The following is a 230,686-nucleotide window of genomic DNA, read 5'->3' as shown; positions in this document are numbered from 1 at the left end:
GCGAGAAGCGCGCGGAGCAACCGCGATCGCCTTGCGCCGAGAGCCTTAGACCTCATGACCTACCCCCATGGTGTCGTGGTGCCGATTAGGAAATGAATCATGGCGCAAATATACCAAATGGCACCCACTCCCACCCTATGCGGAGCACGGCCGGTTAACCCACTCGACGCACGGCAGGCGCGGCCCTACAGGATCCGCTCCGTCCCGCAGCCGTCCATGGCGCCAAGCTCCACCACGGTCAGCCGAATGCCGCAGACGCCCACCGAGTCGCCGGGGGCAAGCACCACCTGCCCGCGAATCGGTCGCCCCCGGTACATGGCCGCGTTCTTCGCCCCGAGGTCCTCAAAGAGCACGCCGTCGCTCACGCGGCTCAGCCTGAGGTGCATCCTCGAGACCGCGGGCGAGCGAAGCGTGATCGCGCACCCCGGAAGCCTGCCGACGACGACGGGTCGCCCGATCGGCACCGTCGCCTCCATCGTGCCGGACGCGACCCTCACCCCGAGCGCGTCGGGTCCCCACTCGCGATTCCCCGCATCCGCGGCCACGCTGAGGGGGCAGTCCGTCAGCGGGGCCACAAGCACCTGGGTGTCCTCCATGCCGCACTCCTCCTCGATCGGCGGCATCCCCCTGTCCCACGGCTCGTCCTCGCCCAGGCCGTCCACCTGGGCGATCTGCGGTACCTCGGGCTCGTGGTCAAAGTCGAAGAGGCACCCGTAGCATATGTTCATGTCCTCGAAGAGCTCCTCGCCGCAGCGCGGGCACACCTTCGTGCCGATGCCCGCCGCGGACCCCTTCGCCGTCGTTCCTACCCCTCGCATGTCGCGTCTCCCTTCTCGCAGCCTTCCATCACCAACGACTCGCCCACCTCCGGCCACGGCGCCTCCGAGACCGGCCGCTCGAGGGCGACGCGCGCCCCATCGGCCGACGCCACGCAGCAGGCGCCGAGCCCCCTGGCCGAGAAGAGCACCCTTCCGCCCTCGTCGACCAGGGCCACGTCGATGGCGAACCTCATGCCAAACGTGTGAATCGAGCGGCACCTCTCTATCAGCACCGCCCTCCCCCGCTCCGGCGGACCGAGCAGACCGCATACGCGGGCGAGCCACGAGGACAGGACCTCGAAACAGCCGTAGCGCCCCGGTTCCGGGGCAGTGCCGACGCGCACCATCTCGCTCATGCGACCACCCCCGCCCTGAACCTGTCCACCACGATCGTGCGCTCATGCGAGAGGAGGGCCGGGGCGGAGTAGGCAACGCCCGCGATTTGGAACGTGCCGGGCCACGGGCGGAAGCGAAGCGTGCAACGATAGGTGGTGAGCAGCGGCGAGACGGGAAACGAGAGGCCCGCGCTCGGACCCTTTGGCGCCCCCTGCTCCGCCGTGACCTCCACCTCGCACGACGCCCCGTCGAGCGCGCCCGCGATCGCGTCGCGCACCTCGCCGCAGGCGCTCGACGAGGTCTGGTCGCCGGAAGGTGCCACGCCCTGTGCGAGCGCCGCGTCGAGGGCGACGCGGTCGAACACCGCGCACTGCCCGCAGAAGCGCACGAGGTTCGCCACGACGAGGCCCACGACGACGATGACGGGGATCATCACGGCAAGCTCGACGGTCATCTGCCCGCGCGTGGCCCTCCCGCCGGCGCTCATGGTGCCACCCCCATGAGGTCGCCGACGTTGATCGTGAGCGGGATGCCCTCGCCGTCGAGACCGGGTATGGGAATCTCCGCGATCGTGACCTCGACCTCACCGAGCGACTCGCGCACCTTGTCGCGACACGCCGCGAGCACCTCGTCGGGGTCCTTCGGGAGACCCTCGACGAACTTGCGCACCTCCTGGACGCGCGATCCCCCGTAGCCGTCCATGACGTTCTGCGTGTTCGTGAGCACGGGCTTCCTCAGCCGCATGTCGGCCGGCTCGAACCCCGCGGCGCTGACGACCTCCGAGATCTTGCCGCGCAGCCACGAGGCGACCTTGCCCCCGAGGACTCCCCCGACCCCGTCGAGGAAGCTGTCGGCGGCGCCCGAGACGCTCGACGCGGCCGACCCGTAGCTCACGAGGAGGTTTCCCCAGAGGCTCGCGATGCCGTCGAGCAGGCCGCCGAGAAGAGAGCGCTCGGAAAGCGAGTCGAAGACGCTCGACAGCACGTTGTGCCCGTCGGTCGCGTCGTCGGGCGCGAGGGTCGCCGCAGAGATCGCCACGCCGGGCGGAAGCGAGCGCGCCTCCATGAACGAGCCCACAAGCTCGCCGGGCATCTCCGTCTCGGAGCCGCGCATGACGAAGGCGACGCAGCCGAGGTGCCCCGGCGGCCTGAGCTTGGGCCGGTCGACGGACAGGACCGCCATGGCCCTCTCGAACGCGGAGCCGCTCTTCTCGGCGGCCTCCTGCATGCGCTCGTCGCACTCCTGCTCCTTCTCGCGGGCCGCCTGGTAGTCGCGAGAGGCCTCGACGACGATCCGCCAGTAGTGCTCGAAGCCGTTGTCGATGTTGGTCGAGGCGTCGGCGACGTTTCCCATCGCCGCTGCGTCCATGCGGCAGGTCGCGCAGCGCGATGCGCGGCCGGCGTCGATCGCCTCGAGGGAGTCCAGGCCGGCGTCGGCCCCGGTCGCGGCGGGACACGAGCGCGAGCAGTGCAGCACGCGGCGGCCTCCCTCCGTGGTGCAGGGCCAGACGGACTCGCGGTAGAGGGACGTGCCCCTGACGCCGTCCGTGGTGTGGGGGAGCTCGGGCAGCTCGATCAGGGTCACGTCGCCCTCGATGCAGGTCGCCTCGGATATGACCTCGTGCGCATAGGGATAGAAGCGGGCGCGGGCGCACGAGCGCTGCAGCAGGTCGGGGCTGGACCCATCCTCGGTCGCGTCGAGCGAGCGCGTGAGGTAGTAGTTGGCCGCCCTCACGCGGGCGTAGTCGAAGCGCCACTCGTCGGGCGACGCGTAGTCGGGATTCGCGGCACCGTCGAGCCCGGCGAGCGAGGCGGCCCGCGACCTCATGCACATGGGGTCGTCGACGCAGTCGGCCCGCCAGGCGCGCTCGCGTGCGTCTCGGGCGCGCTCTGCCGCCTCCTCCTTCTCGGCGGACGCCTGGCGCAGCTCCTCGGCGGCCTCCTCCATCTCCTTGGGGTCGAGCTCGTCGTCGAGGCGCGAGAAGTCGGACTCCCCCTCGGGCGGGAACGGCACCGCGAGGCCGGCGTAGCCCACCCGCCCGCGGGAGTTCGCCGAGACCGTCGAGGCGGAGTTGGCCGCGATGAGCGCGGGCAGCGCCGACTCGAGTCGCTCGAGCCCCTCGGAGGCGGAGCGAGCGAAGTCGCGACGGGCGTCGAGGATCTTCCTGCCGGCGTCGATCACGGCGGGCGCGCTCGCCTGGAGCGCGGGTATCGCCGCGAGCACCATTCCCGCGCCAAAGACGATGACGCCGAGCAGACCCATGCTCAGCACGCAGGCGTCGAGCACCTGTGCCACCGTCGAGTACGCCGCGACGACGTTCGAGCCCGAGAGCGCGGCGGCGTCGGCGACAGACTGGACGTCAGCCGAGCGCGCCATCCCCCACCCCGCCGCGGCCACGCCGAACACCAGCGTGAGACTCACGAGCAGCGCGACGGCGACGGCGACGGTCGTGTAGCCTCCGTCGTGCCTCACGAACGCGGCTATGCCGAGGCGAAGCCTTGCCCCGTCTTCGCACGGCCGATCACCCCCAAACCTTCTGCCAATCAGCATACGAACCTCCCAACCACGCAGGCCTGGACCGCACGCTCACGCGCGCGGACAGGACGACGCCCGTCTCGTCGCTCTCCGCAAACGCCGAGGCAACGACCCCCATGAGGGGCAGCGGGCGCGCGTGCCCGCGCACGACCAGGGTCGCGTCGCGCTCCCCCCTCTCGATCGAGACGTCCCAGTCGTCGGCCCCTCCCACATGGAAGAGCGGAACGTCGGGCACGCCCTCGAGCCTCCTCAGGACGAACTGCCGGCAGTCCTCGAAGTCGCCGTCATAGTCGGTCGTGACCGCGCGCGCCGCCTCCGACGCCGCGGAGCGCATGACGACGAGGGTGTAGCCCATGCACGCAGGCTCGAGCAGAAGCGCGAACAGGAGCATGAGCGAGGGCAGAAGGACCGCCGCCTCGACCGTCGCCTGCCCGCGGACGCCTCCCCTAGAAGAGGAGGACGTCCTTGAGCGAGGAGACGAAGTCACCGTCGAGCACGTGCGACGCGGACTCGACGGCACGACCCGCCAGGCCGCCGTCTCGCGTCGCGGCCCAGACCGCGCCCAGGGCGAGGACGACCGAGAGGAACGCCGCGAACACGAGCGCGTACTCGGTCGTCGCCTGGCCTGACGTGAGACGGCGGCGACGCCCGGCGGCAGGGGCGCGACCGATACGGGGATGCTCATGTGCCATCACTACCTCCCACTCCCGAGGCGGCCGCCGAGGCCGCCCACTCCGAAACGCCCATGCGGGTCGTCGTGACCCGCGAGCCGGACGAGCCGTCCGCCCCGACAACGACGACGTCGACCCAGCCGGGGCCCTGCACGGTGCATGACCACGTCCCTCCCAGCAGGTCCAGGTAGCCGGCCTGCACGAGCACGCAGTCATGCGCGTCGCGATACGCGGACAGGACCGAGCGCGCCTCGTCGGCGACGGCGAGCTCGGACTGCCTCCTCCATACGCCGGCGGCGGGCACGTCCTCGCCCGGGCCCGAGTCTGCCCCGGGCGAGGACGCGCTCTTCTCGGAATCGCCCCCGCCTGCCGCGGCTGAGGAGCCTCCCGAGGGCCGATCGGCAGGAACCGTGGTCGCCGTCGGGAAGAGGCCCGACAGGGCGGGCCAGGCAACGGCCAGGGCGAGGGCGAGCAGGGCCGCGGCCGCTACAGGGAGCCGATGCCACTTGCGATCGCGTCCCATAGCTCCTGGATCCTTCCCCTAAAGCTCACGATCGCGATGATCGCGATGACGACCAGAACGCCGACGAGAATCGCGTACTCCGTGGTGCCCTGGCCGCGCCTTGCGCGCACGCGACCCGCGAGGTTGCGGGCGCACATGCGCACGCGGCTTGCGATGCCTTCCATGGGTGCCTCCTTCCCGGGCGCGAGCGCCCTTACCCGAACAGAGTCGAGGAGCCGACCAGCGGCCCCAGGATCGCGAGAAGCATTGCGGGGACGACGAGGGTCCCCAGGGGGACGAGCATCTTGACCGGCACGCGCTCGATGGCCTCCTCGACCTGCGAGCGCTGCTCGTCGCGAAGTGCCTGAGACTGGCGCTCGAGGGCCGCGGCGAGCGGCGAGCCGAACTCGAGCGCCTGCGAGACCGTCGCGGCGAAGCTCTCGAGCGACGCAACCCCCAGCTCGGACGCCACGCGGGAGAGCGCGTCCTGCCTGCTCTCGGCGCCAAGCCTCCAGGAGAGCTGGGCCTCGGCGAGGGCGGCGGCGAGGTCGTCGTCGTAGCGCTCGCAGTAGAGCTCGAGCGAGGCGTCGAACGACAGGCCCGACGAGAGGCCGAGCGTGAGCACGTCAAGAAGGGTCGGCATCTCCCTCAGGCAGCGCGCCCTTCTCGCCTTGAGCTCCTCACGCTCCGCGACCAAGCGCAGGGGCGCGAGCGTGCGAAGCCGGACGAGGACGCCCTCGCCTGCGCGGGGCCTCGTGCGCGCTCCGCTCGCGGCCGCCTTGGGCGAGCAGAGGAAGAACGCCGACGCAAACGTCGTCGCGGCCGCGAGCGAGCAGGTCGCGAGTGCCTCGGCGCCCATCAGACGATCCCCCTCATGAGGGCGCGGATCGAGACGACCGCGACGGCATCGAGGACGGCGGCGACCAGGATGCAGCCGAGCCCGACCGGCGTCATGACGCCGCGCTGGAAGTCGGGCGAGATGAGCGAGAGCGTGCCGACCATGATCGGCGGCAGCGCGCTCACGACGCGCACCGAGAGCCGGACCTGCGCGGTCTTGACCGAGAGCAGGCGCTCGAGCTCGCCCTGGCGCTCGACGAGCGCGGCGGCGCGGTCGAAGAGGGAGCGCAGCGGGGAGCCCGTCCTCTGCGAGATGAGGAGCGCGGTCGTGAGCAGGCCCACGCCTGGCGCATCGAGGTCGCGCGCGAGTCCGCCCAACGCCTCCTCCGCAGAAGAGCCGCACCTGAGGCGAAGCGATGCGTTGGCAAACGCGTGCGCGGCCGGCCCCCTCTCGTGGGCGGCAAGGTACTCCACCGCCTGCGAGAGCGTCTCGCCGGAGGCGAGTGCCATCGAGAGCGTCCTGAACACGGACGGCATGGAGCGCACCAGCTCGGCCTTGCGCCTGCGCTCGCGAGCCGCGTCCATGGCGGGAATGCCGACGGCGAGCGCGACGGCGGCCACGACCGCGCCGACGAGGGAGCGCGAGACGAGCGAGAGGAGCGCCGCCGCAAGGACGGAGAGAAGCACGAGGAGCGACACCGCCTCGTCGTCGGAGGCTCCCTGCAGCCCCGCACGCTCGCACAGCTCGAGAGACGTGCGGACCCAGGACGGCCGACGGGCGAGGGCCCGGACGAGGGGAAGGCGGGCCACGCCCCGCACGACCCCCCTCACCCTCCGTCCCGCGCGAAGGCGGCGCAGGGCACGGGGCGTGGGAGCGCCGGATGAACGCGCGAGGGCGAAGGCGCAGAGCCATGCCGTCAGGCCGCAGGCCGCGGCGATTGCGATCTCCATGCGCGCACCTCCTCCTCTGTCGCGACCCCCGCCTCGACCACCTGGGCGACGAACGGCGGCTCCCTCACGAGGGTCCACGTGCGCGCCGCCTGGTCGAAGTCGACGAGCGTCTCGAGGCTCACCCCCCCGTCCTCGGCACGGCTCACCCCGGCCATGGAGGTGATGCACCTCGAGCCGTCGGGAAAGCGGTTCGACATGACGATCAGGTCGATCGCGGTCGCCACCTGCTCCTCGATGATGTCGGTGGGTAGGTCCATGCCGAATCGCGCCATGAGGACGAGCCTCAGGATCGCCTCCTCAGGGGTGCCCGCATGCAGCGTGGTGAGCGACCCGTCGTGGCCCGAGTTCATGGCCTGGAGCATGTCGATCGTCTCGCCCGAGCGGACCTCCCCGACGACGATGCGGTCGGGGCGCATGCGCAGCGCGTTCTTGACGAGGTCGCGGATCGTGATCTCGCCCGTTCCCTCGATCGAGGCGTCGCGCGCCTCGAGGCGCACCACGTCGGGATGGGCGTCGAAGCGCAGCTCCGCCGAGTCCTCGATCGTGACGATGCGCTCCCCCTTGTCGATCTCGCACGACAGCGCGTTCAGAAGCGTCGTCTTGCCCGAGCCCGTGCCGCCGGCGACCGCGATGTCCTTGCGCGACCTGACAGCCCACGTGAGCAGCCTCGCGTACCAGGACGGGATCGAGCCGAGCTCGACGAGCCGCCCGAGCGACGTGATGCGGTTCGAGAACTTTCTGATGGTGACGGCCGGGCCGTTGATGGCCACCGGGTCGGCCACGGCGTTCACGCGGTCGCCGTTCGAGAGGCGCGCGTTCACGATGGGGTTGGCGCGGTCGAGCCTGCGCCCGAGCGGTGCCAGGATGCGGTCGATCGCCATGAGCACCTGCTCGGTCGACTCGAACGTCGCGTCGGAGCGGCAGAGCCTCCCCTCGCGCTCGAAGAAGATCGTGTCCGGCCCGTTCACGATGACCTCGCTCACCGAGTCGTCGTCGAGAAGCGGCTGGATGGGCCCGAGGCCGCATACCCCGTCGATGACCTCGCGCGCGAGACGCTCGCGCTCCTCGGCGAGAAGCGTGTCGTAGCGCTGGTCGTTGAGGATGGCGGAGCAGGTGACCGCCAGCTCCGACCTCACGTGGGACGTGTCCTCGGTGGACAGCATGTGGGCGATCGCGTCGAGGCCCAGCCTGTCGATGAGATCCGACCTGAGCGCAGACCTGAGGGCGCCGAGTCGCGCGGCGCTCGCGGCACCCGCGTCCGGCTCGGGGGCCGTGCGCCTGATTCTCTCGAGCACCGACATCAGAGGGCCGCCTTCCTCTTCGAGAAGAGCGAGAACACGGGCCTGTGGGCGTGGGGCTCGAGCGCGCGGCGTGCCGCCGGGGAGTCGGGCAGGCGCCCGAGCTCGGAGAGGGTCTGCGCGAGCATCGTCTCCACGCCCGAGACGTAGGGGACGTCTCCCGCGACCAGGTCCACTACGTGCCCGGTCGCCAGCATCTCGGACACCTCGGCACCACCGTCCGCCACGGCAAAGGCACGGGCGCCCTCGAGGCCCTCCTCGGCCCTGCCGCGCGAGAGGTCCATCCGCTGGCGCGGGTCCATGAAGTTCTGGACGCGCATGATGCGCGTGCGGGCCACGCCGAGGCGCACCGCAAGCGCGCTCGTCCTCGCGAGCGAGGCCACGGATCCCGAGGCGTCGTCGTGAACCAGCAGCAGGCGGTCGCACCTCTGCACCACCTCGGCGACAGCGTCGGTGAAGGTGGTCGAGGTGTCCGCCACGACGAGGTCGAAGCGCTCAGAGAGATAGGTGAGAAGCTGCCCGACGTGAGGCATGGCCACCTCGCTCATCTCGGGTCGCTCGCAGGGACCCCACAGGAACAGGCCATCGGCACAGCGCGCGCAGCCCCTCCCCATGGCCTCCTCCCGCGGAAGCTCGTCCGAGGCGAGCCGGGCGAGGTCGACCGGCCTGACCCCGAAGCACGTGAAGAGGTTGCCGCAGGAGAGGTCGAGGTCGCAGACGGCGACCCTCAGCCCCCACTTGGAAGCGACCGCGGCGGCCGTCGCGACGAGCGCGGTCTTGCCGACGCCGCCCCTCGAGGACGCGAACGCGAGGATGGGAGCCCTCGATGCGCTCGGGTCCGGCTCGTCGAGGGGAGGCTCGTCCTCGGACGGCGTCGCCTCCGCGGATGCGGGCGCAGGCTCGACCCGCGACGCATGATCGACCCGGCAACCCCTTGCCTCGCCGACCGACGTCGCCGCGGGCCCAGCCTGCGCGTCCGCGGGAGGCGCATCCTGGGCGTCCAGCTCGTCGAGGTCGATGACCTCACTCACGTTCGCGCGGGCGGCCCTGGAGCGCAGCGACCCCGAGGCGCCGCGCACCACGAGCACCACCCTGCTCGCCCGACCGTCGCGGGCGACGGCCGCGGCGAGGTTGAGGTCGGAGACCCCCGCCTCGCTCAGGCCGACGATCGCCCCCACCGTGCCCGGCTCCTCGTCGAGCAGGGAGAGCCTGAGGTCGGCCGCGCTCTCGGCGAACCCGAGGACCGCGAAGGGCTCGATCGAGCGAAGCGCTCGCGCGAGGTCGGTGCGCCCGCTGCGGGACGTGTGTGCAATCCAGACGTCGGTCATCACATCCTCCCCTTCTCCGCCGTGAGGTCGGCGGGTGCCTTGCCTGAGTCTGAGAGCTGCGCCGCGTCGGCGGCAGGCATCACGATCCTGAGGTCCCCCGACGCGCTCGCCGCAAGGACGCGCGTGACGACCTCCGGCGCGACGGCGAGCGTCAGCTGGCCCTGGGAGCCGACCGAGGCGGACTTGGACTGCGGCGGGACGAGGACCGTGAGCCCCTCGGCAATGAGCGAGGAGGAGGTCTCGCGGACCTCGTAGGCGGCGACGGTGGCACCCGCGCGCACGCCGCGCGTGATCCCGAGCTTGTCGGTCACGGGAACGCTCACCGCGACGCGGCCCGAGGGCACGTCCACGGCATCGGACGCGTCGCGAAACGCGAGCTCGGTCACCGGGGCGTTCGCGGCCACCGGAACCGTCACCTCTCGCCCGACGACGTCGTCGAGGTTCGTGATGGCGTTCGCGGGAGCGAGGTCGCAGAGCCAGTCGCGCATCTTGACGTCCGAGGCCGCCACGACGTCGCCCGGCTCGAGCGCGCGCTGCGTCACGGCTAGCGACACGACCTCGCCGCCGTAGCGGGCGATCGCGTCACCGCGCACCTGCTCGGCCTCGGCTCGGACGTGTGAGGCGAACAGCGAGAAGAGCGCCACGACGAGCACAGCGCACGCGGTAGCAAAGACTATGCGGAACCTGAGTGACATGTGAGACCCCTTGGGAGACGAGATCCTTCGCTTGAGGAAATTCTCACTCCGCACAGGCCTCTACCTGCGAACTTTTTAAATTAGCGTTGTCAGTCGCTGGCCCGTTTCTGGCACTTGTCTGAGCACGCAAAAGGGGCAGGTACGAGAAGAGCCCGGCACCAGCTGGCACCAGGCTCTCATGTCGAGGGTATGATGACGCCCCTACAGGACGACGTCGGGGTCGAGGCTCGTCGCGCTCTCGCGCATCTCGGCGGCGAGCGCCACGTAGGCGTCGAAGCGGACCTGGCTGTACTCGCCGGCCTCGAAGCGCCTCCTCACCTCGCAGCCGGGCTCGTGGGTATGGGTGCAGTCGCGGAACCTGCAGTCGAGGGCCGCATCCGCGATCTCGGGGAAGACCTTCGCGAGTCCACGCTCGTGCCCGACGAGCGGAAGGCTGCGCAGGCCCGGCTCGTCCACGACGATCCCGGCACCGGGAAGCGAGACCATGCGGCGGGCCACCGTCGTGTGCCTGCCCGCGTCGTCGGAGTCGCGGACGGCGCCGGTCTCGAGCGCCTCGTGCCCGAGCAGGGCGTTCAGCATCGTCGACTTGCCCGCGCCGGACTCGCCGAGCACGATGGCGCACTCGCCCTCGGGGACGAGCGAGCGGGCGCCGTCCTCTCCCCAGCGCGCGCCATGCTCGAGGGCCACGCGCTCGAGGGCCGCGACGTCGGCCCCGTCCTCGGGCGCGGCGGCCATGACGACGACGTGCACGGAGGAGCCGATCGCCTCGTGGATGAGGTCGATGTCACGGGCGAGCTCCTCCTCGCTCACGCGGTCGGCCTTGGTGAGGACCACCGAGACCTCGACGCCGCAGTCGCGCGCGATGACCGCGCTGCGCACGACGCGCTCGAAGAAGACCTCGCGCGCGCCGAGCGGCTGGACGACGAGAACCGTGTCGACGTTGGCGGCGAGCGTCTGCTTCTTGCCGCGCGAGCCGCCCTTCCAGCGGGCGACGTCGCTCTCACGCGTGAGGATCTTGCAGAGCAGCCCCATGTCGTGGCCCGCAGGATGGCGCGCCACGACCCAGTCGCCCACGGCGACGTTGGAGTTGTCGGAGCCCTTCGTGAGGGCTGCGGAGAACTCGCACCTCGTTACGCTCTTCTCGCCCAAAACGGCGGGAAAGCCGCGGTCGAGCCTGACCACGCAGGCGAGCTCGACCTCGGAGGGGTCCACCCCCTCCTGCGAGGCGAGGCGGTCGCGCTCGGCCTCGAACTCGGCGCGCTGGGCCTCGCTGGGAGACAGCTCGCCGGGGGCGGGCAGGTCGATGAGGGACGAGAGCGCCGGCAAGGCCTCGGGGGCCCTGCCGGCGTCGCGGCGCCTACCTTGTTTGCGTGAGCGCTTGGCCATTGGTTACTTGCCCTTCTCGACCGCTCGCATAATGGCCTTCTCGATCTCGACGATCGGGATGATGACGAAGGCGAGGCCCATGGCGATCGCGTACTCCCTGATGCTGATCTCGGCGAAGCCGAAGGCGTGGGAGAGCGGGGTCTCGATGACGACGAAGGTGAGGATGAGCGCGACGACGAAGGAGCCCCAGAGCCACAGGTTCTGCCTCTTGAGCCTGAAGATGGACTCTCGGCGGCTGCGCATGTTGAGCGAGTGGAACATCTCGACCATCGACAGCGTGAGGAACGCCATGGTCATGCCGTGGATGCCGGCCTTGGGGTCGGCGAGGACCTGGCTGATGTCGAAGGTGCCGAACTCGAGGTAGTGGCCGATGAAGTAGCTCAGGAGGGTGAGCGCGGCGATGATGACGCCCTGGACGAGGGTGTCGACGCCGAGGCCGCCGGAGAAGATGCCGTCCCTGGAGTCGCGGGGCTTGCGCTTCATGATGCCCGGCTCGGCGCCCTCGGTGGCCATGGCCAGCGCCGGCAGCGAGTCGGTGATCAGGTTGATCCAGAGCAGGTGCGTGGGCTCCAGGATCGTGAAGCCGACGAGGGATGCCACGAACACGGAGATGACCTCGGCGAGGTTCGAGGAGAGCAGGAACTGGATGCACTTGCGGATGTTGTCGTAGATCCTGCGACCCTCCTCGCAGGCGTGGATGATGGTCGCGAAGTTGTCGTCGGCGAGGACCATGTCGGCGACGTTCTTGGTGACGTCGGTGCCGGTGATGCCCATGCCGATGCCGATGTCGGCGCGCTTGATGGAGGGCGCGTCGTTCACGCCGTCGCCGGTCATGGCGACGACCTTGTCGCGGCGCTTCCACGCGTCGACGATGCGGGTCTTGTGCTCGGGTTGGACGCGGGCGTAGACGCCGAAGCGCTCGACGGCCTCGACGAGCTCGTCGTCGGAGATCTTGTCGAGGTCGGCGCCCGTGATGGCCTGGGAGGCGTCCTTCACGACGCCGAGCTCGCGCGCGATGGCGACGGCGGTGTCGATGTGGTCGCCGGTGATCATGACGACGCGGATGCCGGCGGAGTGGGCCTCCTCGATCGCGTCCTTAACCTCGGGGCGGACCGGGTCGATCATGCCGCAGAGGCCGATGAAGGTCATGTCGTGCTCGAGCGCCTCGGGCGAGAAGTCCGTCGGCGCGGTCGTGCCGTAGTTGACGCGGGCCGCAGCCATCACGCGCAGGGCGTCGTCGGCCATGGCCTTGTTCTGCTCCATGACCTTCTCGCGCCACTCGTCGGTGAGGGGCACGTCGCCCTCCTTGGTGCGGATCTTGGTGCAGCGCGCGAGGACGACGTCGGGACCGCCCTTGGTGTGCTGGATGTAGTTTCCGTCGGGGGCCTGGTTGACGACGGACATCATCTTGCGGCCGGAGTCGAAGGGCGCCTCGCCCACGCGGGGGTTGGCGGCGTCGAGGTCGGTCGTCGTGAAGCCGATCTTGGCGGCGTCGGCGACCAGCGCGGCCTCGGTGGGCTCGCCCACGGCCACCTCAGCGACGGAATCCCACTTGGCGTCGGAGCACAGCGCCATGGTGCGCACGAGCCTCGACTGGTCCCAGGTGAAGTGGCGGACGACCGTCATCTTGTTCTGCGTGAGGGTGCCGGTCTTGTCGGAGCAGATGATCTGCGTGCAGCCGAGGGTCTCGACCGCGGAGAGCTTGCGGATGATGGCGTTCTTCTCGCTCATCTTGGTGACGCCCATGGAGAGGACGATGGTGACGACGGCCGCGAGGCCCTCGGGGATGGCGGCGACGGCGAGCGAGACGGCCACCATGAAGGTGTCGAGCACGAGCGTGATGTCCGAGAGGAACGCGCCGCCGTACTTGATGAAGCCGGTGAGGAAGATGACGACGGAGATGCCCACGACCAGGAGCGTCAGGATCTTGGAGAGCTCGGTGAGCTTCTTCTGGAGCGGCGTCTCCTCGTCGGCGGCCTGCGAGAGGGCGTCGGCGATCTTGCCCATCTCGGTGTCCATGCCGGTCGCGACGACGACGGCACGGCCGCGGCCGTAGACCACGACCGAGCCCATGTAGCACATGTTCTTGCGGTCGCCGAGGGGGACGTCGTCCGTGCCCTCGGGGACGCTCAGGGCCGCGACCACCTTGTCGGCGGGGACGGACTCGCCGGTAAGGGCGGCCTCCTCGATCTTGAGGCTCGCGGCCTCGAGCAGGCGGCAGTCGGCCGGGACGGCGTCGCCGGCCTCGAGCAGGATGACGTCGCCGACGACGAGCTCGGCGGAGGGAAGCGTGACGATCTTGCCGTCGCGCACGACCTTCGACATCGCGGCGGACATCTCCTGCAGCGCGGAGAGCGCCTCCTCCGCCTTGGACTCCTGCACGACGCCGAGCACGGAGTTGAGGATGACGACGAACATGATGATGATGACGTCGGCGAAGTCGGCCTCGCCCTTGGCGATGCCGGTCGCCGCGGAGATGGCGGCGGCCACGATCAGCATGATGATCATGGGGTCGGCCATCTGCTGGAAGAATCGGACGATGAGCGGGGTCTTCTCGGCCTCCTTGAGCTTGTTGAGGCCGTCGCGCTCGAGGCGCGCGGACGCCTCGGCGGCGGAAAGGCCGCTCTTCTCGTCAGACTTGACCTCGGAAAGCACGTCCTCGGTCTCTTGCAGGTACTCTCTCACGATTCCCTCCTGGGTTGGGTATGCCCGGCAGATTGATGCCCGATCATAATTCCCCAGGAGGGGCAAGGGCTCACCAAGGCTGCCATGCCGGGCAGCCAGTACGACATGACAAATAGTACCAAAGGCCGACGAGGCGTCGGCAGGCCTTCACACATAGGTTCGCGCGCGAGGGCGGGCCGGGGGCGGGCGTGGACCGCAGCTAAGCGTGCCATCGGGGAGGCCTCCCGCATGAGGACGGCCCGGCGCATCGAACGGGGCCGAGGTATGGAGGAAATGTATCGTATGCGCTAGACAACCAGTTGAATGAATACACACGAGCACTAAATCGAGCGTATGAGCCCTCCCCTGCTGTAAAATCGGCAAAGCATGATTTTGTTAGAGCGTTGAAAGGAAATGGGAATGAAGGTTCTCTTCTACGGCACCAAGAGCTACGATCGCCAGTCCTTCGAGAAGGAGCTCGTCGACTACCCTGATGTCCAGATCGAGTTTGTGGAGACGAACCTGACCCCCGTCACGGCCGCCCTCGCCCAGGGCTACGACGCCGTCTGCGCCTTCGTCAACGCCGACATCTCGCCGATGACCCTCGAGATCCTCCGCGGCCTCGGCGTCGGGCTCGTTCTCATGCGCTGCGCCGGCTTCGACGCGGTCAACGTCGACTACGCCAAGCAGGTCGGCATGAAGGTCACCCGCGTCCCGGCCTACTCGCCGGAGGCCATCGCCGAGCACGCCATGGCTCTCGCGCTTGCCGCCAACCGCCGCATCCACAAGGGCTATAACCGCGTCCGCGACAACAACTTCGACCTCACCGGCCTCGTCGGCGAGACCCTCCACGGCAAGACCGCCGGCATCATCGGCACCGGCCGCATCGGCGCCGCCCTCTGCCGCATCTGCAAGGGCTTCGGCATGACCGTCCTCGGCTCCGACCTCTACCCCAACCAGTCTCTGGTTGACCAGGGCATCGTTGACGAGTACGTCGACTACGACACCATCTACGCCAAGAGCGACATGATCAGCCTCCACGCCTTCCTCAACGAGGAGAGCCACCACATGATCAACGACGAGTCGATCGCCAAGATGAAGGACGGCGTGATCTTCGTCAACACCGGTCGCGGCGGCCTCGTCGACACCCAGGCCCTCATCCGCGGCATCATCTCCGGCAAGATCGGCGCCGCCGGCCTCGACGTCTACGAGGAGGAGAACGAGAACGTCTACCAGGACCGCGCCGGCGAGGTCATCGACTCCGTCACCGCTCGCCTCTGCTCCTTCCCCAACGTGGTCATGACGAGCCACCAGGCGTTCTTCACCAGCGAGGCCCTCGGCCAGATCGCCCGCGTCACGCTCGACAACGCCCACGCCTATGCAGAGGGTACGGATTTCGTCGACCGCAGCGTCGTCTGCTAGGAAGCGGGACGTATACTCTCTCGCTTAGGTCTCGTCCAGCAACGCGAACCGACACCATGAACCCAAGCTGGCTGGCCCAAAAACCAGCCAGCTCACTTATGACGAAAGGAATGAGATGCAAGACAAGAGAACGAAGATCATCTGCACCATGGGCCCCGCGACCGAGAGTGATGAGGTTCTTCGTGAGCTCATCAAGAACGGCATGAACGTCGCCCGCTTCAACTTCAGCCACGGCTCTCACGCCTACCACCGCAACAACATCGACCGCGTTCGCCGCATCTCCGACGAGCTCGGCATTCCCGTGGCCATCCTGCTCGACACCAAGGGCCCCGAGATCCGCACCGGCGAGCTCGAGGGTCACGAGAAGGTCGAGCTCAAGGCCGGCGAGACGGCCATCATCACCACCGACGAGGGCGTCATGGGCACCGCCGAGCGCTTCTCGCTCGACTACAAGGAGCTGCCCAAGGAGGTCGAGAAGGGCTCCACGATCCTGATCGACGACGGCCTCATCGAGCTCACCGTCGACCACGTCGAGGGCAACGACATGCACTGCGTCATCGAGAACGGCGGCATGCTCGGCGAGCGCAAGGGCGTCAACGTCCCGAACGTCGAGGTCGGCCTCCCCTCCGTCACCGAGCAGGACCGCGCCGACATCATGTTCGGCTGCGAGCTCGGCATCGACGCCATCGCCGCGTCCTTCATCCGCAACGCCAAGGCCGTCGAGGAGATCCGCAACATCTGCGCCGAGAACGGCATGCGCAACGTCTACGTCTTCCCGAAGATCGAGAGCGCCCAGGGCGTGAAGAACTTCGACGAGATCCTCGAGGCCTCCGACGGCATCATGGTCGCCCGTGGCGACCTGGGCGTCGAGGTGCCCGCCTCCCAGGTCCCCCACATCCAGAAGGAGATCATCAGGAAGTGCGGCCTTGCCTACAAGCCCGTCATCACCGCGACCCAGATGCTCGACTCGATGCAGCACAACCCGCGCCCGACGCGCGCCGAGGTCAACGACGTCGCCAACGCCGTCTACGACGGCACCGACTGCGTCATGCTCTCCGGTGAGACCGCTGCCGGCGCCTACCCGGCCGAGGCCGTCAAGATGATGGCCTCCATCTGCCGCGAGACCGAGCACTACCTCGAGGAGCGCCACTCCTTCCACGACCGCGGCGGCCTCTTCAACGTCAACGCCGCGATCGGCCACGCCGCCGTCGACATCGCCGCCCGCGTCGACGCCAAGGTCATCATCTGCCCGACCCACTCCGGCCGCACCGCGCGCCTCATCTCCAACTTCCGCCCGAAGCTGCGCATCGTCGCCATGCCCCCCTCCCAGCACGCCATCCGCAAGACGTGCTTCCTCTGGGGCGTCGAGGCCTTCAAGACGACCGAGCAGGGCTCGCTGTCCGCGACCTGCTACAACGCGCTGACCGTCGCCAAGGAGCGCGGCGTCGTCGAGACCGGCGACCTCGTGGTCATCACCGCCGGCGACCCGCAGACCTCCCCGTCGCTGGGCGACTACATCACGTCGACCAACATGACGATGGTCTCCCAGATCCAGTAGGGATCGCCCACGCGGCCCCGGGCCGCAGCACCGAAACGCGTGCATGACAGAGCCTCCCGTCCAATCGGATGGGAGGCTCTTCTCGTTGGCGTGATTGTCGTGACGAGCGTAGCGGGCGAGAGGAGCGTGCCTCAGCGCTTGGGGGCGTGCCTCAGCGCTCGCAGAGCCATAGGTGGCAGGAGTTGGGCTCGACCTCGGAGCCTGCGCCGAAGTCGTGGAGGGCGCCCGTGGTCAGGTCCGTGGCCTGGCCGCACTGAGCGTCGAAGTGGAAGGTGTAGGGCTCGTCGGCGGCGTTGATCGCGACGATGAGGCGCTCGTGGTCGCTCTTGCGCTGGAAGAGGAGCTGCTTGGGCTGGACGGCGATCTCGGTGTAGTCGCCCCAGGCGAGCGCCTCGGCGCCGGGCTGGCCGGGCGTGCGGGCGTGCGCGAGGGTGGCCACCTGGTCCGTGAGGTCGTTCCACTCGGGCGCGTCGAGGGCGGGGCGCAGCTCGTGGTCGCCGAAGCGCTGCTCGCCCTCGATCCCCCACTCGGATCCGTAGTAGACGCTGGGCACGCCGGGCATGGCGAACATGAGGCCGAAGATCGCGGGCAGGTGGGCCGCGTCGGACAGGCGCGTCGCGATGCGTGGGACGTCGTGGTTGTCGACGAAGTTGAGCAGGTGCTTGCCCGTGTAGAGGTCCCAGGGCTCGCTTCCGCTCTGGCGCTTGAGCGCGTAGGCGACCTCGTACATGTTGGCCTCGTTGAAGGACGACCACAGGCCCTTGTAGGCCTCGTAGTTGGTGACGGAGTCGCAGGCGCGGTCCCCCATCCACTGGTTGTAGTCGCCGAACATGGTCTCGCCCACGAGGACGAACTTGCCGTCGCGCTCGCCAAGGCGCTCGGTGCGCTTGGCGGTCAGCGCGTTGGCGATGTCGCGCAGGTAGCCGAGGTAGCCGATGTCGAGGCAGTAGGCCACGTCGAGGCGCAGGCCGTCGATGTCGAAGGTGGACTCCCAGTCGCGGATCACGGTCGCGAGGTAGTCGTTGAGCGCGAAGTTGGCGTGGTTGAGCTTGACGAGGTAGGGCACGCCCTGCCAGGTCTCGTAGGAGAGGTGGTCGCCGTACTCGTTCTCGCCGCCGAAGTCGATGTTGAACCAGCCGGCGTAGGGGCTCTCCTCGCGCCGCTCGAGGACGTCCTTGAACGCCCAGAAGCCGCGGCCCACGTGGTTGAACACGCCGTCGAGCAGGACCTTGATGCCCGCCTCGTGGCAGGCGTCGACCACGCGGCGCAGGTCGTCGTTGGTGCCGAGGCGCCGGTCGACGACCGTGTAGTCGATGGTGTCGTAGCCGTGGGCCACGCTCTCGAAGACGGGGTTCAGCATGAGGCAAGTCGCGCCCAGCCGCTTCATGTGGTCGACCCAGCCGTTGTCGACGAGCTGCAGGATGCGCGAGACGGGCTCGCTTGCGCAGTCGTTCTCGTACGGGGCGCCGCAGAGCCCCAGCGGATACACCTGATAGACAACGGATTCCTCGTACCAGCTCATGCTTCCTCCCCGATCGGTTCAGGTGGACGGGTGGCCTCAGTCGTGCTGTCGTGCGGTGGTGCTGTCGTGCGGTGGTGCGGACGTGCGATGGTGCTGTCGTGCGGTGGTGCGGTGGTGCGACTCGTGCGGACGTGCGGGCGAGAAGAGCGCAGGCTCTTCTCGGCAGTCATCTGCTAGCTGTAGATGGCGGAGTCCCTGCGCGTCTCGTTGGAGATGACGCAGCGGTTGGCCGGCAGCCACACGCTGCCCCACTCGAAGGGCGTGCCGTCGTCGAGGCGGACCAGCTGGTCTATCTCGAGGACGGGTGCGTGCTCGTCGCAGTCGAGGTAGCCGCCGCGGACCTTGCCGGCCGTGCGCGCGGTGTAGACCATCTCGGAGCGGCCGATCTGGCGCCCGCTCGTGCGCTCGACGGCGGCGAAGAGCGCCTCGTTGTCGAAGTCCGAGCGCTCGATGCCCGGGCAGACGCTGAGGTTGATGTGGCTCTCGATGAACATGACCGCGCGGTTGAGCACGTAGCGCACGCGGCAGAGGTACAGGAAGGGGCTGCCGACCTCGAGCTGGAGGTTCTCGGCGCAGAGGGCGGACGCCTTGCGGATCTCGCGCTCGACGACCTTGGTCTCGAACGTGATGCCCTGGGCGCTCATCGACTCGCCGAACGAGAGGAGCCTGTTCGACGACGGGCGCGCCATGATGGGCTGCACGACGAAGGTGCCGCGGCCGCGCTGCTGGACGAGGAGGCCCTCGTCGACGAGCTGGCGGATGCCCTTCTGGACGGTGCCGCGCGAGAGGTGAAGCATCTCCATCAGCTCGTGCTCGGAGGGGATGGGCTCGTCGACGCCCCACTCCTTGGAGTAGATCTTCTCGCGAACGAAGTCGGAGACCTGCACGTAGAGCAGCTCACCGTCAGACTTGTCAAACCTAGGAGGCATGGATCATCCCTTGCTAGCTCATCAGCGTTGCGCGCATGCCATGGCTGCGCATTGCATGGCTCTCTATTCTATCAGCTATCGCCCGGCGTGCCCGCGAAGCCTGGCCGCGAGGAGCTCGTGCGCCTCGGCGGACGCCTCCGAGAAGAACTGCGGCGTGAGCAGCTCGTAGGTCGGGGTGCCCTCGACGTGGCGCTCGCGGTTCTCCCCCACGACGCGCGCGAGCGAGCGCACGGCTGCGCGCACGTCGACGGCGCTCACCGGGTACTGCGGGAAGGCCGCGGCGGCGGCCAGGAGGTCGTCCGTGGCCTCGAGGCGCGACGTGATGTCGAGGGTGCGCCCGAAGACGTCGAAGTCCCCCTGCTTGAGGATGCGGATCCTCTCGCCCGCCTTAAGGGCACGCTCGGCGAGAAAAGCGCGGGTGTGGGCGTTGTAGACCGCGTCGGTCGCGAGGTGGCACCATGCCCCCAGCACGAGGTCGAGCTCGGCGGCGGGGGCGTCGGGACTTGCGGCGCGCTCGACGTAGCGGCGCCAGAAGGCCTCGTGGTCGGGAAGCGGGATGAACTCGGCCTTCGTCAGGTGCGTCTCGGCGTAGGGGATCTTCCTCGTGATCGGCTGCACCATGTAGCCGACGTAGAGGTCCGGCAGGAGGTTGCCGAAGAGGAACGCGTTGGCGTCGCGCACGCCCAGCGCGGAGGCCCCCTCGCGCGTGAGGAGGCGCTCCACGTGGGCGGTATGTACGTTCCAGCTCGGCATCGGCGCGACCTAGCTGCGGACCTCGCCGCCGGTGGACTTCATCACCTTGGTCACGAGCTTGCCGTGGGCCTTCTCGACCTCCTCGGAGGTGAGGGTGTGGTCGGCCGCGCGGTACGTGAGCGAGAAGGCCATGGACTTCTTGTTCGCGCCCACGCGCACCGGGTCGCGGTAGACGTCAAAGAGGCGGACGTCGGCGAGCAGCTTGCCGCCGGCGCTCTTGATGCGCTGGGTGACCTGCTCGAAGGTCATGTCCTCGTCGACGACGAGGGCGAGGTCGATCGAGACGCCGGGCAGGGTCGGCACGTCCTCGTAGGGAAGCTCGCGCTGCGCGAGGCGCAGGAGCGCCTTGACGGAGAGCTCGAAGGCCACGACCGGAACGTCGATGTCGAAGTTCTTGAGGTTGGCGGGGTGGATGTTGCCGACCCAGCCGAGCAGCTCGCCCTGGGCGATGACCTCGGCGCCACGGCCCGGCTGCAGCCAGCCGTAGGCCTCGGGGTCGGCCGGCTTGAAGCGGACCTTGGTGATGCGCAGGGCCTCGAGGACGCTCTCGACGACGCCCTTGGCGTCGAAGAAGTCGAGCGCCTTGTACTTGCGGCTCCACTGGTCGTCGTCCCACGCGCCGCACATGACGCCGGCCACGTAGCTGGGCTCGTCGGGCTGGCTCTTGTGCTCGTGTCCGAAGAAGACGCGGCCGATCTCGTAGAGGTGCACGTTGGGCACGCCGTGGTCGATGTTGTAGGCGACCGAGCGCAGGAGTCCCGGGATCATGTCGCGGCGCATCTCGGACTGGTCGGCGACGAGCGGGCGCATGATCTTGACGGGCACGCCACGGCCGACCTCGCTCATGCCGAGGCGCGTGAGGTCCTCGGGGTCGGCGAAGTTGTAGGTCGTGGTCTCGGAGAGGCCGCTGGCGCGCAGCACCTGGCCGATCCTGCGGACGCGTTGCTGCTCGACGGTGAGGCCGCCGGCGTGGTTGCGGGCGGCGGGGATGGTCGGCTCGACGTCGCCCTCGCCCCAGAGGCGCAGGATCTCCTCGACGAGGTCGATCTCGCGGGTGAGGTCGGGACGGTTCGTCGGGGCGACGACGTGCATGGCGGCGTGCTCGTCGGAGCCGCGCTCGACGGTGCAGCCGAGGCGCTCGAGGCGACTGGCCATGAACTCGGTCTCGATGGGGGCACCGCAGAGCGAGCGGACGCGGTCGGGGCGCAGGTCCATCTCGGGAGCGGGCACCGGCGCCGGGTAGACGTCGACCTTGCCCTCGCAGACGTCGGCCGAGCAGCACTGCTCGAAGAGGGCGGCGGCGATGTCGGAGACCTCGGCGCAGCGCTCGCCGTCGACCTGTCGCTCGTAGCGGATCGAGGCCTCGCTCATGAGGCCGAGGTTGCGGCTCGTGCGCGAGGTGTGGCCGGAGTCGAAGACGGCGCTCTCGAGCAGGACGTCCACGGTATTCTCGTCCACCTCGGAGTCGAGGCCGCCCATGACGCCCGCGAGCGCGATGGGGGTCTTGCCGTCGTCGGTGATGAGGGCCATGTCGGAGTTGAGCTCGCGCTCCTGGCCGTCGAGGGTGGTGAGCTTCTCGCCGTCGGCGGCGGCACGGACCACGACGTGGCGCTTGCCGTCACGCTCGGCGAGCTTGCCGAGGTCGAAGGCGTGGAGCGGCTGACCGGTCAGGAACATGACGTAGTTGGTGACGTCGACCACGTTGTTGATGGGGCGGGCGCCGGCGGCGACGATGCGGCGGGCGAGCCACTCCGGGCTCGGGCCGATCTTGACGTTGCGCACCACGCGGGCGGTGTAGCGGCCGCAGAGGCTCGCGTCGTCGATCGTCACGTCGACGAGGTCGGCGGTGCGGCCGAACTCGGCGCTCTCGTTCTGGATGGCAGGAAGCTCGATGTGGGTGTCCTCGTCGAGCATGGCCGAGACCTCGGTCGCGATGCCGCACATGGAGAGGCAGTCGGGACGGTTGGGGGTGATCTCGCAGTCGATCACGGTGTCGCTCATCTTGCGCCACTCGCAGAACTCGAGGCCCACAGGGGTGTCCTCGGGAAGGATCATGATGCCGGCGTGGTCGGCGTCGAGGCCGAGCTCGCGGCTCGAGCAGTTCATGCCGAAGGACGCGATGCCGCGGAGCTTGCCCTTCTTGATCTTGACGTCGCCGGGGAGCGTGGCGCCGACGAGCGCGGTGACGGTCTTGTCGCCCTGCTCGAAGTTCTGGGCGCCGCAGACGACCTGCAGCAGCTCGGGCTCGCCCTCCTCGTTGACGTTCCAGGAGCCCACGTCCATCTTGCAGACGAACATGTGGTCGGAGTCGGGATGCGGGACCTTCTCGACCACCTGGGACGTGACGACCCTGGTGATGTCGGCGCCGACGCGCTCGACGGCCTCGACCTCGGTGCCGGTGCGCACGAACTCGGCGACGAGCTCGTTGGGGTCGGACGGGACGTCGACCATGGTCTTGAGCCATTCGTATGAGACACGCATGTGATTTGCCTTTCCTCTGCGGGGCGGGCCCCGCGCTTGGTCTGTTGGGTAGCCGCGACGCGGCCGGGACGCTCTGCTAGAACTGCCTCAGGAAGCGCATGTCGCCGGTCATGAGCATGCGCAGGTCGGGCAGGTCGTAGCGAAGGGCCGCCACGCGCTCCACGCCGATGCCGAAGGCGAAGCCGGAGTACTTCTCGGAATCGATGCCCACGTAGTTGAGGACGTTGGGGTCGACCATGCCGCAGCCCAGGATCTCGAGCCAGCCGGTGTTCTTGCAGAAGCGGCAGCCCTCGCCGTGGCAGACGCCGCAGGAGACGTCGACCTCGCAGCTGGGCTCGGTGAACGGGAAGAAGTGCGGGCGGTAGCGCGTGGCGCGGTCCTTGCCGAAGATCTCGCGGCAGAAGTAGTCGAGGGTGCCCTTGAGGTCGCCGAAGGCGATGCCCTCGTCGACGACGAGGCCCTCGACCTGCGTGAACTGGGGCAGGTGGTTGGCGTCGGCCGTGTCGGGACGGAAGACCGTGCCCGGGCAGATCATGTAGATGGGAGGCTCCTTCTCCTCCATGACGTGCACCTGCACGCCGGAGGTCTGGGTGCGCAGGAGCACGTCGGACTCACCGAGGACGTGGGACTCCTTGCCCTCGGGGGCGTTGTCGACCACGTAGAAGGTGTCCTTGGCCGAGCGACTCGGATGGTCCTCGGGGGCGTTCAGCGCGGTGAAGTTGTAGTAGGTGGTCTCGACGTAGGGGCCGTCCTCGACGGTGTAGCCCAGGCCACAGAAGATGTCCTCGATCTCCTCGCGAATCTGCGAGATGAGGTGCTCGGTGCCGCGCGACAGGCGACGGCCGGGCAGGGTCACGTCGGCGGTCTCGGCCGCGATTTTCTTCTCGAGCAGGGCCTTGCCGAGGGCCACCTTCTGCTGCTTGATGGCGTTGTCGACGTTGGCGCGGACCATGTTGGCGAGCTTGCCCATCTCGGGACGCTGCTCGGGCGGGACCTTGCCCATCATGTGCATGATCGCGGTGAGCGAGCCCTTCTTACCGAGGGCGGCGACGCGAAGCTTCTCGAGGTCCTCGAGCGTCTGCACGCCCTTGAGCTCCGCCTCCACCTTTTCCTGAATCGCCTTCAGGTCGTCGGACATTGACATCGAATAGCCCCTTTCAAACAAAAAAACGTCCCTGAGCACTCTGCCCAAGGACGGATTATCCGCGGTACCACCTTGATTGATGTTCACGTTTTCTCTCGCGAGCACCCACTCGTTGAGCCCCGTGCCGTGGGGCGGACGGCTTCCCTACTTGCGTGCGCGTTCAGGTCGCGGCTGGTGGAGTGAACTTCGGTCGTCGGTCGCTGCGGGCGCCTCTCAGCCAAGGGTGCCCTCTCTCATGCCGCGACCACGCGACGGCCGAACCTCTCCGTCATCGCCTGAGTGAGAAGGATAGCACAGACGTGGCACGGCGCCATGCATTTGCACAAAACGCATGGGGGACGGGCGACGCCAAGAAGAGCGCGCCCGGGTTGCAGGAACTAGCCCTCGAAGGGCCACTCCCCCGCCACCAGCGCCTCGATCGCCTGCGCGACGGCGTCGTCCTCGCAGCGACCGATGTGCCAGCGCGCCGCGGCGGCGGCCTCGTCGGTCGCGTTGGCGACGGCGACGGAGTTGGGAACCACCTCGAACATGGGGAGGTCGTTGCCCGCGTCGCCGAAGACGACCACCTGGTCGAGGCCGATGCCCATGCGCCCTGCCAGGAGGGTCACGCCGGTGGCCTTGCTCCAGCCCGCGGGCATGACGTTGGAGTAGCCGGGCTGCGGGTAGTCGAAGTCGAGGCCGTCGACCCTCTCGTTGAGAAGCGCAACGAGCTCGCGCGTGCGAGCCTCGCTGGCGGGACCGAGCACGCCGTCCGCGCCGGGCTCGGCGACGAAGGCCGCGGCCTTGGCCACCGGGAAGGAGACCTCCCCCACGCCGCGCCCGCGCCCGTCGTGCACGCACGCGCGACCGTAGGCGGCAAACGCGCCCGTCAGGTCCTCGACGGTGCCCTCGACGAGCACGGGCGTGGCGCCGTCGAAGGCGATGAGGCCCGCGCGCGCCACGTTGCGCACGACCTCGGCCGCCGGGGCGAGAAGAGCGGACATCTCGGCCTCGCGGATCTTCTCGCCTGCGAGGAACACCTGGTTGCCGTTGGTGGCGACGCACGTCTCGACGCAGTGGGCGTCACCGTCGAAGAAGGGCGGAATCCAGTCGACGCCGCGGCCGGACGCCACGCCGCAGGCGATGCCAGCCTCGCGGGCCGCGAGGAAGGCGGCGCGGGTGCGCGGCGAGACGCTCGCGTCCCCATAGGGAAGGATCGTGCGGTCGATGTCGCATAGTATGAGGCGGACCGGCCGCCTGTCTTCGCCTGTCATGGTCTCCCCCGTTGACGCGTGCGCTAGATGACGAGGAGGCCGGAGACGTAGGTCGCGGCCACCGTGAGGTCCGGGTTGAGAACGTTGAAGTCGGCGGCTCGGCCGAGGAGCATCGAGCCGCAGATGTCGTCGATGCCGCAGGAGGCGGCCGCGACCTCGGTGCCCATGCGGATGGCCTGCTCGGCCGTCGCGACGCCCCAATCGACGAGGTTCTTCACGCCCGAGGCGACGGTGGTGGCGGCGCCGGCGAGGTTGCCGACCGTGCCGTCCTCCGCGATCAGGCGCGCCGTCTCGCCCTTGAGGCGGATGGGCAGGTCGCCGAGGTAGTAGTCGCCGTCAGGCATGCCGCCGCAGCGCAGGCAGTCGGAGATCACGGCGACGTGCTCCCAGCCCTTGGCAGAGACGAGGGCGCGGATCGCCTCGGGCAGCACGTGGTGGCCGTCGCAGATCAGCTCGGAGTAGGTGCCCGTGGTCGACATGGCGCAGCCGACGAGGCCGCCCTCGCGGTGGTGCAGGCCCTCCATGGCGTTGTAGGTGTGGACGAAGACGGTGGCGCCGGCGGCGACGGCGGCGCGGCCCTCGGCGCAGGTGGCGGCCGAGTGCCCGAGCGCCGTGACGACGCCGCGGTCCCTGAGCGCGGCGCAGTAGACAGCCGAGCCCGCGCGCTCGGGGGCGAGCGAGCTCTTGCAGATCAGGCCGTGCGCAGCCTCCTGCCAGCGGTCGAAGAGCTCGACGGAGGGGTCGAGCATGTTGGCGGGGTTCTGCGCGCCCATGTGCTTCTCGGTGAAGAAGGGGCCCTCGAGGAAGATGCCCTCGATGCGGGCGCCAAGGAAGTCGTCGTCGCGGCGCTGGTCGGCCTCCCACACGCTCGCGCACGCGGCCTCGATCTCGCCGGCGGGCTGAGTGAGCGTGGTGGGAACCCACGAAGTGGTGCCGCGGCGTGCGAGGGCGAGCGACGCCTCGTTCACGCCGTCGGGATCACAGTCCATGACGTCGTGGCCGGCGAAGCCGTGCACGTGAGTGTCGACGTAGCCCGGGGCGACCCAGGCGTCGCCGAGGTCGACGACGTCGAGGCCGTCGGGACGCTCCGGCGTCCAGGCGCCGAAGGTACCTTCATTGATCTCGAGGTATCCGCCGAAGGCGAGAGACCCCGGAAGGACGAAGCGAGCGGCCTTGAGAGCGTACGTCGACATGTCTGCCCCTTTCACGATGCGAATTGCCCCCTAGTGTAGAGCAAGCGCACGTGCACCCCGCGACGCCCAGAAAAAAGACGGCCCGCCCCGAGGGGCGAGCCGTCCGCGAGCGCCCGCGGGGCGCACCTGTGCGTTTTTGCCTACTTGAGGAGGCCGTCGTTGATGCGGTCGGAGATGGAGGCCGCGTCGTTGTCGGCGATGGTGGCGGAGCGGAAGGACTCGTCCATGAGCATGACGGCGACCTTCGAGAGGAGCTGCAGGTGGGTGGCGGGCACCTCTCCGTCGGGAACGAGGAGGGCGATGGCGACCCTGATGGGCTTCTTGTCCATGGTCTCCCACTCGACGTCACCGCTGAACTTGACGACCAGGACGCCGACCTTCTTGATCGAAGCGCTCTTGGCGTGCGGGATGGCGAAGCCCTCCATCATGCCAGTCGTGCCCTCGGCCTCGCGCGCCTTGAACGCGTCAAGCGTAGCCTGCTTGTCGTCGGCAAGACCGAGCTCGACGGCCTTCTCGGAGATGAACTCGAGCGCCTCGTCGACGTTGGTGGCGGGGGTGTCGAGGAAAACGTGACTTGCATCCAGGAACTCACTCATGCGGTACTCCTTATTTTGAAGCGCTTAACCTAATGCACAATTGTATTAGTTGATGCAGCGTAATGTAAATAAAACGTAAAAGAGCCGCAGCTCTTCATCTGGGACCCAAATTCTTGCGCCCGCGCGGCAGGCGCGGCAAGGCAGGGGCCCGACGCCGCGGCGCCAGGCCCCTGGTATGCCATATCGTGCGAGTCCGTCCGCTATGCCTCCTGCGCGACCTGCAGCGCCGAGTAGGCGGCGCCGTACATGCCGGCCTCGTTGCCGAGGCTGCACGCCCTGATCTCGGCGCCGGCGCTCGGCTTCAGGCAGTGGCCCCTGAACGCGTCTTGGAGCTTCTCGCCGAAGAGGTCGAAGCCGCCGGCGACGCCTCCGCCGATCAGGAAGCACTCCGGGTCGACGACGCAGCTGATCTGCGCGAGGGCATAGCCGAGGCGGTCGACCATGGTGTCGATCGCGGCCGCGGCGGCCTCGTCGCCCGCGCGGCACGCCTTGAAGACCGCGAGCGTGTCGGTCTCGTGCGCGACGGCGACGCCCTCGACGCCGCGGTCCTCGCACTCCTTGCGATAGAGGTAGACGATGCCCTTCGCCGAGGCGTACTGCTCGAGGCAGCCGCGACGCCCGCAGCCGCAGACGCGCTCCTCCCCCTCGCGCACCGTGATGTGGCCGATCTCGCCGCCCGCGCCGAAGGCGCCGGAGACCAGGCGGCCGCCGCAGACCACGCCGCCGCCCACGCCCGTGCCGAGCGTGACCATGACGAAGCTGCTGACGTCCTTGGCCGAGCCCTGCCAGAGCTCGCCGAGGGCGGCCGCGTTGGCGTCGTTGATGAAGGCGAGCGCCGCGCCGGGGAAGGTCCTCAGGATGGCGTCCTTGAGCCCGTCGGCGTCGAGCGTGATGTTCGCGAGCATGCCGATGCGCCCCTGGTCGTCGACGGGGCCGGGCACGTCGAGGCCCACGGCGCGCACGTCGGACGCCTCGCGTCCCTCGGACGTCACGAGGCGCAGCAGGCCGGTCGTGACCTCGCCGAAGGCGGCCTCGCCCTCGAGCTTGCCGGTCGGGATCGTCTCAGTCGCGAGGAGCTTCCCCTCGACCGAGAAGAGCCCTGCCTTGATGCTGGTACCGCCGATGTCGATGCCAAGAACGCATTCCATGTGTCTCCCCTTTCGTCTCGTCGCGAACAGTATGGACCAACGCAGGGCGCCACGAGGCCCGCGCGCCCAAATTCGCCCGCCGCGGCGAGCGGTACGGCCGCGGGCGGCCCCTGCGCGCGACGCGCATCGGCGCTAGACTTCAGGAGATGGAACGTCGACCCCAAGGAGAACACATGGCAGACGAGAAGAGCACCAACGAGCCCCAGGGCCAGGCGGAGGGCGCAGGCGCCGTCCCCACCTTCCTCACCGACCCCGTGCAGCAGCAGCTCCCGGGCACGCCCGCGGCCCCCGCGCCGGCGGCGCTCAACAACCCGCGCGCGGACATCGCCGCCCTCAACAAGCTCGAGATGCACCTCTATGCCCACCGCTACGCCCAGACCGGCATCAGCTCCTACGGATCCTCGATCGATCCCGAGGCCGCCACGGCCGACCGCGGCGAGGCCCAGGCCATCCTCGAGGCCGAGGACAAGGAGCTCCTCTGCTCCGACGAGACCGGCCGCCTGCTCGACCGCCTCTCGACCATGGAGGACCTCCTGACCGACACCCAGGTCGACCAGGTCAGGATCCTCAAGCGCGACCGCAGCCGCCTCGCCGACGTCCCCGACGAGGTCCAGGCCGACTTCACCCGCCTCACCACCGAGGCCGACGCGGTGTGGCGTCGCGCCAAGGTCGCCAACGACTGGGCCTCCTTCGAGCCCTACCTCGACCGCATCGTGGCGAGCATGGTCCGCATCGCGCGCTTCCGCAACCCCAACGCCGACCCCTACGACGTCTGGCTCGACGACTTCGAGCACGGCTGCGACCGCGCGTTCTACAACAACTTCTTCAACCAGGTGAAGGACACCGTTGTCCCGCTGCTCGCCGACATCCAGAGCCGCGGCAGCCGCATCGATCGCTCCGTCATCGAGGGCCGCTTCGACGTCGCCCGCCAGTGGGACCTCGCCCGCGACCTCATGGACCTCGAGGGGCTCGATCCCAAGGTCATGTTCCTGACCGCCACCGAGCATCCCTTCTCGGACGCGCTCACCACCAACTACGCGATCATCGCGGCGCACCCCTACGAGAACGACGTCATCTCCAACGTCTACACGATGCTGCACGAGGGCGGCCACGCCCTCTACGAGTGCGGCGTCGACCCCTCCTTCAACTACACGTCGCTCGCCGGCGGCACCTCCATGGGCATGCACGAGGCCCAGTCGCGCTTCTTCGAGAACTACGTCGGCCGCTCGCGCGCCTATGCGCCCACGCTGCTCGCCGCCATGGCCAAGCACTTCCGCGGCCAGCTCGGCCGCGTGACGGCCAACCAGTTCTACGCCGCGACCAACAAGGTCGAGGGCTCGCTCATCCGCACCGAGGCCGACGAGCTGACCTACCCCCTCCACATCATGATCCGCTACGAGATCGAGCAGATGCTCTTCTCGGGACAGTGCAAGGCGGCCGACGTCCCGCGCATCTGGGCGGACCGCTACAAGAGCTACCTGGGCGTCACCGTGCCCGACGACGCGCACGGCGCGCTGCAGGACACGCACTGGTCGGGCGGCGCGTTCGGCTACTTCCCCACCTACGCGCTCGGCGGCGCCTACGGCGCGCAGATCCGCCACCAGATGATCGCCGAGGGGCTCGACTGGGAGGGCACGCTCGCCTCGGGCGACCTCGCGCCGATCCGCGAGTGGCTGCGCCGCCGCATCTGGCGCTTCGGACGCTCCCGCGACGCGGCCGACCTCATCAAGTCGGCCTGCGGCGAGCCCTTCGACGCGCGCTACTACACCGACTACCTGAGCGAGAAGTTCTCCTCGCTCTACAACCTCTAGCATGCGCGCGCTCATCCAGCGCGTCAGCCAGGCGCAGGTCGAGGTCGACGGCGAGGTGGTCGGCCGCTGCGGGCGCGGACTGGTCGTCCTTCTCGGCGTCGGCCCCACCGACACCGAGGCCGAGGCGGCCCAGCTCTGGGACAAGATGCTGAACCTCAGGATCTTCGACGACGGCGACGGCAAGATGAACCTGTCGCTTGCGCAGGTCGACGGCGAGGTCCTGGTCATCAGCCAGTTCACGCTCTATGCCGACTGCCGCCGCGGGCGGCGGCCCTCGTTCACGGGCGCCGCCGGCCCCGAGCTCGGGGAGCGCCTCTACGAGCACTTCTGCGGCCTGGCCGAGAAGAGCGTGCGCCACGTGGGTCGCGGCGTCTTCGGCGCGGACATGCAGGTCTCGCTCGAAAACGACGGGCCGGTCACGGTCTGGCTCGACACCGACGAGCTCAGCCGCCCCAGGCGCGCATGACAGGCGCGCTGCCGGGCGCTACGATGGTTTGAGATTTGTTGCAGGGCCGCGCCGGCGCGCGGCATAAACGCCAAGCGAGGGGGACGGGACATGAAGAAGTTCGCATCCGAGTTCAAAGAGTTCGTCATGCGCGGCAACGTTATGGACATGGCCGTGGGCGTCATCATCGGCGGCGCGTTCACCGGCATCGTCACGGCGCTGACGACCAACATCATCAACCCCCTCATCAAGGCGATCACCGGCGGCGGCACGGGCATCTCGGGACTCGTGGTCCCCGGCACCGAGATCGACTTCGGCGCCTTCATCAGCGCGATCATCAACTTCCTGATCGTGGCGCTCATCGTGTTCATGCTGGTCAAGAGCGTCAACAAGCTCGAGCACGCGGCCGCCAAGCTCACCAAGAAGGGTGAGGAGGCCGCCGAGGAGCCGGCGATCCCCGTCTGCCCGCACTGCCTCGAAGAGGTGAAGGAGGGCGCCACGAGGTGCCCGCACTGCGCCGGCGAGATCGAGGGCGGCGCCAAGGCGTAGAGGCGCCGTCCCCTCGCGGGACTCACAGGATCTTGATTGGATGCGCGGCCTTACTCCAGAGCGAGCAGGTCGCGCATCTGCATCTCGACGTCCTCGCGGAAGCGCACCTCGGCCTCACGCGGGCGCAGCGAGCGGTCGAGCCAGACGGGCTTGCCCACGCGCAGCTCGAAGCCGGGCAGGCGCCGCACGACGCCGTTGAGGCCGCGCGTGACGACCGGGGCGAGCGCCACCGGCACGATCGGGGCGTCGAGCACGGCCGCCAGGAAGAACGGTCGGTCCGACAGTTCGCCGAGCTGCCAGCGGTACGGACGCGGCTCGCGCTCGGGGAACTCGAGCACGCACTCCCCCATGTCGAGGCAGGCGCGAACGGCCTCGGTGCGGTGGCGCACCTCGGTCACGCTGCTGCCGCGCTCGTGGTAGACGGCACCCACCTTGTCGCGCAGCCAGCGCGAGCCGTAGGTCGCGGCAGCGGCCCCGCTCGGCACGTCCGGATGGATGATGGCGTCGGGGAAGGCGCAGCTCAGCATCGCGTAGTCGAGCTTGGTGGGGTGGTTGCACATGAGGATGGCGCCAGAGAGGTCACAAGGCTCGTCTCCCCTGCGCACGTGAAAGCCGAGCCAGACGCGGCAGTGCACGCGCATGAGGGCGCGGTAGGCGGCGAGCAGGGCGCGCGGGCGCCTTGCGGAGGTGACGACCTCCACCGTCCTGTCGTTGAGCTGAATCGTGGATTCCAAGCTAGGTCCTGTTCCAGAAGCGGCGGAACTTGTCCACCGTGCCGTCGGCGGAGTGCACGAACTGCGGGCAGACGTTGTCGTCGCGGAGGTATTCCTTGCCGAAGGGGTCGATCGTCGGCACGAGCCCTTCGGGCTTCTCCGAGAAGAACCTATGCGGGTCTTGCGTCTCGTGCGGGTCGCACAGGCGGTACCCGCGGCTGCACGAGCCCTGGTACTTGCCCCACTCCTCGTTGTACGAGAACTCTCCGTAGACGCAGTCGGTGCAGTGCAGACCGGGCATGGTGCCCTCCCTCGCATCCGTAGGCTCTCACTCAGAAAAGGCCGTCCGGCGCTTGCGCGCCGTCGACGCCCAACAGTATGGCACGTTCGGCGCGCGCCCCGGCACTCTTTTCTGCGACATGGGCGAATGCGCCATGCGGGGCGCGGGCGAGCGGGGCTCGAGCCCAGGCGGCGCTAGGCCCCGCGCCTCCTGCGGCGGCGCAGCCGCGGCGCGCTCTCGCGACGCGTGATGATCGCGCGGAAGTCCGGCGACTCGGGGTCGGAGCCCGAGAAGATGTGCAGGGTGCCGACCTCGCCGGCGATGGTCGAGCTCTGCCAGGGGTGGCCGGCGTCGCCCTCCGCGAAGGCCGCGCAGGCGTCGAAGCTCCCCATGAGCTCCTCGCGCGCGAAGCCCTGCGCGTGGTGTCCGGTCCAGAACTCGTCGAACGGCAGGGCCGACATGCGTGCGAGCGTCGCGCGGTACGCGGAGACGGCAAGCGACTCGGGCGCGTAGAGGCACATGACGGGCGTGACGGCGTCGCCCGAGAGGAGCATGCGCCGCTCTCGCACGAGGTAGCCGAGAGACCCCGCCGTGTGGCCCGGGAGCCTGACCGCCTCGACCGTGAGCCCTCCCAGGTCGAAGACGTCGCCGCCCCGCACGACCGAGAGGCGTGCCGCCGGCGCGTCGTCATAGGCCCACGGCCCGTCCGCGCCCACGAGGCCCCGCGAGCGCTGCGTGGCGATCGCCTCGCGGGCGTCGGCCTCCTCGGCGGCCACGAGCGGCAGGTCCTCCGGCGAGACGAGCGCCTCGCCGAACCAGCGGGCGCCGCCCGAGTGGTCGTAGTGGCTGTGCGTGAGGACGACGGTCGGCTCCATGTCGCAGAGTGCGCCCACGGCCGCGCGCAGGTCGCCGAGGCCCGAGGTCGCGTCGACCAAAAGCGCACGCTCTTCTCCCCTGACGAGGTAGCAGCGGTCGTCGAGGGCGTCGGACAGCTGCCATACGCCGCGTGCGATCTGGGTGGACCCGATGGACTCCATGCGACCTCCGTGGGCTGGCGGGCGTTGCGCGAATCGTTTGGTGCTAGGGAGAGCATAGCCCAGCGCGGCGGCGCGGGCGCGCTACAATCGTCGCGTGCGCAGGCCCGACCCCTGAGGCCTGGCAGGCAATGCTGAGGAGAAGAGCGTGGTCCATACCATGGCGGCCCTGCTGGGCTGGTTGCGCGACGCGGCCGGGAGGCTTGCGCTCGACGAGCACCTCGTCGAGCGCTGCCAGACGCTGGCGGGCACCTGCTGCGTGGTGGACACCCACGACGCCGACGGCGCGGCGGTCCGCGTGCTCGAGGTCGACGGGACCTGGCAGAGCGCCTGCTACCTGGGCGACGCCTGGGCGGAGCCCGTGTTCGCGTACCACCGCCTCTACGAGCGGCTCTTCGACGTCACGCCCGGCGCGCGGCGCCTGCTCGTGCTCGGCGGGGGCGGCATGTCGTTCCCCACGGCCGCCATCGCGCGCCACGACGACGTCTCGGTCGACGTGGTCGAGCTCGACGCCGAGGTCATCCGCGTCGCCCGCGAGCACTTCGCGCTCGGCCGGCTGGAAGAGCTCACGCACGCGCAACGCGACGACAGGCTCCGCATCGTGCAGGGCGACGCGCGCAGCTTCCTCGAGGACGCGGACGCGCGCTGGGACGCGATCCTCAACGACTGCTTCTCGGCGGAGGAGCCGCTCGAGAGCCTCATGACCGCCGAGGCCGCGCGCACCATCCACGAGCGACTCGCGCCCGGCGGCGTCTACCTGACCAACGTGGTCTCCGCACTCGAGGGGCCGCGCTCGCAACCCGTGCGCGACGTGGTGGCGGCCCTCGAGGGGCACTTCGCCCACGTACGCGTCCTGCCCTGCGGCGCCGACGAGCCAACCCTGCCCGACAACAACGTGGTCGTCGCCTTCGACCACGACTGCGAGCTCGCGCCCACCTGGGAGCTCTCGGACGCACCCGCGCCGCGCGTGCGCCACGACGCCTAGCCCAGCCGCCCACCGCCCGGGGCGCGCCACGCTCGCGGACGGGTGCCCCCGCGCGGGGCCGCCCACCCATATACTCGACTGCGACCACAAGAGCAGAGCCGCGCCGCACCGGCGCGAGAGGGAGGGTTGCGCATGCAGCAGCAGGCAACGGGCGAGATCGGACGGTACGACATCTCCTTCGACTCGGCGGACGGGCGCTCGCTCATCCGCGGCTACCTGTGGTGGGGCGAGAACCCCCTCGAGGCGGGCCTCGTGGAGCCGCGCGGCGTGGTCCTCCTCGTCCACGGCATGTGCGAGCACATCGAGCGCTACGACGCCTTCGCGCGCGACCTGGCCCGCCACGGCTACCTGGTCTGCGGCCACAACCAGGTCGGGCACGGCTCCTCCACGACGCCCGACAGGCTCGGGTGCCTGCCCGTCGACGGGCGTGACGTGCTCGTCGCCGACGTCCACGAGCTGCGCCGCATCGCGTGCGAGCATGTGGGCGAAAAGGTCCCGCTCTTCGTGTTCGGCCACTCCATGGGCAGCTTCGTCACCCGCAGCTACGTCTCCCGCCACGGCGGCGGGCTCGCGGGCGCCATCCTCTGCGGCACGGGCTTCATCCCGCCCGCCAAGTCGCGGGCCGGCCGCACCCTCGCGCGCCTCATCGCGCGCGTCCGCGGCGTCGATTACAAGAGCCCGCTTCTGCAGTCGATGGCCGAGGGCAGCTACTCGTCCATGATCGAGGACGCCCAGACCCCCTCCGACTGGCTCTCGTTCGACCGCGACAACATCAACCGCTTCCTGGCCGACGACGAGTGCGGATTCACGTTCTCGGCGGGCGGCTACGCGACGCTGACCGACCTCACGGCCGAGGTCTGCACCCTCGAGTGCGCCCAGCGCGTCCCCCACCAGCTGCCGCTGCTCTACATCGCCGGCGCGCAGGACCCGGTCGGCGACTTCGGAGAGGGCGTGACCGCCTCCGCCGAGCTCGCGCGCCGCGCCGGCTCCGACGACGTCACCTGCAAGATCTACGAGGGCATGCGCCACGAGATCCTCAAGGAGAAGAGCCGCGACGTCGTGGTCGACGACGTCCTCGCGTGGCTCGACTCGCGCGGCGCCGTCGCCGAGGCGACCACGGCGCCGTTCAGGGCGCCGGGACAGGAGGCGTAGCATGGCCGAGACCTACGTCATCGCGCTCGACCAGGGCACGACCTCCTCGCGCGCCGTGCTCATCGACCGAGGCGGTGCCATGGTCGACTGCGTCCAGCGCACCTACCAGCAGATCTACCCCCAACCCGGCTGGGTCGAGCACAACCCGCAGGAGATACTCTACTCGCAGCTCGGCTGCCTCACCGAACTCGTCAGCAAGCACCGGCTCTCCCGCGACAACGTCGCCGCCATCGGCATCGACAACCAGCGCGAGACCACCATCGTATGGGACCCCACCACCGGCGAGCCCATCCACAACGCCATCGTCTGGCAGTGCCGCCGCACGGCGGGGCTCGTCGACGAGCTCTGCGGCACGCCCGAGGTGCGCTCCATGGTCCAGGCCAAGACCGGCCTCCTGCCGGACGCGTACTTCTCGGCCAGCAAGATCTCCTGGCTGCTCGACAACGTCGAGGGCGCCCGCGAGCGCGCCGAGGCCGGCGAGCTGCTCTTCGGCACCGTCGACACCTGGCTCGTGTGGGTCCTCACGGGAGGGCTCGTCCACGCGACCGACGCCACCAACGCGAGCCGCACCATGCTCTTCGACATCCACCGCGGCGTGTGGGACGACGACCTTCTCGCCCTCTTCGACGTCCCGCGCTCGATGATGCCCGAGGTCAGGCCCTCGGCGTCCTTCTTCGGCGAGACGAGCTACCCCGGGGTCCCGGCCGGGATCCCCATCTGCGGCGTCGTCGGCGACCAGCAGTCGGCCCTCTTCGGCCAGTGCTGCCTCTCGGCCGGCCAGGCCAAGAACACCTACGGCACGGGCTGCTTCCTGCTCATGCACACCGGCGCCGAGGCCCCGACGTCGAGCCACAACCTCGTGACCACGATCGTCGCGTCGCCTCCCGGCTGCGACCACACCGAGTACGCCCTCGAGGGCAGCGTGTTCGTGGCGGGCGCGCTCATCCAGTGGCTGCGCGACGAGATGCACCTCATCAGGAGCGCCGAGGAGACCGAGTTCCTCGCCCAGAGCGTCGACGACACCGGCGGGGTCCACATCGTGCCGGCCTTCACGGGCCTCGGCGCGCCGTACTGGAACGCCGACGCCCGCGGCCTCATCTGCGGACTCACGCGCGGCACCACGCCCGCGCACATCGCCCGCGCCGCCCTCGAGGCGCTCGCCTTCCAGACCTACGACCTCGTGCGCGCCATGGAGGCCGACGCGGGCGTCTCCCTCGACACCCTCAACGTGGACGGCGGCGCGTCGCGAAACGGCTTCCTCATGCAGTTCCAGGCCGACGTGCTGCGCGCGACCGTCCACCGGCCGCAGAACATCGAGACGACCTCGCTCGGCGCCGCCTACCTCGCGGGCCTCACGAGCGGCTTCTGGTCCGGAACCGACGAGCTCGCCGCCATGCGCGAGAGCGACGACGTCTTCGAGCCCCAGATGGACGCAAAGGCCGCCGAGCGCGCCGTGGCCGGCTGGGCCGACGCCGTGCGCCGCGCCATGTGACGAGAAGAGCCTGCGCCTCGCCTGCGCCCTCGTCCCCTACGCGCGCTCGAAGGTGCCCGCGGCGTAGTCGATGACGTAGCCCTTGGCGCAGTTGTAGACCTCGACCTCCTCGTCGATCGAGCCGTCCGAGGAGCGGGCGTCCACCACCACGCTGCGCGGCACGAGCTCGCCGGCCACGTAGAGGGGCGTGGCCACGTAGGAGATCGTCTGGTCGGGAAAGTCACGCAGCCACGAGCGGCACGCGGTCTCGACCATGGCCATGCCGCCCTGGCCGTCGTTTGCGCCCACGTTCTGCATGCGCGTGCCGCAGACCAGGTTCTCGAGGGCGTCGGCCCCGCCGAGCGACTTGGCCAGCAGGTGGCTGCGGTTCCAGAACCAGCCGCGGTAGACGCGCCCTCCCGGAAGCTCGATCTCGGCGCGGGCGTTGTGGCCCCAGCCCGCGGGGTCGGGAAGCTCTGCCGCGCGCTCGCGGGCCACGCCCTCCTCCACCATCCGAGCGGTGACGCAGGCCTCGACGCGACCGGCACGCCCCAGGGCGTCGAGCGGCGCGTAGCGAACCTCGCCAGGCGCGAGCGTCTCGGCGATGCGGGCGGTCCCGGCGAGCCTGACGTAGTTGGGGGACTCAGCCTCCACCCACTCGGTGGGCTTCTCGAGCGAGCCACCCGCCGGCGCGGATGCCTGCGGGCGAAGGCCCGGCAGCACGCCCTCGAGGCGAAGCGCACCAATGCCTGCCGCGCAGGCCACGGCCGCGGCCACGGCCACGGCGGCCGCTCCTCTCGCCCTGCCTCGCGCCATGTGAACCGCCCCCTTCGACAAGACAACCATCGCGCGTGGCGCGCATGCATTAGCGACGCATAAAACAATGCGCCGTTTTCATGAGAAAAAATCCACAAAGCAAGTACACTACTAGTCACGTGCCCGCGTGGCGGGCGCGCGAGCACCCGCCAATCCAATGGAGTGTAGCGTATGACGCCCAAGTTTTGCCCACACTGCGGGGCCTCTCTCAGGCCCGGACAGATCTACTGCATCGAATGCGGGACCCACCTCGACGAGTGGGCCACCGCCGACGGCGGCCAGAAGCAGGGGCCCGGCGAGGTCACCTCGATCATGAACAAGATCAACCTCGCGGTCGACGAGGGAATCGCCTCGCCCGACCCGCAGCCCGAGGCGCCGCTTGCGCCCCACGGCGCCGCCCAGGGCACCGCGCCCGACGAGGCCGAGGACAGCGAGGCAAAGGAGCACGGCGTCGAGGATGCCGCGGGCGACGAGAAGGGCGAGCGCCCGGGCGAGCAGCGTGCCGCCACGACCACGATCGTCTCGCCCCTGGCCGTCAACCCCCACCACGAGGAGCGCTTCAAGGGCGAGGACGAGTGGGAGAGCGGCAACCGTCGCTACCTGATCATCATCGGCGCGGTCGCGCTCGTGGCGATCGGCCTCGTCTTCATCCTCATGCGCAGCTGCGGCAGCTCCAACACCGACCCGCAGGCCAAGAACGTCGCCAACGTCGTAAACGGCGCCGCCCAGAACCAGCAGAACAACTCCGGCCAGAGCTCCAACTCGAGCTCGAACTCGAACTCCGGCGACTCCTCCAGCAACTCCGGCAACTCCGGCGACTCCACGTCCAAGGACGACGGCGAGACGGCGCAGGAGAAGGCCGACCACGAGAAGGTCAAGGCCAACCTCGACAAGCTCGACGCCGAGGCCGAGAAGGTCAAGGACGCCGTCGAGACCTACCGCACCACGCACACCAAGACGAGGGCCGAGCGCGAGCAGGTCGCCCAGGAGATGAAGGCCCTCGCCGACGAGGTCACGGCCGCGCAGGACAGCGCCAGGACCTCGGGCATCGCCACCTCGTCGAAGTACAACACCGCCAACCAGAGCATCGTCTCGTGCTACGACAACCTCAGCGCCGTCATGGCCGAGGTCAACAAGTTCTGGGGCTGGGACCTCGGATTCAACTACCCCGAGTACTACCCCGAGCAGCTCACGACGCCCTTCGAGGAGTCGTGCGCCGCGACCGGCGCCATCGGGTCGGCGCTCTCCAAGTACGACACGACCTACCGCACGATCAGCGTCTAGCGCGCGGCACAGAGCACCAAGACGACGGGAGGGGACGAGCTTGCTCGCCCCCTCCCCTTTTCGTGCGCGGGCCACGGTCATGAGCGGGCCACGACCATGCGCGGGGCACGACGCAGGCTCTTCTCGCCCGCGCTACTCCCGAGACGAGGCGCTGCCAATCTCGTCATCCGGGCCCTCGATGCGGTCAGGCTCGACGGGAGACGCGTCCTGCTCGGAGAGGGCCTCGAAGCGCTCCGCGAGCATGGGGCTGCTCTTGGTGAGGCGCTTGATCGTGAGCTCCTCGGCCTTCTTGTTGGCGCGCGTGAGGTGCGTCTCGGTGAGCCGGAAGGACTCCTTGATCCTCTCGAGCTGCTTGATGGCCTTGTCGATGCCGTCCATCGCGTCGGTCAGCTTGGCCGAGGCGTGCTCGTAGTCGCGGCCGAAGCCGGCCTTGAACTCGCCGAGCGCCTGGTTGAAGAAGCCGATGTCGACGCTCTCGCTCTTGAGGCGCTCGACCTCGCGGCGATACTTGACCGACGACTTGGCCGCGGCCGAGAGGAACGACAGCAGTGGCATGAAGAACTGCGGGCGGATCACGAACATGAGGTCGTGGCCCGACATGCCCGACACGTCGACGATTCCCTGGTTGTAGAAGTCGTTGTCCTTCTCGAGTGTGCTCACGAGCACCGCGTACTCGCAGTTCTTCTTCTTGCGATCGCGGTCGAGCTTGTCGAAGTGGTCCTGGTTGCGCTTCTTGTGGGTGGAGGACTCCTCCTCGTTCTTCATCTCGAACATGATCGAGAGGTACTCGGTCCCGTCCTCGTCGAACGCGCGGAAGATGTAGTCGCCCTTGGTCCCCTCCTCCACGGTGTTGTCCTTCCCGAAGGTGGCATTGGGGAAGGCGGCGCGCATCTTGTTGAACTCGGTCTCGCAGTGCTGCTCGAGCTCCTCGCCGACCATCTTGACGGTCTGCTGGGCGCGCAGGTTCTTGATGTTCTCGATCTCCTTGTCCTTCTCGCGAATGAGCTGCTCGAGGTTGAGGGCCGCGTCGCGCCTCTGGACCTCGGCGCTCTGCTTGAGGGCCTCGTTGTCCTTGCGCGCGAGCTCGGCCTCGTGGCGGAAGCGGTCGCGCTCGCCCTCGAGCTGCTGGCGCACCTCGCTCACGGCGAGGGCGCGGTCCTTCTCGAAGGACTCCTTGGCGGAGGCGAGCTCCTGCTCGAGGCTCTTGATGCGCGCGGCCCGCTCGCCTGCGGTGCGCTCCACCTCGGCGCGCTTGCGCTCGCTCTCGAGCGCGGCCTGCGAGAGCGCCTCCCTCACCTTGGACTCGGCCGCGTCATGCTCCTGCTTGACCTGCTCGCGAAGGACGTCGGCCTCGCGGCGTGCCTCCGCAAGGCGCGTCTCGACCTCGAGCTCCTGACGCTTGGCCAGGGCCTCCATCTGGGCCTTGAGCGAGGCGATCTCCTCGTCCTTGCGCGACGTCTCCTCGCGCGCGTCGCCGGCGGCCTTGGCCAGCTCGGCCTCGAGCTCGCTCTTGTGTGCCGCCTTGATGGTGGCGACCTGCGCCTCGAGCTCCTTGTGGAACTCCCTGTCGCGCACCTGCTGCACGATGCTGGCGAACTTGGACTCGTCCTCCTCGAAGACGGTGTGGCACTTAGGGCACTCGATCTCGATCATCTTGCACGCTCCTCAACGATCCTCAGCTGGATGGCACCGCGCGGGCGGGCCTTGCGTCCGCCGGTCGCCCCACGTCACAAGCTTACGCGTTCGACCGGACAAAATTTATCTGCCTATCGGGAGGCGCGACGCGCGTCCCCGGCGGGCTCCGACTGGAGCCACAGCTCTTCTCGGCGTGCGGCGCCTACGACCTCGAAGCCCTCTCCCGCGTCCTCGGGGCGGTCGAGAAGAGCGAGCTTCTGGGCGCGCGACATGTGATGGAGGCGCCACTCGAGCTTGCTCGCGGCCGAGCGGCCCTCGCAGCTCCAGAGGCCGACGAGCTCGGCCGCGCCGTGGCGGCGTGTGTAGCGGGCGGCCGCGGCGGAGCCGGAGCGGTGCTCGCCCATCCGGCGCGCGACGTCGGTCGTGATGCCCGAGTAGAGGGTGTCGTCGTCGCAGCGCAGGACGTAGACGTAGTAGGTGCTCTCGCACATGCTAGGCCTCGTCATCGAGAGCAGCGCGGATGGCGGCCGAGATCGCGCCGAGGCCGGGTGCGCTCGCGGCGTCGGGGGCGTCGGCGTTGGCGGCATCGGCGTCCGCGGAGTCGGCGGGGGCGTCCTGCGGCAGGTCGGCCACGGCGTCGGCGACGGGACCGTCGGTCCCCCACGACACGGGCGCGCCGAGCGAGCGGAGGGTCGAGACGAGCGCCTCGAGGCCCGCGGGCGCGGCGGCGCGGCCGTAGCCCTGGGTGCCAAGGCGGGCGCCGACGGCCTGCACGGACCAGCCCCAGTCGTCGAGGGAGGGCGTGCGCGCGGGGCCACCGGAGGACCAGGGCCCCAGGTCGAGGCCCTCGAGGGCGGAGCGCAGGCTCTTCTCGGCAGTGGGATCGAGCTCGGCAAGGAGCGTCGCGCGGGAGGAGCCGCGCGAGAACCAGAGCTCGAGCGAGCCCGACTCGGCGCGGCCGACGAAGGCCTCGAACGAGCGGGCCACGTCGATCCCGCGGCTCACGCGCAGGTGGAGCACCGCGAGCTGGGCGGCGAGGTCGGCCATGTTCTCGGGCCCGGCCGGCTCCATCGGCTCGACCGAGGCGGTCGGGACGCTGAGCGAGTAGTCGTCGGCGCCGGGGTCGATGAGGCCGACCTCGCAGACGCCGTCGTCGGACGCCGCGAACACGATGGCGTAGGCGGCGGCCGCCGGGACGTATACCAGTGAGTCGCGCTGCACGCTTGCCTCCATGCGGGCCCGCGCTAGGCGCGCGCGAGCGCCTGCTCGACGTCGGCGATCAGGTCGGCCGCGTCCTCGAGGCCGCAGGAGAGGCGCACCATGGCGGGGCCGATGCCCGCGGCGCGCAGCTCGTCGTCGGTCATCTGTCGGTGCGTCGAGCTGGCGGGGTGCAGGCAGCAGGTGCGCGCGTCGGCCACGTGGGTCTCGATGGCGCAGAGCCTGAGGGCCGCCATGAAGCGCTCGGCCGCCTCGCGACCGCCGGCGACCTCGAAGGAGACGACGCCGCACGAGCCGTTGGGCAGGTACTTCTCGGCGAGCTCGTGGTAGGCGTCGCCCGGGAGGCCGGGGTAGTTGACGGCCTCGACCTTGGGGTGCGCCGCGAGGAACTCGGCCATGGCCTGGCCGTTTGCGCAGTGGCGCGGCATGCGGACGTGGAGGCTCTCGAGGCCGAGGTTGAGCAGATACGCGTTCTGCGGGCTCTGGATGGAGCCGAAGTCGCGCATGAGCTGGCTCGTGGCCTTGGTGATGAAGGCGCCGGCGTTGCCGAACTTCTCGGCGTAGACGATGCCGTGGTATGACTCGTCGGGGGTGCAGAGGCCGGGGAACTTCTCGGCGTGGGCCATCCAGTCGAAGTTGCCGGAGTCGACGATCGCGCCGCCGACGCCTGCGCCGTGGCCGTCCATGTACTTGGTGGTGGAGTGGGTCACGATGTCGGCGCCCCACTCGATCGGGCGGCACATGACGGGCGTGGGGAAGGTGTTGTCGACGATCAGGGGCACGCCGTGGGCGTGGGCCGCGGCGGCGAACTTCTCGATGTCGAGCACCGTGAGCGCGGGGTTGGCGACCGTCTCGCCGAAGACGCACTTGGTGTTGGGGCGGAAGGCCGCGTCGAGCTCCTCGGGCGTGCAGTCGGGCGAGACGAAGGTGAGCTCGATGCCCATCTTGTGCAGGGTGTGGGCGAGCAGGTTGAAGGTGCCGCCGTAGATGGACTGGCTGGCCACCACGTGGTCGCCGCACTCGGCGATGTTGAAGACCGCGAAGAAGTTTGCGGCCTGGCCGGAGCTCGTGAGCATGGCCGCCGAGCCGCCCTCGAGGGCGCAGATCTTGGCGGCGACGGCGTCGTTGGTGGGGTTCTGCAGGCGCGTGTAGAAGTAGCCGGACGCCTCGAGGTCGAAGAGCTGGCCCATGTGCTCGGAGGTGTCGTACTTGAACGTGGTCGACTGCACGATGGGGATCTGGCGGGGCTCGCCGTTGCCCGGGGTGTAGCCGGCCTGGACGCACTTGGTTCCGATAGAGCTCATTCGTTCCTCCTTAGTTCGGGGTGCGCACATGCGCGTTGCGCCGCAGCGCTCCCCCATGATGCGTCCGCCGCGTTGCGCGAGGGCCGCGAGTAGGTCACTCGTAAGTAAACGGCAACGCACGAGTCGATAACAAATCAACTTACATGGCCGCGTTTTGCACCCCGTTCTGCGGCCCAACTGCTAGAATTCTAACCTTGATGGGACACTCCGGCACCCATGGGTTGAGAGTGCAACGGTCGAGACCGAGGAGACTGATTATTGTGAAGCGTGAGCAGTATACAAGCAAGAGCAAGGCGCTGGGCCAAGACCTCTCGATGATCGTCTACGGCGAGAAGGGCTACCCCGTCGTCGCGTTCCAGACTCAGAACGCCAAGTGCGGCGAGTTCGAGGAGAAGGGCATGGTGGAGACCCTGGCCCCGTTCATCGATGCGGGCCAGATCCAGCTCTTCTCGGTTGACAACATCGACGAGCAGAGCTGGTCGCTCTACGACGGCGACAAGAACGCCCGCGCCGAGCGCCAGGAGGACTACTTCCGCTTCGTGACCGACGAGCTCGTGCCGCGCGTGCACGAGTTCAACGGCACCAGCCGCCGCCCGCTTGCCGTGGGCTGCTCGATGGGCGCCGTCCACGCCGCGCTCGCCGCGATGAGGCGCCCGGACCTGTTCCAGGGCTGCATCTCGCTGTCCGGCGTCTACCGCTCCAACCACTTCTACGGCGACTGGATGAGCTCCACGCTCTACAACAACGACATCACGGCGTTCCTCCCCAACATGGCGAAGGATCACCCCTACGTCGACATCTACAACAAGCGCCAGATCGTCTTCTGCGTCGGCCAGGGCGAGGACGACGGCATCGGCGACGTCCGCTTCATCAACGACCAGCTCAACCGCCTCGGCGTTGACCACTGGTGCGACTTCTGGGGCCGCGACGTCAGCCACGACTGGTTCTGGTGGACCAAGCAGATGAGCTACTTCCTCCCGTTCGTGCTCGAGGACATCGAGAAGACGACCGCGGGCGAGAAGTTCGAGACCGTCAAGAAGCCCGCTGCCAAGAAGGCTGCCGCGAAGAAGCCGGCCGCCAAGAAGGCAGCTGCCAAGAAGCCGGCGGCGAAGAAGGCTGCGGCGAAGCCTGCTGCCAAGAAGGCCGCCACGAAGACTGCCGCCAAGCCCGCCGCGAAGAAGGCCGCTCCCAAGGCCGCAGCCAAGCCCGCCGTGAAGGCCGCTGCCCCCAAGGCTGCCGCGAAGCCGGCCGTGAAGGCCGCCCCCAAGGCCGCTGCTCCCAAGGCTGCTGCGAAGCCCGCGGTGAAGGCCGCTCCCAAGGCCGCTGCCAAGCCGGTCGCCAAGGCCGCCGCTCCCAAGGCCGCTGCCAAGCCGGCTGCCAAGGCTGCCGCCCCCAAGGCTGCTGCCAAGCCGGCTGCCAAGGCTGCCGCTCCTAAGGCCGCTGCCAAGCCCGCGGTGAAGGCTGCCGCTCCTAAGGCTGCTGCCAAGCCGGCTGCCAAGACTGCCGCTCCTAAGGCCGCTGCCAAGCCCGCGGTGAAGGCTGCCGCTCCCAAGGCTGCTGCGAAGCCCGCGGTGAAGGCCGCTCCCAAGGTCGCTGCTAAGCCCGCCGCCAAGGCCGCTGCCCCCAAGGCTGCCACGAAGCCGGCCGTGAAGCCCGCTGCAAAGCCGGCCGTGAAGCCCGCGGCCAAGCCGGCTGCCAAGCCGACTGCCGCCAAGCCGGCCGCCAAGCCCGCGACCAAGGTTTCCGTCAAGAAGAACAAGTAAGCTCTTCTCGCAAAACTCGAAGGCCCGCCGCGCAGTTCAATTACGTGGCGGGCCTTTCTCGTATGCGTCCTGCGGCGCGCGGAGGGATCACACTTGAACTTTGTCTTCATATCACCCCAGTTCCCGAGCTCGTACTGGCAGTTCTGCGACCGCCTGTCCAAGCGGGGCGTCACGGTGCTCGGGATCGGCGATACCCCGTACGACCGGCTGGCGGACGAGGTCAAGTCGTCGCTCGCCGAGTACTACTGGGTGTCGTCGCTTGAGAACTACGACGAGGTGAGCCGTGCCGTCGCCTTCCTCATGTGGAAGTACGGGCGGATCGACTGGATCGAGTCGAACAACGAGCACTGGCTGGGGCTGGACGCGCGGCTGCGCAGCGACTTCAACGTCGGGACCGGCCCCGACGCCTTCGAGGCGCAGGTGCTCACCAGCAAGGCCGACATGAAGGTCTACTACGCGCGGGCGGGCGTGCCGAGCGCAAGGCAGACAAGGCTACGCGGCCGCGAGGATGCGGTGGCGTTCGCCGAGGGGACGCCGACGCGCGCAGGCGTGGGCTGGCCGATCATCGCGAAGCCGGAGCGCGGCGTGGGGTCGCTCGGCGTGCGCCGGCTGGACGACGCCGAGGCCCTCGAAGCGTTCCTGCGGGAGTGGGACGGGTCTGACTACCTGCTCGAGGAATGCGTGTCGGGCACGATCGTCGCCTACGACGCGATCGTGGACTCGCACGGCGAGCCGGTCTTCGAGAACATGGACGTGTTCCCGCCCTCGATGCTCGACGTCGCGACGGACGGGCTCGATCTGACCTACATGACCCCACCGACCGTGGACCCCAACCTCGCACGCGTCGGACGGCGCTGCATCGAGTCGTTCGCGCTCAGGAGCCGTTTCGTGCACCTGGAGTTCTTCAGGCTCGACCATGACATGGAGGGGCTCGGGCGTGCCGGCGACTACGTTGGCCTCGAGGTGAACGTGAGGCCTCCCGGCGGACTGACGCCCGACATGATGAACTTTGCGCACTCTTGCGACGTCTACGACATCTGGGCGGCAATGGTCTGCGAAGATGGGTGCTCTTGGCGAGACGAGGGCGACCCGTACTGGTGCATCTACGCGTCCAGGCGCAACGGGCGTCCCTACGCGCACTCGCGCGACGAGGTTCGCGCGGCCTTTGGAGGGCCGCTCCTGATCGACAAGCCGGTGCCAGGTGCGCTGGCCGGAGAGATGGGCGACCACCTCTACATCGCCCGATTCGAGACGGAGGGGCAGGCACAGGAGTTCGCCCGCTACGTTCAGGAGACGCTCTAGCAGGAAGGAGACACGTGGCCATGGAGATCAGGCGCGCAGTGACCGCTGACATCGAGAGGCTCGAGGCTCTTCTCGCCCAGGTGCTCGAGGTGCACGCGACGGGCCGTCCGGACCTGTTCAAGCACGGGACGACGAAGTACACCGAGCGCGAGCTCGAGGAGATACTGGCCGACGACGCCCGTCCGGTGTTCGTCGCGTGCGACGGCGACGGCGTCGTGGCGGGCTACGCCTTCTGCGTGTTCCAGCGGCACGCGAACGACAACGTCCTGCAGGACGTGCGCACCCTCTACGTCGACGACATCTGCGTGGACGAGGCGTCCCGCGGGAGCGGCGTGGGGCGGGCGCTCTACGAGCACGTGGTCGCGTTCGCACGCGAGGAGGGGTTTTACAACGTCACGCTCAACGTGTGGTCGTGCAACCCCGGAGCTATGCGCTTCTACGAGAGCCTGGGCATGAGGCCGTACAAGATCGGCATGGAGGAGGTCCTGTGAGCGACCTGCCGCTGCTGGGCAGCCCCGTCGAGGCGGGGTCGGTCACGCTCAGGAACCGCATCGCGATGGTGCCGATGGCGACCGGGAAGGCGACGCCCGAGGGCGCCGTCACGCCCGAGCTTGCAGAGCACTACGCCGCTCGTGCGCGCCACTCGACGCTGGGCCTCGTGGAGAGCGAGCACCACTTCGTGTGCGCGGACGGCCAGGCGAAGCTGGGCCAGCCCTCCGTGTCGCGCGACGAGGACGTCGACGGGCTCGCGCGCGAGTGCGCGGCCGTGCACGAGTTCGACACCCCCGTCATCATGCAGATAAGCCACGCGGGCTCCGCGGCGAGCCGTGACGCCATCGGGGTCCAGGCGATCGCGCCGAGTGCGGTCACCTGCCCCGGCGCGAAGGTCGGACACCCCGTGCCGCGCGAGATGAGCCTCGCGGACATCGAGCGGGTCACGGAGGCCTTCGCGGCGGCGGCAGCCCGTGCGCGGCGCGCGGGCTTCGACGGCGTCGAGGTGCACGCAGCCCACGGCTACCTGCTCGACGAGTTCCTCTCGCCGCTCACGAACAGGCGCGAGGACGAGTACGGCGGCGACCTCGCGGGGCGCACGCGCATCATCCTCGAGGTCGTTCAGGCCGTGAGGTCCGAGCTCGGATCGGGCCAGGTTCTGTCCGTGCGCCTGGGCGCCTGCGACTACATGGACGGCGGCACGACGGCCGACGAGGGCGCGGCCTGCGCCGTCGAGGCCGTCCGAGCGGGGGCGGACCTCATCTCGGTCTCAGGCGGGATGTGCTACTACTCGCGCCGCGACACGCTGGAGCCGGGATGGTTCTCCGACACCTCGACCGTCGTGCGCGCGGCGCTGCGCGAGGAGGGGCTCGACGCCCCGGTCATCCTCGCGGGCGGCATCCGCAAGCTCGAGGACGCCGAGCGCCTGCTCGAGCAGGGTGCCTGCGACATCGTGGGCATCGGGCGACCGTTCCTCAACAACCCCGACTGGGGGCGTCGCCTGATCCGCAGGCTCGGCGCGAATGAAAGGCCCTCCGAGGGGCGGCCGTGAGGACCGTGCGCGGGCGGATGCGAGCGCAATTCACCCCCTCCGTGGCAAGATTTCGGATTCGCTTTTGCAAAACGTGCGCTCCGTGGCAAGGTCAAGGCGAGGCCTCGCTTCAAGTTGCTCGATTTTATGGCATAGGCTCTGACGTCTCGCCTGTTGGCACGTGAGAGGTATGCATCTAGGTTTCGCGACCGCAATTTCGAAGCCCGCGAAGTTGTACACAGAGGGGCAAAACTGCGAACGCGATTGGCAAATCTTTCCACGGAAGGGCGGAATTGCACGGGCTCGGCGGAGATGGCACTAGAGGCGAGCCCTCGGCCCCAAACTTTGCGCCTGCACCTTCCCCACGGCCCCCGCATGGCGTAGCATCAAACATCGCATGAACTTGATCGAAGGCAGACACATGGCAGACGACACCACGGCAGCAGAGACGACCGACGCGACCGAGCCCGCCACGCTCGGCGCCCTCATCCCCTGGCCCGACGACGACACCTACGCGAACATCCCCGCCGACGAGGCGCTCGACCTCTTCCTCGGTTGGGCGTCCTCGCGCGGCATCGAGCTGTGGGACCACCAGGAGGAGGCGCTGCTCGACCTCGCCTCCGGCTCGCACGTCATCCTCGGCACGCCCACCGGTTCGGGCAAGTCGCTCGTCGCGCTCGGCATGTGCTTCATGGCCGTCTGCACCAACCGCCGCGCGTACTACACGGCGCCCATCAAGGCGCTCGTGAGCGAGAAGTTCTTCGACCTCGTCGACCTGTTCGGCCGCGACAACGTCGGCATGATCACCGGCGACGTCACCATCAACGCCGGCGCGCCCATCATCTGCTGCACCGCCGAGATCCTCGCCAACGACGCCCTGCGCTTCGGCGCCGACGCCGACGTGGGCTGCGTCGCCATGGACGAGTTCCACTTCTTCGGCGACCGCGAGCGCGGCTGGGCCTGGCAGGTCCCCCTGCTCACGCTCCCCCACGCGCAGTTCCTGCTCATGAGCGCCACCCTCGGTGACACCTCCCGCATCGCGGGCGTGCTGGCCGAGAAGAGCGACCGCCCGGTCGAGACCGTTGCCAACGCCGAGCGCCCCGTGCCCCTGGCCTACCGCTTTGTCGACACTCCGCTCGAGGCCACGGTGAAGGTCGCCCTCGAGGCCGGCGAGGCGCCCCTCTACATCGTCCACTTCTCCCAGGAGGCCGCCGTCAAGAGCGCCACGTCGCTCGCGAGCTTCGGCGTCTCCACCAAGGAGCAGCGCGCCCAGATCAAGGAGGCCATCGCGGGCACGCGCTTCACGACGACCTTCGGCAAGACCCTGCGCCGCCTGCTCACCTGCGGCGTCGGCGTCCACCACGCCGGCATGCTCCCGCGCTACCGCCTCCTCGTCGAGAGGCTCGCCCAGCAGGGGCTGCTGCCGGTCATCTGCGGCACCGACACGCTCGGCGTCGGCATCAACGTGCCCATCCACACCGTGCTCATCACGGCCCTCAGCAAGTTCGACGGCCATCGCATGCGCCACCTCAACGCCCGCGAGTTCCACCAGATCGCGGGTCGCGCGGGGCGCGCCGGCTTCGACACCGAAGGCGTCGTCATCGCCCAGGCCACCGAGTACGACATCGAGAACGCCCGCGCGCTGGCCAAGGCCGGCGGCGACCCCAAGAAGGCCCGCAAGGTCAAGACCAAGCAGCCGCCCAAGGGCTTCGTCGGCTGGAAGGAGGCCACCTTCGACAAGCTCGTCGCCGCCGAGGCCGAGCCGCTGCGCCCGCGCATGCGCGTCTCCCACTCGATGGTCCTCGCCGAGGTCGAGCAGGGCGGCGACGCCTTCGAGCGCGTGCGCACCCTCATCGACGACTCCATGCAGGAGGACGAGGAGAAGGCCCGCCTCCACCAGCGCGCCAACGAGATCTTCGCGACGCTCATCGACGCGGGCGTCGTCATCCGAGAAGAGCTTCCCGACGGCTCGGCGGCCTACTCGCTGACCGTCGACCTCCCCGAGGACTTCGCCCTCGACCAGCCCCTCTCCCCCTTCCTGCTCGCGGCCCTCGAGCTCCTCGACCCCGAGAGCGAGACCTTCGACCTCGACCTCATCTCGCTCGTCGAAGCCACCCTCGAGGACCCTCCGCAGATCCTGCGCGCGCTGCAGCGCCAGGAGCGCGACCGCGTCATGGCCGAGCTCAAGGCCGACGGCGTCGACTACGAGGAGCGCATCGAGCAGATCCAGGACGTCACCTACCCCAAGCCGCTCGAGGAGCTCATCGCGGCCGCCTTCGAGCGCTACTGCGAGGACGTCCCCTGGGCGCGCGACTTCGAGCCCTCGCCCAAGTCGGTCCTGCGCGACATGGTCGAGACCGCCTCCGACTTCAAGGGCTACGTGCAGCGCTGCAACATCGCCCGCTCCGAGGGCACGCTCCTGCGCTACCTCTCGGACGCCTACCGCGTGCTCTCGCGCACCGTGCCCGAGGACAAGCTCACCGACCGCCTGCGCGACGTGCTCGCGTGGCTGCGCCTCGTCGTGCGCACGGTCGACTCGAGCCTCATCGACGAGTGGGAGGGCACCGAGTCCGCCGAGGTCGACGCAGGCGCCGCGCCGGGCGTCGACGAGGTCGTCCGCGACAGGCGCGCCCTCAGGCTCCTCGTGCGCAACGCCCTCTTCTCGCGCGTGCGCGCGGCGGCCACGGGCGACATGGAGCGCCTCGGCGAGCTCGACGGCGAGTGGGGCTGGCGCTCGCAGCGCTGGTCGCACATGCTCGAGGCCTACTTCGAGGTCCACGAGGAGATCCTGCTCGACGGTGACGCCCGCTCGGCCGACCTGCTCCAGGTCGACGAGTCCGACGAGCGCGGCGACTCCGACGGCCGCCACGTGTGGCACGTGCGCCAGATGTTCCTCGACGAGGACGGCGAGCGCGACTTCGGCCTCTCGGGAGACGTCGACCTCGACCGCACCCAGGAGGAGGGCGAGGTCTGCTTCTTGCGCTACCAGGTCGGCTTCATAGAGGACCTCATCGACAGCGAGCGCTAGGGCGCCTCGACGCCCCGCTCGTCACGATCGTCGCCCGCCTTGCCGCTACAGCTCGCGGTAGTGGAAGGAGCGCGCGCCGGAGGCGTAGTCGGCCACCACGTGACCGTCGCCCACCAGGCGGTACTTGTACGTCACGAGGCCCTCGAGCCCCACGGGGCCGCGCGCGTGCAGCTTGCCGGTGCTGATGCCCACCTCGGCGCCGAAGCCGTAGCGGAAGCCGTCCGCGAAGCGCGTCGAGCAGTTGCGGTACACCCCCGCCGAGTCGACCATCTGCATGAAGTACTCGGCCGCCTCGTCGCTCTCGGTGACGATCGCGTCGGTGTGGTGCGACCCGTAGCGGTTCACGTGCGCCACGGCCTCGCGCACGCCGTCCACAACCGCGCAGCTCATGACGTAGTCGCCGTACTCGGTCGAGAACTCGTCGGCCGCCATCTCCTCCACGGGCTCGATGCCCTCCACGCCGCCGAGAAGAGCACACACCTCGGCAGTGCCGCGAAGGCGGGCTCCCTTCTCGCCCAGCGCTGCGGCCACGCGCGGCAGAAACTCAGCCGCCACCGCGCGGTCGACGAGCAGCGTCTCCGCCGCGTTGCAGACGGCCGGGTACTGGGTCTTCGCGTCGACCACGATCGAGACGGCCTCGTCCAGGTCGGCGTCCGCGTCCACGTACACGTGGCAGACGCCGGAGGAGTGACCCATCACCGGGATGCGCGTGTGCTCCATGATGTAGCGCACGAACTCGTTGGAGCCGCGCGGGATCAGCAGGTCGACGTCCTCGTCGCAGCCCAGCAGCTCGTCGATCTCGCTGTGCAGCTCGGCCTGGAGCAGGGCGCTCTCCGGCAGCCCCGCCTCGACGGCGGCGGCGCGGATCGCCTCGAACAGCACGCGGTTGGTGTTGGCCGTCTCGCGCCCGCCCTTGAGCACCGCGCAGTTGCCGCTCTTGATGCACAGCGACGAGATCTGCACGAGCGCGTCGGGGCGCGCCTCGAAGATGACGCCGATCACGCCGATCGGGCAGGTCACGCGACGCAGGACGAGCCCCTCGTCCAGCTCGCGGGCCAGAAGCACGCGCCCCACGGGATCCTCGAGGGCGGCCAGCTGGCGCAGCCCCTCGATGCAGTCGGCGAGCTTGCCCTCGTCGAAGCGAAGCCTCTTCTGGACCGTGGCCGCGACGCCCGCCTCGGCGGCGGCCGCCAGGTCCCTCTCGTTCGCCGAGAAGATCGCGTCGCGCTTGGCCTCGAGCGCCTCGGCGACGAGCGCGAGCGCGCGGTTGCGGCTCTCGATCGAAGACGCCGCCATCGTCGGCGCCGCGAGCTTCATCTCGTGAATCTGGTTCCTGACGTCCATGCGACCACCAATCTCCTCGTGTCTTGGGTGCTTAGTGTAGCGTGTCCGGGTCGCCCGTGCGCGCGCGAGGCCTCGGGTACAATCAAGCGGAAACCCACGTCCCTGGAGGAGAGATGGCCAGACTCAAGTACGAGACCGCGCGCTTCGAGGCGTCCTATGGCACCGTGGCCCAGCTTCCCGAGCCCACCACCCCCGAGGTCTCCTTCGTCGGGCGCTCCAACGTGGGCAAGTCCTCCCTGCTCAACAAGCTCATCGGCCGCAAGCAGCTCGCCAAGGTCTCGAGCCAGCCGGGAAAGACCGCCAACATCAACTTCTTCGACGTCGACGGCGTTCGCTTCGTCGACCTGCCGGGCTACGGCTTCGCCAAGGTCTCCCGCTCCGAGAAGCAGCGCTGGGCCGACCTCATCGGCGGCTACTTCGAGCAGGAGCGCAGCTTCAACCTCGTGGTCGCCCTCGTCGACATCCGCCACGACGCGCAGAAGCTCGACCAGGAGATGCTCGCGTTCCTCATCGAGGCGGAGCTGCCCTTCGTGGTGGCGCTCACCAAGGCCGACAAGCTGAGCCGCAACAAGCAGATGCAGCAGCTCGCCAGCCTCTCCCGCCAGTTCGGCCTCTCCAAGGACCAGATGATCGTCACCTCGTCCGAGAAGGGCACCGGCATCGACGAGCTGCGCCGCACCATCGAGGACGCCTGCCTCTAGCACGGCCGCACGCCCCTGGCACGGCCGCACGCCCCTGGCACGGCGCCTGCCCCTAGCAACGGCGCAGGCTCTTCTCGCCCGCGCGAGGCTAGCCCGAGAAGGGCTCCAGGTCGCGCACCGCGTCGGCCACGTCCATGCGCGCCTCGCCGTGGTCGAGGTCGACCAGCACGTAGCGCACGTTGCCCATGCCGAGCTCCTGCATGTAGGTAAGCTGGCGCAGGCCGTGGCGGGTCTCGATGCGCTCCACGAGGTCGTGGTGCTCGTCCTCGCGCATCGCGTAGACGATGTCCACGCACGCCTGGTCGATCGCCACGATGTCCATCGACGCGAGGATGCCCACGTTGGGCGTCACGACGGGCTCCGCCGAGGTGCCCTCGCAGTCGCACGAGACCGACATGTTGCGCATGACGTTGACGTAGCAGACGCGCCTGCCGAAGTGGTCGATGGTCGCCTTGGTCGACTCGCTGATGCGCTCCATGAGCTCCTCGGTCGCGATGCTCCACTGCCCTCCGTCGGGGTACGAGTGGATCGCCTTCTTGCCGATGCGCCCGTCCGCGCAGCCGATGCCGATGTTCTTGTTCGAGCCGCCGAAGCCGCCCATCATGTGACCCTTGAAGTGCGTGAGCGTGACCATCGAGTCGTAGTCCAGAAGGCCCTCGCCCACCGTCATGTGGTCGAACCACTTCCCGCCCTCGACGGGCAGGTCGGTCGTGCCCTTGTCGTCGATGATGTCCACGGGGCAGAAGTCCCAGCCGTTGACCGCCAGCGTCTCGCGGTGCTGCTCGGTGGTGTAGCGGTCGCCCTCGTAGTACGTGTTGGTCTCGATGATGTGCGCGCCCGGCAGGTCCTGCTCCACCAGCTCGCGCACCCACGCGCGCGGGATGATGTTGGGGCCGTTCTTCTCGCCCGTGTGCAGCTTGATGCCCACGCGGCCCCCAATGGTGCCGTTCACCTTGGCGTACGCCTTGCGAAGGCCCGCCGCCGAGAGGTCGCGGGTGAAGTAGACGATCGACTCGTTGCCGGTGCGCTCGCCATAGCGCACGAAGCGCTCGCCGCCGGTACCCGGACGCGGATTCTCCTGCATGGGACCTCCTCAGAATGACTGCACACAACACTGCAGTCTACCTGCCGAGAAGAGCCTGTACCTACGCTCGCGGCCCCGCCGTTCGGCGAAAGGTGCCCGGCTCGCGCCGTCACAGGCGACGTCCCTGGCTGACGTCCCTAGGCGGCGCCGGCGCCCTTTGAATCCACCCGATCGGGCGCCACGATCTCGAACGGGAAGGTCCCCGTCCTGTTGAACGCCGCAATGAACATGCGGATCGCATTGGAGGGTGTGGTGCCGATTTGTTCCGTGGCCTCGAAGAACCGGTCCTTCTCGGACGGCATCACCTTGGCCACGATAGGGGTCATCTTCTCTTTCATGGGTCCCCCATTGCTACGTTTGAGGTATGACTTGGTATGTTTTTGTTATACCCTCGCAGACAAGTTAACCACATCGCCAGAGCCACGCAACCGAGATCTTTCAGAGGGGCACAAACGGCACACATTCCGCCGCGGGCGGGCAGGCGTGCCCATCCGCCGCGGGCGCGTCGCCGCAACGGCGCAACCAAGAAGAGCGCCCCGCCCCGGAGCATCCGGGACAGGGCGTCGCGGCCGAATCCACAGTTCGTGGCCGAATCCGTCACGGCTTTAAGGTCGATCCGCGCTGAGCCCGCTCGACGGCAAGGTTGACGAGGCCGTCGACGGTCGTCGCCTCGTCCTCGTAGGCAATGCCGGCGCGGGCACGCACGGTGCAGCTGATGCCCGCGACCTCGCGTATGTCGGAGACGGCGTCACACGCTGCCTGCGCCGTGCGCTCGACCTCCCCCATCGCCTCGTACTTCATGAGGATCACGAAGGCAGAGCCGTACAGGCGCGCGACGGTCGCGCTGGCCCCCGCGAGCGCCGCGAGCCTCTCCGAGGCCTCCCTGAGGAACCGCTTGCCGACATCGTCTCCGTACTCGTCGCACAGGCGCAGGTACTCGGCGGCCGCGATGACGATCGTCGCGAAGCGAGATCCGTGCACGAAGTAGTCCTCGGTGTAGGCGAGCATGGTCTCCCAGAGCCCGCGCGCGCTCGTCACGCCCGTGACGACGTCGACGACGCCGACGTCGGCAAGCTGCGGCTGGTTGACGGGCATCGCGTCGGCGTCGACGAAGTAGCCGATGAGGCCCACCACCTTGCCGTCCTGGTAGAGGGGGAACTTGTTGGCGACGATGTTGTGGACCACGCCGCGCACGATGCACTTGCCGGGGGCGTCGAAGAAGCGCTTGCCCTCCTCGATCACGGCAAGCTCGTCATCGCGGAACGGCTCGTTGTCGACGTGCCAGCCCATGTCCTCGTCGGTCTTGCCCACGATCTCGTCAAGCGATGCGAAGCCATAGAACTCGAGGAACGACCTGCTTGCGCCCACGAAGCGACGCTCTCTGTCCTTCCAGAAGTACTTGACGTGCGTCCCGAGCATAAGGTTGTCCCAGAGAAGCTCTGGGGCCATGGAGGACTCTCCTGACGCCGAGAGGCCCGTGCTCGCGGCGACGAACTCGAACGCCTCGCGGTCGTTGATGGCCGACGTCTGGATGCTGAGGAGCAGCATGTCGTCCTCGTCGAGCGCGCGCGCGAGCGTGAAGAGCTTCCACGAGTAGGTGCCGTGCGCGCCACGGATGCGGAAGTAGGCCATGCACTTGCCGTCGCGGGCGGCGTTCAGGCGCTCCATGGCGCTGTCGGGATCGGAGAACTGGGCAAAGCGCTGCCGGTCCTCGGGGAACACCTCCTCCAGGAAGCGCCTCGCGGCATCGGCGAGGCTCTGCTCGTCCGGCGAGGGACCCGACGCCACAGCACCGGAGAGCAGCGCCTGGATGTTCCTGGTCGCGATCGAGATCAGGTAGACGGCGTCGTAGAGGAGGTAGAGGCTACGCAGGGCGAAGTCCATGCTCTCGCGGGCGCGCACCGACGTGTCGGCCGACATGTTCGCGACGTAGCAGCAGAACATGTAACGCCCGGCGTTCTGCGCGACGAGGCGGAAGGTGTAGCGGATGTAGTCGCCGTGCTCGATGTAGGTGATGACCTCCTCCTCGCCCGTGGCGATGGGGGTCTGGACGAAGCCGATGAACTTCTCGCGCAGGATGGACGTGGAGGCGTTGAGGTGACCCTCGATGTCGGAGACGCTGTCGGTCTCGCGCCTCGAGACGATTCTGCGGTAGCCCTCGTTGGAGAAGAGGATGCTGAAATCCTCCCCGTCGAACTCCATGAGGCACATCGACTTGTCGGTCATGAGGTCGACGCGGCCGATCTCGTCGAAGTAGTTGCGCCAGGCCGCGGTCTCGACCTTGAGGCCGAGGCTGCGGCAGTGCTCCATGGTGCGCTCGTAGGGAAGGGGCGCGCCGAAGAGGTAGCCCTGGACCTTCTCGCAGCCGATGGAGCGCAGGAACTCGAACTGCTCCTGCGTCTCGACGCCCTCGGCGAGCGTCTGCACGCCGATGGTCTTGGCCATGTCGACCGTCGACGCGATGATGTCGCGCGAGCGCTCGGTGAAGCTCGTGAGGAAGCCCATGTCGATCTTGAGCTCGTCGAACTCGTAGTCCTTGAGGACGTTGAGCGACGAGTAGCCGCTGCCGAAGTCGTCCATCCACACCTGGAAGCCGGCCTCGCGGAAGCGCCGGATCACCTCGCTCATGCGGATGCCGTCGCTCACGAGCACGCTCTCGGTGATCTCGATGTGGAGCATGTCACGCGGGACGTCGTAGCGCGTGACCTCGGCCTCAACGACCTCGAACATGTCGCGCAGGGCGAAGTCGAGGCGGGAGAGGTTGAGCGAGACGGGCACCTGCACCTCGCCGGCGTCTGCGCGCTGGCGGTAAGCGCGGCACACCTCGTGGACGACATGGCAGTCGAGCTTGTCGATCTGGCGGCTGCTCTCGAGCTCCTCGATGAAGACGCCGGGCGAGAGGAGCCCCCTCTCGGGGTCGTCCCAGCGCGCGAGCGCCTCGAGGCCGCAGAGGTTGCCCGAAAGCGAGCGTATGACCGGCTGGAAGTAGACCTTGATGTGGCCGCGCTCGATGGCCTCGTCGATGGTGCAGCTCGCGAAGCGGCGGAGCCCCACGCGCTCGCTCAGGGCGGGGTCGTAGACGGCGACGCCGACGCCCACCTCGTTCTTGATGCTGTCACAGGCCAGGCGCGCCCGGTCGCAGGAGACGCCGGCGGTCGCGTCGCCGTCGCAGCGGTAGAGACCGGCCTTCATCTCGATCTGGAGCTCGGGGTGGTCGATCGCAAGCAGCGAGATCACGCGACGAACGCGCTCGTCCACGTCGTCCCTCGTCGTGTAGACCGCGAAGTGGTCGTCGGAGATGCGGCCCACGACGTCACCGGGGAAGGTGTAGCGCACGCGGTTGGCGACCTTGATGAGGAAGACGTCGCCAGCGTCGAGCCCGTAGGCGACGTTGTAGGCCTTGAAGTTGACGATGTTGAAGAAGACGATCGTCCCGCCGGGCACCCCTCCGGCCTCGCGGGCGGACGAGAACGCGTCGCTCACGCGGCTGAGGAACGCGTGCGTCCTCGGAAGCCCGGTGAGGCCGTCGACGCCTCGCAGGTCGACGCCAGCGTCAAAGCGCGAGAAGAGCGCGACGACGCAGCTGCCGAGCTCGTCGTCGGCCTCGAGGCGCCCCCTCACGACGACCATTCGCTGGTCGCCCTGCGACGTGCGAATGCGCAGGTCGACGGAGAACGAGTCGCGCCCGTGCTCGACCTGGGCGCGGGCCTGGCCGACGGCATGCTCGATCTCGGCAGGCTCGCCCAGCCCGTCGATGACGCCGCCCGTGAGCTGCTCGAACTCGTCGTGGTCCTCGCAGCCGAAGAGCTCGACGAGCCCCTTGTTCGCATACAGGATGGCACCGTCGCGTAGGGCGAAGAGGACGACGCCGTCCTCGAGCCGGCCGAGCCCATGCAGAAGGAGCTCATGGCGGCGCGAATCTACGTCATGGCGGTCGCTCATGCTCCCTCGCTCAGAACGGATGCGGCGGCTACGTGCCGATTCACAGCCACTAGCATACGCATTTGCACCTCGGATCATCCCGGCGCGGCCGCACCTCGCGCTCACGTCCGATAGGGTGCCTTTCGCGACGGCCTTGCGATGGCCTCGCGGCGAGGGGTGACGATGCATACAATGGTTGCGGAAACGACGACAAGGAGACGCGCATGACCTCAACCGGCGAAGAGCGAGGCGACCTCGACCTCAGGTACAGCAGGCTGCTCGCCCGCGACTTCCCCAACCGCAAGGCAGCGGTGAGCGAGATCATCAACCTCGAGACGATCCTCTCGCTGCCCCGTGGAACCGAGCACTTCGTGAGCGACATCCACGGCGAGCACGAGGCCTTTCTGCACATACTCAACAACTGCTCCGGCGTCATCCGCGAGCAGATACGCGTGCTCTTCTCGGGCGAGCTCGACGAGCTAGGCCAGGCGGAGCTGAGGACCCTCGTGTACTACCCCCACGAGAAGCTCGAGCGCGTGCGGGCGGCCGGCCTTACGACGGAGGGCTGGTACCTCGTTACGCTCTACCGCCTCGTGAGGCTCGCGCGCTGGATCGCGGGCAAGTACACCCGATCCAAGGTGCGCAAGTCCATGGAGCCCGAGTTCGCCTACATCCTCGACGAGCTCATGCACGCCACGCGCGACGAGGAGCGCGTCCGCCACGAGTACCACCAGTCGATCCTCGCGTCGATCGTGGCCACGGGCGCCGCGGACGACTTCATCGTGACGCTCGCGACCCTCATCAAGCGCCTCGCGGTCGACCGCCTGCACGTCGTGGGCGACATCTTCGACCGCGGGCCGCATGCCGACCGCGTCCTGCACGACCTGTCGCGCCACCCCTCCGTCGACGTCCAGTGGGGCAACCACGACATCGCCTGGATGGGCGCCGCCTGCGGCTCGCTGGCCTGCATCTGCTCGGTCGTCCGCACGAGCGTGCGCTACGGCACCCTCGACGCCATCGAGAGCGCCTATGGCATCCCGCTGCGCCGCCTCGCGCTGTTCGCCGACGCGACCTACTCCGCCGACGAGGCCATCTCCCCCTTCGAGAAGGCCATCGACGTGATCCTGTTCAAGGTCGAGGGGCAGACGTTCAGGCGCCACCCCGACTGGCACATGTCGAGCCGGAGGCTCCTGCTCGACAAGATGGACCTCGAGCGCGGCGTCGTGCGCATCGGCGAGAGGGAGTGGGAGCTCAACACGCGCGACTTCCCCACCCTGGACCCGGCCGACCCCTACGCGCTCTCGAAGGAGGAGGCGGAAGTGCTCGACGGGCTCGCCGAGTCGTTCCGCGAGAGCGGCCGCCTGCGCCGCCACATCGGCTTCCTCTACGAGCGCGGCTCGCTCTACCTCGTTCGCGACGGGAACCTCCTGTTCCACGGCTGCATCCCCATGCAGACCGACGGCAGCTTCTGCCGCGTGCTCTGCGAGGGCACGCCGCTGGCCGGCAGGGCCTACCTCGACTTCTGCGACCACATCGCCCGCAGGGCATGGGGCCAGGGCGACCAGGCGGCACTCGACTGGATGTACTACCTCTGGTGCGGAGCGCACTCGCCGCTGTCGGGCCGCGTCGTGAAGACCTTCGAGCGCGCCTTCGTGAGCGACCAGGCCGCCTGGAAGGAGCCGCGCGACCCCTACTACGAGCTCAGCGACGACGAGGACACCTGCGTGCGCATCCTCGCGGAGTTCGGCCTCGCGGGCCCGCAGTGCCGCATCATCAACGGCCACACCCCCGTGCGCGTCGCCGAGGGCGAGACGCCCGTGCGCGCGAACGGCCGCAAGCTCATCATCGACGGCGGCTTCTGCGAGGCCTACCACGAGACCACCGGCATCGCCGGCTACACCCTCGTCTCGGGCTCGCACGACATCCGCATCAAGGCGCACCGCCCCTTCCGCGGCATCGAGGCGGCCCTCGACGACAACGCCGACATCATGAGCGAGTCCGACGTCATCTGCCGCTACGACCACCAGGTGCTCGTCAGCGAGACGGACCGCGGCGGCACGATCTCGGAGCGGATCGAGGACCTCACCAGGCTCATAGGCGACTACCGTCAGGGACGCATCGCCGAGCAGGTCACGAGCGACGGGAGCGCGCGATGAGCTTTCTGCCCGTATGCAAGGCCGACATGGAGGAGCGCGGCTGGGACCAGTGCGACTTCGTCTACGTGTGCGGCGACGCCTACGTCGACCACTCCTCCTTCGGCATGGCCATCATCACGCGCACCCTCGAGGCGCACGGCTTCAAGGTCGGCGTCATCGCACAGCCCGACTGGCGTGACGAGGAGAGCATCGCTCTTCTCGGCGAACCGCGCCTGGGGTTCATGGTGTCGGCCGGCAACATGGACTCGATGGTCAACCACTACACCGTCGCCAAGCGGCGGCGCGAGCGCGACTTCTACTCGCCCGGCGGCGAGATGGGGCTCAGGCCCGACCACGCGACCGTGGTCTACGGCAACCTGATCCGGCGCAGGTTCAAGCATGTGCCCATCATCCTGGGCGGCATCGAGGCGTCGCTGAGGCGCCTGGCGCACTACGACTACTGGAGCAACTCGCTGAAGCGATCGGTGCTGCTGGACTCCGGCGCCGACCTCCTGCTGTACGGCATGGGTGAGCACTCGGTCGTCGAGGTCGCCGAGGCGCTCGACGCGGGCCTGCCCATCGACCAGGTGACGTGGGTGCGTGGCTCGGTCTGGAAGTCGCGGACGCTCGATTTTCTCGACGAGCCCACGATGCTGCCCACCTGGGAGGAGATGCAGGCCGACAAGCTGAACTACGCGCGGAGCTTCGCCGTGCAGGAGAAGAACCTCGACCCGTTCAGTGCGCACACCCTCGTCGAGGAGTACCCCCACGGCGTCTATGTGGTGCAGAACCCGCCGGTCATGCCGCTTTCGACCGAGGAGATGGACGCCACCTACGAGCTGCCCTACGAGCGCACCTACCACCCCATGTACGAGGCGGCCGGCGGCGTGCCCGCGATCCGCGAGGTGAAGTTCTCCATCGCCAACAACCGCGGCTGCCTGGGGCAGTGCAGCTTCTGCGCGCTCAACTTCCACCAGGGGCGCATCATCCAGAGCAGGAGCCACGAGTCGATCCTGGCCGAGGCGCGCCTCATGACCGAGGACCCCGAGTTCAAGGGGATCATCAGCGACATCGGCGGTCCCACGGCCAACTTCAGGATCCCGGCCTGCGAGAAGCAGCTCAAGCGCGGCGCCTGCACGAACCGCCGCTGCCTCTCGCCAAAGCCCTGCCCCAACCTGCGCGTGACCCACGAGGACCTCGTCCAGCTCCTGAGGGAGCTGCGCGCCGTGCCGGGCGTGAGGCGCGTGTTCATCCGCAGCGGCATCCGCTTCGACTACGCCATGCTCGACCCTGACCACACGTTCATCAAGGAGATCGCCGAGCACCACACCTCAGGCCAGCTGCGCCTGGCCCCCGAGCACATCTCCGACGCGGTGCTCTCGGTCATGGGCAAGCCGAGCAACGAGTCCTACCAGGGCTTCTGCAAGGAGTTCGAGCGCTTCAGCCGCGAGGCGGGCAAGGAGCAGTACGTTCTGCCCTACCTGATGAGCTCGCATCCCGGCTCCACCATGGCCGAGGCCGTCAAGCTCGCCGAGTTCTGCCGCGACCTCGGCTACAACCCGGAGCAGGTGTCGGACTTCTACCCGACCCCGTCGACCGTCTCGACGGTCATCTACTACACGGGCGTCGACCCCCGCACGATGAAGAAGGTCTACTGCCCCACCAACCCGCACGAGAAGGCGATGCAGCGCGCGCTCATCCAGTACCGCAACCCCAAGAACTACGACCTGGTGGTCGAGGCGCTCAGGCGCGCGCACCGCGAGGACCTGATCGGCTACGGCCCCAAGTGCCTCGTGAGGCCGACCAGGCCGAAGGCCACGGGCGGCGGCGAGCACGGTCGCGGTCGCGGCAAGGGTGCGGGCAAGGGCCGCGGCAACGGCCACGGCAAGGGCGGAAGGCGCCAGGCCTCCGGAAGACCCGCGGGCAAGGGGCCGCGCGGCAAGGGCGGAAAGAGGGGCTAGCCCCTAGCGCATGAAGCTCGGCAGGCGCCCCTCGCGCGCGGAGCGGGCGATGTCCTCGAGGGCCGCGGCCACGGAGTCGTCGGCGCTCGAGCCGATGTGCCAGCGGGCCGCCGCGGCTGCCGCGGGCGTGGCGTTGGCGACGGCCACGGAGTTCTCGACCTTCTCCATGATCTGCAGGTCGTTCTCGGCGTCGCCGAAGAAGACGACCTCGTCGGAGGAGATGCCGAGCTCGTCGAGGAGGGCGCCGAGCGAGGAGCCCTTGTTGACGCCGGCGGGCACGATGTCGACCCAGTTGGGGACCGGCTGGATGAAGTCGAACTCCGGGCAGAGCTCGGTGCCGATGGCCTTGAGCTCGTCGAGGTCGGCCTGCGTGCCCGAGCACGCGAAGGTGCCGCCGATGAGCTTCTCGTCGGGCACCCTGTCGGCGATGCGCGGCTCGAAGGCGAAGCGTCTGCCCCAGACCTCGGCGACCTCCTGCGTGACGCCGATGCAGTAGACCGGGTTCTCGAGCGTGGTCTCGAAGGGGTAGGCGGTCACGAAGCAGTCATCGCGGTCGGCGATGCGGTCGGCAAAGCGCTGGAGTGCGGCGTTGTCGACGAGGCTGAGGCGCCTGACGTCGCCGTCGACCACGACCTTCTTTCCGTTGGAAAGCAGTCCCGTCGAGAAGCAGGACTCGTCGCCGGCGAAGAAGCGCATGAGCTCGACGTAGTCGCGCCCCGTTGCGGGTCCGAACTGGATGCCGGCGGCACGCACCTCCGCGATGGCCGCGCGGGCGCGATCCGAGACCTGGTGAGATCCGAACGGCAGGAGCGTGTTGTCCATATCCGACAGGACGAGCTTGATCATGATTCCCCTTCGCACGTGGCTTACGACCCGATGATAGTTGAGCCGAAACCACAGACGACCACGCTCCCCCATACCTCACCACATGTCCAGACGCCCTGCAGCGCAGAATGCCCTCGAGGGCGCGAGGGGTCAGCGCAGAATACCCTCGAGGGCGCGAGGGGCCAGCGCAGACGGTATGTTCATCAGCTTCGAACCTGTGAGCCGTTCGCAGCAGGGCGAGCCGAAGGGGCTCCCCTCCTGGACTACGCTCGGTTTGCAGGAAAAAAGGGCCGGCGACGGTCCGAAGGAAAGGAGCCCCTGATGAACGAGTATAGCGCCCGCCACTACCAGAGCTTCGCCGCAATGGACGTACACGCCCGCTCGATCGCGATCGCCACGCTCGACACCTCGACGGGGGAGGTCGCCAGCACGACGCTGCGCGGCTGCCCGGGGGCGGCCGAGGTGATGGGGTGGGTCGGCGCCCACACGACCGGCAGGGTGCTCTACGCCTACGAGTCCGGCCCCACCAAGTCCTCCCTCTGCAGGTCGATCAGGGACCTCGGCGGCGACTGCGGCATCGTCGCGGTCGCCACGCTCCCCCGCTCAACGAAGCAGGCGCAGCGCAAGACCGACCCCGGCGACGCCAGGGCCCTGCTCATGCTCATAAGCGCCCCCGCGCACGACTTCTCGTGGTGCTACGTCCCCTCCAGGGAGGAGGAGCAGGCGCGCGACCTCTGCAGGGCCTACCGCCTCTCCGCCGACGAGCTCGCCCGCGCGAAGCAGAGGGTCTCGTCCTTCCTGCTGGGCAAGGACATCGTCTGGAACGACCGCACCGAGGCGGGCAACCTCAGGTCGACGTGGACGAAGCGCTACGTGACCTGGCTCAACGGGAAGACGGCCGGGCTGGGCGGCGCCGACGCGCTCACGCTCTCGCTCTACCGCCAGGACGTCGAGGACTGGAGGGCGAAGGTCGACGAGCGCAGGCGCCTCGTCCTCGCCCTCTGCCAGGAGGACAGGTGGAAGCCGTACGTCGACTCGATCTCCCAGCTCACGAGCATCGGGCCCGAGACCGCGCTGCTCGCCGCCGCCGAGCTCGGCGACTTCAGGCGCTTCCGCTCCGGGCGCCGCGTGCGGAGCTGGATGGGCCTGACGCCCAAGGAGCACTCGAGCGGCGAGAAGGGCTCCCGCGGCCCGATCACCAAGAGCGGGCCGAGCTGCCTGCGGAAGTGCCTCGTCGAGGGCCTCGGCACGTTCCCGAGGCGCAAGTCCGCCGTCAAGAGGACGAGGGAGGGGCAGGAGCCCGTCCCCGGGACGAGGGCGGAGGCCGCGAAGGCCAACGCGAGGCTCATGAGGAGGTACAGGGCCCTCGAGGACGGCGGCAAGTCGGGCAACAAGATCAAGGTGGCGCTCGCCTCCGAGCTGGCCGTCTGGGTCTGGCACATCGGCGTGATCGTGGCCGAGTCGCTCGAGTAGCGGCTGGCCGGCCCTGATAGCGGATTGACCGCCGCGCCGGCTGGGCCGGCGCCGGGAGGAGACCTGCGACCACTTTATGTGCGCGGCGCCCGCGTCCCCGGGTCGCCGTATGCACGTGCGCAGACTGGCCTTGGGCCAAGAGCAACCCTCCCTACGGATCGTCGTTGTGTGGGCGGACTGTCGCCGCACCCTGGGCGGCATGCCGTATCCACGGATGTGAAACTGTGCACGTTGGCCCGGTCCGCCCGCGGGCCGGGATGCGGTGCCAGACGGCGTGGCGGATGATCTTTCTCGCCGTTCGGCGGCAAGGTGGCCTAGCTAGCCACCGAGCCGCCGAACCGGTGAGCCTTGCGCGCTTGACACGCTGATGAACATATGAAAGTGCCCCCGAGGGCGCGAGCTGCAGCTCAAATGGGCCTCGAGGGCGCGACTCAACTCACGCCCTCGAGGCCTGTTTGCGCTGAGGGTCGCGCCCTCAACCAGCTTTTGCGCTGCAAGGCCCCGGAAAATCGCGCCCTCGAGGCCCATTTGCGCTGAACTTTACATAACATTCGCGCCCTCGAGGCTATTCTGCGCTCACGCCAGATCAGAGTCGCTCGAGCACGAGGTATCGGTTGAGCTCGCCGGACCTTCCGTCCGAGCAGAAGTCGTCGCGCAGCCGCGCCAGGTCGGAGACGCCCCCAACGAGCCCCTCGACGTCCCCGTCCGAGAAGCTGTGGCAGTAGCGCCAGGAGCCCCTCCTCCCCTGCCAGCCCAGCAGCCAGTCGCCGTCGCCCAGTTGGCCGGGCTCGATCCCCAGCTCCCGCACGGCGTCCGCGGTCGTCTCGCGGGCACGCTCGGCCAGCGTCGGCTCCTCCATGAAGCGCCAGAGGGAGACGCAGCACACGCCTCCCGGCCTCGTCTTCGCAAGCAGGTCCCTCATGAGGGCGACGCGCAGCCGCTCGGTCGGCACGTGGTGGAGGAACCCGAAGCAGACGCACAGGTCGCGCCCGTCGCAGTCGATCGAGCGCTCGAGCGAGCCGCCGAGAAGAGCCTCCACGACGTCGAGGCCCTGGTACCGGACGCACTCCCTCGCCTGCCGCGACGCCGACTCCGTCAGCTCGTCGCAGCTGTCGACCGCGACGTAGTCCAGGTCGGCGCCCACGACGCCCGCAAGGTAGTCGAAGAACCTGAGGTTTCCTGACGCGACGTCCAGCACGCGGACCTTCCCCGCGCCCTCGCGAACGCCCGCGACGCAGCGCTCCCAGCCGGGCCAGGCACCGTGGCGTGTGCCAGAGAACGACGCCGCGTTCTCGCGGTAGAACTCCTCGTTGAGCTCTGCCATCCGGCGCACGAGCGCCTCGTCCATGTCCCTGCCCACGTCGATGCGCCTCCCCTTCTGCACCCGTTTTCGTGCGCAATTGTCGCACAACGGCCGCACCACGCGCGGTGCGTATAATGGTCGCCTATGGAATCCCTGCTGCTCGACATACTGGCCCGCCTGCGCGAGAGGCCGGACGCCGACGCGCTCGCCCCCGTCGAGGTCGAGCGCCTCGTGCGCGCCCACAACCGCGGCATCAAAGACAACGCGCGCCACCTCGCGAAGAAGCGCATCCTCCCCTTCTACCTGCACATACGCGAGACGCAGCCAGAGAGGTGGGCCTCATGGCAGGTCGACGACGCCCTCGAGCGACGCCTCTTCGCCACCCTTCGCATGAAGCCTCGCCGCACGGCGTCGGGCGTGGCGACCATCACGGTCATCACCCGCCCGCACCCCTGCTCGAGCAACTGCGTCTTCTGCCCCTGCGACGTGCGAATGCCCAAGAGCTACCTCGCCAACGAGCCCGCGTGCCAGCGCGCCGAGCGCGCCTTCTTCGACCCCTACCTGCAGGTGACCTGCCGCTTGCGCGCGCTCGACCAGATGGGCCACGCGACCGACAAGGTCGAGCTCATCGTCCTCGGCGGCACCTGGAGCGACTACGACGTGCCCTACCAGCTCTGGTTCGTCCGCGAGCTCTTCCGCGCCCTCAACGACTGGGGCGACACGAGCGAGGGCGAGCGCGAGCGCCGGGCACACTACCGCCGCTGCGGCCTCTCCGCAGACCCCGACGAACTCGCCTTCCGCTGCCGAGAAGAGCAGCGCCTGGTCTCGAGCGGCGCCATGAGCTACAACGACGCCGTCCGCCGCATCTACGGCGCGACAGACGCGGACGCGCCCTGGGCTCGGGCCACCTCCATCATGCACGCCACCATGGACGAGCTCGAGGCCGAGCACAGGCGAAACGAGACCGCCGCCCACCGCGTGGTCGGCCTCGTCATCGAGACCCGCCCCGACCGCATCACGCCCGAGAGCCTCACGCTGCTTCGCCGCCTCGGCTGCACCAAGGTGCAGATGGGCGTCCAGTCCACCCGCCAGGAAGTGCTCGACGCCTGCGGCCGCAGGACCGACGTCGGCCAGGTCGTCCGCGCCCTCGCCCTGACGCGCCTCTTCGGCTTCAAGATCCACGCGCACCTCATGGCCAACCTGCCCACCTCGACGCCCGAGGCCGACAAGGAGGACTTCCGCACCTTCGTCGAGGACCCGCGCTTCCTCGCCGATGAGATCAAGCTCTACCCCTGCTCGCTCGTCTGGGGCACGCGCCTCGTCGACCTCCACGAGCAGGGCGCCTGGCGCCCCTACACGCAGGAGGAGCTGCTCGACGTACTCGTGAGCGACACCATGGCCACGCCGCCCTACACGCGCATCTCGCGCATGGTGCGCGACATCTCCGCCGGCGACATCCTCGTCGGGAACAAGCAGGCCAACCTGCGCCAGCTCGTCGAGGCCCGCATCGGGAAGTCCGGCCTCGCGCCCCAGGTGCGCGACATACGCTTCCGCGAGATCAACCAGGGCGCGGTCGACCTCGCGACCCTCACCCTCGACGAGGTCGCCTTCGACACGACCGTCACGCGCGAGCGCTTCCTGCAGTGGGTCACGCCAGAGGGGCAGATCGTCGCCTTCCTGCGCCTCTCGCTGCCGCGCTGGGACGTCATCGCCTCAGACGCCTGCTCGATCGACGCAGCCGCGCTTCCCACGCGCCCCGGCGACGCCATGATCCGAGAGGTGCACGTCTACGGCCTCGCCGCCCACCTCGGGAGGAGCGACAGCGCCGCCCAGCACCAGGGGCTCGGCCGACGCCTCGTCGAGCGCGCCCGCCAGATCGCGACAGACGCCGGCTACGAGCGCCTCCACGTGATCAGCTCCGTCGGCACGCGCGCCTACTACCGCCGCCTCGGCTTTTCCGACACAGGCCTCTACCAGACCGCGGTCCTCGCAGACGACGCCTCCTAGCCCCGTCCGCGGCCGAGACCGCACGCGGGCCATGCCCCTACTCTTGGCCCTCGGCTTCCTCAGCCTCGCCGTCGACCGCGAGCTCGCTCGCGTCGTTTCTGGTGTACGGCGCGATGGCGAGAAGAGCCGCGTCCCTGGCCTCGCGCGCGTGCGTGGCGTCCTTCAGCACGAACCGCAGCTTGGCCCACACGCCGTACTCGCCGATCTGCGTCGCGAGCATCCACGGGTCGCGCTCGAGCGGCGCAAGGCGCTCGACGGCGTCCTTTGCGAGCAGCTCCATCGTGCGGAACGTCTTCGCGAGGTCGCGCCCGTCGTTGTTGAGCACCACGGTCGTGCTCACGATCAGGGCCGGCTCGACCTTCACGACCTCGGCCGAGCTCATGATCGCGTTCGGGATGAGGTGCAGGTTGTGCTCGTAGTCCAGCACCGTCGTCTGGCGCCACGTCACGTCCTGCACGATGCCGTCGGTCGTCCCCACCTGGATGTGGTCGCCCGGCTTCACGATCTTCATGAGCGTGACCTGCAGCCCGCCGATGAAGTTCTTCATCGTGTCCTGCAGGCCGAGCGAGATCGCGATGCCGCCGACGCCGATGGCGGCGACCAGTCCGTTCACGTCCACGCCAAAGCAGGCGGACAGCACCGTCGAGAGGCCGATCACCCAGATCGCCGCGCGCGCGATGTTCACCAGGATGCTGCACGAGGGCAGAGGCACGCCGTCGGAGCGCAGGATCCTCCGGATGAGCCTGGTCGCCAGGCTCGAGAGCACCACGGTCACGGCCACGATCACCACCGCGACCACGATCGTATGAATCATGCCGCCCTGCGCGGACGCGCCAACCTTGTCGATGAGCTCGCTCACGTGACCCCTCCCTCGGGTACCGCACCTCGACCCCGCACGACGCCGCACGAGGCCCCGCCCGTGAGTATACGGCATGCCGCACACGCCACCGCGAACGCGAGTTCAGAGTCGCGACACCCTCCGTTTGCTACGATTGTCCAATCAACGAAGCACACGGTCACGCCATGCGCGCGGCACCGGGCCGGAAGGACACACCATGATCGAGCTCAACCACGTCTCCAAGACCTACGCCGGCAAGAGCGTCAAGGCCGTCGACGACCTCACCTGGACGGTGGAGGACGGCAAGATCACCGGCTTCTTCGGCCCCAACGGCGCGGGCAAGTCGACCACGCTCAAGATGATCTGCTGCGTGCACGCCGCCGACGAGGGCACCATCGCCATCAACGGCCACGACGTCGCGACCGACGCGCTCGAGGCCAAGCGCCAGTTCGGCTACGTCCCCGACGACCCGGACCGCTTCCTGCGCCTCACCGGCATCGAGTACCTCACCTTCATGGCAGACGTCTATGGCACCCCCGCCGAGAAGAGACAGGCCTTCATCGAAAAATACGCCAAGCGCTTCGAGATCTACGACGCCCTCTCCTCGCGCATCTCCGACTACTCCCACGGCATGCGCCAGAAGGTGCACGTCATGGGCGCCCTCATCCACGACCCCAAGGTCTGGATCCTCGACGAGCCCATGGTCGGCCTCGACCCCAAGGGCGCCTTCGAGCTGAAGGAGATGATGCGCGAGCACGCGGCGCGCGGCAACTCCGTGCTCTTCTCGACCCACGTCCTCGAAACCGCCGACGCCCTCTGCGACAACGTCTGCATCATCGCCCGCGGCCGCATGGTCTGGAACGGCACCCTCGACGAGCTCAAGGCCGCCCACCCCGGCTCCTCGCTCGAGCAGATCTTCCTGGAGATGACCGACCATGAATAGCGTCCTCATCCTCACGAAGGTCGAGATCCTTCAGGCCATCGGCGGCGCACGCGCCATGGTCGAGAAGAGAACGGGCAAGAGCGGCGCCATCTCCGGGACGCTCATCATCGCCATCGCGCTGCTCGCGGGACTTGGCTGGTTCGGCTTCAAGGCGCACGAGCTCTTGGGCGCCCTCGGCCTCGACGCCATGCTCTTCTCGACGCTGCTGATCGCCTGCGGGTGCATGACCTTCATCTTCTCGCTGCCCAACATCCTCGGCTCCTTCTTTGCAACCTCGGACGCGACCGACCTGCTGCCGCTGCCCGTGACGCCTCTGGCCATCGCGATCTCCAAGGCGCTCCAGGCCCTCGCCAGCTCCTACGTCTGGACGCTTGCCTTCGTGGCCGGGCCGCTCGTGGGCTGGGGCATCGGAGCCGGGGCTGGCCCCGCATGGTGGCTCGCGCTGGTCCTCGTCGTCCTGCTCGCGCCCTGCACGCCCGTGGCCTACGCGGGCACCATCTCGATCGTGATCGCGAGCGCCTCCAAGCGCCTGCGCAACAAGGACGCCATCACCACGCTCACGACCATCCTCACGATCGCCATGTCGCTTGCCGCCTTCTTCCTCGCGCAGCGCACCAACGGGCAGCCCGGTGCGGCCGAGATGCTCACGAGCGTCAACGCCGCGCTCGAGGGCGCGCTCGTCGTCTTCCCTGCCTTCAAGCTCGCCGTCGCCGCGCTCTCGGGCGACCTGGTCGCGTGCGCCCTCTTCTGCGCGGCCTCGCTCGCGGCCTTCGCCGTCTTCGTCGTCGTCGTGCGCTTCCTCTACATGCGCCTCGTGACCCAGCTCACCGCCGGCTCCGGCAAGGCGGCCGCGTACGCGGGAGAGGGCGGGAAGGCCGCGTCCTCGTCCTTCCAGGCGCTCATGTCCTGCGAGGTCAAGCGCATCGTGCGCAACACGCCGATCCTCATCTACTACGTGGCCTACCCGCTCCTCGTCACGCCCGTCCTGATAGCCTTCGTGCTCATGGGCAACTCGACGATGTCGCTGCTCGAGAAGCTCCCCCACCTCGACGACGCGACCGGCATCGTCGCCGGCTTCGGCCTGTGCCTCTTCATCTTCCTCGCGGTGCTGAGCGCCTCGAGCAACCGCCTCGCCGCGACCCTCTTCTCGCGCGAGGGGTCCAACTGGTTCTTCATGAAGTACGCGCCCGTGCCCATGGGGACCCAGATCCGTGCCAAGATCGTGCCGGCGTTTGTCGTGAACGCCCTGATCACCCTCGTCCTCATGGGATTCGGCGCCTACGTGCTCGTCGTGGGCCTGCACGTGAGCGCCATAGTTTACGCCGAGGGCGTGGTGCTCGCGCTGGCCGCCGCCTGGCTCATGGTCTGCATGGGCGCCTGGAACGACAGCCGCCGCCCCAACGTCGTCTGGGGCAACGACAGCGAGCTCAACCCCAAGACGCTCAAGGGCGGCGGAGGCGAGCTGCGCGCGCTGGTCGTGGGCCTCGTCTTCGCGGCCCTGCCCCTTGTCGTCTCGCCCCTGACCGGCCTTGACCCCAACGTCTTCATGCCCGTCGTGATGGTCGCGGGCGTCGCGTGCGCGATCTTCTTCGGCCGCGCGCTCCTGGCCGCCGCCGCACGCAACTTCGAGTCATTCGAATAGGCACGCCAGCCCCCGACAGAAAGGACCGCCATGCCCTATCCCAAGAACTTCGCCGTCCGCCTCATCATCTGCGTCGTCGGCTTCCTGGTCATCTTCAACGGGATCTACTACCTGATGGACACCTTCGTGAGGCACCAGGCCTTCAACTTCAGGCCCATCTGGAACGTCGCGATCCCCGCGTTCTGCGGCGTCCTCCAGGCTATGAACTGGAAGGACCCCGCAGAGAAGGCCAGGGAGCAAGAGCCTGAGGCCAAGCAGGACGAGAAGAGCGACGACTCCGGGCAGGACACGGAGTAGCCAGACCCCGCCCCACCGTGCTCGACAGAAGCGAGGGCGGCCCGCACCCGCGGGCCGCCCTCGATCTTTGTGGATGTCCCCTGTGGCTCGGCGCCGCCTAGCGCCCGCGTCCTACGAGTCGAAGAACGTCCGGCCGTCGTCGGTCACGAGCCGCTCGGAGTGCGGGTACTCGACGGTCTGGGGCTCGTCCGCGTGCGCCTCGAGGTAGTCGGCGAAGCGGCGTGCGTGCCACTTGGCGAGCCAGAGGTTGTGCAGCAGGTAGTTGCCGCAGTTCTCCTCCGTGGCGCCCGGCACCTCGTCCGCGCCCTCCACCGAGCGGAACGCCGCGAGCACGAGGTCGAGCACCTCGCGCGGCGCGCGGTCGCCCTTGAGGATCAGGTAGAAGCCCGTGAGGCAGCCCATCGGCCCCCAGTAGATGACCTCGTCGGCCCAGTCGGGGTCGTTTCGCAGGTAGGTCGCGATGAGGTGCTCGAGGGTGTGCATGGCGGCCACGTCGACGCACGGCTCGGCGTTGGGGCGCGTGACCCTCACGTCGTAGGTGGTGACGACCTGGTCGCCCAGGGTGTCGACGCGACTCGTGAAGACGCCGGGGACGACCCTGGTGTGGTCGACGGTGAAGCTGGGGATGAGGTCCATGGGGCACTCCCTCTCGTGTGGGTGGCGGTTGTGGGGATGGGCCAGGCTCTTCTCGCCCGCGCGATGCGGACCTCGAGGCGCAGCCCGTCCCTCGTGGGCATTATAGAGGACGGCGGCGGCGCGCAGGCATGCGGGCAAGCCGCAGGTATACTAGACACACGACCACGCGAGAAGAGCACGGGGGACCCAAAGCCGCATGAACGCATACGACTTCGACGGAACCATCTTCCCCACCAACTGCACCGTGGGCTTCGGCCTCTGGTGCATCCGCCGCCATCCCTCGCTGCTCCTCCGCTACGTGCCGCGCGTCGTGTGGAGCTTCGTCCGCTACAGGCTCGGCCGCATCCCCAACGTGCGCATGCAGCGCGAGCTCTTCCGCTACCTCACCCTGGTCGACGACGTCGACGAGCAGGTCGAGCGCTACTGGGACGCGAACGAGCGCCGCATCGTCCCCTGGTACCTCGAGCAGCGCCGAGACGACGACCTGATCCTCAGCTCGTCGCCGCTTTGCATCGTCTCCCCCATCGCGCGCCGCCTGGGCGTGAGGATCGCCGCGACCGACTACGACCGCGAGCTCGGCGTCCTCGTCGACAACCTCATGTACGCGCGCGAGAAGGCCCACTACATCTTCGACCAGGGCTTCCCCAGGATCGAGAACTTCTACTCCGACTCGCTCTCCGACACGCCGCTCGCGCTCTGCTCCGAGCGCGCCCACCTCGTCTCCCGCCGCGGCACGCGCGTCGAGGACTGGCCCGAGCTCGACCCCAGGACGGCCGAGCGCGTGCGCCGCGAGATCGAGACCGGCTGGAACATCCACCTCACCGAGGACGCCTAGCGCGCAAGGAACGTCACGAAAGACGCCCGGCACCTCAGGCACCGGGCGTCGCGTCTACTTCAAGCAGCCGAGAAGAGCGTCACTCTTGCTCCGCGTCCCCCTCGTCACTGTCGGCGCCACGCAGCGTCGAGCCCGCGGCGATGGCGGCACCCGCCACCGCGGTTGCGGCAATTGCGGCCCCGAGGCCGATCGACGGGTCGTCCGTCTGCGCGATCTTGCCGCCGGCACTCGTCGGCTTCGCGCGCTCGGCCTCGGCCACCGGGTCGACCTTCGAGCCGCCGCCGGCCGCGTCTCCCCCGTCTCCCCCGTCGCCGGAATCTCCCGAGTCACCCGAGTCTCCCGAGTCTCCCGAGTCGCCGGAGTCGCCCGGGTCCGTGCTCCCGCCGGGGTCCACCGGCGTGGGTGGGTCGTCCGGCGTGCCCACCGAGTTCGCCACGTGCAGCGTCTCGTTGCCATAGTCGAGCTCGCCATAGTCGTCGCCCAGCTCGATGTAGCCCGGCTCGTCCGCCGAGCCGTCCACGTCGTCATCGTCGACCTGCTCCGTCACGCTCCTGAAGCCCGCCTCGAACGCCGACGCGAGCATCGAGTGCTCGTCGAGCCCAACGGTGTCGCCATAGGCCTCATCGTGGTAGCACACGGTGACCTCTTCGCCCTCGCGCGGCACCTCGAACAGGTCGGCAAGGCCGTACTCCACCTGGATGTAGTCGCGGTATCCGTCATCGGCGTCCGCGTCGCCGGCGTTCGTGAGCAGGAGCATGCTCGAGCCGTACACCTTGTCGACCGGGTAGGTGACCTTGATCATCTCGCCCTGGAGCCCCAGCTCGTCCATGCCCTCGACCAGAAGCGTCCCGTCGCTCACGGTGTACCAGACGCAGAGGTGCGCGCCAACGGCAGGCAGCGCCAGGCCGCTCGACCCCAGCGACATGGGGTACTTCGCCATCCCGCTGACGCTGAGGGTGAACCCCTTCCCGTCCGCGGCGAGCGCGTCGACCGACCCCGTCACGAACAGCAGGTCGCTGCGCTCCTGCGCGTAGTCGATGGACTTCGCCACGTACGAGAAGTCGGCGTCGTCGGCGGTCGTCCCCTCGAGCGCGTAGGTGATGCTCAGATTGCCCGCGTCCTCGTCGAGCCGCTCGCGCCCGGGCGTGTCCGCCGGCACCGTCATGACGCTCGTCTCCAGCGAGTCCATGTCGCGCACGCCGATCACGCACGAGCCGTCATCGAGGCTGACCATGCTCTCCACGAACATGCTCGCGGTCTCGTAGGTCTCGTCCTCGTCGTCATCGTCGTCATCGTCGTCCTGCGTGGCAAGGCCCATGCCGAGAAGAGCCTGCGCGCCGCCGTCGGCGGACGTTGCCAGCTTCTTGCCCTTCGCGCCCGCCTCGAAGATCGCCACGAGCGCCGCAACCTTGCGAAGCATCTCGTCGTCCTCGCCCCGCAGCGACCCCCGCAGCTCGATGTTGAACTCCTGCAGCATGCCGCGCAGCTTCGCGAGCATGGAGATCATGGCATGGCAACCGTTGCAGCCGACGTTCGCCACGAAGCTCACGCGCGCCTCGTCGGTGAGGCTCTCGACGCCCTCAAAGATCCCGTTGATGAGCGCAATCAGGCGCTTCTCGCCCTCTGCGTCGTCCCAGATCGACTCCCCTTCGAGTCCGGCCTCGACGAACTTGCTCTTGATGGTGTTGTAGTTGCCCGAGAAGTACTTGTGCGCGCCGCGCTGCCACGCGTTCACGGCGTTCGCGGCCTCGAGGACCTGCTTGTAGTTGGCCGAGATGCCCGCCTTGGAGTACGCGCGCTTGAGCGACTTGATGGGCGAGATGACGAACGTGGGCGTGTGCATGCTGCGACGCCCCGCGTCGCACACATATGACTGGCCCTTCTCGTCGAAGTACGTGACCATGACCTCGCTCTCGAGCCACGCGCGCACCTCGGACCACTCGTGGTTCGCGTAGAAGTGCTCGAACAGCTTCGTGATGCAGTCGACGGCCTCGTTCATGCCGAGCGTGTTGAAGCAGTCGTTCGCACCCTCAAGCGCCGCGGCCATCGCGTCGTTGGTCGCCTTCGCGAGCGTCTCGGTGCCCGGGTAGTCGCCATTGTTCCCGCGCGTGAGCGCCTCGCGCCAGTTGACGGTGTTCTTGACGTCGGAGATCGCATAGCGGTCGAAGGGGATGTGGTATCCCGACATCGGCGACTTGTTGCCGTTCTGCACCTTGTAGTTCCCGAAGGCGAGAATGGCGTTCTTTGCCACGCCGTCGCCGTCGCGGTAGGTGCGGATCGTGTGCGAGGGGCACCAGAAGTCCTCGAGGGTGTGGCACATCATGCCGAGGGCGCGCAGGCGAAGCCGGCGCGCGGGGAGCTTGGTCGAGGCCTCGCTGTCGCTCGCCTTGAGCGACACGCGCATGCCATGGGCGCTCTCGTCGAGCTGGCCGTACGTGTCGATGAAGCCCTTGAAGATCTTCTGCGCCTGCTCGACCGTCGGGACGTCCGCGGTCGCCTTGACCTCGCCGGTGCGCGCGTACTCGTAGGCGACGCTGAGCCACTGCAGCGCGAACGTCTTAATCTCAGCCTGCGTGAGATGGGCGGCATGGCTGGCCGTCGAGGTGAGCATGCCGTGGATGAAGTTGTTGCGGTCGTTCATCGTGAACTGGACCAGCGCGTCCAGGCCGCCGATCGTGTACGTCTTGTTCTTCTCGTTCGTCTCCCAGATGTGCTGGCCCACGTCCCAGGCGCCCGTGTAGTGGTCGGGCCCCGAGAACTTGGGCACGCTCTCGGCGTAGAAGCACGAGTAGCCGAAGTCTGCGAGCGTGTCGGCCGCGGCGTCGTTCCAGAACGAGCCGATGCGCAGATAGGCAAGGTTCTCGCGATAGATGCGCTTGGCGAGGTCTGCGGCGTCGGCAAACGTCTTCCCCTCGCCGATGTCCAGGACGCAGCCGGCAGCGTCGGCGTAGCGGTTGTCGGAGTCCCTGATCGTCCCGCACCAGGGACTCAACAGAGACTCGGTGGGGTCCGCCTCTTCCGCGTCGGCCCTGTGGCTGCTGATCAGGCGCGCGTAGGCGATCTGCACGAGGTCCTCGTGGATGCAGTCGCCCATGCCGTACTTCTTGAGCTGCTCGGAGGTCGCGTTCGTCCACGAGCTCCATGCCCAGGCGCGCTCGGCCGGCCATGCCATCGCGGCAAGCCCCGCAAGGGCGCCTGCGCCCAGGAAGCCCCTGCGCGTGAGGGTGTGACGGGAGCCCTCCCCCTCGCGTCCGCTCGCCTTGGTGACGTTCGGCCTCTCGCGCCTCTGTCCGTCAGTCATGGCCCCTCCGATCGACGCATGCGTGCGATGTTGCCGACGCGCGGTCAGGCATACTTATTTAATTTTTAAATGAGCTCACACCCACATGACGTCACCAGTAGGCGAGTCGGCACCCAGGGTCGACGAGCGCGAGTCTCCTACGCTGGCGTGATGGCCTCTATGCCCCGCTCGCCCGTGCGGATGCGGATTGCCCGGTCGATCTCGTAGCAGAAGATCTTGCCGTCACCCGGCTGGCCGGAATAGGCCGATTGCTGGATCGCGCTGATGACGCGGTCGGCCCACTCGGGCGTGGAGACGACGATCTCGAACTTGATCTTGGGTAGGAGCGTCGCGCTCACCTTGCTGCCGCGCACCATCTGCGTGTAGCCCATCTGCGTGCCGCAGCCCATGACCTGGCTCACCGTGATGCCGCGGATGTCCTGCGCGATGAGCGCCTCCTTCACGTCCTCGAGCGCCTCCTCGCGGACGATCGCCTCGACCTTGATCATGCCCTCCTCCTTTCGCGCTCGTGCGTCGCGCTAGTCATCGAGTCCGTTGAACGACGGGTAGGCCCGCTCGCCGTGCTGCGTGACGTCGAGCCCGACGCGCTCGTCGCGCGCCGAGACGCGCATGTCGCCGAGCAGCCTCACGACGCACACGCACGCAAGCGTCCCCACTACGGCCAGCGCGATGGTCACGACGACCGAGAGCGCCTGCGCCGAGAAGAGCCCGACCTCGCCGAACGCGAGCCCGTTCCAGCGGATGGCGGGGTTTACGTCCTTGCAGGCGAAGATGCCGGTGCAGAGCGCGCCGAAGATGCCGCCGACGCCGTGGCAGCCGAAGGCGTCGAGGGCGTCGTCGTAGCCGAGAAGGGGCTTCAGTCGCGAGACGCAGAGGAAGCAGATGGGGCTCGCGAGCGCGCCGATGACGAGCGCCGCCCAGAGCGGCACGAACCCGCAGCCCGGCGTGATGGCGACGAGCCCGATCACGACGCCCGTGCAGGCGCCGACCAGGGTCGGCCGCCCGTCCGTCGCGACGTCCATGAGCATCCACGTGCACTCGGCGGCAGCCGCGGAGATGATGCTCGCGGCGAAGGCGTGGGCGGCCAGGCCGTCCGCGGCAAGGGCGCTGCCCGAGTTGAAGCCGAGCCAGCCGAGCAGAAGCAGCGACGTGCCGATGGCCACGAGCGGGATGTTGTGGACGCGGTAGGTGGCCTGCCCCCACTCGACGCGACGGCCGAGCACGAGGCAGAGCACGAGCGCGCTCACGCCCGAGCTGATGTGCACGACGTTGCCGCCGGCGAAGTCGACCGAGCCGATCGCCGCGAGCCAGCCGCCCTCGCCCCAGACCATGTGCGCTATCGGGTAGTAGACCACGAGCGTCCACAGGACCACGAACGCGAAGAGCGACTTGAAGCGCATGCGTCCCGCCACGGCGCCCGTGATGAGGGCGGGGGTGATGACGGCGAACATCATCTGGAACATGGCAAAGGCAAGGTAGGGAACCGTGCCCGCATAGGGCCCGGGCTCCTGCCCGACGCCCGCCAGGAACAGGTGCTCGAGGCCGCCGATGACGCCGGCGTGGTCGGCGCCGAAGGACAGCGAGAAGCCCACCGCCATCCACATGATGGTGGCGACGCCGATGATGAAGAACGATCCCATGATCGTGTTGACGACGTTCTTCCTCCTGCCGAGGCCGCCGTAGAAGAAGGCGAGGCCCGGCGTCATGAACAGAACGAATGCCGCGCATATGAGCACGAAGCCCGTGTCGCTTGCGTTCACGTCCGTCTCCTTTCCGACTGGTGGGGCGCCGCGTCATGCGCGGCGCATCGCGGGCGCGACGCAGCGCGCCCTCCCGCCGGCAGGAGGGCGCCTCTGTTCGCGCGTTAGTCGAAAAAGATATCGGCCGCTTGTTTCACGATTGCGTGCCTAGCGGTTCCCATTTGCGCACCACCGCGTTACGTCCGGATTGCGCCGGGCGTGCGCCGCGGTGGCAGGCCCCTCAGTCCCTCGGCGTCAGCTCGGCGTAGGCCTCGCCCATGAGGACGTGCTGGTAGCCGTCAGTCCCCTCGGCCGCGGGCGCGCGCATGTCGACGTTGACGCCGCTCTGGAACACCATCACGATGTCGCTGCCGCCGAAGAGGAAGTAGCCCATGGGGTCGCCCTTCTCGACTCGCTTGCCAACCTCAAGCCCCTCCTCCCAGTTGCAGGAGGAGATCTGCGACATGCCGATGGGCAGCACCGCCACGAGGCCGTGGGCGTCGGTCTCGATGATGACGCAGTCGCGGGTCTCGATCATCTGCCAGCCGGGGATGGCGTCCTCGAGGACGTAGCGGCCCGCGGAGGCGTCCCACACCGTGATGCCGCCCGCGCCGTTGGTGGCGGGAATCTTGCGGATCTCGCGGATGGTGCCGCTCACGGGGAAGTGGTAGCGGTGGTAGTCGTTCACGTCGAGGAAGGTGTGGGTCAGCGTGCCGCCGGCGAAGGCGTCGGCATAGGCCGTGTCAGGGCCCAGGAGCTGCGCTATCGACGTGAAGTTGGCCGACTTGATCTTGACGCCCTCCTTCTGGACGAGCTGGCTCTTCTCGTCGATGGACCAGACGCCCTGCGGCTTGGAGTCGGCGGGGGCCACCACGGCGACGTCGGCTATCGGGCGCACCGAGGGGTCGACAAGGCGGCGCGAGAACCAGTCGTTGAACGAGGTCCAGACGTTGGTGTCGGCGTACCAGCCGCGCTGCATGTTCATGGTGGGGTCGTTCTTGATGCGCTGGTAGTACTCGTCGTTCCAGCTCTCGGGCGTCGAGAGGAACGAGCCCCACTGCTGGGAGTACTCCTTGAGCCAGGACGAGATCGGCTCGTGGTACTGCAGCGTGGGATAGTAGTAGCCCTTGCCCTCGAGCTCCTCGAGGGGCTGGTCGAAGATGAACCAGATGTAGTCGACGCTCTGGTCGATCGAGTCGTAGAGCGTCGGGTAGGACGCGTCGCGCAGGACGTTCCAGGGCATGCAGGTGCAGAGCCAGTCGACGTAGTCGAGAAGGGCGTCCACGCTGTCGACGGGGTTGGTGTCGTGGCTCGGGTTGACCTTGTGGGCGGCCGCGATGGACTTCTCCAGGAGGGTCCTGAGCGAGGGGTCGCGCGAGAGCATGGCCTCCAGGTCGGCTCGGGCCGTGGAGTGGGCGGCCTGGGCCTGACCAGACTCCTGGGACGCGGGCGCCGGCGCGCTCGCCGGCGGCGCCGCGCACGACGAGAGCGGAAGCGCAACCGCGAGCGCAAGCGCGAGCGTGACGGACAGGGTCGTGATGCGCGTCTTCCTCATGGCGTACTCCCCCTTCAGGGTGCGGTCGGCACGTTCTGGGCCATCACGCCCACGAGGGCGTGGGGCACGTAGGGCTCCTCGAGGTAGGCGATGGCGGTGTCGAAGAAGTTGATGCCGGCGTCGAGCGCGCGGGAGACGATCGCGCGGGTGTCGGCCTCGCCGAGGGTCCACGAGTGCTGGCCCGCCGCCGGGTCGCCAAAGCCCATGCAGCCCAGGCAGATGCGCGAGACCGTCAGGTCGCTTCGGCCGAGGCGCGCGTACTGCATGGCTAGCCCCTGAGCGCGCGCTCGGCCCAGCGGGCGAGCTCGTCTGCGGAGGGCGAGCCGTTGAGGAGGCCGCCAGAGAGCACCGTCGCCGCGGGCGCGAGGTTCTGCATGCGCATGGGGGCGCGGCCGAGGCCGCTGCCGCCGCTCGTGGCGAAGGGGACCACGGTCTTGCCCGCGAGGTCGCACGACTCGACGAACGTGTCGACGATGCGCGGCTCGACGTACCACCATACGGGGAAGCCGACGAAGACCGTGTCGTAGGCGGCCAGGTCGGCGACGGTCGAGGCGATTGCGGGGCGGCAGGACTCGTCGGCCATCTCGCGCGAGGAGCGGCTGGCCTTGTCGGTCCAGCTGAGGTCCGCCGCGCTGTAGGGCTCGGCGGGCTCGATCTCGAACAGGTCCGCCCCGATCGCGGACGCGAGGTCCGCCGCCACGCGCGCGGTCGTCCCGCTCGCCGAGAAGTACGCCACCAAGGCCTTGCCCATGCCGTCCCCCTTCGTCCCGTCGCGCCGCGCCGGGCGCGAAAACCACTTGGATGAGTCCCATAGTACGACCCGCTACGAGGCGGCGGCGCACAGGCTCCGCGGGCGGACGCGACCGACGGGTCAGGAGCGGGGCGAGAGGAGCGTGGCGCCGGCGCTGTGATAGAGCTTGGCGGGCTGGAGCTCGCCCGCGCGCCAGCGCACCTTGACCCACTGCGGCATGACCGTGAGGGCGAGCCGGCCGGGCGCGCCGCCTGCGCCCTCGACGTCGATGGCGCGCGCGAAGGCCGCGCGGGCAGCGTCGCGCCAGCGCGCGTCGGCGGCGCCCCACGACTCGAGGAGGCCCATCGTGCGCGCGCCGACGCCGGAGGAGAAGCTCTCGAGCACGGCGGAGGGGCGCTCGACGCCGAAGCTCGCGTCGATGGCGAAGGTGTCGCCGATGCCGCCGTCGGGATACACGTCGAACTGGAAGTCCACGGACGGCGGCGCGGCCGCGAGGAGGGCCGTGACCTGCTCGAGCATGGCCCCGTCGTAGGCGGCAAACCCGATGCGGTCGAAGGCCGCGGCCAGACGCGCGGCGTCGGCCGCGCAGGCGAGCTTCTCCTCCAGGGAGAGGTAGCCGCAGACGCGCAGCGGCGATGCGGGCCTGCCGCGAAACATCCCGAAGAACGAGAGGGGCCAGGCCCTCGGCATGCGAGCCGCGAGGTAGAGGTAGAGGTCAGCGCGGCCGGGCTCTCCGGCCGCCTCGCAGAAGGGGCGGACGTACTCGAGGTGCGCGCGCGGCTGGAAGTGGACGGCCGCCTCGGGCAGGGACTCCGCGCTCGTATCGAGCTCGAAGCCGAGGTTGACACTGCCCCCGGCCCGGTCGATCGAGGCGTACCAGTCGAGGAGCTTTGCGTGCTCTCCGGCGGCCGGCGAGTCGATGCGCGTGTTGGCCTCAACATCCGCGAGGAGCAGCGTCACGTCGAGGAAGGGGTCGCCCGCGAGCGGGTGCTCGAGGTAGACGTCGGGAAACCGACGCCCCACCAGAAACGGGGGCACGGCCTCCCAGGCTCGCTCGAAGGAGTCGCCGAACAGGGCGTCGCGCCGCCCGTCGTCGGCGGCGACCAAAAGCAGCGTCTGGAACGACTGCGTGAAGTCGGGCGCGAGCATGGTCACGCCCCCTCGGTCTCGATGCGCGCGAGCAGGTAGGCCTTTGCGTCGGCGGGCAGGCCCGCGCGCCAGCGGAGCTTCACAAAGGCGGGCAGGCACGAGAGGGTGACGGCGGCGTCACCGTGGGCGAGGCGCTTGGCGAAGGCGCAGCCGGCGAGGTCGCGCCAGCGCGCGTCGGAAAGGCCCATGCCCTCGACCCAGCCGGCGAGGCGCGCGATCTCGGCGCGGCGCGCCGGCTGGGCCCAGTCGTCCGGCTGGAAGCGCACGCTGGCCGAGAGGCGCGGCAGGGGCCGCCCTCCCTCGCCGACGTCGAACTGCAGCTCGAGCGGAAAGGGCGAGCGCGCGAGTCTCGAGACGGTCGCATATGCGTCGTCGGGCAGGCCCGCCATGCCAAGCCGGGCGAGGTCGTCGCGAAGGGCGCCCTCCCCTGCCGCGTACGCGGACTGGGCCGCGTCCCCGACGATGCACTCGACCCGGACCCACGCGCTCTTCTCGGCTGCGTGACGACGGGGGAAGCAGCCCTCGTAGCAGGCGAACCAGCCCGCGGGCATGCGACCCGTGAACGCGCGGTGGGCTTCGGCGAGGCCGCCCTGGCCCGCCGCCTCGAGGAATCCCGCCGCGACGGAGGAGTCGGGGCGGCTCACGAGGAGCTGCACGGCCGGGGTGTCGACGTCGCCGGCCGAGGTGTCGAAGCTGAGCGCGAGCTGGCGCACGTCGCGGGCGTCCTGGGAGGCGAACCACGCGAGGGCGCGGTCGTAGGCGTCGGAGAGGTTCGCGAAGGCGAGGCGGCGCGTGCCGGCGGCATCGGCCGCGGCGCGCGCGTCGTCGTGCGAGACGAGCGCATGGAGGTCGAGCCAGGGCTCGCCCGCAAGCGGCAGCTCGAACCAGAGCTCGGGAAAACCCGCACCCACGAGGCTGCGCGCGAAGGCCTCGCCCACGGCCGGCGTGCGCTCGCCGAAGAGCGACTCCTGGCGCCCGTCGGCGGCAAGGAGCGCGCACAGGATCTCGAAGACGAACGTGCGGTCCACGCGATCCACCCCCTACTCGTCGGGCAAGAGGCTACGCTTGCTGCCGCAGGCGGCGTCGCCCTTCTCGCCGATGCGCGCGTGAAGCGCGAGGACGAACGACTCGGGGTCGTCACGGTAGGCGACGCAGGGGCGCGACCCCGCGAGCCGCCGGTTGGGGCAGCCGCCCGCGCAGTGCGGCAGCCATACGCACGCGCGGCACTCGTCGTCGGGCAGCGGCGCCGCGAGGTTGAGGTACTTGGTCAGGTTGTCAGCGCGCGAGGCGGAGGCGATCGGGTCCTTGGGGTCCCAGTCTCGCGCGTGGCCGAACGAGTCCTCGACCTTGTCGACGGACTCCCAGCACTTGTAGAGGTTGCCCTTGTCGTCAACGCCGACGCTCCAGAGCATGCAGGCGCCACAGAAGGATCCCCTGCCACGCACAAAGCGCCTCGCCTCCTGACGGACGCCGACCTCGTTTGCGGACGAGTCGCACAGGAGCCCGACCTGCTCGCCGCGGACGTCCGCCGCCTCGGAGCCGCTCACGGGCGCGGGGTAGTAGTCGAGCCGGTTGCCCGACTCCTCGGCCATGCGCTTGACCAGGGCCTCGAGCCCGTCCATCTCGGCACGGTTGTCCTCGTGGACGTTGTGCCTGATGGTGACCCTGAACGGGATCTTGAGGCCGCGGAGGTTGGAGGTGATGCGCTCGAAGGTCCCGCCGCCGCCCGCGAGGCGCCGCGTCGCGTCGTGGGTGGGCCCGAGTCCGTCGATGGTCACCTGCGCGGTGTCGACCTTGGCCTTCGCGAGCATGTCGACGACGCCCTGGTCGAGCAGGTAGCCGTTGGTGATGATGCCGGCCTTGTAGGTGCAGCCCCTCTCCTCCGCGAGGGCCATCAGGCGCTCGGAAAGCGACTCGATGACGTCGGGGAACAGCAGCGGCTCGCCGCCGAACCAGGTGACGGCAAGCCGGCGAACGCCGGAGGCCTCGAGCATGCGCTCGGCGAGCGCCACGACGTCGTCCTGCACCTCCCGGCTCATCTTGCCGGCGCGGTGGTTCTCGAAGCAGTACGGGCAGTCGAAGTTGCAGCCCATCGTGGGACAGATCGTGAGCGAGACGATGCCCGGGGCGGCGCATGCAGCGCGGCCGAGCGTCTCGACGGCGGCGAGCTCGTCGAAGTTCACGACGACGCCGCGACGAGAGAGCCTGTCGATGATGGGGTGGCGCTCGTCGATCTCGTCGAGCACGGACAGCAGGTAGAGCTCGATGGGCGTGTACTCGGCGCATGTGCCCCTGAAGAGGTTCGCTATCGCGACGTTCTTGCTGCCGGGCACCCTCGCCATGAGGTTGTACCTGGACGCATGCCATCCCGCCTGGGCCGCGGTGCGGCCATGGCCCTGCTCGTTCTCTCCCACTGCCTGCGCCTTCCCTCGTCTACTCCAGACCATATCGCATGGTGCGGACAGGGCGCGAACGCACGGCCCGCACCCGACTGTATGCACAGTACGCTGCGGTCATCACCAATTCTTGAGGAACGCGATGACGTTTCGGTCACCGTCGCGGAGATAGGCGGCGTCATCCATGTTCTCGAGCGCGAGCTTTACGCCCATGCCCGTGAGGAGGTTGCCGTCCCCGGGGACGGAGGGCTCGTACTTGAGCGGGTCGAACGGCCTGCCCCAGTCAGCGAGGCACACCACGATGGAGTCGGGCTTCGCGTTGTACACGTAGGAGACCTGCACGTCGCCGGGCTCGTCCTGCTGGTCGTAACCATGCTCGCACACGTTGACGAACAGCTCCTCGACGATGAGCTCGATCTGGCGGCGCACCTGCGGCGGGCACTGGAACTTCGAGAGGTCGAGGTCCATGCGGCGCCTGACCTGCTCCGACCCTTCGGTCGTGGCGCGCACCGTCAGCAGACCCGTCACCTCGGGCGGGACGCCGTACTCGAGGCAGAGCATGGTGATGTCGTCAGACTGCTCGGCGCCGTTGGCCCACCGGCGAAGCTCTGCCTGAAGCAGGTCGACGAGCATGCGCGGGTGCGAGGCGCTGTTGCGCTGGAGAAACTCCTCGAGGCGCGCGTTGCCGAACTCCTCGCCGTCGGGGTCGAAGGCCTCGTTGACGCCGTCGGTGTAGAGGAGCAGCTCGTCGGTCGGCTCGATCGTGATGGTCGAGGAGGTGTACTTGGACTGCTCGAACAGGCCGAGGATGGGGCCGTTCTTCTCCTTGAGCCACGTCCACTCTCCGCCATGTCGCAGGAGCGGCGGGTTGTGGCCCGCGTTGACGTAGGTCAGCTCGCCGGTGTTGTAGTCGAGCGTGCCGCACCACGCCGTGACGAACATGGTCGCGTCGTTTCCGGCGCAGAGGTTGCGGTTGGCGCTCGCGACCGCCTCGGCGAGGTCGATGCCGCGCTTCATGTAGTTCGCAAGCTCGGTCTTGGCCGTCATCATGTACAGCGAGGCGGGGATGCCCTTGCCGCTCACGTCGGCGATGAGGAAGCCGAGCGTGTGGTCGTCGATGAGATAGAAGTCGTAGAAGTCGCCGCCGACCTCGCGCGCCGCGTTCATCGAGGCGTAGATGTCGAAGGCCTCCACGTCGGGGAAGGGCGGGAAGGTCCTCGGCAGCGCCGACGACTGGATCGCCTTGGCCGTCGCGAGGTCGCGCTCGATGCGCTTGCCCTCGGCCGCGATGGCGTCGCGCAGGGCGGCGACGGTGCGGTTGATGTCGTCGGAGAGCGACGAGAACTCGGAGCTGTGCCTCACGTCGACCTTGGCCTCGAGGTCACCCGACGTGATCTCCTCGAGCGTCCCGTTGACCTGCCAGATGCTGTTGACCACGACGTGGCGGATGAGGATGAAGATGGCCGCGAACAGTGCCGCGAACACGAGCACCTCCATGAACGAGATGACGAGGACGGCAAGGTCGCGCGTCTGGACCGCCTCGGCCACGGGGAGAAGAGCGATGGCACGCAGGCCCTCGACGTCCTCCTGGTAGGCGAAGTAGTCGACGCCGTAGAGGCTCGTCTGGAAGAGGGTGTCGGTCCCGTTCGACTTCACGTCCCCCACAAGTGGGCTCTTCTCGGCGGAGAAGAGCGAGACGTCCTTGCGGGTACCCACGAACTCGCCGTCCTCCTTCATGACGATGACGAGGCCGTCCTGGCCGACGTGGCGGTTCGCGACGGCCAGGCACACCTGCGCCACGATGTCGTTGAGGAACTGGCCGCCGTCATAGCCGCCCTGGATGAAGCCGCCCTGGATGCGGACGCCGGCGAACTTGCGCCACTCGTTGCCGTCGGCGGACATGGGGCGGTAGTCCTGCACGTACTGGATAGAGCGTCCCGCGGGAAGGAGATCCAGGAAGGCGGAAGACTGCTCGCCAGAGCGCATGTCGAAGCCGATGTAGGTCGGGTTGTTGCTGGCTACGATCCGGGCCGTGTTGTCTACGACGTAGATGTCGCTCACGTTGTGCTCGCGCGCGACCGCGGCGAGGTCAATGTTGGCCGCGTCCGCGACGGACGGGACGTCCTTGGAGATCTCCCACGTCCTCTGAAGCAGGTTGGCGTCGGAGGCGTCGCGGATGTCGGCCTTGACCTCGTCGAGCGATCGCTTGAGGGTCGAGGTGGCCGACGCGGTCATCGTGCTCTGCTGCAGCGCGAACATGAAGCCGACGGTAATGCAGAAGCCGACCGCGACGACGCCGAGCATGCCGACCTGAATGACCTGAGAGATCTCGCGCGTGCTGTGGGGGTTCATGAGCTTGCGCCCGTTCATGAGCGTCATCGCGGCGCTGGAGAGCGCCACCGAGATGCCGTTGCAGCTGATCATGGGAACCGAGCAGGCCTGGACGACCAAGAACGCGTGGGAGGCGTCGTTGAGGTTCGTGAGGAAGACGAGCAGCAGGTGCAGCACCTCGGCGACCATGCCGATGGCCAGCGCGAGCGGCCAGGTGGGCTTGCGGTCCTGGAAGAGGAACTTGTCGAGCAGGGCTGCGTAGAAGCCGATGGCGATCGTCGCCACGCTGCACGCCACGCGCGTGTACATGCCGCCGCCCCACAGGACGGAGAACCAGCGCTCGACGCCGCCGATGATGCCCGCCATGATGCCCGCGGGGCCGCCGAAGTAGAGGCCCGCCACGAGCGGCGCGGCATCACGCACGTTCATCGTGGCGTCCGCGGTCTTGATGCCGAACTCGTTGCCGAAGATGGCGATCATGCCGAAGATGAGGCCGCAGAGGACCTGCTTCTGCCAGAAGCCCATCTTGGAGAGGCCCGTCTTCTTGAACGCGAGGGTCAGAAGCGAGCTCGCGACGACAGGCAGGAGGGTCGCGAACGCAAACTGCAAGATGATGCCGAGTTGCCCGGAGGGTAGCACGTGGATCACCCCTTACATTCCAACCGTTAGGTGGTGTGTATTATCCCAAAGGCACGGCTTCGCACCTACAGGATATGCTGCGAGATGCGTGGATTGGGCTGCTCGCGGCGCAGGCGGCCCCAGGACGGCTAGAGGCGCCGCAGGAGGCGCGCCGGGACGCCGCCCACGACGGTGTTCTCCTCGACGTCCCTCGAAACGACGGCACCCGCGGCGACCACCGCGCCGTTCCCGATGGTGACGCCGGGCAGCACCGTCACGTTCGCGCCGAGCCACGCGTCGTCGCCGATGCGAACGGGCGCGGGCAGAAGGTTCGCCCTCCTGACCGGGTCCATGTTGTGGTTGAGCGTCGCGATCACGGCGTTGTGGCCGATAAGAGCGCGCTCGCCGATGTAGATGCCACCCTGGTCCTGGAAGCGGCAACCCGCGTTGATGAACACGCCGGCCCCCACGTGGGTGTTGAGCCCGCAGTCGGTCGTGAACGGCGGGAACAGCCCCACGCCCTCGGGCAGCTCGCACCTCCAGAGCTCCTCGAGCTGCCGGCGCACGTCCGAGAGGCTCTCGAAGCTCGCGTTCATGCGCGAGGTGATGCGCATCGCGCGCTCGGAGGCGGCCGTCATGAGACGGTGCATCTCAGATCCGCCCTCGACCTCGCGCCCGCTGTTCATGTACGCCACGAAGCGCTCGATCTCGTCGTCGGTCATCTCGCGCGAGTCCTCGTAGTTGCCCCTTGCCATGCGATTCCCCAATCGGTCGTCCCGTCCCTCTCGCCCGCGCGACGCCTAGGGCACGCGCAGCGTCATCTCCACATCTGCGTCGCCGAGCGCCTGCGCGAGCTCGTCGGCCGAGACGCCCTCGACGTGCCCGAGTCGCGTGTATGCCCAGCTGTTGGAACCCGTGAACACGCAGACCTGGTTGCCCTGGTAGAGCATGACGTCGCCCGGCTCGGCCCTCAGCTGCTCGTCGCTTGCGGGAAGCGCCCACGGGAGCGCGCCCACGCGCTCGAAGCCGCCGTACGAGCGAAGGCTCAGCGTGACGGGCCCCTCGCGCAACCTCTCTGCAAGCGCCGAGGCGGCCGCCGTGTCCGCGGTCGCGACCGTGAGGCGACGTCCCGCCACGTCGAGCGCGATCGTCGCGGCCGCGGCGTCAGTCACGGCCCCCTGGCCCTGTCCCTGCCCCGAGGCCTCGCTCTTCTCGGCCTGCGAAGCGCCTGCAGCAGGAGAGCCACCCTGCCGAGAGGAGCACCCGCCAAGGCCGACGCCCGCCAGGACCGCCAGCGCGAGCGCGGCCGAAGCGACGGCCGCCGCAGTCGCGCGGGCGGCCGTCCCTGAGCGCGTCACGTCCATGCAGCCCCCTACGCCGCGTTGAAGACGTCCTTGGGCTGCTTGCAGCGCGGACACCTCCAGTCGTCGGGCAGCTCCTCGAACGGCGTGCCGGGCGCGATGCCCGCGGCCTCGTCGCCGACGGCCGGGTCGTACACGTAGCCGCAGACCGAGCAGACGTACTTGCCCGAGCGCGTCTTGAAGGTGACCTCCCCCACCGGGATGGTCTCGGGCGGCATCTCCAGGTCGACCACGCGCTTCGCCTCGAGGTTCTCCACGCCCAGCGGCGTGTGCGTCGAGAGGTAGACCGTGGGGTTGGACGCGACGAAGGCGCGCACGCGGTCGAGTGTCTCGCGCGCGGCGGCCGCGTCCTCGAACACCACCGAGAGCTTGTTCTCGTAGAGCGCCTCGTCAGTGTAGGTGACGTCGCCGTGGATCATGTAGAAGAGCCCCTCGTCAGCGTCCTCCACCACTACGATCGCGTTGCCGCGCGTGTGGCCCTCCGCACGCAGGTACCAGACGCCGTCGGCGATGCGCTGGCTCTCCGGGAAGTTCTTGTACGCGCCGTCCGTGAACGCCACAGGCTCGACGTTGCCCAGGCCCCGCAGCTCGTCGGCACCCACCTCGTTCTCGTTCACGTAGATGCGCGCGTTGGGGAAGCTCGCGAGCTCGCCGGAGTGGTCGCCGTGCTTGTGGGTGAGAAGGACCTTGCCCACCTGCTCGGGAGCGTAGCCCAAATCCGCAAGTGCCTCGAGGTAGCCCATCCTGTCATGCCCCGTGTAGATCATGGTCGTCTCGTCGGGCGACTCCTCGGGCGTCCCCGCGGGAAGGCCCGTGTCCACGAGGATGACCTCGTCGCCGGTGTCGATGAGGTAGTTCTGCAGGCCCGAGCGATAGCGCACCGAGGCGTCGAAGGCCTCGGGCCCCTCCTCGCCGCCAAAGGCGAACGGCTGCGTCATGAACCCGTCCGTGCGAAAGATAACCGGAAGCACCTTCATGATGAATCTCCCCTCTCGTTTTGAATCCTCTCGCCGTGCACGTCGAATGCGTACGACGTCTGCCACTGTTGGAACGACCAGACCTCGAGCGTACGGGCGGCGTTTCGATACATGGAGCTGAACTGGGTGAACGACGTTCCCACGGCCTCCGTCCGCTCGTTCTGCGCGACGCTCTGGAGCATGACGAGGGCCTCGGCCTCGGACATGCGCGTCCGGTACGTCTCCGAGGTCGTGTCGCGGTGCATCTCGAGCTGGCTCGCCAGCGTCACGAAGCGATGGTAGCCGTGGCCGTAGCCGAACCGGTAGCGCTGGGCGCCGCCCTCGTCGACCAGCCTGACGGCCTCTTCGCGAAGCCTTCCCTTGTAATACGAGTCGGCGATGTCGTCGCTCCCGACGTAGAAGTTGGTGACCACGTCGGTCTCGACGGTCGACAGCTCGCCGTTGCGGCTCTCGAGGACGACGCTTCTGCCGGCGGCGTCCGTCACGAAGAGGTGACAGCTCTGCCAGTCGGCCGGCGTGAGGTCGGACGTCCTCGCGTAGTCGATGGCCTCGGCGACGTCAGCGCAGTTGTCGACGAGGCGGCGCAGCATGATCGACGAGCCGGCGGCCATGCGCGCGCCCTCCTCCCCCTCCCGTATGTCGACCATGAGGACCGAGACGGCCAGCCCCCTCTCGTTCATGGCGTCCATGCACTGGTAGGGAATCGTGTCGAGGAGGTCTGCGCTGAACCCCTCGACGTCGGGTCCGCCGCGCTTGAGCAGCGGGTTTTTGGTGTCGCAGTAGACCGCGTCGGCGGCGCCTATGGACTCGTACTTGCCCGCAGGCGCACAGTGCAGAACCACGTTGAGCCCGGTGATCGTGCGGTCCTCGGCAGACACGCGATGCGGCTCGTCGAAGTTGCGGCACGTGAGCGGCTCGCCCTCGAGGGTGTGCGTGAAGAAGGCCGAGCAGGACGGCCTCGTCGCACCGGACTCGTCGAGCTTGCGCAGGACCTCCTCGGAGTAGTAGTCCTTCGCGTAGTCGAGGTAGTACAGATAGCCGTCGTCGTCGAGGCGCGCGGGCTCGCCGGCTCGCGGACTCCAGGAGCCGGCCTCGGCGTACGCGCCCTGGCTCTTCTCGGCCGAAGGCGCCGAGGGCGCCTGCGCGCAACCCGACAGCGCGAGCATGCAAGCGAGGGCGCACGCGGCTAGACCGCGCAGCGGCGACGCGACTCGAAGCGAAACAGGTAGCCCCATGGTCATCCCCTCTCGCTTTGCGGGCGAACGACCCGGTCGTGCCTGGCGGCGCGCCGGCGTCGCGGATCAGAGCACGGGGCGGCCGTGCCTGGCGAGGAGCTCCTGCGCGGTGAGGCAGGCGAGGCAGTCGCAGTACTTGGCACCCTCCTTCTTGCGCTTAAGGGCGTGCGCCTCCATGTCGGCGGCAACGTCCTCGCCGAGCATCTGCTTCGCGGCGCCGCGGGCGAAGACGAGGACCTCGTCGATGGTGGTGTGGTGCCCGTCGAGGGCGTCGAGCAGCTTGGTCGTCGCCTGGTCGGCGTCGGCGCCGGCCGCGATCGCGTCCTTCCACGCCTGGCACGCGGCCAGGGTCGTCTTGGAGCTTGACGGCGCGCCAAGCAGCACGTCGACCTTCTCGGTCGTGTAGTCGAGCAGTTCCTTGTCCATGGAATCCCCCTTCGAAAACGCTCCGTCACACACGCGTGGGGTCATTGTCGCATGCGCCCGCGCGGCGGGGACCATCCCTTCGGCAGGCGCTACACGGGGCTGGACCTGACGCCGCGGATGGTGGAGGTGGCGGACGCGAAGGGGATCGGGAACGCGCGCTTCGTCGTGGGCGACGCCGAGGACCTGCCGTTCGACGATGCGAGCTTCGATGCGATCATCTGCGCAAACAGCTTCCACCACTATCCGAACTCACGGGCGTTCTTTGGCGAGGCCTCGCGCGTGCTGCGTCCCGGTGGCAGGCTGGTCCTGCGCGACTACACGACCGCGGCGCCCATTGTGTGGCTCATGAACCACATAGAGATGCCCCTGGCGAACCTCGTCGGCCACGGCGACGTGCGCGCGTATACGCTCGACGAGGTCCGCACGCTCTGCGAGGGGTCGGGCCTCTCGTGCGAGAGGCTCGAGGCGCAGAGGCGATTCCGGCTGCACCTGGTCGCGCGCAAACCAGCGACGCCCAGGGCCTAGGCCTCGATCTGGCTCAGGTTCGTCCAACCGGGCAGGGACCGCACGATCTTCTCGCCTGCGATGGCGTTTTCGGGCCGGGGTTTGCCGAATCGTTTCATCGCGACTACCAGCAAGCTTGCACGGTTGCCCAATTGAGCGCATCCAAACATCCTAATTGCCTACTACGGACCCACGGTTCCATGTCGTCCAGGAGAAGGACAAACCCGAGCTTGCACAGATAGTCCTTCACATTCTCCGGCACCCAATACTCATCAAGCCCGTTCGTGCACATGCGTCACCTCCGATAGTCCAGCCGGTAAGGTCAGGTGAAGTGTCCGCGTATGTCACAAAAAGCCCCGTCACTTAAAATGCCGAGAAGAACAAACTGCAATCGGATCTGACGAGGTGTGCCAGATGAAGAATGGGAAGATGCCGAACCCGAACACCGTTCACCCCATAGCCGGCTACGAGAACGAGATCTATGTGAAGCCGACCATCACGAGACCGAACATCATCGTTGGAGACTTCACCTACATCGCGGACTCCGAGTTCGAGAGCCACGTCACGCACCACTACGAGTGGAACGGGGACAAGCTCATCATCGGGAAGTTTTGCCAGATAGCCGCAGGTGTCGAGTTCGTGATGAACGGCGCGAACCACCAGATGAACGCGGTCTCCACGTTCCCGTTCTACACGCTGGAAGGTTGGGAGATGGACCCTCCGTCACCAGAAGACCTTCCTCTCAAAGGCGATACGGTCATCGGTAACGATGTCTGGATCGGACAGAACGCGGTCATCCTGCCAGGCGTTCACATCGGCGACGGCGCGATTATCGGTGCCAACAGCGTGGTGGGGAAAGACGTCGAACCCTATACCATCGTCGCCGGCAACCCCGCCAAGATCCTACGCAAACGTTTTGACGACGAGTTAATCGACCTGCTCCTGGAGTTCAAATGGTGGGATAAGAAGATCGTGGAGATAAACGCCCTCATCCCGCTCCTCACATGCAGTGATTTGGAGAAGGTGAAGAGCGGGCTGGAAGCACAGCTCTAACCATCAGCCGAGAAACGCGAGAAGGGCCAAGGTAACCAGGGCACACGCCAGCAGCCGCAAGAATTCAATGTGACCTCCGACGCCGGCGACGGATCCACCGAGGGGTCGCCGAGGGCCCAGGGCGGCTAGGACCCGATCTGGCTCAGGTTCGTCCACCCGGGCAGGGACCGCACGATCTTCTCGTACCAGCCACCCTCGAAGTAGCGGCACTTGGTGACGTCCCTGCAGGTGAGGCCCGAGAGGTCGCGCCTGCCCGAGAAGAGCAGGCCCAGGGCGCGGCATCCCCCGCCGCAGTAGTCGAGGTGCTCACACGTCGCGCACGCGCTGCCGGCGAGGTCCCCCACGGTCATGTTCGCCGTCCTCGTGTACGCGCCGTCACCGAGCAGCTCCGCCAGCGGCGTCTCGCGCACGTTGCCCAGGCTGATCTGGTCCTTCAGGAAGAAGCCCGACATCTGGCTGCAGGGCATGACCTCGCCGTCGGAGGTCACCGCGACCATGGTGTGGGTGCAGTTGCAGCAGTGCCGCACGCCCGGGCGGGCCGGGCCCGCGAACTTGACGGGCTTGAATATGTTCGCGACAAGAAGGCAGTAAACCTTGGGATGGGTAAGTGGCATATGGGCACCAAGCCCCTCACGTGCGGCAACTAGCCAAAAGGCCGTTGCGGCCACTGTTCATGCCTTTACTAAAAGAAGACATGTCGCCTGCCTGGTTCTGTCGATACGCGCGCCAGGCGCTCGTGTCGCGCAACGCGCCCCTTCGCAAATGCCAAACGGCATACATGACGTCGGCAGCGAGGCCTCCGACATCGAAGGCCTCGGCAGGGTTCACGTCGGCATGCGCGGCGGTGGGGCGCCGACAGTCGTCCCCTATTCCCTGATGAGGCACCTGTCTTGGTCATCTTCCTCCGGGTCGGCAAACCGCTCCACGCGCATGTGGGGGTCGTGCTCGTCGCGGAGCCGGGTGATGCACGCCATCATGGGGGGGACGCGTGATGCTCGTCGAGCGCAGCCTGGTCACGCCAGCGACCGCTAGCGGTTGTCCCAGCTTCCCTCCGTGGAGCCGACGGTCTGACCCACGCCGCGCGTGCCGTTGATCGTGACCGTGTACTGGTAGCCGTCTTCGAGCACGGTCAGGTTGGGAGCCCCCTCGACCTCGTCGAAGACCATCGTCTCGTAATAGCCGTTGGGACCGAACTGCTCGTTCTCCCCGTACCACTCGGTTCCGATGGAATCCTTCACGGAGTACTCGCCGCCCGGCAGCCACGTCTGGACGGTGCCGCCTCCCTTGATGAACAGGGTCTCGGCCAGCTTGTTGTCCTTGGTGAATACCGAGATGTAGCAGCCCTTGTTGGCGTCCTCCTCGTTGACGACGAATTCGAGGATCATGCTGTCGCTGGCCATGTCGGGGTCGTGGAAGAGCTCGCCAGTCTCGGGCATGACCTGCACGCATGCGGCGGCGCGCTGCTCCCAGTCGCCGTAGGCGCTCTTCTCGAAGGCCTGCTTCGCACTGTAGAACTTGCCCTCGCCGAACAGGGCGCTCGCGCGGTCGTACTCGGCCTTCGCGGCGTCTTCGACGCTGGTGTCGGCCGGCTTGTCGCCACCGGATTGCGCAAGAGTCGAGGGCGAGGCGTTGCCACCGCAGCCGGCAAGGCCCAACGCCAACATGAGCGCGCAGCACGACAAAACGCTTACCAGGGATTTCCGCATAGGTCCCACCCCTCCCAAACGCTTGCGAACCGATGCTTTCATTTTACCTGCGGGCGGCTCGGAGCCGATTTGCGAACCGAACCAACGGCCGTTCGCGTAGAGGAAAGGCGCCATGGCGCACGCGGGCGAGAAGAGCCTCGTCCGTCATCGCATGACAGGCGACCCCGAACAGCCCCGAAAGGCCAGCACATAGTCGGTCGCGGGAACTGGGTTTGTACCAACAACCTCCGGATTATGAGAACGGAGAGCCACGGCATCAAACATGCTACTTTCAAACGGGCGTCCCGTTTGACAAAGCCATGGGAACACGTCGGGGGTCCTTCCTTGTGGGCAGGGGCAGACGGCCATGCTGGACAACGTTCTGAATCCCTTCTTGTGTCGAGCCGTTTGAGGTCAAATGGCAACAGCCAGCCAATGTTTCGAGGCAGTTATGCTGCATTTTTCGTAGCATAGATTCTGAGTCTGCAACTGATGGTCGTCGGGTGTGGTAGCCGTCGCGGAGAGGACGTGCGCTTAAGGCTGCAATGCAAGCGGCAGCGACGGCAACAGAAGGAGGACTGCCATGGAGTCGAGGAAGATGCGGATCATGGGCATCCTACTTGGGCTGGCGATGGCCCTAGGTCTGATGCCGGGCCTTGCGCTTGCAGAAGGCGGTGAGCTCCAGGCGGCCAGCAGCAAGCCGCCGCAAGCCATTCAGGCGACCGTCATGTCTGTTTTCACATCCGATACGGGGAAAAACATCGACGCCAAGGTGGTTGAGGGCGGTGGCGCGCTCAGCTACGCCGTCAAGAGTGGTAGCGAGAACTACATCGCCGTGAACGAGTCGACCGGAGAGCTCACGATCAAGTCCGCTCCGTCAGACAACGTAGCCTACGTCACTGCAACCGCAGCGGAAACCGATGCCTATGCGCAAACCTCCGTGGATGTGCCCGTAAGGGTTTTCGACAAGTACAAATACGAAGTCAGCTTTTGGACGATTCAGTACTCGGCTGGCTACAGAGTTTACAACTTGAGCTCGCTGGACATTAAGCTGTTCGACAAGAGCGGCACGAAAGTGGGAGAGACGACCGTCGAGAACCCAAAAAAGGGCGATAAGGTTGAGGTACTCGCAACAAACTTCGCAGACAGAGTTGAGATGACTGCGCATATTCAGCTTCCAAAGCGCGACCCCTTCACGCTCACCGGATCCGGCGGAATAGGCGGGAGCATCAATGTGTGGAATCCATCGAGCTATTCGGGAAAAGTCTTCACCTGCAACTACGGGATGAATGCGCCGGAACCAGACTATGCTGCCCCCGTCGCCAAGACCACTCTGACTGCCAACGGCACCAAGCAGACGCTACTCTATCCGGGAAGTGTCTCAGTCGGCGGACAGATGCAATATTGCCCTGGAACTGAGTCCGGACCGAATTGGAACGAGTGGTGGACTGGGTGTCCGAGAGCAGTTGATCCCGGCACGTACTACGTGTGGTGGAGGACCCATAACTATGCTGGCCGCAGCGCTAGTTACGTCGGCCAGGGACGTAGTGAGGTGGCACCGCAGTGCATTGAGGTGACAATTGGCAAGGGCACCATCAGCCCAACCGTCGATATGGAGGGGTGGACCTACGGAGAAGAGGCCAAGACGCCCACCGTCACCGGCAACACCGGCAACGGCACGGTGACCTACGAATACAAGGTCAAGGGCGCAGGCGACGACACGTACACCGCGACCAAGCCGACAGATGCGGGCGAGTATACCGTGCGGGCATCCATTGACGACACCGAGTTGTACAGCGGAGGGACCGCGACCAAGGACTTCACCATTGCCAAGGGCGCGGCGTCCACTCAGGACGTTCGCATTATGGGAGTCTTGTCTACCAGTGATGCAGATACTGCCTGGGTGGCCAGCGTCGAGCAGCCTTTGGCGGGCATGATGCCCAGCGACGCGGGCGCGCTGGCCTACGAGGCCGGCGAGGTCAAATACGCGGATGGCACAACCACATTGCCCGCCGGCGTCACGTCGTTTACTTCTCATGTGGACTCGGACGGCAAGGTCACGGCCAGGCTCGAGATCCCGTCAACGGCGACCGACATACCCGAGGCCGTGCGGGAAATCACCCTGCCCTTGACCGTGAGATCCCAGAACTACGAGGATTCGACCATCAACGTCGTCGTGGTGCCCACGAAGAGGACAGAAAAGACGGTGACCATAGCGGGCGCCCCCGGCTCCAAGACCTATGGCGACGACGCCTTCACCCTGACCGCCACCGTGGATGGCGAGCAAGGCGAAGCGAGCGACTGGTACTGGTACAGCAGCGACCCCAACGTGCTCGAGGTCGCGAACACGGGCTCGAACGAGATGCCCGTCACGGTCAAGGGCCCCGGCTCCGCCATGATCATGGCATGGTACGAGCCGAGCGATCCCGCGCGTCAATACATCGGCGCGGCGACAACGGAACCCATCACGGTCAACAAGGCGAGCATCAGCCCCAGCGTCTCCATCGATGGGTGGACCTATGGCGAGGCGGCCAAGGCGCCCAGCGTTACCGGCAACACCGGCAAAGGCGCGGTGACCTATTCCTATAGCGGCACAACCAGCGGTGAGACGGCCTTCGGGCCCTCCGCCGACGCCCCAACACAGGCAGGCACATACACCGTCACGGCTACGGTTGCCGAGACGGACAACTACCTGGGCGCCACCTGCACGAAGGACTTTTCCATAGCCCCGAAAAAAGTCCCTGTCACCGTGGTTGCCGAGGATAAGACCTACGATGGCACAGCCGATGCGACCGTGGTTGCTGCCATGAAAGCCAGCGACCTGGTTGATGGCGACTTGCTAGAAGGCACCGTGGTTTATGAAGATGGCTCCGTGACGTTCCCTGGCCTCAAGGGCAGGTTCGAAGATTCGAGCGCTGGCCAGAACAAACCAATCACGCTCGACGCCACCGACGTCACCTACCCCGTTGCGGATGTGGCGAGCTATGAGGCAGTGATATCTGAAGAGCCTACGGCTTCGATTCAGCCGCGTCCCGTCTACGTCAAGGCGGACGACAAGACGAGTAAGCACGGCCAGGCTATCGCCGAGCTCACCTACAGCCTCGAAAGCCCCGACAGCTCCAGCGGACTCGTTGGCGAAGATACCTCTGCATCTCTTGGTATCACCGCCTCCACTGCGGCCAGCAGCAGCTCGGATGTGGGCGAGTATCCCATCACGCTTTCCGGGGGCACAGGCAATGGCAACTACAATGTCTTCTTCGCCGAGGGCGGCACGTACACCATCACCAAGGCGGACGGGCTGACCAGGAGCACCAACGTTATGGGAGTCTTGTCTTCCAGTGACGCTGATTCTGCTTGGGTGACCAGCATCGAGCAGCCTTTGGCGGGCATGATGCCCAGCGATGCGGGCACGCTGGCCTACAAGGGCATCACGACCAAATACGCGGATGGCTCAACCACATTACCCGAGGGCGTCACGTCGTTTACCTCTCATGTAGGCTCGGACGGCAAGGTTACGGCCGCGCTCAAGATCCCATCAACGGCGACCGACATACCCGAGGCCGTGCGGGAAATCACCCTGTCTGTGACCGTGACATCCGAGAACTACGAGGATTCGACCATCAACGTCGTCGTGTTGCCCACTAAGAGGGAAGTGAAGGCGGTGACCATAGATGGCGTCCCCGACTCCAAGACCTATGGCGACGAAGCCTTCACCCTGACCGCCACCGTGAACGGCGAGCAAGGCGAGGCGAGCGACTGGTACTGGTACAGCAGCGACCCCGACGTGCTCGAGGTTCCTGCGATAACAGATCCGCCTAGCGGCTCAAACACGGTGACCGTCACGGTCAAGAATCCCGGCTCTGCCATGATCATGGCATGGTATGAGCCGAGCGGCGGTACCACGATCGGCGCGGCGGTAACGGACTCCATCACGGTCGACAAGAAGGACATCAGCCCCAGCGTCTCCATCGACGGCTGGACCTACGGCGGCACGGCCAACGTGCCCGTGCTCGCCGACGGGTCGAACCCCGGCGGGTGCACGGTGACCTACGAGTACAAGGAGAAGGACGCCGATGACGACGCCTATGTCGAAGATACTCCCCTCCAGGCCGGCGAGTACACCGTGCGAGCAACCGTGCTCGAGTCGACCTACCACAAGGGCGGCGTCTGCACGAACGATTTCGCTATAGCCAAGAAGACCATCGCCGCCACCGTGACCGCCGAGAACAAGACCTACGACGGCACGAGGGACGCAAACGTGTCCGCCGCCGTGAACGAAGGAGTGCTCGAAGGCGATGTCGTGACAATGCAAATAAGTGGTGCGTTCGCAGATCCGAATGTCGGCGAGGGCAAGGAAATCACTCTCGACGCCAGCAGTGTAAGCCTTGCCGGCGAGGGCTCGGCGAACTACGAGGCGGAGATGCCTTCCAGCCCGATTACGGCCTCGATCCTACCGCGCCCCATCGTCGTCAAGGCAGACGACAAATCGAGTCGTAAAGGCGAGGCCATGGTCGAGCTCACCTACGGCCTCGATGGGTCAACCACGCTCGCCGAAGGCGATACCCTGGCATCTCTCGGTATCACTGCCTCCACCACGGCTACCAGTAGTTCGAATGTGGGAGAGTATCCCATCACGCTTTCCGGAGGCACGTCCAACCCCAACTACGCGGTGACTCTCGGCGAGGGCGCAAAGTACACCATCACTGAGCCTGCGCCGGCGCCCGAGCCCGCGAAGGGCACCTTGTACCGCCTGTACAACCCATATAGCGGCGAGCACTTCTTCACGGCATCTGAATACGAGCGCGACGCCGTTGCTGCCGCGGGATGGACCTACGAGGGCGAGGCTTGGACGGCTCCTGAGTCCGGCATTCCGGTTTACCGACTCTACAACCCGTATGCCGGCGAGCACCACTACACGATGAGCGCGTTCGAGCGCGACTGCCTCCTAAGCCTGGGCTGGAACGACGAGGGCACGGGCTGGTATTCAGACGAGGCCGAAAGCGTGCCGATCTACCGCCTCTATAACCCCTACGCCTCCTCGAACAGTCACCATTTCACGGCCAGCGCCTACGAGCGTGACTGTCTGGTGTCGCTCGGCTGGAACGACGAGAACATAGGCTGGTACGGTTTGTCGTAGGTACGCCTTGCCTAGACAATAATTGAGGTCAAAGACACGGGTGGACCCCACCTCCCTCTCTTCGGGGAAGGTGGGGTCCCTGTGACATCGGGCTCGTTGCGGGCAAGGCATGTGGTGACTGTCGCCGCGCCCTACCTCGTCGCCCCTCAGCCGAGGCAGCGGGCCACGGTTTCGGTGACGGCGGGGTGGTGGGTCGTGCCGACCTGCACGCAGTCGTATCCCACGAGACGGTTGAGTCGAGTCGGCCCCCCAGATAGGAAACACGCCATGTTCGTCGCAATACTTGTTCATGTACTCGGAGATCGCGGCCGCATGGGCCTCGTTCTCCCCGGCGCCTTCCCAGGGATAGTCATTTACCCAGATGACGTGGCCGTCGGAGGACAGAACTGCGGGCTGCATCTCGTACCTCGGCCTGTCCTCGTACACGGGCTCGCCCCTGGCGGTCTTGACGGCGTGCGTCTCCGTGCGCCAGGCCTGCACGTGGTCGCTCATCGTCGTTGTACTTATGGACAATGGTCCCCTCGACGCCGGGGACGAGGTCCTCAATATCATTCGTCAGCGAGCGCAACCCCGTTCGTTCATGCTATCAGCCCTTCTTACTAGGCACGGCTCTTCCGCAACCAGGTACCGTCATCGTCAACCTTGATGCCCCAGTGCCTCTCGTAGGCATCGACGAACTCGAGCACGACCGCCCTGAACGTCTTGGCCTCTACACGCGTGCCGCCGCACTCGCAGTCGAAGACGTAGTGCGAGTCGTCATCGCGATTGTCCCACGAGAGCTCGACCATGCCAGCCTTGTACTCGAAGTACATGTGGGAGAGAACCGCGCCGCCGCTCTCATGACTCCAGGTGTGATTCCATGCCCATGTGTTGATCAGGTCGAAGTAGGCGTCGAACGCTTTCATGTCTTTGGAGTCGAACTCGCGTGCCGCATCATCTTTCTGCGCCGCAAACTCGCCCTCGACTTCCAATGGATATGGATCGTTTACCATATTGTCAGCGAATGACTTGAGCCACGCGACGAGGCCTTCGAGATAGGCCCAGCGGGTTGTGCAGTGCTCGCCCTCTTCCGTGAAGCCCAGCAGATTCCTGTCTCTCGCATACATTGAGAGAACGGTGAATCTGTCATCGCCGATGAACCTGTACCCAATGGCAAAGTCAGACGGATCGCCTATGACATGATCGACGTCGTCATTCTCCATCATGACGCGAAAGTCAGTCTCGGAGTTTGCTTTCGGCATTTACTTTCTCCTCCTGTCGTTGCCTTTTTTAGAGCAAAGCGACAGCATCAAGACACTCTGTCAGGCGCAGCCTATATAAACGAAAACAGGCCCCGAAGGGCCTGCGTCAATGTTGGTCGCGGGGGCAGGATTTGAACCTACGACCTCCGGGGTAGGACACTCCAACAATATTTCCCCTGTATACAATTAGTATACATAGATTTAGCTGCGGAAACAATGACTCGTAAGTAAACTGGAATACACCGCAGTACACTGGAATCCACGACGTAATGTACATACTAACCTACATACGATCTTTGACCAGAGCCTCGAGAGGATCCAGGTCGACGAGGTCGGTATAGTAGCGTGTGTTGACCTCACTACTTTGACCAAAGTAAGCAGCGCGGCGCTCGACGGGCACACCGAGGTTGGCCCACTCACTGTTCAGAACACGACGCCAAACGTGGGTCGAAACCCTTGCAAGGAGAGGGATGCCGAGATCCTCGGAGAGCTCGTCATAGAACGACCGCATCGCCTTGCTGACGTTCCGCGCATCCCAGACAGTGTTGGAGACAGGCGAGGGGAACAGCAGGGTGTCTGGGTCTCCTGGGAGACGATTTAAGCGCTCTATGATACGATCAGCGACTCTCAAATCCATGACTGGGACGACACGTCCCTTGTGCGTTTTGGACGCGCTGGGAGAGACCGTCAGGGTTAGACGCCTCCCATCGTCCTTGACACTAGCACGCGTGAGTTGCCGAACCTCCGAGATCCGAAGACCACAGGTCGCCTGGACAAGGGTCATGTCAATGACATTCGACCGCTTCGCCGTCATCTGCTCGGCAGTCCAGCGTTTGCGGGCAGGCGAGGAGGGATCGAGGGAGAGCAGATGCTCGACGACACGCTTGCGCTCGGCAGGGAGCAGAGTGCGCTCATCAGCAACGTCCACATCCCTGACCTCATCGACCGTGGTCTCGACAGAATACTGCCGCATGGGATTAAACTCGATGACGCGGTTCTTGACCAGCAAGCCCATCACATACCGGGACACCACCTTGGCAGTCTGCTTCGCAGTGGGGTTGCCCGAGCTTACGGCAATAGACTTGAAGCAACGCTCGAGAGAAGCGGGCACGATGGCGTCAGCGATACGCAGACCCTCGACCTGCTCCGCATAGCGCGTCAGACACCGGACGTACGCATCGACAGTACGATCACGCAGCTTACGTCCATAGTTGTTCTCACGGACGGTCGGTATGCACACGTCACGAACGAACGCGTCCATCGGCTTGAACTGGTCCCATGTCCCATCACCCGGCAGCCTTGAGAGAGCCATGAGCTCGGCGAATCGCCTGTTCGCAGCGGCATAGACCTCGGCCCGCGTCGCGTCCGTGACCTTGGTCATGTGCCGCTTGGTAACACCGTCGACGTTGGCGTGCCATTGCAGGCTCCAGGTGTGGCCACGCTTGCCAGGCGTCTTCCCGTGATCGTGCGCGGTGCAGTTAGAGATGTTGTTCTGGCCGGGCTGGAGTCCTTTTCGCGGCATGGCAGTGCCTCCCTCAGGATTGTCGTTACCTACATACAGATTAGACCAGAAATAGTTACCACTAAAGCGTTGACGCCGAACGCCAGACCATGATAGGGTCCAATTGACATAGAAATCGGGGCGCCGTGGAACCTACCAAGACACGGTAATCTCGTTGCGAAGAAGGCCATAAGCCCGGGACGGTAAACCGGCAGACCAAAGACGCACACGAAACGATTTGATGGGCTCACCAACGAATGAATTAGTGTCGCGTTAGCGACACGCGAAGAGCTTAAAGGTACTGAGCCAAAACCCCAACATTCCGCGTACGGGTCGCGGATCCAAACACACCCCATTTCGGGGTGGGAAAGGATCCGGCCATGAAACGCGCGGATGAGCTCTTCGAGCCAGCAGGCCCACAGGACGTCAAACCCCTCGTCGTCGACACAGAGACAGCAGCGGAGATGCTGTCGATGGCGCCAGGGACCCTAGCGAACATGCGCTACACAAAGGGACCGTACAACGGCCCCAAGTTCGCGAGGATAGGCAAGAAGATCGTCTATCCCGTCGCTGAGCTTGAGCGTTACGTCACCGAGCACCTGGTGGTGATGTAACCATGTCAAGCAACAAGAGGTACCGCCACGCGACAGACGCATCTACCGACCTCTCGCAAATGCTGCACGACCCCTCCAAACGGCAGATGTTCGAGAAGGCCGGTTGGGACGTCGACGTTTTCGAGCCAACAAAAGACAAGAACTACAAAAGGGATTTCGACGTGTTGCACAGAAGGGTTCAGAACCCCGTGACAATGCGACAAGCACCGAATCAAAACAACGTCAACAGCTTTGGAAATTTGAAATTTCCAAAGACAGAAAACATCGTTTCAGCAGATCAGACAGCACGGGGTCAAGTTCCCTCTGGGAACCCAGACAAAACTCGACCCCACACGACCAACAGCTCTCCCTCCTTCTCTGGAGTCGGGCCCTCGCTGACTGACCCGTTCGACCCTTCGGATCTCGAGACTCTCAAGCTCGTCAAGCGGGACTCCCTACGCCTCGTCATTGCCTTGGATACAGAGTTCTACTATCCAAACCCTGAAAGTCTCGAGCGTATGATGCTGACGTGGCAGGTCGCGTTTGCCGACCCACGCGATCCTGGCGAGATCCACGAGCTTGTGTTCGCCTCGAACAACGGTGAGCGTATCGGGTTCGGCGCGATGCATTCGTACATAATCTCTCGGTTCGGGCTTGAGAACGTTCTAAGAGATCTCGGTCTGACGAAGTGCCCGCCTAGCGGGTATCAGTATAAGGATTCACGTCGCTGGGATGTTCCCAAGGTCGACACGAAGGGTCTTCTCTGGGCTGACCGAGCTCAGAATCCCGATGATTGGGGCTCGTTCACGAGCTTCGAGGATGCCTGTGACGCCTGTGGGGACCCCGCGTTCAAGCGCGCGTACGATGAGCTCAAGAGTCATGATCGCCCCTCTGCACACAGGCTCGAGGTCGATTGGGGGACGCAGGAGTATCTCGGTCTCGCAGGGTACCGCAACGACTACTCTGACTTCCATCGTGACAAGAGGCACGTCCCCATCACGGTCCTGTGCCATGCCGGCAAGGCTGATCTCAGCGCGTTCGATCTGAGCGGTCGTTCTTGCGAGAAGGACATCATGCGGCGCGTCTCTGACGTGCAGGGGGGTCTCGTCACAATCCGCACGTTTCAGATGAACCCCCGTCACAGTGTGAAATGGTGGCGCTTCTATCCTCTCTCGGTAGAGGTCCGTGACACGATGTGTTACGCGCCCTCTGGCCTGAAGTCTCTGGACGCGCTCGGCAGGACGATTGGGGTTCCCAAGCGCGAGTTGTCTTCTGGGTACTCCAAGGACGACATGCTCTCCTATCTTGTCGGCGACCCCCTGTCGTTTCTCGACTACGCGTCGCAGGACTCCCTCGTCACGTTGGGCTACGCCGGGAAACTCTTCGAGTTCAACAGAGCTATGCCTGTCACTGCTTCAGCTGCTGCCGCGAGCGTCGCTAAAAACGTCATACAGCAGGAGCACGATCTTAACAGTAACAGCGAGTTCGACCAGTGGTTCAGGGGCCTCGTCTCTGTCGATGAGGGCATGGTGATGGATCAGAAGACAGGGAAGCTGCGTCCTGACAGACGCCTGGAGCCCCTCAACGACGACTGCGGGTTGTTGCAGGTGTACGCACGGCAGAGCTACAAGGGCGGTCTTAACGGTTGCTCGTTCGTGGGGTGGGTCGACACGCTCACCCACGATCTTGACCTCGAGTCCGCCTATCTCACGGCCATGGCGCTCGTGTTCGACATAGATTGGGGTAGTCCCAGGCCTATCGCTCGCGAGTGGATTGACGAGTGGATGCGGTCACAAGACTTCGTCACCCCTATGGACCCGATCTTTGCCTACGTCGACAGGTTCGAGTTTCCCCCAGACTGTCCGTACCCTTGCATCCCGATCGTCGTTGGTGGTAAGCCCGTCTATCCGCTGTCCCTCGGCGAGCGCGATGGTGTGTACGTCACGGGTGTTGAGATTTGGCTCGCCCTTCAGCTCGGTGCCAGGGTCCATGTAAGGCGTGCCGTTCTCGGGACGTACCGCACTGATGGGGACGGAAAGCCGACGCGATCCCTCTTCGATGCGTCGCATGCCTTCGTTCGTGACCGCAGTCTTGTGAAGTCTCACCTCGGTTCACAACCTGAGCTGGGTGTTTTTGAGCAGCTGTTGAAGACGATGGGGAACAGCCTCTATGGCAAGACCGCACAGAACGTGCTCGAGAAGTCTTCCTGGAACGCTCTCAAACAGGAGATGGAGAACATGGGTTGCTCCGCTCTCACCAGCCCAACCCATTGCTCAATGACTACGGCTATTGTGCGGTGCACGCTGCTCGCTGCTATGAACGAACTCGACCTGCAGGGCAGGAAGACTTACAGCTACACCACCGACGGCATGATCACCGACGCGACCGCCGACGAGGTCAACGGTCTGACTCTTTTCGGGCTCGAGCCTTACCTCCGTGCGGCTCGTATGGACCTCGTCGGTGACGGGACTGTGTGGGCTGAGAAGCACGAGCAGGACTCATTCCTCAACCTCACGACGCGAGGGAACGTGGCTCCTGTTGAAGGGGGTGTGTGCGCACACAACAGCTACAAAAGCTGTTTCGAGAAGGACAGCCTCGGTGACCGTCTTCACTTCCTTCACATCTGCTTGACTCGCACCGGCAGGGTCGAGTGTACGCACGACTCATGGCCGAGCTTCAAGGACATGAGTGGCAAGGAGAGTCGTGTGGATTTCAACGTGCATCGTAAGACACGGCACCTCTCTATGGACTTCGATCTGAAGCGTAAGCCTGACGAGTCCAGTGTTGTTACGGTACATCCCTCGTTGTACGGCGAGACGTACGAGGTCGCGAACGTGGAGACTCTACCCTACAAGACGCCGGAGGAGTTCGAGTGGTGGTACAAGCGGGGACGATCTTGTCGGTGCCTGAGGACCGAGGGCGAGTGGCGAACGCTCTTCGGGAAGGTTAGGCTTAATCCAAGCGAAACCGCCAAGCGCAACGTGCGTGACTGGGATTGGTCACGTATCATGACGTGCGTAATGGGTCACAGACTTGGGGTGTGGCGGATCCCCACTCTCGACGATCCCTCTCTCACGGTCGACGAGAAGTGTGACTGGATCAACACGTTCAACGAGTCTAAGACTCGATTCAAAAAGTGCAACTGGAAGAACGCCAATAAGCAGCAACGCCAGAGCCAGATGCTTCCTCGAGAAGACGTTATCGACTTGCTCAAGGCGATGGGTGCCGAAGGTTTCTGATCGTCTTTGATTGGGGTCTCTTGGCTTCCGTTATCGCGCCCTATCCTTAGGCGCCTTCGTATCGTATGGGTGATTGCCCTCCGGCTGCACCGCGTCCGAATACCACTCGGGCGCGGTGTTTGCTTGTTCACCGTCGATCATGAGTCTGGCGATGGCCGAAACACGACTCATATTGTCACGAATGCAGCAAACCATCCTATTGTCGAGTGGCAGAATTGGTCTGACGCGACTGGAATCTCTGGTGTTGTCAAGAACAAGGTCTTCACTGGCGGTCTCGACATCAAGAAGGTCGACTCGACGTACTGGGGTGACAAGAGCTCTGGTCTGCCCGACAAGAAGATGGAGACGGGACAGGGTGACGCCACGCTGGCAGGGGCTAAGTTCCGCGTGTACAACGTGAGTGACAATCCCATCTACCTGAACGGCGTGCGCAAGGACAGCGTCGGCAAGGTGACGCTCACTGACGAGCAGATGTCGAGCGGCAAGATTACGTGGCTCTCTGACCTGGACACGTCCGTGCATATCGATGACAACACGCCGTACGTGGCTGAGCTGACCACGGACGAGAAGGGCGAGTGTCACATGGACATGGGGTCTTTGCCGTACGGCACGTACGTGCTGCGTGAGGTTGCTCCCCCGTCGGGCTACACCACGGGCGAGCAGTGGCGCACTGGTGCGGTCTTTGCAGTGCGCGAGGACCAGCAGAAGGTGAGCTTCTCTCAGCTCTTGTCGAGTGGCCACTACAGCGGTCGTGACGAGTGGGACGAGAGCGTTACGTACGAGTTCGGGATGAGTAAGTAGTTTCTAGCAAGAGCCTAGGTAACAGCTAGAAAAAAATAAGCCACCCCTTCATTACGAAGGGGTGGCTTTTGTTCGTAGGTGGCTTATTATTGGAAGTCGATAACCTTCTGGCTAACCTTACCAGGGACGGTGCGAGTGGCCGTGCCGGCGTCATGGTGCTTCCAACCGTCGTGAACCTTGACGGAGACGTTGTTGTAGGAGAGGCTCTCCTTGTACCCACCTGCAGACCACCAATCCATATACTCGTCATAATCCTTGAAGTACTGGTGGGTGTAGGGGCAGTAGACGCGGCTCTCATAGTGGTAGAGCTCCTCGTCCCACGCCTCCTTCTCGATGTAGGTCTCGGTGGTGTCGGGCGTCTCACGAGTGTAGATGATGGCGGTAAAGACGTGGTTCTCAGGGCCAAGCTCGAGAACCTTGATGAGGTCGCCTGGCTGGTTGGTGTCATTGAGGTAGTACACACGCTGGGTCTTAGCCTGCACGTCTACGCTCGTTGCCTGCGAGCGCCACCAGAGGCCGTCCTTGGACGCGGTGTAGTCGGCCGCATCAGGCGTCTGCTGATTGGCATTGTTGGCGTTGTTGTTGGCGCTGCCGTTGTTGTTGTTGGCGTTGTTGGCGCCGCCATTATTATTGGTGTTCTTGGCATCCTCGTTGCCTGCAGAGGCAGACTGCTTGGTGCCGTACCAACCGATGCCCTCGGCGTTCCAGCCGATGGAGGCGAGGTAGTCGTTCTCCGTCTTGCTGGTGGTGTAGTTGTGGCTACCAGAGGACGCATAGGGGTTGTACTGACGGTAGAGAGGGACACCATCCTTGGGGTCTGCACTCTTCCAACCGACACCCTCGTAGGTCCAGCCGACGCCCACGAGGAAGTCACGCTCGTTGGTGGACAGGGTGTAGTGGTGGTCGCCCGAGTTGGGGTTGTAGAGGCGATAGACGTTGTCGCCCGTGTCAGGGGCGTCCCAGCCGACGCCCTCATAGTTCCATCCGATGCGGTCGAGATGGTCGCGCTCGGTGGTGCTGGCGGTGTAGAAGTGCTCGCCTGAGTAGGGGTTGTACAGACGGTACATAGAGGCCGCTTCGGCAGTGGCGGGGGTGGCGACGGCGGCAGCCGCTACCAATGCGGTGATGGCAAGGGTCTTGCAGAAGGTCTTCATTTCAATCAGCTCCTTTTGACGCCCTAAAGCCAATTATAAAATATTAAAGTGGGTTTCTGCACGCCTGAGGGTGACATTTCTCCGACACGTCTACCAATCGTTCATAAGCCTGTTTTAAGGCAGCCGTGGGTGCAGACGTTCACATTGTGCGACCAAACACGCCCGTTCTAGCTTTTTGTTTGACCCTCCCCTCTTGTCAACCCACCTAGAGCCCAGAGTGGGGCTTGAGCGGGCCACCGCTGGCCCGATGGGGCCCACCTGTGGTCAGTCGTGGGTGTGTGGATCCCCATAGAGGCCAACCGAGGCCCACCAAGAGCCCAGCAGTGGGCGCGACACGGTTCGCCGTGGACCAGGTTCGATCTCGAGCTCCAGCCGTGCTCTCTGGGCGTCGTCGGAGACTCATGGTCTCACCAGAGGGCCTCAGGGTGGCCTGAGACCTCGTGGTGAGACCGTCGAGCCGGAGGCGACGAGGGCTGGGCATGCCGTCGGCTCGGGTGCCAAACCCCGATAGAGACCGGGTGGGCCCAGCGGCAAGGGCAGAGCCCTGCGAGCGCGGGCAAGGCGCCGATGCGCCGCGCAGCCCTGCGCACGCGGGAGCGTGCCGCCTGGGCGGAGGGCAAGGCGCCAAGGCGCCGCGCAGCCCGGCACACGCTATGGCGTGCTGCCTGGGCGGAGGGCAAGGCGCCAAGGCGCCGCGCAGCGCACAACGGGCCGTCGCATTACGACGGCGATGTTGTGTGCGGAGAGCCCCGCAGGGCAGGTGGCAAGACGTGAGCACAAGCGTGTCTTGCCTAACCTGCTACTCAAGAAGCTCTTGAGCTCTTTGCTCTTCGGCGTTATCACATGGCTCTCTGCCAACGTCCTGTCGCTTGCACGTTTTCCTTCCCTGACGCTCTTCGCGGTGCGTGTCGCCGTGCGTGTCGATGGCTGCTAGAGCGCCCTGTCCCATGTGCCTTGGAACCCAAAGAAACTTTGGGTTTGATTGAAATTCTTATCTCTGTTTTGGGTATACGTTATATAACGTTTTTAAGAAAGTTCGCTTTGGGAGGTGGTCCCGATGGCAAACCTACAGGGGTACACGCGGAGTGCCGTGGGCAACATGCTCAACCACTACACGCGGCACGACGGCGATCCCAACCAGGAGCGCTATCGCTACCAGAACCAGAAGATCGACTCCTCGAGGACGCACCTCAACTACGCGCTGTTAGACCGTCCCGATCCCCAGGGCTTCATCGACGAGAGGGTCGCCTCGGCAGACTCCTCCCCTCGCAAGACCACCAACGTCCTCTCGGACTGGGTCGTGACGCTGCCCAAGAGTGAGCGTCTCGCCGGTCGCGAGGCCGAGTTCTTCGAGGAGACCTTCGACTACCTCTCGGGGCTCGTCGGGCGCGACAACGTCGTCGGCGCCTACGTCCACCTCGACGAGACGAGCCCACACATGCACTTCTGCTTTGTCCCCGTGGTGGAGACCACCAAGACGACGAACGACAAGAGCCAGCCCCTCCGCTGGACCAAGCGCGACGAGGCCAGGAACCCCGCCCACAAGGCGGGCGAGGTCAAGCGCGACCGCAAGGGCACGATCCGCTACAAGCGCGTCGTCGCCCGCGACGCCGACGGAAAGCCCATCGTCAGCAGGACGGTCTCCCAGAGCAAGATGTTCGACCGCCAGGCGATGCTCGAGTTCCACCCCAAGCTGTCGGCACATCTGAAGGACCACTTCGGCTTCGACGTCGGCGTTGAGCTCGAGGACGAGGGCGACCGCGTGCTCTCGAGGCTGGACCACGACGAGTACGTCGCCGCCAAGACCACGCTCAAGAGGACCGAGCGCGACGTGAGCCGCCTGGAGGCCAAACGCGAGGCCGTCTCCAGCGACGTCGCCGTCGAGACCGACAGACTGGAGCGTCTTCAAGAGGCGCGAGTCGACGCTAGTGAGCGCGTTGAGGTCCTGGAGTCCGTCGCTTCCGAGTGCGACGCCGCCAGCGACGCTCCGCTCAGCAGGCTCCGCGAGATCTTCGATCGCATCGTTGCTCTCTGCACTCGATTCCTTGAGCGTCTAGGCGTCCGCGTGCGTTCGTCCGACGACCGTCCCCAGGGCGGTCTCACGATCGGCGTCCGTGGCGGGACGCCCGTGGGAGGCATGACGCCCACCGTCACGAGGGCGCCACCAATCGTCGTTCCGGGGCCGTCGCTCGCCCCGCAACCCCAGAGGCAGCTTAGCCTCTGACGCGCCCTCGGCGCTCGCAAGCAAGGTTTCTATCCAGGAAGGATTTGGTCACTATGATTAGAGTAACGGTCACCTACAAGGACGGCAGCGTCTGGACGTGCGACGTGCAGCCTATGGGAACGGCGGACACCAGTCGCGCCTGCGCGGCCTCCTGCCACGTCCGGCTGGACCACGACGGCAGGCTCGTCTACGAGCCCCGAATCCTGGTCCACTTCGACAACGAATGGAAGTCGCCCCAGACGGGGCTTCACGAGCGCGTCTGTTCCTACAGCGTGGACGCCACCGACCCCGACGTGCCCCTGCCGCACGACACGGACGTGAAGGCCGAGGCTTCGGTGGTCTCCCATCGCGAGTTCGAGAGCAAGTCGACTCACCTGCCGCGCTACACCCTGCGGGACACCGCCGAGCTCAAGGGTGCCGTCTCCGTTACCGTCGACGGCGTGCTCGCTTACGTCGAGGAGGACGGCCGGCTCGTCTCCGCCTCCGGCGGCGGTCTCGGCGGGGGCCAGGCGCCCGAGGGCGGCATGGTGGACGACTTCGCCACCACGAACCACCCCGAGCCCTATCGCGGGGCCGACGCGCTCGCGCACGAGGCCTCTCAAGGCGGTGAGGGCCATGAGTACTAAAGGACCCCACGCCCTCGAGCGGCGCCACACGCGCCGTGGCGACTTCGCCACGTGGCCCACCACGACCGGGGGTGACTTAATGCTCGCCCACAGGCTCGAGGCCCTCGTGCGGCTCGGCGTGCTCCCCAAGCCCAAGCATCGTGACGTGCGGGCGCGCGGGCTCGGGGACGACCAGCGCGAGCACTGTGGCCGTGTGGTCGTGACCGTCGACGACTTTGAAGACGACAACGCCTGCCTGGGAGGTGATCTGGAGGTTTAGGCGCTGGGCGCTTTGCGCGTGAGCCGGGCAGCGATTTAATGTCGCTGCCCGGCTCATTCTCTATATTAAGAGCCCTCCACTGCATCTTGCACGAGAATCCGATGGTGATCGAACGGAACGGCCCCTCAAGATGGGCTCCACACAAGAGCTCGATGGGCGGCGTCCGCGTTTCGATGCCCGCTACAAATGGAATGTCGTAACATACATCGTAATGTACATACGAAATATAGGTAAATAAAAAGTCAGAGCGAATATACGCTCTGACCTGGTCTTTGGTCGCGGGGGCAGGATTTGAACCTACGACCTCCGGGTTATGAGCCCGGCGAGCTACCAGACTGCTCCACCCCGCAATGTATGTTCGCTGCTTTGCTCGCCTTGCTCCGTCAAGCAGCGAAAAAAAATATTACTCAGCTCCGGACATCCGCGCAAGTACGGATCTTCCGTTCACGCCGACTCCACAATCATCAAAGTGACGCCGAAGGCATGGGCGCTGGCGCACGTGGCCTCGAGGGGGCCGGACGCACGGGAGGGTCCGGGGCAAGGCGCAGGCTCTTCTCGGCGGGACGCGTCGTGGGCCCTTGTCACAATCGTCGAAACAGCGGCGGGCGAGAAGAGCCTGCCCCGCTCCCCCACCCTACAATCATGCCCAGGAACACGACGGATTGGAGGGCCATGCCCATCATCGACGCGCATGCGCACATCTACCCCGAGAGGATCGCGGCGAAGGCCGTGTCGGCCGTGGGCAGGTTCTACGGCATGGAGCGGGCCATGACCGGCAAGGGGTCGCCCGCCGACCTGCTCGAGCGCGGGCGGGATGCGGGCATCACGCGCTTCGTGGTGCACTCGGTCGCGACGACGCCGCATGCGGTCACGACCATCAACGACTTCATCGCGGCGCAGTGCGCCGATCACCCCGAGTTCATCGGGTTCGCGACCATGCACCCCGACTTCGAGGACATGGAGGGCGAGGTGGACCGCGCGCTCGCGATGGGGCTGCGCGGCTTCAAGCTCCACCCCGACACGCAGGAGGTGAACATGGACGACGAGCGGCTCATGCGCTTCTACGAGATCATCGCGGGGCGCGCGCCGCTCGTGGTCCACACCGGCGACTACCGCCACGACTTCTCGCACCCGCGCCGCCTCGCGCGGATCCTCAAGGCGTTTCCGGACCTGGTGGTCGACGCGGCGCATCTCGGCGGCTGGTCGGTCTTCGACGTCGCCTTCGACGTGCTTCACGAGGACCTGCTGCGCGAGGAGCGCCTCTTTGTGGACGCGTCGAGCTCGCTGGCGTGGGTCGGCAGGCGCCACATGCGCGAGCTCGTGAGGCTCTGGGGAGCCGACCGCGTCATGTTCGGCAGCGACTACCCCATGTGGGACCCGGGCCTCGAGCTCGAGGAGATGCGCGCCTGCGGCCTGAGCGACGACGAGCTCGAGCGCGTGCTCTGGAGAAACGCTGTAGCGTTCACGGGAATCGAGGCGTAGGGCCAGCTCAGACCCCTCGTTTGCGAACGTGGCCGGGCCGGGGCGCCTAGCTCTTCTCGGCGCCTTGCGCTACATTGTCGCTTGGATTGAAACGGTGCAGCCGAGCGTCCGCGCCGCCTGCACGCGACAGCATGGAGCGCACGTGGCAGACGAGCAGAGCACAGACCAGAGCACCGACCAGAGCACCGACCCCACCTTCGTCGAGGAGCAGGAGCACCTGAGCGCGATCTACGCGCAGCTCGAGGAGATCCACGCGGACCTGACCGAGGAGATCGAGGTGCGCCACAAGAATGCGGCGCAGGACCTGCGCGACCTCTCCGACGAGATCCGCATCGACTTTGGCGGGGCCGACGAGACGATGGAGACGCTCGCCGCGATCGAGACGCTCAACTCGGTCATCGACACCTACAACCAGCAGCACGACTTCACGGTCGAGAAGCTCGGCCGCGCGATCATGCTGCTGGGCCAGCCGTACTTTGCCAAGGTCCGCCTGAGGATGCGCCCCGGCCGCCCGCCGCGCGACGTCTACATCGGCTCGGCGGGCATCACCGACAAGAACCGCATGCCGCTGATCGTGGACTGGCGAAACCCCATCGCCGAGACCTACTACAACCAGGAGATGGGCCCGACCTCCTACGTGGTCGACGGGCGCGTGCGCCACGTCGAGCTCGAGCTGAGGCGCCAGTACGACATCGTGCGCGACAAGCTGCGCGCCTACTTCGACACGACCGTCGCGATCGAGGACTCGCTTCTGCTCTCGGCGCTCACGCGCCACCACACGGAGAAGCTCCAGGCGATCACGGCGACAATCCAGAGGGAGCAGAACGAGGTGGTCCGCCACGAGGACGTGCCGGCTCTTCTCGTCAGCGGCATCGCGGGGTCCGGCAAGACGTCGGTGCTGCTGCAGCGCATCGCGTTCCTCTTCTACCGCAACCGCGAGACGCTCAGCCCTGACCAGGTGTGGCTGTTCACGCCCAACTCGGTGTTCGAGACCTACATCGACAACGTGCTGCCCACCCTCGGCGAGGCGAACCCCAACACGTTCACCTGGAAGAACTTCCTCGCGAGCCTGGGGCTCGACAACCGCGGCACGGGAGCCGACGCGGGGCTCGACTCGCTTCGCGCGCTCGAGGCCGCCATGGACGGGCTCGCCCTTACGGAGGACGACTTCCGCGAGGTGCGCCGCGGCGAGACCGTGCTGCTCAAGGTCTCGCAGGTCAAGAGCGCCGTCGAGAAGTTCTCGCAGTTCGACGTCGGACCTCGCCTGATCGCGCTCGTCAAGGACGAGCTGCACGACAGGCTGAGCCGCCGCATCGCGCAGATGGCCCACGGCGAGGAGGCCATGGAGGAGACGCTCGCGCTCGACGTGGAGCAGCAGATGGAGCTCTTCGGCGAGGTGATCGCCCCCGACAGCGACGACGACACCGCCAGGTACGCGAAGAAGCTCCTCGAGAGCCGCTTCGCCGACGCGCACGACGACATCGAGAACCTCACGTGGCTTCGCCTCGACCGCATCGGCCAGCGCATGAGCGGACGAGCGAGCCTGAGCGCCGCCGAGTGGCTCTACCTCAAGCTCCTCATCAGCGGCCACGGCGCCGACGACGCGCGCTTCGTCATGATCGACGAGGTGCAGGACTACACGACCACGCAGCTCGCCGTGCTCGCGCGCTACTTCCCGCGGGCCCACTTCCTGCTGCTGGGCGACCCCAACCAGGCGATCTACGAGGGCTGCGCGAGCTTCGACGAGATGCGCGAGATCTTCTCGGCGTCGCACGGGTCTGTCGAGGAGTGCCGCCTGACGACGAGCTACCGCTCGAGCCCAGAGATCACCGAGCTCTTCGCGAGCCTGCTTCCCGAGGAGGAGCGCATCACCATCAGCTCGGTGCACCGCCCGGGCGTGGAGCCGACCATCACGGAGGTCGCCGACGGCGAGAAGAGCGTGGATGCGTACCTCGACGCCGTCCGGTCCCTGGTGGCCGAGGCCAGCCGCGAGGAGGGCCTCGCGGCCGTGATCGTGGCGGACCGCCGCCGCGCCGTGTGGCTTGCCAAGCAGCTCGAGGGCGAGGTCACGCACGTCAGCGGAAACGACCCCATGCCCGCCGAGGGCGTCGTCCTGATCGACCTCGCGCTCGCCAAGGGACTCGAGTTCGACCGCGTGATCGTGGCCGACGCGCAGGCGGCCGTCTACGACGACACGCCGCTCTCGCGCCGCCGCCTCTACACCGCGATCTCGCGCGCCATGCACCGGGTCGACATCGTCTCGCAGGGGCCGCTCACTCCCCTGCTCGCCCGCGACTAGGCACGACCGCGCGCGACCAAGCGCGACCGAAAACCGCCTGCAGGCAAGATCACATGTCGTCGAGGACCTCGAAGCGGTTCACGCGCAGCAGGACCTGCTCGACGTCAACCATCCCCCACAACCTGATCACGCGCGGATCGTCGCCTCCGACGTAGAGTCGCACGTCATGCTGGCCGGAGAGCACGGCCGCAGGCGAGCGCTCGATGCGCTCGATGTCGTTGTACGCGACCGCGACGGGCGCGCCAAGCGGCGGCGTCACGTCCATGTAGTCGGCGTAGGTCACCACGCGATAGCGCCGCATGCTCGCCCAGAGCACGAAGGTGACGACGACGAAGCTCGCGAAGAACGCAAGCAGCACCAGGTCGTTGGCGGAGTAGACCCCCAGGCGGCAGAGCCACGCCAGAAGGATCCCCAGCACCGACATGAACATCATGACGATCACGAGCGCCCGCAGGAAGTTGGGCGACACGGAATAGGAATCGTGGTGGCGGTGGTGGCGCTCGGCCATGCCGGCGCTGTCCGCGAGCTGCATGGAGAGCGCCACGAGCGGTGCCGCGAACGTGACGATGCCAATGACCATGCGCATCACGACGACCACCCCCTCACGGGCGGGCGACCCCACGCTGTAGCGAATCCACCCATGCTCTCCCCCATCAAAGCTGCCACGTATCCAAGGTTACGACAGGGCGCAGGTAGCAGATGCGATGCGGCGACGCACGGCCGCACGGGCACGGCAAGCGCACGGACATCGACGACCGCGCGCGGCAAAGGGTCGGTTTTGCATGGCGAGCGGCAGTAGCACGCCAACGACGCCGAGAAGAGCGTGCCGCCGCGCACGAAAGAAGGGGGCGGGCACAAGGCCCACCCCCTCTCAGACGCCAGACGTCGCGTGCAGGCGCGTGACTACCTCACGCCGGCCTTGTGCTTGGCCTGCTCGATCTGCTCGAGCTGCGCGGGCGAGAGCGTGATGGAAGGCTCGCCGGTGCCGCAGGCGTGAGCGGAGCCGGAGGTCGCGACACCCGCGGCCGCGGTCGGGTCCGCCGGGTTCTCGATCCTGAAGGCGGCGCCGTTCTTGAAGTTCTCCTTGGCGACCGAGATCATGAGCTTGATGCGGTTCAGCTGGTTGACCTCGGAGGCGCCGGGGTCGTAGTCGACCGCGACGATGTTGCTCTCCGGGTGCATCTGGCGCAGGCGCTTGATGACCGACTTGCCCACGACGTGGTTGGGCAGGCAGGCGAAGGGCGACGCGCACACGATGTTGGGCGTGCCGAGCTCGATCAGGTCGATCATCTCGGCCGTGAGCAGCCAGCCCTCGCCCATCGTGTTGCAGAGGGAGAGGACCTTCTCGGCCTTCTCGCCCAGCTCGTAGATGCTGCCGTAGGGCTCGAAGCGCTCGGAGCGCTCGAGCATCTTGTTGATCGGGGCGCGCATGCCCTCGATGAGCTTGATGCCCGCGGCGTGCGTGAGGCGGCTCGTCCTCTTGGTGCCCAGCTCGTCCTTCATGTTGAGCTGGTTGGACGTGCCGAACAGGAAGAAGTCCACGAGGCCCGGGACGTCGGCCTCGCAGCCCTCGCCCTCGATGACCTTGACGACCTCGTTGTTGGCCGTCGGGTGGAACTTGACGAGGATCTCGCCGACGACGCCCACGCGCGGCTTGCTGCGGTCACCCGCGAGCGGCAGCGCGTCGAAGCGCTTGACGGTGTCCTCGCACAGCTCGTAGAAGGCCTTGCGGTTGGTACGCGGGATGAGGGTCTTGGCGCGGCTCATGAACGACTCGTAGAGGCGGTCGGCGCTGCCGGCCTCGGCCTCGTACGGACGGGTGCGGTAGAGGCACTTCATGATCAGGTCGCCGTAGAGAAGAGCGTACACGGCGCGCTTGATGAGCCCCGGCTGCAGCAGCTTGAACCCGGGGTTGTCCTCGTCGAGGCCGCCCGCGACCGACAGCGAGATGACAGGCACGTTCTCGTGGCCGGAGTCCTTGAGCGCCTTGCGGATGAGCGCGATGTAGTTGGTCGCGCGGCAGCCGCCGCCGGTCTGCGAGATGAGCACGGCCGTGCGCTCGAGGTCGTACTTGCCGGACAGGACGGCCTCCATGATCTGGCCCGTGACCAGGATCGACGGGTAGCAGATGTCGTTGTTGACGTACTTGAGGCCCGTGTCGACGGCAGCGTGGTCGACGGAGGGAAGCAGCACGACGTTGTAGCCCACCGAGCGCAGGAGCGCCTCGACGATCTCGAAGTGGATGGGGCTCATCTGCGGCGCGAGGATCGTGTAGCCCTCCTCCTGCATCTTCTTGGTGTAGCGCACCTTCTTGAACGCGGCGCTCTTGGCGGCGCGGTAGACGGGCGGGCGCCTCGACAGGTCGGTGGCGCGAGCGTGCTCGAGCGAGCCGTCGGCCAGTCGGACCTCGTCGGGCATGACCTCGACGGCGGTGCCTGCGGCGGTCTGGCGCTCGAGCTGGGCGCGCTCCTCCTTGAGGGCGGCCATCAGCGAGCGCACGCGGATGCGGGCGGCGCCGAGGTTGGAGACCTCGTCGATCTTGAGCACGGTGTAGATCTTGCCGGAGGCCTCGAGGATCTCCTGCACCTGGTCGGTGGTGAGGGCGTCCAGGCCGCAGCCGAACGACTGCAGCTGGATGAGGTCGAGGTCGTTGCGGGTCGCGACGAAGCGGGCCGCGCGGTAGAGGCGGCTGTGGTACATCCACTGGTCGACGACGCGGATCGGGCGCTCGGGGCTCATCTTGTGGGCGACGCTGTCCTCGGTGAGGACGGCGAAGCCGAAGCCCTGGAGCATCTCGGGGATGGCGTGGTTGATCTCGCCGTCGTTATGGTACGGGCGGCCGGCGAGCACGATGCCGTGGGCGTCGTTGTCCTCGATCCACTGCAGGACCTCGTCGCCCTTGCGCCTCATCTGCTCCTTGAACTCGAGGTCGGCCTCCCAGGCGACGTTGACGGCCTCGTCGACCTCGGCGCGGGTGATGTCGTCGCCCTTGAAGCGGCCCTTGCCGGCCGCGGCGTCCTCGCGACGCTTGACCTGCACGAGCTCGAAGAGGCGACGCTTGAGCTCGCTCTTCTTGTCGTACGGGATGAACGCGTCGATGAACTCGACCGTGGGGTCGGCCAGCTCGTCGACGTTGAGGCCGAGCGCCTGCGGGTAGCTCATGACGATCGGGCAGTTGTAGTGGTTGCCGGCGGTCTCGTCCTCCTGGCGCTCCCAGCGGATGCAGGGCATCCAGATGAAGTCGGTGTCCTTCTCCAGCAGGTTCATGATGTGGCCGTGGCTGAGCTTGGCGGGGTAGCACACCGACTCGGACGGCATCGACTCGGTGCCGGCCTCGTAGGTCTTGCGGGTCGTGGGGTCGGACAGCACGACCGAGAAGCCCAGCTTCGTGAAGAACGCGTGCCAGAACGGGAAGTTCTCGTACATGTTGAGGGCACGCGGGATGCCGACGGTGCCGCGCGGCGCCTCGTCGGCCGAGAGGCCCTCGCGCTCGAACAGCAGGCGGTTCTTGAACTTGAACAGGTTCGGCGCCTGGGACTGCTCGCTCTTGGGCTTGCCCGAGCCCTTCTCGCAGCGGTTGCCCGTGATGAAGCGGCGACCGTTGCCGAAGGAGTTGATCGTGAGCAGGCAGTTGTTGGAGCAGCGCCCGCAGTGGGCGTTGGTGTGCTTGACCTCGAGGTTGTTGATCTCGTCACGCGAGAGCAGGTTCGAGGTGCCGGCCGCACCCGCGCGGTCGCGGGCGAGAAGAGCAGCGCCGTAGGCTCCCATGACGCCGGCGATGTCGGGGCGGATGACCTCGCGGCCGGTGAGGAGCTCGAAGGCGCGCAGGGTCGCGTCGCTCATGAAGGTGCCGCCCTGGACGACGACGTACTTGCCGATCTCGTCGTAGTCACGCAGCTTGATGACCTTGAAGAGCGCGTTCTTGATGACGGAGTAGGACAGGCCCGCGGCGACGTCGCCGATGGTCGCGCCCTCCTTCTGCGCCTGCTTGACGCGGGAGTTCATGAAGACGGTGCAGCGGCTGCCGAGGTCGACGGGCCTCTCGCCGCGAACGGCCGCGGCCGCGAACTCGCGGACGTCCATGCCCATGGAGTCGGCGAAGTTGGCGATGAAGGAGCCGCAGCCCGAGGAGCACGCCTCGTTGAGGGAGATGTGCTCGATGATGCCACCCTTGACCTGCAGGCACTTCATGTCCTGGCCGCCGATGTCGAGGATGAAGTTGACGTCGGGGACGAAGGCCTTGGCGCCCCTCAGGTGCGCGACGGTCTCGATCTCGCCGGAGTCGGCGCCGAGGGCCTCGATGAGGATGCCCTCGCCGTAGCCGGTCGTGGTGACGTGGCCGATCTCGCAGTCGTCGTTGAGGTGGTCGTAGATGTCGTTCATGATCGTGCGGGCGGTGCCGAGGACGTCACCGTTGTTGTTGCCGTACCAGGTGTAGAGGAGCTGGCCGTCCTCGCCGACGACGGCCGCCTTCATGGTGGTGGAGCCGGCGTCGATGCCCATGTACACGCGACCGTGGTAGTCGTCGAGGGAGCCCTTCTCGACCACCTCCTTGTCGTGGCGGGCCTTGAAGGCCTCGTAGTCGGCCTCGGTCTCGAAGAGCGGGTCGAGGCGCTCGACCTCGGAGCCCTGGGTGTCACCGAGGTTGTCGAGGTCGCGGATGACCTCGGCGAAGGTGACGTACTTGTCGGACTCGCCGGCAAGGGCCGCGCCCGTGGCGACGAAGAGGTGCGCGTTCTCGGGGATGAGGCGGTGGTCCTCGTCGAGCTTGAGCGTCTTGTAGAAGCGGTCGCGCAGCTCGGAGAGGTACTGGAGGGGTCCGCCGAGGAAGGCGACGTAGCCGCGGATGGGGTGGCCGCAGGCGAGGCCGGAGATGGTCTGGTTGGCGACCGCCTGGAAGATCGAGGCGGCGACGTCGGCGCGGGCCGCGCCCTCGTTGAGGAGCGGCTGGACGTCGGACTTGGCGAAGACGCCGCAGCGCGAGGCGATCGGGTAGATGTGCTCGGCGCCCTTGGCGAGCTCGTTGAGGCCCGAGGCGTCGGTCTCCATGAGGGACGCCATCTGGTCGATGAAGGCGCCCGTGCCGCCGGCGCAGGTGCCGTTCATGCGCTGCTCGATGCCGTTGTCGAAGTAGATGATCTTGGCGTCCTCGCCGCCGAGCTCGATGGCGCAGTCGGTCTGGGGGATGAGGGCCTCGACGGCGTTCTTGGAGGCGATGACCTCCTGGACGAACTCGACGCCGAGCCACTGGGCGAGCAGCATGCCGCCGGAGCCCGTGATGGAGACGCGCATGGGGGCGTCGCCGAGGACGGCCTGGGCCTTCTCGAAGACCTGGCGCGCGGTCGCCTTGACGTCGGTGTGGTGACGCTCGTAGTTGGCGTAGATCAGGTTGTCGTTGTCGTCGATGACGGCGAGCTTGACCGTGGTCGAGCCGACGTCGATGCCCAGGCGCAGGTGCGCGTGGGAGAGGTCGATCGGCCTCTTGGGCCTGAGCTCTGCCTCGAACTGCTCGAGCTCGATCGCCTGCCTGGCGCCGGCCTGCGCCGCGTTGGATGCGGAGTGGTTAGTCATCAGGATTTCCCTTCGTCGCGAGTGCCCCGACGCCGATGGCGGGGATGTCGAAGTCGATCTTCCTTCCGTAGAGGTCGCCCGGGCGCACGAACATGAGCGCCGTCATGATGCGGGCCATGACCTCCACGCTCTCGTGCATGCCGCTGGTGAGCCAGCGCACGAGGACGCCCACCTCGGCCGAGATGGCGAAGGTGAGGTAGTACTCGAAGAACGCGCCCGATGCGAGCGGGACGAGGCCCTCGCTCGCGCGGTCGCGCACCGCGTCGCGCACGACGCAGGTGAGCTTCTCGGCGAAGCCGGGGTCTCCCCCGTCGCCGAGCAGTGCCGACAGATAGGTGCCACGCTCCTTGAAGTAGGTGAGCAGCTCGACGCCTCCCGGGCACGGCTCGAAGCGGGAGATGGACTCCTGCAGCTCGCTGAGGCGCGTGTCCGCGATGCGGCGGACGAGCTCGTGGGACTCGCGCACCGTCTCGTCCTCGATCTGGCAGACGAGGTCGGCGATGTCGCGGTAGTGGGAGTAGAACGTGCGTCGCGTGACGCCGGCGCGGTCGCTCACCGCGGTGACCGTGACCTGGGAGAGGTCACCGGTCTCCTCGATCTCGGCGGCGAGGGCGTCGCGCAGGGCGGAACGGGTTCGCACGCTCCTGCGGTCGGTGCTCTGCGCGGCGTCTAGCTCGCGCAATGCTGGTCGCATCGAGGCGTACCTCCTGGTTCTTCACATGGTGTGCAGTATTACACAGCATGTGAAGTATTACACAAGGTGAGAAGAAACGCAGGCGCGCGGCCATGCAATATAAGAACCTACACATTTGCCCCACGAGTACGAGGGATGAGGCTGCGTACGTGGGGTGATGCGGGGCACGGCGGCAGGCTCTTCTCGGCGTGTATGCAGATTGCTCTCGTGGTTATGCAGAATTGTGCGTTTGAGGATGCGCGTATATCGTTTGAACGTGTTTTCAACGGGTGTTTATAACCGTTTTGTTAACAACGGGCGAGGGCGGGCGCAGGTGGCGGCCGGTGGGGCGAAACTCTTCGCCAACGCACGGAGCAACCCCCGGGCGAGAGAGGCGGCTGCGGCCGCGAAGCAAATAGGGACGGAGGCCCCCATGGCTATGGACGCGAAGACGAACGCGAAGACCCCGCTTGAAAGCCGACTCACGCGACGAGGATTCGTCACGCTCTGCGGACTGGGGCTGGCGAGCCTCGGGCTTGCCGCGTGCGGCGCGCCGTCCGGCGGGACGGCGACCAACGACAAGGGCTACACGCTGGTGGAGGCCGGCACCCTGATGGGCGTCTCGGACATGGCCTACCCTCCCCTGGAGTCGATTCCCGACGGCGGCGGGAGCCCCGAGGGCTTCGAGATCGACATGATGGACGCCATCGCCAAGAAGCTTGGCCTCACGATGAAGTGGCTGCCGGCCACCAAGTTCGACACGATCATCCCGCTGATCAAGCAGGGCGGCAAGGCGGACGTGGGCGTCTCGGCGTTCACGATCACCGACGAGCGCAAGCAGGAGATCGACTTCACGGAGTCGTACCTCGACTCCAACCAGGCACTCGTCGCCCCGGCGTCGGTGGGCTCGCTCACCAAGGAGCAGCTGAACGTGGCCGGCACGCAGGTCGCCGTCCAGTCCGGCACCACGGGCGAGTCGTGGGTGAAGGAGAACCTGCCGCAGGCCACGTGCGTGCCGCTCGACGACGCGATCCAGGCGCTGACCGGCGTGCAGACCGGGCTCTACGCGGCGGCCGTGGCCGACCTGCCCGTGATGTCGTACCTCTGCAAGCAGTCGTACACGAGCCTGAAGGTCATGATCGAGATCCCCACGGGCGAGCAGTACGGCATCGTCGTGAGCAAGACGAACTCGAAGCTCACGGCCGACATCAACAAGGCCCTCGCCGACCTGCAGGCCGACGGCACCATGGACGCGCTCAAGCAGAAGTGGTTCGGCCAGAAGCTGTAGCGCGGGCGGAGACGGGCGCCACACGGCACGAGAACAAGACGACTGACTGATGCCCGGGCGGGCCTGCTCGCCCGGGCAACGCTACCCGCCACCTGCGGGGAAGGGGATTTCTTATGAACTCGAACAGCATGACACGCAGGAACTTCGTGAAGATGTGCGGCCTGGGCCTGGTTGGCGCGGGGGTGCTCGGCCTCGCGGGATGCGGCCAGGCGTCCGGCGGCACCGGCGCGGGCACGAAGACGGCCGCAGGGTACGAACTGGTCAAGGAGGGGAAGCTGACGCTCGTCTCGAACTTCTACTTCCCTCCCTTCGTCTCGATGAACGAGAAGACCGGCGAGCACGAGGGCTTCGACGTCGACCTGTACAAGGCGATCTGCGCAAAGCTGGGCCTTGAGCCCAACATCCTGCCGACCGTCCAGTTCGACACCATCGTGCCCACGATCAAGCAGGGAGGAAAGGCGGACGTCTCTCTCGGCGCCATCACCATTACCGACGCGCGGGCCCAGGAGATCGACTTCAGCGAGCCGTATCTGGACTCCAACCAGTCGATCGTGGTGCGCAAGGATGCCGCGGCCACGACGAAGGAGCAGCTCAACGCCAGCGGCATGCAGATCGCGGTGCAGTCGGGCACGTCGGGCGAGTCGTGGGCGAAGGAGAACCTGCCGAGCGCGACCATCGTGCCGCTGGACGACATCATCCAGGCGCTGACGGGCGTGCAGTCCAACCTGTACGCGGCGGCCGTGACCGACCTGCCCGTCTCGAGCTACGAGATCAAGGTGGCCTACAGCGACCTGACGATCCCGACAGGCGGCGAGATTCCCACGGGCGAGCAGTACGGCGTGGTCGTGAGCAAGTCGAACCCGGAGCTGACGCGCGCGATCAACAAGGCGCTTGCGGACATCAAGGCGGACGGCACCATGGCCGAGCTGCAGAGGAAGTGGTTCGGCAAGGAGGTGTAGCGCAGGGGCGTGGCGCATGCCTGCTGACGAGGAGGGACCCATCGCGGCTGCGGCTGCGGTGGGTCCCTTTGCGCAGTCGCAAGGCACGGTCGCGCGAGGTGCTACATGAGGCCGAGCGCGCCCATGAGCGGGACGAGCGCGATGGGCATGAACGCGGCAGGGAGCATGTTGGCGACCTTGAGGTCGGTCACCTTGAGGAGGTTGGTGCCGACGGCGAGCAGGAGGATCGAGCCGGTGACGGCGACCTCGGTGACGACGGCGTCGGTCAGAAAGCCGGCGAGCACGCTGGCCAGGAGGCTGAGGGCACCCTCGTAGACGAAGAGGCTCACGCCGACGAAGGGGACGCCGATGCCCATGGTGGCGGCGAAGGGGATGCAGACCACGAGGTCGATGAGGCCCTTGGCGATGAGCGTGTCGTGGTTGAGCTGGATGCCGCTGGCGAGCGAGCCGACGATGGCCATGGCCCCGGTGCAGCAGAAGAGCGTGGCGTTGACGAAGCCCTCGGAGAACGAGCCGAGCTTTTCTCCCCCGCTGAACTTGGCGTTGAGGGAGCGCTGGGCCCAGTCGCCGAGGCGGCGGACGTGCCCGTCGAGGTCGAGGACGTAGCCGACGAGGCAGCCGAGCGCGAGGGCGAGCGTGACCACGACGACGCTGCCGCCCTTGGTCATGCCCTGGACGGCGACGAGGATGACGGCGAGGCCCTGGCCCTTGATGAGGAAGTCGCCGAGGTCGTCGGAGACGTGGCTCTTGAAGAGCAGGCCGATGACGCCTCCGATGAAGGCCTCGAGGGCGTTGAGCAGGGCACCGAGCAGTACCACGGGAACTCCTTTGGTTGGCGGCGGGGGCCGCGCGGACGCAACGCGCAGAAGGATATACCTTTTATGGTTGCGGGCAGAAGGTCTGGCGGTTGCCCGCAGAGAATTCAGATCGGGCGAGGCTCGATGGCGAGAGCGGCAGGTGCGGGCCTGCGGGCGCGGGCACCTTGCCATGCGTGCGGCGGGTGGGGAGAATCATGTGCATGGGACGCGCGACCGGGAGTCGGGAGGGTGCATGGCGCTCAAGCTGATCATTTCGCCTGCGAAGAAGATGCGGGTCACAGACGGGGAGCCGGTCGCGAGGACGAGGCCGCTCTTCTCGGCGGAGGCACGACGCCTGGCAGAGGAGCTGGCGAGCCTGTCGTACGAGGAGGCGAAGGCGCTGTGGAAGGCGAGCGACGCGATCTCGGGGCCGAACTATGAGCGGCTGGCGACGCTGGCGGGCGACATCGGCGGGGAGCCGGCGGCACTGACGGCGGCGGTCGTGGCGTACGACGGCATCCAGTACCGGCACCTTGCGCCGCAGGTCATGAGCGAGCGGGAGCTGGCGTGGCTGGAGCGGAGCCTGCGGATCGTGTCGGGGATGTACGGGATCCTGCGGCCGCTTGACGGCGTGGTGCCGTATCGGCTGGAGATGCAGGCGCGGCTGGCCGTGGGCGGGGCGCGCGACCTCTACGAGTTCTGGGACAGCCGCCCGTATGACGCGCTGTGCTCGGAGCGGGACGCGGACGCGATCGTGAACCTGGCGTCGGTGGAGTATGCGCGGGCGGTGCTGCCGCACGCGCTGCCGGACGGGCCGCCGATCGTGACGTGCCTGTTCGGGAGCGTGCGCGAGAGCGACGGGAGGCTCGTGCAGCGGGCGACCGAGGCCAAGGCCGCGCGCGGGACGTTCGTACGGTGGTGCGCGGAGCGGCAAGTCGCGGACGTGGAGGAGCTCGGGGCGTTCGCCGAGCGGGGCTACTCCCTGGACGAGGGCCGCTCGGACGAGGGATGCCTCGTGTTCGTGCGCGGGTAGCGTGGCGGGGCGGGCCGGACCGGGCCGGGGGCTAGTCGCCCAGGAGCTCGATGAGGTCCTCCTTGCGAAGCGAGGCGAGCGACGCTCCCCCACCGACGCCGATGACCTGCTCGGCCACGTCGCGCTTCGACTCCTGCAGTGCGAGGATGCGGTCCTCGATCGTGCCCTTGGCGATCACCTTGTAGACCGTGACGTCGCGGGTCTGGCCGATGCGGTGCGCGCGGTCAGTGGCCTGGTTCTGCGCGGCGGCGTTCCACCACGGGTCCGCGTGCACGACGACCGAGGCCCCCGTGAGGTTGAGGCCCGTGCCGCCGGCCTTGAGCGAGATGAGGAAGACGGGCGTCTCGTCGTGGTTGAAGGCGTCCACCATCTCGATGCGGCGGCGCTTGGGCGTGGAGCCCGTGAGCATGTAGTAGCGCACGCCGTGGTCGTCGAGCTTGGACGCGATGATGTCGAGGAAGCTCGTGAACTGCGAGAAGATCAACATCTTGGACTGGGCGTCGACGATGGACGAGACGAGCGAGAGGATCGTGTCGAGCTTCGCCGAGGAGCCCTCGTACTCGTCGTAGACGAGGCTGGGGTCGCAGCAGAGCTGGCGCAGCCGAGTGAGCTCGGCGAGGACCTGTAGCTTTTCTCGGCTGAAGGAGGCGTCGGACTGCCTGGTGAGCGCGAGGCGCAGGGCCTGCTCGTGGGCGCGGTAGAGGCGGCCCTGCTCGCCCTCGAGCGGCGCGAGGACGACCTGCTCGAGCTTGTCGGGCAGGTCGCGCAGGACCTCGGACTTGAGGCGGCGCAGCACGAAGGGGGCTGTGAGGTTGCGCAGGCGCTCGGCGGCGTCGACGTCGCCTGAGGCCATGGGCAGCTCGAAGCGGTCGCGGAAGCGCTCGTAGCCGCCGAGCAGGCCGGGCATGAGGAAGTCGAAGATGCTCCAGAGCTCGGAGAGGCGGTTCTCGATGGGCGTGCCGGTGAGCGCCATGCGGTGCTCGGCGCGGACGGCCTTGGCGGCGCGGGAGACGAGCGTCTCGTGGTTCTTGATGAACTGGGCCTCGTCGAGGAACTCGCCCCAGAAGCTCATACGGCCGTAGTCCTCGATGTCGCGGCGGAGCAGGTCGTACGAGGTGATGAGCACCTGGTGGGACTCGTCGGAGCGGATCTGGCGGCGCTCGGCGGCGTTGCCGACGACGGGCGCGACGTCGAGGGAGGGCGCGAACTTCTCGAACTCGGACTGCCAGTTGTAGACGAGCGACGCGGGGCAGACCACGAGCGAGCGGCCCTCGCCGGCGCGGGCGAGCAGCAGGGAGATGAGCTGGACGGACTTGCCGAGGCCCATCTCGTCGGCCAGGATGCCGCCGAAGCCCATGTCGCACAGGGCGCTCATCCACTGGAAGCCCGCGCGCTGGTAGGGCCTCAGGCGCCCGGCCAGCTCGGCGGGCGGCTCGTAGGCGGCGGGGTCGACGGAGCGGAAGCCCTCGACGCAGCGGACGAAGGACTCGTCCTTCTCCTCGTCGGACATGATCGAGTCGAGGAGGAACGCCTTGTACGAGGGGATCTCGATCGTGCCGGAGGCGAGCTCCGCGGCCGTGAGGCCGAGCTCGTCGGCGAGGCGCGCGGCCTCGGAGAGGTCGCCCTTCGAGAGGTCGACGAACGAGCCGTCGCTCAGGCGGTGGAAGCGCTGGTTCTTGCGGTAGCTGTCGAGAAGGGCGTAGAGCTCGGAGAGCGGCAGGTCGTCCGCCGAGACCGAGAGGCTGATGAGGTTGGACTTGACCGCGAGGGCGACGCGGACGGAGGGCGTGACGCGCGAGACGAGCGCGTCGAAGGCGGGCGTGGTGATGACGCGGCCCATGCGCCCCATCTCGCGGGTGCCCTCGAACACGAGGCGCGCGATCGCGTCGGCGTTGCGCGCGGGGATGCGGGCGAGGTCGGTGCGGCCGAGGGTGAGGTAGCGGCCCGCGAGCTGGCGGGCGTCGGCCTCCGCCTCGGCGTCGCGGCTGGCGTCGAGCGCGGCCGAGGCCTGCCTCTGGGCGACGTGGAAGCTCTTCTCGCCGTAGACGGCCACGACGTCGCAGGTGACGCCCGAGCGGTCGCGGTCGAGGCGGAACTCGATCGAGACGGGGTCGGGACGCAGGGCCTCCATCTCGGGCGGGACGTCGACCGAGATGGCGCGCTCGAGGCGCGGCAGGAGCGTGGCGGCGAAGCGCGGGGCGTCGCGCTCGGAGAGCATGAGGCGCGTGGTGCCGCCGGCGAAGGCGACGGTGAGGAAGGGCGCGAGCTCGCGCAGCTCGGGCGGGCAGCGGATGATCGAGTCGCGGTCCATGGCGTAGAGGCGCTCCTCGGTCGCGTAGAACTCGAGGGCGCCGTCGTGGGCGAGCTCGAAGGAGCCGTGGTCGCCCTTGGAGCGGATGAGGACCCGGGGCCTGGGGTCGCCGTCGCGCACCTTGAGCGGGCGGCCCTGCGTGGAGGCGCCCTCGCGGCGGGCGTTGACGTACTCGACCGTGGAGCCGACGAGCATCTCCATCAGCTCGTCGAGCTCGGGGCCGGAGAGGCGCAGGTCGCGGTTGGCGCCGCCCTGCGACGAGCCGTACACGCCGAGGGGGCGCGCCTGCAGGCCGTCTGCCGCGAAGGCGCGGCGGTTGTGGATGGCGCGCACGACGAAGCGGGCGAGGCGCGCCGACGGCTCGTCGAACATGTCGAGCGTGTGGGCGAAGGCGAGGCGCTTGCCGTAGGAGAAGAACGAGCCCTGGCTCACGTTGTCGGCGAGGCGCGCGATGCTCTTGACGGCGTAGGCGCCCTGCGAGCCGACGATGCGCAGGCGCAAGTTGATGCCGTGGTCGCGCATGATGACGGGCACGAGCGAGACCGTGCCGGGCTGCTCCGCGGTGTCGCCGGTGGGCCTCAGGCGCACGGCCGAGGCGTCGCGGCCGAGAAAGGCGAGCAGCGCCGGGCTGGTGCTCACGTGGAAGAGGCGGTCGTATCCGGTGAAGGACTCGGTGTCCTTGTTGAAGGCGAGCGCGAGCGCGATGCTGTGCTTGCAGGCGCCGCTGAAGCGACGCGCCGCCGGGCAGGTGCAGGTGTAGTCGTGCACGACGTCGGTCGACTCGTCGAAGGAGATGGTGGTGACGTAGGTCTCGCCGTCGCCGGAGGTGGACGCAACACGGGCGCTCAGGCAGGTCACGGGCCCGTCGTAGGAGCAGACGCGCTTCCAGATCCCGTCACGCGAGCGCGCGATCACGCGGGCGCGGCCGAGCACGGCGGGGCGGCAGGCCTCGCCCAGGGCAGTGTCTGAAATCACGTGGTGCCTCCCCGCTCGAACGCGCCCCGACGGGCGCAAATGACCTCATAGAACATCGCATCCCCCTAGGGTAGCGCATTCCCACGTGCGCGAGCCCCTTTTCGAGCGGTTTGGAGCGGTCTAGTCGCGCGCGAGGGGCGACCTCGCACCGAGCCATGCGCCGATGATCGGCGCGAACTGGCTCACCAGCACGGACGCGAAGATCAGCACGAAGCCGCCCAGGAGCGCGGCCGTGATCTTCTCGCCTGCGAACGCCACCGAGAAGACCGCCGCGAACACGCTCTCGAAGGAGAGCAGAAGCGCCACCTGCGCCGACGGCACGCGCTTCTGCGCGACGTTCTGGACGAGCACGCCCAGCACGGTCGAGAGCAGCACGACGTAGGCCATCTGCCACCAGAAGTCGGGCGTGAACGCCTCGGCCTGGGGCATGGGCTCCGAGGCGAACGCCCAGGCCAGGCACACCACGGCACTCAGCACGAAGGTGACGAAGGTGATGGTGACCGCGTCGTGGGCGGCGCCCAGGCGCGCGACCGCGACCATGTTGAGGGCGAACATGAGGGCCGAGAGGAGCGTAAGCGCGTCGCCCAGGCCCAGGCCAAGCGCACCGTCCTCCCCCTTGAGGGAGAGCAGCGCGACGCCCGCGAGGCACATGAGCGCAGCGGCGACGTTGCCCAGCCGCGGGCGCCGGTGCTCGACGGACCAGGCGAGGAACGGAACCATGACGCAGTAGGTCGCCGTGAGGAAGGCGCTGCGCCCCGGCGTGGTCATCGTGAGGCCGACGTTCTGGACGAGGAAGCCCACGGCAAGGGGCAGCCCGATGACCGCGCCGGCGAGCATGTGGCTGCGACCGAGGCAGGAGGCTATTCTCCTCCCGAAGACGAGCGCCATCACGACAGACGCGATGGCGAAGCGGATGGCGAGCAGCCACGCCGGGCTGACCGCGAGCATGGCCTCCTTGAGCACGACGTAGGAGCCGCCATAGGCGACGGTGGTCCCCACGAGCGCGAGCTCGAAGACCCAGGAGGGTGTGTTGGCTGGAATTCGCATGGGAGCCATTATAGGCACGCGCGCCCGCGCGCCGAAGGCGGTCCGCAGTCGTGGAACGAATGTGGAGACGGCTCGACGCAAATGAATACGGAGTTGCGCGCAACTGGCGCGTTTCATCCACAAGACAACATTTTTTCGGCATCTTAACCATGCTGATGCGAATCGGCGTCCCCGTGACATAAAATGAACGCGTCTGGCCGCGTGGCCAGCAACACCGGACAACTGCGCGCGGGACGGTCCCGTCGCGCTTTATGTGGTGGAGAGGAGAACCATGCAGTATTCCGCAGAAGTGGAGAGGATGTGCCCCGTCGCCAAGGGCGCATACCACGGTCCTGCACCCATCCCCGAGGAGGGCAAGTGGGTACAGTCCAAGGAGATCAAGGACATCTCCGGCTACACGCACGGCATCGGCTGGTGCGCCCCCCAGCAGGGCGCCTGCAAGCTGAGCCTCAACGTTAAGGAGGGTGTCATCGAGGAGGCCCTGGTCGAGACCATCGGCTGCTCCGGCATGACCCACTCCGCCGCCATGGCTGCCGAGATCCTCCCCGGCAAGACCATCCTCGAGGCTCTCAACACCGACCTCGTCTGCGACGCCATCAACGTCGCCATGCGCGAGCTCTTCCTCCAGATTGTTTACGGCCGCACGCAGACCGCCTTCTCCGAGGACGGCCTCCCCGTCGGCGCTGGCCTCGACGACCTCGGCAAGGGCCTTCGCTCCATGATCGGCACCACCTACGGCACGAAGGAGAAGGGCGCCCGCTACCTCGAGCTCGCCCAGGGCTACGTCACCCACCTCGCGCTGAACGAGAAGAACGAGATCATCGGCTTCGAGTTCCTCAACCTCGGCAAGTTCACTGACGCGCTCAAGGACGGCGTCGACCCCAAGAAGGCCGTCGACGACGCCATGGGCCGCTACGGCCAGTGGGACAAACCCGCCAAGGTCATCGATCCGCGCAACGAGTAGAAAGGGAGGCGGAAATAATGGCAGTTACGTTCGAAGGCTACGAGCGTCGCATCGACAAGATCAACAAGACCCTCGCCGAGTATGGCATCGCCGACCTGGAAGAGGCTCAGAAGATCTGCACCGACCTCGGCTTCAACCCCTATGAGATCACCAAGGACATCCAGTCCATCGCATTCGAGAACGCCGCCTGGGCCTACACCCTCGGCTGCGCCATCGCCGTCAAGAAGGGCTGCAAGACCGCGTCCGAGGCGGCTGCCGCCATCGGCATCGGCCTGCAGGCCTTCTGCGTCCCCGGCTCCGTCGCCGAGGACCGCAAGGTCGGCCTTGGCCACGGCAACCTGGGCGCCATGCTGCTCGGCGAGGACACCGAGTGCTTCGCGTTCCTCGCTGGCCACGAGTCCTTCGCGGCCGCCGAGGGCGCCATCGGCATCGCCAACAACGCCAACAAGGCCCGCAAGAAGCCGCTGCGCGTCATCCTGAACGGCCTCGGCAAGGACGCCGCCCAGATCATCGCCCGCATCAACGGCTTCACCTACGTCCAGACCAAGTTCGACTACTACACGGGCGAGCTTGAGGTCGTTCAGACGATCCCGTACTCCGACGGCCCGCGCGCCAAGGTCAACTGCTACGGCGCCGACGACGTCCGCGAGGGCGTTGCCATCATGTGGCACGAGAACGTCGACATCTCCATCACCGGCAACTCCACCAACCCGACGCGCTTCCAGCACCCCGTCGCGGGCACCTACTTCAAGGAGCGCACGCTCGCCGGCAAGAAGTACTTCTCCGTCGCCTCTGGTGGCGGCACCGGCCGTACGCTGCACCCGGACAACATGGCTGCCGGCCCCGCCTCCTACGGCATGACCGACACCATGGGCCGCATGCACTCCAGCGCCCAGTTCGCCGGCTCCTCCTCGGTGCCTGCGCACGTCGACATGATGGGCCTGATCGGCATGGGCAACAACCCCATGGTCGGCTGCACCGTCGCCTGCGCCGTCGCCGTCGAGCAGGCCATGGCCTAAGACACGGCCAAAGCCTCGCCACCAGGCGATCAGCTGAGCACAGAGCCCCGTCTCGTGAGAGGCGGGGCTCTTCTCGTATGCGCAGGGTTTAGGATGCGTGGGGCGCTCGAGGCGCATGCGCGATGTGCGGCCGCACTACAGCTCGATCGAGTCGACGCCGGACTCCCTCATGCGGCCCGCGATCTCCTCGATGATCGCGATGCTCGCGCTGCAGCCGATGCGCTCGGCGCCGGCGCGCACCATGGCGAGGAGGTCGTCAGCGGACCGTATGCCGCCGGCGGCCTTGACCTTGACGCGCTCGTCGACGTGCTCGCGCATGAGGCGCACGTCCTCCACCGTGGCGCCGCCCGTGGAGAAGCCCGTGGACGTCTTCACGAAGGTCGGCTGCACCTCGCTCGCGATCTCGCAGAGGCGGATCTTCTCGTCCTGCGTGAGGAGGCAGTTCTCGAAGATGACCTTCGAGGTGGCGCCGGCCTCGTTGCAGGCGTCGACGATCGCGCGCATCTCGTCGCGGACGTAGTCCCAGTTGGCAGCCTTGACCTCGGTGAGGTTCACGACGTAGTCGATCTCGTTCGCGCCGTTGGAGAGGGCGTCTCTCGTCTCGAACGCCTTCGTTGCGATGCTCGTCTGTCCGAGCGGGAAGCCGATGGCCGCCCCCACGTGGACGTCCGTCCCCTCGAGCAGCCCGCGGCAGAACGCAGACTGCGCCGAGTTGACGCAGACCGTTTTGAAGTGGTGGAGCCTGGCCTCGTCGCACAGCCGCTCCAGGTCGGCGCGCGTGGCATCGGGGTGCAGGTTGGTGTGGTCGACCAGCTGGGCAAGGTCGTCGAGCGAGTATGTGCGCATGGTTCCCTCCGGGTCCGCGGCGCCGCGTTGCGCGAGGGACGCACCCCCTGCCCTGCGGAGAAGAGCGTCCGCGACGGGCCGCGCTGCGGTGCCAGGGTTGGCATGACGTACAAAGTCTATCCGAACGGCCGCGCGCAGACCGCACCTGTCGCGCGACCGACCCCCGAAAGCCAGACGAACGCCGCGGTCGAACGTCCAAAAGGCCCTCCGATGGGTTAAGCTAGAACAACCATCGTGCGCGAAGGGAGAATCGTTTATATGGCTGACTACATCCTAAGCTGCTGCTCGACCGCCGACGTGTCCGAGGAGTTCCTCGAGAGGCACGACATCAAGTACCTCTTCTTCAACTACGAGCTCGGCGGCGAGACCTGCAAGGACGACTTTGGCAAGACGCACTCCCCCAAGGACCTGTTCGCGCGCATGCTTGCCGGCGCCGATGCCAAGACCTCGCAGATCTCGGTCGGCGAGTACATGGACTTCTGGCGCGGCTTCCTGAAGGAGGGCAAGGACGTCCTGCACGTCACGCTCTCCTCGGGCATCTCCGGCACCTACAACTCCGCCTGCACCGCCGCTCGCGAGCTTCAGGCCGAGTTCCCCGACAACAAGGTCGTCGTGGTCGACTCGCTGGCCGCCTCGGCCGGCTACGGCCTGCTGATGGACAAGCTCGCCGAGCTGCGCGACGGCGGCATGGGCATCGACGATCTCGCCGCCTGGGCCGAGGAGCACCGCCTCGAGGTCCAGCACTGGTTCTTCTCCACCGACCTCACGTTCTTCATCCGCGGCGGCCGCATCTCCAAGGCCGCCGGCATCGTGGGCGGCGTCCTCAAGATCTGCCCGGTCATGGACGTCGAGCCCGACGGCAGCCTCGCCGTGCGCGAGAAGATCCGCACCAAGAAGAAGGCCATCAAGCGCGTGGTCCAGCTCATGCACCAGCTCGCTCAGGACGGCGACGCCTACTCCGACAAGGTCTTCATCATCAACTCCGACTGCCTGGCCGACGCCAAGGAGGTCTCGACCCTCATCGAGGCCGAGTTCCCCCAGATGAACGGCGCGGTCCACCACTTTGACATCGGCGCGACCATCGGCTGCCACACCGGCCCCGGCACGGTCGCCCTCTTCTTCTGGGGCAAGAGCCGCGCCTAGCGGCCGAGAAGAGCCTGCCCCTCGCAGGCAGGCGCACACCAAAATGACGGGCGGAAGCCGCTTGGCCCCCGCCCCATCTTTTTGCCAATCGATCGGTGCCCACGGCGGGGCGAGCGTCTGCGCCCTCCCCCACTCGCGACCTGGAAGCTAGAAGTCGAGCTCGTAGAGGTCGTGGTAGAGGCGCATCTCCTCGGCGCCCTGCTTGCTCGAGCGGAAGCTGACGGTCCCCTCGTGCGACTCGTCGCGCAGGAGCCCTCCCGCCTCGAGCAGGCTGCGGGTGCGCCGCGCCGTGCCTTCGGCGCCGTCGAAGAGCTGCACGTCGCCCAGGACGCGCTTGATCTGGCGCCTCACGAACGGGTAGTGGGTGCAGCCGAGCACCACCGAGTCGACCGTGCCGCGATACTCCCCCACGAGGTCCTCGAGGAGCTCGTAGAGGTCGTCTGCCTCGAGGTTGCCCTGCTCGATGCGGCTCGCGAGCCCGACGCAGGGCACGCCGATCACCTCGGAGTCGGAGCCCCACCTCTCGGCGAGCTTGTGGAACTTGTCGAGCCGAAGCGTCATGGGAGTCGCCATGACCAGGATGCGGCCGTGTCGCGGCGCAAGCGTCGCGGGCTTGAGCGCGGGCTCGACGCCCACGATGGGAAGCTCGCCGTACTCGGCGCGCAGCGTCTGCGCGGCCGCGCTCGTCGCCGTGTTGCACGCGATGACGATGCACTTGGCGCCCTCGGCCACGAAGTCCTCCACGATCGAGCGGGAGAGCCCGAGCACCTCGGGCGCGGTCTTCTCGCCGTAGGGGGCGTTGGCCGAGTCGCCGAAGAACTCGAAGTCCTCGTGCGGGAGCTCGGCGACGAGGCTCCTCAGGACGCTGATGCCACCGACGCCGGAGTCGAAGACGCCGACGAAGCCGTCGGGCCGTGCCGTGACAGCCATCAGAAGATCACCCCGGATCCACGCGTTCCGTCCATGTCGGGCACGGCCTGGTCGATGCTGGCCGCACGCAGGCTGCCCGACTCCATCTTGTACGATGCGCGCGCGATGCGCTCCGCGAGGTCGGTGCGCGTGACGATCAGCACCGTGCGCGCGGGCGCGAGGCGCTCGACGCTGCGCAGGAAGCGCGCCTCCTCGAGCGGCCCGAGGTCGCCCGTGGGGTCGTTCATGACGATGAACGGCGCGTCCGACAGGATGGCGCGCGCAAGGCCGATGCGTTGGCGCACCTCGGCCGTGAGGCGCGGGCTGAGCTCGGGGTCGTCGACCTCGAGGCCCAGCACGTCGCCCTCGGAGACAAACGACGCGAGCCCGGCCTCGCGGCAGGCGTCCACGAGGTCGGCGTCGGAGGCGCTCGGCCGCCCGATGCGCAGGTTCTGCCTGATCGTGCCCGTGAACAGCGGGGTCTTGCGCGTGACGGGCACGACAGTGTGGCGCAGCGACTCCTCGCTCATCGCCTCGATGCGCACGCCCGAGAGCGCGACGAAGCCCTTGTCGGCCTCGTAGTGGCCAAGGAACAGGCCGCACAGCACGGCGCGCTCGCGGTCGTCGTCGCACTGGACGCTGACCACCGAGCCCGGCTCGATCACGAGGCTCGCGTCGTGCAGGACCTCCCCCTGGACGTCCGAGCTCGCGACGGCGTGCACCTCGGCGCCGCCGAAGACGGAGACGTCGGCGGCCACGGGCTGCTCCTGCGCGGGCGCCTGCGTGAGGACCACGTCGATGACCTCCGCGGCAACGCGCGCCTGCGCGTGCTCGACGATCACATGGGGGCGATACGCGAGCGAGAAGAGCACGGCCGTGGCCGAGGCCAGGACGCACACGCCGGCGTGCCCGCCGGGAAGCGCCCCCTGGCCGAGGAAGACGACGATGAGCGCCCAGCACAGGGCCAGCGCCGCCATGCCGCAGGCGATGCAGGCCGAGCGGATGCCGAGCACCTTGGAGCGCGTACGCGCGTAGATGCCCATGTCGGACACGAGGCGCGAGTTGCGCGGCACGCCCGACTCGTACTGGACGAGGTCGCGCGAGCGCAGGATGGAGTCGTGCGCCTGCGCCTCGATGCCACGCTCGGTGGAAAGCGCCTTGGTGGCGAGCCCGAGCGTGAGCCTGCCCGAGACGGCCGCCACGACCGGCAGCACGAGCACGAGCGTCAGAAGCGAGAGCAGCGCCGCGACGGGCGAGACGCACACCATGAGCAGCGCGCAGCACGCGGAGGCAAGCGCGATGGGGATCGCCTCGAAGAACACGCGCTGGGCGGCGATGCTGTTCGACACCTCGGCCACGAGCATGCTGTCGCCGCGCTCCTCGTCCCAGGGCGACTTGGGCGCGCACACGGCAACGAGCACCGCCGTGCGCAGCCTCGAGAGCGTCTCGGAGACGTAGGCGTCCTTCTTGCCGTGGTACGCGGCGCCGGCCGTGACCGCGAGCGCGCCCGTGGACAGGAGCGAGACGGGCAGGTACTCGCCCGCCGCCTCGAAGGGCCCGAGGTTGACGCCCGTGACCATGGCGCACGCGAGCGCCGCGAACGCCGTCGCGGCGACCCAGGCGAGCACGCCGAGGCACACGGTGAGCACGAGCTGCGGCGCCGTGCGCCTCGAGAGCGCGAACGGGCGGACGCGCGCGAAGGGGCTAGTTCGCCGCATGGGCGTCACCTCCCTTCGCAAGCACGACGGTCTGGTCGCTCGGCATCGCCGTGAGGCTGAGTGCGCGGTCCTGCTCCTCGAAGGCGAGGCGGTACTCCTCGCAGCTGGCGAGAAGAGCCTCGTGCGTGCCCGACGCGATGATCCGGCCGCCGGACAGGACGTACTCGAGCTTCGCGAAGCGCGCCTGGGACGGGTGGCGCGTGAGGTAGACGACGGCCTTGTAGCGCGCGATGGCACGAAGCGCCATCATCGCGCGCTCGCCGTCGACGGGGTTCACGTCGTCCATGAGGGCGTCGATCACGAGGACGGGCGAGTTGTGCAGCAGGGCGCGCGCGAACACGAGCCTGAGCCGCTCGCTCTGCGAGAGCTCGACGTCTGCCGCCGAGAGGTCGTAGTCGAGCCCGCCGCGGCGGCGGATCTCGCTGTCGAGGCCCACGGTCTCGAGCACGCTCCACATCTCGGCCTCGGTGGCCGACAGGTCGGCCATCTGCAGGTTCTCCCTGACGGAGGCCGCGACGAGCCCGCTCGCACCGTCGACGTGGGTCACGTAGCGCAGGCGCGCCGTGCGCGGGAAGTCCCTGAACTGCTTGCCGCCGAGGAACACGGTCCCCTCGTAGTCGGTCACATGGCCGGAGAGCACCTGGGCGAGCGTGGTCTTGCCGCTGCCGGCGGGACCCACCACGGCCGTGAGGCCGACGGCGGGCACGTCGAGCGAGACGTCGAAGAGCGCCTCGTCCTCCCCGTCGTGGGAGTAGGACACGTGGCTGAGGGCAAGGTGGTCGCCCGGCTCCGCCACGGCCGAGCCGTGCTCGGCGGGCTCGCGCAGCGCCAGCAGCTCGACCATGCAGCCCTGGGCGACCTCGGCCTCCGCCATGTGCGGGATCGAGATCGCGAGCATGGCGATGCGCGCCGTCGCGTAGGCGCACACGAGCGCGAGCGCCAGCGCGAAGAGGGGGCTCAGCTCGCCGGCGCGCGAGAGCTGCGAGCAGATGTGCCCGACGACGACCGCGCCGCAGGTGCCCACGGCGAGCGTGAAGGTGATCAGCATGAGGCCGCGCTCGGCGCGCTGCAGGCGCACGTGCTCGGCCTTGGTGCCGCGCGCGGCGGCGAGCTCCACGAAGTCGGACTCGACGTGGTAGTCGCGCAGCGTCTCCGACTCGCGCATGACAATGGCGAAGTAGTCGGCGGCCGAGGCCGACACCGCGTGCATGTCGTCGATGCGCTCGTTCATCACGCGGTTGCGCTCGGAGGCGGCGCCGGTCACGAGCGACGCCAGCACGGCCACTGCGGTCACGAAGAACGTGACGCTGACCTGCCAGCACACGAACAGCGTCGCGACCGTGACGGGGAGGGCGAGCGCGAGCGCGCCGATCATGCGGGGCAGGACCTCGCCGAAGAGCTCGCCCAGGCGACGCGCGCCCTCGCCGGCGCACCACAGGAAGTCGGGACCGTAGTCGTCCGCCTCGCTCGCCCAGCACAGGCGCGCGTACTTCTCGCACAGGCGACCGTTGGCCTCGAGGGCCGCGGCGGCCTGCGCGCTGACGCGACGCGCCGAGCGGGCGTAGGAGAGCGGTGCGCGGAGGAGAAGAGCAAGCGGCAGGGCCGCGACGGCGGGCCAGGAGGGCGCACCCTCGAGCACCGAGGTGATGACGAGCGCCAGCAGCACGGCGCAGACGGCGTCAAGCGAGAAGGTCGCGAAGCAGAGCAGCGCATATGACAGGGAATCGCGCTCGCAGCCGCGCACGACCTCCCACACTCTTCGATCAAACATACCAGGCCAATTCCAGCGCCCGGCGACCGCACGCTTTCGTGCGGCCATGGGCGGCGTCAAGTCGTATCATGTTAGTTCTTGTATCCATTATCGGACAACGCGCGCCCGCGCGAAAGTCCGAACTCCGATTAGGCAGGAGACACCGTGAGCAACGAAGGAAAGAACGTCAAGGTCCACTACGTCGGCACCCTCGACGACGGAACCAAGTTCGACTCGTCGCGCGACCGCGGCGAGGCCCTGGCCTTCACCTGCATGGCCGGCCAGATGATTCCCGGCTTCGACGCGGCCGTGAGGGACATGGAGGTCGGGCAGACCGTCAACATCCGCCTCGAGCCCGCCGACGCCTACGGCGAGCGCCGCGACGACCTCATCCAGAGCATCCCGATGGCGCAGCTCGCCGGCTCCGAGGAGCTTGAGGTCGGCGCCCGCATCGTCCTCTCGAGCCCGGAGGGCCACCCCTTCCCCGCGACCGTCGTGGCCAAGGACGACCAGATCATCACCTTCGACATGAACCACGAGATGGCCGGCAAGGCCCTCAACTTCGAGATCGAGCTCCTCGAGGTCGAGGACTAGCGCCCAGGCAAGACGGCACCAGTCAGCAAGGAGAGACATGGCACCCTCGTCGTACAAGGCAAAGCAGATGATCGTCATGAGGCGTGACCTCAAGATGCGCAAGGGCAAGATCGCCGCGCAGTCGGGCCACGCCTGCGTGGAGGCGATCCTCATGGCGCTCGCGCGCGAGCAGCGCCTGGAGCAGATCCGCGTGACGCCCGGCGGCGAGTGGGTCTACCTCGAGGACGACGGCCGCGAGGCCACCGCGCTCTCCGACTGGTTCGACGCCGGCGTGGCCAAGGTCTGCGTCTACGTGGACTCCGAGGAGGAGCTGCTCGAAGTCGCAAACGCCGGGCGCGAGCGCGGATTCGCCTGCGCGCTCGTGCGCGACGCGGGACTCACCGAGTTCCACGGCGAGGCGACCTACACCTGCCTCGCGTTCGAGCCGCTGCGCGCGGAGGACATCGACCCGATCACGGGAGGCCTCCCGCTCTACTAGCGAACGTCGACAGAGGCGAGGCTCTTCTCGCCTGGCGCATGCGCGCCGTGGGCCGAGGCCTGCGGCGCGCTTTTCGACTACGTAAACCGCCCGTGCAAGCGGCTCCTCGGGCGGGCGCATCCGATACGATGGGACAACGATGTGCGAGCGCCGGAGGCGCGACGAAAGGGGGACCCATGAGAATCAGCGACATCCTGAGCACCAAGCAGACCTTCTCGTTCGAGATCTTCCCGCCCAAGGGCGAGATGTCCCAGGCGCAGGCCATGGGCGTCGCCGAGCAGCTCATGGACTTCGACCCCGACTGGATCTCGGTCACGTTCTCGGCCGGCGGGACCGGCGGCACCGAGAGCACCGCCGACATCGCGAGATCGATCGAGGCCACGGGGCGCACCTCGGCGCTCGCCCACCTGACCTGCCTGGGCTCCTCGGAGTCCGACGTGGACTACTTCGTGGCGCGCCTCAGGTCCGCCGGCGTCGAGAACGTGCTCGCGCTTCGCGGCGACCATGCGCCGGGGCGCGAGGTCGTGGACTTCGCGCACGCGTCCGACCTCGTGGCGTACCTGCAGGGCAGCGGCATGTGCGTCGGCGCCGCCTGCTACCCCGAGGGCCACGTCGAGTGCGAGAGCCTCGAGCGCGACATCGAGAACCTCAAGGTCAAGCAGGACAGCGGCGTCGACTTCCTCGTGACGCAGCTCTTCTTCGAGAACGAGGACTTCTACCGCTTCCGCGAGCGCTGCACCCGCGCGCGCATCAAGGTGCCCATCGTCTGCGGCATCATGCCCTTCACGAGCGTCAGCCAGATCCAGCGCATGGCCTTCAGCTGCGGCGCGTCGATCCCCTCGAAGGTCGTCCGCCGCCTCGTGCGCGCCGGCGACGACGCCGCCAGCCAGCGCGCGGCCGGCATCGAGTACGCCTGCGAGCAGATGCTCGACCTCGCCGCCAACGGCGTCGACGGCATCCACGTCTACAGCATGAACCGCCCCGACGTGGGCCGCGCCGCCCACGACCGCCTGCTCGAGGCCGGCTACCTGGGCGCCACGCGATGATCGTCGACCTTCCCGCACACGACGCCGACCCCGCCGAGGTGCTGCGCTACCTCGGCCGTGGCAGCCAGAGCGTCTCGAGCGACATCGAGGGCCGCCTCGAGACGCAGATGGGGCGCGCCCGCGAGCTGGCCCGCCCCCGCGCGAGCATCAAGTGCTTCCCCATCGCCTCGCGCGACGCCGAGAAGAGCACGATCTCGCTCGAGGGCTGCGCGCTGGGGCTCGAGGGCGCCTCGATCGCCGAGCACCTCGCCGGCGCCCGCGCCGTCGCGCTCATGGCGGTGACCATCGGCATGGCACTCGAGCGCGAGCTCAGGCGCCTCGCTCTTCTCAACAGCCTCGACCAGGCGCTCTTCGACGCGGCCGCCACGACCCTCGTCGAGTGCGCCGCCGAAGACGCCGAGGCGCTCGTCCGCTCCCGCGCGCGCGAGCAGGGCCGCTTCGCCAACGCGCGCTTCTCGCCCGGCTACGGCGACCTGCCGCTTGCCTGCCAGCCCACCCTGCTCGACGCCCTCGACGCGCGCCGCCGCCTCGGCATCACGCTCTCGCCGAGCCTGCTCATGACGCCCACCAAGAGCGTGACCGCCGTCATCGGCATCTTCGACGAGCTGCCGCCGCGCATGCGCACGACCTGCGCCGACTGCCCGTGCCACGAGTACTGCACCATCCACAGAAGCGGAGGATCCTGCCGTGGAGACTAGGACCAGCGCCACCACGCATGCCACCACAACGAACGCCGCCGAGAAGAGCCGCCTCTCCCCTCGCGGCCGCCTCGTCGAGGCGGGCGCCCGCATAGCCGACGACCACCTGCGTCGCGTGCTCGAGGGCAGGGACTTCCTCCTCTTCGACGGCGCCATGGGCACCCAGCTGCAGGCGCGCGGCCTTGCAGCCGGCGAGACGCCCGAGCTGCTCTGCCTCACCAACCCGCGCGAGATCGCCGAGATCCACCGCGCCTACGTCGAGGCCGGAAGCGAGGTCGTCACGACCAACACCTTCGGCGCGAGCGCCCCCAAGCTCGCCGGCGCCGCCACGGTCGAGGAGGTCTTCTCCGCGGCCGTCGCCTGCGCGCGCGAGTCGGGCGCCCGCTACGTGGCGGCCGACATCGGACCCACCGGGGCGCTCCTCCAGCCCATGGGCACCCTCTCCTTCGACGACGCCTACGACCTCTTCGCCGAGCAGGTCCGCGCCGCCGACGCCGCGGGCGCCGACCTCGTCGTCATCGAGACCATGGCCGACCTCGCAGAGGCGAAGGCGGCTCTTCTCGCCGCGCGCGAGAACTGCAGGCTGCCCGTCTTCTGCACCATGACCTTCGACGAGGACGGTCGCACGTTCCTCGGCACCACGCCCGAGGTCGCTGCCCTCACCCTCTCGGGCCTCGGCGCCGACGTCATCGGCATCAACTGCTCGCTCGGCCCCGCCGACGTCGCCCCGCTCGTGGAGCGCATGCTCCCCTGGGCCTGCTGCCCGGTGATGGCGCAGGCAAACGCCGGCCTGCCGCGCGTCGAGGGTGGCGTCACCGTCTACGACGTCACGCCCGAGCAGTTCGCCGATGCCGTGGGCGGCATGGTCGACGCCGGCGTCACCGTCATCGGCGGCTGCTGCGGCACCACGCCCGCATACATCGCCCGCGAGCGCGCCCTGCTCGAGGGCCGCACGCCCGCCCCGCGCGACGTCCGCCGCGACTTCGCCGTCGCCAGCTCGCAGCGGCTCACCGTCCTGCCCGACTCCCACGTCGGCGTCATCGGCGAGCGCATCAACCCCACGGGCAAGCGCCGCATGAAGGAGGCCCTGCGCTCGGGCAACCACGACCTGATCATCTCCGAGGCCATCGCCCAGGAGGAGGCCGGGGCCCAGATCCTCGACGTCAACGCGGGCCTGCCCGAGATCGACGAGCGCGCCACGCTCGCCCGCCTCATGTCCGAGCTCCAGGGCGTGACCGCCCTGCCCATCCAGGTCGACTCCGCGGTCCCCGAGACGATCGAGGCGACGGTCCGCAGCTACCCCGGCAAGCCCGTCATCAACTCGACCAACGGCCGCCGCGACACGCTCGACGCCGTCGTCCCCATCGCCGCCCGCTACGGCTGCGCCCTCGTCGGCCTCACGATCGACGAGGAGGGCATACCCCCCACGGCCGAGGGGCGACTCGCCATCGCGCGCCGCATCGTCGCCGCGACCGACGCGGCCAACATCCCGCGCCAGGACGTCGTGATCGACTGCCTCTGCATGGCCGCCTCGACCGACCAGAGCGCACCACGCACGATCCTCGACGCGATTGCGCTGGTCAAGCGCGAGCTGCCGGGCGTGCGCTGCGTGCTCGGCGTCTCCAACGTGAGCTTCGGCCTTCCCTTCCGCCCGCTCGTGAACGCCACCTTCCTCGCGGCCGCCTTCGCCGCCGGCCTCGACCTCTGCATCATCAACCCGCTCCAGCAGCGCATGATGGACGTCGTCAGGTCCTGGCGCGCCCTCACCGGCGAGGACGAGAGCGCCCAGGCCTACGTCGCCGCCTACGCCAACCGCACCGACGACGCCGCCGCGGCCACGACCACGGCCGCCGCAAGGCAGGACCCGACCAGCTCCGACGCCGACTCAACCGGCGACGCCCAGGACCCCTGCGAGCGCGCCCGCAGCCTCGTGCTCTCGGGCCGCAAGCAGCCCATGGCCGACGCCATGGCCCAGATCCTCTCCGACCACGACACCCTCTTCGCGATCAACGAGGTGCTCGTGCCCGCCCTCGACGAGGTCGGCATCCGCTTCGAGCGCGGCACCTTCTTCCTGCCGCAGCTCATGGCAGCGGCCGAGGCCGCAAAGGCCGGCTTCGACGCCATCAAGGCGAGCGCCGCCTCCGCCGAGGCGACCGCCACCAAGGGCACGGTCGCCATCTGCACGGTCAAGGGGGACATCCACGACATCGGCAAGAACATCGTCAGGATGCTGTTGGAGAACTACGGCTTCGACGTGCTCGACCTCGGTCGCGACGTCGACCCCCAGGACTTCTGCGACGCCGTCGTCGAGCGCCACATCCGCGTGGCCGGCCTCTCGGCGCTCATGACGGCGACGGTGCCCGCCATGGCCGAGACCATCACGCTGCTGAACGAGCAGGCCCCCTGGTGCAAGACGATCGTCGGCGGAGCCGTCCTGACCCCCGAGTACGCCGAGATGGTCGGTGCCGACTACTACGCCAAGGACGCGACCGAGACCGCGCGCATCGCCCAGGAGATCCTCGCCCAGCCCGAATAGGCCGAGGCCAAAAGGACCTCGAGGACGCAACCGCGCCCTCGAGGCCCCTCTCACATCATGCAATCAGCCACGCGCCCGCGGGCGCACGCGCCGGGCCAACACACCAAGCCCGGCGCACGCCGGCTAGATCCACCCTTCGCGCGGATCGTCCTCCTCGACGGAGCGGACCCTCACGACACCGTCCCCGTCGTCGCGCTCGGCACGCTCCCCCAGCTCCTCGAGCCAGGTCTGCGGCCGCTCACACACGGCAACGGCAGGCTCCATGTCGTCGTCGATCCAGGCTAGGCCGTAGCCCGCGCCCTCCGCCGACTCGCGCTCTTCGGTACTCCGGTCCTCACTCATGCGAACCACCTCCTTGGGCGCTTTTGATAGCGTCACACTACCCTGCCCCGCGCCGCCCGCGCGCCACGCGCGAGCAGTCGATTCGAGAGGGATACCGGCTCTAAACAGACTTGAAACGAAGGCAGAAAGGGGCCCGCACCACGCCGGTGCGAGCCCTCCGAGTCTCATGTGAGCCATCGCTACGCCGAGAAGAGCGAGCCCTCCGAGCCGCCGGCCGAGCCGCCGGTCGAGCCGCTGGCCGAGTCGCCGGCCGCACTGCCGGCCGAGCCGCCCATCGCGCCCCGACCACCCGTCATCCCGCCGCCGCGGCCGCCCATGGCGCCCATGCCGGCAACGTCGCTGTAGGTGGTCCCGTCAAGCGTGACCTGCTGCTCCTGGCCCGCCACGCTCAGCGTGTACGTGCCGCCGCTGGCCATGCCCGGCGCACTCGCGATCACGCACGAGAACGACTTCGTCGCCGTGAAGCTCGCCAGCACCGTGCCGTCAGAGCCGAGCACCTTGACCTCGTCGCCGGCAGACCCCGACGCCGAGACGAGCATGCTGCCCTGGCTGGACGACGAGTCGAAGCCCTCGGCCATGCCGCTTGCGCCCAGCGCGATCAGCGTGCCGCCGGAGACGGTCGCCTTCGAGCCGTCGCCCACGTCAATCGGAGCATTGCCGCTGTTGGTGGGCCCGCTCACGAGCACGGTGCCGCCGCTGACGTCGATCGTGCCGTTCGAGTCCAGGCCGTCGCCGCCCGCGTCAACGGTCAGCGTGCCGCCGGTGATCGTGAGCGACGCGGACGAGTCGGAGCCCATGCCACCGCCCATGCCGCCGCCCATGCCACCGCGCATGCCGCCGCCCTTGTCGCCGCTCGGCGGCGTGGGCGCGTCCGTGGGTGCGGTGCCGCCCTCGGTGCCGCTCGTCGGCGAAGCACCGCTGGTGCCGCTTGCAGCGCCACCCGACGGCGGCGTGCCACCGCCACCAGCCGCGGCGCCGCCAGCCGAGCCACCGGCACCACCGGCACCACCAGCCGCAGCACCGCCAGCCGTCGACGCGTTCGCGTCCGAGTCGCCAGACGCGTTCACGCCGTCGTCCGTCGCCACCACGTTCTGCGTGCCGCCCGAGATCGTGACGCGCGCGCCTTCCAGGCCCTCGTTGCTCCTCGTGACCGCGATGTCACCACCCGCGATCACCAGGTCACTCTCAGAGTGCAGACCGTCGTCGCCGGCGGCCACCGACACCCTGCCGCCGTCCACCTGCAGGATGTAGCCCGCGTCCATGCCATCGCTTCCGGCCTCGACCTCGATCGTGCCGTCCGCAACATAGATGTAGCCCTTAGTCGCGTCCGAGTCGTGCGCGGCATGCAGGCCGTCCGTCGTCGCCGTGACCTTCCACGAGCCGCTCGCCACACGGATGCTGTCGTTGGCCTGCACGCCGTGCGCAGCGCCGGTCAGAGTCGCACTCGCCTGCGCCAGCACCACGTCGTCCTTGCCCACGACGGCGCTGCCCTGCGCGCTCGTCACCGAAAGAGAGCCCGTTCCGTTCAGCGTCAGGTCGCTGGTCGAGAAGAGCGTGCCGTCCAGGTTGTGGTCGTCTTCCGTCTGCGCGGCACCCGTGGCGGCGAGCGCGTTGGTCGTGCCCTCGGCCGACGTCACGAACACCTTGTCCGCGCCCTTCACGTAGATCGCGCTCGCGCCAGAGCTCGTCACGCTCGCGCCGGCGAGCACGATCTGCACCTTCGCGTTCTCGTCAGCGTCCACCACGATGCGCCCGTCCGCAAGTGACCCGCTCAGCACGTAGGTCCCCTCGGCCGTAATCGTGACCGTGTTGCCGCTGACGCTCACGCCCGAGCCCGAGACGGTGCTCGCGCCGTCCGCCAGCGTGACCTTCGTCGCCGACGACGCGTCGTAGCTGCCGTCCAGGTCGCGCTTCGAGAACATGTCCGACGTGTCGAGCGCGCCCGACGCCGTCGTGGCCGACGCCTGCGTCGCCGTGCTCGCGCTCGTCTCGCCCGTCGTCGTGGCGGCCGACTTCGCGCACCCCGCCATCGGCAGCGCCACTGCCAGCGCCAGGCCGCATGCCACGATCGCGCGCGGCACCGCCGAGAAGCGCCTCGGCCTCCAGTCCCCAGCCATCATGTCCCTGCCTTCCGTCGTGCCTTCCATCCCACGTTCCTTCACACCTGCGTCCTTGCTAAATCTCATCGCTAGCCACCTCCTGGTGGGACAGGGCAATCTCGAGGTTGCCGTTGCGGCAGCGCAGCTCGTCGATGAACGCGCGCTCCTGGTCGGGGTCGGAGAGCCCCACGTTGTAGATCAGCTTGTAGAGGCTACCCATGTTGGTCGTCTTGACCGAGCGCAGCTCGTGGTAGGTCGTGAACCTGTCGAACAGGTCGTCGAACAGGTGGGTGTGGTCCAGGTCCTCCGGCACCGTGATGCGCAGCGTGCGGTCCACGGTCGCGCCGGCGCGCCCGAAGCCGGTCGCCTGCAGAAGCAGGTTCACGCCGCCGATCAGCGCCGTCACGATGCCGGCGATGCCGAGGTAGCCCATGCCGCACACGAGGCCGACGCACATCGCCAAAAACACGAACGCGATGTCGCGCGCCTGCCCCGGCACGCTCCTGAAGCGCACGAGGCTGAAGCTGCCGGCCACGGCGATGCCCGCGCCGATGTTGCCGTTGATCATCGTGATGACCACGGCCACGATCGCCGGCAGCGTGACCATCGTGATCACGAAGCTTCGCGTGTGCCGGCTGCGGAAGCAGTAGATCAGCGCGAGCGCGAGGCCCAGCGCAAGCGCGACACCCACGCTCGCCAGAAACGGCACGAGCGAGACGGTGCTGGTCGTCGCGGTGTCGGTAACTCCAAAGACAGACTCGAACATGGCTCTCATCCTTTCTGGGCAGGCACGCGCCTGCAAACAATGGGGACGGGGGTCGATTACTTCAAATGACTACTGGTCTCGCCAGGCGCGTCGCCCGGCCGAGAAGAGCGTGCCCCTCGCTAGGAGGCGAAGCGGACTGCGCGCCCCGCTCCCACGCTCGCGGCGAGCGGCAGGGCACCAACCTCGCCCCAGGCGGGAAGCCCCGCCTGCGGGACGCGTCGCTCCCCGACGCCCGGGCGCGCCGGCCCTCCCGCGAGGTGTCGGGCGCGCCGAGCCTCCAGCTCGAGCTGGCGCGCCCAGGCCGCGCCGTACTTTGAGAACGACGCCTTGCGGAGGCACTCGGCGTCGAGGAAGTGCGCGAGCCAAAGAGGCATCGCGCCGACGCCCTTGATCTCCATCAGGCTCTCGCCCTCCCCCAGGAGCTGGATGCCCTCGGTCGACCCCTCCAGCGTGACGTCGCTCCAGCGACAGCGCACGTTGCGGTCGAAGGTGATCCTGAACTCGTGGTCGTCGCGGGCGAAGAAGGCCTCGCGGTCGTAGGCCAGGTACATCGCGGGATAGAGCCCCTCGTAGCGACCGGCCGAGAACGCGATCTCCCGCTCGATCTGCCCCTGGGGCGCACGGCTCCCGTCAAGCGTCGCCTGGGCCTCACCCAGCGGGAGCACCACGCGGCGCTTGTACACGATGCCCCGAACCTTCTTCTTGAGCTCGAGAAAGACCGGCGTCTCGTCCGTGACGTCCGTGTAGCTCCTGATGCGAAGCTTCTCCTTGTACGTCGGCTTCTCGGTCGAGCGCCTGATGATGAGGTGGCTCGGCGTGTCGTAGTAGACGTTGCGGACCGTCGACGGCCCGTGCTCGTCGGCAGCCATGTAGCGCTGCATGACGAACTCGAAGCGGGCGCGCTGACCCTCGTCGAGGCGGTACTTGATCTCCTGGCGCTTGAAGTTGAGCTGTGGCATTTCGTCCTCCCTTTCCGAAGGTGAGGACAGTATCGAAAACGAACCTTGAGGCCGCCTTAAAGAAATCCCCAGCTCACGAATGCTCGACCATGCTTACAGGAGCCTGAAAGAACTCCTTGGCGAGCCTTGGTGCCGCCGCACCCCGCACCCGCGGCACCCACGCGCGTCCGCGCCTCGAGCCTCCCGCCACTCGCCCGACCACCATGACCGCTCACGGCTCAAAACCATCCGTTCACGGTCAAAACCAGTCACGCTCACCAGTCATGCCACACCAAAAATCCCTGCATTCGATGCGGCCAATCACGCCATTTACCGTCAATCCCGACACATTCCGTCAACCTATGTGAAAACTTCTGGTTGTTTTTGAACGATTTTGGGCGATAATGACACGCAGCGTTTGAAAGGCACCTTGTGCCGCCGCGTTTTCGACGACCACGTACCGGGGGGACCATGCTCGCAGAGGAGAGACATCGCAAGATCTGCGAGACCGTCCTCTCTCGCGGCACCGTCACCACGGTGGAGCTGATGGAGCTCCTCGACGCCTCCGAGTCCACGGTCCGTCGCGACCTCGCCGAGCTCGAGCAGAGGCGCCGCCTCGTCCGCGTCCACGGCGGCGCGTCGCGCATCGGCAACGGCTACGTCCTTCGCGACCAGGCCCTCGACGAGAAGCACTTCCTGCATGCCAGCGAGAAGCAGACCATCGCGTCCTTCGCCGCCTCGCTCATCAAGCCCGGAGACTTCGTCTACCTCGACGCTGGCTCCACCACCGAGGCGCTCGCCGACTGCATCGAGGAGCGCGACGCCACCTACCTCACCAACTCGCTGCCCATCGCGCGCAAGCTCCTCGCCCGCGGCTGCAAGACCCTGCTTCCCGGAGGCACGGTCAAGCCGCTCACCGAGGCGCTCGTCGGCGAGGAGACCATCGCTTCGCTCACCAAGTACCACTTCACGATCGGCTTCTGGGGCACCAACGGCTTCTCGCCCAAGACCGGCTTCACCACGCCGGAGCTCAGCGAGGCCAAGGTGAAGGAGTTCTCCATCGCGCAGACGCTCAAGCCCTACGTGCTCTGCGACTCCAGCAAGCTCTCGAAGGTCTCGCTCGTCACCTTCGCGAAGGCCGGCGACGCGACCATCATCTGCGACCACGTTCCCGAGGGGTCGGGCCTGGCGGGCCTCGACAGCCTCATCGAACTCGAGCCCGCCATAAGTGCCTAACTGCCTGGCTAGCAGGCTGTTGTACAGGGGAAGAAAGGGGAGAAAGTGAAGATCACTGATCTGCTGAAGCCCGAGGGCATCAAGATCGGCGCGAGTGCCGCCGACCAGTCTGATGCCATCGACCAGCTCGTCGCCCTCCAGGCGACGGTTGGCAACATCTCGGACAAGGATGCCTACAAGGAGGCCATCCTCAAGCGCGAGGCCGAGTTCAGCACGGCCGTTGGCGATGGCATCGCCATCCCGCACGCAAAGACCAACGCGGTCAAGAAGGCCGGTCTCGCGGCCATGACCGTGAAGGGTGGCGTCGACTGGAACGCCGCCGACGGCAAGAAGAGCGACCTGGTCTTCATGATCGCCGCTCCCGAGGGCGAGGCCAACACTCACCTCGAGATCCTTGCCAAGCTGGCCCAGATGCTCATGCACAAGGACTTCGCCGACGCCCTGCGCGCCGCCAAGACCCCCGAGGACTTCCTCGCCGTCATCGACGGCGCCGAGGCCGAGAAGGACGCAGAGGCCGCGGCCCCTGCCCCCGCCAAGAGCGGCCTTCCCGACATCCTCGCCATCACGGCCTGCCCGACCGGCATCGCCCACACCTACATGGCCGCCGAGAACCTCGAGAAGAAGGCCGCTGAGATGGGCCTGACCCTCAAGGCCGAGACCCAGGGCTCCGCGGGCGCCAAGAACGTCCTCACCGCCGAGGAGATCGCGCACGCCAAGGGCATCATCATCGCCGCCGACAAGAACGTGGACACCTCCCGCTTCGCGGGCAAGCAGGTCTACACCACGACCGTCTCGGCTGGCATCAACGAGCCCGAGAAGCTCATCAGCATCATCAACAACAACGAGGCCCCCATCCAGGAGGGCACCGCTGCTTCCGCCAGCGCTCCCGCCCAGAAGACCTCTGGTTGGCACACCATCTACAAGCACCTGATGAACGGCGTCAGCCACATGCTCCCGTTCGTCATCGGCGGCGGCATCCTCACCGCCCTCGCCTTCCTGGTCGACCAGCCTGGCCTCGGCACCGCGGCCTATGGCTCCTCGATCCCGGCTGCGGCCCTGTTCAAGACCATCGGCGGCGAGGCCTTCGGCCTGATGCTCCCGATCCTCGCGGGCTTCATCGCCATGTCCATCGCGGACCGTCCCGGCCTCGCTCCTGGTATGGTCGGCGGCTTCTTCGCCAAGGTCGGCTATGACTTCGCCTTCCTGTCCACCCTGGACGACACGACGCTGATCTCGGGCGGCTTCATCGCAGCGCTCTTCGCGGGCTTCGCGGCAGGCTACATCGTGCTCGGACTCGAGCGACTCTGCGACCACCTGCCCAACTCGCTCGAGGGCATCAAGCCGATGCTGATCTACCCGCTGCTCGGCACGCTGATCATCGGCGTCATCATGCTCGCCCTCAACCCGATCTTCGCGATGATCAACACCGCGCTGAACGGCTGGCTCGACAGCATGGGCACCGCTAACATCGTCCTGCTCGGCGCCATCGTCGGCGGCATGATGTCCATCGACATGGGTGGCCCCTTCAACAAGGCTGCCTACGTCTTCGGCACCGGCGCCCTCGCTGCTGGCACCGCCCAGGGCCAGGTCGTCATGGCCTCCGTCATGGTCGGCGGCATGGTTCCTCCCCTGGTCATCGCCCTCTCGACGACCTTCTTCCGCAACCGCTGGACCAAGCAGGACCGCAACGCCGGCCTCGTGAACTACATCATGGGCCTGTCCTTCATCTCCGAGGGCGCCATCCCGTTCGCGGCTGCCGACCCCGGTCGCGTCCTGCCCTCCTGCATCATCGGCTCCGCCATCGCCGGTGCGCTCTCCGCCGCCTTCGGCTGCACGAGCCCCGCGCCCCACGGCGGCGCCTGGGTCGTCGCCGTCATCGGCAACCCCGTGATGTGGCTCGTCGCCCTCCTCGTGGGTTCTGTCGCCGGCGCGCTGATCCTCTCCCTCATCAAGAAGCCCCTCTCCCCCGAGGAGTCCGGCCTCGCCAAGTAAGGGACGCGTCTCACGCGACGCAAAGCACGTATCATGGGAGACGGTCGCATCCGCGGCCGTCTCCTTTTCTATGTCAAGGGGCCAGGCCCCAGGGAGGTTCTCATGGGCATCGTGCTGCCGTGGAGGAGAAGAGCGCGCGGCAACGACCGCGACACGTCCGGCTTCGTGAGGCGCCGCCTCCGCTTCACGGGCAGGGTCCAGGCCGTGGGATTTCGCTACACGGCGACCTGCGTGGCCGACGAGGACAAGGTGACCGGCTGGGTCAAGAACCTCCCCGACGGCGACGTGCTGCTCGAGGTGCAGGGTCTGCCCAAAGACGTCGACGCCTACGAGCGCGCCCTGCTCGACGAGTGCGAGAGCGACCGAACCTGGATCGAGGCCACGGTCACGAGCCGCGAGAACGTCCCCGTCATCGAGGGCGAGAAGAGCTTCAGCGTCACGTACTAGGCCACCGGCCAGACGACGCCCATCCGCACTTCCGACAAAAGAAGGGCTGCCCGGCAATCGCCGGGCAGCCCTCGTCCTTTATCGCTCCGTCACGCGCAGGCTACAGCCCGTACCAGCCGATGCCCTCGTACAGCCAGCCGAGGCCCACGAGGCACTCCGCCTCGAAGGCGCTCGTCGTGTAGTTGTGGGTGCCCGCGCTGGCGTAGGGGTTGTACTGGCGATAGACCGGCACGCCGTTCTCGCCGGCGGAGTACCAGCCAACGCCCTCGTCCGTCCAGCCAAGCTCGACGAGATGGTCGCGCTCGAAGGCGCTCACCGTGTAGTGATGGTCGCCCGCGTAGGGGTTGTACAGGCGGTAGACCGGCGCACCCTCGGCCGGGGCGACCCAGCCAACGCCCTCGCCATGCCAGCCAAGCCCCACGAGCGCATCGCGCTCGTAGGCGCTCGCGGTGTAGAAGTGCTCGCCGCTGTAGGGGTTGTACAGGCGGAACATGTCCTGACCCTCGGCCGGCTCGGGGCCGGGAGCCGCCTTGACGGTCACCGCGCAAGCGGCCGTGGCCTCGGGGTTGTCCACGCTCGTCGCGGTGATGGTGGCCTCGCCGGGGGCAACCGCGGTCACGACGCCATCCTCGACGGTGGCGACCTTCTCGTCGGAGCTCTTCCACGTCACGGACTTGTCGGGGGCGTCGTCGGGCTTGACGGTGGCCTTGAGCGTCACGGCCTTGCCGACCTCGAGCGTCGCAGTCGCCTGGTCCAGCTCGACGCTCTTGGCGCGCACGGGCTCATGGACGGCAAACGTCACTTGCACAGCGTTATCCTCGGCCTCACCAAACTCCTTCACGTAGATGCCGTCGGAGGTGGTGGTTGCGGCGTAAACTATGCCTCCAACACCCGAAAACGTAGAATAGATGGAATAGCTATTGCTTCTATCCTTAAAGGAGTAGTAGGGGCCACTGTCTGACTCGACGACCCCCTCAGTCCCCGGTTTGCTTGTGTCGACATCGCACCTTACCAAAGTCCATGGCCTTTCGTGTGTGTCCAACGACATTTCCGTATTAGGGACATACACGGTCGTCGAGTTGATGGTGTCGCCCACGTGAAGGACGTCCCCCACGCTCAGGGTCGTGTACTCCTTCGCATACGCCGTCGAGCCGAGGCCCAGCACGAGCCCCAGCGCCGCGACGAGCGCGACCGCGAAGGCCGCGAGCAGCCTGCCCATCCGTTTGCGTTCCATACGATCACTCCCCTGGAATTCGAACACTACCTGCATAGACACATATAAAAGGATACGGAATGCACCTATGCCGACCCGTGTCGTTTCGACCGAAGGTGCCCCACATCCTCCCTGCGGCCCGAACGCACCCACTCGTCCACGCCAAGCACGCAAGAGCGCGCCCCACACGAAAAAGGCCGCCCGGCACATGCCGGGCGGCCCACGACCGTTCTCACTATGTCGCGCGCGAGCAGAGCCCCACTCTCGCTAGACGCCCACGAGCGCCTGACGGATGAGCTTGGCGTAGACCTCCATCCCCTCGGCCGTGGGATGGGTGCCGTCGGCAACGATGTAGTCGTCGTGGCCCTCGGAGGCGCCGTTCCAGTCGATGATGCCCGCATTCGCGTTCGTGGCCGCGTTGGCGCGCAGCATCTCGTTGTTGGTGTCCTGGATCGGATAGGGATTGCGCACGGTCACGAAGTAGATGGGGCGTCCGCCCACTGCGTCGACGGCGTCCTGGATCATGGCGTCGTCGCGGATCGCCCCGTTGGAGCCGAGCGCGACGATCACGACGTCGGGATCGTATCCGTCGGCGACGTCCTCCGCATAGAGGTCGGGCATCGTGTAGAACTGGCGGGAGACCGCAGCGTCGATGCGGGCGTTGGGAAGCATCTCCTCGAGAAGCGGGCTCACGCCGGCGACCACCGAGTCGCCGATGACGAGCACGCGCGCGCTGCAGGTGCCCGTGGCGGCGTCGTAGGTCCACTTGGTCGTGTCGAGGTTCTCGGGGACGCGCTCGGCGATCGCGGCGGGCTTGGCGGGCGCCGCCTCGACGGCGGGCACGTTGGCCTGGTCGGCGGCACCACCCGAGCCGGTGGTCTCCGCGACCATGCGGTCCCAGTCGAGAGGAACGAAGGTGACGAGAAGCGCGGCCGTGAGGCCCAGCGCGACCGAGGCGGTGCGCACGCGCTCGGCGGGAGCCTTGGAGAAGGTCTCCCCCACCTTCTCGCGGGCGTGGGCAACGCGACGACGCCCCGCCTGAACCGCAGCGGCATCGCGAAGGTGGGCACCAACGCCGACGGGGGCAACGCGGGCGTCGGGAGCGGGCGCCTTGGCGGGCACCTCGAAGAGGTGGTAGGAGAGCTCGCTGACGACGGCGATGACGGCCAGCTCGACCAGCCACCCCCACCAGGGCAGGTCAGAGGTGCGGTTTGCGGGGTTCATGAGGCGCAGCAGCGGGTAGTGCCAGAGGAACAGCGAGAAGGAGCGGCGGCCGAGCCACGCGAGCGGGCGTGCGGATAGGAAACGGCCGATGAGGGTCTCGCCGGAGAGGGCCGCGCGGACGACGATGGCGCAGCCGAGCGCGCAGACGAGGAAGCCGCCACGGAAGAGCAGGTGCGAGGAGCCACTCACGAAGAAGCAGGCGACCACGAAGAGCGCGAGCAGCACCCAGGAGACGCCGTCCTCCCAGCTGCGCACGTGGTCACGGCCGCGACGCAGCATGGGGTAGCAGACGCCGAGGAAGGCGCCGACCATCATCTCGGCGAGACGCGTGTCGAGCCCGTAGTAGACGCGCGCCGTGTCGGCGGCGGGGTCGAAGAGCAGGGCCATGAGCACCGTGGACGCGAGCGCGAGAAGCCCCACAACGTAGCCGAGCGTGCGACGGCGGCGCGCAAGGGCCCACAGGACCAGGAGCACGGGCGGCCAGAGCAGGTAGAACTGCATGGAGAGGCTCGTGAACCAGAGGTGCGTGAGCGGCGACGGGAGCCCAGCCGCCTGGAAGTAGGACACCTGGCTGGCGATGTAGTGCCAGTTGCTGTAGAAGAGGGCCGACGGCATCGCGTCGGCGTGGACCTTGACCAGGAGGTTGGCGCTCAGGATCGCCGAGGCGACGATCGTGACGAGGACCATGGCAAGCATGGCGGGCGCGATGCGCTCGAGGCGGCGGCGGGCGTAGCGCACGAAGTCGAAGGACCCCGAGCGCCGCTGCTCGACCCAGACGCTGCGCGTCGTGAGGAAGCCGGTGAGCACGAAGAAGACCGTCACGCCGAGGAACCCGCCCGGCACCTGGGCCGGCCAGGCGTGGTAGCAGATGACCGCGATGATGGCCAGCGCGCGCAGGCCGTCGAGGGCGCGCACGTGGTTCGCGCGGGCGAAGCTGCCGCGCGGGGCGCGACCGGCGAGCTTGCCGGTGTCGCCCGCGTCGAGCCTGCCGGTATCTTCTGTCGAGACGTCGGCCGCCATAGGGCTACTCCTCCCCCTGGGGCGCCTGCCCCGTCTCGAGGATGCGATCGAGGGCGGCCTCGTCCAGGACGGTGACGCCGAGCTGCTCGGCCTTGGTGAGCTTGGAGCCTGCCGCAGCGCCGGCCACGACGTAGCTCGTCTTCTTGGAGACGGATCCGGAGACCTTGGCGCCGAGGGCCTTGAGCTGGTTGCCGGCCTCGGTGCGCGAGTACTTCTCGAGCGTGCCCGTGAGGACGAAGGTGAGGCCCTCGAGCGTCTGCTCGCGCTCGTTTGCGACGCGCTCCTGCTCGAGGACGACACCGGCCTCCTTGAGGCGCGCGACGACGGCGCGGTTCTTCTCGACGGAGAAGAACTCGAGGACGCTGGCGGCGATCTTGGGGCCGACGCCGTCGACGGCCGCGATGTCGTCGACGGAGGCGGATGCGAGGGCGTCGATGGAGCCGAAGTGGTTCGCGAGCTGCTCGGCGACGTTGGCGCCGACGTGGCGGATGCCGAGGCCGAAGAGGACGCGGGCGAGGCCGCGCTGCTTGGAGGCCTCGACCTGGGCCATGATCTTGGTTGCGATGGTCGCGCCCATGAGGATGGGGTCGCCCTCGAGGTGGTCCTTGGTGGAGGTGGCGTAGGTACGGCCGGTGTCGACGGCGGCGAGATCCTCGGCCGTGACCTTGTCGTAGAAGTCGGCCACGTCGGTGAGCAGGCCCTGGTCGACCATGCGGTTGACGATCTCGTCGCCGAGGCCGTCGATGTCCATGGCGGCACGCGACCCCCAATGGATGAGGCGCTCGGAGGCCTGCGCGCGGCAGTCGATGGAGACGCAGCGCCAGGCGACCTCGTCGTCCTCGTGGACGACGGGCGAGCCGCAGCTCGGGCACGTCTGGGGCATGTTCCAGAGGGGGCGCGCGGCGTGGGCCGCGGCGAGGTCACCCTCGAGCAGGGGCCCGACGACCTCGGGGATGACGTCGCCGGCCTTGTGGACGACGATCGCGTCGCCCTCGCGGACGTCCTTGCGGCGGACCTCGTCGATGTTGTGCAGGGTGGCGCGGGCGATCGTGGAGCCCGCGACCGTGACGGGGTCGAACTCGGCGACCGGGGTGAGCACGCCCGTGCGGCCCACCTGGACGCGTATCTCGCGGAGGATGGTGCTCTTCTCCTCCGGCGGGAACTTGAAGGCGATCGCCCAGCGCGGGGCGCGGGCGGTGAAGCCGAGGGCGGCCTGGCTCGCGAAGGAGTCGACCTTCACGACGACGCCGTCGATGTCGTAGTCGAGCTCGCCGCGGTGCGCGAGGGCCTGCTCGCAGAACTCGTGGACGGCGGCCGCGCTCGTGCAGCGGCTCGCGTTGGGGTTGACGTGGAAGCCGCAGGAGCCGAGCCACTGGAGGAACTCCCACTGGCTCGAGACGGCGAGCGGCTCCTCGTCGGCGACGGCGTAGATGAAGGTCTCGAGGTCGCGGTGGGCCGTGACCGTGGGGTCCTTCTGGCGGAAGCTGCCGGCGGCCGCGTTTCGGGGGTTGGCGAAGACGCTCTGGCCCGCGCCGTCGCGCTCCTCGTTGAGGCGGACGAAGCTGCGCTTGGGCATGTAGACCTCGCCGCGGACCTCGATGGAGCTGCCGAAGCCGCCCCCGGCGACGCGCTCGAGCCCGGCGCGGGCGAGCGAGCGCGGGATGTCGGAGATCGTGAGGGCGTTGGCCGTGACGTCCTCGCCGGTGGTGCCGTTGCCGCGGGTCGCGGCGCGCACGAGGCGGCCGTCGCGGTACGTGAGCGCGACGCCGAGGCCGTCGATCTTGAGCTCGCAGGTGTAGGCGACGGGGTTGGCCTCGCTCGCGCCGAGGGCCTCGTCGGTGCGGGCGAGCCACTCGTCGAGCTCGGCGAAGTTCATGGCGTCGTCCATCGAGTACATGCGGCGGGCGTGGGTGACCTCCTCGAACTGGCGCGAGAGGTAGCCGCCCACGCGGTGCGTGTAGGACGCCGGGTCGTCGAGCTCGGGGTGGGACGCCTCGAGGGCGATGAGCTCCTGCAGGTAGAGGTCGAACTGCGCGTCGGTGATCTCGGGGTCGTCGAGCGCGTAGTAGCGGTATGCGTGGTAGTCGAGCAGGCGGCGAAGCTCCGAGACGCGCGCGGCCGGCTCGGTGGCGCGCGTGTCGGCCGGGCGCTCGGGCTCGGGCATGGCCGCGGCCGAGGCCGTGCTCTTCTCGGCGGCGGACGGCGCGGCCGGCGCGGGCGTGGGCTCGAGGCCGTCCCCGAAGAGGGCGAACTGCTCGGGCTGGTTGGTGGTGTCGTTTGGCACAGGTGCTCCCATCGTTGCTTGAACATCAATCGTAGCGCAACGAGGCGGACGCGCGAGGGCGGCGCCGGCGTCCGCCGAGGGAGCACACGGCGACGCTAGGCGAGACGGGCCTTGTAGCCGGCGGCCTCGACGGCGGCCACGAGGTCGTCGTCCTTCACGAGCAGGCCCGCGTCGACGGTCGCGCTCTTCTCGTCCAGGCTGACGCGGACGTTCTCGACGCCGCGGACGGCCTCGAGGGCCTCCCTGACGTGGGCGACGCAGTGCTCGCACATCATGCCCTCGACGTTCAGCTTCTTCTCTGTCATGTCTGTCTCCTTCTGGTCTGATGCCGCGGGCGCGGCACTGGTGGCGGATGGGGCGGGCGCGGGCGCGGGGGCGGGCGCGGCGGCGGGGTTTGCGTCGCGGTCGGGCGCGGGCCTCCAGGCGCGCAGGCGCAGGGCGTTGGTCACGACGAAGACCGAAGAGAAGCCCATCGCCGCGGCGCCGATCATGGGGTTGAGCGTGACGCCCGCGCCCGCGAGGGCGCCGGCGGCCACGGGGATGCAGACCGCGTTGTAGAACAGCGCCCAGAACAGGTTCTGGCGGATGTTGCGCAGCGTGGCGCGTGAGAGCTCCATCGCGCGGGCGACGTCGGCGGGGTCGGAGCGCATGAGCACGACGTCGGCCGAGGCAATGGCGACGTCGGTGCCGGCGCCGATCGCGATGCCCACGTCAGCTCGGGCGAGCGCGGGGGCGTCGTTGATGCCGTCGCCGACCATGGCGACGCGCAGGCCCTGGTCCTGGAGGGCGCGAACGTGTGCCTCCTTCTCGCTTGGGAGGACGCCTGCGATGACCTCGTCGACGCCGACGGCGGCCGCGACGACGTTCGCCGTGGCCTCCTGGTCGCCGGTGAGAAGGACGCAGCGCACGCCCTCGGAGCGCAGGCGGGCGACGGCGGCCGCGCTCTGGGGCTTGATGGCGTCGGCCGCGGCGACCACGCCGAGGGCGCGACCGTTTGCCGCGACGAAGAGCGGGGTCTTTGCGGCGGCGGCCATCTCGCGGGCGCGGGGCGCAAGCGCGGAGACGTCGACGCCGCGCTCGCGCATGAGGCGCTCGTTTCCGGCGAGGACGTCGAAGCCCGCCACGGTGCCCGAGAGCCCGCCACCCGCGACCTGCTCGAAGTCCGCGACCTCGGCGTCGGAGGCCACGTTGTTCTCGTCCGCCCAGGCGCAGACGGCGGCCGCCAGCGGGTGCTCGCTCTTGCGCTCGAGCGCGGCGGCCAGGCCGAAGAGCTCGTCGGGCGCGACGCCGTCGGCGAGCTCGTAGTCGACCACGCGCGGCGCGCCCTCGGTCACGGTGCCGGTCTTGTCGAGCACCACGACGTCGACGGACGACGCGACCTCGAGGGCCTCGGCGTCCTTGAACAGGATGCCGCTCGCGGCGCCGCGCCCGCACGCGACCATGATCGCCGTGGGCGTGGCCAGGCCGAGGGCGCAGGGACAGCTGATGACCAGCACGCTCACGGCGAAGTTGAACGCGCGGGAGACGTCACCGGGCGCGAGGACGGCGAGCCAGAGGGCGAAGGTGAGAAGAGCGATGGCGATCACGACGGGCACGAAGACGCCGGCGATGCGGTCGGCCGTGCGCTCGATGGGCGCCTTGGAGCTCGTCGCCTCGTCGACCAGGCGGATGATGCCCGCGAGCGTGGTGTCGTCGCCGACCGCCGTGGCCTCGACGGCCATCCATCCGCTCGTGCTCACGGTGGCGCCCGTGACCCGGGAGCCTGCGCTCTTCTCGGCGGGAAGGGGCTCGCCCGTGATGGCCGACTCGTCCACGAGCGCCGAGCCCTCGACCACGACGCCGTCGACGGGCACGGTCTCGCCGGCGCGCACGACGACGCGCTCGCCCACGCGCACCTCGGCGGTCGCGACCTCGACCTCGGCGCCGTCGCGCACCACAGTCGCGCGCTTGGGCGCAAGGTCGACCAGCTTGCTGATCGCGTCGGTCGTCTGGGCCTTGGAGCGCTGCTCGAAGTACTTGCCGAGCGTGATGAGGGTCAAGATCATGGCAGCCGAGTCGAAGTAGAGGCCGTGGGCGGCCGCGTGGGTCGCGGCGTGGTCGTGCACGCCGAGGGCCGCCGCGAGCGCGAGCAGCTGCGCCGTGCTGTAGGCGAACGACGCCGCCGAGCCCAGCGCGACGAGCGAGTCCATGTTGGGCGAGAGGTGCGCGAGCGTGCGGAAGCCCACCGCGAAGTAGCGGCGGTTCGCGAAGAGCACGGGCACCGCGAGCAGCAGCTCGACGAGGCCGAGCACCATGGCGTTGGCGTCGCCGGCGAGCACGGGCGGCTGCGGCCAGCCGAGCATGGGGCCCATCGCCACGTAGAACAGGGGCACCGAGAAGAGCAGGCTCACAGCCAGCTGGCGCCTGCGGGCGGCGAGGTCGGCCGCGGCCCTGGAGCGCAGGTCGTCCTCGCCGGCGGCCGCGGGGAGGGATGTGCTCTTCTCGCCCGCGCCCTGCGCCGTGGCGGCGCTCCAGGCACCCGACGTGCGCGGACGTGCGCCGTAGCCGGCGCGGTCGATGGCCTCGACCACGGCCGCGACCGTCTGGGGGCGCCCGTCGTAGACGAGTTCCATCGTGTTCTTGAGCAGGTTGACGTTGGCCTCGGCCACGCCCTCGACCGCGCCGGCAGCCTTGCCGACCCGCGCCGAGCAGGCGGCGCAGGTCATGCCCTCTATGTCGAACGTCTCGCGCGACGTCGCGTCTTGCATTGCGTGCCTCCCTCGGGCCGTGCCTACATGAACTTCTTGAAGAGGGACATGACCTCGTCGGTCACCTGGGTGTCGCCGTCCTGGATGCGCTCGACCACGCAGGTCTCGAGGTGGTCCTGCATGACCATGCGGCTGATCGCCTTGACGGCGCTCTCGACGGCGGCGAGCTGCGTGAGGACGTCGCCGCAGTAGCGGTCCTCCTCCACCATCTGCTTGATGCCGTTCAGCTGGCCGACCGTGCGGTTGATGCGGCATCCCACGTCGTGCTTGAGCTTGTCGGAGCGCGGCGTGTGCTTGTGCGCGGCGCAGGTGCAGGCGGAGCGCTCGCTCTTCTCGGCCATGAGCCGTCCCTTCTTTCGGTTGCATACCCCCATGGGGTTCCTTCGAGACACACTATACCCCTATGGGGTACCTTCAAACCAGATTCACGCGTCCACGACAAAAGGAGGGGGACCCGCGATGCGAGTCCCCCTCCCCTGACGCTATGTGTTGAGGCTACGCGGCCTCGCCCGTGACGCCGGCGCTCGTGTCGTACGAGCCGCCACGGTTGTTGTACAGGTACTCGTAGATCCTCTCGAGCATGTCACTGTTCGAGCCGTTGCCGGTGCCGTTGCCGATGCCGTTGCCCGTTCCGTTGCCGATGCCGGAGCCCGTGTCGCTCACGGTGTTCTGCTTCTTCTGCTGCTCCTGCAGGGCCTCGTCGGAGCCGAGCGTGACGTCGACGGTCTTCTCCTCCTTGCCACGCATGAACGTGACGGAGACGGTCTGGCCGACCTCGTGCGAGCGCACGTCCAGGATCATGCCGTCGGCGGAGGTGATGGCCTTGCCGTTGACCGCCGTGATGATGTCGCCCTTCTGGATGCCGGCCTTCTCAGCGGGACCGCCCGAGGCGACCTCGGCCACGTAGGCGCCCTGGTTGACGGACAGGTTGTTGGCCGTCGCGTTCTGGGCGTTCACGGTCTGCATCGAGAGGCCGATGTAGGCGTGGGTCACGGTCTCGCCGGCGATGATCTTGTTCGCGACGTTGACGGCGTAGTTGACCGGGATCGCGAACCCGATGCCCGCGAAGGACTCGGTGTCGGACGAGAACAGCGTGCAGATGCCCACGAGCTTGCCCTCGGCGTCGACGAGCGCGCCGCCGGAGTTGCCGGGGTTAACCGCGGCGTCGGTCTGGATGAGGTTGGTGTAGAGCGTGTAGCCCGAGGTGGACTGCATCATCTGGTTGCGAGCGAGCGAGCTGACGATGCCCGCGGAGACAGACTGGTCGAGGCCGAAAGGGCTGCCGACGGACATGACCCAGTCGCCGGCGACGAGCTTGTCGGAGTCGCCGATCTCCATGGGCGTGACCTGCGTGTCACCGAGGTCGACGTGCAGGACCGCGAGGTCGCTCGTCGGGTCGGAGCCCACGACCTTGGCGTCGAGGCTCTTGCCGTTGACGGTGACCGACACGGACGTGGCGCCGTCGATAACGTGGTAGTTGGTGATGATGTTGCCCGAGGTGTCGTAGACGACGCCCGAGCCCAGGCCCGACCCCTGCTGGGTGGTCACGTTGACGACCACGACGGAGGGCAGCGCCTTCGCCGCGGCGGCCTTGGCGACCGACATGTTCTCGCCGTCGGCCGTGATGTTGATGGACTGGCCCGTCGCGCCGTCGGTGGTCTTGATGCCACTCACGCCACCGAAGAAGCCGACCGCCTTGAGGACGAAGACGATGAGGGCGGCGCCGATCAGGCCGCCGACGAGGCCAAGCGCGATGCTCGCCGCGGGACGCGTGCCCTTGGGTTTGCCGTCGCCGTCATGGGACGCCTTGCCCGAGGGGCGAGGCGACTGCGGCGGCGTCGGGGGAACCTGGCCCTGTCCGGGCGTGGGCACCTGCTGGGTCGTAGCCGCGTGCGCCTGGGCGGTCGGCTGCGCCTGGGTCGGCTGCGCCGGCACCTGCTGCGTGGGCTGCACGGGCTGCGCAGGCGTCGCCTGGGGCGGGACCGGCTGGGCCTGGGAGTTGTCATCCATGCCAGGAATCGGAGGACGGCCGTTATCGAACGTGCTCATGATCATTCCTTCCCAAAGCAATAGACCAATAGGTTTCACATCGACTACTCTACCCATCTCACGAAAAAAGACCCGTCTCCCCTCGGACGAACACCTTAGGAAGACAAGCCTTTTGGTTTCCTGAAAACGGGCCTTAGTTTGCCTCGCGGGACCGGATGGCGCGAGCTACACCTTGAAGAGGTAGCCAACGCCGCGCACGGTCACGATGTGGGCTGCGACCTGCGGGCCGACCTTCGAGCGCACACGCCTGATGTGCACGTCTACCGTACGCGTGCCGCCGCAGTACTCGAAGCCCCACACGCGGTGCAGCAGCGTCTCGCGCGAGTAGGCGCGCGCCGGGTGCGTCGCCAAAAACGACAGCAGCGAGTACTCCATGAGCGTGAGGTCGACGGGCTCCTCGTCGATGTAGACCTGATAGGTGGCCAGGTTGATCGTCATGTTGTCGATGGTGACGATGTCGGCCGGGGCGCTCTCCTCGCCAGGCCACAGCAGCAGTGCGCAGCGCACCTCGAACTCGGCCTCGCTGGCGCCGGCCATGATGAAGTCGTTTCTCCCCTGCGACGGCAGGTGAAGCGAGCTGAGCTTGCCCTCCTCGCAGATCACGAGGGTCGGGATGAAGCCGTTGTCAGAGACATAGGAGTCGATCGCGTTGAGCGTGTCCTGATCGAGGTTGTCGGAGTCGACGATCACGAGGTCGAACTCGTGGCCAGAGGAGATGGCCTGAGAAAACGTGTCGGGGGTACTGGGGAGAATGGAGACGTCCAGCGCGTGCTTCAGCTCGCGCATACGCTCGATGTATCGCGAAGTCCTGCTCACCAGCAGGATGTTCTTATGGTGCATTCGGCGACCCCCAAGCTCGGCAAATCCAACACGGAGCGAACTAACAGTCGAAGCGCTGTCGCACTCCCCTGAAGAATCGTACGACCTCCATATTGTAGCGTTGTAAATTGGTTGCCGCCGTAAACAAATGTAAACGCTCCCTCGACGAATCCCGCACATTACGACCAGTCACACCACGTTTCGCAAAAAGACCCCGCGTGGCAAGTTTTGAAAGTCGCGAACGCAATTCTTGCCTCTGTGGCAAGGCAAGGCTGGCCCCTTTCCCCGAAAGGCATCGCAGGCATGCATACTACTGGGCGCCAACTGGCGCGCTTCGTTGTTTTATGCAGGCCTTTCCCGCGCGTCGCCCCATGCGTCACAAATCCTTGTACACGAGGGGCAGTTTTTGCTCACCGCCAATCCGAACCTTTCCACGGCACCCTGGTTTTGCACGACGAGGCGTCGAGGACACGGCATCTGCCGCCCGGCACACCCATGCCGCCCAACCGACGCGCGTTCGTCGTGCGGCCGCAGCAAATAGAACGGGCCCCTCATCGAGGGGCCCGAATGGGGAACGCACTGTGTTCTTGTTAGCGGATGCTGCCGAGGAACTGCTTCGTGCGCTCCTGCGTGGGGTTGTCGAAGACCTGGTCGGGCAGACCCTGCTCCGCCACGACGCCGTCCTCCATGAAGACGACGCGGTCGGCAACGTCGCGCGCGAAGCCCATCTCGTGGGTGACGACGATCATGGTCATGTCGCCGTTGAGGGCGAGCTCGCGCATGACGGCAAGGACGTCGCGGACGAGCTCGGGGTCGAGCGCGGACGTGGGCTCGTCGAAGAGCAGCACCTTCGGGTGCATGGCCACGGCGCGCGCGATGGCGACGCGCTGCTGCTGGCCGCCCGAGAGCTGGGGCGGCTTGAAGTCGGCGCGGTCGGCGAGGCCCACGGCCGTGAGCTGGCGCATGGCCTCCTCGCGCGCCTCCTCCTTCGACTTCTTGAGCACCTTGGTCTGGCCCACCATGACGTTCTCGAGGGCGGTCATGTGCGGGAACAGGTTGAAGCCCTGGAACACCATGCCCAGGTCGCGCCTGAGCTCGTTGACGTTGGTCTTGCTCGCGCCGGTGATCTCCTGGTCCTCGATCAGGATGTGACCGGCCGTGGGCGTCTCGAGCAGGTTGATGCAGCGCAGCATCGTGGACTTGCCCGAGCCGGACGGGCCGAGCACGACGACGATCTCGCCGTTCCAGACGTTGAGGTTGACGTCGCGAAGGACCGGCGTGTCGGTAAAGGTCTTGTTCAGGTGCTCGATGCGCACTACGGGGCGCTCGCCCTCCACGAAGTGGTGCTTGGAGCGGCCCTTGTCCTGCTCGAAGGCGAGACGGGCGGCCTCCTCGGCGTCGAGCGCGGGCGGGACGTCGATCTTGGCGGTGTGGTGGTTGATCTTAGGCAGCATCTCTTACGCCTCCTGCGTGGGATGGGAGCGGAAGGGCGAGGACAGGGCGTCGACGAGGCTTCCCCTGTCGTCGGACTTGGCAGGGGCGCATGCCGAGGCGATGCCCTGGGCGGCGTCCGCGCTCTCCTTGGCGGGCTGGACCTCCTCGTCAGCCGGCGCGGCCGCCTTCGGACGCGGGCCTCCGCCGCGCTCGGAGTCGGCCATGCGCCTCTCGACGATTCCGACGACCTTGATGAGCGGGATCGTGACGATGAGGTAGTAAATGGCGGCGGCGACGTAGGGGGTGATGTTGCCCGAGACCGTGGTGAGGTTCTTCGAGAACATCATGAGCTCCATGACGCCGACGGAGGAGAGCAGCGACGTGTCCTTGTAAGAGGTGATGAAGTCGCTCGTGACCGTGGGGATGACGCGGCGCACCATCTGCGGGAGGATAACCGTGAACATGGTCTGGCCGCGGTTCATGCCGAGCGACGCGGCCGCCTCGTACTGGCCCTGCGGGATCGACTGGATGCCAGCACGGAAGATCTCGGCCTGGTAGGCGGAGGAGTTGATCGCGATGACGATCACGCCGAGCACGTTGTTGTCGATGTTGATGCCCATCATGGGCAGGCCGAAGAACATGATGTAGATCTGCAGGAAGAGCGGGGTTCCGCGCAGCACGTTGATGTAGATGCTCGCGAGGATGCGCAGGATCCTGATGTGGGAGATCTTCATCATGGCGAAGAGCAGGCCCAGCGCGATGGCGAAGGGGTAGGCGATGATGACGAGCAGGAGGCAGAGCAGCCAGCCCCAGAACAGCGAGACGAACGAGGTCACCATAAGCTGCGGCTTGAAGAACATGTTGAGGAACGGCACGGAGTTCCACGCGTCGACCCAGGGCTGGGCGTCAAGCCAGTTGACGATGGCCTGGACCGGCGTGTTCGCGATGACCGCGATCGAGGGCGACTCGTCGAGCGTGCCCTTGGCGCCCGAGGCGCTGACGTAGGAGCCGCCGACCTTGTAGTCGCCGCCCGCCGAGGGGAACTTCATGTCGGTGACCTCGAGGCGAAGCAGTGCGCCCGTGGGGACCGGCGTGGCGAAGCTGACGGTGACGGAGTCGCCCTTGGGCTCGGCCTTGCTCTCGACGTTGACGCGGTCGAGGCCGGAGAGGACGGTGACGCGGGTGGTCGAGCCGTCGAAGCTCGCGCCCTCGGGAAGGGACAGCGTGACGCTGGAGACGCCACCCTCGACGCCGACCGTGCCCTCCCAGGTGAGGCGCGTGTTCTGGCCGCCGATGACGCCGTCGCCGCCGCTCTCGTTCGGGCGGGCCGTGGCCTTCTCGACCTTGATGGAACCCGTGACCGTGGCGCCCTCGACGGGCGTGGCGGCCGCGGCCTGCGCGGCGTTCTCGGCCTTGGCGGCCTCGAAGTCGACGCCGAAGAACTTGAGCTCGAGCTGGGAGAGGGTGCCGTCGGCCTTGGCGTCGGCGAGGGCCTTGTCGAGGGCCTTGGTGAGGTTGGGGTTGTCCTTGGAGACGACGAAGCCGTACTGCTCGCCCGTGGCGATCTCACGCGCGACGGCGAGGCCGGTGTAGGCGGTCTTCACCTCGTACTCCATGACGGGAAGGTCCGCCATGGCCGCGCGGTAGAGGCCGGTCTGGACGCCCGTGAGCGCCTGAATCGGATCGTCGAGGGCGACGATGGTGGCGTGCGGGAGGTTCTCGCGCGCCCACGCCTCGCCCGTGGTGCCGCCCTGGACGGCGATGGAGGCATCGGGAGTGTCGAGCACGGTGAGGTCGGCCTTCACCTGGTCGGCGAGGGCCGCGTCGGTCGCGAGGCCCTGGTTGGAGTCGATGTAGTGCTCGGTGAAGTCGACCTCCTGGCGGCGCTCGTCGGTGATCGTGAAGTTGGCGGCGCCGACGTCGGCCTTGCCGCCCTGCTTGATGGTGGGGATGATCGAGTCGAACTTGAGCGGGGCGAGGTAGGTGCACTCGAGGCCCATGCGCCCGGCGAGGTTCTGCATCAGCTCGACCTCGAAGCCCGAGGGGGTCTCCCCATCCATGTAGTCGAAGGGCGGGTTGGAGAGGTCGGAGACGACCGTGAGCTTGCCGGACTGGACGGTCGAGTAGGAGCCGTCGCTTGCTGTGGACGAGCCGCCCTGCTGAGCCTGGCATCCGGTCACGAGGAGCGCGACGGCAAGGGCCAGGCCCGAGGCGATGCCAAGGAGACGCGTCCGTCTGTGGTTCGTTGCTCTTCTCGGCGTATGTATGCTCATAGACTCACTCTCCCGGCGAATGGAGACGACGAGCCCTGGGCCGCCGGCGCCAATCGCGTACGGATATGACCGTGCGCAGACGCTCCGGGGTGCGTGCCCCGGCCGTCGGCGGCACACCGCGGTCGCGAACAATGCATGGTCATTTTCTACTACAAAACGTGTATATGTAGTAGGCCTGTTTACGGTATTAGTCAATACCGAAACAGAGTTGATACTATTTCGAAGCCGAGATTCAAAAGGAATCGGCGAACGGGAATCCCCTATTGAGCTGGGTGAAGCAACGCCATTTGGAAACAAAAATGCCGACGCATATTGATGCGTCGGCATGAGTCGTATAGCGTTTTAAGATTATGCAACTGAGGCAACTGGACCGGGGCGCGACGAAGGCGCCGACGCCCGAGCTAGACGCCCGCGTAGTACTTCTTGCACTCCCAGTCGGTCACCACGGAGCAGTACTCGTTCCACTCCTTGCGCTTCTCGGCGATGAAGAAGTCGCAGATGTGGTCGCCGAGGACCTCGCGGACGAAGGAGCTGGACTCGAAGGCGTCGATGGCCTCGCCGAGGGTGCGCGGCAGGCGGACCATGCCGGCCTTCTCGCGCTCGGCGGCCGTCATCGTGTCAGGGTCGCAGGAGACCTCGGGCTTGAGCTCGAGCCCCTCCTCGATGCCGCGGATGCCGGCGGCGATCGAGACGGCCAGCGCCAGGTAGGGGTTGGCCACCGGGTCGGGGTTGCGCAGCTCGATGCGGGTCGACTGGTGCTTGCCCGGCTTGTGGGTCGGGATGCGGACGAGGGCCGAGCGGTTCTTGCGGCCCCAGGTGGTGTAGTTGGGGACCTCGCCGTTGGCCACGAGGCGCTTGTAGGAGTTGACCGTGGGGTTGGTCACGAGCGTGAACTCGGGGGCGTACTTGAGGATGCCCGCCACGTAGGACTGGGCCAGGGGCGAGAGGTGCGCGTCGTTCTCGACCTTGGGCGCCCAGAAGAGGTTGGTGCCCTCGTGGTCGAAGATCGACTGGTAGAGGAACATGCCCGAGCCGGAGAGGTTGGTGAGGGGCTTCGGCATGAACGACGCGAACATGTTGTTGGCGTAGGCCTCCTGGCGGATGACCAGGCGCGCGGTCATGATGTTGTCGGCGCAGCTCTTGGCCTCGGTGAAGCGCAGCTCGACGGCGTTCTGCGAGGGGGCGTTGGCGTGGTAGGAGTACTCCACGGGAATCGACATCTTCTCGAGCATGAGCGTGGTCTCGCGACGGAGGTCGGTCGCGACGTCGCTCGCCGTGAGGTCGAAGTAGCCGGCGCGGTCGAGCGGCACCGGGTTGGTGTCGTTGTCGAAGTAGAAGTACTCGATCTTGGGGCCGACGTTGGTGACGTAGCCCTTGGCGTCCGCCTCGCGGAAGACGCGCTCGAGCACCGAGCGCGGGTCACCGTCGAACGGCTCGCGCGACGGGGTCTTGATGTCGCAGAAGATGCGGGCGACGCCCTTCTCGGAGGGGCGCCACGGGAGGATCTGGAAGGTGGTGGGGTCGGGGAACGCAAGCATGTCCGACTCCTCCTGGGGCACGAACCCCTCGACGGACGAGCCGTCGAAGCCGATGCCCTCCTCGAAGGCCTCCTCGAGGTCCTCCGACGCGATGGAGAACGACTTGAGCCCGCCCAACACATCGGTAAACCACAGGCGGACGAAGCGGATGCCGCGCTTCTCGACGGTCCTCAGAACGAAGTCGATGTTCCTGTCGCTCATGCGAGAGTCCTTCCACAACACTCAGACGGCAGATGCGTCCCAACATAAACCGGGACTACCATTGCACAGCGAGATTTCGCCTCTGTTTCGAAACCCGAGGCGTGGAGGAGGCGTGGACGCGATCCTCCGCGAGCGCAGGCGGGCCTCGAGGGCGCGATTCCGGGCAGAGGCCCCAAACCGACCTGCCCAGCCTGGGCTCCCCTACTTCTTGAAGGCGGCGTCGGCCTTGGCGACCATGTCCTCGGCAACCTTGCAGGAGCCCTTGCCGGTCTTTTTGGAGGTGCAGCACGAGCCGGAGGCGCAGTCGGCGCACTGGCCGGAGGCGTGGCGGACGAGGTTGCGCACGCAGAGCAGCGCGGCCACGGCGACGACGGTGATGATGACGATGTCGATCAAGCTCATATGACGCTCCTTAGGCGAGTTCGCAGGTGGGCGCGACTCGCAACTCGAATATATCAGCCGCGCACGCGCGGTGTCGGTCTAGAAGAAGTCCCGCCGGCGAAGGAAGGGGGCACCGGCGGGACCGAGGCCCATCTTGTGCGGGGAGAGGGACCGCATCGACAGGCAGAGGTAAACGCTTCTCGGACGGTGCTCCGTCCGACGTGAGATACCTTACGACTTCCCGCCAAGTTTGTAAACCTCGGTTAACTATTTCTTCAAATTCGAGAAGAGCTTACGCGTCGTCGCAGATAGAACGCCCGTCGCCTCGAACCGCTACGTTCGCGCCCGAACGATTTGCGTAGGGTTTGTGTACGATTGTATCGCGCACGATGTTTTCGACCCACACCGCCCTCTCCCCTGTTACATTGGTCTCGTAAAAGCACATCCGCAAAGGAGGAACCATGAGCTACTTCGACTACAACGTCACCGCCCAGGACGGGTCCACCGTCAGCCTCAAGGACTACGAGGGCAAGGTCCTGCTCATCGTCAACACGGCCACCGGCTGCGGCTTCACGCCCCAGTACGAGGACCTCGAGCGCATCTACAAGCAGTACCGCGACCAGGGCTTCGAGATCCTCGACTTCCCCTGCAACCAGTTCGCCGGCCAGGCGCCCGAGTCCGACGAGGAGATCCACCAGTTCTGCACCATGAAGTTCGGCGCCGAGTTCCCGCAGTTCAAGAAGATCGACGTCAATGGTGACGACGCCGACCCCCTGTTCGCCGCCCTCGCCACCGAGAAGCCCTTCGCCGGCTTCGGCCGCGGCCTCAAGGCCAAGGGCCTCGAGAAGTTCACGAACATGAACAACAAGAAGTTCGGCGACAAGGCCTACATCAAGTGGAACTTCACCAAATTCCTCGTCGACCGCGAGGGCAACCTCGTCGAGCGCTTCGAGCCGACCGCCGACATGGCCGACGTCGAGAAGAGCATCGCGGCCCAGCTGTAGCCCTTCCCCGGGCCTCGCCCGAACCGACACGCGACTCACCACACGGCCCCGTGCGCTTTCCCCTGCGCGCGGGGCCATCTCGGTACTTCAATGTAAGCCTTGTCTAACTTATACTGGAGCCAGGACATCACCCTGGACGAAAGGAGCCATCATGGCAGACAGCAAGACCGCCGGCGCGGACACCATGAGCCTCGTGCTCATCCGCCACGGCGAGAGCGAGTGGAACAAGCTCAACCTCTTCACCGGCTGGACCGACGTCGACCTCACCGACACCGGCCGCCGCGAGGCCGCAGACGGCGGGCGCGCCCTCGCCGATCAGGGCTTCGACTTCGACGTGTGCCACACCTCGATGCTCAAGCGCGCCATCCACACCCTCGACATCGTCCTCGACCAGATGGACCGCAGCTGGCTGCCGGTCCACAAGGCCTGGCAGCTCAACGAGCGCCACTACGGCGCGCTCCAGGGCCTCAACAAGGCCGACGCCGCCCGCGAGCACGGCGAGGACCAGGTCCTCATCTGGCGCCGCAGCTTCGACGTGCGCCCGCCCGCGCTCGATCCCGGCGACCCCCGCGACCCGCACGTGCAGGAGCAGTTCCGCGACGTGCCCGCCGACGTCCTCCCCTACACCGAGTGCCTCGACGACACCATCGCGCACGCCTGGCCCTACTTCCAGAGCCACATCCGCCCCGAGCTCGAGGCCGGCCGCCGCGTGCTCGTCGCCGCGCACGGCAACAGCCTCCGCGCGCTCGTCATGAAGTTCGACCGCCTCACGCCCGACGAGATCCTCAAGGTCAACATCCCCACCGGCGTGCCGCTGGCCTACACCTTCGACCGCGACTGGAACGTGATCGACAAGCGCTACATCGGCGACCCCGACACCATCGCCGCCAAGATCGACGCCGTCGCCAACCAGGGCAAGGCCAAGTAGCAGAAGCCCACACGGCTCAAGCTCGCGAAGCCGAGAAGAGCCTGCCCATAGTCGCAGCCCGCACGGGGCCGCAGCCCCTCAGTCGTCGAGGCTGGGCGGGCGGCGGCCCCGCTTCACGTCCGAGCGCCGCCGCTTGCCCTCGAGCCTGCGGCGCACCGAGGCCTTCGTCGGCTTCGTGGCGCGCCTCGCCTTGGGAGCGACCGCGCGCCGCCTCAGCTCCGCGCGGATCTTGCGCAGGCACGCCTGCCTGTTTTGGAACTGGCTGCGCGACTCGCGGCTCACCACCACGATGCCCGTGGGCACATGGCGCATGCGCACCGCCGAGTCGGTGGTGTTGACGCCCTGCCCGCCCGGCCCGGTGGCGCGAAACGCCTCGGCCTCGCACTGCCGGTAGAGCTCGTCGAGCCCCAGCCGCGCGAAGCGCGCGTAGTCGCGATATGTCAGGTTCCTTGCCATACCCCGAGCGTAGGCCATGCGACCTTCGCACGGCAAGGCACATTTGCGCGCAATCCCCCACCGCACGCCGCCGTCGGCGGCCGCCAGACGCCTCCGTATACGGAAGAAAACTTCCGCATAAAAGGTCCAAGGGGTACATTTCCAGGCACGGGTACGCCGGCGAATCCGCAACAAGGGAGGCACGCGTGGCACGGCCAAAGACCCCCGCCAACAGCCCCGGCACACGCGAGCGGGCCGTCGCGATCGAGAACATCCTCTGCCGCTACTCAACGTCCTCTGAGGGCCTCTCCATCGCCGAGATACTCGAGCTCCTGGAGAGCGAGTACGACATCGTGGCGACTGAGCGATCGGTGCGCGAGCAGCTCAAGACCCTCGTCGCCATGAGCGACGAGGGCAAGCTCATGCGGACCATCTCGCGCCAGCAGGGCGAGGGCCGCCGCGTGCGCTGGATCGCAGACCAGATCTTCTCTGAGGCGGAGCTGCGCCTGATCGCCGACGGCCTCACGATGGCGCGCCTCGAGAACGAGGACCTCCTGGGCATCATCAAGAAGCTGCAGGAGCTCGCCGGCGACGCGAGCGGCCGCACCATCAGCCACGTCAAGCGCTACGGCCAGGAGCGCGGCATGGTCACCCACGTCTCGCTGGGCACGATCATCAGCCTGATCGACGCCATCGAGCGGCGGCGCGTGGTGAGGGTCGCCTACACCCACCGCGAGACGGACGGCTCGCTCGCCCCCAACCTCGACGACGCGGGTGCCGAGAAGAGCTACCTCCTCGAGCCGTACCAGCTTGCCTTCAAGAACGGTCACTACTACCTGATCTGCCGTCCGCACGACGGCGCGCTCGCCGACGGGCACCCCTGGTACCTCCGCGTCGACCACATCGCCGACGTGCGGGCGACGCGCCGGGGCTTCGACGCGCCCCCGTCGAACGTGGAGCTCGGCGGCGACCACTTCGACGCCGTCTCGCACATGGACGAGATGGCCTACCCCCTCGGCGGCAGGGTCGAGCACGTGCGGGTGCGCACCACCCTGCTCGACGCCATCTACGACTGGTACCCCACGGCAAGCGTCCGCAGGGTCGACATGGGCGATGCCCAAGAGCCAGTCTACGAGGCGGAGTTCGACACCGTCCTTCTGCCGACGTGCTGGTGGGCACTCCAGTACGCGGAGTACGTCGAGGTGCTCGGCCCGCAGGCGCTGCGCGACATGATCGCGCAGAGCGTCCGCACGCTGGAGCGCACCTACGACATCGAGCCCGAGGCACGATCGAACGAGGCACAGCGCAGCAAGGCGGGCCAGAACGACCCACGTCACAGCGACCCGCAGCAGAGCGACCAGAAACGATAACGCCACAAGCGAGAGGAAACGCACATGAGCATCTATGCGATGAGCGACATCCACGGTTGCCTGGACGACCTCGAGCGGCGGCTCGCCCACCTGAGGGCGCTCGGCTTCTTCGACGACGCCTGCGAGGACCAACTCGTCCTCATCGGCGACTTCATCGACCGCGGCCCCGACGGCCTGGGCGTGGTGCGCCGCGTCATGGCGCTCGAGGACGAGTGCCCCGGCCGCGTCACCTCGCTGATGGGCAACCACGAGGCGGAGATGCTGGAGTGGGTCGGCATGGCGCCCGCCGAGAAGAGCGACGCCGCGCTGGAGGGCGACCTCCCCGACGACGAGCGCGCTCTTCTCGGCGAGGTGCTTGCCGAGGGTACGGACGACGAGGTGCTCGCGCGGCTGAGGATGTGGCAGGGTGCCGACAAGGGCGGCCTGTCCATGCGCTCGTTTGCGGGCGAGAGCGCGCTGGCCGACATCGAGGCCGCGGTGGCCGCGCACGACGACGCCCTCGCGGCCGCGGCGTTCGGGCGCGCCTGCGAGAAGATCAGCTCCGACTGCGCGGCCGAGCTGCGGTGGATGGGGCGGCTCGCGCCGTACCTCAAGACCGCGCGCCACGTCTTCGTGCACTCCGGGATCGACGAGTCGCAGGGCGCAGAGTGGGAGCTCGCGACGCCGCGCGAGCGCATGCTTGCCGGGCGCGAGACGCCGTGCGGTCCGTTCGTGCTCGACGTCGTCTGCGGCCACACGCCGGCGGCGATGGTCGCCGAGAACGTCACGGGCGACGGCTCGGTCGAGGGCGTCTGGTGGGACGGCGCGTCTCACTTCTACGTCGACGGCGCGACCGCGTACACGCACCGCCTGCCGACGCTCGTCTGCGACGAGGCGGAGGGCCGTCACCTCGAGCTCGACGGGTGCGGCCGGCCCCGTGAGATCGCGTCTGCCGCTCACCGGTAACGAGGCTGCAGGAACGCCACAAACACCCCCATCCAACAGGCAAAATGCGCAATCCATGAACGCGGAAGAAAACTTCCGCGCCCCTTACTCCACCTCTATAGTGACGAACCCGGCTCATAGAGATTGGAGCGTGCATGAGGTACTTCATGGCAGTGGTGACGACGCGGGACGAGAACCTCTCGCCGGTGAACGCGGAAGGCCTTGGGGAACTGTTCGAGCAGCTGGACAAGCGAGCGCTTGTCGTGCCCGGGTCGCGGCGCGGCATGCGGAGAGCCTGGCACTACGACAGCGAGCGGGAGGCGAAGCAGTTCCCGGTCTACGTGTTCGCCGGCGCCGCGCGCATGAGCACCGAGGACGCCGAACACATCGTGAGGGAGGCCTGCGACATCTGGCACCTCACGAGCGTCGATCGCGTCGACGTGCAGGACGCGACGTTCTCGGACGACCTCAACAGCGAATCCGGCTGGGGCCAGGTGATAAGCCGCTCGGTCGCACAGAGGGCAAACCTGTTCGAGATACGGGACATGGCCATGGCGAGGCGCGTGTTCAAGGACTGGATGGTGACGAGAAGAGACGCAACGACCTGCCTGGCAAACATCCGCTACACGCCGTGCTCGCAGAGCCTGGGGACAGAGGCTGCGCGCATGTTCGCTGCGCACGAGGCGGCGCGCGCTGATGCCGGCATGGTCCCGGTCCACTACATCGTGGAGGGAAGCGAGAGCGTCAACCACGAGGCAAGCGTCGACGCCCTTCTCGAGACGCTGCTCTCCTGCGATCGCCTGCCGTCCGAGCACGCCTTCCGCATCGACTTCGACAGCATCGACCTGCAAGGCACGACAGCGTTCGAAATAAGCAAGAACATGGACGAGATCATCAACGACGCGTTCGCGAACGCCCTTGCCGGCAACGTCGTCGTCGCGCGGTACGGAAGGATGGACGAGGACGGCCGCTTCAACGACAGGATCTACGGCAACTTCTGCCACTTCGTCGAGGCGATGCGCCCCTACCTGGCCGACACCCTGCTCGTCTTCAGCATCCCAAGCGGAAACGAGGACCTGAGGCGGCGCATCCGGAGGCTCGTCAGGGTGCCGCTCGTCACGATCGGGACAAACGCCGCCGCCGACGCGCGCACCATGAGCCGCGCGCAGGCGATGGCCACGCTCGAGGACAGGGCCGCACGCATGGGCTGGGAGGTTGACGGGCGGCTCGGAGAGATGCTCGACGAGCGCCTCGAGGACGCGAGCTTCTCCGACCTCGACGGCCTGCTCGAGGACTGGCACAGCGAGAAGGTCATCAACGAGCAGTACCCCGAATACAAGGCCGAGCTCGAGGAGACGACGAGGCTCTTCTCGCAAAGGGAGTCCGACGCCATGGCGCGCCTCGACGAGCTCGTGGGGCTAGGCGAGGTCAAGCGCCAGATCAAGGTGATTCTGGCCCGCTTCCGCATGATGCGCGAGTCGGCCAGGAAGGGCCTGCCGGTCCAGCCGTTCTCGATGCACCTTGCGTTCCTGGGGGCTCCCGGCACCGGCAAGACCGAGGTCGCGCGCCTCTACGGCCAGATCCTGAAGGAGACCGGCGTGCTCAGCGAGGGGCGCGTCATCTCCGTCTCGGGATCCGACGTCGTCAGATCGGACGTCGGGAAGCTGTTCGACCGAGCGCGCGGCTCGGTGCTCTTCATCGACGAGGCCTACGCAATGACGCCCGCATCGGTCACGATCTCAGAGCTCATCGCGCACATGGAGAACAGGCGCGACGACACCGTCGTCATCCTGGCGGGATACGGGGGCGAGATGAACCGCCTTCTCGACTCGAACCCCGGCTTTCGCTCGAGGATCGGCTTCACGCTGCACTTTGCGGAGTACGACGAGGAGGAGCTGCTCGAGATCTTCGACCTCATGTGCAGGCGCGCCGACCTCAAGGTGGAGGACGACGCGCACCGGAGCGTCCGCGACCTTCTCGCCCGAAACGGGCGCAGGCCCGACCAGGGCAACGCGCGCTATGTCCGCAAGCTCTTCGAGGACTGCCTGGGCGCCCAGCAGGCGCGCCTCGCCGCCGAGCTCGACGAGAAGGGCGAGGCACCGAGTCGCGAGGAGTTGCAGACCCTGCTCGCGTGCGACGTCGAGGAGGCAGGCGACCTCAGGCGCGACGAGGTGCCGGCACGCGAGGAGCTCGAGGCCCTGGTTGGCCTCGAGAAGGTCAAGGAGCTCGTCTCGGAGAGGATCGCCTTCATGAAGGTGCAGAAGCTGCGCCGTGACGCGGAGCTGCCCGCCGACGCCGTGCCGATGCACATGGCCTTCCTGGGCGCACCCGGCACGGGCAAGACCGAGGTGGCCCGGCTCATGGGGCGGATCCTGCGCGACGAGGGGGTGCTTTCGGTCGGCGAGTTCTACGAGTGCACGGGGTCGCGTCTGCTGTCGGGCATGCCCGGCGAGAGCACCCTCATCGTGCACAAGCTGTTCCAGAAGGCGCGCGGCTCGGTCATCTTCATCGACGAGGCGTACTCGCTGCTGGCACCACATGCGGACGAGGCGATCACGGCCCTCATCGCGGAGATGGAGAACTGCCGCGACGAGGTCGTGGTGATCCTTGCGGGGTATGACCGCGAGATCAGGCGCCTGCTCGAGGCGAACCCGGGGTTCGAATCGCGCGTGCGCACCAAGATCGAGTTCGACTGCTACTCAGCCGACGAGCTGGCGGAGATCTTCTGCCTCATGGCGCGCAGGCAGGAGCTTGAGGTTGCACCCGAGGCACGCGAGCGCGTGCGCGAGGTCATGGAGCGGGCGCGCCGCGCCGAGGACTTTGGCAACGCGCGCTTCGCACGGAACCTCCTGGAGAACGCGCTGCTTAGGCAGGGAGTGCGCCTCGCGGGGACCGGGGGCGAGCCGAGCGCGGACGAGCTCTGCGAGATCCTGCCCGAGGACGTCGAGTGGAGCGAGCCGGCCGAGAGTCGACGCGCACCGATGGGGTTCACGGCGTAGCGACGCGAATGGCGACGGGGCGAACACCCGGATGGGTGTCCGCCCCGCTTGCTCGCTCTTCTCGGCGGCGCGATGGTGCGAGATGGCTGATGGCCGATGGGTGCTGCGGCGCTACTCGGCGAGTCGCTTGCCGAGGGCCGTGAGCTTCTCGATGGCCTCGTCGTCGGGCTCGAGGTTGGCGATCACGCAGTCGATCACGTTCACGCCGGCGTCCGTGGCGGAGTCGCGCCAGGTCTCCATCCACTCGCCCGTGCCCCAGTCGTAGGAGCCAAAGAGCGCGACGGGCTTGCCGCCGAAGTTGGGCACGCACTCGTTCCAGACCTCCTCGAAGTCGCCGTCGAGCTCCTCGGCGCCCATGGCGGGGCAGCCGAAGGCGAAGGCGTCGAAGTCGGCGACCGAGGCGGGCGAGAAGGTGGAGACCTCCGTCGCCGTAGCTCCCGCGGCGGAGGCGACGGCCTCGGCCATGGCCTCGGTGTTTCCGGACTGGGACCAGTACACGACTGCAACCTTGCTCATGTGAACCTCCAAATCGTCAGCCCCTGGCGGGGCACAAATGGCTTGGTTTCGCGCGGGCACGACGTGCGGCGGCCGGGCGCGGGCGTGCGGGTCAGGCGGCCTGCAGCAGCGCGCGCAGGGTCGCGCCGGAGCGGAAGCGGCTGCGACAGCCCCGCTCGACCTCGGCGATCGCCGCGAAGCGGGCGCGGGCCTGCTCGGCGTCGCCATAGGCGTTCCAGGGGCCGCGGCAGGTGACGCGCGCGCCGTTCATGAAGCCGACCACGTCCTCGAGCGGGTAGCCGAAGAGCACGCCCATCGCGTGCGGGAACTCGGCGCGCGCCGGGCGGGCGTCGGCGGGAGCCTTGGGCCGCGCGGCGAGCTCGCGGTAGTAGGCGGCAAGCTTCTCGCGCATGGAGCGCACGAGCGAACGCGAGTTGGTGGTGGCAAAGCCGTGCGCGGCGAGGAAGGCGCGGTCATCGGCGTCGGCGAGCACGGCGGCCACGAGGTCCTCGCGGTAGGCGATAAGCGTCGTGCGCTCGCCGCGGACGAGCAGGGCCTCGAGCGAGATCCCGTAGGGGGCCAGCTCGCGCGCGTAGACACGGACGAGCTCGCGAAGCGCGGAGCGCAGGCTCTTCTCGGCACCCGCTGCCTCGACGGCGGCGGAGGTGGGCGCGAACGAGAAGAGCGCGACGGGCTTGGCCGAGAAGATCACGCCGGCGGCGCAGCGCACGAAGGTCTGGGCGAACTCCTGGCAGAGCAGGCTCTCCCCCGCCGTGCAGCCCTCGAGGTGGTCGAAGTCGTAGGTGACGCTCATTGCGCCCGATCCGCTCATCTGGTTCCCTTCGTCCGTGGCGCCGCGCCGCGCGTCTCACAAGATGCGCCGCCGGCAATTGGGGGACCGGCGGCGCTGGTACCACGTCTGCGGGGAGAGGGACCGCTTGGTGGCGTCGAACAACGAAATCAGGAGGCGGTTACGTCGCGCCATGCGTCGTGCGTGGCGTTGCGTTAGGAGTTAACCGCTTCTAACTTCAACACCTAGAGTACACCATGTCTAACTATTTGCAAGCGAGAATGTGCGCAGGAGAGAAGAGCTCCATTCGGACGGGTCGGGCCTGCGACGCGGCGAGGTTGCACAGAGCGCTCCGAGCAGAGAGCCGGCCCGCGATGCGCCGGCGCGTGCGCAGTTTCGCCCTCTTGTGGTAAGTTTCGCGAACTCGGCACGCAGTTTATGGCCTCCGTGGCAAACTTCTGACTGCGCCTTTCGGCCCCTGCGTGATTTCTATTGCATAGGAACTCACGAAAGCGCACGTTGGGATGCGAACGTATGCACACACGGAGTCACGCGTCGCGCGGGGGCCGGCATCGGCTTGCCACGGAGACCCAAAATTGCGCACGCGAAATCGAAATCTTGCCACGGAGGGCATGTTTTGCGCACGGCAGGCCCGTCTTCGGCCTCACGAATGAAAGGCCCGCCGCCCCAGCGAGTTCGGGGCGGCGGGCAGGCTCTTCTCGGCGGCGCGGGTAGCCTGCTGCGATGACGTCGCGGCGCGCCCCTACTCCTGCACCTTGAGCGCGTCGGCGAGGCCGATGCGGCGGATGCGCCAGAGGTGGATCGCGGCGACGACGGCGTAGGAGAGCGCGCCCATGGCGACGACCTGCACGAGCAGGTACCAGGGCACCCACAGCTCGATGTTGCCGGAGTAGTCGGCCATCACGACGTCCATGAGAAGCCCCGTGAGCCAGCACACGAGCGGCAGCGACAGCACGAGCGAGGCGAGCACCGTGATGGTGATCGAGCGGACGTAGAGCGCCGAGACCTCGCGGCTGTGGTAGCCGAAGACCTTCATGTAGCTGATGTAGCGCGCCGAGCGGCCGATGACCGTCTTGGTGAGCAGGTAGATCAAGACGATGGAGATCGGGATCGCGAGCATCATCACCATGCGCATGACCTGGCCGAGCGAGCTCTCCATCTGCGTGGCGACCTCGCGCATCTGCTGGGGCGTCATCTCGGAGGAGACGTAGCGGTCGGTGAGCGCGAGCGGGGTGTCGGAGGCGTAGCCCGAGAAGTCGTCGGGGCTCTTGTGGAAGAGCTCGGCGAAGGTCGCGCGGCTCATGTAGACGTTCATGTCGGTGGGCTCGCCGCCGATGGCATCGGGGGCGATCTCGTAGGTCTTGTTCTCGTAGCGGTCGGTGAACGTCGTCTGGCTCCCGGGGGCAAGTCCGCACTTGCGGGCAAGGCCCGCGCCGACGACGATCTTTCCGCCGGAGACGTCGAACTTGAAGTAGCGCGAGCCGACCTCGACACCATAGACCGTGACCTGCTCGCTCTTGCTCGAGCGCAGGCGGCCCACGTCGAGCGTGGTCGCGCTGAACCTCTCGGCGTCGGCGATCGCGGAGGCGTCGTTGGCGCGGGAGTTGAGGGGGTGTCCTGCGGCCACGCGCGCGTCGCCGGCGATCGCGGAGGCGCGCGAGAGGAGGTCAGCCAGGTCCGCCGGCGCGAGGTCGGCCGCGGGGTCCTCGTGGTCGAGCAGCTCGTCGGCGGCCGCGGCGGCGTCGCGCTCGGCGTCGCTCACGTCGATCTCGAGCGGAGCCTTGAGCAGGTAGAGGTGATCAGCTGCCACGGAGTCGGCCAGCTGGTCGGAGTAGTGGCGCACGAGCGGCATCATGCAGAGGCCGTAGAGCAGAAGCAGGCTCGAGAACATGATCCCGACGAAGAGCACGGCGAAGTGCGAGGCGTTGCGCAGAAAGACGCGGGCGCGGAAGCGCGCCGGGAAGGCCCAGCGCTCGGGCAGGGGCAGGTTCCGGCGGTGCGACTTGCGGCCGACCTCGTGGCGCAGGAACGCCAGCGGCGTCGCCCTGAGCTTGCGCAGGACGCCCACGAGCGTGATGAGCATGAGCAGGGCGAGAGGAGCCACCGTCGAGGCCGCGAAGACGTCCCAGAAGAAGTGGGTCGTGTAGGGCGGCAGCGAGTACGACCGGTAGTAGAGGCCGCCCATGACGTCGACGAGCAGGCCGTAGCCGACGAGGTTGCCGACGACCGACGCGCTGACGCCGACGATGGCGGGTGCGGCGAGGTAGTGCACGACGAGCTCGCGCTTGCGGTAGCCCGAGGCGAGCAGCGTGCCGATGGTGGCGCTCTCCTCCTCTATCGTGGCGTCGGTGAGTACGACGAAGACGAAGGCGCAGACCACGAGCAGCACGCCGCAGAGCACGACCCACATGGCCTGGTCGCCCTCCATGTCGTCGTTGGCGAAGGTCATGGAGTTGTTGGACTCGCGGTCGACGAGGTCGACCACGCGCGCGCCGTGGTCCTTGAGGGCGGCGGCCGCGTCGCCCTCGAGGTCGACGCGGTCGGAGAGCGACATGCCGTTGTCGTTCAGGAGCACGGCGTAGTTGTAGATGGTGCCGGCCGCCAGCTCGTCGAAGGCGGCGTCGGTCACCTGGCAGACGGTGAAGGTCTGGGCGTCGAACAGGAGGTCGGAGTTCTTCTTCACGAGCGCCTGGTAGTCCGAGAGGACCATGATGCCCGAGACCGTCATGCTCTTCTCGCCCACCGTAACCGTGTCACCGACGGAGACGTTGTGGTTGGTGGCGAATGTGCGGTCGAGCGCGACCTCGGAGTCGGTCGCGGGCGCGGCGCCCTCCCAGTACACGGCGCGGTCGAAGTCGACGCGGTTCTTGTAGAGGCGGGCCGTCATCTGGGTGTCGCCGGACGTGGCGAGCGAGAGGCTGACGTCGGAGTAGAAGTTCTCGTGCACGCGGGAGCCGGCGCCGAGGGCCTCGACGGAGGCGACGGCCTCGGGCGACGCCTTGAACTGCGTGGCGAACGAGTAGTCCTCGGTTCGCATGTCGTCGTGGGTGTCGGCCAGCGTGCGCTGGATCGAGCGGACGGCCACGAGATAGCCGGAGACCATGGCGATGGTCATCGCGATCAGGACGAAGAGGCCGAGGTACTTGCCGAGGTCATGATGGAGTTCGCGCGGGATGCGCCTATTGAGCGGGGACATGCGCACCTACCATTCCAGCTCGGCGGCGGGCACGAGCGCGTCGTTTCGCGCGTCCTCGACGAGGCGGCCGTCGCGCAGGCGCAGCACGTGGTGGGACATGTGCCGGATCGCGTCGTTGTGCGTGACGATGACCATCGTGCAGCCGAAGGTGCGGTTGACCTCCTCCATCAGGCAGAGGATCTCCTTCGACGTCTTGTAGTCGAGGGCGCCCGTGGGCTCGTCGCAGAGCAGGAGCCCCGGGTTCTTGACGAGGGCGCGGCCGATGGCGCAGCGCTGCTGCTGGCCGCCCGAGACCTGGTTGGGGAACTTGCTGCGCTGGTCGTAGATGCCAAGCGACTGCAGCAGGTCGTCGACGGGCAGCGGGTCCTTGGAGAGGTGCTGGCAGACCTCCACGTTCTCGCGGATCGTGAGGTCAGGCACGAGGTTGTAGAACTGGAAGATGAAGCCGAGCTCGCGACGGCGGTACTCCACCAGGTCGCGGTCGGAGAGCGAGCAGATGTCGGTGCCGCCGACCTCGATCTGGCCGGCGTCGGGGCGCTCGAGCCCGCCCACGAGATTGAGGAAGGTCGACTTGCCCGAGCCGGACGGCCCGAACAGGACGCAGATCTCGCCGCGGTCGACCTGGCAGGTGATGTCGCTCAGGACCTGGACGTGCGCGGCGCCCTGGCCGAAGCCCTTGGCGAGCGACGCGATGCGAAGAAACGGTTCGTTCTCTGTCATGGTTCCCCTCAGAAATTAGATGGAGCTAACTTTTCATACGGGAGCCATGCTATCCCTCGCGACGGCGGCGCTTCCACTCCGAACGGACCGACCAGGCCCGCGCGGACGGCCCTACCCCAGGCCCACGTCGAGCGCCATCATGAGCGTGAAGCCGACCGCGAAGGCGAGCACGCCGAGGTTGGAGTGGGCGCCCTCGCTCATCTCGGGAATGAGCTCCTCCACCACGACATACATCATGGCGCCGGCGGCGAAGCTCAAGAGGTATGGGAGAAGAGCCACGACCTGGCTCGCGAGCGCGATCGTGACCAGCGCGCCGATGGGCTCGACCACGCCCGAGAGGAAGCCGCCGAGGAAGGCCCTGGCTCTGCTCGCCCCCTCGGCGCGAAGCGGCATGGAGATGATCGCGCCCTCGGGGAAGTTCTGGATCGCGATGCCGATCGAGAGGGCGAGCGCGCCGGCGGCGGTGACGCCCACGCCGCCCGCGATGAGGCCGGCGTAGACGACGCCGACGGCCATGCCCTCGGGGATGTTGTGGATCGTCACGGCGAGCACCATGAGCGTCGTGCGCTCGAGCCTGGACTTGAGGCCCTCGGGCTCGGTGTCGGACTCGCCCAGGTGCAGGTGGGGCAGGACGTGGTCGAGCGCGAGCAGGAAGAGGATGCCCGCCCAGAAGCCCACGAACGCCGGCAGCCAGGCCATGCGGCCGAGGTCGGAGCTGTCCTCGATGGCCGGGACGATGAGGCTCCAGATCGAGGCGGCGACCATGACGCCGGCGGCGAATCCCGTGAGGACGCGCGTGACCATGCGGCTCATCTGGCCGCGCATGAGGAAGACGAGCGCCGCGCCGAGCGTGGTGCCCGCGAACGGGATCGCGAGGCCCCAGGCCGTGAGCGTGGCGGGATCGAGCGTGATGTCCATTGGTGATACCTCCCTATGGCATGCGCCCGGCCCCGGGCGCGGTGTCTGCTGGGGCTACCATACCCCTGGGGCCATGTTGTTAGACACGGCTAACTTAACGTACACGAGAGACGCTCTTCTCCTCCCCCATTGGACGCGAACCGAAGAAACGCGCTAGAGCCGCGTGGACGCCATCGCGCGGCGCCACTCCCGCGGCGTCATGCCCATGGTCTCGCCGAAGGCCTTGGCGAACTTCGAGGGGTTCGAGTACCCGACGGAAAGCGCCACCTCGGCGATCGACTCGCCGCCGTGGATGAGCCGCCTCGAGGCAGCCTCCATACGCAGGCGCCGGTACCACGCATAGACCGGCATCCCGTACACCTCCCTGAAGGACTCCTTCAGGATCGTCGGCGAGGTGCCGCAGATCCTGGCGAGCGTGGGAATGGTCTTGGGCTGGTCGAGGCGATCGCGCATCGCGCGTGCGGCGGCCTCGGCGATGCGGCGGTGGCTCCCTGAGACGTCGATCGCCACAGTCGACCCCTCGAGGCCCGCGACGATGGTCGACGCGAGCTCAAGGGTGCAGAGGCGGATGCGCGCAACGTCGTCCTCGCGGGAGGCCGCGACGAGTCGCGCGGCGGCGGACATGAGCTCGCTTCCGCAGTGCGCGACGCAGGCGCCCTCGGCCTCGTCGAGAAGAGCCTCCACCCTGTCGAGCGGCGCACCCAGGGACGCGCACGCCCTGCGGGCGGCGTCGCTCAGGCGCTCGGTGGCGACCGACAGCGCGATTCCGCCCGAGCTCTCGATCGAGTTGAGGATGGTCGCCTCGCCGGGCCTCACGAGGAGCGCTTCCCCCGCGCCCACACGGATCTCCCTGCCATGCGAGCACAAGAGCAGCGCGCCGTCCACGAGGGCGATGGCCAGGATGTCGGCGCACTGGATCTTGGAGAGGTCAGAGGTGCCGCCGCGCTCGAAGACGCCGGCAGAGATCGCGACGCCGCAGGTGAGCTCGAACGAGCGGGCACATGGCTGCATTGGTTCCTCCCAGTCAGACGCGAGGCCCGGCGGCCTCCCCTACCCCAAAAAGACGGCGCCGGCAGCCCAGGGGGCCACCGGCGCCGAGACGCTCGCTAGGCGACGGACTCGCCGAGCTTGGTGGCGATCTTCTGCTCCTTCTCCTCCCACTTGGGCATGGGACGGAAGAGCTGGAAGAGCATGGCCGCCAGCAGCACGAAGGCGACGATGGTCCAGAGGCCGAAGCTGCCGAAGGCGATGAGCTCGTAGAACTGGTTGATGAACAGGGCGATCACCCAGCCGAAGGCACACTCGTAGCCGATGGCGAAGGCCGTCCAGCGGGCCGAGCCCATCTGCTTGCGGATGGTGCCCATCGCGGCGAAGCAGGGGGCGCAGAGCATGTTGAAGGCGACGAACGCGCACATGGCGCCAACGTGCAGCGCGCCCTCGATCGTGAACATGCCGGCGAATCCCGCCCACATGTTGACGGAGTTCTCGGTGGCGTCGCCCAGGCCGTAGAGGACGCCGAAGGTGGAGACGAGGTTCTCCTTGGCGATGAGCGCCGAGATCGAGGAGGCAGTCGCCTGCCAGTTGCCGAAGCCGAGCGGGGCGAACAGGAAGCTCAGGGCAGAGCCGACACCCGCGAGGATGGAGTAGTCCATGAAGTCCTCGCCGACGCCCTCCATCTCGGGGAGGAAGCCGAAGGCGCCCGTGCCACCCTCCCAGCCGGCGACGCCGAAGTTGGAGAGGAACCAGATGGCGACCGCGGCGGCGAAGATGATCGTGCCGGCCTTCTTGACGTAGGCGGCGACGCGCTCCCACACGTGCAGGGCCCAGGACCTGATGCTCGGGAAGTGGTAGTCGGGAAGCTCCATCACGAACGGGACGGGCTCGCCCTGGAAGGGCCTGGTCTTCTTGAGCATGATGGCGGAGATGATGATGGCGGCGATGCCCATGAAGTAGAACATCGGCGCGACCCACCACATGTCGGAGCCGCCCATGAGGACGCCCATGACGAGCGCGATGATCGGGAGCTTGGCCGAGCACGGGATCATGGTGGTGAGCATGGCGGTCATGCGACGGTCACGCTCGTTCTCGATGGTGCGGGTGGCGAGCACGCCCGGCACGCCGCAGCCGGAGGAGACGATCATGGGGATGAAGGACTTGCCGGAGAGGCCGAAGCGGCGGAAGACGCGGTCCATGACGAAGGCCACACGGCTCATGTAGCCGCAGTCCTCGAGGAACGACAGCATGACGAACAGGACGAAGATCTGCGGGATGAAGCCGAGGACCGAGCCGACGCCGCCGATGATGCCGTCAACCACGAGCGAGATCACCATGGCGGAGGCGCCAGCAGAGGTGAGCCAGCCGGTCACGGCATTGGGGATGGAGTCGATAAAGCCCGGGTAGTCGTGGGGGTCGGGCGCCTTGGCGCTTGCGGCCTCCTTGAAGTCGGAGGAGGTGACGGTGTCGATCACCTGGAGCGTCTGCCCCTCCTCGAGGACGGCATTGCCGTCAGCGTCGAGCTTGGTGATGACGTTGTCCTCGGTGTCGAGGAAGTTGCCGTCCTCGTCGGTGACGGGCACGTCCTTGGCCACGACGGAGGCAGAGGCCGTCTCGAAGCGCTCGACGATGGCATCGCTCTCGGCCGTCGGCTCCTCGGCGGCGACGGCGTCGGCAACGCCCTCGGTGTTGATGCCGGCGTCTGCCGCGGCGGCGATGAAGCCGGAGACCTTGTCGCCGTAGTGGTTGTCGTTGAAGGACTCGGTGTCGGCCTCGTACTGCTGCTGCGAGGCGCCGTTCACGAAGAAGCCGTCGCCGAAGAGGTTGTCGTTGACCCAGTCGGTGGCGGCGGTGCCCACCGTGGAGATGGCAATGTAGTACACGAGGATCATGACGCACAGGAAGATCGGCAGGCCGAGCCAGCGGTTCGTGACCACGCGGTCGATCTTCTGCGACGTCGTGAGCTTGGCGGGCGCCTTCTCGACGCAGGCGTCCATGACGGTCTGGATCCAGTCGTAGCGCTCGGACGTAATGATCGACTCGGCGTCGTCGTCGCGGGCGGCCTCGACGGCGGCGATGACCTTCTCGGCCTCGTCGAGCTTCTCCTTGGAGAGCGCAAGCGGAGCGATGGCCTCGACGTCGCGCTCGAAGACCTTGATGGAGTACCAGCGCGAGAGCCCCTCGGGCGCGGCGATGATCTTGGCGATCTTGGCGAGCGCGTCCTCGACCTCGGCCGAGAAGAGCTTGATGCCCTGGCTGGGCACGCTCTTCTCGCCTGCGTCAATAGCCTTCTGGACGAGCTCGTCGAGGTTCTTGTTGTGCAGTGCGGAGACCTCGACGACGGGCACGCCGAGCATCTTCGAGATCTTCTTGGCGTCGATGACGTCGCCGCGCGAGGCGAGCAGGTCGCACATGTTGAGGCCGACGACGACCGGGCGGCCGGCCTCGAGGACCTGCGTGGTGAGGTAGAGGTTGCGCTCGAGGTTGGTGACGTCGATGAGGTCGATCACCGCGTCGGGGCGCTCGTCGACGAGGAAGTCGCGGGAGACGACCTCCTCCGGGGAGTACGGCGAGAGGGAGTAGATGCCGGGCAGGTCGGTGAAGAGGACGTCCTTGTTCTGCTTCCAGTGCGCCTGCTTCTTCTCGACGGTGACGCCGGGCCAGTTGCCCACGTAGCCGTTCGAGCCGGTGAGCTCGTTGAACAGCGTCGTCTTGCCGCAGTTGGGGTTGCCGGCAAGGGCAATGTTGATCGTTTCTGACATGTGAGACCTTTCTTGGCTCTCGTTGGGCGCGGATATGGCACCGCGCCACGCACACTTGTTAGATGGGGCTAACTCTGGCCCCAAAAAAAGAGGAGTCGAACCCGAGGCCTACGCCCCGGCGATCCCCGTGACCTCGACGCAGCTCGCCTCGTCCTTGCGCAGCGTCAGCTCGTAGCCGCGGACGGTGACCTCGATCGGGTCGCCCAGCGGGGCCACCTTGTGGACCAGGACGCTCGTGCCCTTGGTGAGGCCCATGTCCATGATGCGGCGCTTGATGGGACCCTCCCCCGTGAGCTTGGCCACGGTGCAGGACTGGCCGACCTTCACATCCCTCAGACTTGCCATGTGTTCGATTCCCCCTTGAGAGAAAGACAGGCCGCGGCCATGCCGCGGCGATGTACAGACGACTGGTTGTGCTAGCAGGTGACGATCCTCATCGCCATGTCGCGGTTGAGGCCGAAGGTGGCGCCCTTGACGCTCACGACCACGTCGCCGTTGACGCGGGAGACGACCTTGACCTCGGCGCCCTCGACGAAGCCGAGCTCCGCGAGATGCTGGCGCAGGGCCTGCGCACCGCGCACGCGGCCGACGCGGACGACCTCGCCCTCGCCGACCATGGCGAGCGGGAGCTGTGCAGACGAAACGGTGCGGCCCGCCTCACCCGAATGCATGTGAGACTGCGAGCCTGCGACTACGGCGTCCATCGCTTGTCCTCCTTGTGGGCCCGACGCTTGCCGATTGCCCGTCCGATAAGTTCAACCTGGCTAACTAAAAAGTAGTATAAGGCTTACTTCCCATGCTTCGGACCCAAAAGTAAACCTTTCTTAACTTTGAGCCCAATCGGACGGCCTCCCCCTATCGGACGGCGCGACCGGCGTGGTCGAAGCGCAGGTCGCACGCATAAAAAGGAACCCGCCGGCCAAAGGGGCCGACGGATTCCGTCAAGACGGTGTGGAGGCGCCTGGCTATGCGGCCTGCTCCATGGAGGCGGCTGCCGGGTTCTCGCTCTGGGAGCGGTTGGGGCCCGCCTGCTCGGAGCTCCAGGTCCACCCCTCGTCGAGGCTCACGCCGTCGCCGAAGATGGTCTTCCACTCGTCACGCTCGCTCACGGCATGCCAGCCGTTCTTCTCGCACGACTCCTTCATGGACTGGGCCTTGTCGAGCTCGCCCCAGTCGCGGGTGGTGTCGTCGCACATGAGCATGAGCGCAAGCGACTTGTACTTGTTGTTGTTCACCACGTAGTTGGCCATCGAGCTGTCGCCCGACGAGTTGCCCAGCGAGATGACCGGCTGCTTGCCGATCTCGGTCGCGATGATCGTGGGCTTGTTGGCCTTGACGTCCTTGATGACGAGCTGCCCGCCGAGGGTGGGGACGTCCGTCTTGTTCCAGGTGTAGTCGAGGCCATCCTTGTCGCCCTGGCCCGAAGCGACGACGGTGCTCACGCTGCCCTTGATGTGGTCGGGCTTGATCTCGGGGAAGTAGTCCTTGAGCAGGACCTGCAGGACGTTGCGGTCGGTGCCCGAGACGATGTAGCAGTCGAAGTCATTGGCCTCGAGGTACTTGACGAGCTCGACCATGGGCTTGAAGTAGGCGTCCTTGCGCTTGAGGTTCTTGAACTTGGGCGCGTCGGTCTCGGCGAACTCGGCGACGTAGGCCTTGAAGTCGGAGACGCTCATGCCGCCGAAGACCTCGGCCAGGCACTTGGCGTGCTGGGCCTCGAGGCCGGAGGGGAACTTGCGCGTGCGCTCGACCTCCTCGACCTGGCGCGCGACCTCGACCTGCTCCGGCGTCGGCGTGTAGGTGGAGTCCCACAGCACGCGATGCACGTACATGGCCCAGTCGAGGTAGATTGGGTCGAGCTCGCCGTAGAGGGTGCCGTCCCAGTCGATCGTGACGACACGGTCCTCCTTGGGGATGAAGTCGGCGCTCTTCTCGTCGGTCACGTTCTTGACGTAGTCCTTGACGAGCTTGATCGTGGGCGAATCGTCGTTCCAGCTGGCGAGCGACGCCTCCTGCTGCGTGCTGCTGGACTGCTGGTTCGACGCCTGGCCGGACTGGCCGGCGGGCGCGGCGCAGCCGCCGAGCGCGAGCGTAGCCGCGAGGGCGACCGACGCGATGGCATGACGCGGGTTCTTCATGGGTTCTCCTCGTCTCTCGGCACGAATACGCACTCATTCTAGTCCGAGGACGGCGCGTGCCAGACGTCTCATCGCGGAGCGGCAAGAGGGATGGGACGTGACCGGAATAGAAGATCAGGGGCTGACCGGAGGCCGTTGCGACAGAGGACGACAAGGCACGCAAGAGAAGGGCAAGCTGGCCCAGATATGGCATAAACCTGCAGGTAGAACCTGTGAAGTTCTTGGCAATCCGGCTTGCGCGAAAACGGCTGCGGCCTATGCTTGGGCACAGGCTGACGGCAGGCCTCACGTGCAGGGGCGGCGCCTTCCGAAGGGAGGTGTTGCCTATGGACATACTCGCCATCGCGTTCCGGATGGTCCTCGGGATCGTCAAGCTCCTCAGGGCGCTCGTCGAGCTCGAGACCGCGAAGAGCAGACGGAGGGAGGTCCGTGCCGACGCACGTAGGCATAGACGCCTGAAATAGTTCGAGCCTCGAGGTGCTGGAACACCTGAGGCTCAAAACCTACAACGGCGCCGCCTAGCATTCCCCGTAGGCCGCCGTCGGCTTTATCATCGCACCCAGGTGGCGGAGAGTCAATCTCGCCGCATTGGACACGCAAGCCCATTCGACGAACGAGGTCTCGGCCCTTCCGAGGGGAGGTCCGTGCCGACGCACGTAGACATAGACGCCTGAAATAGTTTGAGCCTCGAGGTGCTGACACACCCGAGGCTCTGAACAACTACAACGGCGCCGCCTAGACAGAGACGTAGGCCGCCGTCGGCTTTATCATCGCACCCAGGTTGCGGAGAGTCAATCTCGCCGCGATAGAGACGCGGAGTCGTCCGACAAGCGAAACAGCGGCGCCCGAGGCCGAGGCCGCGGACGCCGCGTGGCATGCCGATCGCATCGGGTGCGGGCGCAATACGCCTGCGCCGTGGCCAAAATCAGCCCGTGTTCTGAAGGCCCGCGGCCACTCCGGAGACGGTGCAGAGGATGAGGTAGATGTAGCTCTCGCGTTCCTCCGGGGAGAGGGTGTCGCCGGCGTCGCGCATGAGCTTGAGCGCATGCGCCTGCGTGATCGAGAGCACGTCGACGAAGGGCAGGCGGGTGCGGATGACGGGACCGAGGACGCGGCGGTGCTGCAGCGGCCACTCGTTGCCGGTGATGGAGAGCACCCACTTGCGCGTGAGGCGCATCTCGTCGAGCACCATCTCGCTGAGGTCCTCGCGGTCACCCAGGTCGAGGTACATGCGGGCAATGTGGTCGTTGGTCTTGGAGAGCGACATCTCGACGTTGTCGATGAAGGTCGTGAACAGCGGCCACTCGGCGTAAGCCTCGCGCAGTCGGTCGAGGTCGCCGAACTTCTCGCACGCCGTGCCCAGGCCGTACCATGCGGCGAGGTTGATGCGCGCCTGCGACCACGAGAAGATCCACGGGATCGCTCGCAGGTCGTCGAGGGACTTGGCGCCCAGGCCGCGCTTGGCGGGACGGCTGCCGATGGGCAGCAGGCCGATCTCGGTCAGGGGCGTGACGGTGCTGAACCACTCGGCGAAGCCCTCGGTGTTGAGCAGCTCGAGGTAGCGCTCGCGCGAGTTGAGCTCGAGCGACTCGGCGATGTCGGAGAACTTGCCGTTGGTCTCGGTGTTGACGTACTCGACCGAGGGCGCGGTCTGCAGCAGCGTGGCGCCGGCGATCGACTCGACGTGGCGACGGGCCAGCGTGGCGTTGCCGTAGCGCGCGAAGATGACCTCGCCCTGCTCGGTCAGCTTGAAGCGGCAGTTGACGGAGCCCTTGGGCTGCGAGAGGACCGCGCGGTTAGCCGGGCCGCCGCCGCGGCCGACCGCGCCGCCGCGGCCGTGCATCAGCAGGAGGTCGATGTTGTTCTCCTCCGCCCACTGCGCGATGCGCTCCTGCGCGGCGTGCAGGACGAGGGTCGCCGAGGTCGGACCGGCGTCCTTGGAGGAGTCGGAGTAGCCGAGCATGACCTCGAGGCAGCGGCCGGTCTGCGCGAGGCGGCGCTGCACGTCGGGGATCTTGATGATCTCGTCGAGGGTGTCGACGGCGTTCTCGAGGTCCTCAACCTGCTCGAACAGGGGGATGACGTCGAGGGTCGGGACGTCCTGCTCGTGTGCGAAGGCGAGGCGCGCGAGCTCGTAGACGTCGGCCACGTTCTGGGCGCTCTTGGTGAACGAGATGATGTAGCGGCGCGCGGCGTTGACGCCGTTCTTGCGCTGGATGGCGCCGATCGCGCGGAAGGTGTCGAGCACCTCCTGGGTCATGGGCTGCAGCGGACCGCGCTCGCCCCAGCGGCCGTTCTCGCGGATGTCCTCGAGGGCGCGGGCGTGCACGACGGAGTGCTGACGGAACTCCATCTCGACCATGTGGAAGCCGAAGGTCTCGGCCTGCCACACGAGGTCCTGCACCGGGCCGTAGGCCGTGCGGACGGCGCCGGCCTTGGCCAGCGAGCGCTGCACGACGCGCAGGTCCTCGATGTACTCCTCGGCAGTGGAGTACATGATGTCGGCGGTGCGGTCGATGGTGGCCCTCAGGCGCTCCGCCATGACCAGCATGACCGCGCGGTGCGTCTCGCGCGACGAGATCTCGAGGGCGTGCGTGCTGATGGCCTCGCTCATCTCGACCTGGTGGCTCCAGAGGTTGACGAGCTGGTCGGAGGGCGGCGTAGAGATCGTGTCGACCGTGAGGTTGCGGCCCACGGTGTGCGTGGCCTCGGCCAGCGTCTCGAGCATGTGCACGCGGTACTTCTCGGCGACCTTGCGGCTCACCTTGGCGGTCACGTTGGGGTTGCCGTCACGGTCGGAGCCGATCCAGCTGCCGGGATGGAAGAACGCGGGGCAGACGGGCGGCACGGTGCCGGCCTTCTCGCCCAGCTCCCAGTCGCTGAAGCGACGGTAGACCTCGGGCACCATGTTGAACAGCGTGCTGTCGAAGATGTCGATGACGGTGTTGGCCTCCTCCACCGGCGTCGGCTTCTTGTGCGCGATCGGCGAGGTGCGGAACAGCGCGTCGATCTCCTGCAGCATGCGGCGCTCGTTCTCGGCGAGCTCGGCGCCGGCCAGCTTGGGGCGCTCCTCGAGCAGGGCCGAGATGCGCTGGATCTTGCCCTCGACGGCCTTGCGTCGGGCCTCCGTGGGGTGTGCGGTGAAGACCGGGTGGAACTCCAGGCGGTCGAGAAGAGCCATCGCCTTGCCCCGGCCGCACTCGTCGACGAGCTGTCGGTACGCGACCGTGATGTCGTTGATGGGGTCGGCGTCGGCGCTGAGGGGCACCTCGGACTCACGAGCCCTCAGCGAGGTGACGCGGTAGTTCTCCTCGCAGATGTTGGCGAGGTGGAAGTAGGTGGCGAATCCCCTCATGAGCAGCATGGTGCGCTCGACGGGCAGCTCGTCGATGATCCTGACGGCGTCGGCGAAGGCCGCGTCCTCCCCCTCGGCGTCGTCGCCCGCGCGGTTGGCGCGGATCGCGTCGGCCAGGAGCGCGTCGAAGGTGTCGCTCAGGTCCTCGTCGTACTCGTCGATGACCTCACGGGTCAGACGAAGGAACAGGACCATGTTCTGCTTGAGGTCGCTCGGAATGTCGAACTCGGAGAGCGTGCTCGCGGCGAGCGAGTGCCCATGCACGTGCTCGGCCCTCTGGTCGAGGTCCTCGCGGGCGAGGCGGATCTGGCGGCTGATCCGCTCGATCACCTCGTCCTTCAAACGGTCGATTTCGGACACTGCAATCCCCCTTGTCATGCGTGGGCGCGCGTCCGTGCGAGGGCGCGCGCCTCACGTCAATCATGCCGACGCGCCCAGACTGCGCCGGGCGCGCCGCGACTTGCAATGGATGCTGTACCTACCTTAGCGCTTGGAAGCTGGCAACACACGCAGGCAACGCGACCGAAACTGAGAGTTCACCGTGGCGGACGCGTTGCCGCTCGCATGCAGGAATGACCGTTCGTGGATGTTCGTGTAGTTTCTCTGAAGCGGGAGTGAAGATGTGATGTAAGGTCTCCTTACGTTCAGATTCAGGCCTATCCGTGTTACGAGCACATTGGAGGTTGCCATGAACCAGCAGCAAGCACTCGAGTACGCCGCCGGAGGTGCCGTCCTTGGCGGCATGATTACCACCATGATGATCGTCAGCCTGGTTATCTGGGTTCTCCTGATCATCGCCTACTGGAAGATGTTCACCAAGGCTGGCGAGGCCGGCTGGAAGTCGATCATCCCCATCTACAACAACTACGTCCTCTTCAAGATCACCTGGACGACCAAGGACTTCCTGATCTGGCTCTGCAGCGGTATCCTCGGCGCAATCTTCATGGGACTCAGCGGTGCCTACACCACCACGTCCAGCGGCGCCGTTGTCGCCTCCTCCAGCGGCGGCAACATGATTCTGGTGATCCTCGCGCTCGTCGCGCTGCTCGTCTGCCTGGTCTGGTCCATCCGCCAGTGCTTCAAGACGGCGGCCGCCTACGGCAAGGGTGCGGGCTTCGGCTTCGGTCTCCTCCTCCTCCCGACCATCTTCACGCTCATCCTGGGCTTCGGCTCCGCCGAGTACGTCGGTCCGCAGGAGTAGCCACATCTCACATCGCACGCAAGGCCCTCGCCTCGGCGGGGGCCTTTCTTTGTGCCGAGGCGGCGCGGGGCAGGAAGGCACGCTCCTCTCGCCCGCGCGAGAGGCACCCGAGGACGCCCAAAGAACGTAGAATTGAGGCTCGTGAAGGCAAGGCGTCGGCCAAGGCGGCCGCGATCGGGAGAGAGCATGCAGATTCGTCGAGACAGGGGCAGGCACGTGAGGGCGCGCAGGGGCGAGAGCTCGGCCGCGGGAAGCCTGCGCGAGGTGCGCGAGAGCGCCAAGGGCGGCGAGGACAAGGGGTGCGAGTGGCGGCCCGGGCCGCTTCGCAGGCTCGTCGACCACTGGTGGGACCGCCTGATCGGCGCGGTGTACTCGGGCTCGCTCGCCGACCAGACCGCGCAGTACAGCGCCCACCACGCCAAGCGCGACTACTTCTTCAACTCGATCGGCATGGGCGTGTGGGGCGGCCTCTTCCCCATCCTCACCGTCATCGCGACGCACCTCTCCGGCGCGGAGCAGGCGGGCATGTTCGCCATGGCGTTCGTGATCGCGAACCTGCTGCAGTTCATTGGCAACTACGGCGTCCGCACCTTCCAGGTCTCCGACATCGACGAGGCCGAGTCGTTCGACGCCTACCAGATCCACCGCTACCTGGCCTGCTTCCTCATGGTCGCCATTGGCTACCTCTTCTGCGTGGTGCGCGGCTACGGCGGCGACATGCTCGTCATCTGCTGCGCGACGTTCGCGTTCCGCGCGATCGACGCCGTGGCCGACGTCTACGAGGGCAGGCTGCAGCAGCTCGACAAGCTCTACCTCTCGGGCATCTCGCAGATCGTGCGCTGCGCGCTGGTGGTCGTGGTCTTCACGCTCGTGCTCGTGATCTCGCGCAGCATCCCGGCCGCGAGCATCGCGATGGCGATCGCGTCGGCCGTCACCCTCGTGGGCGTCACGATCCCGCTGACGCTCTTCGAGACGCCGCGCTCCCGCAAGTGGGACTCGCGCGAGGTCATCGAGATCTTCCGAGAGTGCTTCCCCGCTTTTCTCGCCCAGTTCCTCTTCGCGCTCATCGAGGCGATCCCCAAGTTCGTCATGGAGGGGACGCTCAGCTATGACAACCAGCTGTACTTCAACGCAATCTACTTCCCCGCGCAGGGCGTGCTCATCACGGTGAGCCTTGCGTACAAGCCGCAGCTCGTGCGTCTGGCCAAGATCTGGTCGGACCCCAGCCACCGCAAGCGCTTCGACTTGATCGTGGTCGCGGTGCTCGCGGGCACGGCCATCTTCACGGCGGGCGACCTGCTGGTTACCGCGTGGATCGGCATCCCCATCACGAGCCTGATCTACGGCCTCGACTTCGAGCCGTACCGCATGGCGCAGTACCTCATGATCATCGCGGGCGGCATGTCGGCGGCCATCGACTTCCTGTACCAGATCATCACCGTGCTGCGCCAGCAGGAGAAGGCGACGAGCGCCTACGGCATCGCGTTCGTGGTCGTGACGGCGGCCTCGTTCGCGCTCGTGAACATCATGGGGTTCCAGGGCGCCGTGTGGGCCTACTTCGTCGTTATGGTCGTCCTTCTCGTCCTGCTGGTCATCCAGTACGTCCGCGCGCGCCTGAACCCGAAGCGCTACTAGCGCGGGTGGCGACGCGGCGGCGCCGGCGCGCGTTGGCGGGAGCCGCCGGACGGGTGCGGCCTAGGCGGACTTGGTGAGGTCGACCGCGAGCTTGCAGCTTGCGGGGTCGTAGCCGGAGCCGAGGACGTCAGAGACGAAGGACTGGACCCACTCGGGCGTGCAGGACGTGCTCGAGCCGTAGCTGATCTCGTTCGTGGCGGCGAGCGCGTCGGTGTAGTCGCGCAGCATGTACGTGGTCATGTTGGCGCCCACGCCCTTGTGCGTGACCGTGGGCTCGAAGGAGTAGCGCGCCACGGAGCAGGAGCCGTCGGAGTCCTTGCGCAGGGTGACCTTGGCCATGCCGCCCACGAGGTTCTCGTCGTCGGGCTGGGTGCTCACGAAATTGCCGATCGACCAGAAGCAGACGCCCTTCTTCCCGTTGGCGAGGTCGATCGTCTCGACGGGCTCGATCACGTGCGGGTGGTCGCCGATGATGACGTCGGCGCCGAGCTCGACGAACTTCCTCTCCCACTCGAGCTGAGAGTCGACGGGCTGGGTGTGGTACTCCTCCCCCCAGTGCGGGAAGACGACGATCATGTCGGCGGACTCCTTCGCCTTGGCCATGGTCTTCTTGATGTGCTCGTCCTCGAGCATGGAGACCGCGCCCTCGGCGTCGATGTATCCGTTGAGGCCGTAGGTGTAGTTGAGCAGGGCGACCTTGAAGCCGTCCTTCTCGTACACGTAGACGTCGTCGAGCGAGCCGTGGTTGGGGTCCTGCACGTCGATGGCGCCGAGGACGTGGACGTCCGGGTGCTTGGACTTCCAGAAGCTCAGCTCGCTGTGGATGCCGTTGTAGCCCATGTCCATCGTGTGGTTCGAGGCGCGCAGGACCACGTTGAAGCCGACGGCCGCCTCGGCGTCGCCCATCTCCTGCGGGCCGTTGAACGAGGGGTAGCCCACGTAGTCGGCGATCGTGCCGCCGAGGATCGTCTCCTGGTTGAGGACCTTGACGTCCTGTCCGTCGAGCTCGCCGGCGATGTGGGCGAAGATGTGGTCGAAGTTGTAGGTGCCGTCGGAGCGCTCGCCGCTCTGGAAGACGCCGGAGTGCTGCAGGATGTCGCCGATCATCATGAGGTTGATCTCGGTGGGCTTGGACGCTGCGGCCGCGTCATGGACGGCCGGCGTGCCCGAGGCGGCTGCGGGGGCGGCGTCGCCGCCGGGCCTGCCGAGGATGGGTACGACGACGAAGACGACGATGGCAAGCACGATCGCGGCGCCGGCGATGGCGACGAGGCGGCCGCTGGAGCCGCGGGCCGGGGCCGGGCGCGAGGCGGCGCGCCTGCGCTGGGGCGCCCCTCCGGAGAGGTGCCTGTCGTAGGAGGCGCCGTGCTGGCGGGACGCATGGGAGGCGCCGCGAGCCGGCGTCGCGTGCGCGCTGCGGCGCGGGTCATGGCCTGCGGCCGCGGGGCGCGCATGGGACGGGCGCGAGGCGCGCTGCGCGGGGTGCGGCCGTGGCTCTTCTCGCCCGGCGACGCGGTGCCCTGCCGGGACGTGGCCGGCGTGGCGCGGCACGTCCTCCCGGCGCGTGGCGCGGCGGTGGCCGTGGCGGGCCGGCTGGTTTGAGTTGGCGCGGTACCTCTCGTCAGACATGCGTGACATCCCTTCGCGCGGGTGACCTGTGCACATGATACGCCTGACGGGCGATGTCGGCAGCTGGCGAGGGTCGCTCCCCTGCCGCGGGCCCGGCTTGGCCTCGGCGGCGCGCATCAAAACATATAAAAGGGCGGCGCCCCAGGGGACGCCGCCCGGATGCGAGCGTATGTCGGCCGCGGACCTACTCGTGCGAGATGGTCTTCAGCGAGACCTCCTCGAGCTGGCGGTCGGAGACCGGCGAGGGCGCCGCGCTCATGAGGTCGGAGCCCGAGGTGGTCTTGGGGAACGCCATGACCTCGCGGATCGAGTCGGCGCCGGCGAGCAACATGCAGACGCGGTCGAGGCCGAGCGCGAAGCCGCCCATGGGAGGCGCGCCGAACTCGAGGGCCTCCATCAGGAAGCCGAACTGCTCCTTGGCGCCCTCCTCGTCGAAGCCAAGCATCTTGAGGATGCGCATCTGCAGCTCGGCGTCGTGGATGCGCATGCCGCCACCGCCGGCCTCGAAGCCGTCCATGACGAAGTCGTAGGTGTGCGAGCCCACGGCAAGCGGGTCGGAGTCGAGCAGGTCGATCTGCGACTCCTCGGGCTGCGTGAAGGGCTGGTGCTCGGAGGCGTAGCCGCCGCGCTCCTCGTCCCAGTGGAACAGCGGGAAGTCGACGACCCACAGGAAGTCGTGGCCCTCGCGCTCGATGCCCAGGGCGTCGGCCATGTGGTTGCGCATGCCGCCCATGATCTCGTCGGCCTTGAGGCGCGAGTCGACGGCGAAGAGCACGAGGTCGCCGGGCTCGACGGCCATCTCAGCGCGCAGGGCGTCCATCTCGGCGTCCGAGAAGAACTTGGCGATCGGGCCCTTGACGGAGCCGTCCTCGTTGAACGCGACGTAGGCGAGGCCCTTCGCGCCGAACTCGGCGGCGACGCCGGAGAGCTTGTCGATCTTGGCGCGCGCCCAGGTGCCGGCGCCCTTGGCGTTGATCGCCTTGATGTAGGTGTCGGGGTCGGCAGCAGCGGACGAGAAGAGCTTGAACTGCGAGTCGCCGAACAGGTTCGTGACGTCGTGAAGCTCCATGCCGAGGCGCGTGTCGGGCTTGTCGGAGCCGTAGGTGTCCATCGCGTCCCAGTAGGAGATGCGGCGCAGGGGCAGGCTCATCTCGACGCCCACCTTGGCGAACGCCTTGGAGAGAACGCTCTCGAGGCAGTTCATGACGTCGTCCTGCTCGACGAAGCTCATCTCGACGTCGACCTGGGTGAACTCGGGCTGGCGGTCGGCGCGCAGGTCCTCGTCGCGGAAGCACTTGGCAACCTGGTAGTAGCGCTCGACGCCGCCGACCATGAGCAGCTGCTTGAGCAGCTGCGGCGACTGCGGCAGCGCGTAGAAGTGGCCCGGCTGGGTGCGGCTCGGGACCAGGAAGTCACGGGCGCCCTCGGGGGTCGACTTGAAGAGCGCCGGCGTCTCGACCTCGCAGAACAGCTCGTCGTGCAGGGCCTGGCGGATCGCGAACGAGAAGTCAGAGCGCAGGCGCAGGTTGGCCATCATGGACGGACGGCGGATGTCGAGGTAGCGGTAGCGCAGGCGGATGTCGTCGGCGGTGTCCATGTCGTCCTCGATCGGGAAGGGCGGCGTCTTGGAGGTGTTGAGCACCACGATCTCGCTGACGATGACCTCGATAGCGCCGGTGGCCAGGCGGTCGTTGGCCTGCCCCTCGATGCGCGGCTGCACGCGGCCGACGACCTTGACGGGCCACTCGGGACGGATGGTCTCGGCGGTGCGGAAGCACTCCTCGTCGCACAGGTCGGGGTCGAACTGCAGCTGCGTCAGGCCCTCGCGGTCGCGCAGGTCGACGAAGATCAGGCCGCCGTGGTCGCGGCGGTGCCAGACCCAGCCGGTGAGCGTGACGGTCTTGCCGACGTCCTCGCGCCGAAGCTCGCCGCAGGTGTGCGTGTGCATGCTGAACATGTGATTCCTCTCCTCTTCCGCCCCGTGCCGTGCCGGGCGGGCTTGCAGGTGATGCGCGCGTCCCGTAGACCGCGGGCGCACGCGGTGTCACATGATAGCAGTGCGCCCTGCCGCCAATGTGCAGACTGAGTGTGCTCCGCGCCGCCCCGCGCGGCCGAGAAGAGCCTGCCTTTCGGCCCACGCCGCCCGCCGCACGCGGGTCTATAGTGATTGCGACACACGATGCGACAGCGAGACGCTAGCGACGGAGGAGCCATGGCATACAAGGCGGTCATCTTCGACCTCGACGGGACCCTGCTCGACACCCTCGAGGACCTGCACGCCTCCGTCACGGCGGCGCTCGAGGCCAACGGCATGCCCGCCCGAAGCGTCGACGAGGTCCGCGCCGCCCTCGGCTTCGGCGCCCGCGAGCTCATCCGCCGCTGCGTGCCCGCCGGCACCCCCGACGACGCGCAGGAGCGCGCCTACGCCTCCTTCAAGCGCCACTACCTCGCGAACAGCTCCGCCCACACGCGCCCCTACCCCGGCATACCGCTGCTCGTCCGCATCCTCAGCCAGGAGGGCGTCCAGCGCGCCATCGTCTCCAACAAGCCCGACGCCGCCGTCCAGGACCTCGCCGCCGAGTACTTCTGCGGCAGCTTCAACGCGGTTGCCGGCGAGCGCGAGGGCATCCGCCGCAAGCCCGCGCCCGACACCGTCCTCTCGGTCATGGAGCGCCTCTCGCTCGAGCCCGCGAGCACCGTCTACGTCGGCGACTCCGAGGTCGACATCGAGACGGCGGCAAACGCCGGCCTCGACTGCGTCAGCGTCTCGTGGGGCTTCCGCACGCGCGAGCAGCTCCAGGGCTTCGGCGCCACGCGCATCGCGGACACATGCGAGCAGCTCGCCGAGATGCTCCTCCTCTAGCCCGCCCCCGGCTACTCCTCCACCTTGCCGCGCGTGGCCTCCATCGACTCCTCGACCTCGCGGTCGACGTCGTCCTTGGTGAAGCCCTGCTCGAGCATCGGCACGAGCATGCGGTAGGCGTTCTCGGTCGCGTTCTCGCGCGGCGAGCGCTTGGCATAGCGCTTGACGGCGCCCGTGGACTTGTTGATCGCCACGAGCGTGCCCGCGCCGGCCACGCAGCCGCCGGGGCAGGCCATGCCCTCGACGAGGTAGCCGGGGTACTTGCCCTTGACGGCGTCCTTCATCATCTTGCGGCACTCGTCGAGCCCCTCGGCGTTCACGACGTTGACCTCGCGGTCGGGGTAGCGGCGCTTGATCGCGTTGGCCACGGCGTTGGCGACGCCGCCGGCAACGGCGAAGTTGCGCGCGTCGGCGCTCGCGACGTCGAAGTCGGAGTTGTTGTCGTCCTCGAGGCTTAGGTAGTCGATCTCCTTGGCCTCCATCATGCCGGCCATCTCCTCGAAGGTGAGGACGAAGTCGACCTCGCTGCGGACGCTCCTGCGCATGGCCTCGAGCTTCTTGGCGGCGCAGGGCCCCACGAAGACGATCTTGGCGTTGGGGTGCTGGGTGCGGATCATGCGCGCCGTCAGCGTCATGGGCGTGAGCGCCATCGAGATGCACTCGGCGTGCTCGGGGAACTCGCGCTTCGCCATGACCGACCAGGCCGGACAGCACGACGTGCCCATGAACGGCAGCTTCTCGGGCACCTCGTCCAGAAAGTCGTTGGCCTCCTGGATGGTGCAGAGGTCGGCGCCGAGGGCGACCTCCTCCACGCCGGAGAAGCCCAGGCGCTTGAAGGCCTCGCGGAGCTTGCCCACGTTGCCCTTGCCGCCGAACTGGCCCACGAAGGCGGGCGCCACGGCCGCGATGACCTCCTGTCCGGAGTTGATCGCCCAGATGACCTGGCCGATCTGGCTCTTGTCGGCAATGGCGCCGAACGGGCAGTTGATGAGGCACTGGCCGCAGCTGACGCACTTCTCGTAGTCGATCTCGGCGCGGCCGTGCTCATCGGAGCCGATGGCGTGCATGCCGCAGGCGGCGGCGCAGGGGCGCTCGTGGTGGTGGATCGCGTGGTAGGGGCAGGTCTTGGCGCACATGCCGCACTTGATGCAGGCGTCCTGGTCGATGAAGGCCTTCTTGTCCTTGAAGCTGATGGCCTTCTTGGGGCAGATCTCGCGGCAGGGGTGGGCGAGGCAGCCCTGGCAGGCGTCGCTCACCATGTAGACGTTGTCCTTGCACGCGTTGCAAGCGAACTTGATGACGTTGATCAGCGGCGGCTGGTAGTAGACCTGGTCGCCGGTCTCGGCCTCGCTGAAGCCCTCGCTCACGCGCGACGGCTTGTCCATGCTCGAGAGCGGCAGGCCCATGGCCAGGCGGATGCGCTCGCCGATGATCGCGCGCTCCAGGAAGACGCTCTCGCGGTAGGTGGCCACATCGCCCGGCAGGATCTTGAAGGGCAGCTCGTCGAACTCGCGGTCCAGGTCGTCGTCGGTCTTGCCCGACGCGGGGTCCATCGAGTAGCAGATCTTGGCGACCTCGCGGAACACGCTCCGCCTGATGTCGGTCAGGTTGGTGTAGACGCCTCGCATGGTATCTGGCATGGTCGCCCCTCTCTTGCCGACGTGCCCCTCACGCCGGTCGCATGGCCTCGCGCAACGCGTTTCGACCGTGTTTCGTGCGAACTCTTTAAGTATGCCTTATCTGCGGGTAGTCACGGGCCGAAAAATCCCGCTCGAAGCGTTTAGGCCACGGCGCCCGAACCGTCAGGCGCTCGCCGGTCACGGGGTGGAGAAGAGCCTCCTCCAGGGCGTGCAGCATGAGGCCGTCCGCGCGCGGCCCGCCGTAAAGGGCGTCGCCCGCGAGCGGGAAGCCCATGCTCTGGAGGTGGACACGGATCTGGTGGCGCCGCCCGGTCTCGAGCTCCGCCAGAAGGAGCGAGCGCCCGTTGGCCTCGCCGAGCTTTCGCACCCGCGTGGCCGCGGCCTTGCCCGAGGCGCTCACGCGCATGCGACGGGCGTCGTGGCGGTCGCGCCCGATGGGCCGCTCGATGCGCCTCTCCCCCTCCGGAAAGCCCGCCGCGACCTCCAGCAAGTAGCGCTTGCGCATGTCGTGCCCGGCGACGAGCGCGTCGAAGCCGCCCTGGAACTCCTCGGTGAGCGAGAAGAGCACGACCCCGGTCGTGTCCGCGTCCAGGCGCTGCAGGGCCTGCACGGAGCAGCCAAGCCCGCGCCCGTCGGCCCAGGCCTGCACGCGGTCGGTGAGCGTCTCGGATGAGCTGCCGTCACCGTGAACGATGAGCCCCGCCGGCTTGTCGACCGCCACGAAGAAGCGGTCGTGGCAGATCACGCTCGCAGGCGCGCTCGCGCGCCCGGGGCGCGCAGACCCGCGCCCGGCCGTGCGCGCAAGCTCGAGGCACACCTCGTCTCCCGCAGCGAGCCGCGCGCCCTCGCGGACCGGCTCGCCCGCACGCGTGAGCGACCCGCGCGCGAGGATGCGCCCGGCCTCTGCCTTCGAGACGCCCGCGCCCAGCAGCGCCTCGCGGGCGGCGCAGTCGCGCGTGACCTCGAAGCGCACCTCGCGCACGCCCGCGTCCCGCAGACGCAGCGGCCGCGGACGCGCGCTCCTCTCGGCGGCATGCATCTCGGCGTCGCTCATGCGCGGGCCCCCTTCCTGCCATCGGCGCCCGTCGCGGCGCCCGCGTCGGCGATCGCGTGCGGGCGCGCGGCGAAGTGCTCGACCAGCACGTCGTAGAAGTCGGTCACCACGCTCCAGACGTGGTCGGAGGCGCGCCAGGCCACGTCGATGTCGATGTAGGCGTCGGCGCCGAGGCCGGCCATGAGCAGGCAGCCCTCGCCGTGGCGCGCGATGGCGTCGGTCGCGAGCTCGAAGGGGACGAAGCAGGCGCCCACGTCGCGCGCGGCGAGGTCGATCAGGGTCTCGGAGTTCTTGGAGTGCACGGCCACGCGGGGCTCGACGCCCGAGCGGGCGAGCAGCCGGCGCGCGAGGTCGCCGGGCTCGTCGCGCTCGCCGAGCATCATGAGCGGCACGTCGGCCAAAGGCGCCAGGTCGCCGTCGCGCTCGAGTCGCGCGAGCGCGGCGGGGGCGTCGTCCGCCAGCGTCCGCCCGATCAGCGCGCGCGAGGCCAGCAGCACGACCTGCTCGCGGTAGAGGGGGCGCACCACGAGGTCGGCGCGGCTGTGGTCGACGGTCGCGACGGCCATGTCGATCTTGCCGGCGTGCAAGAGCTCGAGCAGCTGGTCGTTCTCCTCCTCGTGCAAAAGCACGCTCACGCCCGGGTGCGTCGCGCCGAAGCTCGAGATCGCCTCGGGCATGAGCATGTGACCGCGCGTGCTCGCGACGCCCACGCCCAGAAGCCCCTGCTGGTCGCCCGCGATGTCGAAGAACTCCTGGCGCATCGAGCGCTCGAGCGACTGCAGCCGGCGGGCGTAGCCCAGAAAGACCTCGCCCGCATAGGTGAGCGTCAGCGGCACGCGGCGGTTCACCAGGCGCACGCCCAGCTCGCGCTCGACGTTCGCCACGTGCGCCGACAGCGTCTGCTGCGTCACCGAGAGCCTCTCGGCCGCGCGTGTGAAGCTCCTCTCCTCCGACAGCGCGACGAAGTAGTCCATCGACGTGAAGTTCACCGCGCGGCACCCCCTTCTCACAAATCCAATTTGTAATACCTATCAAATATAACAGTTGGACTTGGAGAAGAGCGCAGCGTACCTTAGGTGCTCGATGCATCTTCGACAGACGGGAAGACCATGGCAGAGTCCCTCATTCTCATAGCGTTCGCCACCATGCTCGTGGCGGGCATCGTCATGGGGATCCCCCTGCTCTTCACCCTTATCGCGGGGCTCGTGCTCTTCTGCGGCTACGGCCTCGCGCGCGGGCACAAGCCGCGCGCCGTGGCCGGCATGGCCCTCGAGGGCGTGCGCACCATCGGCGGCGTCCTCCTCTTCTTCGTCATAATCGGCGCCCTCACGGCGTCGTGGCGCGCGGCCGGCACGATCCCGTCCATCACCTGCTGGTCGGCCGAGGTCGTCAGCCCCGAGACCCTCGTGGTCGTGAGCTTCCTCCTCTGCGCGTTCATGTCGATGGTCACCGGCAGCTCGTATGCCGCCTCGGCCACCGTGGGCGTCATCTGCATCACGATCGCGACCGCCATGAAGGCCAACGCCGCCATCGTGGGCGGCGCCATTCTCGCCGGCGCCTTCGTGGGAGACCGCTGCTCGCCGCTGTCGTCGGCCGCCGCCCTCGTCGCGACCATCACCCGCACCCAGGTGTTCGACAACGTGCGCCGCATGGTCCGCACCGCCGCCATCCCCTTCGCGATCTCCTGCGCCGCCTACGTCGCCCTCGGCCCCATGGCCGCCGGCAGCGGCATGGCGCCGTCGTTCACGGGCTCCTTCGCCGCGAGCTTCGACCTCTCGTGGGTCACGATCATCCCCATCGCGATCATCCTCGTGCTCTCGATCGCCAAGGTGCGCGTCAGGACCACCATGCTCGTGAGCCTCGCCGCGGCCCTCGCGATCTGCGTCACCATCCAGCACATCAACCCGCTCGACCTGCCCGGCATCCTCGTGTTCGGGTACCAGTCGCCCAACCTCGCCATCGCGCGCATGGTCAACGGCGGCGGCATCCTGTCCATGGCCGAGATCATCGCCATCGTGGGCGTCGCGGCCACGTACTCCGGGCTCTTCTCGGGCACGGGCCTGCTCGTCGGCCTGCACGAGTACGTCACCCGCATCGCGCGCCGCTCGACGCCGTTCATCAGCGTGCTCGCGACCTCGATCGCCACGTGCACCGTCGCCTGCGACCAGGTGGTCGCCATCATGCTGACCCGCCAGCTCTGCGACGAGGTCGAGCGCAGCGACAGCGCGCTCGCCCTCGACCTCGAGAACAGCGCCGCGATCATCTCGTCGATCGTGCCGTGGTCGACCTCCTGCATCGGCATCATCGCGTTCGTCGGCATGCCCATGGAGAGCGTCGCCTTCAACTTCCTCACGATGCTCATCCCGCTGTGGACCCTCGCGATCTCCGTCTACCAGCACCGCCACCCCGGCTTCTCGCAGACGCGCGCCGCCCGCGCGCTCGGCCTCGACACCCGAGACGACGCCCGCCTGTCCTCCCCCGCAGACGCCGACCCCGACGCCGACGCCGACGCCACCTCCGACGGCCCCGACGCCTCGGGCACGGCCGCAGGCGCCCCCGCCGAGAAGAGCCGCGCCCTCGTCGCCTAGCCCTCCGGGGCGCGTCCGACACAGAGTCCGCACACGAGCGACCGCACAGGCGGTCGCTCTTCTCGTCTGTCGAATATACCTACACGAACGTGCCAATTCCCTGCGCGCGCACGGTATGCTTTCCTGAATCAGCTGCCGACCACGCCCGCGCATCCAGGCGACGGGCGCGACAGAAAGCGGGGTTCAGATGGAGCGCAACGAGGACGTCCGGACACGCGATCAGATCGGGCAGGAGGGCGACGCGGCCGGAGGCGCGCCGCAGGACGCGCCCCGGGCCGCCACGCGCGGGCTCAGCCGCCGCTCGTTCGTGGAGGTGGCCGTCGGCACGCTCGCGACGCTGCCCTTCGCGACCGTGGGCAGCTACGTGCTCGCGCCCGCGGGCTCGGCGCTCGCCGAGGAGGCCGACGAGTCCGAGGTCGACGGCGGCGACGCCAAGGGGCCGAGCCTCAAGATCATCGCGGCCAAGCCCTACGAGACGAGCTTCATCGTGGCCGACATGGCCGACGGGGCGCAGACCGCCGTCAAGGGGGCCAAGGTCAAGGTCACCCGCCAGGACGGCAAGGGCTCGGCCGAGGGGGTGACCGACGACAAGGGCATCGCGATCATCGACATCGCCAAGATCGCCAACAACCCCAACGGCAACAAGGACGTCTACAAGATGAGCAGCTACGTGCTCGCGGGAAGCATCAGCGTCACCGCGAGCGGGTACCGCGACTTCGAGGTGGGCCTCACCTACGTCGAGGGCGGCCAGCTCATCGAGGTGCCCACGCGCAAGCTCTCCGAGAACCTCCCCTACCCCGCCTGCGCCACGATCGCGGGATGGGACATGCTCTACACCAAGAACGACTTCCTGCTCGACAGCGCGAACACCGCCAACGTGGACGCCAAGGTCGTCGTCAAGAACCTCGGCGCCGGCGAGTGCACGCTCTCGCTCACGCACGGCAAGACCGGCGAGGCGTTCGCCCAGGCCAAGGTCACGCCCACGGGCGGCGTGGCGACTGCCACCTTCACGCAGGAGCTCCTCAAGCGCGACTCGGCCAAGGCCTTCGCCGAGAAGGACAACTACCTTCGCATAGAGCAGGGCGGGAAGTCCTTCGTCACGGCGCTGTCGCCCACCTTCTCGAAGCCCGCGGCCAACAAGGCGCCCAACGCCTCGGGCGTGAAGTTCTCGCCGCTCAGCATGGACGGCAAGGCCATCAGCGGCCTCGGCCTCAAGTGGCCCAAGTCGATCCCGGTCATCGGCGGCTCCGACGTCAAGGTCTGGACGCCCGACTGGCTCATCAACGTCGACTACAACCCCTTTGGCTACCTGCGCATCACCATCCCCATGAAGCGCTGGGGTAAGGACTACAACACCGACACCAAGAAGTGGACCGACGGCTTCTCGATGCCGCGCAAGTCCATCTCCGAGCAGTTCAACAAGCTCCTCAAGACCGCGGGCGACATGTCGGCCAAGGCCGGCAGCGCCATCTCGGGCGGCGCCATCGAGAAGATCGACACCTTCGGCAGCGTGTCGTTCCGCCTCAACTTCCAGCTGCTCCTGGGCGCCCAGTGGGACAAGGGCACCGGCGCCCTGCAGTACTCCGGCGGCCTGCAGCTCTTCGGCTCGATGGACGCCTCCTACACCATGAACTACATGCTCGGCCCCATCCCGGCGCTGATCATCTTCGGCTTCAACGCGACGGCCGACGCCTCGGGCACCCTCGGCGGCCGCCTCGTCCAGAAGGACAAGACCCGCTCCTTCATCGACGACATGTTCGACTGGTCGCTCGTCGAGTGGGACCCCATGAACACCGGCCTGTCGTTCCGCATCACGCCGGTCGTGAGCGCCTCGGTGGGCGTCGGCATCCGCGGCGTCGCGTCGATCTGCGTCAAGGGCAGCATCGGCCTGGCCTTCTACATCGCGTGGTCCCCCGCGGCGCCGAAGGACGGCAAGTCGCAGCTGCACGTCATCCTCAGCTTCATCGCGAGGCTCGACCTCGTCCTGCACATGTTCCTGTTCACCAAGACGTTCCTGCTCGCCGACGGCAGCAAGCCCAACTGGGTCGACAACTGGAAGAACCAGCTCGGCACCTCGGCCGAGGGCGACGACCTCGAGACCATCGACCCCTGGGCAAACTACACCCTCGAGGAGCTCGCCGACTCCCTCGTGTTCATCTCCGACGGCATGCTCGAGACCATCCGCGAGGACGAGCTCGGCACCATCAACTACGACGAGACGCTCGTGCCCGACGGCTCGCCCGACAGCTACGAGACCAATTACGATGATTGGGACGAGAACGTCCCCGACGACGACACCTGGGGCGAGGACGACTGGGCGCGCTGGTACGGCATCGACGAGCTCACCGGCCAGTCCGACGACCACCCCACGAACCTCCGCATCGGCTTCAGGCGCGGCGAGGACATGGTCGCCCCGCTCGAGGACGGCACGCCCATCCACTACTACACCTACGACTTCGGCCTGCTCGAGCCCGAGCCCACGCCCGCCGACGCCCAGACCCAGGCCCAGAAGGACGACGCCGAGAAGAGCAAGGCCTCAGACGCGGCCCAGGCGCAGAAGCAGGGCGATGCGCAGGCCGCCACGGCGGACCGGGCGAAGGACCCGACCGCGGATGACGCGACCGACGCCAACGCGACCGGTGCCAACGCGACCGGCACGACCGACGGCGATGCCGCGACGGGCGACGCCGCAACAACGGACGCGAACAAGCAGACGGGCGACGCGACGCCTGGTGCGGCCGTCGCCGCAGGTGCCGCGGCCGCAGGCGCGGCGGGCACCCTCTCCCCCGACGAGGCAGCGACCGCGAGCGCCACGCCCCTCTCGGACGGTGAGGCGGCCACGCCCGATGCCAGCACGTCCGCCCCCACTGCAGGCGCGACCGACGCAGGCACGACGGACCAGACGGGCGCGGCAGATGCCGGCGCGACCAGCGAGGCAGGCGCGGACGCGACCTCCAAGGCGGACGACACTACCGGCGACAAGGCAGACGCCGCGACGGATGCCGCGGACGCCAAGGACAACGCCACTGACAAGGACAAGCTCGGCACCCAGGCGCAGGAGACGGCCCAGACGCAGGGCGAGCAGCCGAGCCAGGAGCAGCTCGACGCGGCCGCCGAGACGGCCGCCGCGGCCGGCGCACCCTTCCTCAACACGCAGTTCGCCGTGGCCGCAGACGCGCCCGTCGGCATCAAGGGCGTCGGCATGGACGGCGGACTCAGACCGACCTCCGACACGAAGATCAACGCGAACGTCTTCGGCGACCCGCGCTCGAAGGTGATCACGGTCAACATCGGCAGCGAGTCCAAGACCTACCTCTTCCGCCTCGGCACCGCCAAGGTGCGCGCCTTCGACATCTCCAAGAGGAAGGCCTGGATCGTCACGCGCACGCGCCTGACCGCCACCCTGCTCACCGGCGGAGCCGCCGGCCAGACCCACAAGTTCGACATCTACGTCAACCCGAGGAAGCCGCGCGACGGCTTCAAGCGCTGGGAGTACTACGACTACGACTACGACCTCGAGTTCCTGCCCAGCTCGAGCGGCGGCACATTCTCGGTCGCCATCATCTGCGGCAAGCGCGCGAATCCCGAGGGTCAGACGATCGCCTCGCTCGACGGCGTCATGGCCGAAACCGCCTTCCTCTTCTTCAAGGTGGATGCCCGCGACATGACGTCGGGTGCGACCTCGCGCATCTCCAACTGGTTCGTCCGCACGTCCGAGCAGGTCTTCGGCGACGGGTCGTCCAACAAGATCCACTCGATCTCGAACCTGTCCTGCCACCTCCAGGGCTCCACGATGCTCGTCAACTACCTCGACCGCTGCGTCGACAAAGACGCTGTAGGCGAGCTCGTCAAGAGCGAGAACGTCGAGACGAAGCTCGGGGTCATGTTCGTGAACTTCTCGTCCAGCAAAAGGAACGTCAACCCCGTCAGGATCGCGAGCTGGAACGACATCTCGGCCAAGATCGGGGCGCTTCCCAAGGACCTCTTCGAGATGCAGGTCAGCGAGGCCGTCGGCGGCGAGCACACGATCATGCTGCGCGGCGGCAAGCGGGTGACCTTCCTCATCATGAAGGTCGACTACGCGACCAGCGGCGGCGTGCTGCAAAACATCGTCAAGGGCAAGACGGTCTACGAGTTCGACGAGAAGGACCCGGTGGGCTCAATGCCGCCGCGCCTCGTGCCGTGGCGCAAGCACGAGGGCTTCCTCTGCTCGCATGGCGGCAAGCTGCAGCAGGCCAAGTGGAACAGCAGCTACGACCTCGAGTTCACGCCCGTCGGTCCGACCGAGTACGGCGTGCAGGCCTTCGGCATCAGCCGCAACGGCAACCTCATCTTCTGGCCGCAGTCGCGCGACGGCGACCAGGTGAGCAAGGTCGACGACGAGACGGGCGACGTCACGACCGAGCGCCAGAAGGTCTTCCACATCATGGCGTGCCGCGTCTGGGGAGCCAATCACTTCTCGGATCCGTTCATCATGGCGGACCTCTCGCACGACGCCGACCAGCTGTCCGTGGTTGGCGTGGGCGGCTCGGCGCTCGACCTTCTCATCACCGAGCTCGTGAAGGGCAAGGACAGCGACCTGGAGTACGGCGCGAACCTCTGGCGCACGCGCATCCCACACGTCAAGAGCGTCACGGCGCTGCGTGCCGAGGCACCCAACGCGCGCGTGACGCCCGGCGGCTCGGCCAACTTCGACGTGACGCTGCGCAACGACGGCAACACGTTCATCTCGGGCTGCAAGGTCGTGATGTTCTGCGACAACGAGAAGGTCAGCGAGACCCAGCTCACCTTCAGCAAGGACACGCTGCGCGAGTCGGTCTACAACCAGAGCGACGAGAAGGGCAACCCCACCAACGTCGAGAGCGACTGGTCGCTGGCGCCCGGCAAGACGCAGACGCACCGCGTGTCGATGCCGATCCCGGCAGAGTGGCGCGGCGAGAAGAAGGTCGGCTTCCAGGCGACGAGCCCCACGATGGTCACGTCGGGCGGGCTCTACAACCAGGATGACGACGACTGGGACGAGGGCGAGGTCATCGAGTACGAGAACGAGCCCATCGACATCATGGACGAGGTCTGGACCGAGGAGGACGACGCGGACTGGAGCGATCTGAACGACGCGCCGGTCGAGGTGCTGGGAAGCACCGCCTCGGCCCCCAGGAGCAGCTCGCGCCTGCCTGACACGGCAGACCCGACCACGGGCATCGTGCCGGCCGCGCTGGCTGCGGCAGGGGCCGCGGCCCTGGCCTACGAGCGTCGCCGCAGAAAGTACGAGAACATGGTCGAGGAGGACGAGGAGTAGCCTCGGCGAGACACACGTGACGGATTCGGGGCGGGGTGCCAGAGGTGGCGCCCCGCCCCCTCGCGTTACCGGCGTTTGGCGGACGCGCCTTCGTGGGCGCGCAGCCCCATCAACAATGCTACGGTTGGGAAAACGACACCCCAGCCCGCCACTCGACGGGCGGCCCGTGCCGCAAATAACGACGCTCGGAGGTACGAGAGATGAGATTCTGCACGAACTGCGGCTCGAGGCTGCCCGAGGGTGCGAACTTCTGCATCGAGTGCGGGGCGCCCGCGAGCGCGTCCGAGAAGACGACGAGGCTCGAGAGGCCCGAGGGGACGCCGAGCGACGAGGGCGCCGCGAATGCGGCCGCACCGGAAGGCGCCGACCAGAAGACCACGGTAATGCCCGCGGCGGTCCAGGCACCGGTCTCGGTGCTGGACGAGACACGACGCGCGAGCAGGGCCAACGCAGAGGGAGCCCACGCGCCCGTGAGCGCAGGCGTGGGCGCGAACGCGCGTGCCGGCGCGGCCCCTGCGACGGACAACCCGTACCTCCAGGGCGAGGGTCAGACGGCAGGCACCCAGTCGAAGGCCAAGGCGAAGCCGTCGGCCCTGAAGCCCGCTCTTATCGGCGGGGGCATCGGCCTGGCGTTCGTGCTCGGACTGGGGATCGCGTTCGCGGTCTCGGGGGCGAACGCCAACAAGGAGGCCGCGCCCGTCCCGCAGGTGCAGGAGCAGCAGAAGGGCGACAGCGGCGCCTCGGCGAAGGCCGGCGGAAACGCGGCCGGCGCGGCGGATGAATCGAGCTCGAACGGCGACGTGAAGCCGAGGGCGTCGGTCGAGCAGTACTCGTGGGGCGAGCTGGGCAAGGTCGCGCAGAAGATGTACGCGGCGGGCTCGCGCAGGGCGGCGCTCGACGTGGCGGAGGAGTACGGCCTGGCGCGCGGGGGCAAGCTCGTCTCGGGCGTGAAGGCCGTCAAGATGAGCGACGGCACCGAGGTGCAGCTGCGGCTCGTGGGGCTCATGCACGACGACAAGGCCGACGGCAGCGGGCAGGCCGCGATGACGTTCGTCGCGAAGAACGCGAACTGGTCGCGGCGGATGGCGAGCGGGACCACGACCGACGGCGGCTGGAAGGGCTCGGAGCTGCGCACGTGGATGAACGGCGAGCTGAAGGACAAGCTGCCCGAGGAGCTGGCCAAGGTGGTCGTGCCCGTGCAGAAGGTCTCGAACAACGTGGGCAAGGCGAGCTCGGGGATGGTCACGACGCCGACGACCGACACGCTGTGGGCGCCGTCGATCATCGAGCTGACGGGGGCCGTGGACTGGAACTACGACTCCGACCCCGCGAACAGCGCGTTCTACAACTCGGTGTTCAACGGCGAGGGCGACCAGTACGAGTACTTTGCGCAGCAGCGCGTGGTGTCTGACGCGAACAACTCGTGCCTGGCGTGCGGCGGCTCGTGGTGGCTGCGCTCGACGGCGGCGAGCTCGGGGCGCGGGCGCCATGTGGACGCGAGCGGCAACCCGTCGACGTACGGCAACTCGAACGACTCGCTCGGCGTGGTCGTAGGGCTCTGCATCTAGGGCAGTGCGACACGCGGCAAGGAAAGGGCGCGCGCCGGCCGATGGTCGACGCGCGCCTCTTGTTTGGCTGGCTGCTCTAGCGGGTGATCGCTAGTCGAGCTTGCCGCCGCAGTTGCCGCAGAAGTGGGAGCCGGGCTCGTTCTTCTCGCCGCAGGCGGGGCAGACGCCGGGCTCGGGGGCGGACTCAGGCTCAGGTGCGGGCTCAGGCTCCGGCGCGGGTGCGGGCTCGGGCTCCGACGCGGGTACGGGAGCGGGAGGCTCGGGAGCCGCGGCCGGGGCCGTCGGCGGAACGGGGGCCGCAGGCGCGGGAGCCGGCGGAACGGGAGCGGGCGCGGGGGCAGGGGCAGGCTCTTCTCCGCCAGCGGACTCAGTGGAGACGATGCCCCTGTCCTGCTCCATCATCCTCCTGATGGAGATGGCGTTGCGCGCCGTCACGATGCCGAGCATGAGCAGCTCGAAGAGGGCGCGGTGCATCACCTGGTAGAGAAGGCAGAGGAGCGCGCCGCCAATGAGCGCGGCCAGGAAGGCGACAATGCCGCCGGACAGCGAGAGAAGAATCATCACCACAGTGAAGGTGGCGGAGGACACGGCGCCGAAGATGTAGAGGACCTGCAGGATCTTGTCGACGATGAAGCTGTCGAAGCGGAAGAACTTGTCCCAGGTGGCGTGATCCTTGAGCTTGAGGCCGCCAGCCGCCTTGTTGGAGACGAAGCGGCGGTAGATGATGACCGTGAGCACGATCGAGGCGATGAACGCGACGAGCAGGAGAGCGCCCGCAAAGCCCGAGCCAAGACCGAACATCGATGGGTAAAGCGAGCTGCGAGTTCCGTATCCGTACATGTGGTCCCCTTTCGTCAGGCCGCCCGTCGCGCGCGACACGACGGCACGATCAAGCGCGTAACAAAAACCGTACTACACGGCGCGAACGGGTTGGCGATGCAATCCAGAAGCGGCGGTGCAAACGAAAAGCGAGACGGCCCCGAGGACCGTCTCGCTCGTTGTCTTGCGTTGTCGGGCTGCGCGGGCTACGCGAGGCGCGCGGCGACCTCCGTGGCGAGGTCGGCGATGGGCACCTGGACCTGCTCGTGGGTCTCCATGTCGCGCAGGGTGGCGACGCCGGCCTCGACCTCGTCGGAGCCGAACACGACGCAGAGGCGGGCGCCGAGCTTGTCCGCCTGCTTGAACTGGCTCTTGAGGGAGCGGCCCTGGTAGTCTGCCTCGGTGCGAATGTTGGCCTGGCGAAGCGCGAGCGTGGCCGAGAAGACGGCGTCGCGCTGCTCGGAACCGGCGCAGGCGACGTAGACGCAGGAGGGCTCGTCACCCTCGAGCGACGCGCCCTGGGCCGCGAGGGCGAGCGCGATGCGCTCGAAGCCCACGGCGAAGCCGATGCCCGGCGTGGGCTTGCCGCCCTCGAGCTCGACGAGGCCGTCGTAGCGACCGCCGCCACCGATGGCGCCGACGCCGGCGCCGACCGCCTCGATCTCGAAGACGGTGCGGGTGTAATAGTCGAGGCCGCGGACGAGCGTCGGGTCCTCCACGTAGGCGACGCCGGCCTCGTCGAGGTAGCGCTTGACCTGAGCGTAGTGGGCGGCGCAGTCGTCGCAGAGGTTGTCATTGGCGAGCGGGGCCGCGGCCATGACCTCGTGGCAGTGCTCGTTCTTGCAGTCGAAGGCGCGCAGCGGGTTGATCTCGGCGCGCTCGAGGCAGTCCTCGCACATCTCGTCGGCGTGGTCGAGGATGAAGGCGCGGACCTTCTCGCGATAGGCCGGACGGCAGGCCGCGTCGCCCATGGAGTTGATGGAGAGGCGCAGGTCCTTGGCCTCGAAGCCGAGGCGCTTGTAGAACTCCATCAGCATGATGATGCACTCGGCGTCCGCCGCGGCATCGGGGGCGCCGAGCCACTCGACGCCGACCTGGTGGAACTGGCGCAGGCGGCCCTTCTGCGGGCGCTCGCCGCGGAACATGGGCGAGGCGTACCAGAGCTTGGCGGGAGCCGCGCCCTGCGGCACGAGGTTGTGCTCGACGACGGCGCGCACGACGCCGGCCGTGCCCTCGGGGCGCATGGCCATGCGCTGCTTGGCCTTGAGGCCGTCCTCGTTGCCGGCCTCGAGGAGGTTCTGGAAGAGGGCGCCCGATACGACGCGGAACATCTCCTTGCGCACGACGTCGGTCGACTCGCCGATGCCGTGGACGAAGGTGTCGACCTGCTCGATGGCAGGCGTCTCGATCATGTCGAAGCCGTAGGCCCCGAACAGCTCGCGCGCGACGTCCTGCATGTGCTGCCAGGCGCGCATGTAGCCGCCGTACAGGTCCTCGGTACCCTGGATCCTCTGTGCCATGGTGATCTCCAATCGCGCCTTTCCGGCGCATCCGGCCGTGGCCACAAACGACGCACGGCGCGCGTCGCCTTCCACGGCTGCAGTGGCAAAGTATAGCGCACGCGCAGGTAGCGCGGACGAACTGCAGGGCGCCCACACATGGGATGCGCTCGCGGGCGCGCAAAAACGTGCCTCCGTGGAAAGATTGGCGATCGCCCTGCGCGAAAGTGTGCCTCCGTGGCAAGGTCTCGACTCTCCGATTTAGCCAGCCGCCACATTCGCCTGCATAACAGACGGTACGCAACTGGCCAAACCCCAAAGTCTATGCAGACTTTTCCACGCCTCCCCCGCCGAGGGGCTCAGCGAGTTGTACACAGAGGGGCAGAATCGCGCATCCGAATCGGAAATCTTTCCACGGAGGGGTGCTTTTGCGTACGCGACGCAATCGAATGGCACTGCGCCCGGATCCGCGCGGCGGCCGACGTACGCGGCACCCCGCCCACGACAAGCCACCGCCCCTGGCGGCCAGGCGAGTTCGCGGCAAAGCCGCGTGTTCGAGCCCGGGTGCCAGGGGCGGTGGTGCGTTTGTCCTGAGGTTATGCGCTACTCGACGTCGATCTTGTGGACCCAGCCGAGCTTGTCCTCGATGGCGCCGGACTGGATGCCGGTCAGCGTCTCGCGGAGCTTCTGCATGACGGGGCCGACGTGGTCCATGCCGTAGACGACCGTCTTGTCATCGGCGTCGACCTGGCCCACCGGGCTGATGACGGCCGCGGTGCCGCACATGCCGCACTCGACGAACTGATCGATCTCGTCGAAGCGCACCTGGCGCTGGATGACCTTCATGCCGAGGTACTTCTCGGCGACGTCGACGAGCGAGCGGCGCGTGATCGAGGGCAGGATCGAGTCGGTCGCGGACTGCGGCACGATGAGCGTGCCCTCCTTGTCGACGAACAGGAAGTTGGCGCCGCCGGACTCCTCGACGAAGGTGCGGGTCTCGGGGTCGAGGAACATGTTGTCGGCGTAGCCCGCGGCGTGTGCCTCGACGGAGGGATAGAGGCTCATGGCGTAGTTCAGGCCGGCCTTGATGTTGCCGGTGCCGTGCGGAGCGGCACGGTCGTACTTGGAGACCTGCAGCTTGACGGGTTTGACGCCGCCCTTGTAGTAGGCGCCGACGGGCGTCACGAGGATGCGGAACTGGTACTCGTCAGCAGGCTTCACGCCGATGACGTTGCCGGTCGCGACCATGAACGGACGGAGGTAGAGGGTGGCTCCGGTGCCGAAGGGCGGGACCCAGGCGGCATTGGCGCGCACGACCTGCTCGACGGCCTCGACGAAGCGGTCCTCCGGGAAGGCCGGCATGCAGATGCGGCGGGCGGAGTCGGCCATGCGCTTGGCGTTCTGCTCCGGGCGGAAGCAGACGATGTCGCCACTCTCGGTGGTGTAGGCCTTGAGGCCCTCGAAGACCTCCTGACAGTAGTGGAAGATGCCCGCGCACTCGGAGAGGTGAAGGCTGTGGTCGCTCGTGAGCATGCCCTCGTCCCAGGCACCGTCCTTGTAGTTCGAGACATAGCTGTAGTCAGTCGGCTGGTAGGCGAACGTGAGGCTGCCCCAGTCCAGGTCCTTCTTCTCCATCGCAAACTCCCATCGTGTCGTGGGTCATGTAAGGCGCGAACCAAAGGTTTTGATGTGGTCGTGCGTTGAGTGTGAGTGTACTACCTCGCCCGTAGCGCGCACGCACGCGAGACGGGACCGAAACATGACACGCCAATGCGGACTGCGCCGGTTCCCGCGATGACGCCCTGGCCCATTGGCGCCCCAACCGACCAAACAACCAGTCGCTCAACGAAGAACTGCGGCGCCACCCCCATGCCCAGTGCCGAAACTGCAATCAATCACACCTAGCACGCGACCGCCTTTCCAGGGGACGTCCGCCTTCTGGCCCCAGAGACCTCGCCGTCTCCCCTGGCTTTCGACTGCCCGGCTCGCGGCCGTCCGGCCCTGCGCTCCTCGGCAAGGCGAAGCCGCACCGACTCCAAGCTCACCATGCGCGTGCGGCCCACCGTCCAGCTTTCCAGATGCCCAGCCTTACAGAGCTGGGAGACGCGGGCGCGGCTCACGCCCAGAAGACCCGCGGCCTCCTTTGCCGTGACGGCCGGAATGTCAGACAGGCTCGCCTCCACGACCATGGTAACGACACGGCCCCCCTGCCTCGGCTCGTTGCCCAAGGGAAGTTTCGGCACGCTCGCTCCACGCATCTCACAGTCAAGAGCCATCTCTCGAAGCCAATCGGCAGCCATCTCCACGGCGTCGTCAAGGTTCTCTCCCTGAGTTCCGCCCTCCACGCCGGGCCAGAACGGCCAGCACAGAACGCAATCGCCATCGTTCACCAACTCGAATTCACACATGTACAAAGACATGATTCCCCCTGCTTCTTACCGCAGACTCAACACCGAGCTCCCGTGCTTGGTCCCTCCAACATGCCTGAACCCGCCGACTCCAGTTCACGAATGAGAGCTCTCCGCTTAGTTATCTTGAGCGATCTCCCATTTAATATTACCTCAGTTAATAGTTAAAACCTGCACAATACGACAGGTGCAGGCAAAGTCACCAGAACGCGTCAGTTGGCTTCGAGAGATGCCAGCCCCACCAATCTCGAGGTGATTACTGGATTGATACCCGCATCATGGGTTGACCCCGCACGGCAACCTCAACAAAAGGCTCAGCGGGCAGGAACGACTCGCACCGGCGGCTCGAGCGCCGTGCCCATCGCAGGACTTGCAAGCCTGCGCTCGAACATGCCAAAAAGAACAAAACCTTATTTATAGATGAGCCATAAATAAGGTTATCGGATAACCTAATTTATAAAGTGCGCTACTAGACCATCTCTACGGCATTCACCTGCGACTTCGCCACGTGCGTGCGCGGCCTACTCCAAGCCCTCCCCCACCTCGTACGGCAGACGCTCGACCAGGAAGCCGTGCTCGTCCAGGGCCTGCTGCACCTCGTCGAGGATCTCCTCGGAGGGCGCCGTCACGTGATGGAAGTGGTAGCCGGAGGTGATGCGCGACAGCGGCGTCGACTTGCTCGTGGCGATGTCGGCCAGGTAGCGCGTCACGTCGCGGCGGCTCGACACGCCGAGCGCCACGCTGATCACGCCGTAGCTGCGGTGGTTCACCACGACGTCCTCCACCGTGGCGCCAAGGTCGACGATGAGGTCGAGCTCCTCCTGCACGCGCTCCTCGCCGTGGCGGACCTTGAACATGCGCCGCGGCACGCTCGGGCGCGCGAGCACGTAGCCGCGGTGCGTCGAGGCAACGTCGACGCCGTCGCGGCGGATCAGCGCGATGTCCTGAACGATGACCTGTCGGCTCACGCCGAGCTCCCGGGCCAGGTCGGCGCCCGACACCGGGACGTCGGCACTGCCGAGAAGAGCCACGAGCCGTTCCCTGCGCTCTTCTCCCCCCATGGCTACTCCTGCCCCTCGCGGCCCGTGACCGTGAGGTGCTTGAGGGAGAGGTCGAGGATCGGCGCCGAGTGCGTGAGCGCGCCGGACGAGACGATGTCGACCCCGAGGTCGACGAGGGCCGCGGCGTTCTGGGCGTCGACGTTGCCCGAGACCTCGACCTCGGCCGCGCCGTCGATGATGGCGATGGCCTCAGCCATGGTGTCGTGGTCCATGTTGTCGAGCATGATGATGTCGGCGCCGGCGGCCACGGCCTCGCGGACCATGTCGAGGGTCTCGACCTCGACCTCGACCTTGCGCACGAACGGCGCGTAGGCGCGGGCCGCGGCGACGGCGGGCGCGATGCCGCCGGCCGCGTCGATGTGGTTGTCCTTGAGCATCACGCCGTCGGAGAGGTTGTAGCGGTGGTTTGACGCGCCGCCCACGCGCACGGCCTCCTTCTCGAAGACGCGCATGTTGGGGCAGGTCTTGCGCGTGTCGACGAGACGGGTCTTGGTGCCCTCGAAGAGACGGGCCATGCGGCGCGTGTAGGTGGCGATGCCGCTCATCCGCTGCAGGTAGTTGAGGGCGACGCGCTCGCCCGAGAGGAGCGTGCGCACGTGGGCCGAGACCGCGCCGAGGTCCTGGCCCGCGCTGACGTCGTCACCGTCTGCCACGGTGAACTTGCAGCGCGCGCCCTCGTCGAGCAGCTCGAAGGTGCGCGCGAAGACGTCGAGGCCGCAGATGACGCCGTCCTGCTTCGCGATGAGGCGCACCTCGCCGAGGGCGGCCTCGTCGACGACGGCGTTGGTGGATACGTCCTCGCTCGTGATGTCCTCGCGCAGGGCCGCGAGGATCAGCGGCTCGGCCTCGAGCCTAAGCGTCACAGAGTTCATGGTGTCTCCTCCTCACGATGTCGCGCGCGGCGAGGCGCGCGAACACCAGGCTTTCCAGAAGCGAATTGCTTGCCAGGCGGTTCTTGCCGTGGACGCCGTTGCAGCTCGTCTCGCCCGCGGCATAGAGGTGCTCCATCGTGGTGCGCGAGTTCTGGTCCACGTGGATGCCGCCCATGAGGTAGTGCTGCGCGGGCACCACGGGGATGGGCTCGCGACGGATGTCGTAGCCCTCCTCCAGGCAGTGCTCGAAGATGTTGCGGAAGTGGATGGTGATCGTGCGCTCGGGCACGTTCTCGAAGGAGAGGCGCACGTAGCGCGAGCCCTCGCGCTCCATCTCCGCGAAGATCGCCTTGCTCACGACGTCGCGCGGGAGCAGCTCGTCGACGAAGCGCTCGCCGGCCGCGTTGATGAGGATCGCGCCCTCGCCGCGGCACGACTCCGAGATGAGGAAGGCGCGGCCCGGGCGCTCGCTGTAGAGCGACGTGGGGTGGATCTGCACGTAGTCCATGTGCTCGAGCGCGACGCCGTGGGCCTCGGCCACGCGGCAGCCGTCGCCGGTGAGGCAGGCGTAGTTGGTCGAGCGCTCGTAGGTGCCGCCGATGCCGCCCGTCGCGAGGATCGTGTCGCGCGCCAGGAGCGTGACGCGGCCGCCGTCAGCGAGGCGGGCGCGGACGCCGAGGCATTCGCTCTTCTCGACCACGAGGTCGTCCATCGTGACGTGCTCGTAGATGGTGACGTTGGGCAGGCGGCAGGCCTGCTCGAGGAGGCGCAGCGTGATCTCGGCGCCGGTGAGGTCGGCGTGGTGGAGGATGCGCGGGCGGCTGTGGGCGCCCTCGCGGGTGTAGTCGAGGTCGCCGCCGGGCGCATGGTCGAAGCTCACGCCCATGCGGATGAGGTCGTTGATGACCTCGCGGCTCGACCAGATCATGGTGTCGACGCTCTCGGCGCGGTTCTCGAAGTGGCCGGCGCGCATGGTGTCGTCGAACCAGGAGTCGTAGTCGTCATGGTCGCGCATGACGCAAATGCCGCCCTGCGCGAGCATGGAGTCGCAGGACTCGACGTCCTCCTTGCAGATCATGGTGACGCGGAGGCTGCGCGGGAGGTTGAGCGCGGCGTAGAGGCCGGCGACGCCGCAGCCCACGATCACGACGTCGCTCTCGTGGGTGCCGGGCGCGAGCGTGGGGTCGGGGGCGGCGGGCTTGGGGGCGGTGCGGGGCATGGGGGTGGTCACTCTACCTCGCCGCCAGTTCCAGCATGCGCTCGAGCGGGGCGCCCGCGGCCTCGGGGCACTCGGGCAGGGCGACCTCGCCGGAGAGGTCCTCGAGGCAGGCGAGCAGGCGCTCGGGCTTGACCTTGGCCATGTTTGGGCAGATGGGCGTGGTCGCCGGGAAGTAGACGCGCTTGTTCTGGCCGGGCGTGAGGCGCTCGATCTCGGCGGCGACGCCGGCGACGGTGAGGACGATGAACTCGGAGCCGTCGCTTGCGGCGACGCGGTTGATGATCTCCTTGGTGGAGCCGATGTAGTCGGCCTCGGCGAGCACGTCGGGACGGCACTCGGGGTGCGCGAGGACCTCGGCGGCGGGGTGGGCCGCCTTGAGGTCGCGCACCTCGTCGAGGGAGATGACGTCGTGGATGGGACAGCAGCCCATGTTGAGGATGACGTTCTTCTCGGGCACCTGGCGCGCGATGAAGCTGCCGAGGTTGGCGTCGGGGATGAAGAAGATGTTGCGCTGTGGCAGCTCGCGCACGACCTTGAGCGCGTTCGACGAGGTCACGCAGACGTCGGCCCAGGTCTTCACCTCGGCGGTCGTGTTGACGTAGGCGACGACCGCGACGTCGTCGTAGGTCGCGCGGATGCGGTCGACCTCGGCCTTCTCGACCATGTGCGCCATGGGGCAGTCGGCCTCGGGCGCGGGCATGAGGACGCGACGGCCGGGGTTGAGGAGCTTGACGCTCTCGCCCATGAACGAGACGCCGCAGAGCACGATGGTCTCGCACTCGAGGGTCTTCGCGAGGCGGGCGAGGTAGAAAGAGTCGCCGACGTAGTCGGCCAGGGCCTGGGTCTGGGCCGGTGTGTAGTAGTGAGCGAGGACGACGGCGCCCCTCTCGCGCTTGAGCTGCTCGACGCGACGCGCGAGCTCGTCTGGCGACGGCGTCGCCTGCTGCGCGGCCAGCGTTGCCGCGCGATCGTTTGCCACCATGTGTGTGGGTCCCCTCTCGGTTGGTCTTCGCGTGCGGGAGGGTGCCGGTCGGCACGCCCGCGCGCCACTGGTATGACAGTATCCACCCTGTCTTGCCATCTGACAAGACAGTTCTTTGGGCCGAGGGCAGGTTATTCGCGAAGGCGCAGGTGGGTGGGGTTGGAGGGACGGTGTGATTACTCAGATTACGGAAAGGACGCACTTTATTACTCAGATTTCAGTTTTGACACCGCCGATTACTCAGATTACGGATTCGACGCACGCCGCCAAGGCCTTGGCTTAGCGCGAACCTCGTCTACCTGCGGTCCTACGAAAAGGTCTGGGCGGGGGCCGGTGTCGATTCCGTAATTCGAGTAATAATCGGTGCCTTTTCCGTAATCTCAGTAATCCGCCGTGACAAATCCGTAATTCGAGTAATTATCTGCGTCCTTTCCGTAATCTCAGTAATTCTCTGCGTCCTTTCCGAAATCTGAGTAATCGGCAACAGCGCGCGACCGGGCGCGCACTTGGACGGGGCACGCCGTTGCCGTACCATCGAAGGCCACGTGAAGCGGGCGTGGCGCAGCAGATCGCAGTCGCGCCCATGACCATCGAGGGGCGATTGCTCATGCGGATGTTTCGGAACGACTACTCGGAGGGCGCGGCGCCGGAGGTGCTCGAGGCGCTCGTGCGCACCAACGACGAGCAGTGCGTGGGCTACACCGAGGGCGACCCCCACTGCGAGCGCGCCCGTGAGCTGATCCGCGCGGCGTGCGGCCGGCCCGACGCGGACGTCGAGTTCTGCGTGGGCGGGACGTCTGCCAACGTGATCGGCGTGACGGGGATGCTGCGCGACTGGGAGGGCGTCATCTGCACGAGGGACGCCCACATCAACGTGCACGAGACCGGAGCCATTGCGGCATGCGGGCGTACGGTACTCCCGACCGCGGACGCCGACGGGTTCCTGACTCCCGACGAGGCCGAGCGCGTGTGGCGCTTCCAGACCTCGACCGGGCGGCACATGACGAGGCCCGCCCTGGTCTACATCACCAACGCGACCGAGATCGGCGGCGTGTGGGACCGCGCGCGCTTCGACGCGATCTGCGACTGGGCGCACAGCCACGACCTGCGCGTGTTCCTGGACGGCGCGCGGCTCGCGTCGGCACTCACGTCCGACGAAAACGACCTCACGCTCGAGCACATCGCGCAGAACGTCTCGGCGTTCTACCTCGGCGGAACCAAGAACGGCCTGCTGTTCGGCGAGGCCATGGTCATCTGCGACGACATGCTCAGGGAGTCGTTCCCCTACCTCCAAAAGGAGCGCGGCGGACTCATGGCGAAGGGACGCCTGCTCGGTGCCCAGTTCGAGGCTGCGTTCACGCCGGGCGAGAAGAGCGAGGCGCCGTGGTGGCGCTACGCCCGCAACGCCAACGCGTGCGCGGCGCGCCTGCGCGACGGCCTGGTGGACCTGGGCTTCGAGCCGTATGGGCACTCGGCGTCGAACCAGCAGTTCTTCCGCGTGAGCGCCAGCCAGGAGCAGGCCCTTGCCGACGCCTGCGGGTGCGAGACGTTCTACGTGCTCGACGACGACACGCGCGTGGTGCGCTTCGTCACGTCGTGGGCGACGCGCGAGTCCGACGTGGACGAGCTGCTCGCGTTCGCACAGACCCTCGCGCGCTAGGGACGCACGGCGGCGGTCGCACCCGTCGCCCGCGCCCTCAGGCCAGGGCGATGCCGCGCATCCAGCCCCAGCGCGGCTCGTCGAGGGCTCCGTAGCCCATGAGCCAGAGCGACAGGGGCACGGTGCGGACGCCGTCCGAGGTGCAGTCCATGACCTCGCCGTCGCCCACGTAGATGCCCACGTGGCCAAAGCGCAGGCCATCGGTCGAGAAGGGATGGCGCGGCGTGGCGACGATCATGCCCACGCGCAGGTCGGCTGGGTCGTCCAGGGTGCAGTAGCGCTCGAAGAGGTCGCAGGCGTGGCCGTCCTCGAGGCCGAGGCCCGCCCACGAGAAGACGCCCTCGACCCAGGCCGCGCAACGGTTCTCGCCCTGCGCGGGATAGCCCTTCGCATGGACCACGAGGCTGCGCTGGCCGCGGCTCGCGGCGGCAAACGCCTCGGGCGCATGCGCCCCCGACAGGTCGACGCGACGGACGTCAAGCCCGCGCGACTCAAGCCGCTCGGCGAGGGCGGCCTCGGCGCGGCACAGCTCGTCAGGGTCCACTAGGCGCTCTTGAGGACAACGCTGCGAACGATCGCGGCCACGTGGTCGCAGGCGTGCATCGTGTTCTCCATGCGGTCGAGCAGGCGCAGCCACGCGACCGTGACCTTGCCCTTCTCCTCCTCGCGGAAGAGACGGCGCAGGGCGGCCTCGTAGACGGTGCCGCCCTCGTCCTCCATGTTGGAGATCTTGGAGGCGATCTCGAGGACGCGCGGCTCCTTCTTGTAGTTGGGCAGCAGGTAGATGAGGTCGTGAACCTCCTTGACGCAGAGCAGCGCGAGCTCGGCGAGCTGCGGGGCCTCGTCGCGGGTCTCCTGGATGTTGAAGAGGTCGAGCCTCTTGGTCACGCCGTTCATGCAGTCGATGACGTCGTCGAGGGCAAGCGTGAGGTCGGAGATGTCCTCGCGCTCGAAGGGCGTGATGAACGAGGTGTATAGCTTGCCCATGATGGCCTTGACCCGCTCGTCGCACTCGGTCTCCATGACCTTCATCTGCGGGATGCGCGAGAAGGTGTCGGGGTAGCCGCAGACGATGTCGCGGTAGAGCTCGGCGGCCTCGAGCAGCTCGTCGGAGAACTCCTTGAGGAGGGTGTAGAAGATGTCCTCTTTGCCGATGCGTGCCATGTGAGATACCTCCGATTGTGCGTGAGCGTGCAGGTTGCGTCTAGAAGACCATGAGGAAGAAGCGGGCCAGGGCGTAGCCGATGATGCCGCAGCCCGGGAACGTGAAGACCCAGGTGTAGACCATCTCCTTGGCGACGTTCCAGTTGACCGAGCGGACGTTCTTGGCGGCGCCGGAGCCCATGATGGCGGCCGTCTTGGCGTGCGTGGTCGAGACCGGAAGGCCCGTGAGCGTCGCGACGAGAAGCGATATGGTCGCGCTGATCGACGCCGAGAAGCCCTGGTACTTCTCGAGCTTGACCATCTCGGTGCCGACCTTCTTGATGATGCGCTTGCCGCCGACGCCGGTGCCGATCGCCATCACGGCGGCGCAGAGGATCTCGATCCAGAGCGGGAAGCCACCCATGTCGGCGACGGTCATGTTGGCGGACAGCGCGATGGCGAGCATCGCGGTGGACATGAACTTCTGACCGTCCTGCGCGCCGTGCATGAGCGCGACGAAGGCGGACCCGACGACCTGAAGGCGCCCGAACGTCTCGTCGGCCTTGATGCGGTTGACGTTGCGACAGACCTTCTGGATGAGCCACGCGAAGAACCAGCCCGCGGCGAACCCCAGCACGGTCGACAGCACGAGGCCGTAGATGACCTTGATCCACTCCCCCATGTTGACGCCGCCGAGGCCCCCGTGCACGGCCAGGGCCGCACCGGTGAGGCCGGCGATAAGAGCATGGCTCTCGCTCGTGGGGATGCCGAAGACCCAGGCCCCCAGCCCCCAGACGACGATGGCCACGGTCGCCGCGGCAAGCGCGATCATGGCGGCGTGCGAGTCGCCGCCGAAGTCGACCATGCCGCTGATGGTGTCGGCGACGGCGGTCGAGACGGCCGTCATGGCGACGAGGCCCACGAAGTTGCAGGCCACGCTCATGAGGATGGCGGTGTTGACCTTGATGGAACGGGTGCCGACGGCCTCGGCGATGGCGTTGGCCGCGTCCGTCGCACCGTTGACGAAGATGGTGCCGAGGACCAGCGCGATGGTCACCGCGAGAAACGGGTTCTGCGCAAGCATGCCGAGAAAGGTGGAAAAGCTTATCAAGAGCAACTCCCCTCGCCGTCTCAGAGCATCATACCCCAGCTACGTGCCAGGTTGCGCGGCAAGCAGTGCTAGTGGCCCTTGATCGAGTTGAGGAAGTCGCGGGCGCGCTCACTCTTGGGGTGGTCGAAGAACTCGTCCGGCGCGGCCTGCTCGACGATCTGGCCGTCCGCCATGAAGACCACGCGGTTGGCGACGCGGCGGGCGAAGTTCATCTCGTGCGTGACCACGACCATGGTCATCCCCTCCTGCGCGAGCTCGACCATGACGTCAAGGACCTCGTTGATCATCTCGGGGTCGAGGGCGCTGGTGGGCTCGTCGAAGAGCATCGCCTTGGGGTGCATGGCGAGCGAGCGGGCGATGGCCACGCGCTGCTGCTGGCCGCCGGAGAGCTGGGCGGGCACCTTGTTGGCCTGCTCGGCGACGCCCACGCGACGCAGGAGCTCCATGGCCTCCTCCTCGGCCTGGGCCTTCGGCGTGTGCAGGACCTCGATGGGGCCCATGGTCACGTTCTGCAGGATGGACTTGTGCGCGAAGAGGTTGAAGCTCTGGAACACCATGCCGACCTCGGCGCGAAGCGCGGCGAGCTCGCGGCCCTCCTGGGGAAGCGGCGTGCCGTCGATCTTGATCTCGCCGGAGTCGATGGTCTCCAGGCGGTTGATCGTGCGGCAGAGGGTGGACTTGCCCGACCCGGACGGGCCGATGAGCACGAGCACCTCGCCCTTCTCGACGGAGAGGTTGATGTCGTTGAGGACATGAAGCTGTCCGTAGTGCTTGTCGACGTGGCTCATCTCGATGATGGGCGTGGCCGCGCCCTCGTTCGCGGCGGCGGCTGCGGTGGTCTCGATGTCAGGCATGTCTCTCCAATCGGCGGAGGTTGTGCGTGCGGTTCGCGTGCGGCGTGCGGGCGGCGCGGGCTAGACGGGGTCCTCCTGGTTGCGCGAGATGACCCTGGTGCCGGAGCGGCGCGCCACGTAGATGGACGCCTGGTTGATGGCGAAGTTGATCAGGATGTAGATGATGGCGACCACGAAGTAGGTCGAGACGAGCGCGTCGTAGTTGGTGATGAGGACGCGCGCGTTCTGGAGCATGTCGGGGTAGCTCACGACGTAGGCGACCGTGGTGTCCTTGACCACGACCACGAGCTGCGAGATGAGCGACGGGATGACGAAGCGCACGGCCTGCGGCAGGATGATCTTGCGCATGACCTTGCCCTCGCTCATGCCGATCGAGAGCGCCGCCTCGCGCTGGCCGGCGGGCACCGCGTTGACGCCCGCGCGGAAGACCTCGGCGAGCACGCCCGACGCGGTCAGCGAGATGGGCAGCGCGAGCATCCAGAAGGACGACATCTTGATGCCGTAGGCGGGAATCACCAGGAAGAAGAAGTAGATCAGAAGCAGACTCGGCACGCCGCGGAAGAAGTCGATCACGATGCGGAAGATCGTGCTGACGACCTTGTTCTTGCTGATGCGACCCAGCATGAACACGACGCCGAGCACGAGCGCGATGGCGCCCGCGGTGAGCGCGACCTCAAAGGTGCCGAGCAGGCCCGAGAGCAGGTAGTTCCAGGTGGACCACTTGGTGAAGAACTCCCAGTACTGCGGCGCGAACTGGCCCGTGATGTAGAAGCGCCACGCGACGGCCGCCACGAGCGCCACGAGGGCGATCGACGCGATCACGGTGCCGATGACGATGCGACGGCGCGTCTTGGGGCCGGGGGCCTCGTAGAGCGCGTCGCGCATGGAGATGGTGTCAGCGCTCATCGCAGGATCCTCACTTTCTTGTCGATCCTGTTGCCCACGATGCCGATCAGGAAGGCTGTGCCGGCGTAGCCGACGGCCGACACGAAGAACGGCAGGATGCCGCCGACGGACCTCGTGTTGATGTACGAGACCAGGCCGGTGAGCTCAGGCGGGTCGAGCGGCACCTGCGAGGCAAGCGCCGTGGTCAGCATGACGGCGATCAGCAGGTTGGTCATCGGCAGCACGGCCGAGCGCAGCGCCTGCGGGATGACCACGTGGCGCAGGATCTGCCCGAAGCTCAGGCCGATCGAGCGCGCGGCCTCGATCTGGCCGACGCCGATGGTGTTGATGCCGCTCATGAAGTTCTCGGACCCGAACGCCGACGCGACCAGCACGGTGGTGACGATCACGCAGGCCTCGTAGTCGAGCACGACCCGCAGGTTCGGCAGTGCGTAGACGCAGATGATGAGCAGCGACACGCCCGGGATGTTGCGGAACACCTGGACGTAGAAGTCGCCGAGCTTGCGCAGCGGCGCGATCGGCGACACGCGCGCGACCGTGACGATCAGGGCGAGCGCCATGGCCCCCAGGTACGACACGACCGTCATCCTCCAGGTGACGAGAAGAGCCTGGCCATACATGCCGCCATACGTGGAAAGCAGCTCCTGAAGCCCCATGATCACCTCCTATACAAGAGGGACCCCCTGCCACAAGACAGAGGGTCCCTGACTAGGCACACCTACAGAGTGTACCCGCGAGCGATGGTTTCAGACGCGCCCGACGTCACAATTTGAACAACACCGAAACGTTGCGGCACGTCCTACGCGCCGACGGCCGGAAGCTCGGGCGCGGTCTTCACGTCGGTGCGGTCGCCGATGGCAACCTGCCACAGCGCCGTCCAGGTGCCGTCGTCCTCGATCTTCTTGAGGAAGGCGTTCACGAAGTCGACGCCATCGGAGTCCTTGGGCATGCCGACGCCGTAGTTGTCCTTGGGGCCGAACGGGTCGCCCACGATCTTGTACTTGCCGGGGTTCTTGACGATGGCGCCCATCTGCATGGTCTGGTCGATCACGTACGCGTCGACGCGACCCTGCTCGAGGGCGGTGCGCGCCTCCTCGTCGGTGCTGAACTCCTGCGTGACGGCCTTCGGCGCCAACTCGGCGACGATGCTGGGGCCGGTGGAGCCGGACTGCACGGCGACCTTCTTGCCCTCGAGGTCCGCGAGGCCCTTGATGGCGTCGTTGCTCTTCGCGACGAGAATCGCCTGCTGGGAGCTGTAGTACGGGCCGGCGAAGGAGATGACCTCCTTGCGGGCGGGCGTGATGGAGTAGGTCGCGAAGACGCAGTCGACCTGGTCGTTGGTGAGCACCGACTCGCGCGTGTCGGAGGTGACCTTCGTGAGCGTGTACTTCTTCTCGTCGCCCAGGATGTAGCGGGCGAGCAGCTGAGAGATGCCCGCGTCGAAGCCGCGCAGCGAGTTGTCCTCGGCGTTGCGCAGCGAGAAGAGCGTGGAGGTCTCGACGCCACCGACGCGCAGGGTGCCGGCCTGCTTGACCTTGGAGGCCCAGGAGCTGGCGGCGATGTCGGCGTCGGAGGCGACCTTGCCGCCGGCGATGATCGTGTCGTAGACGGCCGTGTTCAGCTGGCCGTTGTTGCTGGTCGAGTTGCTGGTCTCGGGCGCGGGAGCCGGCGCGGCGCCGGAGCAGGCCGCGAGGCCCATCGTGGCGACGCCGCCGAGGCCCAGGGCGACGGCCTGGCGCCTGTCGAGGATGATCTTGTCGAGCGGGTTGGTGGTGGTCATGGTGTCCCCTCTCTACTGGATGGCCCAAACGCATCGGTCTGTCGTGCGAGCCACGCTCTCTGCGCGGCGGTGAAGCCTTGCAGCATAGAATGCCACGGACGAGCCGCCCTGCCTAGCCCTCAGCCCATATTTACGGGAGGCGAAACAATGCGCCTGCTACGCGGCAGCACTCTCCCCCTCGGCGGTAGGTGCGCCGGCCGCGCCAACAGAGGGAGCGCCCACAGCAGGCGCGGCCCCGTCGGGAGCCCCTGCCGCAGGCGTGCCGGCCGCAGGCGCGCCGGCCGCGGGAGCGGACGAGGCGTCGGCCACGTAGCGCCAGACGAAGTACTCCTCCGGCGACTGGGTGCCGCGTCCGATGGACTGGACCTTCTCGGCGTGCACGGCCTTGCCCGTGTGCTCGGCGAGGTAGGTCTCGACCATGTGGGCGATGCGCTCGCTGCTGACGCTGACCATGCCCTTGTCCTCCACGAGGTAGGACAGGTAGTGCGTGCGGTCGAGCCCCGCGCGCGACAGGTAGTTCTTCCACGGCGTGGTGTAGTACTCGTAGCCGCCGCCGATCATCACCACATTGTCGGGCACGTCCCAGCGGTCGAACGCGAACGCGTCGTGGTTCTCGATCACGCCCTGCGAGCGCAGGAACAGCACGGTCTGGTCGGGATGCGCGTCCACGTAGGACTGCGCCTTGGCCGTGAGCTCGGCCGAGAGCGAGCGCTGCAGCGGGCGCGCGTACTTGACCTCCACGAGCGCGGCGAGAAGGGCGAAGCACACGATGCCCATGACGGGTGCGGCGACGCCCAGCCACTTCGCGAGGCGCGGCGCGCTCGGCTGCTCGCCCTGGGCGTCAGCCTCCCTGTCGTTGAGCGCGGCCACCACGAGCGCGAAGATCGTCGCCACGAACAGCGGCAGCACCACGTGCACGCGCGGTCGCGCGCGCAGGAACAGCAAGAACGTCACCACGAGCGTCACGCCGCAGACCGCGAACGGCAGCCAGCGGCTGCGCATCGCCCGCCCGCGCCCGGTGGCGATCACCACCGCGGTCGCGAATGCCAGGGCCTGCAGGCCGAAGACGACCATCGTGTAGGACACCCTCGAGCGCACGGCGTCCATCAGCGTGCGCGTGCTGAACGTCTGCACCGCGCCGTCGATCGCCTGGAAGGTCTCGAGGCTGTAGGGGTCGGAGTCCACGAACATGAAGTCGTACAGCATGTCGACGTCGTTCTTGGAGAGATGGGGCGCCACGCGGCTCACGTCCTCGTAGCTGACGCGCGGGTAGTCCGCGATCGACGACGCGGCCTCTTGGTTGGGCACGTAGTCCTCCCAGCCCGGGCACGTCCTCCACGCAACCTGGCCCGACACGTAGCTCACCGCGATGCACGCCACGACGCCGAGCGCCATGAGCATGGTCCGCAGGTTGCGGTTGTGAATGACCGCCCAGACCAGAAACGGCACGAACACCAGCGTCGCCGCCAGGCAGACGTCGTAGCGCACGGCCACGCCCACCAGGACGAGCACGTACCCCAGGGCAGCACCCGCCCCCAGCGAGCGCGGGCGAGAAAAGCAGCCCCTCGCCAGCACAAGCGACATGCCCGCAGCGAACGCCACGACCGCGGTCGCGGAGAACGTCAGGTAGTCGCAGACCGCGAACTCGCAGAGCGCGAGCGCCGCCAGCACGAACACGCGCAGGGCGACCGACGCCTTAATCTTGCGACCCAGGTTGAACAGGGCCGCGAACGACACCGCCTGGATGGCGAGGAGGGACAGCGGGTACCAGGGGACGGAGGGCAGAAGCCCGTAGAGGAAGGCCACCGGCGCGCTGTAGATCACCATGGAGTACGGCATGAGGTAGCTGGTCGTGTCGAACAGGGCGCCGCGCGCGTAGAGCGCCTGGGCGTAGTCGTCGATGTCGGCGGCGTACTTGGGCACGTGCAGCACGCACACGAGTCCCGCGATAAGCACGGCCGCAAGCAGGCACACAAGGACCGGCACCATGCCCTCGGCGGCGAGGCGGTCGCCGAGCACGGAGCGGCTCTTCTCGGCGGGCTGCGCCTCGGCGGAGTCGTCGCGCAGGTGGCGCGAGGCATGGCGGACCTGCGAGACCGCCTCGGCGGTGTGCTTGGCGCCGGCCTTGGGCTCGACGGCCTCTGCGGGCACAGGTCCGGAGGTGTCGTCTGCGGTTGGCTTGATGTCGTTGTCAGTCACGGAAGTCTCCCCTGCTGAGATGCGCACTTGGTTCTTGCAATGATGATAGACGATACAGCGCGTCCGCACGAATGCGTGTCCGCACGAATGCGCATCATTGCGGCCGCCCGGGGACACGGCCGCGCGACATGAAAAAGGCAGGCACCGAAGTGCCTGCCGAAAGAAACAATGGAGCCAGCTATCAGACTTGAACTGATGACCCCCGCTTTACGAGAGCGGTGCTCTACCAACTGAGCTAAGCTGGCGCTCCTATGGCTGCTCGCGCAGCGAATACCTACTATACGAGAGGCCGCGGCCTTTGGCAAGGGGCAGTTTTGCGGCGCTCCCCCGCCAATCACGACCTCTCCAAATGCGAGCCGCGAACGCGAGCCGGGCGCACGAGCCGCAGCAAGCGCTACAGCAGGTGAAGCACGCCGCGCACCAGGCGCTCGAAGTCATCGTCGTACGCGCTCGCGGCGCTCCTGACCTCGCCGTGCGTGACGGCCGCGGCCCCGCTCTCGTTGGTCGCGAGCGTGAGACCAAGCACGTTCATGCCGAGCGCCTGCGCCATGATGACCTCGTTGGCCAGCGACATGCCCACGTACGAGACGCCCATCGTCTTGAGCATCGCGGCCTCCGCGCGCGTCTCGAAGCTCGGTCCGAGCAAACCCGCGAACACGCCCTCCTCCACGGTGATGCCCAGGTCGTCCGCAACGCCGCGCGCAAGCGTGCGCAGGTACGGGCTGTAGGCGTCGGACATGTCCACGAACGGGCTCTCCAGGTCGCGGATCTCGTCCCACTCGGCCAGCGGGTTCTTGCCCGTGAGGTTGATCTGGTCGGTGATGATGCCCAGGCCCTCGTGGGCGTTGCCCGCGATGTAGCCCGTCGCGCACGAGAAGAGAATGTCACGGCACCCAAGCTCGTGCGCGTGACGAACGAGCGACGTGACCTCCGGGGCGCTGTAGCCCTGGTAGAGGTGCGGGCGCCCGGGGTAGACCACCACGGGCACGCCGTCGATCGTGCCGATGGTCGCCTCGAAGCTGTGGCCGGGCACGGGTCGCGCCTCGCGCGGGAAGCCGTCGATGTCGTGGTAGTCGATGCGGCGCACAGGCTTCACGAGCGTGGCCAGATGACCCAGCCCGGTGCCCAGCACGATCGCCACGGGATGCTCGACGGACGGTTTGCACTTCTCGACGATGTCCTCAGTAACCACGCAGATCCCCTCTTTCTCAAGCAGGCGCGCGAACACGCCGTCGCCCGCAACCAATCGTCCGGTGTACGTTCCATCGTAGATTACGCCACTGCCGCACGACGGACTTTTTGCCTTCAGAACCGCAAGCGGCGCGCCTGCGCGAAGCGCCTGGGCGAGACAAGCCTGCGCCCCGCGCCCAAACTCCTCCGTGACGTCGGTGCCGTCGCGCAGCCACACGCGACCGTCGCGCTGCTCGGCCGGCTCGCGCGGCACGGGCAGGCCCGCGGCGCGCTCGGGGCAGACGCCGGTGGCGCCGACCTTCGCACAGAGGTCGCGCACCGCGGCGCAGGGCTTCGACCCGCCGTCGTAGCGACAGGCCACGCCCAGCAGGCACTCGCTCACGATAACGCGCATAGCACCCCTCCCCGGGCGGCCGGACGGACGGCCGGCGCCCACAAAAAAGGGGTGGGACCGAGGCCCCACCCCATCGCATGCTCCTGGCAGATGCCCGCGCCTACGCGACGAGCGTCGAGAGCTGGATCGACGCGTTGGAGAGCAGGCCGTTCACGAAGTCGGTCCACTGCGTCGAGACCGAGGACTGCTTGGTGGAGTAGTCCTGGTAGGCGACGTAGTAGGCAGCCTGGGCGGCCTCGTAGGTCGCGCCGTCGTTGGTGACGGTGTAGTCCTTGAGCGCCGTGGCGTAGGGGCCATCGGTGGAGGCCCACTTGTTGTTGGCGCTATCCCACTCGCTGCCGGCGAGCTTGATGATGTACTGGGCGTACTCGGGCTTGGGGACCTGCTTCTGGTCCTCGGCGGCCTCGGTGGGGGCCGTCGGCGCCTCGCCGGCGTCGGACTCGGTCACGACCTGCTCGCGAAGCTTCTTCATCATCGCGGACTGCTTGATGAGCTTCTTGGCCGTGTCGGCGTCCATGCCGTAGCTGGAGGCGATGCTGTCGAGGTCGTCGGAGCCGAGCATCTCGCTGGCGTAGCTCTTGATGTCGTCGTCGGAGACGGAGATGTTGCGCTTCTCGGCCTCCTTCTCGATGATCGCGGAGCGCGCGAACGAGAGGGCCTCGTCGGCGGACGGAATCTTGTAGTTGCCCTTGTCGTCCTTGGCGCCGTCGAGCGTGCCGGAGCTCGTGATGACGTCGCGGACCGTGACGGTACCGTTGGTGCCGGCGTAGGAGTAGGTGGCCATGGCGCTG

Annotated in this window: 181 protein-coding genes, 2 tRNA genes and 1 pseudogene (2 of these 184 cut by a window edge); 61 read left to right on the top strand and 123 right to left on the bottom strand. The window is 67.5% G+C overall.

Annotated elements, in window-relative coordinates; genetic code table 11:
- The 16 genes from M5D76_RS04395 to M5D76_RS04320 form a co-directional block, all read right to left on the bottom strand.
- Positions 1-56, bottom strand: the start of a protein-coding gene (locus tag M5D76_RS04395; RefSeq protein WP_248922166.1) for a DUF2207 domain-containing protein. 1,918 nt of this gene lie to the left of the window's left edge; 56 of the gene's 1,974 nt are visible here — the first part of the coding sequence; its start codon is at positions 54-56; its stop codon lies beyond the left edge, outside the window.
- Positions 57-185: 129 nt separating this feature from the next.
- Complete coding sequence (locus tag M5D76_RS04390) at positions 186-818, bottom strand: FHA domain-containing protein (protein ID WP_248922165.1); 633 nt, start codon at positions 816-818, stop codon at positions 186-188.
- A complete protein-coding gene (locus M5D76_RS04385) occupies positions 806-1,174 on the bottom strand; it encodes a DUF192 domain-containing protein (protein ID WP_248922164.1) in 369 nt (122 codons plus the stop codon). The genes M5D76_RS04390 and M5D76_RS04385 overlap by 13 nt, the downstream gene beginning before the upstream one ends.
- On the bottom strand, positions 1,171-1,641 hold the full coding sequence (locus M5D76_RS04380; RefSeq protein ID WP_248922163.1) for a hypothetical protein: 471 nt from the start codon (positions 1,639-1,641) through the stop codon (positions 1,171-1,173). The genes M5D76_RS04385 and M5D76_RS04380 overlap by 4 nt, the downstream gene beginning before the upstream one ends.
- Entirely contained in the window at positions 1,638-3,626 is a 1,989-nt protein-coding gene (locus M5D76_RS04375) for a hypothetical protein (RefSeq protein ID WP_248922162.1), read from the bottom strand. The genes M5D76_RS04380 and M5D76_RS04375 overlap by 4 nt, the downstream gene beginning before the upstream one ends.
- Positions 3,627-3,675: 49 nt before the next feature.
- The gene (locus M5D76_RS04370) at positions 3,676-4,176 is read right to left on the bottom strand and encodes a TadE/TadG family type IV pilus assembly protein (RefSeq protein WP_248922161.1); all 501 of its coding nucleotides are present in this window, start codon (positions 4,174-4,176) and stop codon (positions 3,676-3,678) included.
- Positions 4,136-4,381 (bottom strand): hypothetical protein, encoded by a 246-nt coding sequence (locus M5D76_RS04365; protein ID WP_248922160.1) that lies wholly within the window; start codon positions 4,379-4,381, stop codon positions 4,136-4,138. The genes M5D76_RS04370 and M5D76_RS04365 overlap by 41 nt, the downstream gene beginning before the upstream one ends.
- A complete protein-coding gene (locus M5D76_RS04360; protein WP_248922159.1) occupies positions 4,371-4,883 on the bottom strand; it encodes a hypothetical protein in 513 nt (170 codons plus the stop codon). The genes M5D76_RS04365 and M5D76_RS04360 overlap by 11 nt, the downstream gene beginning before the upstream one ends.
- Positions 4,847-5,020: a class III signal peptide-containing protein gene (locus M5D76_RS04355; RefSeq protein ID WP_248922355.1), complete on the bottom strand. Its 174-nt coding sequence runs from the start codon at positions 5,018-5,020 to the stop codon at positions 4,847-4,849. The genes M5D76_RS04360 and M5D76_RS04355 overlap by 37 nt, the downstream gene beginning before the upstream one ends.
- A gap of 56 nt (positions 5,021-5,076) precedes the next feature.
- On the bottom strand, positions 5,077-5,721 hold the full coding sequence (locus M5D76_RS04350; protein ID WP_248922158.1) for a type II secretion system F family protein: 645 nt from the start codon (positions 5,719-5,721) through the stop codon (positions 5,077-5,079).
- Positions 5,721-6,650 (bottom strand): type II secretion system F family protein, encoded by a 930-nt coding sequence (locus M5D76_RS04345; RefSeq protein WP_248922157.1) that lies wholly within the window; start codon positions 6,648-6,650, stop codon positions 5,721-5,723. Before M5D76_RS04345 ends, M5D76_RS04350 begins: the two co-directional genes overlap by 1 nt.
- A complete protein-coding gene (locus M5D76_RS04340) occupies positions 6,617-7,951 on the bottom strand; it encodes a TadA family conjugal transfer-associated ATPase (RefSeq protein WP_248922156.1) in 1,335 nt (444 codons plus the stop codon). Before M5D76_RS04340 ends, M5D76_RS04345 begins: the two co-directional genes overlap by 34 nt.
- Positions 7,951-9,276, bottom strand: a complete 1,326-nt coding sequence (locus tag M5D76_RS04335) for a nucleotide-binding protein (RefSeq protein ID WP_248922155.1) — start codon at positions 9,274-9,276, stop codon at positions 7,951-7,953. Before M5D76_RS04335 ends, M5D76_RS04340 begins: the two co-directional genes overlap by 1 nt.
- Positions 9,276-9,971 (bottom strand): SAF domain-containing protein, encoded by a 696-nt coding sequence (locus M5D76_RS04330; RefSeq protein WP_248922154.1) that lies wholly within the window; start codon positions 9,969-9,971, stop codon positions 9,276-9,278. Before M5D76_RS04330 ends, M5D76_RS04335 begins: the two co-directional genes overlap by 1 nt.
- A 201-nt stretch (positions 9,972-10,172) precedes the next feature.
- Positions 10,173-11,357, bottom strand: coding sequence for a ribosome small subunit-dependent GTPase A (gene rsgA, locus M5D76_RS04325; RefSeq protein WP_248922153.1), 1,185 nt, complete (start codon positions 11,355-11,357; stop codon positions 10,173-10,175).
- Positions 11,358-11,360: 3 nt separating this feature from the next.
- Positions 11,361-14,042 carry a cation-translocating P-type ATPase gene (locus M5D76_RS04320; protein WP_248922152.1) on the bottom strand — a complete coding sequence of 894 codons (2,682 nt, stop codon included), beginning with the start codon at positions 14,040-14,042 and terminating at the stop codon, positions 11,361-11,363.
- Positions 14,043-14,441: 399 nt separating this feature from the next.
- Here M5D76_RS04320 and M5D76_RS04315 point away from each other — a divergent pair, with 399 nt between their 5' ends.
- A complete protein-coding gene (locus M5D76_RS04315; RefSeq protein ID WP_248922151.1) occupies positions 14,442-15,443 on the top strand; it encodes a 2-hydroxyacid dehydrogenase in 1,002 nt (333 codons plus the stop codon).
- Between the two features lie 115 nt (positions 15,444-15,558).
- The gene (gene pyk, locus M5D76_RS04310; protein WP_248922150.1) at positions 15,559-17,001 is read left to right on the top strand and encodes a pyruvate kinase; all 1,443 of its coding nucleotides are present in this window, start codon (positions 15,559-15,561) and stop codon (positions 16,999-17,001) included.
- A gap of 151 nt (positions 17,002-17,152) precedes the next feature.
- Here the strand turns inward: pyk and M5D76_RS04305 are convergent, their stop codons facing one another.
- The 9 genes from M5D76_RS04305 to M5D76_RS04265 all read right to left on the bottom strand — a co-directional run bounded on the left by M5D76_RS04305 (position 17,153) and on the right by M5D76_RS04265 (position 28,020).
- Complete coding sequence (locus M5D76_RS04305; RefSeq protein WP_248922149.1) at positions 17,153-18,523, bottom strand: alpha-amylase family glycosyl hydrolase; 1,371 nt, start codon at positions 18,521-18,523, stop codon at positions 17,153-17,155.
- Between the two features lie 173 nt (positions 18,524-18,696).
- Positions 18,697-19,452: a GntR family transcriptional regulator gene (locus tag M5D76_RS04300; protein ID WP_248922148.1), complete on the bottom strand. Its 756-nt coding sequence runs from the start codon at positions 19,450-19,452 to the stop codon at positions 18,697-18,699.
- A 75-nt stretch (positions 19,453-19,527) separates the two neighbouring features.
- A complete protein-coding gene (locus M5D76_RS04295; RefSeq protein ID WP_248922147.1) occupies positions 19,528-20,205 on the bottom strand; it encodes a hypothetical protein in 678 nt (225 codons plus the stop codon).
- Between the two features lie 9 nt (positions 20,206-20,214).
- The gene (gene pheT / locus M5D76_RS04290) at positions 20,215-22,686 is read right to left on the bottom strand and encodes a phenylalanine--tRNA ligase subunit beta (RefSeq protein ID WP_248922146.1); all 2,472 of its coding nucleotides are present in this window, start codon (positions 22,684-22,686) and stop codon (positions 20,215-20,217) included.
- A 76-nt stretch (positions 22,687-22,762) separates the two neighbouring features.
- On the bottom strand, positions 22,763-23,830 hold the full coding sequence (gene pheS / locus M5D76_RS04285; protein ID WP_283102017.1) for a phenylalanine--tRNA ligase subunit alpha: 1,068 nt from the start codon (positions 23,828-23,830) through the stop codon (positions 22,763-22,765).
- Positions 23,831-24,207: 377 nt separating this feature from the next.
- Complete coding sequence (locus M5D76_RS04280) at positions 24,208-25,083, bottom strand: HAD family hydrolase (RefSeq protein ID WP_248922145.1); 876 nt, start codon at positions 25,081-25,083, stop codon at positions 24,208-24,210.
- A gap of 23 nt (positions 25,084-25,106) precedes the next feature.
- Complete coding sequence (nagA, locus tag M5D76_RS04275; protein WP_248922144.1) at positions 25,107-26,276, bottom strand: N-acetylglucosamine-6-phosphate deacetylase; 1,170 nt, start codon at positions 26,274-26,276, stop codon at positions 25,107-25,109.
- Between the two features lie 140 nt (positions 26,277-26,416).
- Positions 26,417-26,872, bottom strand: coding sequence for a PTS sugar transporter subunit IIA (locus M5D76_RS04270; RefSeq protein WP_248922143.1), 456 nt, complete (start codon positions 26,870-26,872; stop codon positions 26,417-26,419).
- Positions 26,873-27,072: 200 nt separating this feature from the next.
- Positions 27,073-28,020: an ROK family protein gene (locus M5D76_RS04265; protein WP_248922142.1), complete on the bottom strand. Its 948-nt coding sequence runs from the start codon at positions 28,018-28,020 to the stop codon at positions 27,073-27,075.
- Between the two features lie 173 nt (positions 28,021-28,193).
- On the opposite strand from M5D76_RS04265, the gene M5D76_RS04260 reads away from it, so the two are divergent.
- The 3 genes from M5D76_RS04260 (at position 28,194) to mscL (ending at position 30,825) form a co-directional block, all read left to right on the top strand.
- On the top strand, positions 28,194-29,831 hold the full coding sequence (locus tag M5D76_RS04260) for a carboxypeptidase M32 (protein ID WP_248922141.1): 1,638 nt from the start codon (positions 28,194-28,196) through the stop codon (positions 29,829-29,831).
- A 1-nt stretch (position 29,832) separates the two neighbouring features.
- The gene (gene dtd, locus M5D76_RS04255) at positions 29,833-30,297 is read left to right on the top strand and encodes a D-aminoacyl-tRNA deacylase (protein WP_248922140.1); all 465 of its coding nucleotides are present in this window, start codon (positions 29,833-29,835) and stop codon (positions 30,295-30,297) included.
- Positions 30,298-30,387: 90 nt separating this feature from the next.
- On the top strand, positions 30,388-30,825 hold the full coding sequence (gene mscL / locus M5D76_RS04250) for a large conductance mechanosensitive channel protein MscL (RefSeq protein ID WP_248922139.1): 438 nt from the start codon (positions 30,388-30,390) through the stop codon (positions 30,823-30,825).
- A gap of 50 nt (positions 30,826-30,875) precedes the next feature.
- Here mscL and M5D76_RS04245 read toward each other — a convergent pair whose 3' ends face one another.
- From M5D76_RS04245 to M5D76_RS04235, 3 genes are all read right to left on the bottom strand, one after another.
- Positions 30,876-31,559 (bottom strand): lysophospholipid acyltransferase family protein, encoded by a 684-nt coding sequence (locus tag M5D76_RS04245; RefSeq protein ID WP_248922138.1) that lies wholly within the window; start codon positions 31,557-31,559, stop codon positions 30,876-30,878.
- Position 31,560: 1 nt separating this feature from the next.
- On the bottom strand, positions 31,561-31,839 hold the full coding sequence (locus tag M5D76_RS04240) for a hypothetical protein (protein WP_248922137.1): 279 nt from the start codon (positions 31,837-31,839) through the stop codon (positions 31,561-31,563).
- 173 nt (positions 31,840-32,012) lie between these two features.
- Positions 32,013-32,855 carry an MBL fold metallo-hydrolase gene (locus M5D76_RS04235; protein ID WP_248922136.1) on the bottom strand — a complete coding sequence of 281 codons (843 nt, stop codon included), beginning with the start codon at positions 32,853-32,855 and terminating at the stop codon, positions 32,013-32,015.
- 145 nt (positions 32,856-33,000) lie between these two features.
- On the opposite strand from M5D76_RS04235, the gene M5D76_RS04230 reads away from it, so the two are divergent.
- From M5D76_RS04230 to glpK, 3 genes are all read left to right on the top strand, one after another.
- Positions 33,001-33,837 (top strand): spermidine synthase, encoded by an 837-nt coding sequence (locus M5D76_RS04230; RefSeq protein WP_248922135.1) that lies wholly within the window; start codon positions 33,001-33,003, stop codon positions 33,835-33,837.
- A gap of 132 nt (positions 33,838-33,969) precedes the next feature.
- Complete coding sequence (locus tag M5D76_RS04225; protein ID WP_248922134.1) at positions 33,970-34,989, top strand: alpha/beta fold hydrolase; 1,020 nt, start codon at positions 33,970-33,972, stop codon at positions 34,987-34,989.
- Position 34,990: 1 nt separating this feature from the next.
- On the top strand, positions 34,991-36,481 hold the full coding sequence (gene glpK / locus M5D76_RS04220; RefSeq protein ID WP_248922133.1) for a glycerol kinase GlpK: 1,491 nt from the start codon (positions 34,991-34,993) through the stop codon (positions 36,479-36,481).
- Between the two features lie 36 nt (positions 36,482-36,517).
- Here the strand turns inward: glpK and M5D76_RS04215 are convergent, their stop codons facing one another.
- The gene (locus tag M5D76_RS04215) at positions 36,518-37,276 is read right to left on the bottom strand and encodes a DNA/RNA non-specific endonuclease (RefSeq protein ID WP_248922132.1); all 759 of its coding nucleotides are present in this window, start codon (positions 37,274-37,276) and stop codon (positions 36,518-36,520) included.
- 171 nt (positions 37,277-37,447) lie between these two features.
- Here M5D76_RS04215 and M5D76_RS04210 point away from each other — a divergent pair, with 171 nt between their 5' ends.
- Positions 37,448-38,560, top strand: a complete 1,113-nt coding sequence (locus M5D76_RS04210; protein ID WP_248922131.1) for a zinc-ribbon domain-containing protein — start codon at positions 37,448-37,450, stop codon at positions 38,558-38,560.
- 132 nt (positions 38,561-38,692) lie between these two features.
- On the opposite strand, the gene M5D76_RS04205 is transcribed toward M5D76_RS04210, so the two are convergent.
- From M5D76_RS04205 to M5D76_RS04190, 4 genes are all read right to left on the bottom strand, one after another.
- Positions 38,693-40,213 (bottom strand): DUF2130 domain-containing protein, encoded by a 1,521-nt coding sequence (locus M5D76_RS04205; RefSeq protein WP_248922130.1) that lies wholly within the window; start codon positions 40,211-40,213, stop codon positions 38,693-38,695.
- Positions 40,214-40,326: 113 nt separating this feature from the next.
- Positions 40,327-40,686: a GIY-YIG nuclease family protein gene (locus tag M5D76_RS04200; RefSeq protein ID WP_248922129.1), complete on the bottom strand. Its 360-nt coding sequence runs from the start codon at positions 40,684-40,686 to the stop codon at positions 40,327-40,329.
- Between the two features lies 1 nt (position 40,687).
- Positions 40,688-41,416, bottom strand: coding sequence for a hypothetical protein (locus M5D76_RS04195; RefSeq protein ID WP_248922128.1), 729 nt, complete (start codon positions 41,414-41,416; stop codon positions 40,688-40,690).
- Between the two features lie 23 nt (positions 41,417-41,439).
- Positions 41,440-42,717 (bottom strand): O-acetylhomoserine aminocarboxypropyltransferase/cysteine synthase family protein, encoded by a 1,278-nt coding sequence (locus M5D76_RS04190; protein ID WP_248922127.1) that lies wholly within the window; start codon positions 42,715-42,717, stop codon positions 41,440-41,442.
- A 260-nt stretch (positions 42,718-42,977) separates the two neighbouring features.
- On the opposite strand from M5D76_RS04190, the gene M5D76_RS04185 reads away from it, so the two are divergent.
- From M5D76_RS04185 to M5D76_RS04165, 5 genes are all read left to right on the top strand, one after another.
- Entirely contained in the window at positions 42,978-44,480 is a 1,503-nt protein-coding gene (locus tag M5D76_RS04185; protein ID WP_248922126.1) for an alpha/beta hydrolase, read from the top strand.
- Between the two features lie 93 nt (positions 44,481-44,573).
- Positions 44,574-45,782, top strand: a complete 1,209-nt coding sequence (locus M5D76_RS04180) for an ATP-grasp domain-containing protein (RefSeq protein WP_248922125.1) — start codon at positions 44,574-44,576, stop codon at positions 45,780-45,782.
- Positions 45,783-45,802: 20 nt separating this feature from the next.
- Positions 45,803-46,273, top strand: a complete 471-nt coding sequence (locus tag M5D76_RS04175; RefSeq protein WP_248922124.1) for a GNAT family N-acetyltransferase — start codon at positions 45,803-45,805, stop codon at positions 46,271-46,273.
- Complete coding sequence (locus M5D76_RS04170; RefSeq protein WP_248922123.1) at positions 46,270-47,325, top strand: NADH:flavin oxidoreductase; 1,056 nt, start codon at positions 46,270-46,272, stop codon at positions 47,323-47,325. The genes M5D76_RS04175 and M5D76_RS04170 overlap by 4 nt, the downstream gene beginning before the upstream one ends.
- 400 nt (positions 47,326-47,725) lie before the next feature.
- Complete coding sequence (locus tag M5D76_RS04165) at positions 47,726-50,332, top strand: DEAD/DEAH box helicase (protein WP_248922122.1); 2,607 nt, start codon at positions 47,726-47,728, stop codon at positions 50,330-50,332.
- 45 nt (positions 50,333-50,377) lie between these two features.
- On the opposite strand, the gene M5D76_RS04160 is transcribed toward M5D76_RS04165, so the two are convergent.
- Positions 50,378-51,676: a glutamate-5-semialdehyde dehydrogenase gene (locus tag M5D76_RS04160; protein ID WP_248922121.1), complete on the bottom strand. Its 1,299-nt coding sequence runs from the start codon at positions 51,674-51,676 to the stop codon at positions 50,378-50,380.
- 113 nt (positions 51,677-51,789) lie between these two features.
- Between M5D76_RS04160 and yihA the strand changes: the two genes are divergently transcribed.
- Positions 51,790-52,377 carry a ribosome biogenesis GTP-binding protein YihA/YsxC gene (gene yihA / locus M5D76_RS04155; RefSeq protein WP_248922120.1) on the top strand — a complete coding sequence of 196 codons (588 nt, stop codon included), beginning with the start codon at positions 51,790-51,792 and terminating at the stop codon, positions 52,375-52,377.
- 88 nt (positions 52,378-52,465) lie between these two features.
- On the opposite strand, the gene M5D76_RS04150 is transcribed toward yihA, so the two are convergent.
- The 3 genes from M5D76_RS04150 to M5D76_RS04140 all read right to left on the bottom strand — a co-directional run bounded on the left by M5D76_RS04150 (position 52,466) and on the right by M5D76_RS04140 (position 57,403).
- On the bottom strand, positions 52,466-53,461 hold the full coding sequence (locus tag M5D76_RS04150; RefSeq protein ID WP_248922119.1) for a DUF362 domain-containing protein: 996 nt from the start codon (positions 53,459-53,461) through the stop codon (positions 52,466-52,468).
- Between the two features lie 137 nt (positions 53,462-53,598).
- Positions 53,599-53,799, bottom strand: coding sequence for a type II toxin-antitoxin system RelB/DinJ family antitoxin (locus M5D76_RS04145; RefSeq protein WP_248922118.1), 201 nt, complete (start codon positions 53,797-53,799; stop codon positions 53,599-53,601).
- A gap of 259 nt (positions 53,800-54,058) precedes the next feature.
- On the bottom strand, positions 54,059-57,403 hold the full coding sequence (locus tag M5D76_RS04140; protein ID WP_248922117.1) for an EAL domain-containing protein: 3,345 nt from the start codon (positions 57,401-57,403) through the stop codon (positions 54,059-54,061).
- A gap of 203 nt (positions 57,404-57,606) precedes the next feature.
- On the opposite strand from M5D76_RS04140, the gene M5D76_RS04135 reads away from it, so the two are divergent.
- The gene (locus M5D76_RS04135; protein WP_248922116.1) at positions 57,607-59,538 is read left to right on the top strand and encodes a fructose-1,6-bisphosphatase; all 1,932 of its coding nucleotides are present in this window, start codon (positions 57,607-57,609) and stop codon (positions 59,536-59,538) included.
- Positions 59,535-61,478, top strand: coding sequence for a YgiQ family radical SAM protein (locus M5D76_RS04130; RefSeq protein WP_283102016.1), 1,944 nt, complete (start codon positions 59,535-59,537; stop codon positions 61,476-61,478). The genes M5D76_RS04135 and M5D76_RS04130 overlap by 4 nt, the downstream gene beginning before the upstream one ends.
- 3 nt (positions 61,479-61,481) lie before the next feature.
- On the opposite strand, the gene M5D76_RS04125 is transcribed toward M5D76_RS04130, so the two are convergent.
- The gene (locus M5D76_RS04125) at positions 61,482-62,324 is read right to left on the bottom strand and encodes an HAD family hydrolase (protein ID WP_248922115.1); all 843 of its coding nucleotides are present in this window, start codon (positions 62,322-62,324) and stop codon (positions 61,482-61,484) included.
- 300 nt (positions 62,325-62,624) lie between these two features.
- Here M5D76_RS04125 and M5D76_RS04120 point away from each other — a divergent pair, with 300 nt between their 5' ends.
- Complete coding sequence (locus M5D76_RS04120) at positions 62,625-63,776, top strand: IS110 family RNA-guided transposase (RefSeq protein WP_248922114.1); 1,152 nt, start codon at positions 62,625-62,627, stop codon at positions 63,774-63,776.
- Between the two features lie 586 nt (positions 63,777-64,362).
- On the opposite strand, the gene M5D76_RS04115 is transcribed toward M5D76_RS04120, so the two are convergent.
- Complete coding sequence (locus M5D76_RS04115) at positions 64,363-65,136, bottom strand: class I SAM-dependent methyltransferase (RefSeq protein WP_248922113.1); 774 nt, start codon at positions 65,134-65,136, stop codon at positions 64,363-64,365.
- A gap of 87 nt (positions 65,137-65,223) precedes the next feature.
- Here M5D76_RS04115 and M5D76_RS04110 point away from each other — a divergent pair, with 87 nt between their 5' ends.
- On the top strand, positions 65,224-67,086 hold the full coding sequence (locus M5D76_RS04110) for an elongator complex protein 3 (RefSeq protein ID WP_248922112.1): 1,863 nt from the start codon (positions 65,224-65,226) through the stop codon (positions 67,084-67,086).
- 37 nt (positions 67,087-67,123) lie between these two features.
- Here the strand turns inward: M5D76_RS04110 and M5D76_RS04105 are convergent, their stop codons facing one another.
- A complete protein-coding gene (locus tag M5D76_RS04105) occupies positions 67,124-67,945 on the bottom strand; it encodes a mechanosensitive ion channel family protein (RefSeq protein WP_248922111.1) in 822 nt (273 codons plus the stop codon).
- Positions 67,946-68,141: 196 nt separating this feature from the next.
- Between M5D76_RS04105 and M5D76_RS04100 the strand changes: the two genes are divergently transcribed.
- Genes M5D76_RS04100 through M5D76_RS04090 form a run of 3 tightly spaced genes read left to right on the top strand, consistent with a single transcriptional unit; the run spans position 68,142 to position 70,806 of the window.
- The gene (locus M5D76_RS04100) at positions 68,142-68,867 is read left to right on the top strand and encodes an ABC transporter ATP-binding protein (protein ID WP_248922110.1); all 726 of its coding nucleotides are present in this window, start codon (positions 68,142-68,144) and stop codon (positions 68,865-68,867) included.
- Entirely contained in the window at positions 68,860-70,509 is a 1,650-nt protein-coding gene (locus M5D76_RS04095; protein WP_248922109.1) for a hypothetical protein, read from the top strand. The genes M5D76_RS04100 and M5D76_RS04095 overlap by 8 nt, the downstream gene beginning before the upstream one ends.
- A gap of 30 nt (positions 70,510-70,539) precedes the next feature.
- Positions 70,540-70,806 (top strand): hypothetical protein, encoded by a 267-nt coding sequence (locus M5D76_RS04090; protein ID WP_248922108.1) that lies wholly within the window; start codon positions 70,540-70,542, stop codon positions 70,804-70,806.
- Between the two features lie 111 nt (positions 70,807-70,917).
- On the opposite strand, the gene M5D76_RS04085 is transcribed toward M5D76_RS04090, so the two are convergent.
- Positions 70,918-71,442 (bottom strand): S-ribosylhomocysteine lyase, encoded by a 525-nt coding sequence (locus M5D76_RS04085; RefSeq protein ID WP_248922107.1) that lies wholly within the window; start codon positions 71,440-71,442, stop codon positions 70,918-70,920.
- A 196-nt stretch (positions 71,443-71,638) separates the two neighbouring features.
- On the opposite strand from M5D76_RS04085, the gene M5D76_RS04080 reads away from it, so the two are divergent.
- Positions 71,639-72,277 carry a haloacid dehalogenase-like hydrolase gene (locus M5D76_RS04080; RefSeq protein WP_248922106.1) on the top strand — a complete coding sequence of 213 codons (639 nt, stop codon included), beginning with the start codon at positions 71,639-71,641 and terminating at the stop codon, positions 72,275-72,277.
- Positions 72,278-72,356: 79 nt separating this feature from the next.
- Here the strand turns inward: M5D76_RS04080 and M5D76_RS04075 are convergent, their stop codons facing one another.
- From M5D76_RS04075 to M5D76_RS04005, 15 genes are all read right to left on the bottom strand, one after another.
- Positions 72,357-75,578 (bottom strand): hypothetical protein, encoded by a 3,222-nt coding sequence (locus M5D76_RS04075; protein WP_248922105.1) that lies wholly within the window; start codon positions 75,576-75,578, stop codon positions 72,357-72,359.
- Positions 75,579-75,715: 137 nt separating this feature from the next.
- A complete protein-coding gene (locus M5D76_RS04070; protein ID WP_248922104.1) occupies positions 75,716-76,066 on the bottom strand; it encodes a P-II family nitrogen regulator in 351 nt (116 codons plus the stop codon).
- Positions 76,067-76,096: 30 nt separating this feature from the next.
- Positions 76,097-77,338, bottom strand: a complete 1,242-nt coding sequence (locus M5D76_RS04065) for an ammonium transporter (RefSeq protein ID WP_248922103.1) — start codon at positions 77,336-77,338, stop codon at positions 76,097-76,099.
- Between the two features lie 220 nt (positions 77,339-77,558).
- The gene (locus tag M5D76_RS04060) at positions 77,559-78,872 is read right to left on the bottom strand and encodes a phosphatidylserine decarboxylase (RefSeq protein ID WP_248922102.1); all 1,314 of its coding nucleotides are present in this window, start codon (positions 78,870-78,872) and stop codon (positions 77,559-77,561) included.
- A 14-nt stretch (positions 78,873-78,886) separates the two neighbouring features.
- The gene (locus M5D76_RS04055) at positions 78,887-79,138 is read right to left on the bottom strand and encodes an aldo/keto reductase (RefSeq protein ID WP_283102015.1); all 252 of its coding nucleotides are present in this window, start codon (positions 79,136-79,138) and stop codon (positions 78,887-78,889) included.
- Positions 79,139-79,140: 2 nt separating this feature from the next.
- Positions 79,141-79,623, bottom strand: a complete 483-nt coding sequence (locus M5D76_RS04050; RefSeq protein WP_248922101.1) for a flavodoxin — start codon at positions 79,621-79,623, stop codon at positions 79,141-79,143.
- Between the two features lie 120 nt (positions 79,624-79,743).
- Positions 79,744-80,772: a hypothetical protein gene (locus M5D76_RS04045; RefSeq protein ID WP_248922100.1), complete on the bottom strand. Its 1,029-nt coding sequence runs from the start codon at positions 80,770-80,772 to the stop codon at positions 79,744-79,746.
- A gap of 2 nt (positions 80,773-80,774) precedes the next feature.
- Positions 80,775-81,800, bottom strand: a complete 1,026-nt coding sequence (locus M5D76_RS04040; protein ID WP_248922099.1) for a hypothetical protein — start codon at positions 81,798-81,800, stop codon at positions 80,775-80,777.
- A gap of 12 nt (positions 81,801-81,812) precedes the next feature.
- Positions 81,813-83,186, bottom strand: a complete 1,374-nt coding sequence (locus M5D76_RS04035) for a radical SAM/SPASM domain-containing protein (RefSeq protein ID WP_248922098.1) — start codon at positions 83,184-83,186, stop codon at positions 81,813-81,815.
- A 102-nt stretch (positions 83,187-83,288) separates the two neighbouring features.
- Positions 83,289-86,147: a SpoIIE family protein phosphatase gene (locus M5D76_RS04030; protein ID WP_248922097.1), complete on the bottom strand. Its 2,859-nt coding sequence runs from the start codon at positions 86,145-86,147 to the stop codon at positions 83,289-83,291.
- A 119-nt stretch (positions 86,148-86,266) separates the two neighbouring features.
- Positions 86,267-86,872 carry a DapH/DapD/GlmU-related protein gene (locus M5D76_RS04025; RefSeq protein ID WP_248922096.1) on the bottom strand — a complete coding sequence of 202 codons (606 nt, stop codon included), beginning with the start codon at positions 86,870-86,872 and terminating at the stop codon, positions 86,267-86,269.
- A gap of 45 nt (positions 86,873-86,917) precedes the next feature.
- On the bottom strand, positions 86,918-87,481 hold the full coding sequence (locus M5D76_RS04020) for a cyclophilin-like fold protein (protein ID WP_248922095.1): 564 nt from the start codon (positions 87,479-87,481) through the stop codon (positions 86,918-86,920).
- 8 nt (positions 87,482-87,489) lie between these two features.
- The gene (locus M5D76_RS04015) at positions 87,490-88,455 is read right to left on the bottom strand and encodes a rubredoxin (protein ID WP_248922094.1); all 966 of its coding nucleotides are present in this window, start codon (positions 88,453-88,455) and stop codon (positions 87,490-87,492) included.
- Positions 88,452-89,690: a carcinine hydrolase/isopenicillin-N N-acyltransferase family protein gene (locus M5D76_RS04010; protein WP_248922093.1), complete on the bottom strand. Its 1,239-nt coding sequence runs from the start codon at positions 89,688-89,690 to the stop codon at positions 88,452-88,454. Before M5D76_RS04010 ends, M5D76_RS04015 begins: the two co-directional genes overlap by 4 nt.
- Before the next feature lie 66 nt (positions 89,691-89,756).
- The gene (locus M5D76_RS04005) at positions 89,757-90,116 is read right to left on the bottom strand and encodes a 3-hydroxyisobutyrate dehydrogenase (RefSeq protein WP_248922092.1); all 360 of its coding nucleotides are present in this window, start codon (positions 90,114-90,116) and stop codon (positions 89,757-89,759) included.
- Positions 90,117-90,167: 51 nt separating this feature from the next.
- Here M5D76_RS04005 and M5D76_RS04000 point away from each other — a divergent pair, with 51 nt between their 5' ends.
- Both M5D76_RS04000 and M5D76_RS03995 read left to right on the top strand, forming a co-directional pair.
- Positions 90,168-90,641 (top strand): class I SAM-dependent methyltransferase, encoded by a 474-nt coding sequence (locus M5D76_RS04000; protein ID WP_248922091.1) that lies wholly within the window; start codon positions 90,168-90,170, stop codon positions 90,639-90,641.
- A 393-nt stretch (positions 90,642-91,034) separates the two neighbouring features.
- Entirely contained in the window at positions 91,035-91,673 is a 639-nt protein-coding gene (locus tag M5D76_RS03995; protein ID WP_248922090.1) for a CatB-related O-acetyltransferase, read from the top strand.
- Positions 91,674-91,798: 125 nt separating this feature from the next.
- On the opposite strand, the gene M5D76_RS03990 is transcribed toward M5D76_RS03995, so the two are convergent.
- Complete coding sequence (locus M5D76_RS03990) at positions 91,799-92,287, bottom strand: SPASM domain-containing protein (protein WP_248922089.1); 489 nt, start codon at positions 92,285-92,287, stop codon at positions 91,799-91,801.
- A 414-nt stretch (positions 92,288-92,701) separates the two neighbouring features.
- Positions 92,702-93,379 (bottom strand): outer membrane protein assembly factor BamD, encoded by a 678-nt coding sequence (locus tag M5D76_RS03985; protein ID WP_248922088.1) that lies wholly within the window; start codon positions 93,377-93,379, stop codon positions 92,702-92,704.
- 562 nt (positions 93,380-93,941) lie between these two features.
- Here M5D76_RS03985 and M5D76_RS03980 point away from each other — a divergent pair.
- A complete protein-coding gene (locus M5D76_RS03980; RefSeq protein ID WP_248922087.1) occupies positions 93,942-98,495 on the top strand; it encodes an MBG domain-containing protein in 4,554 nt (1,517 codons plus the stop codon).
- Between the two features lie 599 nt (positions 98,496-99,094).
- Here M5D76_RS03980 and M5D76_RS03975 read toward each other — a convergent pair.
- Entirely contained in the window at positions 99,095-99,736 is a 642-nt protein-coding gene (locus M5D76_RS03975) for a hypothetical protein (protein WP_248922086.1), read from the bottom strand.
- 283 nt (positions 99,737-100,019) lie between these two features.
- Entirely contained in the window at positions 100,020-101,258 is a 1,239-nt protein-coding gene (locus M5D76_RS03970) for a tyrosine-type recombinase/integrase (RefSeq protein ID WP_248922085.1), read from the bottom strand.
- 359 nt (positions 101,259-101,617) lie between these two features.
- Between M5D76_RS03970 and M5D76_RS03965 the strand changes: the two genes are divergently transcribed.
- The 3 genes from M5D76_RS03965 (at position 101,618) to M5D76_RS03955 (ending at position 105,870) form a co-directional block, all read left to right on the top strand.
- The gene (locus M5D76_RS03965) at positions 101,618-101,851 is read left to right on the top strand and encodes a helix-turn-helix domain-containing protein (RefSeq protein ID WP_248922084.1); all 234 of its coding nucleotides are present in this window, start codon (positions 101,618-101,620) and stop codon (positions 101,849-101,851) included.
- A 2-nt stretch (positions 101,852-101,853) separates the two neighbouring features.
- On the top strand, positions 101,854-105,069 hold the full coding sequence (locus M5D76_RS03960; protein ID WP_248922083.1) for a hypothetical protein: 3,216 nt from the start codon (positions 101,854-101,856) through the stop codon (positions 105,067-105,069).
- A gap of 123 nt (positions 105,070-105,192) precedes the next feature.
- Positions 105,193-105,870, top strand: coding sequence for a SpaA isopeptide-forming pilin-related protein (locus tag M5D76_RS03955; protein WP_248922082.1), 678 nt, complete (start codon positions 105,193-105,195; stop codon positions 105,868-105,870).
- Positions 105,871-105,956: 86 nt separating this feature from the next.
- On the opposite strand, the gene M5D76_RS03950 is transcribed toward M5D76_RS03955, so the two are convergent.
- Positions 105,957-107,024 (bottom strand): hypothetical protein, encoded by a 1,068-nt coding sequence (locus M5D76_RS03950; RefSeq protein ID WP_248922081.1) that lies wholly within the window; start codon positions 107,022-107,024, stop codon positions 105,957-105,959.
- A gap of 1,057 nt (positions 107,025-108,081) precedes the next feature.
- On the opposite strand from M5D76_RS03950, the gene M5D76_RS03945 reads away from it, so the two are divergent.
- The 3 genes from M5D76_RS03945 to M5D76_RS03935 are packed head-to-tail and all read left to right on the top strand — an operon-like array spanning position 108,082 to position 110,133.
- Positions 108,082-109,248, top strand: a complete 1,167-nt coding sequence (locus tag M5D76_RS03945) for a plasmid recombination protein (protein WP_248922080.1) — start codon at positions 108,082-108,084, stop codon at positions 109,246-109,248.
- Positions 109,249-109,301: 53 nt separating this feature from the next.
- Entirely contained in the window at positions 109,302-109,874 is a 573-nt protein-coding gene (locus M5D76_RS03940; RefSeq protein ID WP_248922079.1) for a hypothetical protein, read from the top strand.
- Positions 109,864-110,133, top strand: a complete 270-nt coding sequence (locus M5D76_RS03935) for a hypothetical protein (RefSeq protein ID WP_248922078.1) — start codon at positions 109,864-109,866, stop codon at positions 110,131-110,133. Before M5D76_RS03940 ends, M5D76_RS03935 begins: the two co-directional genes overlap by 11 nt.
- A gap of 273 nt (positions 110,134-110,406) precedes the next feature.
- Here M5D76_RS03935 and M5D76_RS03930 read toward each other — a convergent pair.
- A tRNA-Met gene (locus M5D76_RS03930) sits at positions 110,407-110,483 on the bottom strand.
- Positions 110,484-110,805: 322 nt separating this feature from the next.
- Between M5D76_RS03930 and M5D76_RS03925 the strand changes: the two genes are divergently transcribed.
- Both M5D76_RS03925 and M5D76_RS03920 read left to right on the top strand, forming a co-directional pair.
- The gene (locus tag M5D76_RS03925; RefSeq protein WP_248922077.1) at positions 110,806-111,615 is read left to right on the top strand and encodes an amidohydrolase family protein; all 810 of its coding nucleotides are present in this window, start codon (positions 110,806-110,808) and stop codon (positions 111,613-111,615) included.
- A 142-nt stretch (positions 111,616-111,757) separates the two neighbouring features.
- Positions 111,758-113,914, top strand: a complete 2,157-nt coding sequence (locus tag M5D76_RS03920) for a HelD family protein (protein ID WP_248922076.1) — start codon at positions 111,758-111,760, stop codon at positions 113,912-113,914.
- A 49-nt stretch (positions 113,915-113,963) separates the two neighbouring features.
- Here the strand turns inward: M5D76_RS03920 and M5D76_RS03915 are convergent, their stop codons facing one another.
- From M5D76_RS03915 to M5D76_RS03905, 3 genes are all read right to left on the bottom strand, one after another.
- Entirely contained in the window at positions 113,964-114,500 is a 537-nt protein-coding gene (locus M5D76_RS03915; RefSeq protein WP_248922075.1) for a M48 family metalloprotease, read from the bottom strand.
- A 317-nt stretch (positions 114,501-114,817) separates the two neighbouring features.
- Positions 114,818-119,485 (bottom strand): 2-hydroxyacyl-CoA dehydratase, encoded by a 4,668-nt coding sequence (locus M5D76_RS03910; protein WP_248922074.1) that lies wholly within the window; start codon positions 119,483-119,485, stop codon positions 114,818-114,820.
- On the bottom strand, positions 119,478-120,179 hold the full coding sequence (locus M5D76_RS03905; RefSeq protein WP_248922073.1) for a TetR/AcrR family transcriptional regulator: 702 nt from the start codon (positions 120,177-120,179) through the stop codon (positions 119,478-119,480). Before M5D76_RS03905 ends, M5D76_RS03910 begins: the two co-directional genes overlap by 8 nt.
- Before the next feature lie 412 nt (positions 120,180-120,591).
- On the opposite strand from M5D76_RS03905, the gene M5D76_RS03900 reads away from it, so the two are divergent.
- Together M5D76_RS03900 and M5D76_RS03895 are read left to right on the top strand one after the other, a co-directional pair.
- Positions 120,592-121,446 carry an ABC transporter substrate-binding protein gene (locus M5D76_RS03900; protein ID WP_248922072.1) on the top strand — a complete coding sequence of 285 codons (855 nt, stop codon included), beginning with the start codon at positions 120,592-120,594 and terminating at the stop codon, positions 121,444-121,446.
- 113 nt (positions 121,447-121,559) lie between these two features.
- Positions 121,560-122,405: an ABC transporter substrate-binding protein gene (locus tag M5D76_RS03895; RefSeq protein ID WP_248922071.1), complete on the top strand. Its 846-nt coding sequence runs from the start codon at positions 121,560-121,562 to the stop codon at positions 122,403-122,405.
- Between the two features lie 101 nt (positions 122,406-122,506).
- Here M5D76_RS03895 and M5D76_RS03890 read toward each other — a convergent pair whose 3' ends face one another.
- Positions 122,507-123,223 (bottom strand): DUF554 domain-containing protein, encoded by a 717-nt coding sequence (locus tag M5D76_RS03890; RefSeq protein ID WP_248922070.1) that lies wholly within the window; start codon positions 123,221-123,223, stop codon positions 122,507-122,509.
- Positions 123,224-123,455: 232 nt separating this feature from the next.
- Between M5D76_RS03890 and yaaA the strand changes: the two genes are divergently transcribed.
- Positions 123,456-124,235: a peroxide stress protein YaaA gene (gene yaaA, locus M5D76_RS03885; RefSeq protein ID WP_248922069.1), complete on the top strand. Its 780-nt coding sequence runs from the start codon at positions 123,456-123,458 to the stop codon at positions 124,233-124,235.
- A gap of 31 nt (positions 124,236-124,266) precedes the next feature.
- Here the strand turns inward: yaaA and M5D76_RS03880 are convergent, their stop codons facing one another.
- A complete protein-coding gene (locus tag M5D76_RS03880) occupies positions 124,267-127,521 on the bottom strand; it encodes an SNF2-related protein (protein WP_248922068.1) in 3,255 nt (1,084 codons plus the stop codon).
- Positions 127,522-127,641: 120 nt separating this feature from the next.
- Positions 127,642-128,568, bottom strand: a complete 927-nt coding sequence (locus M5D76_RS03875) for a DMT family transporter (protein ID WP_248922067.1) — start codon at positions 128,566-128,568, stop codon at positions 127,642-127,644.
- 271 nt (positions 128,569-128,839) lie between these two features.
- Here M5D76_RS03875 and M5D76_RS03870 point away from each other — a divergent pair, with 271 nt between their 5' ends.
- Positions 128,840-129,532, top strand: coding sequence for an iron-sulfur cluster assembly scaffold protein (locus M5D76_RS03870; protein WP_248922066.1), 693 nt, complete (start codon positions 128,840-128,842; stop codon positions 129,530-129,532).
- A 17-nt stretch (positions 129,533-129,549) separates the two neighbouring features.
- Positions 129,550-130,551 carry a GGGtGRT protein gene (locus tag M5D76_RS03865; protein ID WP_248922065.1) on the top strand — a complete coding sequence of 334 codons (1,002 nt, stop codon included), beginning with the start codon at positions 129,550-129,552 and terminating at the stop codon, positions 130,549-130,551.
- 135 nt (positions 130,552-130,686) lie between these two features.
- Here M5D76_RS03865 and deoC read toward each other — a convergent pair whose 3' ends face one another.
- Complete coding sequence (deoC, locus tag M5D76_RS03860; protein ID WP_248922064.1) at positions 130,687-131,397, bottom strand: deoxyribose-phosphate aldolase; 711 nt, start codon at positions 131,395-131,397, stop codon at positions 130,687-130,689.
- 258 nt (positions 131,398-131,655) lie between these two features.
- On the opposite strand from deoC, the gene M5D76_RS03855 reads away from it, so the two are divergent.
- The gene (locus M5D76_RS03855) at positions 131,656-132,540 is read left to right on the top strand and encodes a DegV family protein (RefSeq protein ID WP_248922063.1); all 885 of its coding nucleotides are present in this window, start codon (positions 131,656-131,658) and stop codon (positions 132,538-132,540) included.
- Between the two features lie 147 nt (positions 132,541-132,687).
- On the opposite strand, the gene murI is transcribed toward M5D76_RS03855, so the two are convergent.
- From murI to M5D76_RS03840, 3 genes are read right to left on the bottom strand one after another with little or no spacing between them, the layout of a single operon-like run.
- Positions 132,688-133,470: a glutamate racemase gene (gene murI / locus M5D76_RS03850; protein ID WP_248922062.1), complete on the bottom strand. Its 783-nt coding sequence runs from the start codon at positions 133,468-133,470 to the stop codon at positions 132,688-132,690.
- Positions 133,470-135,167, bottom strand: a complete 1,698-nt coding sequence (locus M5D76_RS03845; RefSeq protein ID WP_248922061.1) for an ABC transporter domain-containing protein — start codon at positions 135,165-135,167, stop codon at positions 133,470-133,472. The genes murI and M5D76_RS03845 overlap by 1 nt, the downstream gene beginning before the upstream one ends.
- Positions 135,154-136,938, bottom strand: coding sequence for an ATP-binding cassette domain-containing protein (locus M5D76_RS03840; RefSeq protein ID WP_248922060.1), 1,785 nt, complete (start codon positions 136,936-136,938; stop codon positions 135,154-135,156). Before M5D76_RS03840 ends, M5D76_RS03845 begins: the two co-directional genes overlap by 14 nt.
- A 144-nt stretch (positions 136,939-137,082) precedes the next feature.
- Between M5D76_RS03840 and M5D76_RS03835 the strand changes: the two genes are divergently transcribed.
- From M5D76_RS03835 to M5D76_RS03815, 5 genes are all read left to right on the top strand, one after another.
- Positions 137,083-137,511 carry an FKBP-type peptidyl-prolyl cis-trans isomerase gene (locus tag M5D76_RS03835; protein ID WP_248922059.1) on the top strand — a complete coding sequence of 143 codons (429 nt, stop codon included), beginning with the start codon at positions 137,083-137,085 and terminating at the stop codon, positions 137,509-137,511.
- Positions 137,512-137,548: 37 nt separating this feature from the next.
- Positions 137,549-137,989, top strand: a complete 441-nt coding sequence (gene pth2 / locus M5D76_RS03830) for an aminoacyl-tRNA hydrolase (RefSeq protein WP_248922058.1) — start codon at positions 137,549-137,551, stop codon at positions 137,987-137,989.
- A 176-nt stretch (positions 137,990-138,165) separates the two neighbouring features.
- Entirely contained in the window at positions 138,166-139,035 is an 870-nt protein-coding gene (locus tag M5D76_RS03825; protein ID WP_248922057.1) for a methylenetetrahydrofolate reductase, read from the top strand.
- Positions 139,032-139,733, top strand: a complete 702-nt coding sequence (locus M5D76_RS03820; protein WP_248922056.1) for a vitamin B12 dependent-methionine synthase activation domain-containing protein — start codon at positions 139,032-139,034, stop codon at positions 139,731-139,733. Before M5D76_RS03825 ends, M5D76_RS03820 begins: the two co-directional genes overlap by 4 nt.
- A complete protein-coding gene (locus M5D76_RS03815; RefSeq protein WP_248922055.1) occupies positions 139,723-142,269 on the top strand; it encodes a homocysteine S-methyltransferase family protein in 2,547 nt (848 codons plus the stop codon). The genes M5D76_RS03820 and M5D76_RS03815 overlap by 11 nt, the downstream gene beginning before the upstream one ends.
- Before the next feature lie 123 nt (positions 142,270-142,392).
- Here M5D76_RS03815 and M5D76_RS03810 read toward each other — a convergent pair whose 3' ends face one another.
- The 4 genes from M5D76_RS03810 to M5D76_RS03790 all read right to left on the bottom strand — a co-directional run bounded on the left by M5D76_RS03810 (position 142,393) and on the right by M5D76_RS03790 (position 146,435).
- Positions 142,393-142,611 (bottom strand): hypothetical protein, encoded by a 219-nt coding sequence (locus M5D76_RS03810; protein WP_248922054.1) that lies wholly within the window; start codon positions 142,609-142,611, stop codon positions 142,393-142,395.
- Between the two features lie 179 nt (positions 142,612-142,790).
- Positions 142,791-144,797: a carbohydrate-binding domain-containing protein gene (locus M5D76_RS09125; RefSeq protein WP_283102013.1), complete on the bottom strand. Its 2,007-nt coding sequence runs from the start codon at positions 144,795-144,797 to the stop codon at positions 142,791-142,793.
- Positions 144,787-145,476: a DUF4956 domain-containing protein gene (locus tag M5D76_RS03795; RefSeq protein ID WP_248922053.1), complete on the bottom strand. Its 690-nt coding sequence runs from the start codon at positions 145,474-145,476 to the stop codon at positions 144,787-144,789. Before M5D76_RS03795 ends, M5D76_RS09125 begins: the two co-directional genes overlap by 11 nt.
- A 119-nt stretch (positions 145,477-145,595) precedes the next feature.
- Positions 145,596-146,435, bottom strand: a complete 840-nt coding sequence (locus M5D76_RS03790) for a polyphosphate polymerase domain-containing protein (RefSeq protein WP_248922052.1) — start codon at positions 146,433-146,435, stop codon at positions 145,596-145,598.
- Between the two features lie 450 nt (positions 146,436-146,885).
- Between M5D76_RS03790 and M5D76_RS03785 the strand changes: the two genes are divergently transcribed.
- The 3 genes from M5D76_RS03785 (at position 146,886) to M5D76_RS03775 (ending at position 150,089) form a co-directional block, all read left to right on the top strand.
- Positions 146,886-147,650: a DeoR/GlpR family DNA-binding transcription regulator gene (locus M5D76_RS03785; protein WP_248922051.1), complete on the top strand. Its 765-nt coding sequence runs from the start codon at positions 146,886-146,888 to the stop codon at positions 147,648-147,650.
- A 45-nt stretch (positions 147,651-147,695) separates the two neighbouring features.
- Positions 147,696-149,642: a PTS fructose transporter subunit IIABC gene (locus tag M5D76_RS03780; RefSeq protein ID WP_248922050.1), complete on the top strand. Its 1,947-nt coding sequence runs from the start codon at positions 147,696-147,698 to the stop codon at positions 149,640-149,642.
- A 102-nt stretch (positions 149,643-149,744) separates the two neighbouring features.
- Positions 149,745-150,089, top strand: a complete 345-nt coding sequence (locus M5D76_RS03775; RefSeq protein WP_248922049.1) for an acylphosphatase — start codon at positions 149,745-149,747, stop codon at positions 150,087-150,089.
- 100 nt (positions 150,090-150,189) lie between these two features.
- Here the strand turns inward: M5D76_RS03775 and M5D76_RS03770 are convergent, their stop codons facing one another.
- The 11 genes from M5D76_RS03770 to M5D76_RS03720 form a co-directional block, all read right to left on the bottom strand.
- Positions 150,190-151,323 carry an Ig-like domain-containing protein gene (locus tag M5D76_RS03770; protein WP_248922048.1) on the bottom strand — a complete coding sequence of 378 codons (1,134 nt, stop codon included), beginning with the start codon at positions 151,321-151,323 and terminating at the stop codon, positions 150,190-150,192.
- 246 nt (positions 151,324-151,569) lie between these two features.
- Positions 151,570-153,546 carry an acyltransferase family protein gene (locus tag M5D76_RS03765; RefSeq protein WP_248922047.1) on the bottom strand — a complete coding sequence of 659 codons (1,977 nt, stop codon included), beginning with the start codon at positions 153,544-153,546 and terminating at the stop codon, positions 151,570-151,572.
- Between the two features lie 4 nt (positions 153,547-153,550).
- Positions 153,551-155,710, bottom strand: a complete 2,160-nt coding sequence (gene ligA / locus M5D76_RS03760) for an NAD-dependent DNA ligase LigA (RefSeq protein WP_248922353.1) — start codon at positions 155,708-155,710, stop codon at positions 153,551-153,553.
- Positions 155,711-155,925: 215 nt separating this feature from the next.
- The gene (locus M5D76_RS03755) at positions 155,926-158,577 is read right to left on the bottom strand and encodes a heavy metal translocating P-type ATPase (protein ID WP_248922046.1); all 2,652 of its coding nucleotides are present in this window, start codon (positions 158,575-158,577) and stop codon (positions 155,926-155,928) included.
- Positions 158,578-158,600: 23 nt separating this feature from the next.
- Positions 158,601-158,918, bottom strand: a complete 318-nt coding sequence (locus tag M5D76_RS03750) for a metal-sensing transcriptional repressor (RefSeq protein ID WP_248922045.1) — start codon at positions 158,916-158,918, stop codon at positions 158,601-158,603.
- A gap of 154 nt (positions 158,919-159,072) precedes the next feature.
- Positions 159,073-160,626 (bottom strand): trypsin-like peptidase domain-containing protein, encoded by a 1,554-nt coding sequence (locus tag M5D76_RS03745; RefSeq protein WP_248922044.1) that lies wholly within the window; start codon positions 160,624-160,626, stop codon positions 159,073-159,075.
- Between the two features lie 165 nt (positions 160,627-160,791).
- On the bottom strand, positions 160,792-161,466 hold the full coding sequence (locus tag M5D76_RS03740) for a winged helix-turn-helix transcriptional regulator (protein WP_248922043.1): 675 nt from the start codon (positions 161,464-161,466) through the stop codon (positions 160,792-160,794).
- 569 nt (positions 161,467-162,035) lie between these two features.
- Positions 162,036-162,899, bottom strand: a complete 864-nt coding sequence (locus tag M5D76_RS03735) for an amino acid ABC transporter ATP-binding protein (RefSeq protein ID WP_248922042.1) — start codon at positions 162,897-162,899, stop codon at positions 162,036-162,038.
- A gap of 3 nt (positions 162,900-162,902) precedes the next feature.
- Positions 162,903-165,152: an ABC transporter permease subunit gene (locus M5D76_RS03730; protein ID WP_248922041.1), complete on the bottom strand. Its 2,250-nt coding sequence runs from the start codon at positions 165,150-165,152 to the stop codon at positions 162,903-162,905.
- Positions 165,153-165,553: 401 nt separating this feature from the next.
- On the bottom strand, positions 165,554-166,891 hold the full coding sequence (locus M5D76_RS03725) for a glutamine synthetase family protein (RefSeq protein WP_248922040.1): 1,338 nt from the start codon (positions 166,889-166,891) through the stop codon (positions 165,554-165,556).
- Positions 166,892-167,092: 201 nt separating this feature from the next.
- The gene (locus M5D76_RS03720) at positions 167,093-167,293 is read right to left on the bottom strand and encodes a FeoB-associated Cys-rich membrane protein (RefSeq protein WP_248922039.1); all 201 of its coding nucleotides are present in this window, start codon (positions 167,291-167,293) and stop codon (positions 167,093-167,095) included.
- A gap of 440 nt (positions 167,294-167,733) precedes the next feature.
- On the opposite strand from M5D76_RS03720, the gene M5D76_RS03715 reads away from it, so the two are divergent.
- Both M5D76_RS03715 and gpmA read left to right on the top strand, forming a co-directional pair.
- Positions 167,734-168,276, top strand: a complete 543-nt coding sequence (locus M5D76_RS03715) for a glutathione peroxidase (RefSeq protein WP_248922038.1) — start codon at positions 167,734-167,736, stop codon at positions 168,274-168,276.
- Positions 168,277-168,427: 151 nt separating this feature from the next.
- Positions 168,428-169,204 (top strand): 2,3-diphosphoglycerate-dependent phosphoglycerate mutase, encoded by a 777-nt coding sequence (gpmA, locus tag M5D76_RS03710; RefSeq protein ID WP_346348395.1) that lies wholly within the window; start codon positions 168,428-168,430, stop codon positions 169,202-169,204.
- A 78-nt stretch (positions 169,205-169,282) separates the two neighbouring features.
- On the opposite strand, the pseudogene M5D76_RS03705 reads toward gpmA, so the two are convergent.
- Positions 169,283-169,579 (bottom strand): annotated as a pseudogene (locus tag M5D76_RS03705) (peptide chain release factor-like protein); the annotation flags it as partial.
- Positions 169,580-169,845: 266 nt separating this feature from the next.
- On the opposite strand from M5D76_RS03705, the gene M5D76_RS09255 reads away from it, so the two are divergent.
- From M5D76_RS09255 to M5D76_RS03690, 3 genes are all read left to right on the top strand, one after another.
- The gene (locus tag M5D76_RS09255) at positions 169,846-171,009 is read left to right on the top strand and encodes a helix-turn-helix transcriptional regulator (protein WP_248922036.1); all 1,164 of its coding nucleotides are present in this window, start codon (positions 169,846-169,848) and stop codon (positions 171,007-171,009) included.
- A 24-nt stretch (positions 171,010-171,033) separates the two neighbouring features.
- Complete coding sequence (locus tag M5D76_RS03695; RefSeq protein ID WP_248922035.1) at positions 171,034-171,954, top strand: metallophosphoesterase; 921 nt, start codon at positions 171,034-171,036, stop codon at positions 171,952-171,954.
- A 134-nt stretch (positions 171,955-172,088) separates the two neighbouring features.
- A complete protein-coding gene (locus tag M5D76_RS03690; RefSeq protein WP_248922034.1) occupies positions 172,089-174,932 on the top strand; it encodes an AAA family ATPase in 2,844 nt (947 codons plus the stop codon).
- 111 nt (positions 174,933-175,043) lie between these two features.
- Here the strand turns inward: M5D76_RS03690 and M5D76_RS03685 are convergent, their stop codons facing one another.
- From M5D76_RS03685 to M5D76_RS03640, 10 genes are all read right to left on the bottom strand, one after another.
- A complete protein-coding gene (locus tag M5D76_RS03685; RefSeq protein WP_248922033.1) occupies positions 175,044-175,448 on the bottom strand; it encodes a flavodoxin domain-containing protein in 405 nt (134 codons plus the stop codon).
- Between the two features lie 91 nt (positions 175,449-175,539).
- Positions 175,540-176,259: a DUF3793 family protein gene (locus tag M5D76_RS03680; RefSeq protein ID WP_248922032.1), complete on the bottom strand. Its 720-nt coding sequence runs from the start codon at positions 176,257-176,259 to the stop codon at positions 175,540-175,542.
- 721 nt (positions 176,260-176,980) lie between these two features.
- On the bottom strand, positions 176,981-179,434 hold the full coding sequence (locus M5D76_RS03675; protein ID WP_248922031.1) for an ABC transporter permease: 2,454 nt from the start codon (positions 179,432-179,434) through the stop codon (positions 176,981-176,983).
- A 6-nt stretch (positions 179,435-179,440) separates the two neighbouring features.
- Positions 179,441-180,154: an ABC transporter ATP-binding protein gene (locus M5D76_RS03670; RefSeq protein WP_248922030.1), complete on the bottom strand. Its 714-nt coding sequence runs from the start codon at positions 180,152-180,154 to the stop codon at positions 179,441-179,443.
- A 111-nt stretch (positions 180,155-180,265) separates the two neighbouring features.
- Positions 180,266-181,072 carry a ZIP family metal transporter gene (locus M5D76_RS03665; protein ID WP_248922029.1) on the bottom strand — a complete coding sequence of 269 codons (807 nt, stop codon included), beginning with the start codon at positions 181,070-181,072 and terminating at the stop codon, positions 180,266-180,268.
- A 153-nt stretch (positions 181,073-181,225) separates the two neighbouring features.
- Complete coding sequence (locus M5D76_RS03660; protein WP_248922028.1) at positions 181,226-182,083, bottom strand: helix-turn-helix transcriptional regulator; 858 nt, start codon at positions 182,081-182,083, stop codon at positions 181,226-181,228.
- Between the two features lie 95 nt (positions 182,084-182,178).
- Positions 182,179-184,827, bottom strand: a complete 2,649-nt coding sequence (feoB, locus tag M5D76_RS03655) for a ferrous iron transporter B (RefSeq protein ID WP_248922027.1) — start codon at positions 184,825-184,827, stop codon at positions 182,179-182,181.
- A gap of 108 nt (positions 184,828-184,935) precedes the next feature.
- Positions 184,936-185,172 carry a FeoA family protein gene (locus M5D76_RS03650; protein WP_248922026.1) on the bottom strand — a complete coding sequence of 79 codons (237 nt, stop codon included), beginning with the start codon at positions 185,170-185,172 and terminating at the stop codon, positions 184,936-184,938.
- Between the two features lie 71 nt (positions 185,173-185,243).
- On the bottom strand, positions 185,244-185,531 hold the full coding sequence (locus tag M5D76_RS03645; RefSeq protein ID WP_248922025.1) for a FeoA family protein: 288 nt from the start codon (positions 185,529-185,531) through the stop codon (positions 185,244-185,246).
- Between the two features lie 261 nt (positions 185,532-185,792).
- Entirely contained in the window at positions 185,793-186,965 is a 1,173-nt protein-coding gene (locus M5D76_RS03640; protein ID WP_248922024.1) for an HAD family hydrolase, read from the bottom strand.
- Between the two features lie 326 nt (positions 186,966-187,291).
- Here M5D76_RS03640 and M5D76_RS03635 point away from each other — a divergent pair, with 326 nt between their 5' ends.
- The gene (locus M5D76_RS03635) at positions 187,292-187,429 is read left to right on the top strand and encodes a hypothetical protein (RefSeq protein WP_248922023.1); all 138 of its coding nucleotides are present in this window, start codon (positions 187,292-187,294) and stop codon (positions 187,427-187,429) included.
- 461 nt (positions 187,430-187,890) lie between these two features.
- Here M5D76_RS03635 and M5D76_RS03630 read toward each other — a convergent pair whose 3' ends face one another.
- Positions 187,891-190,698, bottom strand: a complete 2,808-nt coding sequence (locus M5D76_RS03630) for a phosphoenolpyruvate carboxylase (protein ID WP_248922022.1) — start codon at positions 190,696-190,698, stop codon at positions 187,891-187,893.
- Between the two features lie 310 nt (positions 190,699-191,008).
- On the opposite strand from M5D76_RS03630, the gene M5D76_RS03625 reads away from it, so the two are divergent.
- Both M5D76_RS03625 and M5D76_RS03620 read left to right on the top strand, forming a co-directional pair.
- Positions 191,009-191,521 (top strand): DUF5684 domain-containing protein, encoded by a 513-nt coding sequence (locus M5D76_RS03625; protein WP_248922021.1) that lies wholly within the window; start codon positions 191,009-191,011, stop codon positions 191,519-191,521.
- A 186-nt stretch (positions 191,522-191,707) separates the two neighbouring features.
- On the top strand, positions 191,708-193,156 hold the full coding sequence (locus M5D76_RS03620; RefSeq protein ID WP_248922020.1) for a lipopolysaccharide biosynthesis protein: 1,449 nt from the start codon (positions 191,708-191,710) through the stop codon (positions 193,154-193,156).
- Between the two features lie 60 nt (positions 193,157-193,216).
- Here M5D76_RS03620 and M5D76_RS03615 read toward each other — a convergent pair whose 3' ends face one another.
- On the bottom strand, positions 193,217-194,785 hold the full coding sequence (locus M5D76_RS03615; protein ID WP_248922019.1) for a CapA family protein: 1,569 nt from the start codon (positions 194,783-194,785) through the stop codon (positions 193,217-193,219).
- Positions 194,786-194,969: 184 nt separating this feature from the next.
- Positions 194,970-196,742: an aspartate--tRNA ligase gene (aspS, locus tag M5D76_RS03610; RefSeq protein WP_248922018.1), complete on the bottom strand. Its 1,773-nt coding sequence runs from the start codon at positions 196,740-196,742 to the stop codon at positions 194,970-194,972.
- 255 nt (positions 196,743-196,997) lie between these two features.
- Between aspS and M5D76_RS03605 the strand changes: the two genes are divergently transcribed.
- Positions 196,998-197,648: an HAD family hydrolase gene (locus tag M5D76_RS03605; RefSeq protein ID WP_248922017.1), complete on the top strand. Its 651-nt coding sequence runs from the start codon at positions 196,998-197,000 to the stop codon at positions 197,646-197,648.
- An 11-nt stretch (positions 197,649-197,659) separates the two neighbouring features.
- Here M5D76_RS03605 and M5D76_RS03600 read toward each other — a convergent pair whose 3' ends face one another.
- The 3 genes from M5D76_RS03600 to M5D76_RS03590 form a co-directional block, all read right to left on the bottom strand.
- The gene (locus tag M5D76_RS03600) at positions 197,660-199,288 is read right to left on the bottom strand and encodes a 4Fe-4S dicluster domain-containing protein (protein ID WP_248922016.1); all 1,629 of its coding nucleotides are present in this window, start codon (positions 199,286-199,288) and stop codon (positions 197,660-197,662) included.
- Positions 199,289-199,373: 85 nt separating this feature from the next.
- Positions 199,374-200,342: an RluA family pseudouridine synthase gene (locus M5D76_RS03595; RefSeq protein WP_248922015.1), complete on the bottom strand. Its 969-nt coding sequence runs from the start codon at positions 200,340-200,342 to the stop codon at positions 199,374-199,376.
- The gene (locus M5D76_RS03590; RefSeq protein WP_248922014.1) at positions 200,339-201,331 is read right to left on the bottom strand and encodes a LysR family transcriptional regulator; all 993 of its coding nucleotides are present in this window, start codon (positions 201,329-201,331) and stop codon (positions 200,339-200,341) included. Before M5D76_RS03590 ends, M5D76_RS03595 begins: the two co-directional genes overlap by 4 nt.
- Positions 201,332-201,451: 120 nt before the next feature.
- Here M5D76_RS03590 and M5D76_RS03585 point away from each other — a divergent pair, with 120 nt between their 5' ends.
- The 3 genes from M5D76_RS03585 (at position 201,452) to M5D76_RS03575 (ending at position 209,797) form a co-directional block, all read left to right on the top strand.
- Positions 201,452-202,930, top strand: a complete 1,479-nt coding sequence (locus tag M5D76_RS03585) for a Na+/H+ antiporter NhaC family protein (RefSeq protein ID WP_248922013.1) — start codon at positions 201,452-201,454, stop codon at positions 202,928-202,930.
- A gap of 187 nt (positions 202,931-203,117) precedes the next feature.
- Positions 203,118-208,229 carry a hypothetical protein gene (locus M5D76_RS03580; protein WP_248922012.1) on the top strand — a complete coding sequence of 1,704 codons (5,112 nt, stop codon included), beginning with the start codon at positions 203,118-203,120 and terminating at the stop codon, positions 208,227-208,229.
- A 200-nt stretch (positions 208,230-208,429) separates the two neighbouring features.
- Positions 208,430-209,797 carry a DUF6273 domain-containing protein gene (locus M5D76_RS03575; protein WP_248922011.1) on the top strand — a complete coding sequence of 456 codons (1,368 nt, stop codon included), beginning with the start codon at positions 208,430-208,432 and terminating at the stop codon, positions 209,795-209,797.
- Positions 209,798-209,887: 90 nt separating this feature from the next.
- On the opposite strand, the gene M5D76_RS03570 is transcribed toward M5D76_RS03575, so the two are convergent.
- The 8 genes from M5D76_RS03570 to nadA all read right to left on the bottom strand — a co-directional run bounded on the left by M5D76_RS03570 (position 209,888) and on the right by nadA (position 218,657).
- Positions 209,888-210,637, bottom strand: coding sequence for a DUF4282 domain-containing protein (locus M5D76_RS03570; RefSeq protein WP_248922010.1), 750 nt, complete (start codon positions 210,635-210,637; stop codon positions 209,888-209,890).
- A 185-nt stretch (positions 210,638-210,822) separates the two neighbouring features.
- Positions 210,823-212,136, bottom strand: a complete 1,314-nt coding sequence (hisS, locus tag M5D76_RS03565) for a histidine--tRNA ligase (protein ID WP_248922009.1) — start codon at positions 212,134-212,136, stop codon at positions 210,823-210,825.
- A 582-nt stretch (positions 212,137-212,718) separates the two neighbouring features.
- Complete coding sequence (locus tag M5D76_RS03560; RefSeq protein ID WP_248922008.1) at positions 212,719-213,750, bottom strand: branched-chain amino acid aminotransferase; 1,032 nt, start codon at positions 213,748-213,750, stop codon at positions 212,719-212,721.
- Positions 213,751-214,016: 266 nt separating this feature from the next.
- Positions 214,017-214,304 carry a helix-turn-helix domain-containing protein gene (locus M5D76_RS09330; protein WP_428847226.1) on the bottom strand — a complete coding sequence of 96 codons (288 nt, stop codon included), beginning with the start codon at positions 214,302-214,304 and terminating at the stop codon, positions 214,017-214,019.
- Positions 214,305-215,044: 740 nt separating this feature from the next.
- Entirely contained in the window at positions 215,045-215,584 is a 540-nt protein-coding gene (locus tag M5D76_RS03555; protein ID WP_248922007.1) for a transcription repressor NadR, read from the bottom strand.
- Positions 215,585-215,586: 2 nt separating this feature from the next.
- Complete coding sequence (nadC, locus tag M5D76_RS03550) at positions 215,587-216,456, bottom strand: carboxylating nicotinate-nucleotide diphosphorylase (RefSeq protein WP_248922006.1); 870 nt, start codon at positions 216,454-216,456, stop codon at positions 215,587-215,589.
- Positions 216,437-217,675 carry an L-aspartate oxidase gene (locus tag M5D76_RS03545; protein ID WP_248922005.1) on the bottom strand — a complete coding sequence of 413 codons (1,239 nt, stop codon included), beginning with the start codon at positions 217,673-217,675 and terminating at the stop codon, positions 216,437-216,439. The genes nadC and M5D76_RS03545 overlap by 20 nt, the downstream gene beginning before the upstream one ends.
- A gap of 13 nt (positions 217,676-217,688) precedes the next feature.
- Complete coding sequence (gene nadA / locus M5D76_RS03540) at positions 217,689-218,657, bottom strand: quinolinate synthase NadA (protein WP_248922004.1); 969 nt, start codon at positions 218,655-218,657, stop codon at positions 217,689-217,691.
- A gap of 556 nt (positions 218,658-219,213) precedes the next feature.
- Between nadA and M5D76_RS03535 the strand changes: the two genes are divergently transcribed.
- The gene (locus M5D76_RS03535) at positions 219,214-220,317 is read left to right on the top strand and encodes a threonine aldolase family protein (protein ID WP_248922003.1); all 1,104 of its coding nucleotides are present in this window, start codon (positions 219,214-219,216) and stop codon (positions 220,315-220,317) included.
- Positions 220,318-220,354: 37 nt separating this feature from the next.
- Here the strand turns inward: M5D76_RS03535 and M5D76_RS03530 are convergent, their stop codons facing one another.
- The 11 genes from M5D76_RS03530 to M5D76_RS03480 form a co-directional block, all read right to left on the bottom strand.
- Complete coding sequence (locus tag M5D76_RS03530; RefSeq protein WP_248922002.1) at positions 220,355-220,861, bottom strand: C40 family peptidase; 507 nt, start codon at positions 220,859-220,861, stop codon at positions 220,355-220,357.
- Positions 220,861-221,481: a DUF47 domain-containing protein gene (locus M5D76_RS03525; RefSeq protein WP_248922001.1), complete on the bottom strand. Its 621-nt coding sequence runs from the start codon at positions 221,479-221,481 to the stop codon at positions 220,861-220,863. Before M5D76_RS03525 ends, M5D76_RS03530 begins: the two co-directional genes overlap by 1 nt.
- Before the next feature lie 40 nt (positions 221,482-221,521).
- Entirely contained in the window at positions 221,522-222,571 is a 1,050-nt protein-coding gene (locus M5D76_RS03520; RefSeq protein WP_248922000.1) for an inorganic phosphate transporter, read from the bottom strand.
- Between the two features lie 68 nt (positions 222,572-222,639).
- Positions 222,640-223,425 carry an amino acid ABC transporter ATP-binding protein gene (locus M5D76_RS03515; RefSeq protein ID WP_283102012.1) on the bottom strand — a complete coding sequence of 262 codons (786 nt, stop codon included), beginning with the start codon at positions 223,423-223,425 and terminating at the stop codon, positions 222,640-222,642.
- A 60-nt stretch (positions 223,426-223,485) separates the two neighbouring features.
- Positions 223,486-224,331: an amino acid ABC transporter permease gene (locus M5D76_RS03510; RefSeq protein ID WP_248921999.1), complete on the bottom strand. Its 846-nt coding sequence runs from the start codon at positions 224,329-224,331 to the stop codon at positions 223,486-223,488.
- Complete coding sequence (locus M5D76_RS03505) at positions 224,328-224,987, bottom strand: amino acid ABC transporter permease (protein WP_248921998.1); 660 nt, start codon at positions 224,985-224,987, stop codon at positions 224,328-224,330. Before M5D76_RS03505 ends, M5D76_RS03510 begins: the two co-directional genes overlap by 4 nt.
- Before the next feature lie 143 nt (positions 224,988-225,130).
- Entirely contained in the window at positions 225,131-226,111 is a 981-nt protein-coding gene (locus M5D76_RS03500; RefSeq protein ID WP_248921997.1) for a glutamate ABC transporter substrate-binding protein, read from the bottom strand.
- A 156-nt stretch (positions 226,112-226,267) separates the two neighbouring features.
- Entirely contained in the window at positions 226,268-228,310 is a 2,043-nt protein-coding gene (locus tag M5D76_RS03495) for a hypothetical protein (protein ID WP_248921996.1), read from the bottom strand.
- Positions 228,311-228,479: 169 nt separating this feature from the next.
- Positions 228,480-228,555 (bottom strand) — tRNA-Thr (locus tag M5D76_RS03490).
- A 149-nt stretch (positions 228,556-228,704) separates the two neighbouring features.
- Entirely contained in the window at positions 228,705-229,895 is a 1,191-nt protein-coding gene (locus M5D76_RS03485) for a purine-nucleoside phosphorylase (protein ID WP_248921995.1), read from the bottom strand.
- 100 nt (positions 229,896-229,995) lie between these two features.
- Positions 229,996-230,686, bottom strand: the 3' portion of a protein-coding gene (locus M5D76_RS03480; protein WP_248921994.1) for a SurA N-terminal domain-containing protein. Its footprint extends 209 nt past the window's final position; the window shows 691 of its 900 coding nt (coding positions 210-900); its start codon lies beyond the right edge, outside the window — the gene reads right to left on this strand; its stop codon occupies positions 229,996-229,998.

The organism is Olsenella intestinalis, from assembly GCF_023276655.1.
GTDB classification, from domain to species: domain Bacteria; phylum Actinomycetota; class Coriobacteriia; order Coriobacteriales; family Atopobiaceae; genus Olsenella_J; species Olsenella_J intestinalis.
This window is presented reverse-complemented; position numbering and strand designations above follow the sequence as displayed.

Excerpts from the sequence above, each read along its gene's own strand:
- M5D76_RS04390 (WP_248922165.1), bottom strand. The coding sequence starts at position 818 with ATGCGAGGGGTAGGAACGACGGCGAAGGGGTCCGCGGCGGGCATCGGC.
- M5D76_RS03525 (WP_248922001.1), bottom strand. The coding sequence starts at position 221,481 with ATGGCACGCATCGGCAAAGAGGACATCTTCTACACCCTCCTCAAGGAG.
- M5D76_RS03695 (WP_248922035.1), top strand. The coding sequence starts at position 171,034 with ATGAGCATCTATGCGATGAGCGACATCCACGGTTGCCTGGACGACCTC.
- M5D76_RS03640 (WP_248922024.1), bottom strand. The coding sequence starts at position 186,965 with ATGAAGAACCCGCGTCATGCCATCGCGTCGGTCGCCCTCGCGGCTACG.
- M5D76_RS03620 (WP_248922020.1), top strand. The coding sequence starts at position 191,708 with ATGCAGATTCGTCGAGACAGGGGCAGGCACGTGAGGGCGCGCAGGGGC.
- M5D76_RS03510 (WP_248921999.1), bottom strand. The coding sequence starts at position 224,331 with ATGAGCGCTGACACCATCTCCATGCGCGACGCGCTCTACGAGGCCCCC.
- M5D76_RS03975 (WP_248922086.1), bottom strand. The coding sequence starts at position 99,736 with ATGCCGAAAGCAAACTCCGAGACTGACTTTCGCGTCATGATGGAGAAT.
- M5D76_RS03675 (WP_248922031.1), bottom strand. The coding sequence starts at position 179,434 with ATGTCCCCGCTCAATAGGCGCATCCCGCGCGAACTCCATCATGACCTC.
- M5D76_RS03910 (WP_248922074.1), bottom strand. The coding sequence starts at position 119,485 with ATGACTAACCACTCCGCATCCAACGCGGCGCAGGCCGGCGCCAGGCAG.
- M5D76_RS04280 (WP_248922145.1), bottom strand. The coding sequence starts at position 25,083 with ATGACAGGCGAAGACAGGCGGCCGGTCCGCCTCATACTATGCGACATC.
- M5D76_RS03790 (WP_248922052.1), bottom strand. The coding sequence starts at position 146,435 with ATGCCACAGCTCAACTTCAAGCGCCAGGAGATCAAGTACCGCCTCGAC.
- M5D76_RS04020 (WP_248922095.1), bottom strand. The coding sequence starts at position 87,481 with ATGGACGTGACGCGCTCAGGGACGGCCGCCCGCGCGACTGCGGCGGCC.
- yaaA (WP_248922069.1), top strand. The coding sequence starts at position 123,456 with ATGGCGCTCAAGCTGATCATTTCGCCTGCGAAGAAGATGCGGGTCACA.
- M5D76_RS04270 (WP_248922143.1), bottom strand. The coding sequence starts at position 26,872 with ATGAGTGAGTTCCTGGATGCAAGTCACGTTTTCCTCGACACCCCCGCC.
- M5D76_RS03555 (WP_248922007.1), bottom strand. The coding sequence starts at position 215,584 with ATGGGGGGAGAAGAGCGCAGGGAACGGCTCGTGGCTCTTCTCGGCAGT.
- dtd (WP_248922140.1), top strand. The coding sequence starts at position 29,833 with ATGCGCGCGCTCATCCAGCGCGTCAGCCAGGCGCAGGTCGAGGTCGAC.
- M5D76_RS03985 (WP_248922088.1), bottom strand. The coding sequence starts at position 93,379 with ATGCGGAAATCCCTGGTAAGCGTTTTGTCGTGCTGCGCGCTCATGTTG.
- M5D76_RS04200 (WP_248922129.1), bottom strand. The coding sequence starts at position 40,686 with ATGTGCGAGAGCACCTACTACGTCTACGTCCTGCGCTGCGACGACGAC.
- M5D76_RS03840 (WP_248922060.1), bottom strand. The coding sequence starts at position 136,938 with ATGTTTGATCGAAGAGTGTGGGAGGTCGTGCGCGGCTGCGAGCGCGAT.
- M5D76_RS03965 (WP_248922084.1), top strand. The coding sequence starts at position 101,618 with ATGAAACGCGCGGATGAGCTCTTCGAGCCAGCAGGCCCACAGGACGTC.
- M5D76_RS03645 (WP_248922025.1), bottom strand. The coding sequence starts at position 185,531 with ATGGACGCCGTAGTCGCAGGCTCGCAGTCTCACATGCATTCGGGTGAG.
- M5D76_RS03735 (WP_248922042.1), bottom strand. The coding sequence starts at position 162,899 with ATGCTGCCTAAGATCAACCACCACACCGCCAAGATCGACGTCCCGCCC.
- M5D76_RS04225 (WP_248922134.1), top strand. The coding sequence starts at position 33,970 with ATGCAGCAGCAGGCAACGGGCGAGATCGGACGGTACGACATCTCCTTC.
- M5D76_RS04350 (WP_248922158.1), bottom strand. The coding sequence starts at position 5,721 with ATGGGCGCCGAGGCACTCGCGACCTGCTCGCTCGCGGCCGCGACGACG.
- M5D76_RS04385 (WP_248922164.1), bottom strand. The coding sequence starts at position 1,174 with ATGAGCGAGATGGTGCGCGTCGGCACTGCCCCGGAACCGGGGCGCTAC.
- M5D76_RS04090 (WP_248922108.1), top strand. The coding sequence starts at position 70,540 with ATGCCCTATCCCAAGAACTTCGCCGTCCGCCTCATCATCTGCGTCGTC.
- M5D76_RS03765 (WP_248922047.1), bottom strand. The coding sequence starts at position 153,546 with ATGGCGGCCGACGTCTCGACAGAAGATACCGGCAGGCTCGACGCGGGC.
- M5D76_RS04140 (WP_248922117.1), bottom strand. The coding sequence starts at position 57,403 with ATGAGCGACCGCCATGACGTAGATTCGCGCCGCCATGAGCTCCTTCTG.
- M5D76_RS03625 (WP_248922021.1), top strand. The coding sequence starts at position 191,009 with ATGAACCAGCAGCAAGCACTCGAGTACGCCGCCGGAGGTGCCGTCCTT.
- M5D76_RS03500 (WP_248921997.1), bottom strand. The coding sequence starts at position 226,111 with ATGACCACCACCAACCCGCTCGACAAGATCATCCTCGACAGGCGCCAG.
- M5D76_RS04365 (WP_248922160.1), bottom strand. The coding sequence starts at position 4,381 with ATGGCACATGAGCATCCCCGTATCGGTCGCGCCCCTGCCGCCGGGCGT.
- M5D76_RS03810 (WP_248922054.1), bottom strand. The coding sequence starts at position 142,611 with ATGAGTGAGGACCGGAGTACCGAAGAGCGCGAGTCGGCGGAGGGCGCG.
- M5D76_RS03795 (WP_248922053.1), bottom strand. The coding sequence starts at position 145,476 with ATGTTCGAGTCTGTCTTTGGAGTTACCGACACCGCGACGACCAGCACC.
- M5D76_RS03990 (WP_248922089.1), bottom strand. The coding sequence starts at position 92,287 with ATGCCACTTACCCATCCCAAGGTTTACTGCCTTCTTGTCGCGAACATA.
- M5D76_RS03680 (WP_248922032.1), bottom strand. The coding sequence starts at position 176,259 with ATGAGCGGATCGGGCGCAATGAGCGTCACCTACGACTTCGACCACCTC.
- M5D76_RS03605 (WP_248922017.1), top strand. The coding sequence starts at position 196,998 with ATGGCATACAAGGCGGTCATCTTCGACCTCGACGGGACCCTGCTCGAC.
- M5D76_RS04260 (WP_248922141.1), top strand. The coding sequence starts at position 28,194 with ATGGCAGACGAGAAGAGCACCAACGAGCCCCAGGGCCAGGCGGAGGGC.
- pth2 (WP_248922058.1), top strand. The coding sequence starts at position 137,549 with ATGGCACCCTCGTCGTACAAGGCAAAGCAGATGATCGTCATGAGGCGT.
- pheT (WP_248922146.1), bottom strand. The coding sequence starts at position 22,686 with ATGCGTGTCTCATACGAATGGCTCAAGACCATGGTCGACGTCCCGTCC.
- M5D76_RS03595 (WP_248922015.1), bottom strand. The coding sequence starts at position 200,342 with ATGAGCGACGCCGAGATGCATGCCGCCGAGAGGAGCGCGCGTCCGCGG.
- M5D76_RS04235 (WP_248922136.1), bottom strand. The coding sequence starts at position 32,855 with ATGGAGTCCATCGGGTCCACCCAGATCGCACGCGGCGTATGGCAGCTG.
- M5D76_RS03870 (WP_248922066.1), top strand. The coding sequence starts at position 128,840 with ATGCAGTATTCCGCAGAAGTGGAGAGGATGTGCCCCGTCGCCAAGGGC.
- M5D76_RS03945 (WP_248922080.1), top strand. The coding sequence starts at position 108,082 with ATGGCAAACCTACAGGGGTACACGCGGAGTGCCGTGGGCAACATGCTC.
- M5D76_RS04160 (WP_248922121.1), bottom strand. The coding sequence starts at position 51,676 with ATGGACGTCAGGAACCAGATTCACGAGATGAAGCTCGCGGCGCCGACG.
- M5D76_RS03575 (WP_248922011.1), top strand. The coding sequence starts at position 208,430 with ATGAGATTCTGCACGAACTGCGGCTCGAGGCTGCCCGAGGGTGCGAAC.
- M5D76_RS03960 (WP_248922083.1), top strand. The coding sequence starts at position 101,854 with ATGTCAAGCAACAAGAGGTACCGCCACGCGACAGACGCATCTACCGAC.
- M5D76_RS03855 (WP_248922063.1), top strand. The coding sequence starts at position 131,656 with ATGGCTGACTACATCCTAAGCTGCTGCTCGACCGCCGACGTGTCCGAG.
- M5D76_RS04150 (WP_248922119.1), bottom strand. The coding sequence starts at position 53,461 with ATGCAGGAGAATCCGCGTCCGGGTACCGGCGGCGAGCGCTTCGTGCGC.
- M5D76_RS04015 (WP_248922094.1), bottom strand. The coding sequence starts at position 88,455 with ATGAAGGTGCTTCCGGTTATCTTTCGCACGGACGGGTTCATGACGCAG.
- M5D76_RS04340 (WP_248922156.1), bottom strand. The coding sequence starts at position 7,951 with ATGTCGGTGCTCGAGAGAATCAGGCGCACGGCCCCCGAGCCGGACGCG.
- M5D76_RS03600 (WP_248922016.1), bottom strand. The coding sequence starts at position 199,288 with ATGCCAGATACCATGCGAGGCGTCTACACCAACCTGACCGACATCAGG.
- M5D76_RS03750 (WP_248922045.1), bottom strand. The coding sequence starts at position 158,918 with ATGGCCGAGAAGAGCGAGCGCTCCGCCTGCACCTGCGCCGCGCACAAG.
- M5D76_RS03730 (WP_248922041.1), bottom strand. The coding sequence starts at position 165,152 with ATGAGCATACATACGCCGAGAAGAGCAACGAACCACAGACGGACGCGT.
- M5D76_RS04125 (WP_248922115.1), bottom strand. The coding sequence starts at position 62,324 with ATGATCAAGCTCGTCCTGTCGGATATGGACAACACGCTCCTGCCGTTC.
- M5D76_RS03740 (WP_248922043.1), bottom strand. The coding sequence starts at position 161,466 with ATGCACCATAAGAACATCCTGCTGGTGAGCAGGACTTCGCGATACATC.
- M5D76_RS04130 (WP_283102016.1), top strand. The coding sequence starts at position 59,535 with ATGAGCTTTCTGCCCGTATGCAAGGCCGACATGGAGGAGCGCGGCTGG.
- M5D76_RS03940 (WP_248922079.1), top strand. The coding sequence starts at position 109,302 with ATGATTAGAGTAACGGTCACCTACAAGGACGGCAGCGTCTGGACGTGC.
- M5D76_RS04135 (WP_248922116.1), top strand. The coding sequence starts at position 57,607 with ATGACCTCAACCGGCGAAGAGCGAGGCGACCTCGACCTCAGGTACAGC.
- M5D76_RS09330 (WP_428847226.1), bottom strand. The coding sequence starts at position 214,304 with ATGGTCGTGGAGGCGAGCCTGTCTGACATTCCGGCCGTCACGGCAAAG.
- M5D76_RS04190 (WP_248922127.1), bottom strand. The coding sequence starts at position 42,717 with ATGAGCTCTATCGGAACCAAGTGCGTCCAGGCCGGCTACACCCCGGGC.
- M5D76_RS04000 (WP_248922091.1), top strand. The coding sequence starts at position 90,168 with ATGCGCCCGCGCGGCGGGGACCATCCCTTCGGCAGGCGCTACACGGGG.
- M5D76_RS03685 (WP_248922033.1), bottom strand. The coding sequence starts at position 175,448 with ATGAGCAAGGTTGCAGTCGTGTACTGGTCCCAGTCCGGAAACACCGAG.
- M5D76_RS03615 (WP_248922019.1), bottom strand. The coding sequence starts at position 194,785 with ATGTCTGACGAGAGGTACCGCGCCAACTCAAACCAGCCGGCCCGCCAC.
- M5D76_RS03725 (WP_248922040.1), bottom strand. The coding sequence starts at position 166,891 with ATGAGCGACAGGAACATCGACTTCGTTCTGAGGACCGTCGAGAAGCGC.
- M5D76_RS04205 (WP_248922130.1), bottom strand. The coding sequence starts at position 40,213 with ATGATCGAGATCGAGTGCCCTAAGTGCCACACCGTCTTCGAGGAGGAC.
- M5D76_RS03980 (WP_248922087.1), top strand. The coding sequence starts at position 93,942 with ATGGAGTCGAGGAAGATGCGGATCATGGGCATCCTACTTGGGCTGGCG.
- M5D76_RS03905 (WP_248922073.1), bottom strand. The coding sequence starts at position 120,179 with ATGCGACCAGCATTGCGCGAGCTAGACGCCGCGCAGAGCACCGACCGC.
- M5D76_RS04045 (WP_248922100.1), bottom strand. The coding sequence starts at position 80,772 with ATGCTCGCGCCCGACTTCACGCAGTCGTTCCAGACGCTGCTTTTGGTC.
- M5D76_RS04355 (WP_248922355.1), bottom strand. The coding sequence starts at position 5,020 with ATGTGCGCCCGCAACCTCGCGGGTCGCGTGCGCGCAAGGCGCGGCCAG.
- gpmA (WP_346348395.1), top strand. The coding sequence starts at position 168,428 with ATGGCAGACAGCAAGACCGCCGGCGCGGACACCATGAGCCTCGTGCTC.
- M5D76_RS03660 (WP_248922028.1), bottom strand. The coding sequence starts at position 182,083 with ATGCAGCCATGTGCCCGCTCGTTCGAGCTCACCTGCGGCGTCGCGATC.
- M5D76_RS04120 (WP_248922114.1), top strand. The coding sequence starts at position 62,625 with ATGAACGAGTATAGCGCCCGCCACTACCAGAGCTTCGCCGCAATGGAC.
- M5D76_RS04315 (WP_248922151.1), top strand. The coding sequence starts at position 14,442 with ATGAAGGTTCTCTTCTACGGCACCAAGAGCTACGATCGCCAGTCCTTC.
- pyk (WP_248922150.1), top strand. The coding sequence starts at position 15,559 with ATGCAAGACAAGAGAACGAAGATCATCTGCACCATGGGCCCCGCGACC.
- M5D76_RS03545 (WP_248922005.1), bottom strand. The coding sequence starts at position 217,675 with ATGCCCCGCACCGCCCCCAAGCCCGCCGCCCCCGACCCCACGCTCGCG.
- M5D76_RS04100 (WP_248922110.1), top strand. The coding sequence starts at position 68,142 with ATGATCGAGCTCAACCACGTCTCCAAGACCTACGCCGGCAAGAGCGTC.
- M5D76_RS03570 (WP_248922010.1), bottom strand. The coding sequence starts at position 210,637 with ATGTACGGATACGGAACTCGCAGCTCGCTTTACCCATCGATGTTCGGT.
- M5D76_RS03690 (WP_248922034.1), top strand. The coding sequence starts at position 172,089 with ATGAGGTACTTCATGGCAGTGGTGACGACGCGGGACGAGAACCTCTCG.
- M5D76_RS04305 (WP_248922149.1), bottom strand. The coding sequence starts at position 18,523 with ATGAGCTGGTACGAGGAATCCGTTGTCTATCAGGTGTATCCGCTGGGG.
- M5D76_RS04240 (WP_248922137.1), bottom strand. The coding sequence starts at position 31,839 with ATGCCCGGTCTGCACTGCACCGACTGCGTCTACGGAGAGTTCTCGTAC.
- pheS (WP_283102017.1), bottom strand. The coding sequence starts at position 23,830 with ATGTCAATGTCCGACGACCTGAAGGCGATTCAGGAAAAGGTGGAGGCG.
- M5D76_RS03580 (WP_248922012.1), top strand. The coding sequence starts at position 203,118 with ATGGAGCGCAACGAGGACGTCCGGACACGCGATCAGATCGGGCAGGAG.
- aspS (WP_248922018.1), bottom strand. The coding sequence starts at position 196,742 with ATGTTCAGCATGCACACGCACACCTGCGGCGAGCTTCGGCGCGAGGAC.
- M5D76_RS04010 (WP_248922093.1), bottom strand. The coding sequence starts at position 89,690 with ATGGGGCTACCTGTTTCGCTTCGAGTCGCGTCGCCGCTGCGCGGTCTA.
- M5D76_RS03635 (WP_248922023.1), top strand. The coding sequence starts at position 187,292 with ATGGACATACTCGCCATCGCGTTCCGGATGGTCCTCGGGATCGTCAAG.
- M5D76_RS04265 (WP_248922142.1), bottom strand. The coding sequence starts at position 28,020 with ATGGAATGCGTTCTTGGCATCGACATCGGCGGTACCAGCATCAAGGCA.
- ligA (WP_248922353.1), bottom strand. The coding sequence starts at position 155,710 with ATGCCCGAGCCCGAGCGCCCGGCCGACACGCGCGCCACCGAGCCGGCC.
- M5D76_RS04165 (WP_248922122.1), top strand. The coding sequence starts at position 47,726 with ATGGCAGACGACACCACGGCAGCAGAGACGACCGACGCGACCGAGCCC.
- M5D76_RS04095 (WP_248922109.1), top strand. The coding sequence starts at position 68,860 with ATGAATAGCGTCCTCATCCTCACGAAGGTCGAGATCCTTCAGGCCATC.
- M5D76_RS04210 (WP_248922131.1), top strand. The coding sequence starts at position 37,448 with ATGACGCCCAAGTTTTGCCCACACTGCGGGGCCTCTCTCAGGCCCGGA.
- feoB (WP_248922027.1), bottom strand. The coding sequence starts at position 184,827 with ATGTCAGAAACGATCAACATTGCCCTTGCCGGCAACCCCAACTGCGGC.
- M5D76_RS04380 (WP_248922163.1), bottom strand. The coding sequence starts at position 1,641 with ATGAGCGCCGGCGGGAGGGCCACGCGCGGGCAGATGACCGTCGAGCTT.
- M5D76_RS04175 (WP_248922124.1), top strand. The coding sequence starts at position 45,803 with ATGGAGATCAGGCGCGCAGTGACCGCTGACATCGAGAGGCTCGAGGCT.
- M5D76_RS03720 (WP_248922039.1), bottom strand. The coding sequence starts at position 167,293 with ATGAGCTTGATCGACATCGTCATCATCACCGTCGTCGCCGTGGCCGCG.
- M5D76_RS04330 (WP_248922154.1), bottom strand. The coding sequence starts at position 9,971 with ATGTCACTCAGGTTCCGCATAGTCTTTGCTACCGCGTGCGCTGTGCTC.
- M5D76_RS03970 (WP_248922085.1), bottom strand. The coding sequence starts at position 101,258 with ATGCCGCGAAAAGGACTCCAGCCCGGCCAGAACAACATCTCTAACTGC.
- M5D76_RS04055 (WP_283102015.1), bottom strand. The coding sequence starts at position 79,138 with ATGCAGTACGCGCGCCTCGGCCGAAGCGACCTGACGGTCTCGCGCATC.
- M5D76_RS04360 (WP_248922159.1), bottom strand. The coding sequence starts at position 4,883 with ATGGGACGCGATCGCAAGTGGCATCGGCTCCCTGTAGCGGCCGCGGCC.
- M5D76_RS03845 (WP_248922061.1), bottom strand. The coding sequence starts at position 135,167 with ATGCGGCGAACTAGCCCCTTCGCGCGCGTCCGCCCGTTCGCGCTCTCG.
- M5D76_RS03670 (WP_248922030.1), bottom strand. The coding sequence starts at position 180,154 with ATGACAGAGAACGAACCGTTTCTTCGCATCGCGTCGCTCGCCAAGGGC.
- M5D76_RS03770 (WP_248922048.1), bottom strand. The coding sequence starts at position 151,323 with ATGGAACGCAAACGGATGGGCAGGCTGCTCGCGGCCTTCGCGGTCGCG.
- M5D76_RS04075 (WP_248922105.1), bottom strand. The coding sequence starts at position 75,578 with ATGACTGACGGACAGAGGCGCGAGAGGCCGAACGTCACCAAGGCGAGC.
- M5D76_RS04060 (WP_248922102.1), bottom strand. The coding sequence starts at position 78,872 with ATGAGGAAGACGCGCATCACGACCCTGTCCGTCACGCTCGCGCTTGCG.
- M5D76_RS03630 (WP_248922022.1), bottom strand. The coding sequence starts at position 190,698 with ATGACAAGGGGGATTGCAGTGTCCGAAATCGACCGTTTGAAGGACGAG.
- nadC (WP_248922006.1), bottom strand. The coding sequence starts at position 216,456 with ATGAACTCTGTGACGCTTAGGCTCGAGGCCGAGCCGCTGATCCTCGCG.
- M5D76_RS03995 (WP_248922090.1), top strand. The coding sequence starts at position 91,035 with ATGAAGAATGGGAAGATGCCGAACCCGAACACCGTTCACCCCATAGCC.
- M5D76_RS03900 (WP_248922072.1), top strand. The coding sequence starts at position 120,592 with ATGGCTATGGACGCGAAGACGAACGCGAAGACCCCGCTTGAAAGCCGA.
- M5D76_RS03755 (WP_248922046.1), bottom strand. The coding sequence starts at position 158,577 with ATGCAAGACGCGACGTCGCGCGAGACGTTCGACATAGAGGGCATGACC.
- yihA (WP_248922120.1), top strand. The coding sequence starts at position 51,790 with ATGGCCAGACTCAAGTACGAGACCGCGCGCTTCGAGGCGTCCTATGGC.
- glpK (WP_248922133.1), top strand. The coding sequence starts at position 34,991 with ATGGCCGAGACCTACGTCATCGCGCTCGACCAGGGCACGACCTCCTCG.
- M5D76_RS04110 (WP_248922112.1), top strand. The coding sequence starts at position 65,224 with ATGGAATCCCTGCTGCTCGACATACTGGCCCGCCTGCGCGAGAGGCCG.
- nadA (WP_248922004.1), bottom strand. The coding sequence starts at position 218,657 with ATGGTGGCAAACGATCGCGCGGCAACGCTGGCCGCGCAGCAGGCGACG.
- M5D76_RS03950 (WP_248922081.1), bottom strand. The coding sequence starts at position 107,024 with ATGAAGACCTTCTGCAAGACCCTTGCCATCACCGCATTGGTAGCGGCT.
- M5D76_RS04070 (WP_248922104.1), bottom strand. The coding sequence starts at position 76,066 with ATGATCAAGGTCGAGGCGATCGTCCGCGAGGAGGCGCTCGAGGACGTG.
- M5D76_RS04050 (WP_248922101.1), bottom strand. The coding sequence starts at position 79,623 with ATGGGCAAGGCCTTGGTGGCGTACTTCTCGGCGAGCGGGACGACCGCG.
- M5D76_RS03875 (WP_248922067.1), bottom strand. The coding sequence starts at position 128,568 with ATGCGAATTCCAGCCAACACACCCTCCTGGGTCTTCGAGCTCGCGCTC.
- M5D76_RS04080 (WP_248922106.1), top strand. The coding sequence starts at position 71,639 with ATGAACGCATACGACTTCGACGGAACCATCTTCCCCACCAACTGCACC.
- M5D76_RS03785 (WP_248922051.1), top strand. The coding sequence starts at position 146,886 with ATGCTCGCAGAGGAGAGACATCGCAAGATCTGCGAGACCGTCCTCTCT.
- M5D76_RS03585 (WP_248922013.1), top strand. The coding sequence starts at position 201,452 with ATGGCAGAGTCCCTCATTCTCATAGCGTTCGCCACCATGCTCGTGGCG.
- M5D76_RS04335 (WP_248922155.1), bottom strand. The coding sequence starts at position 9,276 with ATGACCGACGTCTGGATTGCACACACGTCCCGCAGCGGGCGCACCGAC.
- M5D76_RS03485 (WP_248921995.1), bottom strand. The coding sequence starts at position 229,895 with ATGCGCGTTATCGTGAGCGAGTGCCTGCTGGGCGTGGCCTGTCGCTAC.
- M5D76_RS04300 (WP_248922148.1), bottom strand. The coding sequence starts at position 19,452 with ATGCCTCCTAGGTTTGACAAGTCTGACGGTGAGCTGCTCTACGTGCAG.
- M5D76_RS04295 (WP_248922147.1), bottom strand. The coding sequence starts at position 20,205 with ATGCCGAGCTGGAACGTACATACCGCCCACGTGGAGCGCCTCCTCACG.
- rsgA (WP_248922153.1), bottom strand. The coding sequence starts at position 11,357 with ATGGCCAAGCGCTCACGCAAACAAGGTAGGCGCCGCGACGCCGGCAGG.
- M5D76_RS03505 (WP_248921998.1), bottom strand. The coding sequence starts at position 224,987 with ATGGGGCTTCAGGAGCTGCTTTCCACGTATGGCGGCATGTATGGCCAG.
- mscL (WP_248922139.1), top strand. The coding sequence starts at position 30,388 with ATGAAGAAGTTCGCATCCGAGTTCAAAGAGTTCGTCATGCGCGGCAAC.
- nagA (WP_248922144.1), bottom strand. The coding sequence starts at position 26,276 with ATGTCGACGTACGCTCTCAAGGCCGCTCGCTTCGTCCTTCCGGGGTCT.
- deoC (WP_248922064.1), bottom strand. The coding sequence starts at position 131,397 with ATGCGCACATACTCGCTCGACGACCTTGCCCAGCTGGTCGACCACACC.
- M5D76_RS04345 (WP_248922157.1), bottom strand. The coding sequence starts at position 6,650 with ATGGAGATCGCAATCGCCGCGGCCTGCGGCCTGACGGCATGGCTCTGC.
- M5D76_RS03915 (WP_248922075.1), bottom strand. The coding sequence starts at position 114,500 with ATGCGCATGGTCATTGGCATCGTCACGTTCGCGGCACCGCTCGTGGCG.
- M5D76_RS03895 (WP_248922071.1), top strand. The coding sequence starts at position 121,560 with ATGAACTCGAACAGCATGACACGCAGGAACTTCGTGAAGATGTGCGGC.
- M5D76_RS03745 (WP_248922044.1), bottom strand. The coding sequence starts at position 160,626 with ATGAGCACGTTCGATAACGGCCGTCCTCCGATTCCTGGCATGGATGAC.
- M5D76_RS03515 (WP_283102012.1), bottom strand. The coding sequence starts at position 223,425 with ATGCCTGACATCGAGACCACCGCAGCCGCCGCCGCGAACGAGGGCGCG.
- M5D76_RS04215 (WP_248922132.1), bottom strand. The coding sequence starts at position 37,276 with ATGGCGCGAGGCAGGGCGAGAGGAGCGGCCGCCGTGGCCGTGGCCGCG.
- M5D76_RS03775 (WP_248922049.1), top strand. The coding sequence starts at position 149,745 with ATGGGCATCGTGCTGCCGTGGAGGAGAAGAGCGCGCGGCAACGACCGC.
- M5D76_RS04005 (WP_248922092.1), bottom strand. The coding sequence starts at position 90,116 with ATGGACAAGGAACTGCTCGACTACACGACCGAGAAGGTCGACGTGCTG.
- M5D76_RS03715 (WP_248922038.1), top strand. The coding sequence starts at position 167,734 with ATGAGCTACTTCGACTACAACGTCACCGCCCAGGACGGGTCCACCGTC.
- M5D76_RS03560 (WP_248922008.1), bottom strand. The coding sequence starts at position 213,750 with ATGGAGAAGAAGGACCTGGACTGGGGCAGCCTCACGTTCGCCTACCAG.
- M5D76_RS04085 (WP_248922107.1), bottom strand. The coding sequence starts at position 71,442 with ATGGACCTCATCCCCAGCTTCACCGTCGACCACACCAGGGTCGTCCCC.
- M5D76_RS03665 (WP_248922029.1), bottom strand. The coding sequence starts at position 181,072 with ATGGACATCACGCTCGATCCCGCCACGCTCACGGCCTGGGGCCTCGCG.
- M5D76_RS04025 (WP_248922096.1), bottom strand. The coding sequence starts at position 86,872 with ATGGCAAGGGGCAACTACGAGGACTCGCGCGAGATGACCGACGACGAG.
- M5D76_RS03650 (WP_248922026.1), bottom strand. The coding sequence starts at position 185,172 with ATGGCAAGTCTGAGGGATGTGAAGGTCGGCCAGTCCTGCACCGTGGCC.
- M5D76_RS09125 (WP_283102013.1), bottom strand. The coding sequence starts at position 144,797 with ATGAGATTTAGCAAGGACGCAGGTGTGAAGGAACGTGGGATGGAAGGC.
- M5D76_RS03825 (WP_248922057.1), top strand. The coding sequence starts at position 138,166 with ATGAGAATCAGCGACATCCTGAGCACCAAGCAGACCTTCTCGTTCGAG.
- M5D76_RS03865 (WP_248922065.1), top strand. The coding sequence starts at position 129,550 with ATGGCAGTTACGTTCGAAGGCTACGAGCGTCGCATCGACAAGATCAAC.
- M5D76_RS03820 (WP_248922056.1), top strand. The coding sequence starts at position 139,032 with ATGATCGTCGACCTTCCCGCACACGACGCCGACCCCGCCGAGGTGCTG.
- hisS (WP_248922009.1), bottom strand. The coding sequence starts at position 212,136 with ATGGCACAGAGGATCCAGGGTACCGAGGACCTGTACGGCGGCTACATG.
- M5D76_RS03925 (WP_248922077.1), top strand. The coding sequence starts at position 110,806 with ATGCCCATCATCGACGCGCATGCGCACATCTACCCCGAGAGGATCGCG.
- murI (WP_248922062.1), bottom strand. The coding sequence starts at position 133,470 with ATGGCTGTCACGGCACGGCCCGACGGCTTCGTCGGCGTCTTCGACTCC.
- M5D76_RS03935 (WP_248922078.1), top strand. The coding sequence starts at position 109,864 with ATGAGTACTAAAGGACCCCACGCCCTCGAGCGGCGCCACACGCGCCGT.
- M5D76_RS04145 (WP_248922118.1), bottom strand. The coding sequence starts at position 53,799 with ATGAAAGAGAAGATGACCCCTATCGTGGCCAAGGTGATGCCGTCCGAG.